The sequence below is a fragment of the Roseovarius sp. MBR-154 genome (assembly GCF_053628595.1).
This window is the reverse complement of sequence record NZ_JBRJGR010000003.1, coordinates 1-225381: the sequence shown is the minus strand read 5'-3', so window position 1 is coordinate 225381 and position 225381 is coordinate 1. Positions and strand designations below refer to the sequence as shown.

Below are 225381 nucleotides of genomic sequence, written 5' to 3'. Positions count from 1 at the left end.
GTGGTCTATCCGCATATGAACGGCATCGGCGGTGACGGGTTCTGGCTGATCAAGCGCCCCGGCGAGGCACCGGTCGGCATTTTCGCCGGCGGACAGGCGGCGGCGCTGGCGACGCCTGACTGGTACGCAGGCCAAGGCCACACGCAGGCGATCCCCGCGCGCGGCGGGCTGGCGGCACTGACCGTGCCCGGCACGGTGGGTGGCTGGCAGGCCGCGCTCGATCTGCATGCGACGCGCCTGCCGCTGGCCCGGCTTCTGACCCCGGCCATCAAATATGCGCAAGACGGCATCGCCGTCACCGGTAACCAGTCGCGCACCACCGCCGAAAAGCTCGACGGTCTGCGCGAGGTTCCGGGCTTTGCCGAGACATTCCTGCTGGGCGGTGAGGTGCCCGCGCCCGGTGCGCGGTTGCGGCAGGGCGCACTTGGCAAGACCCTGCGGCATCTGGCGGAAAACGGGCTGGGCGCGTATTACAAGGGTCCGGTCGCCGCGTCCCATGCCGCCTGGCTCGAAGCGCACGGCAGCCCGCTGCGCGAAAGCGATTTCGCCGAATATACGGCAGAGCGTGTCACCCCCTTGAGTGTGCAGACCTCGCAGGGCCGCCTCTATAACATGATCCCGCCGACACAGGGCGTGTCGTCGCTGATGATCCTTGGCCTCTTCGACCGTCTGAACGTGAAGCAGGGCGAGGGCTTCGATCACCTCCACGGGTTGATCGAGGCCACCAAGCAGGCCTTCATCAAGCGCAATGCCGAATTGGGCGATCACACGCATATGAGCAGCCCTGCTCAGGACTGGTTGAGCGATGCGACCCTCGACAGCCTCGCCGCCCGCATTGACATGGCAAAGGCCCTGCCCTGGCCGCATGAGCCCAAGGCGGGCGATACGATCTGGATGGGGGCCTGTGACCGCGAGGGAACCGTGGTCAGCTTCATCCAGTCGGTGTTCTGGGAATTCGGCTCCGGTCTGACCTGCCCAGAGACCGGCGTCTTCTTCCAAAACCGCGGGGCCGGGTTCTCGCTATCGCCGGGGCCGAATCAACTGGCCCCCGGCAAGCGGCCCTTTCACACCCTCAACCCTGCCATGGCCGAACTCTCGGACGGGCGCGTGCTGTCCTACGGAACCATGGGCGGCGAGGGGCAGCCGCAGACGCAATCGGCGGTCTTCACGCGCCATGTGCAGTTCGGCATGGATCTGCAGGCCGCCGTCACTGCCCCCCGCTGGCTCTTGGGCAAGACATGGGGGCAGGACACGATGACATTGAAACTGGAGGACCGGTTCGATCCGGCGCTGCTCGCGCGGTTGCGCGAGGCCGGGCATGATGTCGAACTGATCGCGCCCTATTCGGACCTCGCGGGCCATGCCGGGGCGATCATGCGCCATCCCTCGGGTCTGATCGAGGCGGCATCCGACCCACGCTCGGACGGGGCCGCGATCACCGATTGATCCGGGCCGTCGGACCTGGTCAGATGCGGTCCCGGCTTACCGGATCGAATTGATCGAGCTTTCCAGCAGGTGCCGAGTATAGGGCGAGCGCGCCTCGGAACGGCGCATCGCCTCGACGCTCAGCACCTCTTCAAACCGGCCTTCCTTCATCACGCCGATGCGTTCGCACAGGTGACCGACGACGCCCAGATCATGCGAGACCATGATATAGGTCAGCCCATGCGCGCGCCGCAGATCGACCAGCAGGTTCAGGATTTCCGCCTGCACCGACACGTCCAGCGCCGAGGTCGGTTCGTCCAGCAACAGGATCGACGGATCGCAGGCCAGCGCGCGGGCAATGGCGACGCGCTGGCGCTGCCCGCCCGAAAGCTGGTGCGGATAGCGAAATCGAAATCCCGGGCCGAGCCCCACATCGTCGAGCAGGCGACCGATGCGGCTGTCGATATCCTGAACCCCGTGCAGCCCCATCGCCTCCGAGAGCACCCGGTCCACGGTCTGGCGCGGGTGCAGCGAGGCATACGGATCCTGAAATACCATCTGCACCTTGCTGTAAAACGCCTTGCTGCGCGTCAGGCCAAGGGGTTCCCCGGCGACAGTCATCGCGCCCGACCACGTGGGCACCAGCCCGGCGATGGCGCGCAGGATCGTCGACTTGCCCGAACCGCTCTCGCCCACCAGACCAAAGCTTTCGCCCTCCGCCACCTCGAAATCGACAGCGCGCACGGCATGGGCGCGATCCGCCCCCGCGCCGAACCAGACATCGAGATCGCTGACCGTGACCGCACTCATTGCCGGGCACTCACCGAGGCGGCCTCGCGCCATGCCGGATCACGCCTGAGCACCTCCAGATGGTCGCGCGGATTCTCCAGGTCGGGCACGGCGTTGAGCAGGCCGAGCGTGTAGGGATGGCGCGCGTTGCGCAGCTCGCTCGCCTTGCAGGTCTCGACGATGCGGCCCGCATACATGATCACGATCCGGTCGCAGAACTTGGCCACGAGGTTCAGATCGTGGCTGATGAACATCAGCCCCATGCCCCGGTCGCGCACCAGCTTGTCGACGATGTCGAGCACCTGAAGCTGCACCGACACATCGAGCGCCGATGTCGGCTCGTCCGCGATCAGGATTTCCGGGTTTGGCAGCAGCATCATCGCGATCATCACGCGTTGACCCATGCCGCCCGACACCTCGTGCGGATAGAGATCGAACACCCGCCGGGGCTCACGGATCGCCACCTCGTCCAGCATCTCCAGCGCCCGCTTGCGCGCCGCGCCGCGCGACACCCTCTCATGCGCGCGCAGCGCCTCGACCAGTTGCTGACCGACCGTCATCACCGGATTGAGCGAGAATTTCGGGTCCTGCATGATCATCGACACCCGACCGCCGCGCAGTTGCCGCATGCGTTTTTCCGGCACCGACAGGATGTCTTCGCCATGCACGTTCAGCCGGTCCGCCTCGATCATGCCCGGCGGGCGGATCAGCCGCAGCACCGCGCGCCCGGTCATCGACTTGCCCGAGCCGCTCTCGCCGACGATCCCCAGCCGCTCCTTGCCCAAGGTAAAGGAGATGCCCCGCACCGCGTCGAAGACACCGCTGCGGGTGCGGAATTTCACCCAGAGGTTCTCCACATCCAGAAGCGGCGCATCGGTCATGAATTGTCCTCTTTCGGATCGAGCACGTCGCGCATGCCGTCGCCCAACAGGTTGAAAGCGAGGCTGATGGCAAAGATCGCGATGCCGGGGATCGTCGCGACCCACCAGGAATCGAGAATGTATTTGCGTCCCTCCGAGATCATTGCGCCCCATTCCGGGCTGGGCGGCTGCGCGCCAAGCCCGAGAAAGCCCAGCCCCGCCGCCGTCAGGATGATCCCCGCCATGTCGAGCGTGACCCGGATCACCAGCGACGAGATGCACAAGGGCCAGATATGCCGCGTGACGATGCGGAACGGCCCCGCCCCCTGCAACCGGATCGCGTGAATGTAATCGGAATTGCGGATGGTCAGCGTCTCGGCCCGCGCGATCCGCGCATAGGGTGGCCAGGCGGTCAGCGAGATCGCCAGCACCGCGTTCTCGATCCCCGCCCCGAGGGCCGCCACGAAGGCCAGCGCAAGGATCAGCCGCGGAAAGGCCAGGAAAATATCGGTCATGCGCATCAGCACCACGTCGATCCATCCGCCCGCATAACCCGAGACGGTGCCGACAATCAGCCCCACAAGCGGGGCCACCATGACCACCAGCACCACGATATAGATGGAAATCCGCGCACCATAGAGCAGCCGGGAATAGATGTCGCGCCCCAGGCTGTCGGTGCCGAATAGGTGCCCGCCCTCGCCCGGCGCCAGCAACCTCTGCCCCAGATCCTGCGCAAAGGGATCATGCGTCGCCAGCAGCGGCGCAAAGATCGCGGCGAGGATCAGGACTCCCAGAACCAACAGGCCGAGCATCGCCAGCGTGTTCGAGCGCAGCGACAGCCAGCCCTTGTACCACGACGCGAACCGCGCCTGTCGGCGCGACGTCGGCTCGTCGCTCAGAAGCCAGTCGCGCAGGCCTTGCGACGTGCTCATTTGGACCTCGGATCGAAGAAACGGTAGAGCAGGTCGGACAGGATGTTGATCGCCACGAAGATCGTGCCGATCACGATGGTCCCGCCCAGCACCGCATTCATGTCATTGGCCAGCAGCGATGTGGTGATGTATTGTCCCAGCCCCGGCCAGGCAAAGATGATCTCGGTCAGCACCGAGCCTTCGAGCAGGTTGGCATAGGCCAGCGCGATCACCGTCACCAGCTGGATGCGGATGTTGCGAAAGGCATGGCCCCAGACCACCTGCCATTCGCTCAGCCCCTTGACCCGCGCGGTGATCACGTATTCCGAGCCGAGCTGTTCGAGCATGAAGGAGCGCGTCATGCGGCTGATATAGGCGAGGCTGTAATAGCCCAGCAGGGATGCGGGCAGGATGATATGCGAGAACGCGCTGCGGAACACCGCCCATTCGCCGCGCAGGGCGCTGTCGACCAGCAGCATCCCGGTGATCGGTTCGACAATGCCCTGATAGAAAATGCCCAACCGGCCCGGTCCGGAGACCCAGCCGAGAATGCCGTAAAATACCAAAAGCCCCACGAGACCGAGCCAGAAGATCGGCATGGAATACCCGATCAGCCCGACAAACCGCGCCAGTTGGTCGATCCAGCTGCCCCGGCGCACCGCCGCGATCACCCCGAGCGGCACGCCCAGAACGACGCCGAACAGCGTGCCCAGAGTGGCCAGTTCCAGCGTCGCCGGAAACACCCGGGCAATATCGGTCGTCACCTCTTGCCCGGTGCGGATCGATTCTCCGAAATCTCCTTGCAGCACATCCGTCACATAGATCCAGAACTGCACCAGCAACGGCTGATCCAGCCCCAGATCGCGGAAGGTCTGGTTGTATTGTTCCTGCGTCGCGCGCTCGCCGATCACCGCGAGAACCGGGTCGATCGGCATCACCCGGCCGATCATGAAGGTCACGAACAGCAGGCCGAGGATCGTCGCCGCGACGGTCGCAGCCGTCGTCAGCGTCTTCTTCAGCCAGGGTGGGAAGGACGGCCCAAACCGTCCTTCCCCATGTGTCGTATCCGCCATCTACTTGGTGATGACCCAGTAAGAGACCGCCGTTGTCGCGCCACCCGCGACGAAGTTCTCGACATTCGAGCGCATGCCGTTCTGCTCGATCTGCTGGAACATCACGCCGAACGGGCTGACCTGCTGATGCTCGCGCTGCAAATCAAGATACATCTCGCGGCGCGCGTCTGTATCGTTCTCGACCACCGCGGCCAGGGTTCTTTCGCTCATCTCGGGGATGCCCCAGGCGTTGCGCCATGCCAGAAGCCCGGTGGCGCCCGCCTCGTCCGAGTTGTCGGGGTTGTAGGCGAAGGTGCCCGCATTGGTGTTCGGGTCCGGATAATCCGGCCCCCAGGCCCCCAGATAGATGTCATGCTCGCGCGCGCGGTAGCGGTCGAGGGTCTGCGCGCCGGTGCCGACGATCAGCTCGATATCGCAGCCAAGCTGCCCCCAGGTGTTCTGCAACGATTGCGCGATATCCAGCCGTTCCTGCGCGTCGCGCACCGAGATCTTGATCGGCCCGCAGTCCGGATGGGCAGATTCGGCCAGCGCAGCCTTGGCCGCCTCGATGTCATAGGCGAACGGTGTCTCCTTCAGGGCCCCGAGGAACGTCAGCGGCAGAAACGCCTGATGCACGGTGTATTGCCCCTTGAGGAACGAGCCTGACATGCCCTCGTAATCGGTGGCCAGCTTCAGCGCCTCGATGACCTTGGGATCGGCCAGCATCTCCTTCTTCTGGTTGGCCGAGAAATACATCAGACGGCCCCGCAGCTCGTCGACGATCTTGACGCCCTCGGCATCCGAAAGACCGGCCACATCCTCCGGCGAGAGGTTGCGCGCCACGTCGATATCGCCGCGCTCCAGCTGCAGGCGCTGCGTCGCGCTTTCCTGAATGTGCTGGACGATCACCCGTTCCATCGCCGGCGTCTCGCCGCCATAATTGGGGTTGAGATCCATCAGCACGCTCTCGCTCGGCTTCCAATCAACCACCTTGTAGGGTCCGGACCCGGCGGTATTGGTGCGCAGCCAGGCGTTGCCCATGTCGCCATCGACCGCGTTCGCCATCGCGGTTTCCATGTCCACGATCCCGCCTATGGTGGCGGTCAGGCAGTTCAGCACGAAAGACAGCGCATAGGGCTTGTCGAGCGTCAGAACCAGCGTCCGGTCATCCGGCGCGACGATGGTCTGCTCGACATTCTCCGGGGTGAATCCGAACTGCGTCAGGATGAACGAGGGGGTCTTGTTCAACTGCACCGCCCGGCGCAGCGAAAACTCGGCATCCTTGGCCGTCACCGGGTTGCCCGAGGCAAAGACATGCCCCTCGGCCATGGTGAAGGTGATGGTCTTGCCATCCTCGGAAATCTCCCAGCTCTCGGCCAGTTGCGGCTGATACCCGGCATCAAGATCGAGCGGATCGAAATTGACCAGCTTCTGATAGACATTGCGGCTGACATCCGCGCCCGCGAATTCAAAGCTCTCGGCCGGATCAAAGGTCTTGATATCGTCGATCCGGTTGGCGATGACCAGCATGTTCGGCGGCGTCTCGGCGGCGCCGGGGGCGGCCACGCCGGCCGCCAGAATGGAGGCAACCGCAGCGGCAACTAATGATCGTCTCATGATGTGAATCCCTGTTGCTGTTATTGTCATTCGCCCCACGTCTTGCGCAGGACCCGTAGCCAGTTCCCATGCGTGATCTTGGCCATGAGGCCGTCGTCCACGCCGTGAGAACGCAGTGCAGCGAGCAGGTTGGGCAGGCCCGCGCAATCCCCGATCCCATCGGGAACAAGCGCCCCGTCGAAATCGGACCCGAGGCCGATCCGGTCTTCGCCCAAGCTGTTCAACATATGGTTGAAGTGTCGGACCACGATGTCAAGCTCAAACTCCGCATCCATCCGCCCGTCGGGCCGCAGAAAGGCGCTGGCAAAGTTGATCCCGACCATGCCGTCGCTGTCACGGATCATCGCCAGTTGGCGATCGGTCAGGTTCCGCGATTGCGGGCAGACCGCCCAGGCGTTGGAATGGGTGGCAACCAGCGGCGCATCGGTGATCCGGGCCACGTCCTCGAAACCCTTGGCGTTGAGGTGGGACAGGTCGACCATGATGTTAAGCCGGTTGCATTCCCGGATCAGCGCCTTGCCGTCCTCGGTCAGACCCGGCCCGGTATCCGGATCAGCAGGGTAGCGGAACGGAACGCCATGGCCCCAGACGGTATCGCGGCTCCAGACCGGGCCGAGCGACCGCAGCCCGCGCGCGTGCCAGCCATGCAGCTTTTCGAACCCCCGGTCGATGGCCTCGGCCCCCTCGATATGGATGACGGCGGCCATCTCTTCGGCGGGCAGGGCCGCCTCAACCTCGCGCGTATTGCGGCAGATGCGGATGGCCCCTGCGGCGGCAAGATCGTTCATCGCCGCAAACCCGCGCTCGGTCCAGACTGTCGCGTCGGCTTCGGACACCTCTTCGGGCAGGGGAATGTCATAGGGCGGATTGCGCATCTCGTCGTGACGCACCGCCTTGTTGCCCGGGCTCGGCACGAAAATCGCGAACATGCCGCCGCCGAACCCGCCCTTGATCGCGCGCGGCTTGTCGATGTGACCGTCCGGCAGGCCCGACGCCACGCCCTCGGCGGTGACATCGCCGCGCAGCAGGCGCAGGATCAGATCATTGTGGCCGTCAAAGACGGGAAAGTCGGTCATGATGTCTCCAATGACAGTTTGTAGCCAAGATGCGTGGCCTCGAACCCCGCCCCCTCATAGAACCGATGCGCGTCGTCGCGGCGGCGATCCGAGGTCAACTGCACCAGCGTGCATCCCCGCCCCCGGGCCTCGTCGATCGACCAGTCCAGCAGGGCGCGCCCCAGCCCTTGCCCGCGCAGGGGCCGGGCGACGCGCATCGCCTCGATCTGCGCCCGCCAGGCGCCGTGGCGCGACAGGCCGGGAAGGAACGACAGCAGAAGCGTCGCAACGACCTGCCCGTCGCGTTCGCCCACGACAAGCATGTGGTTCGGGTCCGACTGAATCGCGTCAAATGCGCCTTGATAGGACTCGTCCGGGCACAGCATCTCCCGCGAGACCCCGATATCGTCATCGCCGTAAAGCGCAACAAGCGCCGCAAGATCGTCTTGCCGGGCGGAGCGGATGAACAGAGCCGGATAGGTCATTGGCCGACCCTTGGCCAAGTCGGAGCCGAACGCAATCGGAAATCCGCGTCGACCCGACCTCGATCCAACTGTCCGCATGGTCCGAAACCGTGCCGACGACAGGTACATCAAGACCGACAGGCCAGACATCGCCCGCGTGATCGACCGCAGCGTCAGCCTGCCCGTCCATCACGACGCGAGACGCGCTCTTCCGACAGGTGCCGCAACACATACCGAAGAGCGCGCCAATGCTCAGTCGCCCAACAGGTCCGGGGCGACCGGCTTGATCGGCTCGGCCGCACCACGATTTGCCAGAAAGGCGGGGCGCGGCTTGGACGCGGCAAAGGGTGCCTTCGGCTTGTTCGAGATCGCGTTGTAGACAAAGAACGCATTCGATCTGGGGAATGGCGTCACGTTGCCATTCGAGGCATGCAACGTATTGCACTCGAAAAAGATCACCGTGCCCGCCGGGCCGGTCGCGGCATCCAAGCCCGCTTCTGCGGCGAGTTGTTCAAGCACCTCATGCGACGGCACGCCGACCTCCTGCTTCTTCAGGCTCGACTTGTGGTTGGCATCGGGCGTTTCCCCCTGACAGGCGATGAATTGTCTGTGCGATCCGGGGATCAGCATCAGCGGCCCGTTCAGCGACGAATTGTCCGTCAACAGAACCGATGCCGAGACAGCCCGCATGTTCGGCATGCCGTCCTCCGCATGCCAGGTCTCGAAATCCGAGTGCCAGTAGAACTCCTTGCCCGTAAAGCCGGGTTTGTAGTTGAGGCGGCTTTGATGCAGATACACCTCGTCTCCCAGCAGAAACCGCGCCACATTCGCCAGCCGCTCATCCGCCGCCAGCCGGGCAAAGACCGCGCTGTGCTCATCGAGCCGAAAGATCGTGCGCACGGCCTCAGAGCCGGGTTCGGTCACAAGATCCTCGCGCCGGATGTCCTGACCGTTGCGGCGCAGCGCCGCTGAGGTTTCGATCAGGCGGTCGATCTCCTGAGCGCTGAACACGTCCTTGCGGATCAGATATCCCTTGTCTTCATAGTGGCGGGCCTCATCGCGCGAAATCGGTGCCGCGTCCGTCCATTCCGACCAAAGCGCCGGGTCGCGGCGCGCAAAAACACGCTCCTCTCCGCGGAGCCGGGTCGGGTATTCGTCCAGCCCGCCGAATTGCTTGTCTGGGCTTGCGACATTCATGAAATCCTCCTTGATCTGTCTTGTGGTGTCAGATGCGCCGCAACGACGCATTCATGGTGCGGGAAAAGAACCCCCACACTGCGCCCATGGTTCCATCATGGATGCCCTGACCTGTCTAGAAAAGCGCGGCGCCACCTGTCGCACCGTTGCACCGCTCATCACCGCCGGTACCCCGCTTTCGGGTGCCTCGTCCTCAAACCGGCATTCCACGACGGATCAGGGTTTGCGCACCGCATCCAGGTGACGACCAAAGCGCGCGTCCTGCATCAGCGCCCGGCAGCGGGCAAAACGTCCGGTGGCATAGGCCCAGAAATCCTCGGCCGGGTTGTCATCGGCCAATTGGATCAGGCCCCAGAGCGTCCAGAGCAGATCGCACATCGCCTTGTAGATCACCATCCGCCCGCGTTCCGCATCGGTGGGCGCGCGACCGAAATAGGCGGCCAACATCTCGGCATCCTGCGCGTCATCCATCCCCGCCTCGACCGACAGATCCCCCAGATCCCAGAGCGGGTCGTTCATGCCCGAATATTCCCAGTCGACGATCCACATGATCCTGCCGTCGTCGAGAAAATTCTCGCACAGCGGATCGCAATGGCAGGGGGCGAGCGGCAGGTCGGCCCGCGCCAGCACGTCCTTGACCGGGGCGGCGGCCGCGACGACATCGTGATACCCCTCGGGCAGGGCCACGTCCTTGCCCGACAGCACCTTGAGATAGTCGTCGATCATCGCGAAAAGCTCGAACCGGAACTCGAAGGTCTCGCCGGAACCGTGCAGTTTCGCCAGCGCCGCCCCGGCCCGCGCGGGGGCCCCGGCGCGACTGCGAAAGAGGTCCGGCGTCATGGTTTCGATATCCGGCACGGTCTCGGTGATCATGACGCCGCTCGCGGCCTCGGCATGAATCACCACCGGTGACACCCCCGCCCGCGCAGCGGCACGGGCGTTATGCGCCTCGACCGCGCGGTCGATATAGGCCTCGGTGCCCTCGCCGGGAATGCGCACGATCACCGAGCGCGCGCCCAGATCAACGCGGTGCACCAGATTGGTCATGCCCCCAAGCCGGGTGATGCTATCCGCCGCCGTCACATCCCCAAACCCCGGCGCCCGGCGCAATGCGCTCAGCACCTCTTTGGCGTGGTCGGTCATCGTGAACCCTCCTCCCCTCTCAGCGCCATGTTTTCGGGATCATGGACCGGCCCCTCCACCCGGGTGATCGGGTGCCGCTCTCCGAACACTTCAAGCATGAACGCGGTCTCGTCCCAATGCGCCTTGTCGAGATAGCCGCGCAGAACGGTCTTTTGCACCGTGTGCCCGAACGCCACGGAGGTGGCGAGCGACACCACCTTGTCGCCGATCAGGATCGTCTCGCCCCCGGTCAGCGGCAGGTTGGCATCGGTCACGAAGGTGCAGAGCCTGCGGGTCAACGCGCCGTTCTTCTGCGCCTCCAGCACGCTGCGCCCCTTGAACTCGCCCTTGGATTTCAGATGCACGCGAAAGCCGACCCCGGCCTCGATGGGCGTATAATCGGGCGTCACGTCGCCCGACCAGTAGATATAGCCCTTTTCCATGCGCAGGCTTTCGATGGCGCGGTAACCGACATTGGCAATGCCCGCCCCCTGCCCCGCCTGCCAGAGCCGGTCATAGACATGGGCGGCGAATTCCGTCGGGATATGCAACTCATAGCCAAGCGCGCCGACATAGCCGATCCGCGCTGCCAGCACCGGGGCCGCCCCGACGATGATCTCGCGCGCGCAGGCAAAGGGGAGCGCCGCATCCGACACATCGCTTTCCGAGGCCGCCGCCAGCGCCTCGCGGGATTTCGGCCCGACGATGTTGATGACCGCCTTGCCCGATGTCACCTCGATCATCTGGACCGAGCCGTCGCCAGGCAGATGACGGCGGATCCAGTCGCTGTCATGCACCCCGAAGCCCGAGCCGGTAACCATGTAGAACCGGTCCGCCCCCAGCCGGATGAAGGTCACGTCCGCCTCGGTGCCGCCCGCGTCGTTGCACATCTGGGTATAGATCACCGCGCCCTCGGGCCGGTCCATGTTCGACACGCAAAGCTCTTGCAGCAGCGCCAGCGTGCCCCGCCCGAGGATCTCGAACTTGGAGAATGACGACTGGTCGATCAGCGCCACCCGCTCGCGCACGGCCTTGTGTTCCTCGGCGGCGAACAGCTTCCAGCCGGGATCGAGGAAATCGAGCTGATCGACCGGCGCGACACCCTCGGGCGCGAACCACAGCGGACGTTCCCAGCCGTTCTTGGAGCCATAGACCGCGCCCGCATCCTTGAGCCGCTGATAGAGCGGCGACAGGCGCAATTGCCGGGCGCTCTCATGCTCCTGCCCGGGATAGCGCATCTTGTAGTGATGGGCGTAATGCTCCACGGCGCGCGGATACATAAAGGCGCGGGTGCCATGATGCGGCCCGAACCGGCGCACGTCGAGCGGCCAAAGATCGAGCGACGGTGCCCCTTCGACGATCCATTCGGCGATCATCTCGCCCGCCCCGCCGCCCGCCGCGATGCCGTAGAGAAACCCCGTGGCCAGCATCAGGTTATCGAGCCCCGGCTGCCAGCCCATGACGAAATCGCCATCCGCCGAATAGGGGATCGGGCCGTTGATGACCTGCCGGATGCCAACCTCGTTGACGATGGGGGTCACCTGCCCCGCCAGTTCCGCCAGCGGCAGAAACCGGTCGAGGTTCTCGGGCAAGAGCTGGCGCACGAATTGCCCCGGAATCTTTGGGTCGCCGAAGGGCGGCGTGCCCTCCTCGTAGCCGCCGATCACCAGACGCCCGCCGACATCGGGCTTGTAATAGACCAGCCGCTCGGGGTCGCGCAGGGTCGGGTAGTGGCCGATCTCGGATCCGGTGGACTCGGTGATGATATACTGATGCTCGACCGCGCAGGCCGGAATGCGCAGACCCAGTCTGGCACCCAGTTCGCGGCTCCACATGCCGGTGGCGAGGATGACGTTCTGCGCCTCGAAACCGCCGATGCTCGTCTCGACATGGCTGATCCGGCCCCCCGCCACGGTAAAATCCGTCACCTCGACGCCCTGCCGGATATCCGCCCCCTGCCTGCGCGCCGCCCCGGCGATGGCCTGACACAGCGACGCCGGATCGACATAGCCGTCGGACGGGATATAGGCGGCCCCGTGCAGACCCTTTTCGTCGATCAGCGGAAACAGTTCTTTCGCCTCCTTAGGGCTGATGATCGACATCTCGAGGTCAAAGCTGCGCGCCATGGTGGCCAGACGCTTGGCCTCCAGCATCCGGTCGCGCGTCGCGGCAAGCCGCAGCGAGCCGGTCTTTTTCCAGTCGAATTGCAGCCCCTCCTCGGTCTGCAATCGGTCATACATCTCGACCGACTTGCGAAGCATCCGGGTGGTGTTGCGCGACGAACGCAACTGCCCCACCAGACCCGCCGCGTGCCACGTCGCGCCCTCGGTCAGGCCGGCGCGTTCCAGCAGAACGACGTCTTTCTCGCCCATCCGGGTCAGGTGATAGGCGATCGAGCATCCGATGATGCCGCCGCCGATGATCAGGTGTTTGGCGGAATGCTGTGCCATGCGCCTAGCCCCTCACCCGGTCCATGCCGGGATCAAAAAGCGGGTCGAGCGTGACCTCGGCTTGCACCCGTTCGGTCGCGACCTCCAGCTCATAGGTGCCGCGCAGAACGTAATCGCGGTCAATCGGTTCGGAGGCGCGCACATAGCCCATGCCGATGGACCGGCCCAGCGTATGGCCATAGCCGCCCGACGAGAGCCAGCCGCACCGCTCGCCGTTGCGATAGATGGTTTCGCGCCCCGACAGGATGGTGTCGCCGCCGGTGGTGAAGGTGGCGAGGATCTTGCCTATCCCGGTTTCGCGCTGCGCCGCCACCGCCTCGCGGCCCTTGAAGGGAATGTTGGATTTCATCTTGACCGCCCAGCCCAGACCCGCCTCGTCGGGGGTGTGATCGGGGCCGATATCACCGGCCCATGCGCGATAGCCCTTCTCCAGCCGCAAGGTCTCGATGGCGCGGTATCCGGCATTGCGCAGCCCGTGCCCCGCCCCCGCCGTGTGCAGCGCGTCATAGACCGTCAGCGCATATTCCGTGGGCAGGTGCAGTTCCCAGCCCAGCTCGCCCACATAGGTGATCCGCAGCGCCAGAACCGGACAACCGGCAATGCCGATGCGGCGCGCGGTGGCAAAGGGCTGGCCCGCGTTCGACACATCCGCGCGGGTCACCGCCGCCAGGATCTCGCGCGCCTTGGGGCCAAAGAGCGACAGCACCGCGTTGGCCGAGGTCACATCGACAAGCTGCGCGTTCATGCCTTGCGGAATATTCCGGCGGATCCAGTCGAAATCATGGGTGGCAAAGCCGGTGCCGGTGACGATGTAATAGCTGTCATGCCCGGTGCGCACGCAAGTCAGGTCGCATTCGATCCCGCCGCGGTCATTGAGCATCTGTGTGTAGATGATCGACCCAACCGGCCGGTCCACCCGGTTCGCCGCGATCCATTGCAGGGCGGCCTCGGCATCGGGGCCTTGCAGGATGAACTTGGCAAACGAGGTCTGATCGAACAGCACCGCCGCCTCGCGCGCCGCCCGGTGTTCGCGCCCGACCGCGTCGTGCCAGTTGGGTTTGCCGAAGGTATAAACGTCGCGCGCCGCCTCACCCGCCTCGGCAAACCAGTTGGGCCGTTCCCAGCCCAGCTTTTCCCCGAACACCGCACCTGCGGATTTCAGCCGGTCATAAAGCGGCGAGCGGCGACAGGGGCGCCCGCTCTCATGCTCTTCCGAGGGCCAGGCCATGGTGTAATGCTTGCCGTAAGCCTCCAGCGTGCGGGTGCGCACCCAGTCGGCATCGGTATGCGGGCGGCCGAAGCGGCGAATATCGACCGGCCACAGATCATAGGGCGGCGCGCCCGTCGCCACCCATTCGGCCAGCGCCATGCCCGCCCCGCCGCCCGCGGCGATGCCGAAGGCGTTGAACCCGGCGCCGATGAATACATTGGCCATTTCCGGTGCCTCTCCAAGGATGAAATTGCCGTCCGGGGTAAAGCTTTCCGGCCCGTTGATCAGCTGCTTGACGCCCACGCTTTCCAGCTTCGGCACGCGCGGCAGCGCCAGTTCCATGAGCTGTTCGAAATGATCGAAGTCCGATGGCAGAAGCTGGAAGTCGAACGGATCGGGGATGCCATCCTGTGCCCAGGGAATCCCGTTTGGCTCATACCCGCCCATCACCAGACCGCCCACCTCTTCCTTGTAATAGGTCAGCCGGTCGGGGTCGCGCAGGGTGGGCAGGTCCGACGGCACGCCGAACGGCTCGGTCAGCATGTATTGATGCTCCACCGACACCAGCGGCACGGTCACACCGATGCTGCGCGCCAGATCGCGCGTCCATTGCCCGCAGCACAGCACCAGCTTTTCGCAGGCGATATCGCCTTGGGCCGTCCGCACGCCGACGAGCTTGCCGCGTTCGGTCAGGATCGCCGTGACCGGGGTGTTTTCGCGCAGGACCGCGCCCTTGGCCCGCGCCCCCTTGGCCAGGGCCTGGGTGATGTCCGAGGGGCTGGCCTGCCCGTCAGTGGGCAAAAACGCCGCACCGACAATATCGGAGATGTCCATCAGCGGCCAGAGATCCTGCGCCTCCTGCGGGCGCAGCAACTGCATCTCGAGACCGAAGGATCGCGCCGTCGTGGCCTGCCGCTTCACCTCGGTCCAGCGCTCGTCGTTGCAGGCCAGCCGCAAACCGCCATTCATCTTCCATCCGGTGGCCAGTCCGGTCTCGGCCTCCAGCTTGTTGTAAAGCTCGATCGAATAGCCCAGAAGCTGCGTGATATTGGCGTTGGAACGTAACTGCCCCACCAGCCCCGCCGCGTGCCAGGTCGAGCCCGAGGTCAGCGCCGCCTTTTCCAGCAACAGAACCTCCTGCCCCATCTGCGCGAGGTGATAGGCGGTCGAGCAGCCGATGATACCGCCACCGATGATGAGGGTCTTGGCAGAAGAAGGCAGTGTCATGATGTGTCCCTAAACGTTTTGGAAGTCTTGCAGGGCGGCGTTGAGCCGCGCCATGTTCTCGGCGGTGTAGGCGGCATAGTCGAAATCTAGGTCGGAATGGAGTTCCGAGGTCATCGACCACAGCGTCTCGCGCATCAGAGAGGTGCATTTCATCGCCTGATAGGCGCGCCAATGGGCGTCGGCGGGCACCTCGAAATACTGTTCCAGCATCCAGCGCTCTTGCGCCTCGGTAAACCCGTTATTGCCCGCCAGCCCGGCGAGATCGAAGAGCGGCGTGTTGAACCCGCCATATTCCCAGTCGATCAGCCACAGCCGCGTGCCGTCATCTAGGATATTCGCGGCCAGCAGATCGTTATGGCCGATGACCAGCGTAACCGGGCCGGTGGCACGCTCCAGCCTGTCGAGTTGCGCCATCAGGTCCGGCAGCCGCGCGGCATGGGGCGAGCCATCGGCGCGCAGGCGCGTGGCATAGCTGCGATTGACCTGAAACGGCCAGAATGCCAGCACCGGCGCGGTCAGATGCGCGCCCAAGGCATGGTGCGTCGTCTTCAATAGATCGACGATGCGCGGCACATTGGCCGGATCGCGGGCCATTTCCTCGGTGAACGTCCGGGCCTCGATGAACTCCAGCACCAGAACGCCGGGTTCGTGGTAATGCACGGCAGGCGAAATCCCCGCCGCCTGCGCCGCGCGGCTGAGCACCAGCTCATTCCATCGCAGCACGCCATGCTCGGGAATATCCTCGCCCAGTCTCACGACAAAACGCCGGTCGCCATCGGTCACGCGCAGATTGACATTGGTGATGCCGCCGCTCAGCGGTTCGATCTGCGTCGGTTGATCGAAGCACGGCAGCGCCTGCGCGCGGGCGATGGCATCCTGGCTCACAACCCCAGCCTCCGTTTCTGATTGTCCGACAGCGCATGCACGATCCGGTCGGCGATGATCGCGATGAACGCCACTGACAGCCCGGCCACGATCCCCTGCCCCGCATTGGCCTTGGTCAGCGCGATGTAGACCTCCTGCCCCAGATCGCGGGTGCCCACGAGCGCGGTGATTACCAACATCGACAGCGCCAGCATGATCGTCTGGTTCAGCCCGAGCAAAAGCTGCGGCACTGCGAGCGGCAGCTTCACCCGCCACAGAAGTTGGCGTGGGGTGCAACCTGCCATGCGCCCGGCCTCGAGCAGTTGCGGCGGCACCTCGCGGATGCCATGCGCCGCATAGCGCACCGCCGGGGCCAGCGCATAAAGCACGACCGCGATCATCGCACTGAAATCGCCGACCCGGAACAGCATCACCACCGGGATCAGGTAAACGAAGGAGGGCAGCGTCTGCAGCGTGTCCATCAGCCCCAGGATGATCCGCCCCGCCCCCGGGCGCTGCGCGGCCCAGATGCCCAGGGGCGTGCCGATCAGCACCGCGATGACAACCGAGACACCGCACAGGTAAAGCGTCACCATCGCCTCACCCCAGAGGCCCGACGCGGCGATGAACCCCATCATCAGCGCCGCCACGACCCCCATCTTCCAGCCCGCAGCCCGCCAGGCGATTACCCCGGCCGCAAGGATGCCCCAGAGCCACGGGATGCCCGCAAAGAACTTCTTTACCGGCAGCAGCACCGCCTTGAGCAGCGCCGTCTTGATCGCCTCCAGCGTATCGAAGAAATTGACGTTGATCCATTCCATCGCGTCCGACCAGAACGGCCCGGTGCTGATCTTCCACGCGTCGGGATAGCTTTGCACCGCCGGGATCACCTGACCCAGCAGGAAGGTCGCAACGAGCACCCCGAGCACAATCGCGCTGCGCGGATGGCGTTCCAGGACCGAGCCGTGACGGCGATGCGTCATCCGCCGCTCGGCAAAGGCCTGGCTCGCCCGGTCGAGGGCGATGGCCATCACCACGATGGCCAGCCCCGCCTCGATCCCGCCGCCGATATCGAGTTTCCGCAGGCTCGCCAGCACGTCGAACCCCAGCCCCCCGGCCCCGATCATCGAGGCGATGATCACCATGTTGAGCGTCAGCATGATCACCTGATTGACACCCACCATCAGCATCGGCGTGGCCGAGGGCACCAGCACTTTCCACGTCATCTGACGCCGCGTTGCCCCCATCATCCGGCCCGCCTCCAGCAACTCCTCCGGCACGCCCTTGAGGGCCATGATCGTCACCCGGATCATCGGCGGCATCGCATAGATCACCGTCGCCACCAGCGCCGCGACCGGGCCAAACCCGAACAGGATCAGGATCGGCACCAGATAGGCAAAGACCGGCACCGTCTGCATCAGATCGAGCACCGGGCGCAGCAGCCGTTCGACCCAAGCGCTCCGATAGGCCAGAATGCCCAGCGCCAGCCCCCCGGCCGCCCCGATGGGCACCGCCACCAGAACCGAGGCCAACGTGATCATCGCGCTGTCCCATTGCCCGAACACCGCCAGATAGAGGAAACACGCGCCCACCAGCGCCGCCAGCCCCCAGTCGCGGGCGTAGTGGCCGATGGCCACGGCCATCGCGATCACCGCGATCCAGCTCAGCGAGGGGGCAATCTGGACCGCCTCCTGTCCAAGACCGGACTGAAACCCCTCGATCAGCAGGTTGCGCAGAAACTGATAGGGCTGTTCGATCACCCAGGCGATGGCGCGGGTCAGATCACGGAAGGTGAACAGCCAGAAATTGGCAGTATTGACCAACCAGTCGAGAAAGCCGCTGATCGCGGTATCGAGGTTCAGTTGAAACCGGCTCGGAAACCGGATGATCCAGCGTGCATCCAGCGCCTTGTAGATCTGGAAGGAATAGTGCGACAGCGCCCAGGTGACCCCGAACAGCCCCAGCCAGAGCAGCCGACCGCGCGTGATATGGCGACGCAGGCCCTGCATCAGCCGCGCCCGACCAGCACGTCGATCACCGCGCGCGCGCTGATCTGCCCGATCACCGCGCCATCCTTCACCACCCGCAGCGGCGCATCGGCGCGCTCCACCTTGTCGGCGATGGCCTCGATGGTCGCATCATGGGCCACATCCCCGGCAAAGCGTTCGGCGGTGGCGGGCTCCATCCGGCTTTGCGCCCGGATCACCTTGGCGCGCGCCACGTGGCGGGTAAAGTCGGCCACATAGTCGGTGGCCGGGTTCTGCACCAGCTCCTCCGGGGTGGCGATCTGCTCGATCATGCCGTCCTTCATCACCGCGATCCGGTCGGCGAGTCGAATGGCCTCGTCGAAATCATGGGTGATGAACACGATGGTCTTTTTCAGCATGTTCTGCAGGCGGATGAATTCATCCTGCATCTCGCGACGGATGAGCGGATCGAGCGCCGAGAACGGCTCGTCGAGGAACCACAGGTCGGGCTCCACCACCAGGCTGCGGCGATGCCAACGCGCTGCTGCTGCCCGCCCGACAGCTCGCGCGGGTAATAGTCCTCGCGGCCCTGCAAGCCCACCAGTTCGATGACCTTGCGCGCGCTCTGCTGCCGCGTGTCGCGGTCGACGCCCTGAATTTCCAGCGGGAAGGCGACGTTTTCCAGAACCGTCAGATGCGGCATCAGGGCGAATTGCTGAAACACCATGCCCATCTTCTTGCGGCGGATTGCGATCAGCTCCGCCTCCGAGGCGCGCAGAAGGTCGCGCCCGTCGAATTCGATCTCGCCCGCCGTCGGCTCCACCAGCCGCGACAGGCAGCGCACCAGCGTCGATTTGCCCGAGCCCGACAGGCCCATGATGACGAAAATCTCGCCCTGATGGATTTGTACATTCACGTCGCGCACAGCGCCGATCACATTGGCCTGCGCCAGCGCATCGGCATCGGGCACCCGGCCCTCGGCCAGAAGCGCCCCGGCGCCCGCGCCGTAGAGCTTCCAGACATGGCGGCAATCGAGAATGACGGATGTGGTCATGCAGGCCTCGGGGCAGATCTCGGGCGCGGCCTTCACGGATCACCGACACTTTGCCGACGTGAAACCGACCTGTTACAGACATCGGGAAATGACGGTCGCACCGGGGCGCGCCCGTCGGAAAACGCGGTTACTGCGCGATCCAGCCTCTCCAGGTGGCCTCATTGTCGGCCATCCAGGCGGCGACGACCTCCTCTACCGACTTGCCGTTCAGATCGACATCGGCGACCATCGCGCCCATGTCCTCGTTCGAAATCCTGAAATTCTCGATGACCTTGGCGGCATTCGGCCATTGCTCGGGCAAGCCGGCCCAGGCCGCCTTCCAGATCGGCCCGGTCGGCTTGCCACAATCATAGGCGGCGTTCGGATTGAGGCCGACCGACGCATCGTTATAGCACTCCGATGAATAGGGCGGAAATTCGATGAAGCTGCCCTTGTATTTCGCCGGGGCCCAATGCGGCGCATAGACCCAGAGCACGATCGGATCCTGTCGCTGATAGGCCGACTCCAACTCGGCGAAGAGCGCGGCATCGGTGCCCGCATGGACAACCTCGAAATCCAGCTCAAGCGCCTCGATGCGCTCTTCGTCAAAGCCGCCCCAGGTGACCGGCCCGCCGAGGTAGCGGCCCATTGGCGCAGTTTCTGCGGTGGCGAATTCCTGCGCGCAATCGTTCAGCGCCTGCCAGTCCGGCAGACCAGGACACCGCTCTTCCATATAGGCCGGATACCACCATTCCTCGATGGCGATCATGCCCGTCTCGCCCATGTTCACGACATTGCCCGACCCGACGGCCTCGTCCAGCGCCTCGCGCCCGGTGGTTTCCCAGATCTCCATCGCCAGATGCAGGTCGCCAGTTTTCAGCCCGGCAAATTGCGCGATGTAATCGGCCTGCACATATTCCACGTTGTTGCCCGCCTCTTCGAGCACCTCGCCCATCAGCGTCGTGGTGATGAGCTGGCCCGACCAGTCATGCAGGGTCAGCTTGATCGGCTCGCTTGAATCCTGGGCCAGCGCGGGCGTCACCGCGAGACAGGCTGCGGTCAGCACGGACAAATGTTTCATAAGTATTCTCCCTATGGCTGCCGCTGCTCTGGTTGGGGTGCGTGGCATCGGCTTGATCCACTCATTCAACAAGAACCCCAAACAAAATCAACAAAAATCAACAAACATCTTATCATTTTGTTGTTTTAGATTGCGAAGCGCCCGGGATCGGGGCACATCAGACAGGTGAGTAAGGGATACGAACGTGATCATGGCAAACCTGCACCGCCGTCTTGACACCGCCCGGCAGATTGCCGCCGCAGCCTCTGCCGTAGCGATGGCGCATTTCCGGCACCCGCTCGACGTGGCGTCCAAACCCGATGACAGCCCGGTCACCATCGCCGATCAGGAGACCGAGCAGGCAATCCGCTCCGCGCTTCTGGACGCCTTTCCCGGCGAAACCATCTTCGGCGAGGAGTTCGGCCAGACCGGCACGCAGGACGACATGTGGATCGTCGATCCGATCGACGGCACCCGCTCTTTCATCACCGGCCTGCCGCTCTTTGGCATGTTGCTGGGCTATCTGTCCGATGGCACGCCGCAACTGGGTGTGATCAACATGCCCGCCCTGGGCGAGCTTTACGCCGGGGCGCGCGGGTCCGGGGCCACGCTGAATGGCACCCCCATCACCGTCTCCGCCTGCCGCGACCTCTCCTCCGCGCGGCTGTTTCTGAACGAGGCCGACCGGATGGCCGTCGACGCCCCCTTGCAATTCGCCCGGCTGGTGAGGGCGGGGGCGCTGCGCAGGCTCGGCGCGGATTGCTACCCGCACGCCCTCGTGGCAAGCGGACATGCCGATGCGGTGGTCGATTACGGTCTTCAGCCCTATGATTACCTTCCGGTGGCGGCGGTGGTCGAGGCGGCTGGCGGGGTGATGACGGACTGGCAGGGGCAGCCCCTGACGCTCTACTCCGACGGCCGCACCCTCACCGCCGCGACGCCCGACTTGCACGCGGACTTGCTGGAGATGGTTCAACCATGAGCTCGCCAACCTCGAAATACAGCGAAGAGATCCTGCGCCGGGTCGACATGATGGGCACCGTGACCGTACAGGAACTGTCACAGATCATGGGCGTGTCCGACCAGACCATCCGCCGCGTCACCCGCCCGCTGGCCGAACGCGGCGCGCTCAGCAAGGTGCATGGCGCGCTTGTCTCCACGAAATCGGCGCTCGATCCGCCCTTCCTGTCGCGGATGAACCTCAACCGCGAGGCCAAGGTCGCCATCGCCAACACCGTGGCCACGATCGTGCAAGACGGCGACAGTCTCGCCATCGACACCGGCTCGACCTCGGCCTTCATCGCGCAGATGCTGCGCAACCGGCGCGACCTGACCATTGTCACAAATTCCGCCTTCGTCGCCAGCACGCTGGCGATGATTCCAGGCAACAACGTGTCGATGGCGGGCACGCAACTGCGCGATCATGACGGCGCGTCGTTCGACCGCTCCGCCTTTCAGGTGGTGGAGCGGGCGCAGGTCGATTACTGCGTGCTCTCGGCCTCGATGGCGCATCCCGAGAACGGCTTTCTGGTCCATGAGCAGTGCGAGGTCGACATGGCCTGTGCGATGATGGCCAGCGCCGGGCGCTCGATCATGGCGGTCGATGCCTCCAAGTTCCAGCCGCAGGACCGCAAACCGGCGCTGCGCCAGCCGGATCTCAAGGAGGGCGACATCCTTGTGACCGATCTGGAGCCGCCGGACGCCTTCCGCGCGCCGCTGGCGCATCTCGACATCCGCGTCGCAGGCTGAGCGGGTATTGCATCACGTGACGGGCATCGCGCCTCACAGCGCGTTGTCGCGTTTGCGCTGGAGCAGGAAGTCGCGAATGTCGAGCAGGGATTTTTCCTCCATCGACACGTAGACAAGGCTCAAGTTGGTCCGCTCGCGCACCATCTCGCCTGGAAAGGGCAGATAGGACAACTCGCGCGACCCGAAGGAGGGCGACGCGGTGCCCACCTGCCATTCGGTTTTCAGCTCCACGTCGATCAGCTTGAGCGCCTTCGCGCCTGATGCCGAGGGGCGCTCGAACGGCACACCGGCCAGCTTGAGAAAGCTGAACTTGTCGCGCGCCTGCACAAAGCCCTCGATGAACTGGGTGGCGAGGATCTGGATATCGGCGGCCTCGTCGCCCGCCTCCATATGCGAATGCAGGTGATGGCCGTCGGCGTGATTGTGCCCCGCGCCCTGCGCGGGGTGGTCGTGGGGATGCGGGTGGGGATGGTGATCATGCGGCATGGCTCATCCCACCTCATGCGGTTTGTCGTTGGACCAGCGCTTGCCCTCGAATTCGCCGAAGGGCAGCGACACCGGCTTGTCGATATGCCTCTTGTGCGCGCCCAGCTTGCCATGCGAGACCAGCGCGCCCAGCACATCGACAATCACACGCGTGCCCATCAGCGCGGTGATGTCCGAGGTGTCATAGGGCGGTGAGACCTCGACCAGTTCCAGCCCGCAGATCCCCTCGGCGGCGACGCCCGAGGCGAGCGCCAGCGCCTCACGCGGCAAAAAGCCGCCCGGTTCGGGCCAGCCGGTGCCGGGAACGAAACCGCAATCGATGCTGTCGATATCGAAGGACATGTAGACCATGTCGGCCCCGTCCCAGGCCATTTCGAGCGCCATCTCGATGGTCTTGTCGATGCCCATCTTCTCCATGTCGCCCATGGTGATAATGTTGGTGTGTCGCTCGCGCGCGACCTTGACCGCCTCGCGCGGCACCTGCCATCCGCCGATGCCGATCTGCACCAGGTTCATCGCGGGCACGTTGGGCAGATTGGTGGAGTGGAACCACGGCGTGGTGTGCATCCGCTCATCGAGATCCTTTTCCTGGATGTCGGCGTGGCGGTCGAAATGCACGATCCCGATCTTCTTCGATGTGCAGTCCGCGATGCCGCGCACGCAGGGAAAGCCGATCGAATGATCGCCGCCGATCATGATGGGGAGCGAGCCGGAACTGAACACATGGCTCACCGCGCGGCTGATCTGGTCAAAGCTCTTCTCGATATTGGCGGGGATCGTGAACACGTCGCCCGCATCGCACAGCGTCATCTGCTCGCGCAGATCGACGCCGATCTCATAGTTGTAGGGCGTGTAGAGCGCCGAGATCTTGCGCACCCCCTGCGGCCCGAAGCGGGTGCCGGGCCGGTAGGTGGTGCCACCGTCAAACGGAATACCCAGCACGGTCGCATCGTAATAGGCGACCTCCTGCACGTCCTCGACATAGGGCGCCTTGAGAAAGGTGTTGATGCCCGCGAAATGCGGCAACTCACCGCGTGCGAATGTGGGGATCGAGCGGTCCTCGATCGAATCCGCGCCGGTCAGCCCCATGCGCAGGGCCCAGCGGCGCTCCTCGTCCCAGCGGCCTTCGGGCAGGTCCTGCTCCTTCTGCATCGCCGTCCAGCCTGCCAGCTTGGTCAGATCGGGGTGATGCGCGCAGCGCTCGCGCAGGGCATGGCGTTCGGCTATGTCGCGCGGATGGTGCGTCCGGCTGCGGGTGGGGTGCGAGACCATCATCGGGTTCTCCTCGTCTTGTGCCCCGCTATGCGCGGGGCGGTTTCCGGGCCTCGGCGGGGCCGATCTGCGGGGCCCGGCGGCGCAGATCGGCAAAGATCATCCGGCGGCCAGCGACGGGTATCGCTCCAGCAGGTTCTGGAACGGGATACCGCCATTGCGGGCGTCGAAATCATAGGTGATGGTGGCCCCAAAAAGCGCCGGGTCCTGCGGGTCTCGGCGCGGCTTGTCGAAGACCAGAACCCGGTCGCCCAGCTTGAACGCTTCTTCCAGATCGTGCGAGACCATGAAGACGGTCATCCGGGTCTCGTGCTGCAATTCGGTCAGAAATTCGTGCATCGCAACCCGCGTGCCGGGATCGAGCGCGCCGAACGGCTCGTCCAGCAACAGCACGCGGGGGCGCGCGGTCATCGCCTGACCGATGGCCAGCCGCTGCTGCATGCCGCCCGAGAGCGCGGCCGGAAAGTGATCCGCCACCTGATCGAGGCCGATCCGTTCCAGCATCGCATCCGCGCGCGCGCCAGCGGCCCGACGGCGCGCCCCGCGCAAGCGGCCCAGCATTGTGGCAAAGCCCTCGCCCGCGATCAGGTTCTCGCGGACGGTGAGATGCGGAAACACCGAATAGCGCTGAAAGACCACGCCGCGTTCGGGATTGGGCTCTTGCGCAGGATGCCCGCCATCAATGCGGATCTCGCCGCGCGCGGGGCGCTCATCGGCCAGCAGCAGGCGCAGGAAGGTGGATTTGCCACAGCCCGAGGCGCCCACGATCGAGACGAACTCGCCCTTCTCGACACTGACGCTGACGCGCTCGAGGATCGACCGCCCGCCATAGTCCTGCCACACATTCGAGACAGTGACAAAGCTCACAACCCCGCCTCCATCCACGGAAAGGCGCGGCGCGACAGGGTCTTGAGCAGCCAGTCCAGAACGAAGGCCAGGAGCGTGATCCAGATCACGTAAGTGAGGATCACATCCATCGCCAGGTACCGGCGCACCAGGAAGATCCGGTAGCCAAGCCCCACATCCGAGGCCACCGCCTCGGCGGCGATCAGAAACAGCCAGGCCGATCCCAGCGACAGCCGGATGTTGGAAATCAGCCGGGGCAGCACCTGCGGCAGCGCCACCCGGAGCGCGATTACCAGCGACGACGCCCCCAACGTCTGCGCCTTGACCATCTGTTCATGCGGAATATCCAGCACGCGCTGCGCCAGATCGCGCGTCATGAAAGGCGTGATCCCGATCACGATCAGCACGACCTTGGACAGCTCTCCCAGGCCCAGCATGATGAAGAGGATCGGCAGCAGCGCCAGCGGCGGCACCATCGACACCACCGCGACAAACCCCGACAGCATCGTGCGCGCAATCGGCAAAAGCCCGATCACCATGCCCAAGCTCAGCGACAGCGCGGCCGCGATGCCGACCCCGCCCAACAACCGCGCCAGCGAGGCCCAGGTATCCTTCCACAACAGGATCTCGCCGGTGCGCCGGTCGCCTTGGGTAAAGAGGCGTTGTGCGGTCTCGGCTATGGTGGCGGGCGCGGGCAAGAGCTTGTCCGCCGGGTTCACAGCAAGGCGCATGTCCGAGGCCACACCATAGGCGATCAGCACCAGCACGAAGGGCAGCGCAACGAGCAGCGCCACCATCGGGCGCGGGGGCCTTTGGTTGATCAGGCGCATGGGCTCAGGCGGCCCGCCACCATCGCGGGCCGCCCCCTGGATCAGAGCGCGCCATCGGCGGCCATCTGCATATAGGTGGCGTCAAAACGGAACTTCACATTGTCCGGGTTGCCCGAGACCGACCCGTCGGGATAGGCCACGCCGACGAAATCGGCACTCGGTGCGCCCTCGCCCAGTATGCCCTTGTCGAAGAGGAACTCAGCCACTCCGGTCATCGTGGCGGGCAGGCTCTCGGCGCTCGCCTGCGCCACCGCACCCGCCGGGTCATAGAACATCTGGGTCGCCGCAAGCTGCGCCTTGTAGCCGTCAAGATCGGTGCCCGAAGCCTCGGCGAGCGCAGTGAGCACAGCCTCGTCGCCCGCTTTCATCAGGCCCATAACCTCGTACCAGGCCCCCGCCACGGCCTTGCCGAAATCGGGATTATCCGCAAGCGTCTGCGTGTTCACCACCATCAGATCGAGGATTTCGCCCGGGATCATCGAACTGTCGAAGACCGCATTGGCCTCGGGATTCGAGCCCAGGATTTCCGACACCAGCGGGTTCCAGGTGACGACCGCCTGCACGTCGGCGGTGGCATAGGCGGCGATCATGTCGGCATCCGAGGTGTTGATGACCCCGGCCAGATCCGCCTCGGACAGCCCGACACTGTCGAGCCCGCGTGCGAGCAGGTAATGCGAGACCGACAATTCCACCAGGTTGACCGACTTGCCCGCGAGATCGGCGATACCGCCCTCGCCCTTGAGGATCACCGCGTCATTGCCGTTGGAATAATCCCCCACGATCAGCGCGGTGGTGTCCACGCCGCTGCCTGCGGGGATCGACAATGTGTCCATGTTGGTGGCCGACACCCCGTCGAAGGCACCGGCGGTGTATTGGTTGATCGATTCCACGTAATCGTTGATCTGCACGATATCGACGGTGATGCCGTATTTCTCGGCCCATTTGTCCATGATGCCACTGTCCTCGAGATACCCCCAGGGCATCCAGCCGACATAGATCGACCAGGCCAGCTTGAACTCGGTCTTTTCCTGCGCGACGGCGGGCGCCGCCATCGCCGACAAAAGCCCTGCCGAAAGCGCGGTCGCTGTGAGTAGGGATGTCTTCATGCGTAAGTCTCCCGTGATGCGTCCCGCCGAAGTGACTGAAGGTTTTCGCACCGCAGGCGGAACATGGACATCGGGCGCGGACGAAACCTGCGCAGGAAACTCTCCCGGGATTTTGCCCCGCCGTGTGCCCGTCGCGGAATTTGCCGCGCGGGTGCCGCTTCTCGGACCAGACCCCGCATCTGCGGGCGGAACCCTAAGCGGCCTGCGCCTTGAGCAAAGCGTCGCCACCTGTGACAGGGCAAGCGCTGCGGGGCACGATCCCGAATGGACGGGGCCCTGTGCGCGTTTTTTGGGCTGATCGCACGCGGTCTGGCGCGAAATCCGGCGCGAAATGGCCAAATCGCCGAACGGCACCCTGTCGCAGCTCGACCGAAATTCCTGCGGTGCCGACAGAGCGGGCATGACCCGGCTGCCACACAGACCCGTGACACCTCTGCGAGGCATTCCCCCTATGGCTGCGCGCGGATTTCGGCTATGCGTGGAAACATGCCGCGACGCAGCAGAAAGGGATGCCCATGCCGAAGACCCCCAAACCGATCAATCTCGCCCTGCAGGGCGGCGGCGCGCACGGGGCCTTCACCTGGGGCGTGCTCGATTATCTGCTCGAGGATGGTAGCCTGCGGATCGCGGGCATCTCGGGCACCTCGGCGGGCGCGATGAACGCAGTGGCGCTCGCCGATGGCTATACCCGGGCGGGGCCCGAAGGCGCGCGCGCCGCGCTCGACCAGTTCTGGCGCGCGATGAGTTCCAGCGCCCGTCACACGCCCCTGCAACGCACGCCGATGGACCGGCTGACCGGAAATTGGGGGCTGGAAAACAACCCGTTCTACCACTTCATGAACGCGCTGACCGGCGTCGCCTCGCCCTACCAACTCAACCCGATGAACATCAATCCGCTGCGTGATCTGGTCGAGGAGAGCATTGATTTCGAGATGGTGCGCAAATGCACCGCCTTCGAACTGTTCGTCTCGGCCACAAATGTCGAGACCGGACGCGTCAAGGTCTTCCCGCGCGAGGATCTGACCGCTGACATGGTCATGGCCTCGGCCTGCCTGCCGCATATCTACCGCGCGGTGGAAATCGACGGCGTGCCCTATTGGGATGGCGGTTACATGGGCAATCCGGCGCTGTTTCCGCTCTATGGCAAGACCGGCACCGATGACATCGTGGTCGTCCAGATCAATCCGATCGAGCGCAAGGGCGTGCCGCGCTCGGCGCAGGAGATCGAGAACCGGGTGAACGAGATCAGCTTCAACGCCAGCTTGCTGAAAGAGCTGCGCGCCATCGACTTCGTCGACCGGCTGATCGCGCAGGGCAAGCTTTCGACCGATCACTACCGTCCCGTCAAGGTCCACCTGATCCAGAACGAAGACGCGCTCAAACCGATCGGGGCGTCGTCCAAGATGAATGTCGAATGGGCCTTCCTCACGCGGCTGCGCGATATCGGGCGCGAGACGGCGGCAACCTGGCTCGACGACTGCTTCGACCAGATCGGTGTCGACAGCACCATCGACCTGCGCACCATGTTCCAGGGGATCGGCGCCGAACATCAGGGCTGACCTGGGCGCGCGGACGATGCCGGGTGGCCTCTGCACAGCCTCGCCTTATGCCGCGCGGTTCATCGCCAGCGTGATCGCCTCATAGGGTTTCAGCACCGGCCAGAGCGGCTTGGGGTGTTCCGGCAGGCGGGCCCGGTCGCAGGCCGCCAGAACGCTGCATCCGACCAGATCCGGCTTGCGCCGCAACCGCCCGATATAGAGGCTCTCGGTCTGGGTTCCGGCGGCGTCGATCTCCTCGTGTCCCGGCAGCAGCAGGTTGTGGTAGCTCACCATCATCGGGCTCTCGGCGAAAAGTGCCGAGAATCCGTTGACCAGATGGCGCGCGGGCACCAGCACGGCCTCGGAATTGAACAGGTATTCCACCTCCGAACCGCGGATCACTAGGCGCTGGTGCGGGGCCACGATGATATCGTGGCGCAGGCCGAAATAGGGCGCCCGCAACCGCACCGGCCGAAAACAGCCAAGCGCGGGAACCCGGCGGTTCAGGCTTTGCAGGACCGGGACCGGCGCACCGTCGATGGTCAGCACCTGATCGGCCCGTCGCAATCGCCCCGCCGCCACATAACCGCCGGGCGTGAGCACCGGCACGGTGGCGCTCAGCCCCGGCATCGGACCCACCGGTTCAATCCGCGATGACAGCGCCGCGAAGATCACCTCGCGGTCCATCACCCGCTGGCGCGGATCGGTGAACACCGTGCGCATATCCGCCAGCGGAATCGGATGCGGCGGCGGCAGGGCCATCGAGGTCACCCCGAACACATCCGGCCGCTCGACCGAGAGCCGCGCCCAGCGTGCGGGCGCATCCCAGCTATAGGTGAGGCGCAGGCAATCGGTGCGATCATCGAGCCGGTACGGCAGCGTCGCATGGCGGATGTCATCCGCCTGTGTCTCGATCACGGTGATCCCGCCCGAGGGCAGCGCCTGCACCGAAAAACTGCCGCGCCACGGGTGGCTGCGGCTGAACGACAGCAGGGTCTGTGGCCGCGGCTCCATCGCCGGGCGCGTCTCGATCATCAGCGTGCCGCGAGGCATCAACGCATCCGTCTCCGGCAGGGCCGCCCCCGCGTCCGGGCGCACTCCCAGACCCTGCGGCATGAAATGTCCGCCGCTCTGATCGGTGACGGCGATCCAGCCCATCTCAGGCCGCGTGCGCGGAGGTCATCAGCAGCCGCGCCTCGTATCGCTTGAGCGTGCGCCGCGCGGCCGGGCTGTAGCCCGCGCCGGTCTCCGGGTCGATTTCGGGAAAGAGCGCGCAGATTTCCGCGACGATCTCGGCCTCGAAACTTTGCGCGGTCTGCGGCCCCGGCAGGAAGCTTTCGGTCGCCAACCCTTCGGAAAACACCACCTGATGCCGATCAAAGAGGATATGCACATATTCCACCTCGCCACCCTCGACCCGCCGCACGGAGCGGTCATTGACCAGATCGCGCGCCGCCACCAGCACCTCGCGCTCGCCGAAAAGCAACTCCGCCAGACTGTCGCGGATCAGCACCCGGTGCAGCGGCGAGAGAAGCAATTCGCGATGCACACCGAAGGTGTCGGCGGAGATCCGAATGGGCGCGAACTCTCCCACTGCCATCACCTTGCGCCGCCCGATCCAGCGCAGCGGCTGCGCGCCGTCATCCTGCGTCAGCACCAGATCGCCCGGCAGCAGCGCCTCGACCGGCACTTCACCGCCCGGCGTGCGAATGAGGGTGCCCGCCACGAAACACGGCACCGAATCCACGGTGACAAAGCCTACATCCGTCTGCCCGGTGCTGCTTTCGACCTTGTAGGTAAAATTGAACAGCTCGGTATCGCCATCGCCGACAATTTCAACCGTACCGTCGGCGTTGAGCTGGATCTGCTGGCCGGAGTTGAGCGTGACGATATCGCCCGCCGAGACCGCCTTCCCATTCAGATGCGTGATCGTCAGCGTTCCGGCGGTGTTGTTGATGTCATTCGCCAGAAGGTCGAGCGTGCGCGAGCCATCGGGAAACAGCGTGGTCGTGTCATCGCCCGCGACCAGCGTGGTCTGTACACTGTTGGCCGCAATCAGCACCGTGGAATCGTAATTGCTGTCGGTCACGTCGGCGACACCGATCCGGATCGAGTTCACCTCGCCCGCATTCACCGGCATGGTCAGCGTCAGCGTCGCGGTGAACCCGTCCATCTCGGTGTTGAACTGATCCTGCGTGTTGTCGATGAACAGGTTGCCGTTCGACCCGGCATTGAGGTTGTTGGGGTCGATATCGCCATCGCCCACGCTGAGCGGCACAAGATTGCCGTTGACCCAGACGCCAAAGAAATCCTGGAACGCGCCCACGGCGAATTCGGGATATTCCTCCGAGGCAAAGACGAATTGCATCGTCATCACATCGCCGGTCGGAATGAAATCGACGTCGAGAAAGGACGCATCAAAGGTCTGCGCGCCGGCTGCGGCATTGAAGTCGGCCACGTTGTTCGGCCCGCTTGACGAGGTCGTGGTGCTGGCGCTCTGGTTCGACTGGAAGAAGTTGTTGTTGGTGAACCCGTTGAGGTCGCCGGTCGAGAAGATCACCCCCGTGTCGCTCGGTGTCACTCCCGGCGAAATGCTGTTGCCATTGGAATAGATGCCCGAACTGTCACGGTCGCCCGTGTATGAGGCCCCGATGACCGTGACGCCCTCGCCAAAGATCGTCTCGGCCATTTCCACGGCAGACGCTCTGTCGTCGATCGGTAATTCTCTGCCTGCAACCATATCCTGCCCCACCTCTTCGAGAGGCAGCGCAGACGCAGCACTTCACGACCCCCAAGTGGGCCGTCCGATCCTGAATGGCCGAGAACGCGCGCCTTGCCTGTCGGCACGCGACACTGCCCGGATATGGGAGCCTTCGTCCTTGAGGATCTTCGTCCTTTTTCGGATCTTCCGGCCCGTAAGTCTGTCTTGCCCTGCCTCGGGTTTTTTTATTGACTGCCTTTTGATACCAAAATCTTCCAGCGAAGTTAAGGTTTATTCGTGTGATGCGGCATCACCCTTGCAAACCGGCCACGGGTGCAGGATTTGCGGTCGGGCGCGATCCGCGCTATCCGGTCGGGAACGTTGCTCTTACAGGACACCAACCATGCCGCATTCCCCGCTCGATCCCGCGCACCTGACAGCCGAACTGATCAAATGCCCCTCGGTCACCCCCGAAGAGGGCGGCGCGTTGCAGTTGCTCGAAACGGTGCTGAGCGGCGCCGACTTTGCCTGCACCCGGGTGGATCGCGGCGGGGTCAGCAATCTCTTTGCAAGGTGGGGCGACAAGGGGGCGGCGCGCAGCTTCGGCTTCAACGGCCATACCGATGTGGTCTCCGTAGGCGATGAGGCGGCATGGTCGATGCCGCCCTTCGGCGCCGTCGAGAAAGGCGGCGTGCTCTACGGGCGCGGGGCCACAGACATGAAGTCCGGCGTCGCTGCCTTTGTCGCGGCGGCGGTGGATTTCGTGGCCGAAACCCCGCCTGAGGGCGCGCTGATCCTCGCCATCACCGGGGACGAGGAAGGCGACGCGGTGGACGGCACCACCGCCTTGCTCGACTGGATGGACACACAGGGCGAACGGATGAGCGCCTGTCTCGTGGGTGAGCCCACCTGCCCCGAGCGCATGGGCGAGATGATCAAGATCGGGCGGCGCGGTTCGCTGTCGGCGTGGATCACGATCACCGGGGTACAGGGTCATTCCGCCTATCCGCACCGCGCCTGCAACCCGCTGCCCGCCATGGCGCGGCTGATGGACCGGCTCGCCTCGCACAGCCTCGATGAAGGCACCGCGCATTTCGATCCCTCGACGCTGGCCGTGGTCACCATCGACACCGGCAACCGGGCCACCAACGTGATCCCCGCCGCATGCCGCGCCACGGTCAATATCCGCTTCAACGATGCCCATGACAGCGCCAGCCTCAGCCAATGGATGCAAGCCGAGATCGACCGCGTGGCTGAGGAATTCGGCGTCACGGGCGCGATGCAGGTGCAGGTCTCGGGCGAGTCGTTCCTGACCCCGCCCGGCCCGCTCTCCGATCTGGTGGCGGGCGCGGTCGAGGCCGAAACCGGTGTGGTGCCGGTACTTTCGACCACCGGCGGCACGTCGGACGCGCGCTTCGTCAAGGATCACTGCCCGGTGGTGGAATTCGGCCTTGTCGGCCAGACCATGCACCAGGTCGACGAGCGCGTGGAGGTGGCGCAGATTCACCAGCTCAAGGCCATCTATAGCCGTATCCTGCGCGACTATTTCGCCTGATGCACCGGATGCGGCGGCAGCTGATCGTCATGGTCAAGGAACCGCGCCCCGGGCGCGTCAAGACCCGGCTCGGGCGCGATATCGGCATGACGGCGGCGGCGTGGTGGTTTCGCCATCAGGTGGCGCGGCTCCTGCGCGAGGTGGACGACCCCCGTTGGCATCTGAGCCTCGCCGTCAGTCCCGACCGCGCGGGCCTGCAAAGCCGCGTCTGGCCTGCGCATCTGCCGCGCCTCCCGCAAGGGCCGGGCGATCTGGGGGACCGCATGGGGCGGCTGTTGCGCAGCGCACCGCCGGGGCCGGTCTGCATCGTCGGGGCGGATATCCTGGGCATTCGCCGCGTGCATGTCGCCCGCGCCTTCACCGCGCTCGGGCGGCACGACGCGGTGCTCGGCCCGGCGCATGATGGCGGGTTCTGGCTGATCGGCTTGCGCCGCACCGGCCGGGTGCCGACCGGACTGTTTCAAGGGGTGCGTTGGTCGACCGAGCACGCGCTGCAGGATACCATCGACAGCCTTGACGGCCAACGTATCGCACTGACCGACCGGCTCCGCGACATCGACACCGCCGCCGATCTGCGGGCGGTGCAGAGGCCATGAACGCCGCTCTGACGGTGAGTGTCCGCGCAGCTGAATAGAGGGGGCGATTGGCCTGTTGCTGCCGTTCAGGTGCAGCACCAATGCGCGGAATCAAGGTGCCGCAGGCACCGCCGCGCAGCGCCCGACCGCCCCCTCGGGCGGGCGCTTTTGCAACGTATCAAGCCATTGAAAACGCAAACGTGTTTGGCTGGCATAAAGTGCGGTCCACCGAGGTTGATGCGCCCACCCGGCGGTCGCGCACCGCGCGGCTAATCTCTGAAACCGTCAACGGCTGGTAAAGGCCCTAATCGACGCGGCCCCTCTCACCCGTGATGCGCCGCTACCGTCTTGAGCGTCGAGAAGCCGTAAAGCGCCTCGAACCCCTTCTCGCGGCCATGGCCGGATTTGCCGGTCCCGCCAAAGGGCAGTTCGACACCACCGCCAGCTCCGTAATTGTTGACGAACACCTGCCCCGCCCGCAGCGCCCGCGCAAGCCGCATCTGCCGCGCCCCGTCGCGCGTCCAGACGCTGGCGACAAGGCCGTAATCGGTGCCGTTGGCGATGGCGATGGCCTCGTCTTCGGTGTCGAACGGGATCATCACCTGCACCGGGCCAAAGATTTCCTCCTGCGCGAGCGGGTGATCGGGCGTGACAGGGCCGAACAGCATCGCGGGCACGTAATGCCCACCCGCCGGCAGATCGTCCCCCGGCACCGCCTGCCCTATGACCGCCAGGTCGCCCGCCCGGTCAAGATAGCCCTCGACGCGGGCTTTCTGGGTGGCGTTGATCAACGGGCCGATCCCCGGATCCTGCATCGCCGGGCCGATCCGCTTGGCGCTGTAGGCCTCGGCCATGCGCGCCGCCACCTCGTCGAACACCGCGCGCTGCACCAGGATGCGCGAGGAGGCCGAACAGGTCTGGCCCGCGTTCTGCAACCCGGCATTGACGAGAAACGGCAGCGCGGCATCGAGATCGGCATCGGCAAACACCACCTGCGGGGATTTACCGCCCAGTTCCAGCGTCACCGGCACCACATTGGCCCCTGCCGCGATCTGCACCGCCGAGCCGGTGGCGACCGAGCCGGTAAAGCTCAGATGCTGGATGGCGGGATGCGCCGAGAGCGCGGCCCCCGCCTCGCGCCCCAGCCCAGGCACCACGTTGAGCGCGCCCGCCGGAAACCCCGCCTCCTGTGCCAGATGCGCGAAAAGCAGCGCCGTCAGGCTCGCATCCTCGGCCGGTTTCAGCACGCAGGCATTGCCCATGGCAAGCGCCGCCCCGACCGAACGCCCGATGATCTGCATCGGGTAGTTCCAGGGCACGATATGGCCTGTCACGCCATGCGGCTCGCGCAATGTGTAGACGGTGTAGCCGTCGAGATAGGGAATGGTGGTGCCATGCACCTTGTCCGCCGCCCCGCCGTAGAACTCGCAGTAGCGCGCGAGCGCCCGGGCATCGGCGCGGGCCTGCGTCAGCGGCTTGCCGACGTCGCGCGCCTCGACCTCGGTAAAGAGATCCTCATGCGCCTCGACCAGTTGCCCCAGCCGGGCCAGCAGCCGACCGCGCTCTGCCGCCGTGGAGCGGCCCCATGCACCGCCAAGTGCGGCCTGCGCGGCAACGACCGCCGCGTCGATATCGTCCGCACCACCCCGCGCGATACGGCCGATGTCCTGCCCGGTGGAGGGGTCCTCGACGGGCAGCGTGTCGGACACGGGACGCCATGTGCCGTCAATCAGGATCTGCGCGGAGTCGATGGGCAAGGCTAGCGGCATGGGTCTCTCCGACTGGTGATCTCGGCACGGATGCCCCTTGGGGTGCGACGTGCAACACGGGCCCGCGAGGGGCGGACGTGCCTGTCATGGCATCCGAAACCGGGGGCGTCTAGCTGCCGCTGGCAGCCATCGACGGAGCGGGCGCGCCGTCTTCGAGAAGGCTGCGGAAAGCCGCGAGCACCTCGTCGATATCGGCCTCGGTATGGGCCGCCGACACGCTCAGACGCAGCAGCGATTTGGACTGCGGCGTCGCGGGCGGCACTGCGAGATTGACATAGACACCGGCATCCATCAGCCGGTTCCACTCGGCCACCGCAACCTGTTCGTCCGGGCGCGGGATCGCGATGATCGGCGCGGCCGGCGAGATCGGCTCAAACCCTGCCTCGGTCAACCCGTCGTAAAGCTGATGCACCCGGTCCCACAGCGCCTGCCCCAATTGCGGCTCTCCGGCGATCTTGGCGAGGGCCGCCTGCGCTGCCGCCACGTTCGAGGGCGAGCCGGAGGCGGTAAAGAGATAGGGGCGGCTGACCATGCGGATCAGTTCCAGTTCGACATGGCGCGACACGCAGAAGCCGCCGATCGAGGCGAAGCTCTTGGAGAAGGTGCCGGAGATGAAATCGACCTTGTCGGCGACGCCCTGCGCCTGCGCCACGCCGCGCCCGCGCTCGCCGTAGCAGCCGACCGAATGGGCCTCGTCGACGAAGAGCATCGCGCCGTGGGCGTGGGCCACCTCGACGAATTCGGCCACCGGGGCCACATCGCCGAACATTGAATAAAGCCCCTCGATCACCACCAGACGCCCGCCCTCCTTGGGCAGGCGCGACAGACGCTTGTCGAGATCGGCCGGGCTGTTATGGCGGAAGCGGATGGTATCGGCATCGCTGAGCCGGGCCGCATCATAGATGCAGGCATGACTGTCGGCATCGAGCAGCAGGTGATCGCCACGCCCGGCAAGCGCGCTGATCGAGGCGAGATTGGCCTGATAGCCCGTCGTGCAGACAATCGCCGAGGCGACATCGAAATACTCCTTGAGCTTTTCCTCAAGGTCGAGATGCGCGGCGTAGGAGCCGTTGGCGAGCCGACTGCCCGTGGTCGCGGTGCCCTGCGCGTCGATCGCCGCCTTGGCGGCCTCCATCACATCCGTGTCGAAGGTCAGGCCAAGGTAATTGTTGGTCCCGGCAAGCAAAACCTCGCGATTGCCGATCCGCGCCCGGGTCTGCGAGAGCATCTCGTCCATCTGCAAGCCAAACGGCAGCCGCCCGGAGACGCGCAGCGTGTCGACGCGCTCGGACAGTTTCTGGAACTTGCCGAAAATGCTGGTTTTCATGTCATCACTGTCAAACATCGGTGATACGCTCGATTGCTTCAATCAGGGATTGGACGGTATCGATAGCAGATGCCTCCTCTATCGGGAAGCTGATATCATAGACTTCCTCGATCTCCATCACCAGATCGAACATCTCGACCGAGTCGATGGCAAGATCGGCGGCGATCTGCGTATCGGGCGTGATTTCCGTATCTGCCTTGGCATGCGTCTTGAGAATAGCGCAAACCTTGTCGAACATGGCTTGGTTATTGGCTTGCATTTCAGGCTCCAGTCTGTCGCGGGCAGGCATCACTCTTGCGCCTTCCCTAGTCTCAGAAACGGGGCGAGGCAACGCCCCATCGTCTCGTCAATCGGTGTCGTTGCGGCAATCGGCGTGTCCCCGATCCAGTCGCCCGCGCACATCTCGCGGACCTTGCCCGACGAGAACACCTGCGAGCGTCCGCTCACCCGCGCCACCAGATCCGCGCCGTGCCCCAGCAGCACGGCGGCGGCGCGTGGCAGGACCACTTCGCGCACCCGGCGGCCGGTTACCCGTTCGGCACTCGCCGCAAGATCGCCCCAGCCAAGCGCCGCGTGGCCATAGGGGGCGCAGTCCTGACGCTGCCCGCGCTCCGGCATGTCGGCCGCGAGATCGAGCAGCAACGCGGCGAGATCCTCCACGTCGATCACGGAGAACCGGGCGCTGCGCGTATTTCCGCCGATCACCGGCATCCAGCCCCGCGCCAGCATCCCGAACAGCGGTGCTGTGGCCGCGTCCCCCGGCCCGACCACCGCCGGAGCCCGCAAGATCGTCACCGCCGTATCCCCCGATTCGGCCAGCAACCGGGCCTCTCCGGAGGCTTTCGAGGCGGCGTAATCCGACACCTCCGGCCGCGTGGCGGCCAGCGAGGAGAGCAGGATCACATGCCGGGCCCCGGCCTCGCGCGCGGCCCGCGTCACGGCTGCCGTGCCGTCCGCATTGACCCGGTGAAACGCGTCCCGTGTCAGGGCATTGGTCGCACCCGCGCAATGCAGAACCACCTCCGCGCCGTCCATCAGGGCCGCGAGCGCGTCGGGATCATCCAGCCCGCCCGCCACCCAGTCGAGCCCCGGTTGAGGCGCAAGCGCCCGGCCCGGTCTGGCCCGCGCAAGCGCCCGGACAGACCGCCCGGCCCCGTCGAGCCGCGCCAGAAGGCTGCGACCGACAAAGCCGGTCGCGCCCGTCAGTGCAAGTCTGGGATAAGGCGCGCTAACGGTGACCTGCCGCTCAGGCACCGCGTGCCGGAGCCGCTGCGGTCACTCGCTCGTCCGCAGGCGTGGCGGGGGCGTAATCGCCCGCCAGATAGCGCGCCCGCGCGGCGGCCCGGCTCAGCTTGCCGGAGCTTGTCATCGGCAGGGAGCGCACGCCGACCAGCTCCACCGAGACAGGGGCCCCGGTCGTGGCCCGTGTCGCCGCCGAGATGTCGCGGATCAGCTGCGCGCGCACGGTCTCGTCACGCGACCAGCATTCCGCCAGCAGGATGATGCGCGACCCGCCGTCGGTATCGCCGACCTCGAAGGCCCCCGCGCCCGAGATGTTCTTGCCGCCGGTATTCTGCGCAACCCATTCGATATCCTGCGGCCAGATGTTGCGGCCGTTCCACAGGATCAGATCCTTGGAGCGCCCGGTGATCACCACCTCGCCCTCGAGCCAGTAGCCCAGATCGCCCGTCTCCATCCATCCGTCCGCATCGGTGAGCGGCTGCAAAGGCTCACCGGCGCGGAAATAGCCGTCGGCGATGCTGGGGCTCTTGATCATGATGCGGCCGATATCGCGGCCTCGGGTTTCGCGCCCGTCGGTGTCGACGATACGCATCTCGAACGAGGGCAGCGGCCGCCCACAGGAGATGAAGCAGCGCGACTGTCCGGAGTGCGTCTGCGCCGTGGCCGGCACCGCACGGCCCGAGGTCTGCATCCGCCCGGTGTCCACCAGATCTCGTTTCATGCCGGTATCGAGCGGGGCGAAGGCCACCCCGAGCGTCGCCTCGGCAAGGCCATAGCTCGGCACGAAGGCACGCCCGTCAAAGCCGCTTGGACCGAAGATATCGGTGAAGCTGACCAGCGCATCCTCGCGCACCATGTCGCCGCCGATGCCCGCGACGCGCAGTGAGCTGAGGTCGAGCGTCTCGCCGCGATAGCGGCGCGCGCACAGATCGTAGCCGAAGCTCGGGCTGTAGACGATCGTGCCCCGGTTCTCGCTCACCAGCTTGAGCCACGAGATCGGACGCCGCGCGAACGAGGTGGGCGAGATGTAATCGACCGAGGTCTGGTTGTAGAGCGGCACCATGAAGAAGCCGACCAGCCCCATGTCGTGATAAAGCGGCAGCCAGGACACGCAGCGATCCTCGGCGGTCATGTGCAGCGCCTCGTTGATGATCGCGTGGCAATTCGCCGACACGCTCTTCTGCGTCGCGTAGATGCCCTTGGGCGCGCTGGTGCTGCCCGAGGAGAACTGGATATAGGCCGGATCGTCCTTGCCATGCGGGACCGGCACGACACCGGTTTCGGGCAGGTCGCGCCCACAGATCGCGATCAGCGGGATATCGATCTCGTCCAGCGCGGCGCGCAGCACCTCGGCCACCTCGTCGGTGGCCATGACGGCGGCAAGATCGGCGGTCTGCGCGGTGCGCGACATTTGCCATTCATAGACCTCGCGGCGCCCGAAGGCCGCCTGCACGGTCAGCGGCGCGGGCACGAGCCCGGCATATTGACAGGCCATGAAGGCGACCATGAATTCCGGCGTCGTTTCGGCAATGAGTCCGATCCGTGCGTGGCGCGGATAGATCGCAGCAAGCCGACCGGCAAGGTCAATCGCCCGCGACCGCAACACGGCATAGGGCAGCGTCTCGATCAGGGTGGCGTCCGTCCCGTAGAAATTTAGACCGCACGCACCGAGAGCTGCATGATCAAGTGCTTCGGTCAGGGAAGCGAAATCCCCCGGTCGATGGGTCACACCGCTGTCGGTCGTGCTGGGTTGCATTGTCGATCACCTTTGCTGCTGCTCTCATGCTGCCGCTCTCACCGGCTACAGGTCTAATGCCCGCCGCCTCGCGCATGTTCCGATCAGATGCCACAATCCTGATCGCGTTTCCACATAACATTTCTGTTACACAAATGCTTCAAGTGCGTGAGCTAAAAGGCAAAATTGCGCTGCGCCGAGCATCTTCCGACGCGTCCGACAGGGCCGGGCAGACCACGTTCAACACAGTCAGCGCCCCCGCAGGGAAACGTGCGCCGCCTGCACAGATGACCCAAATAGCAACCATAACAACGACTTAATGGCGACAGAAAAAGACATGTTTGACATGTACAATTTGCGCCCGGACGAACCGGTGCCTGCTGCATGATCCGGCCTTGACCTCAGATCCCGGCCAGAATGCAGGCTTGCACGACAGGTCGCGTCGAGCGGCAAATGTTACGCTTTGTAGCACTTTGTGTCCTGTGGTATTCCCAGATCACGCTGCAACGCAGCATGATCCGCTTCGACGGAGTCGGACGCGGCCCGCCCTGCGGGCAGGCCGCCGGGCTCAGTGCAGGGTGAATTCGCCGGTCACGTTGCGCCACTCGCCCGGCGCGATCAGCTTGCGATGGGTAAAGCGCACCGAATGCAGCGGCCCCTCGATCTCGCGCTGCCAGAATTCGATGAACTCGAACAGCTTCGGGTGATCGGGGGCAAGGTCGTACTCCTGCCAGAGATAACTGTTAAGCACGCTTTGATAGTCGGGCATCCGGTAAAAGAATTCCGCCGTGGTCAGCCCATAGCCCTTGAGCATCAGTTCGGTTTCAGAGGTCTCCATATGTCGCTCCTGTTACTGCCTGTCCTCCGATGATGCCCGAAAGAAATTACTTTTCAATAAAAACAGTATGTTGGCACTCTGCACCTGTGGCTGACAAATGCCACCCCGCTGCGCCATTGCACCCCATATCATGGCTCTGATATAGTCACCCCAACAAAATATAGCGCAAGAGCACAGGACGGTAAAAAACGTGAGCGATACGCCTCAACCCCCTGAAAACACGGATGATTTACCTCCCGCATATGACGGGCCCACGGTTTCCATCACCCACGAGATGAAGACCTCCTATCTCGATTACGCGATGAGCGTGATCGTCAGCCGCGCGATCCCCGATCTGCGCGACGGCCTGAAACCTGTGCACCGGCGCATCCTTTATGCCATGCATGAGGGCGGCAATACCCACGACAAGCCCTATCGCAAATCGGCGCGTGCCGTGGGCGATGTGATGGGCAAGTATCACCCGCATGGCGACAGCGCGATCTATGATGCGCTGGTGCGCATGGCGCAGGATTTCTCGATGTCCCTGCCGCTGCTGGACGGTCAGGGCAATTTCGGCTCGATGGACGGCGATAACGCGGCGGCGATGCGCTATACCGAAGTACGCATGGACAAGCCTGCGTCCTTCCTTCTGGCCGATATCGAGAAAGAGACGGTCGATTTTCAGGACAATTACGACGGCAAGGATCGCGAACCCACCGTCCTGCCCGCGCGTTTTCCGAACATGCTGGTCAATGGCGCGGGCGGTATCGCCGTCGGCATGGCCACAAACATTCCCCCGCACAATCTGGGCGAGGTGATCGACGCCACGCTGGCTCTGATCGACGACCCGGATCTGGGCAGCGAGGACCTGATCCAATACGTCCCCGGCCCCGATTTCCCCACCGGCGGGCTGATGCTGGGCCGCTCCGGCGCGCGCAAGGCCTATCTGGAGGGGCGCGGCAGCGTCATCATCCGTGCCAAGACCAGGGTGGAGGAACTGCGCAAGGACCGCTACGCCATCGTCATCGACGAGATCCCCTATCAGGTTAACAAGGCGACGATGATCGAGCGCATCGCCGAGGCCGCGCGCGACCGCCGCATCGAGGGCATTGCCCATGTCCAGGACGAGAGCGACCGCAACGGCGTGCGCGTGGTGGTCGAGCTCAAGCGCGACGCGACCCCCGACGTGGTGCTCAACCAATTGTTCCGCTTCACGCCGATGCAGACCTCGTTCGGCTGCAACATGCTGGCCCTCAACGGCGGCAAGCCCGAGCAACTGACCCTGCACCGCTTCCTGTCGCTGTTCATCCTGTTCCGCGAAGAGGTGGTCGCGCGGCGCACCGCCTTTGATCTGCGCAAGGCGCGCGAACGCGCGCATGTGCTCTGCGGTCTCGCCGTCGCCGTCTCGAATGTCGACGAGGTGGTGGCGACCATCCGCGCCTCCGCCGACGCCGCCGAGGCACGGCAGAAACTGATGGAGCGGCGCTGGCCTGCGGGCGACATCCTCGAATATATCGCGCTGATCGACGACCCTACCCATCGCGCCAACGAGGACGGAACCTATAACCTCTCCGAGACCCAGGCCCGCGCCATTCTCGACCTGCGCCTGCAGCGCCTGACCCAACTCGGTGTCAAGGAAGTCACCGACGAGCTGCAGGACCTCGCGGGCAGGATCAAGGAGTATCTCGCCATCCTCGCCAGCCGCGAGCGGATCATGCAGATCATCTCGGACGAGCTGCGCGAGGTGCGCGAGCAATTCGCCGTGCCGCGCCGCACCGAGATCGTCGACTGGTCCGGCGACATGGAGGACGAAGACCTCATCGAGCGCGAGGAGATGGTCGTCACCGTCACCCAGGGCGGCTATATCAAGCGCACCGCGCTCGCGGATTTCCGCGCCCAGAAACGCGGCGGCAAGGGCCTTTCCAGCATGGCCACCAAGGATGAGGACGTGGTGACCACGCTCTTTGTCGCCAACACCCACACGCAGCTTTTGTTCTTCACCACCGAGGGCATGGTCTACAAGCTCAAGACATGGCGCCTGCCGCTTGGCGGCCGCACCTCCAAGGGCAAGGCAATCGTCAATATCCTGCCCATCCCCACGGGCGTCTCCATCGCCGCGATCATGCCGGTGGACCGCGCCGAGGAAGACTGGGACGACCTGCAGATCGTGTTTGCCACCTCGGCGGGCGACGTGCGCCGCAACGCGCTGTCGGATTTCACCAACGTCAAGCGCAACGGCAAGATCGCGATGGACCTGCCCGAGGGCGTGGAACTGGTGAACGCGCGGATCTGCTCGGAAGAGGATGACGTGATGCTGGTCACCGACTCGGGCCGTGCGATCCGTTTCCCGGTCACCGATGTGCGCGTCTTCAAGGGCCGCAAATCCACCGGCGTGCGCGGCATTCGCCTGCAAAACAGCGACCGCGTCGTGTCGATGTCGGTGATCGGCCATTTCGAGGCCACGGCAGACGAACGCGCCGCGTACCTCAAGATGCGTCGCGCCGCCGCCGGGGCGCCCGATGACGACGGGACAGAGGATGAAGGCAACGCCGATGCCGCACTGAGCGTCGAGCGGTTCGAAGAGATGCAGGCCGCCGAGAACCTGATCCTGACAATCACCGCCAATGGTTCGGGCAAGCTGTCGTCGAGCCATGACTACCCGGTACGCGGGCGCGGTGGCATGGGGGTCGCCGCCATCGACCGCGCGATGCGCGGCGGGCCGCTCGTGGCGTCCTTCCCGGTGACGCTGGAGGATCAGATCATGCTCGCCACGTCACGCGGGCAATCGATCCGCGTGCCGGTCATGGGCATTTCCTTCCGCTCGCGCAGCGCGGGCGGGGTCAAGGTGTTCAACACCGGCAAGGGCGAAGAGGTGGTCTCGGTCGCATGGATCGCCGAACAGGCCGAGGACGAGACCGTCGAGGACTGACCCGTTTCGTCAGATATCCGTCACCGAAAATCAACGTCCGTCGCCGAAAGCGACGGACGTTTCGATTCGCGAGAGCTTACTGCGTCAGGTTATTGGCCGTCGCGGTAAAGCCGACCACGGTGCCGAGCAGACCGAGGATGGTCTGGACCCGCGTCACAGGCGATTCGGTCGCAAGCAGCGTATCGCCCGGATTGATCTCGAACTTGCGCGCGGCGAACAGACCGTCGGCGGTTGTGAAATCCAGCGTGAACACGACCTGCTCCATATGCGGCCCGGCGGCGAAAGGCTCGCGCAGCTCTTGCGTGTAATCGCGCAACACCAAAAGCCCCTTGGGATTGGCCCGCGAGGCCAGCAAGCCGCCCATCTGCGACACGGCCTGCATCGCCGTGATCGACTCCTCCTCGAAATAGATCACGCTCTGCTGACCGGCCGCGCCCAGCGCGTTGAAATTGCGATCATCCTCGACCACCGCAATGCGATCGCCACCGCGCAGCAGAATGTCGCGCTGCGGATCGTTCAGAAGGTCCTCTGCCCGGGTCTCGTAGCGTCTGCCGTCCCGTTGCAGGACGATCAGCGGATGGCGCAGGGCCGGGCTGATGCCGCCGGCCTCGGAAATCACGCTGAGAATCGTGGTGTTGCGCGATTCGAGCATGTACCGCCCCGGCAGCCCCACCCCCGAGGCCATGTCGACCGCGTTGTTGCGGCCCTGCTCCACCGAAAGCTGCACTTGCGCTGTGGGCGCGATATCCGACAGCGACTCTTGCAGTTTCGTTCGTGCCGCATCGGCGGTCAGGCCACGCACCGCCACCTCACCGACATAAGGCATGAAGATCGTGCCGGATGCGCTCACCGGGATCGGCGGTACCGTGGTCATGCGGCTGTCCGACGAGGCCAGAAGCGAGTTTTCCTGGGTGTCCCAGACCACCATCTGAAGCGTGTCACCGGTCTGGATCAGCGCCGAATCCGGACCGCGCGACGCCGAGAGCCAATTGTATCGCCCGCTCCAGCCGGTTGCAGGCCACTCAGACAGCATCGAGACGTTGCTGCGCGTGACCGGGACGACCTGCAGGCTCGGGTTCTGACCGCTGCCCTCGCTCACCACGCTCGATTGCAGGGCCGCACCACTGGGAAGCGAGCAGGCGGCGAGAGACAGGGCACAGGCTGCGAGCACAAGCGCGCGGAGTTTCAACAGCAAAGCGTAATCCCTCGATCCCAAAAGCCGATTGTCGTTCACTACCGGGTTACTACCCTGTCTGGCCCATGATAGACAATTGCAAAATCAGGAACGCGCCACAACCCGGAGGCCGCATGCCAGATCCCGGCTCTCGGTGCCTTGTGACAGGCGCAAACGGACGCCTTGGCCGGATGCTGCGACGCGCCTGGCCAACTGACCCGTCATGCAGGCCGATCTGGCTGTCCCGCCACGCGCCCGCCGACCTGTGCTGGTCGCCCGAGACCCCGCTGCCCGATGTCCCGCATTGCGGCACCGTGATCGCGCTCTGGGGGCAGACATCCGGCGACCGGCAAACCCTCGCGCAGAACGTGGCGCTGGTGGCGCAGGGTCAGCGGCTGGCCGATGCCTGCGGGGCGCGGCGGCTGATTCATATCTCGAGCGCCGCGATCTATGGCCCGGGCCGCGCGATGGATGAGACACACGCCCCTGCCCCGGTCAACGCCTATGGGTCGTCCAAGCTGGAGATGGAGCAGGCCATCGCCAACCTGCCGCCCGATGGCCTGCGCCATGTGATCCTGCGGCTGGCCAACGTGGTGGGCGCCGACAGCCTCGCGCCCGCCTTGGCCGATCCCGCGCGGGGCGTCACCCTCGACCGGTTCGCAGATGGCACCGGGCCGCGCCGCAGCTATATCGCGCCGGGCGATCTGGCGCGGGTGCTGGCCGGGCTGGCCCGCCTCCCCGAGGGCGACCTGCCCGATACCCTCAACATTGCCGCCCCCCATCCGGTGGCGATGGAGGATCTGGTCCGCGCGGCGGGGTGTGCCATCACCTGGCGCGAAGCCCCACCCGAGGCGCAGGCCGAGGTCTCGCTCGATACCGACCGGCTGGCCCGGCTGCTGCCGGCTGCGCGGCGGCATGTCACCCCCACCCAGATGATCTCCGATTGGCGCAGGGTCCGCGACCCCAGCAGCTGACCCGGCGTACCGCAGCTTTGGACATAATCCTTCACATCATGGTCCGGTCCAGTCACGCCACGGTGAAGAGCATTGCCCCAAGGGACGCGCCAACCCTATTGTACCTGTAGAACTGCGCGCGACGCGTGGCTTTTTCCTGCGGAGATGACCATGCCCGACTGGCTGACCCGCCTTCCGCGCCCCGGGCGAGGGCGTATCCTGCACACACTGATCGAGGCGGGGCTGATGCTGGTGGCCGTCTGCCTTGGCGCGCTGCTCACGGACGACGCGGCACCGCTCGCCACGCGTCTTGTCTGGGCGCTGCCGCTGCTGCTCGTTGCCGGACTCCTGGGCAACGCACTCGATCTGCACCGCGCCACACCGATCCGCCACCTGACCAGCGACATGGGCCGGATCGCCCTTGTGGCTGCGGTCGCCAGTCTCATCGGTATGGCCCTGTCGGCAATCAGCGCAGCGGGACCAACGGACGCGCTCTTCATCGTGGCGGGCATGGCCTATCTGCTGCTTTCGGGCGCGCGTCACCTCTGGCGGCGCCATGATGGGCAGACCCGGCCAACCGGCCGTGCCGTCGATCCCGCCGCGCTTCTGGGGCGCGATGCGCTGGACAACGAGTTGCCGGATGTCAGCGACATATATGCCGACCGCCGTATCCTCGTCACCGGCGCGGGCGGCTCGATCGGCTCGGAACTGTGCCGTCAACTGGTCCAATGCCACCCCAAATCCCTGATCCTGATGGATCACGGCGAACATGTGCTGTTTCAGATCGAGCGCGAATTGCGTGGCCTCGCCCCGGATCTGGAGATCATCCCGATCCTCGGTTCGGTCTGCGACGCCGCGCTCGTCAACGTGCTGATGCGCGCCAAGAAGATCGACGTGGTGCTGCACGCGGCGGCCTACAAGCATGTCCCGCTGGTGGAATCGAACGCCATCGAGGGGATGCGCAACAACGTCCTCGGCACCCGCACCGTCGCCAATGCCGCGCGCGAGGCCGGGGTCGAGCGGTTCATCCTCGTCTCCACCGACAAGGCGGTGCGCCCGACCTCGGTGATGGGCGGCTCCAAGCGCTTTGCCGAGATGATCGTGCAGGATCTTGCCACCCGCTCGGACCGGACGCGATTTTCCATGGTTCGTTTCGGCAATGTGCTGGGCTCGTCGGGCTCGGTGATCCCGGTCTTTGCCGATCAGATCGCGCAGGGCGGGCCGGTGACGCTGACCCATCCGGAGGTGACGCGCTATTTCATGACCATTCCCGAGGCGGTGCGCCTCGTGCTGCTGGCAGGCTCTTTCGCCCGCGACGGCGATGTCTTCGTGCTCGATATGGGGGAGCCGGTCGCCATTCAGGACATCGCGCGCAGGATGATCGAGGCCTCGGGCTATAGCGTGCGCGATGCTGCCAATCCGCGCGGCGATATCGAGATCGAGATCACCGGGCTGCGCCCCGGCGAGAAGCTGCACGAGGAACTGCTGATAGGTTCGGACATGCTGACCACGCCGCATCCCCGCATCCTGCGCGCACAGGAGGGGCATCTGTCGGAGATCGAGCTTGCCAAGGCGCTCAAGTCGCTCTCCGAGGCGATCGAGACCCGCGACATGGCCCTGCTGCGCTCAATCCTCGCGCAGTGGATCGAGCAGGTCGAAGAGGATGAGGCGGTCAACGACTGAAGGGGGCGAAGGTTGAAATCGGCCTGAAGCGGACCTTCGCCTCTAGCACCAATGCGCGGAATCAAGGCGCGGAACGCGCCGCAGCGCAGCGCGCGACCGCCCCGTCGCACCAAAGGTGAGCCGATAGCACCGGCACGCCTTTGGCGTGACGGGCGGGCACCGCGCGGCTCTTCCCTGAATCCGCCAACGACAGCCCCAGGCCCTCCTCCCCGCATTTGAGTCGGCTACAAGGCTTTCTCCATGAAGACCGACGACGGCGCATCGGGATATGCCCCGAACGGCCCGCAAACCGCGAATCCGTGCCGCGCATAAAGCCTATGCGCCGCATCCAGCCCCTTGCCGGTTTCCAGCCGCAGCAGGCCAAGCCCCTCGCGGCGCGCCTCCACCTCAATGCGGCTCAGGATCGCTTCGGCCACCCCGCGCCCGCGCGCGATCTCATCGACGAACATGGATTTCACCTCGCCATAGCCATCGCGCAAGGCAAGCGCGCCGGTGCCGAGGCAGGTCGTCCCCTCCATCGCGGCGAAAAACCGGATATCGGGCGCGCAGAGCGCGTCGATGTCGAGAAAGAAGTTGTCCTCGGGCGGGAACAGCGATTGCATCAGCGCGTGGCTCGCCTCGAGCAGCGCGCGCGTGCCCGGCTCCTTGGGGTCGGCGGCTGTGATGCGGAAAGGTGTATCTGTGGCGGGGGCGGGCATTCGGGGCCTCTCTGACGGGATAACCCGTACGAGATTAGCAGGCCCGTCGCAGGGAGCAAGTAGCGCCACCCCGGCGGAAATCCGCAATATCATGTGGATAACTGGCCGACCCGCCCCATATCCTGTGGTTGGTCGTTGACAGAATCGCGGCGGGCTGGTCACATTCTGCTTTGATGGAATCGCCAGACCCGAGGTGCGCGTGCAGTTTTCCAAACTCCGACTGACCGGCTTCAAGAGCTTTGTCGACCCGACCGACCTGATCATCGCCGATGGCCTGACCGGGGTGGTGGGGCCGAACGGTTGTGGCAAGTCGAACCTGCTGGAGGCGCTGCGCTGGGTGATGGGCGAGAACCGCCCGACCGCCATGCGTGGCGACGGGATGGAGGATGTGATCTTTGCCGGGGCCGCGACCCGGCCCGCCCGTAACTTCGCCGAGGTCGTCATCCATCTCGACAATTCCGACCGGCTGGCGCCTGCCGGGTTCAACGATGCCGATCATCTGGAAATCGTGCGCAGGATCACCCGCGACGTGGGTAGCGCCTACAAGGTCAACAGCAAGGATGTGCGCGCGCGCGACGTGCAGATGCTCTTTGCCGATGCCTCGACCGGCGCGCATTCGCCCGCGCTGGTGCGGCAAGGGCAGATCTCGGAGCTGATCAACGCCAAGCCGAAATCGCGCCGCCGCATCCTTGAAGAGGCGGCGGGGATTTCCGGTCTCTACCAGCGGCGGCACGAGGCGGAGTTGAAGCTGCGCGCGGCAGAGACCAATCTGACCCGCGTTGATGACGTGGTCGAGCAACTCGCCAGCCAGCTTGCGCAACTGGCGCGGCAGGCCAAGCAGGCGGCGCGCTATCGCCAGATCGGCGAGGAGTTGCGGCAGGCCGAGGGGCTGTTGCTTTATCGCCGCTGGAAAGAGGCGGATCAGGCGCGCGCGCGGGCCGAGGACGAATTGCGCGAGCGGACCACGGCGGCGGCACGCGCCGAAACGGCCGCACGCGAGGCCGCTCGCGCGCGCACAAAGGCCGATGAGGCCCTGCCCGCCCTGCGCGAGGAAGAGGCGATCGCGGGGGCGATCCTGCAACGGCTGACGGTGCAGCGCGATACGATTTCCGAGCAGGAGGCCAGCGCCCGCGACCGGATCGAGACGCTGGCGGGCCGCATCGCCCAGCTTGCCCGTGATATCGAGCGTGAAACCGGGCTGAACCACGATGCGGGCGAGACGATCAAGCGCCTCGACTGGGAGGCGGCGGAACTGGCCAAGGGGGCCGAGGGGCATGAGGCCCGGCTGGAGGAGGCGCAGGAGGAGGCGCGCGACGCCGCCCGCGTGTTGCAGCAGCGCGAAAGCGATCTGAGCCAGATGACCGAGGACATGGCGCGGCTCTCGGCGCGGCACCAATCGGCGCAGCGCCTGATCGAGGATTGCCGCAAGACGCTGGCCAAGAGCGAGGCCGAGGCCGAGCGCGCCCGCGCGGCACAGACCGGGTCGCACGAGGCGCTGCACAAGGCAGAGGCCGATCAGGCGGCGGCGGCCAAGGCCGAGGCCGAGGCGGTGGCGGCGGCAGAGGCCGCCGAGGCCGCGCTTGTTACCGCCGACGAGGCCCGCGCCGAGGCGCAGACCCGTGAGGCCGAGGCCCGTGCCGCCCGATCCGAGGCCGAGGGCGAGACGGGCGCCCTGCGCGCCGAGGTCACGGCGCTGGCGAAACTGGTCGAGCGCGACACCGCCGAGGGTGGGCAGATCATGGATCGCCTGCAGGTGCAGCAAGGCTTCGAGAAGGCGCTTGGGGCGGCGCTGGCCGACGATCTGCGCGCGCCCGAGGTCGGGGCCGATGGTCCCTCGGGCTGGACCATTCTGCCGGGATACCAGGCGCCGCAGCCCCTGCCCGAGGGGGTCACTGCGCTCAGCAATCACGTCTCGGTGCCCGAGGTTCTGGCGCGCCGCATGTCGCAGATCGGGCTCATTGATGCCGAGGACGCCGCGCGGCTACACCCGCTCTTGAAGCCCGGTCAGCGGCTGGTCAGCACCGAGGGCGATCTGTGGCGCTGGGACGGGTTCCGGGCCTGGGCTGAGGACGCGCCTTCGGCGGCGGCACTCCGCCTGCAACAACTGAACCGGTTGGAAGAGCTGAAGCAGCAACTGGAACATGCCACCGCGCGCGCTGACGGGGCGATGCGCGCGCATGAGGCGCTGCGCGAGCAACTGGCGCAGTGCACCGAAAAGGACCGCTCCGCGCGCGAGGCGCGCCGGGCAGCGGATACGGCTGTCAACGAGGCCAATCGCGCCCTGAGCCGGGCCGAGGCCGACAGCAACCTTGCCGGATCGCGGCTCGAGTCCTCGAGCCTCGCGGTAACGCGCCACGAGGAAGAGGCGATGGCGGCGCGCAAGGGGCTGGCAGAGGCCGAAAAGGGGCTCTCTGGACTGGGCGATCTGGAGGCCGCGCGCGCCGATCTCGAAGACATCAAGATGACCGTCGAGGCCGCGCGCATGACGATGATGGCGCGCCGCTCGGCGGCGGATGAATTGCGCCGCGACGGCGAACGGCGCACCCGCCGCAGTCAGGAAATCGCCAAGGAAATCAGCGGATGGCGGCACCGGCTGGAGACTGCCGAGAAACGCAGTGCCGAATTGGCAGAGCGCAAGGACGCGTCCGAGGCGGAACTGGCCGAAGCGAGTGCCACGCCCGAGATCCTCGCCGCCAAACGCGCGGAACTGGGCGAAGAGATCACCCGCAGCGAGGCGCGCCGGGCTGAGGCCGCCGACGCGCTCTCGACCGCCGAAGGGGCGGCGCGGCAGGCCGGGCTCAATGAGCGCGAGGCCGAGCGGCAGGCATCAGAGGCGCGCGAAGCCCGCGCCCGCGCCGAGGCGCGCGTCGATGCCGCGCGCGAGACCCGCGATCTGGCCGCCGAGCGGATTGGCGAGGCCATGGACACCACGCCCGACGCCCTGCTCGAAAGCCTTGGGGCCGATCCTGACACCATGCCCGGCTCCGACGCCATCGAGGCGGATGTGAACCGTCTCAAACGGCAGCGCGACGCGCTCGGCGCGGTCAACCTGCGCGCCGAGGAGGATGCCAAGGAGGTCGAGGCCGAGCACGACACGCTGGTCACGGAAAAGGCCGATCTGGAAGAGGCGATCAAGACGCTGCGTGGCGGAATTGCCAGCCTCAACCGCGAGGGGCGCGAGCGTCTGCTGACCGCCTTCGAGCAGGTCAATTCCAATTTCACGCTGCTCTTCCGGCATCTCTTCGGCGGCGGCGAGGCCAATCTCGTGCTGGTCGAGAGCGACGACCCGCTGGAGGCGGGGCTCGAGATCATGTGCCAGCCGCCGGGCAAGAAACTGTCGACGCTGAGCCTTTTGTCGGGGGGCGAGCAGACGCTGACCGCATTGGCGCTGATCTTCGCGGTGTTCCTCGCCAATCCCGCGCCCATTTGCGTGCTCGACGAGGTCGATGCGCCGCTCGATGACGCCAATGTCACGCGGTTCTGCGACCTGTTGGATGAAATGTGCCGCCGCACCGAGACGCGGTTCCTGATCATCACCCACCACGCCGTGACGATGAGCCGGATGGACCGGCTCTTTGGCGTGACCATGGCCGAACAGGGGGTCAGCCAGCTTGTGTCGGTCGATCTCAAGAAAGCCGAAGCGATGGTCGCCTGAACCGCCCCGGCGGCGGTCAGTCCTCCAGAAGACAGGCGAAGTGATCGCGCAAGCGGTCCCATGTGGCCTGATCCGAGGCGCAGAGCAGGAACCCCTTGCTGATCGCGGTCGTGTAATCGCGCCCGTCGAGCATCCGCGCCACGCCGCCCGCCTGCTGGCAGATCAGCACACCCGCCGCGTGATCCCACGGGTTGAGCACGCCGGACAGGGTGAAATCCACCGCCCCCTGCGCCAGCAGGCGGTATTCGTGGCACGAGCAGCGCAAGGCGATGCAGCGCGACAGCGCAGGCAGCAGCGGCGCGATCCGCTCCTGCTGCGCCTGTGGCATCAGGTAGTAATGCATGTAGCCTTGCAGATCGGCCAGATCGCCGCCGCCCGAGACACGCACCGGCCGCTCGGCGCCAAGTGCCGCGACAAGACGCGCCGGGCTGGCCTCGTCGGCGATGATCCAGTCGTCGGAAACCGGATCATAAAGCAGCCCCAGCACCGGGCGGCCAAAGCGGGTGACGGCGATGATCACGCCAAAGAGCGGCAGACCATGGACGAAATTCCAGGTGCCGTCGACCGGGTCGATGATGAAAGCAAGCTCTGCCTCGGCCACCGCATCGCGCAGCTTCGGGCTCTCGGCCACGGCCTCTTCACCGACGATGAGCGCATGCGGGAACATTCGCTGCAAGCCGCGCGCCAGCATCGCCTCGGCCTGACGGTCGGCCTCGGTCACCAGATCGGTCGGCCCGGACTTGGTATCGGCCTCGGCGCGGGTAAGGGTGCGGAAGCGCGGCATGATCTCGGCCCGCGCGGCGCGGCGCACGAGATTGACCAGCGCGGTCTGCTGCGCGGGCGTCAGCGGCGGTGATAGCGGGATGGGTAGCGAATCGCTCATGGGCTCTCCTGTCGATGCGCGGATGCAGTGCCAGCCGGATTGCGCGAAATCAACGTGGCGTTTGGTGGCGGGATGATCGACCGGTTGACGCCGGCCGATCCGCCGGGGGTTTCACTCCCGGACCGCCGAGAGTATTTTTGCCAAAAAGAAGGCGCTATTCGCGGGCCCGCAGGATGCGGGCGGGGCGGGCGCGCAGCGGGCGCAGGGCAAAGGCGAGACCGGCGATGAGCGTGACCGCGATGCCGCCCGCGACGATGGCAAGCGCCGAGGTCCAGATCACCGTGAAGGGCGTCTCCATCACGAAATGACTGACCGCCCAGCCCCCGCCTATGCCCGCCGCCAGCGCCACGCCGCCTGCGGCTGTGCCCAGCAGGATGGCGCGCAGCGCGATGCTGGTCAGGATCTGCGCACGTGCTGCGCCAAGCGTCTTGAGGATCGCGGCCTCATAGGTGCGCGCGCGGGCATCCGCCGCCGCCGCCCCGATCAGCACCAGAAAACCCGTGAGCAGCGTCACCGAGGCGCCCCATGAGGTGGCCGAGACGAGGCTGGCCAAAAGGTCTGTCACCCGCATCAGCGCGTCGCGCACATTGATGGCGGTCACGTTCGGGTAGCGGTCGGTGACCTCGCGCAGGATCACCTCTTCGGCGGCCTGGCTGTCGGCATAGACCGTGGCGATGAAGGTATGCGGCGCACCGGCAAGGGCGGAGGGGTTCATCAGCATGACAAAGCCCATCCCAACGCTGGAGAAATCCACCTCGCGCAGCGAAGTGATGGGCGCGGTGATGTCGCGCCCGAGGATGTTGAGAGTGATCTCGTCGCCGAGGCCAATGCCCATTTCCGCCGCCTCTTCGGCGGCGAAGCTGAGTTGCGGCGCGCCGGTGTAGTCGCTGCCCCACCAGTCGCCTGCGGTGAGGGTGGTGCGTTCGGGCAGGGTCTCGGCATAGCTGATGGCGCGGTCGCCCTCGACCACCCAATGCCCCGGCGCGACCTCACGCGCCGGGCGGTCATTGATGCGGCTGATGATGCCGCGCAGCATCGGGGCGTGGTCGATGCGGCTGACGCTTGGGTCGGTCTCCAGCCGGTCGAGAAACCACGGCATCTGGTCCTTTTGCAGATCCACGAAGAAAAAGGACGGCGCACGCTCGGGCAGGTCCCCGGCGATGGCGCGGCGCAGATTGCCGTCGATCTGTCCGACGGCGGCCAGAACCGTCAGGCCAAGCCCGAGCGAGAGCATGACCGGGGCCGCCGTGCTGCTCGGCCCGCCGATCGCCCCAAGCGCCCAGCCAAGCGCGGGGCGGGCGCGCAGACGGGGCCGCAGGGCGCGGGCGGCGCCTTGCACGGCGACGGCGGCGAGGCTCAACGCGCAAAGCGCGCCGATGATCCCGCCCGCCGTCCAGAGGGTAAGCGTCAGATTGCCGGAAAAGAGCGCCGCCGCCACCAGCAGCAGACCGAGAAGCGCCAGCGTGGCAATGACATAGGGCGTGCCGGGCCAGCCATGACGCGCGCCCGCCGCCTCGCGGTAGAGCGCAGCCGCGCGCACCTCGCGCGCCCGGGCAAGCGGCCAGAGAGTGAAGATCAGCACGCTGAGCACGCTGTAGAGCGTCGCCTCGATCATCGGGGCGGGGTAGACGGCAAAGACCGCGGGCACCGGCAGGCGCGCGGCGATGAACGGCCCGAGCAGGACCGGCAGGCCGACGCCCAGGATGAGCCCGCCGATGATGCCAAGGATGGCCAATGCGCCGACCTGAAGGAAGTATGTCAGAAAGATCGTCTGCTGATCCGCGCCGAGGCTGCGCAGGGTGGCGATGACCTGCACCTTGCCCGCCAGATAGCTGCGCAGCGCCGCCGAGATGCCGACGCCGCCCACAGCGAGGCCCGAGAGCCCCACGAGCACGAGAAAGGCCCCGAGCCGGGTGACGAATTCAGCGACGCGGGGGCTGGCGTTGCGGGCGTCGTTCCAGCGAAAGCCGCTGCCGTCAAGCTCCTCGGTGACGCGGCGCTCCATCGCGGCTAGATCAGTACCGGGGGGCAGGGTCAGCCGGTATTTCGAGGTGAAGAGCGAGCCGGGCGACAAAAGCCCGGAGCCGTCGAGGGCGAGCCGTGCGACGATGGTGCGGGGGCCGAGGCCGAAGCCCGCGCGCGAGGGGTCGGGCTCGCGCACCAGTTCGGCCATCAGGCGAAACTCCTGCTCGCCGAGGCGAAACGTATCGCCGATCTCGATCCCGAGACGCGAGATCAGGAGCGGCTGCATCACCGCGCCGGGCAGGTCCTCCGCCCCGGTAAGCGCCGCCTCGAGCGGCATCTCGGGGGATAGTTCCACCTCTCCGACAAGGGGATAGGCACCATCGACTGCCTTGACCTGCGTCAGTTCGCGCGTGCCGTCCGGCCCGAGCGCCATGGAGCGGAAATCGGCGATCTCCGAGACGTCGAGGGCCGCGCCCTCCATCCAGTCGCGCTCGGCCTCGGTGGCGAAACGATAGGTCAGTTCGAGTTCCGCATCGCCCCCCAGAAGCGCCGCCCCCTGATCGGCGAGCCCCGCGCGCACGCTCTCGCGCAGGGTGCCGACGGCGGCGATGGCGGCCACGCCGAGGATCACGCAGGCGAGGAAGATGCGAAACCCGCGCAGGCCGCCGCGCAGCTCGCGCCGGGCGAAATTCGCCGCTGTTCTCACACTCATGCGGTGCCCTCGATGCGCCCGTCGCGCAGGCTGATGACCCGGTCGCAGCGCGTGGCAAGATCGGCATCATGGGTCACCAGAACCAGCGTCGCGCCGTGGCGGTCGCGCAGCCCGAACAGCAACTCGATGATCGTCTCGCCGGTGCTGCTATCGAGGTTGCCGGTTGGCTCATCGGCCAGGATGATCGCCGGGCGTGGTGCTGCGGCGCGGGCAAGCGCCACGCGCTGCTGTTCGCCGCCCGAAAGCTGCGAAGGGTAATGCCCGGCGCGGTCCGCGAGCCCGACGCCGGTGAGTTCCTCAAGCGCGCGGGCATCGGCATCGGGCGCGCCCGCAAGTTCAAGCGGCGTCGCGACATTTTCCAGCGCGGTCATCGTGGGGATGAGGTGAAAAGATTGAAAGACGATGCCGAAATTGTCGCGGCGCAGGCGAGCCAGTTGATCCTCGGTCAGCGCGCCAAGATCGTGATCGAGTGCGCGGACGGTGCCGCCGGTGGCGCGCTCCAGCCCGCCCATCAGCATCAGCAGCGAAGATTTGCCGGAGCCCGACGGGCCGACCAGCCCGACACTCTCGCCCCGGTGGACATCCAGCGTGATCCCGTGGAGTATCCGGACGAGACCGGTATTCCCCTCCAGTGCGAGCGAGGCATCGGAAAGGGACAGAAGAGGAGAGTTCATGCGTTTGCGCCTGATTGAAAAGGGTTTTTTGACATATGGGACCCTGCGGGGGATGGGCAAGGTCTTAGCCGTGATCGGCGCGCTTGTCAGCCCGGCAAGCGCGGCAGAACCGGTCACGGTTTTGGCATTGGGGGACAGCCTGACCCAGGGCTACGGGTTGCCCGAGGAAGACGGCTTTGTCCCGCAGATGCGGAATTGGCTGCAAGATCAGGGGGTTGAGGCCGACCTGATCAACGGTGGCGTATCCGGGGACACCACGGCGGGCGGCGCCGCGCGGGTGGGCTGGAGCCTGACGCCCGAGGTGGACGCGATGATCGTGACCCTTGGCGGCAATGATCTGTTGCGGGGCATCGACCCTGCGGTAAGTCGCGGGAACATCGAGACAATTCTACAGGTGGCCGAAGCCAGGGAGGTCGAGGTCTTGCTGGTGCTGATGGCCGCACCGGGCAATTACGGGGCCGGTTACAAGGCCGAGTTCGACGCGATTTACCCCGAGTTGTCAGAGGCTTACGACGCGATGCTGGCGCCGGATTTCTTTGCCGGGCTGGGTGAGGGCGACCCGGCGGCGTTGCAGCGCTATTTTCAGCCCGACGGCATTCATCCCAATGCCGAAGGCGTGCGGCGGATCGTCGAGGCATTGGGGCCGCATGTGGCCGAGTTGATCGCCGCCGCGCAATGAAAAAGGGCCCGCGCGGGGCCCAATTCCGTTATCACTTTCAACGCTTTAGGCGAGGGTGATGTTGGACGCTGATTCGCGGCCGTCGCGGCCGGCTTCGATGTCGAAATTCACTTTCTGGTCGTCGGCCAGACCGGTCAGACCGGCGCGCTCAACGGCGGAAATGTGGACGAACACGTCCTTGCCGCCGCCATCGGGCGCGATGAAGCCGTAGCCTTTGGTGGAATTGAACCATTTCACGGTGCCAGAAGCCATCGTTCTGATCTCCTTCGGTTTTTGCTGCCCGCAGGAGTGCGGCAGCCCGGCTCTGTCGTGCAAGATCGAGTGACTGAGCCGTAAAGGAGCAGATGGTCGATAGTGGTAACGTCGCGTCTCGAATTATGGGGTTGGAGAATTCCAAAATCAAGTCACATCAAATCCGCAGTGTTGCAACTTGTGAAAACGCGGCAGGTTTCGGCCAAGTCCGGGGGCAGCAAACCGCCCGCCCCCGAGAGACTTCTGTCTCAAAGGACAGTCACCACCGTGCCGATCGGGACGCGCTGATAGAGGTCCTGCACATGCGCGTTGATCATCCGGATGCAGCCATTCGAGACCGAGCGCCCGATCGAGGACGGCTGGTTGGTGCCGTGGATCCGGTAATAGGTGTCGACACCGTTCTGGAACAGATAAAGCGCCCGCGAGCCGAGCGGATTCTCGGGGCCGCCGGGTTGCACATAATCGTTGCCTTTGAAGCGGTCATAGGTCTGCGGCTCGCGTTCGATCATCTCATCGGTGGGCCGCCATGTCGGCCATTCCTTCTTGACGTCGATGGTGGCGGTGCCGGTGAATTCGAGCCCGGCACGGCCCACCCCCACGCCATAGCGGCGCGCACGGCCCGGTGCGGTGACGAAATAGAGGAAATGCGCCCGCGGCAGCACGATAAGCTGACCGGTCTGATAGACCGGATCAAAACGCACCTCCTGCGGCGCGAATCTCGGATCGAGTTCAAAGGCCCGTGCAAGCCCCGGCACAAGGGCGGGGGCAGCGGCGGCGAGGCCAGTGGCGAGGAAATGGCGTCGATGGATCATGGGCAAACCTCCTGTACGGGATGTCGTAATTATACCGGGATGATACAAGGGCGCAAAAATCAAAACCGGTTAACGGGCATTGCGCACAGCCAACTGTGGCCTTGCGGTCGCGTCAGATGGCGGCCCAGTCATCGAAATGCCAGGGGACGGGGCGGCGGCGCAGCAAGGTAGGGCGGGTGCGGCCTGTGATCGTCTTTTGGCGGGACATGGTGACCTCCTGATAATGCTGTTGCCCAACCGAGATGGGGGCCGACGCGGGTCTTGCCAGAGCAGATGGGCGGAACGTGAACGGATGTGACCGCGGTCGCGTGCGTGCGATCACCTCTCCTGCGTCGCTTGTGCAGCGTCAGTTGCCTCGGCCCGTCCCTCCAGCGATGCCGCCAGCAGGGTGCGCGCGTACTCGGTCTGCGGCGCTGTAAAGAGCGTCTCGGCCTCGCCCGCCTCCACGACATCGCCATCTTTCATCACCAGCACCCGGTGGCTCATGGCGCGCACCACGTGCAGGTCATGGCTGATGAAAAGATAGGCCAGCCCGTATTTCACCTGCAAATCGCGCAGCAGGTCGACGATCTGCACCTGCACGGTCATGTCGAGCGCACTTGTCGGCTCGTCCAGAACCACCAGCTTGGGCCGCAGGATCATGGCGCGGGCGATGGCGATGCGCTGCCGCTGACCGCCGGAAAACTCATGCGGATACCGGTCCATCGTGGCGGGGTTGAGACCCACCTCCTCCATCACCTCGGCAACAAGTTCGCGCTGCGGCCGCCCGCCCGGATTGCCATGCACGCCCAACCCCTCGGCGATGATCTGCGCACAGGTCATGCGCGGCGACAGGCTGCCGAACGGGTCCTGAAAGACGATCTGCATTTCGGCGCGTCGCTTACGCAATTCCCGCGTCGACCAGCCATGGACATCCTCGCCGGCAAAGCGGATCGCACCTTCCGAGGCAATGAGCCGCATGATCGCCAGCGCCAGCGTGGTCTTGCCCGACCCGGATTCGCCCACGATCCCCAGCGTCTCGCCCGCCCGCACCGTCAGCGTGGCGGCATTGACGGCCTTCACATGGCCGACGGTACGCTTGAGAAAACCCTTCTGAATGGGAAACCACACGCGCAGATCCCGTGTTTCCGCCACCACCTGCGCGCCCTCGGGCACCGGCGCGGGCACTCCCACAGCCTGCGCGCCCAGCAGTTTGCGCGTATAGTCGTGCGTCGGCGCGGCAAAGACCTCGTCGACCCTGCCCGCCTCGACGATCTCGCCATCCTTCATCACGCAGACCTTGTCGGCGATGCGTCGCACGATGCCCAGATCATGGGTGATGAAGAGCAGCCCCATCCCCTCGTCGCGCTTGAGATTGGCCAGCAGTTCCAGAATCTGCGCCTGAATGGTCACGTCGAGCGCGGTTGTCGGCTCATCCGCGATCAGGATGTCGGGCTTGTTGGCCAGCGCCATGGCGATCATCACCCGCTGCCGCTGCCCGCCCGAGAGCTGATGCGGATAGGCCCCGAGACGGCTTGCCGCATCGCGGATGCCGACCCGCTCCAGCAGTTCCACGATCCGCGCGCGCGCCGCATCGCCGGTCAACGCCTGATGCAACTCAAGGCTCTCGCGCAGCTGCTTTTCCAGCGTGTGCAGCGGGTTGAGCGAGGTCATCGGCTCTTGGAAGATAAAGCTGATATCGTTGCCGCGCACCTGCCGCAGGCGCTTGTCATCCGCGCCGATCATCTCCTGGCCCGCATAGGTGACGCTGCCCGTAACCTCCGCCGAGGCCCCCAAGAGCGACACGGTCGAGAGTGCCGTGACCGATTTGCCCGAGCCAGACTCGCCCACCAGCGCCACCGTCTCACCCCGGTCGACGCTGAACGAGACGCCCTTGACCGCCGGGATCAATTGCCCGTCCTGCCGGAAACTCACCCGCAGATCACTGACCGTCAGCACACTCATTCAAACGTCTTTCTGGGATCGAACGCGTCGCGCACGCCCTCGAAGATGAAGACCAGCAGCGACAGCATGATGGCAAAGGCGAAAAACGCGGTGAAGGCCAGCCACGGGGCTTGCAGGTTCTGCTTGGCCTGCAACGTCAATTCCCCCAGCGAGGGCGAGGAGGACGGCAGCCCGAAGCCCAGGAAATCCAGCCCCGCCAGCAGCGAGATCGTGCCGGTGATGACAAACGGCAGCATGGTGAGCGTCGCCACCATCGCATTGGGCAGCATGTGGCGGAACATGATGGTGATGTTGCCGACGCCCAGCGCCTTGGCCGCCCGCACATATTCGAGATTGCGCGCACGCAGGAACTCTGCCCGCACCACGCCCACCAGTGCCATCCAGCCAAACAGCACGGTGATCACCACCAACAACCAGAAACTGCGCGGCAGGATCGCGAACAGGATGATGATCACGTAAAGCTGCGGGGTCGAGGCCCAGATCTCGATGATCCGCTGAAAGATGAGGTCGGTGCGCCCGCCGAAATAGCCCTGCACCGCGCCTGCCAAAACTCCGATCACCGACGACAGCAGCGTCACGATCAGGGTGAACATCACCGACAGCCGGAACCCGTAGATCACCCGCGCCAGCACGTCGCGCTTGGTGTCATCGGTGCCAAGCCAGTTCTGCTCATTGGGCGGCAGGGGCGCGGCCCCGGGCCGGTCCACGGTGGTGTCGTAGCTATAGGGAATGGGTGGCCAGATCGCCCAGCCCGTCACGATCTCTTCGCCGTCAACCACCCCATCCTCGGCATCCGCAATCACGCCTTCGGGGTCGTCGAAACAGATATCCATCCCGCCGCTCGCGATCAGGCATTGCACCTCCGGGTCGCGATAGATCGCCTCGGTCTGGAAATCGCCGCCAAAGGCGGTCTCCGGGTAGAATCTGAAAATCGGCGCGTAGAACTCGCCGCGATACTGCACGAGGATCGGTTTGTCATTGGCCACGAACTCGGCAAAGAGCGTGACGGTGAAGATCACCGAAAAGAGGATCAGCGACCAGAAGGCCCGCCCATTGCGCCGGAAATTGCGCCAGCGCCGCTGATTGAGAGGGGACAGCCGGATCACAACGCCTCTCCTTCACCGTTCCGCAAGTACTCCGGCGGAGTCGCGCCGCAGGCGCGGCGGGGGCAGCGCCCCCATATGGCGCGCGCCATCACCTCAGCCCTCCCGCTTCTCGAAATCAATCCTGGGATCGACCAGCACATACATCAGATCCGACAGGATACCGACGATCAGGCCGATCAGGCCAAACAGGAACAGCGTGCCGAACATCACCGGGTAATCGCGCCCCACCGCAGCCTCAAACCCCAGCCGCCCCAGCCCATCGAGCGAAAAGATCGTTTCGATCAGCACCGAGCCACCGAAGAACACCCCGATGAACACCGCCGGAAAGCCCGCGATCACGATCAGCATGGCGTTGCGGAACACATGGCCATAGAGCACCCGGCGCTCGCCCAGCCCCTTGGCGCGGGCGGTCATCACGTAGTGCTTCTTGATCTCGTCGAGAAAGCTGTTCTTGGTCAGCAGCGTCAGCGTCGCAAAGGCCGAAATCGTTGAGGCGATGACCGGCAGGGCGATATGCCAGAGGTAATCGGCGATTTTACCAAACAGGCTCAACTGCTCGAAATTGTCCGAGCTGAGACCGCGCAGCGGGAAGATCTGAAAGTAACTGCCCCCCGCGAACAGCACCAGCAGCATGATCGCAAACAGAAACGCCGGGATCGCATAGGCCACGATAATGAGCCCGCTGGTCCATGTATCGAACCTTGATCCGTCCTGCACCGCCTTGCGGATGCCCAGGGGGATCGACACCAGATAGGCGATGACAGTCGACCACAGGCCAAGTGTGATCGAGACCGGCATCTTCTCCAGCACCAGATCCAGCACGTCGATCTTGCGGAAATAGCTCTCGCCGAAATCGAAGCGCATGTAGTTCCACATCATGTTGACGAACCGCTCCAACGGCGGCTTGTCGAGGCCGAATTGCTCTTCCAACTCGGCAATCAATTCCGGCGGCAAGCCGCGCGCGCCAACATATTGCTCGTTACCGCCTGCACCACCGCCCATGTCCTGCCCGGCGTCAGAGCCGGAGCCCGAGAAACTCTCGAAGACATTGCCCTGCCCCTGCATGTTGGCGATCATCTGCTCGACCGGACCGCCCGGCACGAATTGCACCAGCGCAAAGTTGATCACCATGATGCCAAAGAGCGTCGGCACGATCAGCAACAGCCGCCGCAGGATATAGGCCCCCATCTCAGTGGATCTCCCAGATCAAAGCGCGCCCGCGTCTTTCAGCGCCTGCGCCTTCTCTTCGTCATACCACCAGAAATCCAGCACGCCGGTCGCATAGGCGGGCAACGGCTCGGGATAGTCGTACATGTCCCAATAGGCGACCCAGCTCTTGTCGAGATACCATGTCGGGATCATGAAGAACTCGTAGCGCAGCGCCCGGTCGAGCGCGGTCAATGCGACGTCCTGCTCTTCCTTGCTGCCCGACTCGAGCGCGCGGTCGATGATCGCATCGACCATCGGGCTCGCCAGCCCCGCCGGGTTGAACAGGCTGAACTCGGCTTCCTTGCTGCCATAGCGCTGATGCAGGCCGGTGCCCGCCTCCAGAAAGGCGATGTAGCTGTCAAAGATCAGGTCATAGTCGCGGTCGCGCTCGCGGGCAGTGTACTGCGCCGCGTCGATCTTGTCGAAGCGCGCGTCGATGCCCATCAGTTGCAGGTTCGACACAAAGCTTTCGACCACCGCCGACATGGTGGCAGAGCCTGAGGCCGAAATCGGGATCTCGATGCTCAGCAATTCGCCATCCGCATTGCGCCGCTTGCCGTCGTCACTCACGGGCCAGCCCGCCTCGTCCAGCAGTTTCATCGCCCGGCGCAGGTTGCGCCGGTCGTTGAGCCGGTCACCATCAGAGGAATGCGCCATCACCGCAGGCTCGGTCAGCATCTCTTGCGGCACCAGATCACCAAGCGATTGCAACAACTCCAGTTCCGCCCCCTCCGGCACGCCCTCGGCCTGCAAGGGCGTGTCCTGCACGAAGGAATGGCGCTGCTTGAAGAGGCCGTATTGCAGCGATTGGTTGGTCCATTCGAAATTGAAGCCGAGTGCAATCGCCTGCCGCACCCGCTTGTCCTGCAACACCTCGCGCCCGAGGTTGAAGACAAAGCCCGAAGGCGTCGGCGGCAGCCCGTCGGGCAACTCCTCTTTCACCACATATCCCTTATTAGCCGCCGGAAAGTCATAGCCCGTCGCCCATGTCTTCGAATTGCCCTCGGGGCGGAAGGTGTAAATCCCCGCCTTGAACGCCTCGAAGGCGGCATTGTCATCGGCGAAATACTCGATCCGGATGCGGTCGAAATTGTGCCGCCCCTTGTTGATCGGCAGGTGCCAGCCCCAGTAATCGGGGTTGCGCTCATAGACGATATTGCGGTTCACCTCCGAGCTTTTGACCTGATACGGACCAGAGCCCGGGGCCGCCTCCAGCCGCGGCTCATCGAGCCGCGCGTCGTTTTCCTCATACCACTTGCGCGGAAACACCGGCGTGCCACCGACCTGATCAATCAGCGAGCGGCGCGAGATGCCCTCGGCAAAGGTGAACTTTACCCGGTGATCATCCAGCGCCTCGGCGCTCAACACCCGCCGCTTGACCGCCTCGGCATACGAGCGCAGCCCCTGTTCCAGAAAGAGGTTATGCGAGAACACCACGTCATGCGCGGTGACCGGCGTGCCATCGGCAAACCGCGCCTCGGGGCGCATATGGAAAATCACCCAGGTCTTGCCCTCGTCATATTCGAGGCGTTCGGCCAACAGCCCGTAACTTTCGTTATAACGATCCCCCGGCAGCGGCTCTCCGGTCGCCTCGGACCCACCGAGCAAGCTCTCATAGACCATCCACGACAGCCGCCCGGCGCGCCCCTTGCGCGAATAGGGGTTCATCGAATCGAAGGTGCCGGGGGCATAGAGCGAGATTTCACCGCCCTTGGGCGCGTCCGGGTTCACGTAATCGAAATGCTCGTAATCGGCGGGATATTTCAGATCGCCGAAGAACGAATAGCCATGCGAGGTGATGACCTTTTCATGCTCATCCGCAATGGCCGCCTGCGCCATGAGCGCCGCGATGCACAGCCCCGTGAGCAGGACCACGCCGCGCCAGATCGCGAAAATGTCGAAACTCGGGGCCTTGGCCGGGGGGTGCTGTCCGGTCATGTCATCCTCCTGCTGTCGCAGCTATTCTGTATCTGGCGCTTGATCCGTCCCCGGCAAGCTAAGGAGGGGGGGCAGCTTGTTCAAGCGCCGATAGCCGTGGCCCATGAAAAAGGCCGCCACCCGTCCGGGCAGCGGCCATGATCGTGACAGGATACGGGGCTCAGTTGCCGATGGTCTGGAGATAGGCCATCAGGTCGGCGCGGTCCTGCTCGTCCTTGAGACCGGCAAAGCCCATCCGGTTGCCCGGTGCGAATTCGCGCGGGTTTGCGATCCAGGCGCTGAGTTGGTCGAGCGTCCATGCCCCGTCGATGCCCTTGAGCGCGTCGGAATAGTTGAACCCCTCAACCCCGGCGATGTCGCGGCCCACGACACCATAGAGATGCGGCCCGACCCCGTTCGCGCCATCCTCAAGCTTGTGGCAGGCCTGGCAACGGCGGAAGAGTTTCTCGCCCTGGCCCGCATCGGCGGAGGCAACCATGGCGGCGAATTCTGACCCGCCTGCATCCGCGCTTTGGGTCTCCTCGGTGGCGGCCTCTTCAGCCGGCGCTTCCTCGGCAGCTGTTTCCTCTGCAGGGGCTTCCTCGGTCGCCGCGTCCTCTGCCGGAGCTTCCTCTGCGGGCGCTTCCTCTGCAGGCGCTTCCTCTGCGGGGGCTTCCTCGGTCGCCGGTTCCTCAGTGGAGGCTTCCTCGGTGCCGGCCTCTTCAGCCGGGGCCTCTTCAGCAGACGTTTGCTCTGCCGCAGCGTCCTCTGCGGGGGCTTCGGCGGAGGCTTCGATAGCTATATCGGTCTCACCATCTGACTGGTCGAGATAGGCGATCACGTCGGCGCGATCCGCGGACTTGCCCAGACCGGCAAAGCCCATGCTGGTGCCCGGCGCGTAGCCTGCCGGATTTTCGAGAAAGGCATAGAGGTTCTCGGCGGTCCAGACATCCGCCGCCTCGCTCAGCGCGCCGGAATAGCTGAACCCGTCGACAGACCCGACATCGCGGCCGACCACGTCATAGAGATGCGGGCCAACCCCGTTCGCGCCGTCCTCGACCTGGTGGCAGGCCTTGCACTTGTTGAACACGCGCTCGCCCTTGGAGGCATCTGCCGAGGCAAAGATCGCGGCCATGTCAGGCGCTTCGTCGGCGACCTCTTCTTCGGCCGCGTCTCCGCCGGTGTCGATCACGTAGCCCTGCGCGTGATCCTCACCGTGCCCGCCGCCCATGGAATAGATCGACTCGGCCGCCCAGTTACCCAACAGGAAAATGAGCAGGGCCCCGCAAAACGCCCCGGCGGTCTTGGTCAGTGTCATTGTGTCGAACATTGGCTCGCTTCCGTTTGCTCTGTCGCTTGGGCGCGTATCTATCCGCTTCCCCTACCGCCGCGCAAGGTGTAGTTTCCGCGACCAAACGCCCTTCCGGGCCGAAATTACGGAAAAACCGCATGACAAACCGCATCGCCTTTCAGGGAGAGCCGGGCGCCTATTCGCATCAGGCCTGCGTCGAGACATATCCGGGGATGGAGCCGCTGCCCTGCCGCACCTTCGAGGACGCGATCGCGGCGGTGCGCGAGGGACGCGCGGATCTGGCCATGCTGCCGGTCGAAAACTCGACCTTCGGCCGGGTCGCCGACATCCACCACCTGCTGCCCGAATCGGGGCTGCATATCGTGGGTGAGGCCTTTGTGCGGGTGCATATCAACCTGCTTGCCCTGCCCGGCGTGCGTCTCGACCAGATCGAAGAGGCGATGAGCCACACCATGCTTCTGGGCCAGTGCCGCGCCTTTCTGGAGCGCCACGGCATCCACCGCGTGACCGGCGCCGACACCGCCGGATCGGCCCGCCACGTGGCCGAAGAGGGCCGCCCGGAACTGGCAGCACTCGCCAGCGAACTGGCAGGCGATATCTACGGCCTCGAGGTCGTCGCCCGGCATATCGAGGACGAGGGCACCAACACCACCCGCTTTCTGGTGATGGCGCGCGAGCCCGATTTTGCAGAGCGCGGCGAGAACGGGATGATGACGACGCTGGTGTTTCGCCTGCGCTCGATCCCGGCAGGGCTCTACAAGGCGCTTGGCGGCTTTGCCACCAATGGCGTCAACATGACCAAGCTGGAAAGCTACATGATCGGCGGCAATTTCAACGTCGTGCAGTTCTACGCCGATATCGAGGGCCATCCGGACGATCCCGCTGTCGCACGCGCGCTCGATGAGCTGGATTACTTCACCTCGGACATCACCATTCTCGGGGTCTATCCTGCCGATCCGCGACGCCACGAGGAAAACTGACGCCAAAAAGACGAAGCCCGGCACGGGGCCGGGCTTCGCAGGTGTCTCGCGCTCGCCTCACACCAGATGTGACGCCCGACAGCGGACAAAGTAGATGATCCCGCCCAGAATGGCCCCGATCACCCAGGCATAGCCCGCAAGCTGGCTCAACGCAGGCACCCAGACCGTCGCCACCGAAAACACCGCCGCGATCCCGAAAGCCAGCAGCGCATTGCGGTTCCAGCCGCCGCTATAGTGATAGGTGCCGCCCTCCATGTCATAAAGATCATCGCGCTTCAGCGCCTCCTTGCGCAGCAGGTAGTAATCCACGATCATGATCCCGTAGATCGGGGCCAGCGTCGCGCCCAGCGTGTTGACGAAGCCGCTGATCCCGAATTCGCTGATGAAGCTGGTCCAGAACCCGCCGATCACGAGGGCAAAGACCGAGGTGATCAGCCCCGCCTTGCGGAACCCGATCTTGGAGGGCGCAAGGCTGGCGATGCCGTTCACCGCCGGGATGAAATTGGCCACAAGGTTGATGCCCACCGTGGCCGCGAAAAAGGTGATCGCCGCGATGACACCCAGAAGCACACTGTCGGTGCGCCCCACGATCTCGGTCGGGTTGATGATCGCCTCGCCATAGACCACCGCCGCGCCCGCCGTGGTCAGCAATGCCAGCGCCGAAAACAGGATCATGTTGAACGGCAGCCCCACGAGGTTGCCCACGACCATCGCGCGCTTGTCCCGTGCGTAGCGCGAGAAATCGCTGAAATTGATCATCACGGCGGCGAAATAGGCCACCATCGTACCGATGATCGCGATAAACCCGTTGAACTCCGTGGCCCAGGTCGCGTCCGGATTGGCAAAGATCGTCTGCGCCTGCGACAAAAGCTGGCCATCGGATTTCACCCACAGCACGGCCAGAAGGCCGATCATCACCAGATAGACGAAGGGCCCGGCGATGTTGAGAAAGGTCTCGACCCAACCCATGCCGCGCCAGAAGATCACGATGTGAAACGCCCAGACCAGCACGAACGAGAGCCAGTCGATGCCGGTCAGCCCCAGAACCTCTGTCCCGCCGGTGATGCCGGTCACCGACCGGATCAGCAGCGCCAGCGCGGTCGAGGCGAAATAGACCTGCACCCCGTACCAGAACACCGCCACCGTAGAGCGCAGCACCGCCGGCAGCATCGCCCCCGCCGTGCCCATGCTGGCACGCGCGAAGACCGGATAGGGAATGCCGTATTTCTCGCCCGCCGCCCCCGAAAGGTTCACCAGGAACATCACGAACAGCCCCGCACAGATCAGCGCGGCAAACGCCGTCCAGCCGCTCACCCCATAGGAAATGAACAGCGAGGCGACCAATGAGTAGCCAAAGAGCGACTGGATATCATTGGCCCAGACGTTGAAGATGGCGAACCAGCCCCAGGTCTTCTGATCGGGCGTTACCGGGTCGAGAGTGTCGTCGCCGCCCTGCGCGGCCTGTCCGTCGAGTGTCATCGTCTGCATCTCAAAACTCCCTGTTATGGCCGCGCATGGCGATGTTGCTCATCGCACGTGTTTGACTGGCGGCTGAGATCGCGCGTCTGATATTGTATCTGAAATGTTAGATGCTATGTTACCCTGTGATAATGCCCGAATTGAAAAAGGACTTTCAAGGATTGCAAGATACTCAAGTCTCCTCCGCCACGGCTGCTCCAGTTTCGAACGGCGGCGAGGGCCTGACTGATCAGGCCCATCAGGCGCTGCTGGACCGCCTGCGCGATGGCCGTCTGCCCGGCGGCAGTTTCCTGTCGATGCCGATGCTGGTCGCGGATCTCGGCCTGCCGATGGCCGCCACCCGCGAGGCCGTCAAACGCGCCGAGGCGAGCGGCCTGCTCCGCATCCTGCCCAAGCGCGGGATCACGGTGATGGATGCCGGGCCGAAGACCACCCGCGAATGCCTCGAATTGCGCGCCATGTTCGATTGCGAGGGCGCGCGGCGGATCATCGAAACCGGCGCGCCGTTTCCGCTCGCGCCGCTGCGCGCCGCGCATGAACGCCTGCGCGACGCCGCCGGTGCCGCCATCACCGCTGACCTGCCGCGCCACGCGATCACGACAGACCTGTCCCTGCACGACGCGCTCGCAGGCGGGCTTGGCTCGACGCTTGCCCGCCGCCTCTATGCCGAGAACCGCGACCGCATCGCCATCATCCAGAACAGCCGCCCCTTTCTCGCCGACCGGATCGCCTCGGCGATGCGCGAACATCTCGCGATCCTCGACGCGATGGAGGCCGGGGACAGCGCGCGAACAGAGGCCGAGATCCGCGACCACCTGCGGCACACCCTGCGCTGGTGGGGGATCTATCCCGCGTGACGCAAGCCCTCAGGCGTTGCGCTTGAACCGCTCTTCGAGATCCACGGCGTAATCCGCCACGCGCAGCCGAAACCGCTTGGTCAGATTGGCGCGCGCCAGCTTGAGCGATTGCACCATCAGCCGACCGGAAATGCTGCGCGGCTCCAGCACCAGATCGACCGAGAGGCGTGTACGCCCACGCGACAGCGCCACCAGATCGACCCGCATGCGCCCCAGAACGCCGGGCGAGCGTGCCTCCAGCCCGATGCCGTTGGGCGGGTCATATTCCACCAGTTCGATATCCATCTCGCGCTTGCGCCCGCGCAGCATGAAGCGCGCGTGCCAGCTCATCCCGACAGCCGGGGCGTCGAGCGCGTCCGTGCGCTGCACCTCGGCGCCACGCCGCAGCGCTGACCGCTCGAAAGCCTGAAAATCGGTGATTTCCCGAAAAACCGCGTCTATCGGTGCCTCGATGTCTTCCTTGCTGCTGAACTGCATGCGCTATCTACCTGCCTGCCTCGTGACGACCTGAACCTCGGGCGCAGTGTCGCCTCAATCCAGCGTATCGGCAAGCCAGTTCTGCAACAGGAAATGCGCGATCGCCCCTTTTCGGGCGGGCAGGACATCCGGGTTTTCACCGGCGAAGGCGGCCAGAACCTCCTCCCGCGTCATCCAGCGGGCATCCTCGATCTCATGCGGGTCGATGGTGATCTCATGGCTCAGCGCCTCACCGTGACAGCCAAACATCAAGGACGCCGGAAACGGCCAGGGCTGGCTTGCCAGATAGCCGACATGCCCCACCCGCACGCCCGCCTCTTCCCAGACCTCGCGGCGCACGGCGGCCTCGATCGTCTCACCCGGCTCGATAAAGCCCGCCAGCAGCGAGTACATCCCCTCGGGCCAACCGGGCGAACGCCCCATCAGCACCGAGTTACCATGTGTGATCAACATGATGACCACCGGATCGGTGCGCGGGAAATGCTGCCCGCCACAATGGTCGCAGGCGCGCTGCCACCCGGCCCGGATCATCCGGCTTTCGTTGCCGCATCGCGCGCAGAACCGATGCGTGACATGCCAGCCGAAGACCGCCTTGGCGGTGGCCGCAAGCTCTGCCTCGCGCGGGCCCAGATGCGACATCACCCGGCGCAATTCGGCAAAGGCGCTGCCCTCCGGCAGGTCGGGATGAACCTGCTCGGTCGCGTCCAGAAATGTATCGAGCTGATCGGGCGCAAGCCCCGGCGGCACCCAGGCGGAAATGTCATGCGCAAGCAGCAATTCACCGCTCTCGTCACGGCCCAGAAGGATCGGGGGAACATGATAGCGCGCCAGCACCGGATGATCGGCGGCCACATAGATCAAGCGATCCAGCGTCCCGGCGGCCAGCAGCGGCTTGCCCCGCCAGAGCACGACCGAGCGCGCCCGCCCCTCGGCCATCGCCGCCGCAATCGCCTCCGCATCGCCGCGCAACTCGTCCGCACGGTCCAGACCCGATCCCCCGAATGTCACCCGCTCTGCCCGTCGCATCCCGTTCTCCTGCCCCTGTGCCGCGCCTTACTTTCACGGCCAGGCCGGGGAAGGCAAGCCGATCTCATGCTGCGCGCCCTGTGCCAAGAGCGGGCGAACACGATAAGTTCAACCCTGGGTGTATTGAAATTTCTGCATTTAAACTCATACAGTACAACCATGGGATCTGCCTGAAGGACTGTGGCCTTGCGCGTTTCGATCCGCCCCACGCATGTTGAACAATGTAGCCGTTTCACTTTGACTAGGACCCCATCCACCCGGACCGCGCCCGACGACGCGCCGCCAACCGTGACGCTGCGCATCCTGGTGACCACAGATGTGCATGGCCATATCCTGCCCTTCGACTATTTCACCCACGCGGGCAACCGGCCCCACGGGCTCGCCCGCATCGCCACACTGGTTGAGCGCGCGCGGGCCGCAATCGGCGAGGAAAACTGCCTTCTGCTCGACAACGGCGATTTCCTGCAAGGCACCGCGCTCAGCGACATGACGGCGCAGCCCGGTCAGGGCTGGCGCGGGCCGCATCCGGTGCTGCGGACCATGAACCTGATGGGTTATGACGCCGCCACTCTCGGCAATCACGAGTTCAATTTCGGCCTCGACTGGCTCCGCGAGACACTGCGCGCGGCGCAATTCCCGCTGACCTGCGCCAATGCGGTGACGCGGATGGGCGATGACCCCACCGAAGACGAGACCCTGATGCCCCCCTACCTCTTGCTCGAGCGCGGGCTGCGCGACCGCGACGGCACGCGCCATGCGCTGCGCATCGGGCTGATCGGGCTGACCCCGCCGCAGATCACCACCTGGGATCACGCCCATCTGTCGGGCCGAGTGCAGGCGCGCGACATGGTCGAGACGGCGCGCGCCTGGATCCCGGTGATGCGCGCGCAGGGGGCCGACTTGGTGATCGCCCTCGCCCATAGCGGCATCGAGCAGGGCCCCGAGACCCCGATGATGGAAAACGCGGCCCGGGCGCTGGCGCAACTGCCGGGGATCGACGCGGTGCTGGCCGGGCATTGCCACCGCCGCTTTCCCGGCCCGGATCACGCGGGCACGCCGGGGGCCGATCTCGAACGGGCCACGCTGCACGGCACGCCGTGCCTCAATGCGGGCTTCGGCGGCTCGCATCTGGGGCAGCTCGATCTCGAACTCGCGCGGCAGGATGGCGCCTGGCGCATCGCGCGGCATCGCGCGGCGCTGATCCCGGCGCAAGACGCCCCGCCCCACAGGGACGTCACCCGGGCGCTTGCGCGGGCGCATGCCCACACGATCCGCCTGACGGATCGCGTGATCGGCGCGACCACCGCGCCGCTGCACAGCTATCTCGCGCTGCTGCGCAACGATTCGGCCACGCAACTCGTCAATGACGCGCAACGCACGGTGCTGGCCGAGGCGCTGCGCGACACCCCGCATGCCGATCTGCCGGTGCTCTCGGCCTCGGCCCCGTTCAAGACCGGCGGGCGCGGCGGGGGCGATCACTATACCGATATCCCCGCCGGGCCGCTGCGGCTGCGCAACATTGCCGATCTCTACGGCTTTCCCAACACGCTCTGCGGGCTGATCGTGACCGGCGCGGAACTGCGCGACTGGCTGGAACGCGCGGCGATCTGTTTCAACCGGATCACTGCGGGCACCGCACCGCAGCCGCTGCTCGATCCGCGCGTGCCGGGGCATGATTTCGACGTGATCGACGGGCTCAGCTACAGCATCGACCTCTCGGAACCGGCGCGCTATGACCTTCACGGAAAACTTGTCGCACCCATGGCCCGACGGATCCGCGATCTGGAGCATGCCGGGCAGCCGGTGAAGGACAGCGACCGCTTCGCCATCGCCACCAACAGCTATCGCGCCTGGGGCGGCGGGCCGTTTGCCGCGCTCGCCGCGCGCGGTCGGGTGCACCACAGCAGCCGCCCTATCAGCGATCTGATCGTCGATCATGTGGCGCGTCGCGGCACGCTGGTGCCCATGGCGCGCGACACATGGCGCTTTGCCCCCCTGCCCCGCGCCACGGTCGAGATCGAGACCGGGCCGGGCCTGCGCGCCCACGCGCCGGAAATCGCGGCGCTCGGTGCCGTCGATGCCGGAACCAACGAGCGCGGCTTTCTCCGCCTGCACCTGTCACTGGCGCGAACCGCATCGCAGCCTTCCCTTGCGAATCCCTTCAAGGCGGCCTATCTGTCCCGGTGAGAGGTTGGCGCGGGCAGGCACCTCGCCAACCCGGTCAGATCCGGAAGGAAGCAGCCGTAACGAGCCACGCTTGGGTCGTTGTCCAACCTCTCACCCTTTCCTCCACTCATCCGGTGAAACCAAAGCCCCTTCAAACAGGGCATGCTGGACGTTCGTCGGGTACAGTTCTGTTTACAATGGCGGATCGTGATGGCGGGCAACCTCAGAACCATGGTGAACCGCAACCGGCATAAACGCCCGACTGTGGGCGTCGAAACATCTGCGCAGGCGCATCGCCACGACCGCCTTGCGCACCCCTCTCGGCGGGCGATTTCCTAGCCTTTCGAGTGGTTGACTCTATTGGTCAACTTACTTATCAGGGCCGAACCGCAATCCCCCAGCATGCGCCAGGCAATTGCATCGACAAGAAAATGAACGATCATGATCGGGGGATCAAGAAATGGAACTACAGCGGCCCTTGGCCGTCTGCCTGGCTGCGTTGACTGCGTTTCCGGCCATCGCGCAGACGACGAATGAAGACGAAACCGTTAAACTGGGCACCCTCATGCTCGAGTCGGCGAACCGCACGGAGACACCGGTCGACGAGACCACCCGCTCGGTCAGCGTGGTCGATCGCGCTACGCTGCAGGAGCAGCGCCGGGTCGACAACAACATCGCCGATATCCTGTCTAAACAGGTGCCCGGCTTCAGCCAGAGCACCGAGGCCAACACCGATTTCGGCCAGACCCTGCGCGGACGGCCGTTCCTGACGCTGATCGACGGCGTGCCGCAATCGACGCCGCTGCGCGACGGGCGGCGCTCGCTCAATTCGATCAGCCCCGAGGCCATCGAACAGGTCGAGATCATCCGCGGCGGCACCGCGATGTATGGCTTTGGTGCCACCGGCGGTCTGGTCAATATCATCACCAAGCGCCCCGAGGACGGCGAATTCAACCTCGAGGTCGGGGCCGGGCTCAGTTTCTCGACCGAGCATATGGACGACTCCTTCAACTGGGAGACGAATATCAACGCCTCCGGGCGGACCGGCAGGCTCGACTACGTGTTCAGCGGCTCGTTCCTGCAACGCGGCGGGCGCTTCGATGCCGATGGCGACCGTATCCCGGCCGACCCGACCGGCGCGCAGGGCGGTATCGCCGACAGCGACACCGCAAACCTGATGCTCAAGCTGGGCTATCAGCTGACCGAGGATCAGCGGCTCGAGGTCAGCACGCTCTATTACGACATGCAGCAGGACAGCGATTTCGCCGGGCTCAGCTTTGCCGGCGATCCCGACACCGACACCAAGACCCCGGCGCTGCCCGGCAACTTCAACCCGGTCGATCCCGGCACCGAGAACCGCAATATCAGCTTCACCTACACCCATGACGACCTGCTGGGCAGCAGCGTCGATCTGCAGCTTTACCATGCCGATCTCGATGTGGTGTTCAGCAAGTTTCCCGGTTTCCCGCAGACCCGCATCGCATCCGAGAAGCTGGGCAGCCGACTGACCGTCGAGACGCCGGTCAATCTGGCCGGTGCGGGGTTCGATGTCATCTGGGGGTTCGATTACCTGCATGACGAGACCGAGCAGACCTCGACCGATGCGCCGAACACCGATCCCTTCCTCGAGCAGGACGCCTATGCCGGGTTCGTGCAACTCGACGTGCCGCTGGGCGACATTGCCAAGCTGAGCGGCGGCGTGCGCCACGAGATCATTGACGTGGAGGTGAGCGATTTCACCCGCGCCGACGGCACCTTCGTGCCCGGCGGCACGCTGGAATTCGACGAGACGCTGTTCAATCTCAGCGGCACGCTGTTCCTCACCGACCGCACCGATCTCTATGCCGGGTTCTCGCAAGGGTTCACCGTCGCCGATATCGGGCGCTCGATCACCGACAATACCTTCGCAACCACGAGCGAGGCCAAATCCGAGGCGCAGAAGACCGACAATTACGAGATCGGCCTCCGGACACGGCAGAATCGCTGGGACGGGACCATCGCCGCATTCTTCAACGAATCCGACAACGGCACGACCTTTGACCAGAACCTCAATATCGTGAAGCAGCCCGAGCAAATCTGGGGGGTCGAGGCGACGCTCGATGTCTATGCCACCGATACGCTTTCCGTCGGCGGCACCTTCACCTGGATGGAGGGCGAGGTCGATCTCGACGGCGACGGCAGTTTCGAAGAGGATCTGCCCAGCACCCGGATCGCACCGGCCAAGATCACCGCCTATGCCGCCTATGCGCCGAGCGACAAATGGAACGCCCGGCTGCAGGCGCTCTATTCCGCGAACCGGGACGTGAACAGCACGCAGTTCGGCGGAACCCGTGATATCGACGATTATCTCGTCTTCGATCTGTCCGGTGAAATCCACGAGGTTGCGGGCGGCACGGTCGAAATGGGGATCGAGAACATCTTCAACAACGACTACACGCCGGTGATCAACCAGGCCTACGACTCGTCCTTTGCCTTTGCGCGTGCGCCGGGGCGGACGGTGTCACTCGGATATACCCGGCGGTTCTGAGATGGGATGCGAGGGCCTGTCGCTCTCCTTGCGGCTTCCGCGCCTGGCGCGGGAGCTTCACGCGGTTTTGCCGGGCTATGCCTTGTGCGACGCAGGGGCAGCCGCTGTGCCTGCCCGTGACGCGGATCGGATCGGGCAGGTGATCGCCGGGATCGGCCCCGGCGGCGGCCCGGCCCATGTGGCGATGCGGGCCTGGAACGTGATCATCTGGCAACCCGTCCTGATCGCCGTGCTCTGTGCCGAGGCCGAGGGGCGCGCGGCGGCGGTGGATCAGGCCGCCTATCGCATGGTGCCACCCTTCGGCTGTCATCTGCGGCAGGTGCCGCAACCGTCCGGGGATGTGCGCCGCCTGGCCGCCACGCACCTGAGCCGCTGCACCGCCGCCAGTCTCGAGGCTCTGTCGCAGCGCGTGCGCCTGCGCCCGGAACTGGCGCGGCGGCAATTGGCCGACCGGGTGCTCGGCGTGCTCCACCGCCGCGCCATGCTGGGCCTTGCCCCGGTTGCCGCCACGCAAGCGGCGGCGACGGACTGGCTCGCCGCGCTCGACCTTGATGGCCTGAGCGCGCTCGAGTCGATGCCCCTCGATGACGGCTCCGAGGGGCTGTGGCTCTGCCGCCGCTCCTGCTGCCTGGAATACCGCGCCGTGCCGGATTTCCTCTGCACGACCTGCCCGAGGCGCGACCGCGCCACCCGAATCGCACTCAGCCGGGAGGAGTGGCAGGCCCATGTTTGACCTTGAGGGCCTGAGCGTCGCCCGCGACGGGCGCGAGATCCTGCGGATCGACCGGCTGACGCTCGGGGCCGAAGGGGTGACCGTGATCCTTGGGCATAACGGCTCTGGCAAGTCCACGCTGATGGCGCTCTTGGCCCGGCAGATGCGCCCCGATGCGGGCCGGATCACGCTGGAGGGGCAGGCGCTCGACCGCTACCGGCAAAAGCAACTGGCGCGGCGCGTCTCCTACCTGCCGCAGCGCCTGCCGCCCGTGGCGGGGCTCAGCGTGCGTGATCTGGCGGGTCTGGGCCGCTTCGCCTGGCGCGGCGCGCTGGGGCGGATGGGGCCCGCCGATCACGCGGTGATCGCGCAGGCGATGCGCGACACCGGCTGCGAGGGGCTGGCCGATCATCTGGTCGATACCGCCTCGGGCGGCGAGCGACAGCGCGCCTGGATCGCGATGCTGCTGGCGCAGGAGGCGCCCGTGCTGCTGCTGGACGAGCCCACGGCCGCGCTCGATCTTGCGCATGCCTACGAGGTGATGGCGCTCCTGCACCGGCTCAGCCGCGCGGCGGGGCGGCATGTCATCACCGTCCTGCACGACATCAACCTCGCCGCGCGCCACGCCGACCGGATCGTGGCGCTGAAGGCGGGGCGGGTCGCCTTTGACGGCCCGCCCGAGGCGATGCTCGACCCGGCGGTGCTGCGCCACCTCTACGGCATCGAAATGACACTGCTGCCGCATCCCGGCGGCCCGCCGCAGGCGGTGGTGGCCTGAAAGGAGACATCATGCGACACGCTTTAATCAGCCTCGCGCTTTTCCTGATGCTGCCGCTTGGCACCGCCCGGGCAGAGGATGCCCCGCCCGAACGCATCGCCGCGCTGAGCTGGTCCTTGGCGGAATTGCTGATCGAGCTCGATATCCGGCCCGTGGGCGTCGCCGATGTGGCGGGCTACCGGCAATGGGCCGTGCGCCCGGCACTGCCCGAGGGCATCCCCGATCTCGGCCTGCGGCAGGAGCCGAACGTGGAGCGGCTGGCGGCGCTTGCCCCCGACCTCATCCTCGCCTCCGACCAGCAGGCGGATCTCGTGCCGGTGCTGGAACGGGTCGCGCCGGTGCGGCTGATCCGGGGCTTCGACGCCGCGCAGGACAATGCGTTAGCGAGCCGTGCCGCCTATCTCGACCTCGCGCGCCTGACAGGGCGCGAGGCGCTGGCGCATGAGCGGCTCGCGGCGCTCGACGCGCGCATCGCGGCGGCGGGGGCGCGGGTGCGCGATCATTTCGGCGGCGCGGTGCCACCCGTCCTGCCCGTGCGTCTGCTGACCCCCGAGAGCCTGCGCCTGCATGGCGCGAATTCCATGGCGCTCGCCGCGCTGGAAGGGATGGGCCTGGAGCATCCCGCACCGGGAGATCCCACCGAATGGGGCTTCGTGCAGAAGCGGATCGAGGATCTGGCACAGTTCGAGCAGGCGATTGTCCTGCAGATCGGCCCCTTCGCCGAGCAGGGCGCGCTCGCGGCCCGTGCGATCTGGCAATTCATGCCGTTCATCCGCGCGGGCCGCTATGCCGAGACCCGCCCGGTCTGGACCTTCGGCGGCGTTTTCTCGCTGGGCTACCTGGCCGAGGCCTTCGGCGATGCGCTGTTCACCATCGACCCGGAGGCCGCGCGATGACGCGGGCGCTCGCGCTGTTGCTCTTGCTATGGACCGGGCTGGCGCAGGCCGGGCCGGTCAGCGTGGAGGATCGACGCGGGACGCAGGGCTTCACAGAGCGGCCCGAACGTGTTGCCGTGCTCGACTGGGCGCTGGCGCAGCAGGTGCTCGATCTCGACATCGTGCCGGTAGCGGCACCAGAGATCGCACTCTATTCCGAATGGGTGGCAACGCCGCCGATCCCCGACACGGTGACCGACATAGGCCGCCGCGACGCGCCCGATCTCGAACGGCTCGCGGCGCTTGCGCCGGACGTGATCCTCGTCGCCGACGCCACCCCGGAGGACGTGGCGCGGCTGGAACGGATCGCGCCGGTTTTGGCCTTCGACGCGTTCGACGCGGCGCAGGACACCATAGCGGCGGCGCGGCGCATCTACCTGACGCTCGCCCGGCTGCTGCATCGACAAGAGCTGGCGCGGGCGCGGCTGGCCGAGATGGACAAGGAGATCGACCGGCTCGCCCGCGATCTGAGCGACAGCCCGATCCGCGAGGCCGCGATCATCCGCCTGAACGACGCCGCCACGGTCTGGGTCTATGGCGACAATTCCTTTGCCCAAGCCGCGCTCGACCGGCTGGGGCTCGAGAATGCCCTGCCGCAAGCGCCGAGCCGCTGGGGCGTGGCGCAACGCCCGCTCGACGTGCTGGCCGGCGTCGAGACCGGCGCGGTGCTGACGATCCGGCCGCACGGGCCGGGGGCCGCAGTCTTCGACAGCCCGGTCTGGCGCTTCCTGCCCGCCGTGGCCGAAGACCGCTTTGCCGAGATACCGCCGCTCTGGAGCTATGGCGGCATCCTGTCGCTTGGTCGCCACGCGCAGGCAATCCATGCCGCGCTCACCGACCTCGCCCCATGATCCGCGCCGTTCTGATCGCGGCGGCGGTGCTGGCCATGGCCGCGGCGCATCTGGCGGCGGGCAGCGATCTGGCCCTGCCGCGCATGGTGGCGCTGGCACTCGGGGCCGAACCGCAGGCCTTTGCCGATGTGCAATTCACCCATGCCGCGCTGCCGCGTCTTGTGATGGCGGCGCTCTGCGGGGCGGCGCTTGGCCTTGCGGGCAGTCTCTTTCAGCAAGTCACGCAAAACCCGCTGGCCGCACCACTGACGCTCGGCGCGGCCTCGGGGGCGTGGCTCGCGCTGGTGGTGGCGACGCTGGTCTTTCCCGCGCTGGCGGCGGATCATGGCGAATGGGTGGCCTTCGCCGGGGCGACAATCGCCTTCGGCCTGGTGGTGGCGATCGCGGGGCTGCGCGGGCTGACCGGCATGGGCGCGGTGCTGGCGGGGATGGCGGTGAACCTGCTGTTCGGCGCCATCGCCGCCACGATCGTGCTGCTGCAAATCCCCTATTTCGGGCATCTCTTCATCTGGGGCGCGGGCGATCTGGGGCAGTCGGGCTGGGACAAGGCACTGTGGCTCGCGCCCCGCCTGCTGCCGCTGCTGGCGCTGTCGCTGCTGCTGGCGCGGGGCCTCGCGCTCCTGCGCACCGGCGCCGAGGGGGCCGAGGCGCGGGGTCTGTCGCTGCTGCCGTTCCTCGCGCTTGCCGCCGCGCTGGCGCTGGGGCTCACGGCGCACGCGGTGGCGGCGGTGGGGCTCATCGGCTTTGTCGGGCTGGTCGCGCCCAACCTCGCCCGCCTGGCCGGGGCACGCCACCCGCGCGCGGAGTTGCTGGCGAGCATCGGCCTCGGCGCAGGGCTGCTCCTGGCCACGGACCTGCTGGCGCTCCTTGCCAATCAGGTCACGCGCGACCTGGTGCCGAGCGGGGCCGTGGCAGCGCTGGTGGGGGCCCCGGCGTTGATCTGGCTGATGCGGCGTCGGCTGGGGGCCGGGGATCAGGCGGTCTACCGCCTGCCGCCGGGTCCCGCGCGGGTGCCCGACCCCGTCTGGCTGGGCCTCATGCTGGCCGCGCTGGCCATCACCCTCACCGCACTCACGCTGGGTCGCACCGAGGCGGGCTGGCAAGCGGCATGGCCCACCCCGCTCACCTTCGATCTGCGCTGGCCGCGCGTGCTGGGCGCGGCGGCGGCGGGGCTCGCCATGGCGCTTTCGGGCGTGATCCTGCAACGGCTGATCCGCAACCCGCTCGCCAGCCCCGACATCATGGGCATGACCGCCGGGGCCACCTTCGCGCTGGTCGGCACGGCGCTCCTCGGCGGTGGCTCGATCCACGAGGTGGGGGCGGGCACCGCGATCCTCGGCAGCCTGCTGGTGCTGGCCCTCCTGCTCGCGCTGGGGCGACGGCACGATCATGCGCCCACGGTGCTGGCGCTGACGGGCATCGCGCTCGCGGCACTCATCGACGCGCTGGTGAAGGTGGCGCTCGCCGTCGGCAGCCAGGACAGCTACGCGATCATCGGCTGGCTCGGTGGCTCGACCTATCGGGTCACCGGGGCAGAGGCCGGGCAACTGGCGCTGACGGCCCTGCTGGGCCTCGGGCTGGTGCTGATGCTGCGGCGGTGGCTCACGCTCCTGTCGGCGGGGGACGACATGGCACTGGCACGAGGGCTATCGCTCAGGCTGGCGCGGCCTCTCTGCCTCACGCTCGCGGCGGCGCTGGCGGCGCTGGTCACGGCATGGCTCGGGCCGGTGGCCTTCGTCGGGCTCTTGGCACCGCATGCGGCGGTGATGCTGGGCGCGCGCCGCGTGACGGCGCAGGCGCTGATGGCGGGTGGCATCGGCGCGGTGCTGATGGTGGGCTCCGACTGGCTCGGGCGCATGGCGCTCCATCCGATGCAGCTTCCGGCAGGCAGCGTGGCCTCGGTTCTCGGTGGGGGCTATTTCCTCTGGCTGCTGCTGCGACGGCGGGTGCTGTAGCCCGCTGCGGCGCACCTGGCACGGTCGCACCTGGACCAACACAAGCCAGGCCGCGCGGCCCCCGGGCTGAACCGTTCACTCAGACCGTGCCAGCCCTGCGCCAACCATGCGGTTCCAGCTCGTCCCGGTCGGGGGATGAGAGGATCATGCCGTGACCACACGCGGTGCATGGTGCGGGGCCCTGACAGGCCGGCGGCAGGGTAGGCCGTGTCGCGAGGCCGGGTTGTGCCGCAGGATGCGTGACGCGCCGTTCCGGCACCGCAAGCTGCAGAGCTGAGGTTGAAAAAGACTGTGCAATCACGGGTGAACAAGGCCATTGACGCCACGTCACCCCGAATTCCGAACCGCATGACCGGAGGATCGCCTATCGGCCCGCCCGTCGTCCTGCAACGGTACACCCTCACAGCCGCTGCGGAAGAGGCGGGCCTCTCCCGTCTCTACGGCGGCATCCACATCCAGGATGGCAACCTCGACGGGCTGACGCTCGGTGAACAGGTGGCCGAGGCGGCCGCACCCCGCTGGGACGCGCTTTTCACACGCGGTGGCGATGACCTCATCGACGCCGATCCGGAGGGCGGACTCATCATTGCCGGGAGTGATGATGATACCGTCATCGGCGCGGGCACCGAGGACAGCATTGAAGGCGGGTCCGGGAACGACATTCTCCTCGGCGGGGCTGGCAATGACACCATCGACGGGGGCGATGACGTGATCAATACCGGCATCGGCTTCGATCTGGTGGAGGCCGGGGGCGGCGATGATCTGGTGCAGGGGCTCAACGGTTTCGACACGCTGAATGGCGGCGCGGGCACTGACGTGCTGCGCGGCGGGCTCGGGGCGGATACTTTCGTGTTCCGCGCAGGCTCGGGCAATGATCGGGTGGTGGATTTCGGCAACGTGGACGCGGTCGAGATCGAGGCGGCGCTGCTGGGCGGCGGCACGCCCGATCCGGCGGATCTCATCCCCTTCGCGACGCGCGACGCCGACGGCTTCCTGCTGCTCGATTTCGGGGGCGGCGACACGCTGACCTTCACCGGCATCACCAATTCCGCGGCCATCCTCGACGATGTGAGCTTCATCTGAGGCTGGGCGCGAATGGACCGGCGGCGCAGGTCGCCGGCCCTCACGAATCCGTCTATGCGCAAACGGCGCTGGCTGCGTGATCGCCGCCTGCACCAACTGCCAGCGCGGCGTTTCAGCGACACCTCAATCAGCGTTTCATTCCATGGTTTCGGAGCTTTCAGCCGACACGATTGAATGACCTTTCAATCAATGACTTGATTCCCGAGCGGCGTCCCCTCTAAAATTTGATCAAAAATCAGAATCGCCAAACAGGGGCTCGTCATGAACCAATCCTTTCCCGGCCACGCGCAGGTGGTCATCATCGGCGGCGGCTCGATCGGCTGCAACATCGCCTATCACCTGGGCGAGCGCGGCCTCACGGACGTGGTGGTGCTGGAGCGCGACAAGCTGACCTCGGGCACCACCTGGCACGCGGCGGGCGAGATCGTGCCCGCCGTGCTGGGCAGCGAGTGGGAATGCGAGCTTTACACCCATGGCCGCAACCTGATCGCCGGGCTCGAGACGGAAACCGGACAGGCCACCGGCTTTCGCCGGGTGGGCTATATCCAACCCGCCGATACGGCCGAGCGGCTCGAGGAGATGCGGCGCGGCGCGGCCTTCATGAGCCGGTTCGGCATCGAGGTGCACGAGATTTCGGCGACCGAGGCCGCCGAGCGGTTCCCCATCGGCGATTTCTCCGACACCATCGCCGCCTTCTGGTATCCGCAGGAGGGGCGCACCAACCCGGTGGATACCACCATGGCGCTGGCGCGCGGCGCACGCAATCATGGCGCGCGGATCATCGAGGATACCAGCGTCACCGACATCCTGGCGCGCGATGGCCGCGCCACCGGCGTGCGCACCGACAAGGGCGAGATCACCGCCGATCACGTGGTGATCGCCGCCGGCATGTGGTCGCGCCAGATCGGCGCGCGGGCCGGGATCAACCTGCCACTTCAGGCCGCAGAACACTATTACCTGCTGACCGAGCCGATGCAGGGCTGCCACCGCGACCTGCCGCTGCTGGAGGACCCGCACAGTTGGGCCTATTTCCGCGAGGAGGTGGGCGGCCTCTTGGTGGGGCTGTTCGAGCCTGACGCCGCGCCGTGGAACATCGAGGCGATCCCCGAACATTTTTCCTTCGGCGAGATCGAACCGGACTGGGACCGCCTCGCACCGCATCTGGAGACCGCCTTTCGCCGCGTGCCCGCCGCCGCCAATGCCGGGCTGCGCAAGCTCTTTTGCGGGCCAGAGAGCTTTACCCCCGACCTTGCCCCGCTGGTGGGCGAGGCGCCGGGGCTGCGCAACTGCTGGGTCGCGGCGGGGCTCAATTCGCTGGGCATCCTCTACGGCCCCGGCATCGGCTGGACGCTGGCGCACTGGATCGCCGAGGGGCATTGCCCGGTCGATCACACCGCCTTTAACGTCCAGCGCTTCGCCGATGGCAGCCACAACACACCCGCCTTCCGCCGCGCCCGCACGCCCGAACTGCTGGCCAAGAGCTTCGGCGCGCATTTCCCCAATGAAAGCTTCCAGACCGCGCGCGGGCTCAAGCAATCGGTGCTGCACGAACGGCTCAAGGCCGCAGGTGCCTGTTTCAGCGAGAGCCACGGCTGGGAACTGCCCGACTGGTTCGCGCCGACGCCCGAAGAGGCCAAGGTGGAGCGCTACAGCTGGGGGCGGCAGAACTGGTTCGACTGGCACGCCGCCGAACACCGTGCGGCGCGCGAGGACGTAATCGTGATGGACATGTCGGCGATGGCAAAGTTCCTCGTGCAGGGCCGCGATGCCGTCACCCTGCTCAACCGGATCAGCTGCAACGAGGTGGACGTGACGCCGGGCCGCGTGGTCTATACCGCCTGGACCAATGCGCAGGGCGGCTTCGAGGCGGATCTCACGGTGACCCGCCTCTCCGAGGACCGGTTCATCGTGGTGGTGGGCGAGAACAGCCACGGCCACACCGAAACCTGGATGCGCCGCCATATCGGCGAGGGCGAATTCGTCACCATCACCGACATCACCGCCGGGGTGACGCAGATCAACGTGCATGGCCCCAAGGCGCGCGAGTTGATGCAGAGGATCAGCGACGCGGACCTCTCCAACGAGGGCTTTCCCTTCATGTCGGCCCGCCCCATCGACCTCGGCTTCTTCGAGGTGCTGGCGCTGCGCGTGACCTTCGTGGGAGAGTTGGGCTGGGAGCTGCACGTGCCCAGCCTGCACGCGGTGCAGGTCTATGACCTGCTGATCGAGGCGGGCGCGGATCTGGGCCTGCGCGACGCGGGCATGCAGACGCTGTCATCCTTGCGGCTGGAAAAGGCCTATCGCGATTTCGGGGTCGATGTCGACAATACCGACACCCCGATCGAGGCCGGGCTCGGCTTTGCCGTCAAGCTTGACAAGCCCGGTGGCTTCATCGGCCGCGACGCGCTCGCCGCGATCAAGGCGGCGGGCACGCCCCGGCGGCGGATGCTGCAACTCCTGCTCACCGATCCCGAACCGCTGCTGCACGGCAACGAGACGATCCTGCTCGACGGCGCGCCGGTGGGCCACATCCAGGTCGGCGCCTACGGGCACACCTTGGGCGGTGCCGTGGGCATCGGCTTTGCCGAAACCGAGGCACCGCTCACCGCCGAGCTGGTGGCGAACGGCAACTGGCAGATCGACATCGCCGGGCAAAAACTGCCTGCCACCGCCTCGCTCAAACCGCTCTTCGATCCGGCGATGGCGCGCGTGAAATCCTGACCCCCTTTACTTGCGCAGCGCCCAGGCCAGTTGCGCTTCGGTCTCCACCGCGCAGGGGCGCATCGCGCGCAGCCGCCGCAAGGCCACCTCCGGTCTCTCGCCGCATTCCACCATCAGCCGCAGCGCCGCCATGCCGCTGCGCCCGCAACCGGCCCGGCAATGCACCAGCACCCGGCCACCGCCCCTGAGCGCCGCGCGCGCCGCCGAACTCGCCGCGCGCCAGTCGGCGGCGCTGTCGCGCTCCGGCACGCCCATGTCCGCCACCGGAAAGGCGATCCAGCGCGTGCCCATGTCCTGCACCTCGGCCCCGACATCCGCCGCGCCCTGCGCCACCATCTCCGCCTCGGTGGTCAGCGAGAGGACAAGCGCCGGTTTCCAGTCGCGCAGATGCGCCATGTCGGCGGCGCGGTCACCGCTTGTGCCCGGCAATGGCGCAAGCGCCAGCGTGCCGCCCCCCACATGCAGCGCGTGGATCACGAACTCCGCCATCGCCGCACGCCTCTTCCCCCGCTCCGCATCACACCCCTCCCAAGGCTACCGGCCACAGCTTTGCCGCGGCCTGCGCAAAAAGCAAGGTGGACGCCCCGCCTGCCCAGCTTTACCTTGCCCCAGACCTCCGAATCCGAAAGGCCCGCGCATGTCCGACACACCCAAGACCGGCTATCAGGTTCTGGCCCGCAAATACCGGCCCGAAACTTTTGCCGATCTGGTCGGACAGGATGCAATGGTGCGCACGCTCAAGAACGCCTTTCAGGCCGACCGCATCGCGCAGGCCTTTATCATGACCGGCATCCGCGGCACCGGCAAAACCACCACCGCGCGGATCATCGCCAAGGGTATGAACTGCATCGGCCCCGATGGGCAGGGCGGCCCGACGACCGATCCCTGCGGAGAGTGCGAGCATTGCCGCGCGATCATGGAGGGCCGCCATGTCGACGTGCTGGAGATGGACGCGGCCTCCAATACCGGCGTGGGAAACATCCGCGAGATCATCGACTCGGTGCATTACCGGGCCGCCTCGGCGCGCTACAAGGTCTATATCATCGACGAGGTGCACATGCTCTCGACAGGCGCGTTCAACGCGCTGCTGAAAACGCTGGAAGAGCCGCCCGCGCATGTGAAATTCATCTTCGCCACCACCGAGATCCGCAAGGTGCCGGTCACCGTCCTGTCGCGCTGCCAGCGCTTTGACCTGCGCCGGATCGAGCCCGAGGTGATGATCGCCCTCTTGCGCCGCATCTCGGACAAGGAAGGCGCAGAGATCACCGACGATGCGCTCGCCCTCATCACCCGCGCCGCCGAAGGCTCGGCGCGCGACGCGACCTCGCTTCTGGACCAGGCGATCAGCCACGGCGCGGGCGAAACCAGTGCCGAGCAGGTCCGCGCCATGCTGGGGCTGGCCGATCGGGGCCGGGTGCTCGATCTTTTCGACATGATCATGAAGGGCGACGCGGCGGGCGCCTTGTCCGAACTCGGCGCGCAATATGCCGAAGGGGCCGATCCCTTGGCCGTGCTGCGCGATCTGTCGGAAATCACCCACTGGATTTCCGTGGTCAAGATCACTCCCGACGCCGCCAACGACCCCACCATCGGCCCCGATGAGCGCGCCCGCGGGCAGGACATGGCCTCGGCCCTGCCGATGCGCATCCTCACGCGCATGTGGCAGATGCTGCTCAAGGCGCTCGACGAGGTGGCCGACGCCCCCAATGCCATGATGGCCGCCGAGATGGCGATCATCCGCCTGACCCACGTCGCCGACCTGCCGACGCCCGAAGACCTCGTGCGCCGCTTGCAGGACAGCCCGCCGCCACAGCCGGGCGGCGGAGGCGGCGCGCGGCCGCAGGCGCAAGGGCCAGGCACCTCGGCCCAAGGCACGTCCCTGCCCCACCCCACCCATTCCGGCCCCTCGGGGCCAGGCGCACGGGGCACAGGACAGGCCACGGCCCTTGCGCAGGACACCGAGGCGGCGCTCGCCCATTATCCCACCTTCGAGCATGTGCTCGACCTGATCCGCGCCAATCGCGACGCCAAACTGCTGATCGAGGTCGAAGGCTGCTTGCGTCTCGCCGCCTACCGCCCCGGACGGATCGAATTCACGCCGACACCCGACGCGCCACAGGACCTCGCACAGCGTTTGGGTGGCGCGCTGCAACGCTGGACGGGCAACCGCTGGGCCGTCACGCTGGTGAATTCCGCCACCACCCCCACCCTCCGCGAGGCGCGCGAGGCCGAGAGCACCGCGCTGCAAGCCGAGGCCCGCGCGCATCCGCTGGTCGCGGCGGTCTTCGCGGCCTTCCCCAGGGCCACGATCAAGGACATCAAGACCGCCCGGGATATCGCCACCGACGCCGGGGTTGAGGCCCTGCCCGAGGTCGAGGATGAATGGGATCCCTTCGAGGAGGACTGATCCCGCCGCTTGCCTGTCGCCTTTGTCATGCCAATATGCTTAAAGGCGGCGAAATCTTTCCCGGCCCTCGCTGCGGGCCACGATCCAGAGGAGATCAGAACATGTTCAAGGGTTTGGGCCAGATGGGCGACATGGCCAAGATGATGAAGGCGGCGCAGGAAATGCAAACGAAAATGGCCGACCTTCAGGAGGAAATGCACAACATCATGGTCGAGGGCCAGAGCGGCGCGGGCCTCGTCAAGGCGACCTGCACCGCCAAGGGCGAACTCAAGGGGCTCGATATCGACCCGTCGATCTTCAATTCCGACGACAAGGAAGTGGTCGAGGACCTGATCCTCGCCGCCATCAAGGACGCGCAATCCAAGGCCAGCGACCGCGCGCAGGAAGAGATGAGCAAGCTGACCGAGGGCATGGGCCTGCCCAAGGACATGAAACTGCCATTCTGAGTCTCACAGCTTCATCTTCCCGGAAATACTCATGCGGCGACATCGGCGCGCGAAACGGATCTGACGATTGAACAGCACCCGCGACATCGACGCCCTGATCGACATGATGGCGCGCCTGCCGGGGCTTGGCCCCCGGTCTGCGCGGCGCGCGGTGCTGCACATGATCCGCAAACGCGCGCTGCTGCTCACACCACTGGCGGATTTGATGCAGAACGTCGCCGCCACCGCGCGCGAATGTATGACCTGCGGCAATATCGGCACCACCGAGACCTGCGACATCTGCGCCAGCGAGAAACGCGCCAACGGCCAGATCTGCGTGGTCGAGGACGTGGCCGACCTCTGGGCGATGGAACGCGGACAGGCTTTCAAGGGGCGCTACCACGTCCTTGGCGGCACGCTTTCGGCACTCGATCAGATCGGGCCCGAGATGCTGCGCATCCCGCAACTGGTCGGCCGGGTCGAGGCCGAAGACATCACCGAAGTGATCCTCGCGCTCAACGCCACGGTCGACGGCCAGACCACCGCGCATTACATCGCCGACCAACTCGAAGGCAGGGTTACGCTCACTTCTCTCGCGCAGGGTGTTCCCATTGGCGGTGAGTTGGATTATCTCGATGACGGCACGATCAGCGCGGCGCTCTCGGCGCGCAAAAGCCTCTGAGCCGTCGCGTCACGCGGCACCTGAAACCACTCAACTACCTGAAAATATTGCCATGTCTCCGCTTGCCCTCGCCCTCAGCTACATCGTCGGGCTCAACCTCGTCACGCTTGGCCTCTTTTGGTGGGACAAGCAATGCGCGATCCAGAAACGCTGGCGCGTGCCCGAAAGCACGATGCTGACGCTGTGCCTCGTCGGCGGCTCGTTCGGGGCCAAGACCGGACAGGCGATGTTTCGCCACAAGACCCGCAAGGAGCCGTTCCGCACCTCGCTCAACGCGATCATGGTGCTGCATCTGGGATTTCTCTCGGCCCTCGTGCTGCCGGGGTTCCGCGCCTCGGTCGTGGCGATGCTGTACGACGCCTCCACCGCACTCTTCGGCTGAACGGGCTCAGCTGACCTCGTCTTCGAGATGCAGCTTCATCCCGATCAGCACCTGCTGCAACTGCGTGGTTTCCCGCAACAGCCGCTTGGCCTCGTTCGCAGTGATCCGGCCATCCTCGATGCTCTGCTGATACCCGGCCATCAGCAGCGCGAACCGCTGTGACAGGGCGATCACGTCGCCGTTCCGGCTCAGGGTGGCCCTGGACAAGCCCGGACATGTCAGTTGCAATTTATCCCGCAGGCTTGCGGGGTCCGGCCGTCACGCGGACCCGGCCCGTTCCACCAGAACCGAGCCCACCGAGTACCCCGCACCGAACGAACAGATCAGCCCCTTGTCCCCCGGCGCCAGATCATCGGAATACTGCGAAAACGCGATGATCGACCCGGCAGACGAGGTATTGGCATAGTCCTGCAGGATATTGGGCTGCTCGCCCGCCTCGGGCACACGCCCCATCACCTTGCGGCCGATGAAATCGTTCATCGTCTTGTTGGCCTGATGCAGCCAGAGACGGCGCAGGTCGTCCGCCGTGACACCTGCCTCGTCCAGATGCCCCAGAATATGCGCCGAGACCATCGGCAGCACCTCCTTGAACACCTTTCGCCCCTCCTGCATGAACTGCATGTCGCGCCGGTCGGCCACCCCATCCGGACGCGTGCGCCGCAGAAAGCCGTTATTGTTGCGGATATTGTTCGAGAATTTCGTCGCACAGCGCGTCGAATGAATCAGGAAATGCGCGCCCTGTGCCTCCTCCGCCGCCTCGATGACGACAGCGGTGCAGACATCGCCAAAGATGAAATGACAATCCCGGTCGCGCCACTCCAGATGACCCGAGCAGATCTCGGGGTTGACCACGATGGCGCGCCGCGCACTGCCCGCACGGATCATGTCCGCCGCCGCCTGAATCCCGAACGTGGCCGAGGAACAGGCGACATTCATGTCAAAGGCAAAGCCGCCCGCGCCCAGCAACTCCTGTATCTCGATGGCAATCGCCGGATAGGGCCGCTCGTGGTTCGAGGCGGCGCAGATGATCAGGTCGATCTCGGCCCCCGCGCGCCCCGCCTGCGCCAATGCCTTGCCACAGGCATCGAGCGCCATTTCCGCCATGATCCCCGGCTCGTCATCGCGGCGCTGACGCAACAGCGGATGCATCACCTCCGGGTCGAGCACGCCGCGCTTGTCCATCACATGCCGCCGCTCGATGCCCGACGCGTTCAGAATGAACTCCGGCGAGGACAGGCCCTTGGCCTCCACCTCACCCGCCGCGATGGCCTCGGCATGGGCCGCGTTGAACCGCTCGGCATAGGCGTTGAACGCCTCGACCAGTTCCTCGTTGCTGATCACCTCTGCGGGCGTGAACACACCCGATCCCGTTATCGCGGGCTGACCCATGTCGCTCTCCTCAAGGTTCCGGCCAGATCACCGCAGGGCTCCCCGAAGGTCAAGCGCAACGTGGCGCAAAAACCGGGCAAGCGGGGTTTCTTCTTGGCAAAAATACCCGAAATCCCCCGCCCGCCTCTCAGTTCACCAGGTTGGGCGGGGTCTCGCCGTCGAAAAACGCGCGCAGGTTCTCCACCGCCATCAGACCCATGGCCTCGCGCACCTCCAGCGCGGCGGTCCCCAGATGCGGCAGCAGTGTCACGTTCTCCATGGCTTTCAGGGCCTCCGGCACCTCCGGCTCGCGCTCGTAGACATCGAGCCCGGCACCCGCGATACGCCCCTCCTGCAGCGCCGCGATCAGGGCCGCCTCATCCACCACATCGCCGCGCGCGATATTGACGAGATGCCCCGTCGGTTTCATCGCGGCCAGCACCTCGGCATTGATGATATGCTTGGTCTCGGCCCCGCCAGGCAACGCGATGACGACGATATCCGCCTCTGCCGCCACATCCTCGATCCGTGGCAGTTGCCGGGCCTCGAACTCCACCTGCTTGTCCGAGCGGTTGTAATAGACCACCTCCATGCCAAAACCGAAATGACAGCGCCGCGCGATGGCCTGCCCGATGCGGCCCATTCCGATGATGCCCACGGTCTTGGCCGTAACATGCAGCCCCAGCATCTGCGTCGGGTTCCAGCCCGGCCATTTGCCCGCCCGCACCAGCCGCTCGCCCTCCCCCGCGCGGCGCGCGCTCATCAGGATCAGCGTCATCGCGATGTCGGCGGTCGCATCGGTCACCGCGCCGGGCGTGTTGGTGACGGCGATCCCCACCTCCCGCGCGGCGCCCGCGTCGATATGGTTATAGCCCACCCCGAAATTCGCCAGAATCCGGCAGCGGCTGCCCTCGGCCTCGGTGAATACATCCGCGCTGAACATGTCGCCAAGCGTCGGCAGGATACCGTCATAAAGCGCCAGCGCCCCGCGCATCTGCCCCAGCTTGAGCGGGGTGTTATCGTCGCGCATCTCCACCTCGAAATGGGCGCGTGCGACGTCGAGCACGCGGTCGGGCATGGGCCGGGTGATCAGGATCCGTTTCAATGCAGTCTCTCTCCGATGGGAACGTCCATGTCAGGGCGTATCAGAACGATATCGCCCTTGCTATCGCTCAGCCCCAGAACCAGCACTTCGGACAGAAACTTGCCGATCTGCCGGGGCGGAAAGTTGACCACCGCCAGCACCTGCCTCCCGATCAGCGCCTCGGGGGTGTAATGCGCGGTGATCTGCGCGCTCGATTTCTTCTCGCCAAGCTCCGGGCCGAAATCCACCCAGAGCTTGATCGCGGGCTTGCGCGCCTCGGGGTAGGGCTCGGCGCGGGTGACACGGCCGACCCGGATATCGACCTTGAGAAAGTCGTCGAACGTGATCTCAGCCATTGTGCAACTCCCGCGAACGATCCGCGGCAGCCGTGACCGTGCGCGCCATCAGCGGCGGCAGGCCGGTGTCCTCGTCCATCAGCACCTCCAGCCCCGCCTGCGTGGTGCCATTGGGGCTGGTGACGTTCTGGCGCAACTGCGCGGGCGTCTCATCCGCCGCCTCGGCCAGCGCCCCGGCGCCCACCACGGTCGCCTGCGCCAGTTGCATGGCAAGCTCCGGTGATAGCCCCTGCGCCTCGCCCGCCTTGGCCATGCACTCGATCATGTGAAACACATAGGCCGGGCCAGAGCCCGACAGCCCCGTCACCGCATCCATCTGCCCCTCATCCTCCAGCCGCACCACCTGCCCCACCGCCTGCAACAGCATATCGGCCAGATCGAGTTGCTCAGGCGTGGCATGGGCATTGCCGATGATCGCGGTGATGCCGCGCCCCACGGCGGCAGGGGTATTGGGCATCGCCCGCACGATCGGGGTCTCTGCCCCAAGCGCCTCTTCAAATGCGGAAATCGGCGTGCCCGCTGCGACCGACACAAAGAGCGTCGCACCATTGCCCCGGTCGCGCAGCACCGGCAGCGCCTTGCCCATCATCTGCGGCTTGACCGCGACCAGCACGATGGCGGGCGTGGCGGGCAGATCGGTGTTGATCCACACACCGGTGCCGCGCAGCCAGTCCGACGGGTTCGGGTCGATCACCCAGACCGAGGCGGGCGGCAATCCATCCGCCAGCCAGCCCTGCAACATGGCGCTGCCCATCTTGCCGCAGCCCAGCAGAACAAGGCCGTTTTCGGCCACGTGATCCATGGTCATGGTGATCCCCCGCGTCTGATTGCACCTTTTCGCGGGGGTCAGTGTTACGCGCGCCCGTAGGCCTCTGCAATGGCGACTTGCATCGCCTGTTGCGGGGTCTGATCGCCCCAGATCGCCAGTTGAAACGCCGGGTAATAGCGCTCGGCACTCAGCACGGCGGCGCTCAGCAGCGTGTCGATCTGCTCGGGCGTGGGTGCCTGCGCGCCCGCCATGACAAGGCCGTAGCGATAGACCATCAGCTTCTCCGACCCCCACCAGGTGAACGCGCCGGACCAGCACTGATCGTTGATTTCATTCAGGATTTCATAGAGCGCGGGCAACTTGTCCTCGGGCGGCTCCATGTCGAAGGTGCACACCAGCCGCAGCGTCTCGTCATGGTGCGACCAGGCAAGGGTCAGCGAATAGGTGCGCCATTGTCCCTCGACCGCCATGGCGATCTGATCGTCGCCGATACGGTCGAAGTCCCAATCGTGATCTTCGGCAATATGTTCCACGATATCAATGGGATGGAGGTCTTCTTGAAAGAAGCTTTCGGAAAGTGCCATGGCGCCGCCTCATTTGCTGTAGCGCGGGGGATGGCTACGCACCCCCAATGCTAGGTGCCTGCTCTACGGGCGGGGGCCATTCCCTCCGCCCATACAAGATATGGTGCGGGCATTCTGCCGGGCTGTAAAGCAAATTGTTGGGGACAAAGGCAATATGTTGTGGATGGATCGCCCTGCGCCTCAAGGCGTGGCAGGCCCCCCAGCGGACGCCTATCTGCCGTGACTGCGATCATACCCGTTGCGCGCCGGGCTCTGCCAGCCGCACAGCGCCCCCTCCACAGGCCGGAAGACCTCGACCATCAGCGGATGGCAAACCGCCGCATCGCTGGTATGCTCCGCCGAACAATCCCCACCCGGGCAGGCGCTCAACGCCCCCAGCAGGTCGATCTCGGCAAGGAACTCCAGGAAATCCCCGGGCCGCACCGGGCTCGCCTTCATGAAATACTGCCCGGTGTCGCGGGTAAACCCGGTGCACATGAAGACGTTGAGCACATCATGCACATGCCCCTCCGCCTCGGGCAGCGACACCCCCAACTCATCCGCCACCGCGCGCGTCAGGTTGGAATGGCAGCAATGGTGATACTGCAGCCCCGAGAGCAGGTTCCCGGTATAGGGATCGCAGCGCGTGCCGATCACGTCATGCACCGAGCCGCCGAACGCGTCGATCCCGTACCATTCCAGCGTATCCGCGACGATCGTCGCCATCGGGCGCAGATGTGGAAACGACGACCACAGACGCTCGCCGCGCGTCACATGGGTGCCATGCAGCGCCCGCGTCTTGCCGGAATAGAACCGCTCCGACAGGTCATGCGCGTTCCACAGGTTGAGGTCGCCGACCTGCGGCCCCTCGATGCTGCTGATCCTGAAAAACTCACCCGCGCCCACGCGAAAGCAGGCCGCCTCGCGCGGCGGCACCACCACCTCGGCCACCTTCTCCGCCCCCTCGCGCACCGCCGTATAAAGCGCCAGATCGGGCACCGGCAACGTGTCGTTGGGATAGCAGATCACGGGGGCCACGGCGCGGCGGGCGGCGGCATCGGCGGGGCTTCGGGTCATCGCGTCACGTCCTCTTGCGGCGGGGGTCGTGACAGACCTTCGGCGCGGTCCCGTCGGATGTAAAGACCTCAGCGCCACAGGCCACGCAATGCCAGCGCCGCCGCAGATCACAGCCGCTCACCCGGTATTCGCGCCACCGGCACTGCCGCGTCGCGCGGTTTGAAAAGATCAGCACGAGGATAAAGGCAACGATCAGCCCGACGACGACAAGCACATCCTACCTCTTGGCCAGCGCGTCTATCTTGTCCCCGAACTCGCCATAGCTCCGCGCCTGCGCCTCCGGCGAGGACCCCGCCGCCGGGTGCCCCTCGGGCGCGTCGGCATAATCGAAATTCACCCCCGTGCCCTCGATGATCCGGTTCATCATGTTGAAGAGCGCACAGACCTGCACCGCCTCGTAAAGCGCGGCCTCGGACCAGCCCGCGTCATAGACGGCCCTGGCATCCCGCTCCACCAGTTTGCTCGGCAGGGCGTTGAGCTTGGCCACATAGGCCAGCACCGGGCGCAGCTTCTCGTCCACCGGGGCGCTCTCCACATCCTCGATCAGCGCATCTATCAAAGCGCCGTCGATCCCGAACACCTCCGCATAGGCGCGATGCGCGCCGGCGCAGAACGTGCAGGCATTGAGCGCCGAGACATAGGTGGCAATCAGTTCCCGCTCACCCACGCTCAGCTCCCCCTCGCCGCGCAACAGCCCATCGGTATACTCCATCAAGGGGCGCACATTCTCGGGAAAACGCGCGTAGAGGTCCATCAGATGCGCAGGGTCGGGCAGGCTCGGCAAGAGCGGCATATCGGTGTCTCCTTCTTTGGGCGCGATCCTCCCAAACGCCCGGACAAAAGAAAACCCCCCGCCGCATGCGGCAGGGGGCACATCTGCGTGAGCCTCATGTCACGCGTCGTAATAGGCGTACATCTGCTCCAGCACGCTCAGGGTCGGCGCCTCGGGCCGGTTCGCCGGCGCCTCGGGGGTGTAATAGACCTCGACCCAATCGGGTTGGGCAGGCACGGGGGTTGCGGGTGTCTTGATCGGATAAGCCATGGTGTGATCTCCATTTTCCATGGCATCAAGATATGTCGCTGCACTGCAGCATAAACCCCCAAAGCCGCATGCTCGACATGCAGGGGTTGCAGGTCTCACCCGATCATCAGATCGCCCCACAGGCCAAGGCTAAACCCCAGCACCGCGCCCAGAGCCGGTGACCAAGCGTGCCCCTCATGCGAATCCGGCGCGACATCCTGAAAAATCAGGTAAAGGATACCGCCCGCCGCAAACAGCATGATTCCACCCAGAACCTGCGGTCTCTCGACCAGAAAGGTGAACCCGATGGCGGCACAGGCCGGGCCAAGCAAGGCCAGACCGGCAAAAAGCAGGACGATCCGCGTGACACGGACTCCACCGCCCCGCACGATCTCGCGAAACGCGGCAAAGCCCTCGGGCAGGTTTTGCAGAAAGATCAGACCGGCCAGCAGAATGGCGCGCTCTTTCTGCGCCGCCAGCAATGCGCCGATGGCCATGGCCTCGGGCAGATAATCAAGCAGCATCGCCAGAAGCTGCGCGCCGCGCCCGCCCCCGGCCTCAAGCCGCCGATCGACAAGGTAAAACGTCACTCCCCCCGCCGCAAAAGCCAAGAGCGTGACGGACGGTGACAGATCCTCGCGGCCGTGCGGGATCAGAACCAGAGCGATGGCGGCTAGCAGTGCGCCACCCCCGAAGGCCATGATGCCATGGGTGATCGCGTCCGGCAGCTTCCGGCACGTGGCCGACAACGCCAGAGCCGCCCCCAACGGCATCGCCGCCCCGGCTATCAGGGTCAGCAGCAGCGCAGACCAGATATCCGGCATGGCGACACTCTATACTATATTCGCCTCACACGTGCCGCTCGACCATCATCTTCTTGATCTCTGCAATCGCCTTGGCGGGGTTGAGGCCCTTGGGACAGGTCTTGGTGCAGTTCATGATCGTGTGGCAGCGATAGAGCTTGAACGGATCTTCCAGATCGTCCAGCCGCTCGCCCGTCGCCTCGTCGCGTGAATCGATGATCCAGCGATAGGCGTGCAACAGCGCCGCCGGTCCAAGGTACTTGTCGCCATTCCACCAATAGGACGGGCAAGAGGTCGAACAACAGGCGCACATCACGCATTCATAGAGGCCGTCCAACTTTTCGCGGTCCTCGATGGACTGCTTCCATTCCTTGGCGGGGGCGTTGGTCTTGGTTTCCAGCCACGGCATGATGCTGGCATGCTGCGCGTAGAAATGCGTGAGGTCGGGGATCAGATCCTTGACCACGGGCATATGCGGCAACGGGTAGATCTTCACATCGCCCTTGATCTCGTCCATCCCGTAGATGCAGGCGAGCGTGTTGATCCCGTCGATATTCATCGCGCAAGAGCCACAAATCCCCTCGCGGCAGGAGCGGCGAAAGGTCAGCGTCGGGTCGATCTTGTTCTTGATGTAGATGAGCGCATCCAGAACCATCGGCCCGCAATCGTCGAGATCGACGAAATACGTATCCACCCGCGGGTTCTGCCCGTCATCCGGGTTCCAGCGATAGATCGTGAACTTGCGCATCGTGCCGCCGGTCTCCGGCTTGGGCCAGGTCTTGCCCGCCACCATGCGCGAATTCTTGGGGAGTGTCAGTTGAACCATTTTCTACTCCTTTCAGCCGCCCAGCAGGGTCCGGCTATTTGCGGCGATGCATTGCACGGCCTCGGGGCGCTGTGCGATGCTGATAACCTCTTGCGCCACCTCGGGGGTGACGCCGGTGGCGCTCGCCCCGGCGATGCGCAGGATCTCGCCGGCCGAGGCCGCGTCGATGATGCAATCGGTGACGGGTGCGGCATTCACGCCCGGGAAGCGGCGTTCAACAACCGTGTTGACCACGCTCTTGGCCCGTTCGCGCGCGATACCGTCGGCCACCTGATTGGTCGCCTCGCAGGCGCCTAGCGCAAACAGCGCGGCACAGGCCAACAGTATCCGCATCAGAACGTGCGCTCCTTGGGCGCGATCTTCTTGAGGCTGATGCCGCCCTGATCCTCGGGCGTGATCGGGTCCTCGATGATCGGGCGATAGCTCAGATCGACATCCGTCTCACCGATCCGCGCGATGGTATGCACCCGCCAGTTTTCATCGTCGCGGGTGTTGAAATCCTCATGCGCATGCGCGCCCCGGCTTTCATGCCGCGCCTCGGCGCCAAAGATCGTCGCCAGCGCACAAGGCATCAGGTTCGTCAGTTCCAGCGTCTCCATCAGGTCGGAGTTCCACACCAGGCTGCGGTCGGTGACCTTGATATCGGCCATCTTGGCGGCGACGCCCTTCATCTTCTCCACGCCTTCAGCCAGCGTCTTGGAGGTGCGGAACACGGCGGCATCCGCCTGCATCGTCCGTTGCATCTCCAGCCGCAAATCGGCGGTCGGCACCGCGCCCGTCGCGTGGCGCAGCGTGTCGAACCGGTCAAGCGCGCGGTCCACCTCGGCCACATTGGTCGCAGGCACCGCACTTTCGGCATCCACCACTTTTCCTGCGCGAATGGCCGCCGCACGCCCGAACACCACAAGGTCGATCAGCGAATTCGAGCCCAGCCGGTTCGCGCCATGCACCGACGCACAGGCCGCCTCGCCCACCGCCATCAGGCCGGGCACGATCGCATGCGGATCATCCTTGGTCGGGTTGATCACCTCGCCCCAGTAATTCGCCGGGATGCCGCCCATGTTGTAATGCACGGTCGGCAGCACCGGGATCGGCTCCTTGGTCACGTCGACCCCGGCAAAGATCTTGGCGCTCTCGGAAATCCCCGGCAGGCGCAGGTTCAGCGCCTCGGGCGGCAGGTGGCTCAGGTTCAGGTGGATATGATCGCCCCCCGGCCCCACGCCACGCCCCTCGCGGATTTCCATCGTCATGCAGCGGCTGACATAGTCGCGCGGTGCCAGATCCTTGTAATTGGGCGCATAGCGCTCCATGAACCGCTCGCCCTCGGAATTGGTGAGATACCCGCCCTCGCCGCGCGCGCCCTCGGTAATCAGGCAGCCCGCGCCGAAAATACCCGTGGGGTGGAACTGCACGAATTCCATGTCCTGAAGCGGCAGACCGGCCCGCGCCACCATGCCGTTGCCGTCGCCGGTGCAGGTATGGGCAGAGGTGGCCGAGAAATACGCCCGGCCATAGCCACCCGTCGCCAGCACCACCATCTTGGCGTTGAAGACATGCATCGTGCCGTCATCCAGCTTCCAGCAGACCACGCCGGTGCAGGCCCCATCGGTCATGATCAGGTCAATCGCGAAATACTCGATGTAGAACTCGGCCTTTTCCTTCAGGCTCTGGCCGTAAAGCGTGTGCAGAATGGCATGGCCGGTGCGGTCGGCGGCGGCACAGGTGCGCTGCACCGGCGGGCCTTCGCCAAACTCGGTCGTGTGCCCGCCAAAGGGCCGCTGATAGATCTTGCCCTCTTCGGTGCGCGAAAACGGCACACCGTAATGCTCCAGCTCATAGACCGCCTTGGGCGCCTCGCGCGCCAGATATTCCATCGCGTCCGTGTCGCCCAGCCAATCCGAGCCCTTGACCGTGTCATACATATGCCACTGCCAGCTATCGGGGCCCATATTGCCAAGGCTTGCGGCAATGCCGCCCTGCGCGGCAACAGTGTGCGAGCGGGTCGGAAACACCTTGGTCACACAGGCCGTGCGCAGCCCCTGTTCGGCCATGCCGAGCGTGGCCCGCAGGCCCGCGCCGCCCGCGCCCACAACCACGACATCGTAATCATGCGTCTCGTATTCATAAGCAGCCATCTATTCAGTTCCTCACAGCGCGATCTTGGCGAGGGCGAAAAGCCCGGTGGCGATCATCCCGTAACTTAGAACGGTCACGCCGATAATCAGGGCCCGGCGCGTCGTGCCGTGCGCGTAATCCTCGATCATCGTCTGCGCGCCGCCTGCATAATGGCGCAGCCCGAAAAAGATCATCAGGCCGGTGAGGATCGCCATGCCGGGATGCGAAAAGGCGTCCAGCACCTCGGCACGGTCGCCCCCCAGGGCGCGCCCGAAGGCCACCAGAAAGACCGGGGTGATGATCGCGAGCCCCACGCCCGATATCTTCATGTACCAGAAATGCTCGGTGCCGGTGCCGGATGCCCCCTTGCCCTCGGCCCGTTTACGTGCGGTCAGATAACGCATCTTTCCCTCCTCAGACCAGAAGCAGCGTGATGACGGTCAACACGACCGAGCCGATGATACAGCCCCAGCCCAGCTTTTCCGCCGTGGGAATGTCGAGGCCCTTGCCCGCATCGAAATAGAAATGCCGCAGCCCCGCCAGATAGTGATACCAGATCGCCCACAGCGACAGCGTCAGCACCAGATCGCCGAACCACGAGGTCAGCACGGCATTGGCCGTCGCGAAATACGCGTCCGAGGTCGAGGCCGCAAGCAGCCACCACACGATCAAGAGCGCCGCCACGATCAGCGCGTTGCCGGTGATCCGCGTCAGGATCGAGGTGATGGATGTCAACTGCGGGCGGTAGACTTGCAGATGCGGCGATAGCGGGCGTTCTACCTGTTCGCTACGGGCCAGATCGGTTTCGGCCATGGAGAACCTCCTTTACAGATGGCAGCGGCGCATGGGCCGGCTCAAGCTGCACCCGTTCTGAAACTTTTTCAGGGCGCTGTCACCTGCAACAGACAAGAATTCCCCTCAATCAGGGCAATTCGCCGCAAAAACTTCGGCTTTGTGATCACATAAATAATCGTGTGATCACAACGACACAGAACATCTCGCAGGAAACGCCACGCCGCAGCGGTGAGTCTCTGCCTCGGACACGCGGTACGGCGGCGGTTTCAGGTATTTGCGGTCTGAAATTTTGTGATCACAAGAGAAACTATGAAAATGAAAACGGCCCGCCCCGTTGCCGGAGCGAGCCGTTGGATGTCTCGAAATTACCGCTCAGTGCAGCTTGGCTTCCACCTCGGCAATGCCGTTGTCGATCAGCGTATTGCCATCGGCGGCGGTCATCTGCTTGGCGATCACGTCGCGCGCGGCGGCGATGGCCACCGTCACCGCCTGATCCCGCACGTCACGGATGGCCCGTGCCTCGGCGCTCCGGATCTGGTCCTCGGCGGCTTGCAAACGCCGCGCGATCGAGGCCTTGATCTCGTCCTTGGCCTCGGTGGCGGCCTGATTGGCCTCCTCCTTGGCCTGGGCGATGATTCGCTCGGCCTGATCCTGCACCTCTTTCTGCTTGCGCTCATAGCCTGCCAGCAGGGTCTGTGCCTCCTCGCGCAACGCGCGCGCCTCGTCGAGGTCGGACTTGATGCCAGCGGCCCGCTCGTCCAGCTTCTTGCCGACCAGCCCCGGCACCTTCATGTAGGTCAGAAACCCGACGAACAGCAGAAACGCCAGCAGCACCACGAAATCGGTGTTGTTCAGCGAAAAGAACGGGCCCGACGCGGCCAGCGCGGGGCTGGCGCTCAGGGATGCAACCATGGTCGCGGTCAGCTTGCACATGGCAGTCATCCTTTCATCCGGGCGTTGATCGCGGCGTTGACGGTGCGACCATCGGCCTTGCCACCCATGGCAGAGACGATCTCGGCAGCCGTATCCTTGGCCACCTCGCGCACGCTCTCCATGGCACTTTCCCGGATCTCCGCAAGCATTTTCTCGCCCTCGGCGGTCCGTTCCGCGATCTCGGCATCGGCCTCCTTGTTGGCCTTGTCGAGATCGGCTTTGATCTCGGCCTTGGTCTCGGCGATGATCTTCTGCGCCTCGGCGCGGGCATCGGCCAGCGCCTTGTTATAGGCTTCCTCGGCCTCGACGGCCTTGGCCTTGAGGTCTTCGGCGGCGGCAAGATCGTTGGTGATCGTCCCCTGACGCTCGGCCAGCACTGCCGCGATCCGCGGCAGGGCCACGCGCGACAGGATGAAGTAGATCACGACCAGTGACACCAGCAGCCAGAAGATCTGGTTGGAAAAGGTGTCGATATTGAGCTGAGGCAAGCCCGTTGCGGCTTCGGCCCCTTGCGTTTCGGTCGCCATGTCGTCCTCCCTGGGGAATGTTCCGGTTACACCGGAAGGCAGCGCGTTGCCACCCTCCGGCCGTAAGGATCAGATACCCGTAAGGCTCAGACGGCGAACATCAGCAGAAGCGCGATGAGGAACGAGAAGATCCCCAGGGCTTCGGCGAATGCGATGCCGATGAACAGCGTCGCGGTCTGACCGGCGGCCGCCGACGGATTGCGCAGCGCGCCCGCGAGGAAGTTGCCGGCCACATGGCCCACACCGATCGCGGCAGCACCCGAACCGATGCCTGCGAGGCCTGCACCGATGAATTGACCCAGTTGTGCGATATCGCCTTCCATGAGATGTCTCCTTACGTTGGAATTGGCATTGCTAGGTTGGTCGTCAGGCGGGCGAACCCGCCGTCGTCTGGTTGTTCGTAGGGTGGGACAAACCCACCGGCACCCTCAGTGATGCGGATGCAGCGCGTCCTTGAGATAGACGCAGGTGAGGATGGTAAAGACGTAGGCCTGGATGAAGGACACCAGCACTTCGAGCCCATACATCGCCGACACCGCGAGGATCGACAGCGGCGCGATCATCGCCACCTGACTGAAGCCCGCGAACACTTTGATCACCGCGTGACCGGCCATCATGTTGCCCGCCAGACGAATGGAGTGGCTCACCGGGCGCACGAAGTAGGAAATCAACTCGATGATCGCCAGAATGGGCCGCAGCGCCAGCGGCGCGGAACTGACCCAGAAGAGGCTCAGGAAGGCCGGGCCGTTCTTGACGAAACCGAGGATCGTCACCGTCAGGAACACCATCATCGCCATCACCGCCGTCACCGCGATATGGCTGGTGGTTGTGAACGCCATCGGCAACAGCCCGAGGAAATTGGCAAACACGATGAACATGAACAGCGTCATGATATAGGGGAAGAACACGAGCGCCTCCTTGCCCGCCACATCCTCGACCATCTTGCGCACGAAATCATAGGCCAGTTCAGCCACCGACTGCATGCGCGACGGGATCGTGGCGCGGCCCGAGGTGCCCATCACCAGAAGCGCGAAGATCGCCAGAATGGTCAACGCCATCCACAGCGTCGCATTGGTGAGCGTGAACATCCCTACCTCGCCGTCGCCAAAGAGCGGCTTGACCATGAACTGATCCATCGGGTGGAAAACCATGCCGCCGTCCTCGGCCCCCTGCGCTTCAGTCGCCATCCTTTTCCCTCTCTTGCGCGCCCGTCTTGGGCGTCATCGCGTCCTTCTGGATCTCCTCGGCGCTGCGCATCATCGTCTTGACGCCGGCCGCGAGGCCCAGAAATGTGAATATGACAAGGAATATCGGAATGGTGCCAAAGAGCGTATCCAACCCGTATCCCATGCCAAAGCCGATCACGAGACCGGCCACCAGTTCGATCACCATCCGCCAGGCCAGCTGCGCCTGTGAGTAATGCTCGTCCTGGTGGGGCTTCGGCGCATCCTTGCCCTTGAGCTTCGCAATCCTCGCGTCCAGCTCTGCCAGTCGCTTGCTCTGCTCGGGATCGGTCACGCGGGGCCCCTTGTCGAATGTTGCGCCTTTGCTATGGCGCGGGGGGCCTCGAGTCAAGCATCATACGCGCCAGCGTGGCGCAGGCTCAAGCCATTGTTTAAATGAGTATTTTTGCCATAAAGAAACAGCAGTGCCCTTCTGCCGCAACCGCCCCACCGGACCAATGGGGCGGTTTGCCCATATTCAACTTTTCGGTTGAGTATCAGCGCACCACGAAAACCGAGCACTGCGCATGCTGCGCGATATAGCCGCCATGCGAGCTGAAGATATGCTCGAGAAAGCCGGGCTTGTGGCTGGCCATGATCACCAGATCGGCGCCGGTCTTGTCGATCGCCCTCATCAGTTCGGCATTGGTCTCGACCGCCGGATCATGCGCCATCAGCGGATCGGCCTTGACGGTCACACCGTATTTCTCGCGCAGCTCATCGGCAAAGCCCTGCAGGCGGTCGCCGAATTCCTGTGGCGTGTGGCCCAACTCGCCGGGCAATTCACCGCCCACACTGACCACGTCGATCGACGCGCCATGGCGCTTGGCCATGTCCCCGGCCACATCGAGCGCCTTGCCCAACGTGTCCTTGTGAACCAGATCGACGGGAACCATGATTTTGGAGAACATATTCTTTCCTTTCGCGTTTCCTTGGATCGCTGTTTGAGCCTAACGGCACCAGCCTGACACTGCTTTGTCCCAGATCAAACCCCTTTTCCGGCCAAAAAACCCGGAAAAACGGCGCATTTGCGATGCCTCCACCCGCGATGGCCGTTGACGCGCCGGGCGCGCTCGGGCTTATGAGCGGCATGGACAAGGCCACCGCCCTCGACACCGTTTTCGCCGCCCTCGCCGATCCCACCCGGCGCGCGATCCTGTCGATGCTGCTCGAGGATGATATGGCGGTGACGGATGTGGCCGAACCGTTCGAGATGAGCCTCGCCGCGATTTCCAAGCATCTCGGCATCCTCAGCCGCGCCGGTCTGATCAGCCAGGAGCGGCGCGGCCGCGTGGTCTGGTGCAGGCTCGAGCCCGACGCGCTGCGCGACGCCTCGATCTGGATGCAGGGTTTCGGCCAGTTCGAGGCGGTGCATCTCGACGCGTTCGAGCGGTTCCTGCGCACGGAACTGCCCGATGACACCTGACGCCCGCAGCCTCCCCGAGGCGCAGATCACCCTTGTCGCGCGCGCCACCCTCCTGCCGATGCCCAGCGCGCAGGATCGCGCCTGCGGCGTGCTCGACGCAGACGGCGCCCCCGTACCCGCTGCGCGCACCCTGCTTTCGGCCAGCCGGTTTACCCCCGATCCGACACCGTCCGAAACACCGGCCACCCACCTGCCGGGTCGATGGCTCTTTGCCGGGGTCGGGCGGCATCATTTCGGGCATTTCCTGCTCGAAGCGCTACCGCGGCTCTGGGCGCTCGACCACCTGAGCACTAGGCCCGACGGCATCGCGCTGGTTCCCATGGCCGGGCGCGACATCGCCGCCGTGCTGCGCCGCCGCCTTGGCCCGCTCATGGACATTCTCGGGCAGGGCCTGCCGGTACATCTGGTGGAAACCCCGGTGCAGGTCGACGAGGCGATCATCCCCTCACAAGGCTTCGGTCACCTGCACTGGACCCACGGCACCCCCGAGGCGCGCAGCTACATGCGCACGCATCTTTGCGCCGCCGTGCCTGCCGAGGGGCCCGAGACGCTCTATATCTCGCGCCGCAGGCTCAAGACCCCGGCGCAGCAGGTGCCTTTCGAGCAACAGATCGAACGCTGGATGTCGCATGCGGGGTTCACCATCTTTCACCCCGAACGCCACAGCGTCACCGAACAGATCGCCCGCTACCGCGCCGCGCGGGTGATCGTCGGCCCCGACGGCTCGGCCTTTCACCTTGCCCCCTTCGTGATGCAGCCCGGCACCCGCGTCGGCCTCATTCAGCGCCGCACCCGCCAGTCGGTCTTCGACGCCATCGCCCGCCAGATCGAGGTCATCGGCGAGGCCGATCTCCAGACCACGCAGGCGCTCGCGCAGGTCCGCACCGACGCGCAGCCCGAGGGCCACCAAAGCGCCCTGCCCCCCGAACTGCGCCAATTGCGCGCCGATCTGCGGGCGGGCGGCTTTATCTGAGGGCTGCGCTCTCGTCCTTCAAGAGCATCACCAGCGCCAGCACCGTCAGCCCGACGCCGCCCAGCACCATCACCGGCGGCAGCGCATGGCCCAGCGCCACCTGCCACAGCGCCACCCATGTCGGCACCAGATAGGTATAGGCCATGACCTTGGCGCTCGGCAGGTTGAGGCTGGCATATTGCAGCAACACAAAGGACATCGCCGTGGCGCAGACCGCCGTGTAAACCAACGTGATCCAGACAATGCCCGGCAGCGCCGCCCAATCGGTCGCGCGGATCTCGGACCAGCCCGCCGCCGTCACCAGCAGCGCCGCGCCGATCATCGTGCCGAAGGAAAACGCCACCGGCGTCTCGCCCCGATTGAGCCGCCGCACCAGCGGCGTGTAGACCGCATGCGCCACGCAGCCCCAAAAGAAAATCGCCTCGCCGCGCCCAATCTCGAAGGCCATCAGCGCCACCGGATCGGCCCGAAAGATCACCCAGAGCGCGCCTGCGGCCCCCACCGCCAGCGCCAGCGCCATCCGCGGCGTGGTGATCTGCCGCAAGAGCACATAGCCCGCCAGCCCCGAGACCACCGGCGTCAGGGTAAAGACGGCGGCGGCCGAAACCGGCGCTGCTGTCTTGAGCCCCTCGAACATCAGCACGAAATAGAGCCCCATCGCGCCGCCCAGCAGCAGATACCGCCAGGGCGCGCGCCAGGTGGTGCGCGGAATGCCGGGGCCAAGCGCGGCCCCTGCCCCCACGACCATCGCGGCCAGCACGAAGCGCGGCGCATTGAGCGCGGCGGGCGCGATATGCGGCGTCGCCATTGCACCCAGCGCGAAAGACCCCGCCACCAGCCCCGAGAAGCAGAGCATCGCCAGATGCCCGCGCACGGCCCCGCTCACCCGGTCTGCCACGCGCTCGCGCGCGCCTTGAGAAAGGTCAGAAACGCCTGCACCTTGGTGGTGCGGTGCAAATCCATATGGGTCACCAGCCACAGCGGCGCCGCCCATTCCGGCTTGGGCGGCATCACCTGCACCAGCCCCGGCACTTCTGCCGCCTGCAACACCGAGGTAAACCCGATCCCCGCCCCGGCAAGGATCGCGTTGCGCTGCGCATGCACGTCGCCCGAGCGAAAGACGATATTCTCGCCCGGCACATTATCCTGCAACCAGCGATGAAACGGCGCGCGCGTCTTGGGATCATCCGCCCCGATAAAGCGGTGTTGCCCGAACTCCGCGCAACCCTTGGGCAAGCCATGCCGCGCGGCATAGCCCTCACTGGCATAGAGCGTGAATTGCTGCTGAAAGAACGGCTGCACCACATTGTCGGGCTGATCCGGCACCGCGCCCGCCCGGATCGCCACATGCGCCTCGCCATATTCCAGCCGAAACAGGCGATCCCCGGTCAGGTAGCGCACCACCAGATCGGGATAGCCCTGCTGAAACTCCGCCAGCACCGGGGCCAGAAGATGGCTCAAGCCGCCGATCGAGGTCACCACCAATTCCCCCGACACATCATTGCCGCGCCCCTTGATCCGTCCGGCCAGTTGGTTGAACTGATCGTCGGTCGCCTGCGCCACGCGCAACAGGTCATCGCCAGCCTCGGTCGGCGTATAGCCCCGCGCATGGCGCTGAAACAGCTTCACCCCCAGCCGCTCCTCCAGCGCGTCGATATGGCGGATGACGGTGGCATGATGCACGCCCAGCACCTCCGCCGCTCCGCTGACGGTGCCCACGCGCGCCACGTTATAGGCGGTGCGCACCTCGTCCCAATTGTCCATCACCCGCGTTATCCTGTCCGCTTGTTCCCTGGCCGCGCAACTATGCGGCGGCCTTGCGCCAGTTGCAATCATCCGCGCGGTGGGTATCATCCCGTACCGCTGTTCCGAGGCGCGCCGATGAAGATCACCCGCACCACCCCCGATCTGCTGATCGCCGAAGAGACGCCGTGGTTCATCGCGGTGATGCTCTCGCTCGGCCTGCTGCTCTTCGTCGGCGTGGGCCTCTTGGTCAGTTCGCAGTCGCTGATCGGAGCCTTCGTGATGGGCGGCATCGGCGGCGGCATGTGCTTTGCCGCGATCTGCATCTTCGTCGAGCGGCTGCAAATCATCCTTGATGCGCAGGCGGGTACCGCCACCTTGCGCGCCCGCACCATCCTGCGCCAGCGCGAAGAGGTGCTGCCGCTCTCCGACGTGCTGCGCGCCACCGGCGAGACCACGCTCTCGGGCAGTAATGCAGGCATCGACCCGGCCCGCGTCCGCCGCAAACTGCACCGCCCCTCGCTGGTGCTCTCGGACGGCGCGGGCGGCGAGGTGCTGCGCCCGATCACCGAGATCTACGACAGCAGTTCCGCCTCGGGCAAGGTCGTGCGCGCCATCAACGACTGGCTGGCGCAACTGCGCGGCACCGATGCCACCCCGCCCGCTTGACTCGCCCGCCCCGCGCGCGTAAACGCCCCCCCAACACCCCGGAAGCCGCACGCTTCCGGTCCCGGGCGCGGTCCGGGATCGCCCCCCGTCAGCGCGTTGCGCCCACGGGGGCGTTTATCGTTTTAACCGTTGCCCCTATATCGGGTGACAGATGAGCAACCGGCGAAGGAGCCCGAGTGATGTTTGAAAATCTGTCCGAACGCCTCTCCGGCGTCCTCGACCGGCTGACCAAGCAGGGCGCGCTTTCCGAAGACGACGTCAAGACCGCCCTGCGCGAGGTGCGCGTGGCACTTCTTGAGGCCGACGTCTCGCTGCCCGTCGCCCGCGAGTTCATCAAGAAGGTGGAATCTCAGGCCACCGGTCAGGCGGTCACCAAATCGGTGACGCCGGGCCAGCAGGTCGTCAAGATCGTCCATGACGCCCTGATCGAGACGCTCCGGGGCAGCGAAGACCCCGGCGCGCTCAAGATCGACAACCCGCCCGCGCCGATCCTGATGGTCGGCCTGCAGGGCTCGGGCAAGACCACCACCACCGCCAAACTCGCCAAGCGCCTGAAAGAGCGTGACGGCAAGAAAGTGCTGATGGCCTCGCTCGACACCAATCGCCCGGCGGCGATGGAACAGCTGGCCATCCTCGGTCGTCAGATCGGCGTCGACACCCTGCCCATCGTCAAGGGCGAAGACCCGGTGCAGATCGCCAGGCGCGCGAGGACGCAGGCGAGCCTTGGCGGCTATGACGTCTACATGCTCGACACCGCCGGCCGCTTGCATATCGACGCCGAGCTGATCGCGCAGGCGGCGGCGGTGCGCGACGTGGCCAACCCGCGCGAGACGCTGCTGGTCGTCGATGGCCTGACCGGCCAGGATGCCGTCAACGTCGCCACCGAATTCGATGACAAGATCGGCGTCACCGGCGTCGTCCTCACCCGGATGGACGGCGACGGGCGCGGCGGTGCGGCGCTTTCCATGCGCGCCGTCACCGGCAAGCCCATTCGCTTCGTGGGCCTGGGCGAGAAGATGGACGCCATCGAGACGTTTGAGCCCGAGCGCATCGCCGGCCGCATCCTCGGCATGGGCGACATCGTGGCGCTGGTGGAAAAGGCGCAGCAGACCATCGAGGCCGAACAGGCCGAACGCATGATGCGCCGCATGCAAAAGGGTCAGTTCAACATGAACGACCTGCGCAGCCAGCTTGAGCAGATGCAAAAGATGGGCGGCATGGAAGGGCTGATGGGGATGATGCCCGGCATGGGCAAGATGGCCAAGCAGGTGCAGGAGTCAGGCTTTGACGACAAGATGATCCAGCGCCAGATCGCCCTCATCCAGTCGATGACGAAAAAGGAACGCGCCAACCCCGCCCTGTTGCAGGCCAGCCGCAAGAAACGCATCGCCAAGGGTGCCGGGCAAGAGGTGTCCGATCTCAACAAGCTGCTGAAGATGCACCGCCAGATGGCCGACATGATGAAGAAACTCGGCAAGGGCAAAGGCGGCATGATGAAACAGGCCATGAAGGGCATGTTCGGCAAGGGCGGCGGAATGCCCGACATGAACGACCCCAAGGCGATGGAAGAGGCGGCACGCGCCATGGGCGGCAAACTGCCCGGCGGTTTGGGCGGCATGGGCGGCGGCGGCATGGGCCTGCCCCCCGGCCTTTCGGGCTTCGGCAAGAAGAAATAAACCGATGCTTTCACCGTTCTTCAAATACTCATATCCCACCGCGCAACCGGCACACCGCCGGGGGAGGGCACGCCCATGACCCTCACCAACGCCCCCGTGCTCGACAGCACGCACCTCATCCTGCGCGGGCCGCAGATGCGCGAGTTCGACGCGCTGGCGGCATTTTTCGCCGATCCCGACCGCGCCTGGGGCTTCGGCGGGGCCGAGACGCGCCCCGATGCGTGGCGCTGGTGGGCCAGCAATATCGGCCACTGGCATATCCACGGCTACGGCTATTTCACGATAGAGGACAAGGCCAGCGGCGCGCCGGCGGGCATCTGCGGCATCTGGAACCCCGAAGGCTGGCCCGAGCCGGAACTGGGCTGGGTCGTGTTCGAGGGCTTCGAGGGCCGCGGCATCGCCTATGAGGCCGCACTCCGCGTCCGCCGCTACGCCTATGAGGATCTGGGCTTCACCACGCTGACCTCCAACATCCTGCCGGGCAACACCCGCTCGGTCGCATTGGCGGAACGCCTCGGCGCCTGGTTCGAGCGCGAGTATGACAACGTCTCGATGGGCCGCGACATGCTCTACCGCCACCCCGGCCCCGACGCCGCCACCGACACCGCCCCTGGCCGCGACGATGACGGCTCGGTCGAGGCCTACGCATGACCACCCTCACCCTGCATATCCCCACGGTCGAGGCTGGTGACATCGTGCTGCGCGCCATCTGCGAAGACGATCTTGACCCGCTCGCCTCGTTCTACGCGGGCGCGCGCAGCCAGTTTGTCGGCGGGCCGTTGGAGCGCGCCGATTGCTGGCGGCTCATCGCCGGCAACCTCGGCCATTGGGCGCTGCGCGGCTATGGCATGTGGGTGATCTCAGACCGCGCCAATGGCGACCCGATGGGGATCTGCGGCTTCATCTACCGCGAGGGCTGGGACGAGCCGGAACTGGGCTGGCAGGTCTGGGACGGGCACGAGGGGCGCGGCACCGCCTGTCGCGCCGCGCGCGCCGCGCGGGCACACGGGGCCACGCAGTTCGGCCTCGATGGCGTGATCTCCTATATCGACGCGGGCAACACCCGCTCGCTGGCGCTGGCCCGACGTATCGGCGCATGGTTCGAGCGGGACGGCACGCTTCTGGGCAAGCCCTGTCAGGTCTGGCGCCATCCCAGGGCGTCGGAGGTGGTGGCATGAGCACCTATCCCGATATCCCGGTGATCGAGACCCGCCGCCTCGTGCTGCGCGGCCCCGAGGCCGGGGACTATCCCGATTTCAAGGCGACCTTCGCCTCCTACCGTTCGCGCTTCATGGGCGGGCCGCTCAATCCTTACGAGGCGTGGATGCTCTACGCCGCCGAGATCGGCCATTGGGCGGTGCGCGGCTTCGGCATGTGGATGGTCCACGACAAGGACACGGACGAGACCTACGGCATGGCCGGTGGCTGGTTCCCCGCGAAATGGCCCGAGCGCGAGATCGCCTGGATCATCTGGCCCGACAAGGCCGGCAAGGGATACGCGCTCGAAGCCACCCATGCCGTGCGTCGCCATTTCTACGAGCGGCAGGGCTGGGACGGGGCGGTCAGCTATATCGACCCCAAGAACCTCGACAGCATCCGCCTGGCCGAACGTCTCGGCTGCACCAAGGATCGCGAGGCCGCGACCATCGACGGCTCGGATGCGGTCTATCGCCACCCGTCCCCGTCCGCCGCCGCCTCGGGGCAGTTGCGCGACGGGATCGAGCTCGAGATCAACCATTACTGCGACCCGATGTTCAAGCCGAAGGGAATGCCCATTGACTGACATGACCCTGACCCGCGCACCGACGCAATACCGACGTGATACCGACGTCATGCAGACCGGCATTTTCGCCCGTTCGGAGAACCGCCATGACCAGTGACGCCACTCGCGCCGCCGCCCTTCTGGCCGAGCACCGCAAGAGCATCGACCGCCTCGACGCGATCCTCGTCTTCACCCTGGCCGAGCGGTTCAAGCACACCCAGGCCGTGGGCAAGCTCAAGGCCGAACACGACCTTCCCCCGTCCGATCCCGCGCGCGAAGCCGCGCAGATCGAACGGCTCGAAGAATTGGCGAAAGCGGCCGATCTCGACCCCGCCTTTGCCAAGGAGTTTTTGAACTTCATCATCGCCGAGGTGATCCGGCATCACCAGAAGCACCAATCGTAAGGTGGGGTTCAACCCCACCAAATCCCCGCCATTAAAGGAGAATATCAAATGGCCATGAAAATCCGTCTCGCCCGTGGTGGCTCGAAAAAGCGCCCCTTCTATCGCATCGTGGCCGCTGACAGCCGCATGCCCCGCGATGGCCGCTTCATCGAGAAACTGGGCACCTACAACCCGCTCCTGCCCAAGGACAGCGAAGACCGCGTCAAGATGGACGTAGAGCGCATCCAGCACTGGCTGGCGCAGGGCGCCCAGCCCACCGACCGCATCAGCCGCATGCTGGAAAGCGCGGGCGTGATCGCCAAGAAAGAGCGCGCCAACCTGAAAAAGGCCGTCCCCGGCAAGAAAGCCCAGGACCGCGCCGAAGAGAAAGCCGCCAAGGCCGCAGCCGCCGCCGAAGCCGCGAACGCCCCCGCCGAAGAGGCGACGGCGGAAGAGTAAGACAGGCAAGGCACTGGAATGTCAGAGTTTTCCGCAGACTTCCAGACCAGGTTGCGCGATCTCATGCGGTGGCGGCGCGACGTGCGCCGCTTCCGCACCGGTCCCGTGGACGAGGCAATCCTGCACGATTGCCTCGACACGTTTCTATTGGCCCCCTCGGTGGGCCTCAGCGAGCCATGGCGCGTGATCGAGGTGCAAAGCCCCGCCGCCCGCGCCGCCGCCCTCGCCAATTTCAGCGCCGCCAACGCCCAGGCACTCGACGGCTATGATGGCGAAAAGGCACATCTTTACAGCAACTTGAAACTCTCGGGCATGCAAGAGGCCCCGGTGCAACTCGCCATCTGGTGCGACGACAGCACCGACAAGGGCGCAGGCCTCGGGGCCGCCACCATGCCCGAAACCCGCCGCTATTCCGTGGTGGGCGCGATCACGCTCTTCTGGCTCACCGCCCGCGCAAAGGGCCTCGGTGTCGGCTGGGTATCGATCCTCGACCCCGAGAAATTGGCCCAGGATCTTGATATACCACAAGATTGGTCGCTCGTCGCCTATCTCTGCGTCGGTTGGCCCGAGGCCCGCAGCGACACCCCCGAGCTTGAACAGGCCGGATGGGAGACGCGGCGCCCCACCCTGCCGACGGAGACCCGCTGATGTGTGCCAACCCTTTGCATCGGCGCAATTTTCCCCTAGCCTGCCCGGCAGGTCACAACCGTGAGAGAGAAGCATGAGCGACGATCACCGCATCTGCGTGGGGGCTATCGCCGGGGCCTTCGGCGTCAAGGGCGAATTGCGCCTCAAGAGCTTCACGGCCTCCCCCGAGGACATCGCCGACTACGTGCCGCTCACGACCGAGGACGGCAGCCGCAGCTTCGATCTGACCCTGACAGGGCAGACCTCCGGCGCGCTCACCGCGCGGCTCTCAGGCGTCACTACCAAGGAACAGGCCGACGCCCTGCGCGGTATGCGTCTCTACGTGCCCCGCGACCGGTTGCCGAGCCTGCCGGATGACGAATTCTACCACGCCGACCTGATCGGGCTCGAGGTGTTCGATACCGGCGGCACGTCGCTTGGCCGGGTCAAGGCGGTGCTCAACCACGGCGCGGCGGATCTCTTGGAAATCCACGGTCCCGGCCTCAAATCCACGGTGCTCCTGCCCTTCACGCGCGAGGCGGTGCCGACGGTGGATCTTTCCGCCGGACGGATTGTCGCAGACCCGCCCGAGGGGCTGTTCTGAGCGATGCGCATCCTGCTCCACCCCGGTTTTCACAAGACCGGCACGTCGAGCCTGCAACGCGGCGCGACGGCGCAAATGGACATGCTCGGGCGACGTCTGCAACTGATGCTCACCCCCGACCTGATCAAGGCCGCCCGTGCCGCGCGGCACTATTCCGAGCGGCGGACAGATGAATATCTCGACCGTTTTACCACGGAATTTCAACGCGCTGTCGAGGCGCGGGACGGCAGCGACCGACGACCGCTCCTGATCAGTTCCGAGGTGCTGAGCGGCCATCTGCCCGGCCTCAGGGGGGTGAAAACCTATGCCGCCGCCCCGGCCCTTGCCCGCGCTGCGGTGGACATCCTGCGCCGCCATTACGGCGCAGAGGCGGCGATCACCGTCTGGTTCACCACCCGCGCGCCCCAGACATGGCTGCGCAGCCTCTACTGGCAGAACCTGCGCGCGCAGCGCCTGACCGAAGAGTTCGAGCCGTTTCGTGACCGCATGGCGCCCGCCGCCGATCACGCCCGTATCGTGGACGAGGCGCGCCGCTGTCTCGGTACCAAAGCACAGGTCGAGACTGACCGCATCGAAGACATCGGCCCCGAACCGCTCGGCCCGCTCGGCGCGGCATTGCGGCACCTCGGCGTAACCACCGAAGGGCTGGGCGCCCTGCCCCAACACAACACGCAGCCTGAAAACGCGGCACGCGACTTTCTCGCGCTCAACCGCTCTGCCATGGGTGACGAGGCCCTGTCCGAGACCAAGCGAAAGGTGCTGCGCCGCTACCGTCGCGCCGAGCAGTCCGATAGCTGAACCCCGCAAAATCCCTTGCCTGCCCCCGTACCAAAGGCTAAGCGGCAGCATCATGAGCGACACCGCCAAATCCCACGGGCGCAAATCCATCCGCGCCACCCTGCAACCGCGAGAGCTGATGACCCCCACGCCGGAGCTTGCCCGCGCGTGGAAGGCGCAGGTCATCACCCTGCTGCCGCAGGCGTTTCCGGGTGTTCTGGGCGAGAGCCTGACGGGCCGCGCGCTCAAGAACGGGCTGTGGTCGCTCACCCCCATCGACCTGCGCCCCTTCGGCGAGGGCAAGCACCGCAATGTCGATGACACGCCCGCCGGTGGCGGCGCGGGCATGGTGCTGCGCGCCGACGTGATGGGCCGCGCCATCGACCGCGCACAGGACAGCGCACCGCGCGGCGCGCCGCTCATTTACCTCAGCCCGCGCGGGCGGCGCTTCGATCAGGCAATGGCGCAGCGCCTCGCCCAAGGGCCTGGCGTGACGCTGATCTGTGGTCGGTTCGAGGGGCTGGATGAGCGCGTGATCGAACATTACGGCATCGAGGAGGTCTCTCTGGGCGACTTCGTGATGACCGGCGGAGAGATCGCCGCGCAGGCCCTGATCGACGCCTGCGTGCGGCTCCTCCCCGGGGTTCTGGGCAATGCCGAGAGCGCCGTCGAGGAAAGCCATTCGAGCGGCCTTTTGGAACATCCACACTACACCCGCCCCGCCGAATGGCAGGGCCGCGCGATCCCTGAGATACTGACTTCGGGCGATCATGCGAAGGTGGCGGCGTGGCGGCGCGAGATGTCCGAACGCCTTACCGCCGCGCGCCGTCCGGACCTGTGGGAGCGTCACCTTAAATCGCGCCGCGACAAGGCTTGATCCGCCCCCCGATTGCGCCTATACACCGCGCAGTCTGGAATCGGCATCGCTGTTCCGGGCATGTTTCATATGGCACATCAGACCGCCCGGCCTTCTTCGGCCTTGAGGGGTGCCCGAAGAAACGACTGAACAAGACAAGGACGACCCTGATCTCTGGCGGGCGCACATGCGGACCCGGAAGAAGACCAAGAGCTCTGAGGGACGCACAACAGCTTTGCGGAAAAAACCGCAGGCATATCAGGAGAATAGCGATGGACATTATCGCTCAGTTGGAGGCGGAACAGATCGCCTCGCTCGGGAAGACCATTCCCGATTTCAAGGCCGGCGACACGATCCGTGTCGGCTACAAGGTGACCGAAGGCACCCGCACCCGTGTGCAGAACTTCGAAGGCGTCTGCATCAGCCGCAACAACGGCAAGGGCATCGCAGGCTCGTTCACGGTCCGCAAGATTTCCTTTGGCGAAGGCGTGGAGCGCATGTTCCCGCTTTATTCGACCAATATCGAGCATATCGAGGTGGTGCGCCGTGGCCGCGTCCGCCGCGCCAAGCTCTACTACCTGCGCGCGCGCCGTGGCAAATCGGCCCGTATCGCGGAAGACACCCATTACAAGCCCCTCAAGGGCAAGTCGGCGTAAGGACTGGCAAGATGAAAACAGACATCCATCCCGATTATCACCTCATTGACGTCAAGATGACCGACGGCACCATCGTTCAGATGCGGTCGACCTACGGGGCCGAGGGCGATACGCTCTCGCTCGACATCGACCCGTCGGTGCACCCGGCCTGGACCGGCGGCTCCTCGCGCTTGATGGACACCGGCGGTCGAGTGTCGAAGTTCAAGAACAAGTATGCCGGCCTCGGCTTCTGAAACCACGGGCACGACGACTACAGATCACGCCGTCCTCCGGGGCGGCGTTTTCTTTTGGCGCGGGTCGCACTTTACTTTTTGCTAAGGAAACGGCAATATACCGACTATTCGAAAGTTGTTTTCAGTCTGAGCACCGAAAACGTGACCCTGCGGAGGGCCAACTCCGCAGGGTCTTCTTTTTCAGGAACTCAAAGCCCCGTCAAAAGCCGGATGACCGTGACCAACAGCGTTCCCGCTGCCAGAAAGATCATCCATTTTCGAAAATTGCTTTCATTCAGCCTGATCACCTCCTTCTGCTGCAATGGATTGCAACAAAAGTACACCACCGGGTCGAGGTGAAGGAAAGGTAAAAATACGTCTTCGTCTTGCGGAATTTCGCTTGCAGTCTCCGGACAGCCCCCTACTCCGCCGCCTCCGCATAGTCCTCGAGCGGCGGGCAGGTGCAGATCAGGTGCCGGTCGCCATAGACATTGTCCACACGGTTGACCGGCGGCCAGTACTTGTCCACCCGGAAGGCCCCCGGCGGGAAACAGCCCTGTTCGCGGCTATAGGGCCGGTCCCACTCGCGAATGAGATCCTCCATCGTATGCGGCGCGTTCTTGAGCGGGTTGTTCTCGGCATCCATCCGCCCCTCCTCGATGTCGCGGATCTCCTGCCGGATCGCCAGCATCGCGTCAACGAACCGGTCCAACTCGGTCTTGGTCTCGCTCTCCGTGGGCTCCACCATCAGCGTGCCGGGCACCGGAAAGCTCATCGTGGGCGCGTGAAAGCCGCAATCCATCAGCCGCTTGGCGATATCGTCCACGGTGACGCCCGCGCTCTTCTCGAACGGGCGCGTATCGAGGATGCATTCATGCGCCACCCGGCCCGTCGGCCCCTTGTAGAGCACGTCATAGGCCCCCTCCAACCGCTTGGCGATGTAATTGGCATTGAGGATCGCCACCCGCGTCGCCTGCGTGAGGCCCGCGCCACCCATCATCAGGCAATAGGCCCATGAAATAGGCAACAGCGAGGGCGAGCCATAGGGCGCGGCACTGACCGGGCCCTGTTCGCCGCCCGTCGCCGGATGGCCCGGCAGATGCGGCACCAGATGCGCCTTGACGCCAATCGGTCCCATGCCGGGCCCGCCGCCGCCATGCGGGATGCAGAAGGTCTTGTGCAAGTTGAGATGGCTCACGTCGCCGCCCACGTCACCGGGCCGTGCAAGCCCCACCATGGCGTTCATGTTGGCCCCGTCGATATAGACCTGCCCGCCATGTTTGTGGGTGATGTCGCAGACCTCGCGCACCGTCTCCTCGAACACGCCGTGGGTTGAGGGATAGGTGATCATGCAGCCGGCGAGGTTCTCGGAATGCTTTTCGGCCTTGGCGCGAAAATCCTCCACGTCGATATCGCCGTTCTCGGCGGATTTCACCACGACCACATCCCAGCCCACCATATGCGCGCTTGCCGGGTTGGTGCCGTGGGCGCTAACCGGGATGAGGCAAACCTTGCGATGCCCCTCGCCATTCGCCCGATGATACGCGGAAATCGTCAGGAGCCCCGCATATTCGCCCTGCGCGCCGGAATTGGGCTGCATCGAAATCGCGGCATAGCCGGTGATGTCACAGAGCTTGGTGCTCAGATCGTCGATCATCTCCTTATAGCCAAGCGCCTGATCGGCGGGCACAAAGGGATGCAAGAGCGAGAATTCGCGCCAACTGACCGGCATCATCTCGGCGGCAGAATTGAGCTTCATCGTGCAGGACCCAAGCGGGATCATCGCGCGATCCAGCGCCAGATCACGATCCGCCAGACGGCGCATGTAGCGCATCATCTCGGTCTCGGCCCGGTTCATGTGAAAGACCGGATGGGTGAGATACGCGCTCTCTCGCTGCAACGCCTCGGGGATGCGATACTCATGCGTGAAATCGCTGTCCTCCATGATGATGCCAAAGGCGCGCCAGACCGCCTCCACGGTCGCGGTGCGGGTGCGTTCATCAAGCGTGATGCCTATCTTGGTGTCGCCCACGCGGCGCAGGTTCACACCCTCGCGCACCGCCGATTGCAGCACGCCACGCTGCAAGAGCCCCACATCGACCGTGATCGTGTCAAAGAAATCGCCCGGCTCCACATGAAAGCCCGCCGCCTCCAGCCCCTTGGCCAGACGCACCGTCTTGCGGTGGATGCGCTGAGCGATGGCGCGCAGCCCCTTGGGGCCGTGAAACACCGCATACATTGACGCCATGACCGCCAAGAGCGCCTGCGCGGTGCAGACATTCGAGGTGGCCTTCTCGCGGCGGATATGCTGCTCGCGGGTTTGAAGGCTGAGGCGGTAGGCACGGTTGCCGTGGCTGTCCACACTCACCCCCACGATCCGCCCCGGCAGGGCGCGCTTATAGGCATCCTTGGTGGCCATATAGGCGGCATGCGGGCCGCCATAGCCCACCGGCACGCCGAACCGCTGTGTAGATCCTACGGCGATATCGGCGCCCATGGCCCCCGGCTCTTTGAGAAGCGTCAGCGCCAATGGATCGGCAATCACGATGCCGATGGCGCTTTGCTCATGCAATGCCGCGATCTCAGCGCTGAAATCGCGCAGATACCCGTGCGTGCCGGGATACTGGAAGATCGCGCCGAACACCTTGTCGGCCTGCATCGCCTCGGGCGCGCCTACGATCACCTCGATATCCATAGGCGCGGCGCGGGTCCGCATCACGGCGATATTCTGCGGATGACAGTTCTCATCGACAAAGAACGCCCGCGCCTTCGACTTGGCCACGCGCTGCGCCATGGTCATCGCCTCGGCCGCCGCCGTCGCCTCGTCGAGAAGCGAGGCATTGGCAATCTCCAGCCCGGTCAGGTCACTGACCATGGTCTGGAAATTCAACAGCGCCTCCAGCCGCCCCTGGCTGATCTCGGGCTGATAGGGCGTGTAGGCGGTGTACCAGGCCGGGTTCTCGAAGATATTGCGCTGGATCGCGGGCGGCGTGACCGTGCCATGATAGCCTTGCCCAATGAGCGAGGTCAGCACCTTGTTCTTGGATGCGGTCTGCCACATGTGATGCAGCAATTCGCTTTCCGACTTGGGCTTGCCGAAATCGAGTGGGGCCTCCTGTCGAATTGATTTTGGCACCGTCTCGTCGATCAGCGCGTCGAGGCTGTCGACACCCAGCACGTTGAACATCTCCGCCATTTCCTCGGGCGAGGGGCCGATATGACGGCGATTGGCGAAATCATAGGGCAGATAGTCGGTCGCTTTGAACGGCATGGCGGTGTCCTCATCGCATCCGGAGGCGGCAGGCGCCGACCCCCTGGTTCATCTTTCCGAAAATACTCTCGCCGAAGGCAGACCCTCAACCAATATAAGCCCGGTAGGCGGCCTCATCCATCAGGTCGTCCATCTGGCTCGGGTCTGAGGGCTTGATCTTGAAGAACCACGCATCGCCCATCGGATCGTCATTGACCTTGCCGGGCTCGTCGGTGAGCACCTCGTTCACCTCCACGATCTCGCCGTCGATGGGGGCGAGGATGTCCGAGGCCGCCTTGACGCTCTCGATCACCACGATCTCGTCGTCCTTGGTGACAACCTTGCCGACCTCGGGCAGTTCGACAAAAACCACATCGCCCAGCTGTTCGCTGGCATGCTCGGTTATGCCCACGACCACGACATCGTCTTCTTCGCGCAGCCATTCGTGTTCTTCGGTGAATTTCATGTTGTGCTCCCTGATGCTGATTCAGCGTTTGAAATTGGCGGGGGTGAAGGGCAGCCGGGCCACCCGGACAGGAAGGCGCTTGCCACGCAGCTCCCCGAAAAGCTCGGTTCCCTCGGCGGCCATTTGGACGGGCACGTAGCCCATCGACATCGGCCCTTCGATCGTTGGTCCGAACGCGCCAGAGGTGACATGGCCCACCGGTTCGCCCCCCTCGGCTGCGGCGAAAAGCGGCGTGCCTTCGCGCATCGGCGCGCGACCCTCGGGGCGCAGGCCAACGCGGGCGCGGGCTGCACCGTTCTGCAGCTCATCCAGAATGCGCGCGGCACCCGGAAAGCCCCCGGCCCGGTCGCCGCCCGCCCGACGCACCTTCTGGATGGCCCAGTTCAGGCTCGCCTCGACCGGGCTGGTGGTGGTGTCGATGTCGTGCCCGTAAAGGCACAGCCCCGCCTCCAGCCGCAGGCTGTCGCGCGCCCCAAGGCCGATGGGCTCCACCGCCTCATGCGCAAGCAGGGCGCGGGCAAGCGGTTCGGCCTGATCCTCGGTCACGGAAACCTCATAGCCATCTTCACCGGTATAGCCCGAGCGCGAGATCCACAGGTCTCCGAAACCGCTGTCGAAAATGCCCACATCCATGAAGCGCATCTGCGCCACGCCCGGCACCAGTTCCGCCAGCACGCCCTCGGCGGCGGGGCCTTGCAATGCAAGCAGCGCACGGTCGGTGATCGCCTCGACCTCGACGCCCGAAAGCCAGGCCCGCATATGCGCGATATCCTCGGTCGTGCAGGCGGCATTGACCACGACGACCATGTGATCGCCGCGATTGGCCAGCATCAGATCGTCCAGAATACCGCCTGCGTCATTGGTGAAGAAACCGTAACGCTGCCGCATCACGCCCAGACCCAGCAGATCGACGGGCACCAGCGCCTCCATCGCGCGGGCGACCTCTGCATAGCCGCCGGGCGCGCGCAGGATCACCTGCCCCATGTGGCTCACATCAAACAGCCCCGCCTTGGCGCGGCAATGCAGATGCTCCTTCATCACGCCCATGGGATATTGCACCGGCATGTCATAGCCCGCAAAGGGCACCATTTTGGCCCCCAAGTCACGGTGCAGCGCGTTGAGCGGTGTGATCTCCATATCGGCCATCAGCGTCCTTCCCTATCCATCCGGGCCGGATCATGTGCTGATCGCTCCGGCACCGACAAGACGCAAGCCCACAGGCTGCGCCGCGATGCCCCCTCTGTCCTTTCGCCTGAGATCGCTATCCCTTCGGCGCCCCGCATGTCGCAGCCGGGTCTCTCCAGAGTTCATTTGACGGGGCAGGTCCCTTTTGCCTGAGAGTTTCCGGGGCGGTTGCTCCTTCGGCACTGGCACGCGCCAGTTCTCCCTGTCCAGTCAGCGTGCACGCTAGTATACCGCGCGCAGGCCTTCAAGTCCGTTTCATGCAGGGCACCGCTGAAAAGATCGTGAAAAGCGCCTCGTTGTCGCAGACCAGCGCGTCGAGCGTCACCTCGTCAAGATGGGCATAAAACGCCTCAACCGCGTCCACGAGGGCAACGCGCAAGCGGCAGGCCGAGGTCAGAGGACAGGTATTGTCCACATCGGCAAAGCATTCCGCGACGGGGGTATTTTCCTCCAGCCGACGAAACACCTCGCCCACCCGGATCTCCGACATCGGGCGGCCAAGTGTCACACCGCCAGTGCGCCCGCGCTGCGTGTGCAGAAATCCCAGTTGACCCAGCTTGTTGATGATCTGCGCCAGATGGCTCTCAGAGGTGTTGCAACGCTCGGCGATCTCGGATTTGGTGACCAGACGCCCCTCGTTGGCCGCGCAGAACATGAGCAGGCGGATGGCGATATTGGTGCGTTTGGTGATCCGCATGGTGTCCGGCTCCCTTGCTTGAACTCCGCGAGGATTGCCCCGAGACTAACGAGAAACCATGATTCAGATCAAAGGAGCGGCAAAACCTTCATGCAGGATGCATATTTCTTCGGCTATGGCAGCCTTGTGAACCGCGCGACCCATGTATTCGAGGGCGCGCAGACCGCGCATCTCAGGGGCTGGCGGCGCATCTGGCGGCATACCGATCTGCGGCCCGTGGCCTATCTCACGGTGGTGCCAGACGAGGGGGCCGAGATCGACGGGCTGATTGCGCCGGTGCCAGGGGCGGACTGGCCCGCGCTCGACGCGCGCGAGGCGGCCTATATCCGCGCCCCCGCCTCGCATCAGGTACGCCACGCCCTGCCGCATGCGCCCGAGATCGCGGTCTATACCATCCCCGACGGCCATCACGGCGCACCGACACAAGCGCATCCCATCCTGCTCAGCTATGTCGATGTGGTGGTGCAGGGCTATCTGCGCGAATTCGGCGAAGCCGGGGTGGCGCGGTTCTTCGACACCACCCATGGCTGGGACGCCGCCATTCTCGATGACCGCGCCGCGCCGCGGTATCCGCGCCATCAGACGCTGAGCGGCGAGGAGCGCGATCTGACCGACATGCATCTGGCGCGGCTCGGCCCGTCGATCATCGTGGCCTGCGAATGACGCACGTTCCCGCCTGGACCGGCCCCGGCAGGCGCGCCACTATAGCCGAGCATATCGGCAACGGGGGGCACTCGCGGTGAGGTTCAGTTTTCTTTCGACCTGGGCAATGACCCTGTTGCGGTTCAGCCGCAAGCTGTGGTTGAGGGTCAGCCTCTTTGCCCTGCTCGCCGTGCTTGTGGCCGCCGTCTCCATCCTTTTCGAAGACCAGATCCCCGCCGCGATGAAAGACCGCTTCACCACCGCCTCGGTGATGCCGATCCTCTCGATCCTGGCCTCCGGCATGCTCGCGGTCAGCACCTTCTCGCTCAACGTCATGGTGACCGCGCATAACGCGGCGGCGCAGCAGGCCACACCACGCGTGCACAGAATCCTTCTGGCCGATACCACCACCCATACGGCTTTGGCGGTCTTTATCGGGGCTTTCGTTTATGCGCTGAGCGCGATTATCCTGATCAAGTCGAACGTCTATCCCGAAGGCTCGAGCGTGCTGGTTCTGGGCTTCACCGTGGCAGTCGTGGTGCTGGTCGTGCTGGCGCTCTTGCGCTGGATTCATCATCTCAGCGATCTCGGCAGCATGGACGCCACGCTTGCCGCGACCGAGGCCTCCGCGCGCACCTGCCTGATCCGCAGCAACAATCTGCCGTCACTGGGCGCAGTGGTGATGACAAAGGACATGGTCATTCCCGCGCGGGCGTCGCCCATAAAGGCCACCGCCACAGGCTATGTGCAATTCATCGACATGCCGGGCATCAGCGAACGGCTGAAATCCGACCAGACGCGCGTCTATCTCCAAGCGCGTCCCGGCGACTATGTGATCGAAGGGCAGACCATTGGCCATGTCACGGGCCTGCCGAACGACGAGACCGAAACCATCGCGCGGCGCTACACCATCGGTCGGCATCGCACGTTCGAGCAGGATGCCTCCTACGGGTTGCTGGTGCTGTCCGAGACGGCTTCGCGCGCACTCTCGCCCGGGATCAACGATCCGGGCACGGCGATCGCGGTGATCTGTCGGCAGGAAAAACTGCTGCTTGACTGGGCGCATGCGGTCCCCGGCGAGAACGAGCCGCTTTTTTCACGCGTCTTTCTGCCCGACACCTCGCGCCAGGCGATGATCGAGAATGCCTTTGCCGGGGCGGCGCGCGACGGGGCCGGGCAGATCGAGGTGGGCTTGCGCCTGCGCGACGCGCTCCGGCGGATCGCGGATGCGCCGGATACCGCGCTTGCCGACGCTGCGCGCGACATGTCCGCGCGTGCTTTGAAATATGCCGACGCGGCCCTGACCCTCGAAAGCGAACGCGAGCGCCTGCGCGAGCCACCGGGCGGGATTAGTTCCTTGCCTTGATCACCTGCAGGAGCGGTAGAACCTTCGCCATCTCCGGTCCGCGCGCCTGACCGGTCAATGCCAGACGCAGCGGCATGAAGAGGCCCTTGCCCTTGCGCCCCGTCGCCTCCTTGACCACGGCGGTCCATTTGCCCCAGGTCTCGTTGTCATGCGGACCCTCGGGGAGGAGCGCCATCGCCTCGGCGATGAAGCCGCGGTCCTCCTCGTCGATCACTGGATCGGCCCCGTCGCGGAACATCGCCCACCATGCGTCCAGATCATTGAGCGTGGTGATGTTCTCGCGCGTGACCTCCCAGAATTGCGGGCCAAGATCGTCGGGCACGCCAAGCGCTGCGATCGTCCCGGCCACCGCCTCATAGGGGCGCGCGGCGATGATCCGGGCGGTCAGCGGAAAGAGATCGTTCTCGTCGAATTTGGTCGGGGCTGCACCGAACCTCTCGATGTCGAACCCTTCGATCAACTCGGCCATGTCGCTGCGCAACTCCACCGGATCGGCAGAGCCGAGCCGAGCCATCAGGCTCAGGAGCGCCATCGGCTCCACCCCGCGCGCGCGCAGATCCCGCAAGGAAAGGGTGCCAAGACGCTTGGACAAGGCCTCGCCCTGCGGACCGGTCAAAAGCGAGTGATGCGCGAAATGCGGCGACGTGCCGCCAAGCGCCTCGATGATCTGGATCTGCGTCGCCGTATTGGTCACATGGTCCGAGCCGCGCACCACATGAGTGACGCCCATCTCCACGTCATCGACAACCGAGGCCAAGGTATAGAGCACCTGCCCGTCGCCGCGAATGAGCACCGGGTCCGAGACCGAGGCCGCATCGATGGAAATCTCGCCCAAGATGCCGTCCTGCCAGATGATCCGCTCCTGATTAAGCTTGAAGCGCCACACGCCATTGCCACGCTCCGCGCGCAGGGCCGCACGCTCCTCTTCCGTGAGGCTCAGGGCCGCGCGGTCATAGACCGGCGGACGGCCCATGTTGAGCTGCTTCTTGCGCTTGAGATCAAGCTCCGTCGGCGTCTCGAACGCCTCATAGAACCGGCCCATATCGCGCAGCCGCTCTGCCGCCTCGGCATAGCGGTCAAGCCGTTCGGACTGCCGCTCGACACGGTCCCAATGCAGGCCCAGCCATTCGAGATCGTACTTGATCGCGTCCACATATTCCTGCTTGGAACGCTCCGGATCGGTATCGTCGATGCGCAGGATGAAGGTGCCGCCCGCCTTGGCGGCGATCATGTAGTTCATCAGCGCGGTGCGCAGGTTGCCCACATGGATGTATCCGGTGGGTGACGGGGCGAAACGGGTGGTGGTCATGGGCGTCTCCTGACTGTCGCGCGGGCTTTGTCACAGACGCGGGCGATTGTCCAGATTGCGGCGGCTCTAGCCGTGGGTGGGCCAGGCGTGATGCTCGTCGTCGATCACTAGCGGATGCGCGTGCCGCCGCCCGCCATGGGCGCGCAGATGCGGGTGATCCTCGGGCAGGTCCGGATGTTCGTGCTCAGGTGCCTCAGGCAGACCGGCGGGCCAGAGTCGTGACGCCAGAGCCAGCCCAACCACCGCCACGCCTGCGAGCAACATCAAGGCTGGCCCCATCCCGATCGCCTGCCCCGACCAACCGGCCAGGGGATAAGTGACCAGCCAGCAGGCATGGCTGAGCGCGAATTGCGCGGCAAAGACCGCCGGGCGGTCCTCGGCATGGGCCGAGCGCCGCAACAGCCGACCCGAGGGCGTAAGGATGGTTGAATAGAGAAACCCGATCATCCCCCAGACCAGCAGGAACACGCCCCAGCCGGGCAAACCGTCAAGCCAGAGCGTCGCACCGATCAGCAGCGCCACCAAGATCAGGCTCTGCGCGCCCGCCACCATCACCCGCCGGTCCGACAGATGATCAAGCAATCTTGGCAGGATCAGCGCCGCCGCCATCGAACCCGCGCCAAAGGCCGCCATCGCAATCGCCAGACCGGTCTCGCCCGCGCCATAATCGCCGCGCACCAGCACCACCGTATTGACCAGCACAAACGCCCCGACCGAGGCGGCCGCGAGGTTGAGTGCCAAGAGCCCGCGCAGGCGTGGCGTCGCCAGATAGATGCGCAGCCCCCGCGACAGACGCTCGCGGAACGGGCGCGCCGCCGCCGTGCCGCGCAGGGCGGGGATCACCGACACCGCCACCAGAATGGTGGACCCGACAAACCCCGCCACCGTGCCCAGAAACAGCAAGTGATAGCTCATCACCGTCAGCAAGAGACCGGCCAATGCCGGGCTTGTCAGGTTCTCCAGGTCATAAGCGATGCGCGACAGCGACAGCGCTCGGGTATAGTCACGCTCGTCCGGCAGCACATCGGGCAGCACCGCCTGATAGGCCGGGGTGAAGGTGGCCGACGCCGCCTGCAACACGAAGATCAGCCCGTAGACCTGCCAAAGATCGCTGACAAAGGGCAGGCAAAGCGCCACCGCTGCCCGGATCAGATCGGCCCCGATCAGCACTGCTTTGCGCGGCAGCCGCTGCACCACCGCCTGCGCGACGGGAGAGAGCCCCACATAGGCCACCATCTTGATCGTATAGGCCGTGCCCAGCACCAGCCCTGCGCGATCCCCCGCGAAATCATAGGCCAGAAGGCCGAGCGCCACGGTCAGCAGCCCCGAGCCCACGAGCGCCACGACCTGTGCTGCGAACAGGCGGGCATAATCGTGGTTCCGGAACAGGGACAACATGGCCCCATGCTAACCGTTCTGCGGGTCGCGTCGAAAGGGGCAAGTGCGCAGGTGTCCCGTTCTCAAATTTGCGTGACCGTCAATCGTGCTACATGCAACTACGCTATTGTTTGCGAGGAATAACGAAACAGGAGGTTCACATGTCCCGCACCACACTTACCCGCCGCGCTGTTCTGGGCTCGGCCGCAGCCCTGCCGCTGGCCGCTGTCGCCGCCACATCCGCGCGCGCCACTGCGCCGATGATGGGCGCAGGCACCACGCGCTTCAACCGCGTGACGCTTGGCGACTTCGAAGTCACGACGCTTCTGGCCGCCACCACGCCGCGCCCCGACCCGCATTCGATCTTCGGGCTCAACGTGGACAAGGCAACCTTCGACGAAGTATCCGCCGCGGCCAACATCCCCACCGATCAGGCGCAGTTCTTCTTCACCCCCACGGTGGTGAATACAGGCAGCGAACTGGTCCTCTTCGATACCGGGCTCAACCCCGAGGGCATCACCTCCGCGCTGGAGGCGGCAGGCTACTCGCCCGATCAGGTCGATGTGGTGGTGATCACCCATATGCATGGCGACCATATCGGCGGGCTGATGGGCGATGGTGGCGCGACCTTCGCCAATGCCCGCTACGTGACCGCGAGCACCGAATTCGACGCCTGGGCGGCGATGGACAATCAGACCTTCGACGCCAAGATGCGCCCGCTGGCCGAACAGACCGAGATGATCGGCGACGGGGCGAGCGTCGCTTCGGGCATCACCGCGATGGCGGCGCATGGCCACACGCCCGGCCACACGGCCTACATGATCGAGAGCGGCGGCAGCCAGCTTCTGATCGCGGCGGATTTCGCCAATCACTATGTCTGGTCGCTGGGATATCCCGATTGGGAGGTCAAGTTCGACATGGACAAGGCCAAGGCCGCCGAAACACGCCGCCGCCTGCTCGGCATGCTGGCCGCCGACAAGATCCCCTTCGTCGGCTATCACATGCCTTGGCCCGGCACCGGCTATGTCTCGGCCAAGGGTGACGGCTTCGTCTACGAGCCGACCAGCTATCAGCTGATGCTTTGACATCCGAACGGGGGCGGATTTACTTTCCCGCCCCCGCGCCCCATATCGCCGGGATGAAAGACCCGGCACCCACCCTTGCGGAGATCGAAGACATCGCCCGCAATGCCCTCGCCCAGTTGCCCGAAGCGTTCAGACGCGCGACTTGCGACGTGACGCTGATCGTCACCGAGTGGCCGCCGACGCATATCCTCGCAGAGATGGAGATCAACGACCCGCTCGTTCTGACCGGGCTTTACGAAGGCATACCGCTCACCGAGAAATCCAGCTTCGACCAGCCGCTTGGGCCCGATACGGTCTGGCTGTTTCGCGCGCCGATCCTGGCGGAATGGCGCGACCGGGGCGATGTGAGCCTGGAAAATCTGGTGACCCATGTCGTGGTGCATGAGTTTGCCCATCACCTCGGCTGGTCGGACGACGACATCGCCACAATAGACCGCTGGTGGGAGTGAGGCGACCCGATTTCGAATGGCTGACGCCATCCGACCTGCCGGGGGCGCTGCCCCCGGACCCCCGGAGTATTTCTGCCAAGAAGAAACCGGGACAGATTCAGAGGCGGGTCAGAGCTGGCCCGCCTCGTGCAGTCGCTCCCAGGCGAATTTAACGTAGCTGCTGCGGAAGGAATGCCCGCCTGGATGGAGGCAAAGGTCGAGCACCTCGCCGCGCGGATTGCGACGGCTCTGGCAGTCGAGATCCTCGAAACTATGCGTGCCGTCGGGGCTGAAGCCGCCGAGCCGTTCATACATGTTCATCGACTCCGAGACCTTGCCCTGCCGGGTCTCGCGGATGGGGCGGCCGTCAAGTGGCACGGTCGGGTCGCTGCGCCCGTGGATATGCACGAGGCTTGCGGCCGGGGTTTCGCAGCTGTCCGGCGGCCCCTTCCAGAAGGTTCCGGCAATAGCGGCAAAGCCCGCGAAACGCTCGGGCATGGTGCAGGCGAGGTTCCATACCATCATCCCGCCCGCCGAGAACCCTGCCGCCATGAGGCGCGTCGTATCAAGCGAAAAGCGATCCGACGCATCCTCGATCACCGCCTCGACATAGCGGTATTCGACCGACCCATCGGCCTCCATATGGCTGGGGGAAAAGGGTATGACCCAGTCGTCATCGGCGGATTTGAGCGCGATGAGCGCCAGTCCCATATCTGCCACTACGCGCCGCAAGTTGGCGTTGCGCATCACCGCCTCCGCCGATCCGCGATAACCATGCGCGTATATGATCGCGCCGACCGGGTCCTGATCCTGCCCCTCGGGCAGCGCGATCCGGTAATGCCGGTCGCCGATCAGACAATCCGTATCGGGGCCGCAGGCCATTGCGCCAGAGGCTGCGAAGAGCATGAAGTAGGCGATCGCACAAAGACCATATCGCATGTGAGAATTCCTTTTGAGCTGACGGAAAGATGGGGCCCGACATGACCGGTGACAAGTCACAAGCACGTAATGCGTCCCACGGAATCACGAATTTGTGATCCAGAATTCGAGGACGCTAAACGGCTTGGTAAGGCTTTGCCAGCTTGATGGAGGCGCGTTGAGGATTGGAGAACCGACCATGATGAAACGACTGGCTAGTTTTGCGCTTCTCGCGCTTGCGGTTTGCGCCGCGCTGCCTGCTGAGGCGCAATCACTGACGAAACTGCGCACCCAGTTGCAGGCGGCGTTGCAGCGCAACCTAGGCCGATCCATGCTGGCCGGTGCCTTGCCGCATGTGGATCTGCAAACCGGTGCCGTGACCCGATATTACCCAACCGAAAACCACGAGATCATCCTGCGTATGGATGAGATCTATGTGATGTGCGCCACCCTGGTCACAGAGAGCGGCACCGAGGCGCTGGTCGACTACTATCTGACCGAGAGCGACGGTCGCTTCGCTGTGATTCGAACCGAAATCAACAACCGCGCTCCGCTCCACGCGTTGATGGAGGCGGGCCGGGCGACACGGCTTGACTGACCCGATGCGCATTGCCGAGCACGCAGATCCGCGCACGCCCACCCTCGGGCTTTACCTGCGGCTGACAGCCGTGATGGTCCCGACCTTCCTGTTCTTCGCTGCCTCGGGCCTCTTGTGGCTGAGCGAAAAAAACCTGCTGCGCAGCGAAGAGGCGATGGCGATGCGCATCGGCAATGCCACCGCTCGTCTGGGCGGCGCCCTCGAGCGGTTCAGCGATCAGGGCACTGACCCGGTCGATTGGCAAAACCCGCATGTCACCGACCTTATGCAGACCCTGCTGGGCGACCCCGCGATCCGCTGCGTGCAGCTGCGCGACCCCGAACGCGGCGACATCCTTGCCATGGTGCCGCAGGGGCTGGGCTGCAAGGGGGCGGAAGGCGCGCTGGCGCTGCCCTATGAGGTCTATTCCTGGCCGATCACAGAGCTGGTGACGCGCTTTGACGAGCGCGAGATCGCCACCGTCGAGCGCTATCAGCGCGATTTCCTGCTGCTGCTGCTGGCCGGGGGCATCCTGATCGCGGCGATCGCCAATTGGGTCTCGTTCCGTGTGATCGTGGGCCGACCGCTGCGGCATCTCATCGGACGGCTGGAAAAGGCCCGTGAGATCGCCATCGCCGCGAATGAGGCCAAATCCGACTTTCTAGCCAAGATGAGCCATGAAATCCGCACCCCGATGAATGGAATCATCGGAATGGCCGACGTGCTAGCCGAGACCGAACTCAGCCAGGAGCAGGGCAGCTATCTGCGCACGATCACCCGCTCGGGCGATGCGCTCTTGACGATCATCAACGACATTCTCGACTTTTCCAAGATCGAGGCCGGCAAGCTTACCCTGGCGCAGGAGCCTTACCGCCTGCGCGACATCGTCGAGGATGTCACCCAACTCCTCGCGCCGCTCGCCACGCGCAAGGGAATAGCGATCTATGCACAGGTCTCGCCCGACCTGCCCGATGTGATGCTGGGCGATTCCGGAAGGCTGCGTCAGATCCTTGTGAATGTCGCGGGAAACGCAGTCAAGTTCACCCTCGACGGTCATGTTGCGATCGAGGTCGCACGCGGTGCTCCCGGCGAGATCGTGCTGTCGGTCTGCGATACCGGTGTGGGCATTCCGGAGGACCAGCAGGACAAGGTCTTTGCCCCGTTCGAACAGGTCGACAACAGCGCCACGCGCAGTTTTGGCGGGACCGGTCTCGGGCTTGCGGTCAGTCGTCAACTCGTGACGCTCATGGGCGGCCACATCGGCATGCAGAGCCTCGAAGGTCATGGCACGCGCTTTGACATCGTCCTGCCGCTGGTTCCGGATGGGGGGCCCACTGACGGTATCTGCGCTGCACCGCTCGCGCGCAGTGATGGCCCCGCCCCGGTCATCTGGCTCGTCGATCCACTCGCGGGGCGGCGCGGGGGAATGGCCCGGGTGCTGACGCATCTTGGTGCCCACGTGGTCGAGGCCGGAACGACCGAGACCCTGCCGAATGACGGCAACCCCGACCTGCTGATCATCGACGATGCGGCGGAAGATCATGCCTTGGCAAACGGCACACCGCAGATCCTGATGTCCGACAAGCCGCCCTCGCATCAGAAGGACGTGACTGTACTTCGCAAGCCCTGGCGCGAAACCCTGTTCATAGAAACTGTTCGTCAGAGTCTCGATGGCAAGGCGGGGGGGGCGAGCCAGTCCGCGTGCCACAGCGGACATGCAAAGGGGCAAACCGGTGCGCCCCCTGTGCCGACCGGCTGGGCAGACGGGATAGACGTGCTCGCCGTGGATGACAACGCTACCAACCGGCTCTTGCTCGACCGGTATTTCTCGGGTGCGGGTGCCAGCCTGCGTCTGACGTCGAACGGTGCGGACGCGGTTGCCTCCTATGCCGCGGCGCGCGCCGATCTGGTGCTCATGGATGTCTCGATGCCTGGCATGGACGGGTACCAGGCCACCGGGCTCATCCGCACCCATGAGGCCGCGCATGATTGGCCTGCCGCGCATGTGGTGGCGGTGACCGCCAATGTGCTCGACCAGCATCGCCAGGCCGCGCATCTGGCAGGGATGGACGGGTTTCTGAGCAAGCCGTTGCGCAAGGCGGATCTCATCGCCTATGTGTCCCGTTTCCGCGAAACACATGGTCCAGGGGACCGCGCCCCCCGGACCGCACCGCCCCCGCGCGCCGCCGAATGAGCGGCATCACCCCTTGGCGGACCGGTCGCGCCAGCGGTTGATGATCGGATAGCGCCGGTCGAGCCAGAAGGCGCGCTTACTCAGTCGCGTGCCCGGTGCCGCCTGGAAACGCTTGTATTCGCTGATGTAAAGCAGATGCTCGACCTTTTCGGCATCCGCCGCATCAAACCCCGCCGCCACGCAATCCGAGATCGAACCGTCCTGATCCACAAGGATATCGAGGATCCCGTCCAGCACCGGGTAATCGGGCAGCGAATCGCTGTCCTTCTGATCCGCGCGCAGCTCCGCGCTCGGCGGTTTGTCGATGACGCGCGCAGGGATCACCGCGCCCTCGGGCCCCTGCATCCAGCCCCGATAATGGGCGTTTCGCCAGCGGCAGATCTCGAACACTCGCGTCTTGTAGAGATCCTTGATCGGATTATAGCCGCCAGCCATGTCGCCATAGATCGTGGCGTAACCAACCGCCACTTCGGACTTGTTGCCGGTGGTGAGCAGCATCTCGCCGAACTTGTTCGAGAGCGCCATCAGGAGCAGACCGCGCAGCCGCGACTGAATATTTTCCTCGGTGAGATCCGGCTCGGTCCCCTCGAAGAGCGGCGCAAGCGTTGTGCTGATCGCCGCGCGGCCTTCGACAATCGGCACGACATCGTATCGGCTCCCCAGATTTTCGGCGAGCGCCTTGGCATCCTCCAGCGACTCCTCCGACGTGTATTCAGAGGGCAGCATCACGCAGCGCACATTCTCGGCCCCAAGCGCATCGACCGCGATGGTCGCCACGATCGCGCTGTCGACCCCGCCCGACAACCCAAGCAAAACGCGCGAAAACCCCGCCTTGCGCAGGTAATCGCGCAGCGCCAGCACCATGGCGTTGTAATCCTGTTCCAGATCATCGGGCAGATGCGCCAGGTCGCCCGGCACGGCCTGCCAGCCCGCGGGCCCCCGTTCGAAATCGACATGGGTCACGGCCTCTTCGAACATCGGCAGTTGCACGACCAACCCGCCCCCGGGGTTGAGCACGAAAGACCCCCCGTCAAAGACCTGATCGTCCTGCCCGCCCACGAGGTTGAGATAGACCAGCGGTAGCCCGGTCTCGATCACCCGCGCGACCATCAGGTTCTGGCGGGTGTTGATCTTGTCGCGGTAATGCGGCGAGCCGTTGGGCACGAGCAGCACTTCCGCGCCGGTTTCCGCCAGCGTTTCCGCGACGTCTTCGTGCCAGGCATCTTCGCAGATCGGGCTGCCAATCCGCAGCCCGCGCACGGTGTAGGGCCCGGTGACATCGCCGCTTTGGTAAATGCGTTTTTCGTCAAACACAGTCTCATTGGGCAGGTGATGCTTGAGCACCCGCGCCGTCACCTGCCCGCCTTGCAGGATGTAATAGCCGTTATAGAGCCCCGCCCCCTCGAGCGCGGGACCGCCGATAGCGATCGCGGGACCATCGGCGCAATCGCGCGCCAGCCCCTCGATTGCGGCGATGGAGGCCTGGTGAAAGGCCGGTTTCATCACCAGATCCTGCGGATTGTAGCCGGTGATGAACATCTCGGGCAATGCCACGAGATCGGCCCCCGCCACACGCCCCGCTTCCCAGGCCACACGCGCGCGCGACGTATTGCCCGCAAGATCGCCCACGGTGGCGTTCAACTGTGCCAGTGTCAGCCGGAACCGATCCGCCATGCGCGTGCCCCTTCATCCAATCCTGCGCCTGATTTAGCAGAACCCCGCGCGAGGGAAAGCCGATTTGCCCGGAAACCCGTTGTCACGCCCGCCCGCGTCCACTAGATTTGCCGCACCCGTCAGACAACCGGACGGGATCGGGCATCGGGGCAGACATGACGCGCTTGTTGACACGGACGATGGTTTTCACCGCCGCACTTGCGGGCGCAGACATGGCTGCGGCGCAGGATGACGAGGTGCGCACCAAGCAATATGACGATGGCGGCGTCTATGAGGGCACGTTCAAGGACGGGCTGCAGCACGGCACCGGCACCTATACGCTGCCCAACGGCTACGAGTATACCGGTGAGTGGGTCGAGGGCGAGATCAGGGGTGAAGGCGTGGCCCGCTTTCCCAACGGCTCGGTCTACGAGGGCGAGTTCGCACGTGGCAAACCCGATGGCGTGGGCAAGATCGTGTTCACCGATGGCGGCACCTACGAAGGCGAGTGGAGCGACGGCAAGATCACCGGCCAGGGCGTCGCGGTCTACGCCAACGGCGTGCGCTACGAGGGCGGCTTTCTGAATGCCATGCATCACGGGCATGGCCGCATGAAAAGCCCCGGTGGCTATCGCTACGAAGGCGATTGGGTCAACGGCGTCAAGGAAGGCCAGGCCACGATCACCTATCCCGATGGCGCGGTCTACGAAGGGGCTGTCGCGCGCGGTGCGCGTGAGGGTGAGGGCAAGCTCACCATGCCGGACGGGTTGGTTTACGAAGGCACGTGGAAGGCGGGCCAGATCGACGGCACCGGCAAGCTGATCCAGCCCAACGGCGACGTCTACGAGGGCAATCTCGTGGCCGGGCGGCGCGAGGGGACGGGTCGTGTGACCTATGAAAACGGCGACGTTTACGAGGGTGAGTTTCAGGATGACCGCCGCCACGGCCAAGGCACGTTTACCGGCACTGACGGCTATCACTACGAGGGCGAATGGCGCGCTGGCAAGATTTCCGGGGAGGGCCGCGTTACCTATCCGGACGGTTCCGTCTATGTGGGCGAGTTCCGCGATGATCTGGCCAATGGTCTGGGCAAGATCACCTATCCCGACGGCTCCACTTATGAGGGCGACTGGGTAGGCGGCGTGATCGAGGGCAGCGGCACCGCAACCTATCCCAACGGTCTTGTCTACGAGGGCGAGTTCGTCGAGGCCAAGAACCACGGTCAGGGTGTGATGACCTATCCCGACGGCTATCGCTATGAGGGCGAGTGGCAGAGCGGCCAACGCCATGGTCAGGGCACCGCCACCTATCCCGACGGCACGGTCTATGAGGGAGGTTTCGCCGAAGGCCAGCGCGATGGTCAGGGCAAGATCACCATGCCCGACGGGTTCCTGTATGAAGGCGAGTGGCAGAACGGCGAAATCTCCGGCCGGGGTGTGGCGACCTACACCAATGGCGATGTCTACGAGGGCATGTTCCGCGCGGGCAAGCGTCAGGGTGAGGGCACGATGCGCTACTCCAGCGGGCAGGAGGCCAGCGGCACATGGGAAGACGGTGCGCTGACCCGCAACACCGAGACGGCGGACTGATCATACGACGCGCCCGGCGTCGATGTTGCCCAGCACCTTGGCGGCCCCGTCGAGCACCGCCGCGCGACGCGTCTCGTGCATCTTGTCCCATATGCGATAGACTGGCCCCATGCGCGGATTGCGCCCGAACCGGTCGCGGTGACGGATCAGAAAATCCCAGTAGAGCAGGTTGAAGGGGCAGGCCCCTTCGCCCGTCTTCTGCTTCACCGAATAGGCGCAGGTGGCGCAGTAATCCGACATCTTCGCGATGTAATTGCCGGATGAGATATAGGGCTTGGAGGCGATGATGCCGCCATCAGCGAACTGGCTCATTCCGATCACGTTCGGGGCCTCGACCCATTCGAACGCATCGGCATAGACGGCCAGATACCACTCATGCACCTGGCCCGGGTCAATGCCTGCCAGCAGCGCGAAATTACCCGTCACCATCAACCGCTGGATATGGTGCGCGTAAGCCTCTTGCTTCGTCTGATCAACAGCTTGCGCGACGCAGTTCATCCGCGTCTGGCCACCCCAATAAAACCAGGGCAAATCACGGGTCTGGCCCAGCGTGTTGCGTGCCGTATAGCCCGGACCCTCGCGAAAATAGATCCCGCGCATGTATTCACGCCAGCCGATCACCTGCCGGATATAGCCTTCGGCGGCATTGATCGGCACGCGCCCGGCTTGCCATTCCTCAACCACGCGGTTGCAGATATCCACAGGATCGAGCAATCCGATGTTCAAATACATCGAAATGACCGAGTGATGCACAAATCGGTCATCCTGTAGCATCGCATCCTGATAATCGCCGAAGCCCGCCAGTAGATGTTTGACGAAATGGTCGAGTGCGCGCTTGGCCTGCGCCGAGGTCACGCCGAACCAGAACGGGTGAAGATCGCCGAAATTATCCCCAAAGCGCGCCTCGACCAGATCGAGCACGTCCGCCGTGATCTCATCCGGGGTGAACCGCATCGGGCGAGCGCGCAACATGTCGATTTTCGCCGGTTTGCGGTTGTCATGGTCATAGTTCCACTTGCAGCCCGCAGGTTTGTCGCCCTCCATCATCAGGCCCGTCTTGCGCCGCATCTCGCGGTAGAAATACTCCATCCGCAGTTCCTTGCGGCCCTCGGCCCATCGGTCGAACTCGTCAAGGCTGCAAATGAAGCGATCATCCGGCAGCTGCGTCACGGTCAGCGGGGCGTTCCCGAGCGCCTCGATCAGCCGCCATTCGCCGGGTTGCGTGGCGATCACCTGTGACGTGCCATGCGCCTGCCCCCGGCGCATCAACTCGCCGACGATGCTCTTGCTGGCCTCGGGATCATCCAGCCGGGTATAAGCGACCTGCCAGCCATCCTCGCGCAGTTCTTCTGCGAAATGGCGCATCGCCGAGAGGATCAAGGCGATCTTCTTGGGGTGATGGGGGACATATGTGCCCTCCTCCATCACCTCGGCCATAACCACGATATCGCGGGATTTGTCGGCCTCGCGCAGCGCCGACAATCCGTGGCTCAACTGGTCGCCCAGCACGAGGACAAGACGCGCTACCATGGCACCCGCGCGCCCTGCCAATCAAAGAATTGCCCGCTATCCTCGACCGTCAAATCGCCGATCACCGACAGCAGGTTCTGCGCCGCCTCTTCGGGCGGCACCGACGGATGTCGACCGAGGTATTTCTCGGTAAAGGGTGTCTGCACGGTGCCCGGATGCAGCGCGACGCAAATGGCTTCACGGTGGCTGCGTCCCAGTTCAATGGCACCGGTATGGATCATCTGGTTGAGCGCCGCCTTGGCCGTGCGATAGCTGTACCAGCCGCCAAACCCGTTGTCCCCGATCGAACCGACCCGCGCCGAGAGGGCCGCGAACACGCAACGCCCGTCACGCGGCAAGAGCCGCACGGCGTGTTTCAAAACCAGTGACGGGCCGATGCAATTCAGCGCAAACTGATCCATCATCGACTTGGGCGTCACCTGCTTGAGCGCCTTCTCGGGCCGCGCGCCGTCAATCTCCAGCGCACCGGTCGCGACGAGGATCAGATCATACGGCCCGTCTAGCCGCCCCAACCCCGCCTCAACGGAGGATTCGTCGGTCACGTCGAGCCCGTCCGCGCTGCGCGACAGGCCGGTCACCGCCACACCCCGCGCGCTCAGCGCCTCCGATACCGCCCGCCCGATGCCACCGGACGCGCCTATGATCAGTGCCTTATCCATGATCGCAGAGCTAGCCGATGAGGCATAGGCTTCAAGCCTGTTTCGCAGGGGGCGGAAAAATTTCGGGGTTTTCATCGGCGTGCGGCGCTCTTATAGTTTTGGTCATGTTGACGCAGAACCATATCGTCCGCCTGCCCCGCGCCCCCCGTCGCGGCCTCCGGGCTGTTCTGCTAGGCCTAAGCCGCCTCTGAGCGTGCCGTCATGGCGCGACCGCTCAGAGGATGTGCCGTTTTCGCGCCGCAGGCTTAGGATTCATTGAAAGAGACCCGACATGACCGAACAGACCAAAGATAAAGTGGTGATCTTCGACACCACCTTGCGCGACGGCGAGCAGAGCCCCGGCGCGACCATGACCCACGCCGAAAAGCTCGAGATCGCGTCGATGCTCGACGAGATGGGCGTCGATATCATCGAGGCGGGCTTTCCCGTCGCCTCTGAGGGAGATTTCCGCGCCGTCAGCGAGATCGCCAAACAGGCGAAAGATGCTACGATCTGCGGCCTCGCCCGCGCCAACCTCAAGGACATCGACCGCTGCTGGGACGCGGTGAAACACGCGAATTCCCCGCGCATTCATACCTTCATCGGCACCTCGCCGCTGCACCGTGCGATCCCCAATCTCACGCAGGATGAAATGGCCGACCGCATCCATGAGACGGTGACGCATGCGCGCAACCTGTGTGACAACGTGCAATGGTCGCCGATGGATGCCACCCGCACCGAATGGGACTATCTCAAGCGCGTCGTCGAAATCGCGATCAAGGCGGGCGCTACCACGATCAACATCCCCGACACCGTGGGCTATACCGCCCCGGTGGAGAGCGCCGATCTGATCCGCCGCCTCATCAACGAGGTGCCGGGCGCCGATGAAATCGTCTTTGCAACCCATTGCCATAATGACCTCGGCATGGCGACCGCCAACGCCCTTGCGGCCGTCGCTGGCGGCGCGCGGCAGATCGAATGCACGATCAACGGGTTGGGCGAGCGCGCGGGCAACACCGCGCTGGAAGAGGTGGTGATGGCGCTCAAGGTGCGCGGCGACATCATGCCTTATGAAACCGGGATCGACACCCGCAAGATCATGAACATCTCGCGTCGCGTGGCCGCCGTGTCGGGCTTTGCCGTGCAGTACAACAAGGCGATCGTTGGCAAGAACGCCTTTGCGCACGAGTCGGGCATCCACCAGGACGGCATGCTCAAGAACGCCGAGACCTTCGAGATCATGCGCCCCGAGGATGTGGGCCTCGCCGCCACCAATATCGTCATGGGCAAGCATTCGGGCCGCGCCGCGCTGCGCGCCAAGCTGCATGATCTCGGTTACGACCTTGCCGACAATCAGTTGGGCGACGTGTTCGTGCGGTTCAAGGAACTCGCCGATCGCAAGAAAGAGGTCTATGACGAGGACCTGATCGCATTGGTAAATGCCGGGCTCGATGATGAGAGCGACCGCTTGCAGATCAAGCACTTGCAGGTGATCTGCGGCACCGACGGGCCGCAAAAGGCGACGCTCACCATGATAATCGACGGCGAGGAGAAATCGACCGAGGCCACCGGCGACGGCCCGGTGGATGCCACCTTCAACGCGGTCAAGGCGCTCTTTCCGCATGAGGCGCGGCTGCAACTCTACCAGGTGGCCGCCGTGACCGAAGGCACCGATGCGCAGGCCACCGTGTCTGTCCGGATGGAGGAAGAGGGCCGCATCGTGACCGGGCAATCGGCGGATACCGACACCGTCGTGGCCAGCGCCCGCGCCTATGTCCACGCGCTCAACAGGCTGCTGGTACGCCGCGAAAAGACCGGCGCGGACAGGCGCGAAGTGAGCTACAAGGATGTGTCATAAACCCGCGCTGCGGCCCATGCCGCGCGCCCGTTCGATCCATCGGGCGCGCTTGGCCTCATTGGCTGTCTTTACCGTGCCGAATTGCACGATCTTGCGAGGTGCGATCCCGCAGAATTTCAGCACCTGGTTGCGCAGCGACCGCCGCCCCGGTTTGCGGTAGACCAGCGTGTCGTACCAGGGTGGGGTGTCCGAGGTCAGGATCGCATCCGCTTTACGCCCGGTGAGCAGCTTGTCCCAGAGGACACTGCCCTTGTGATAGCGAAAGGCGAAACCCGAGGTCAGCGCACGATCCAGAACCGCCTTGGCGCGCGCGGGCATCGCCCCCCACCAATAGGGATGCACGATCAGCAGATGATCGGCCCAGGCGATGTTCTCCTGCCAGGCCAGAAGGTCAGGCTCCAGCGGGGGCGTCTCGGGGCCGTAGCCCTCGAAATGCGGATCGAATCGCATGGCGTTCAGATCCATCCGTCGGATCGTGGCCCCGGATTCGGTGGCCCCCTCCTGATAGGCATCGGCGAGGGCGACACAAAAGGAGGTGGCGCGGGGATGGGCCACCCAGATGAAGACCTTGCGGGACATGGGACGTCTCCTTGGCGGCGTGAGCGAAAGACATGACGCGGCGGTGCGTCAGAATGACTTTTCACCGCAGAAGATAACACTCCCGTGACGCGCGGCCTGTCCGCTCCGGTCCCTACTCCGCCCATTCCCAGGGCCGCGTGAACTGGCCGAGGACGTGGCCGATGGCCTCTTCATCCGCCTCACCCGTGCGGGTCAACTGCGCCACCAGCCCGCGTTTCTTGTCATCCACCACCGAGGAGACCTGCGCGGCAATGCCCGCCTCGCCGAGTGCGGCATTGTAGATGCGGGTGATCGCGTGCTTGCGCAGCTCAGGCTTGAAGACCTTGCCGACGGCGGTCTTGGGCAATTCGTCCAGCACCTCGATGTATTTCGGGATCGCGGCGCGCTCATGCACGTGGATCTTGCAATGCTCCAGCAGGTCCGCGCCGGTGGCACTGCCGCCCTCGACCAGTTCGACATAGGCGCAGGGCATCTCGCCGGCATGGGCGTCGGGCTGTCCGATCGCCCCGGCCATGGCCACATCGTGATGCGCCATGAGCGCCTCCTCAATATCCGCCGGGTCGATATTGTGCCCGCCCCGGATGATCAGATCCTTGGCGCGCCCGGTGATCCAGAGATAGCCATCGCCATCGATACGCCCCAGATCACCGGTGCGCAGATAGGTTTCGTGGTGATAGAGATCGGTGTTCTTGGCCGCCTCGGTATAGGTGTTGCCCGGAAACACGCCGGGGTTGGAAATGCAGATTTCGCCGACCTCGTCGGTGTCGCATTCCACCGGCTGGCCCTCGGCCAGCTTGTAGATCCGCACATCGGTATAGGGAAACGGCACCCCGACCGAGCCAACCTTCTTCTCACCCTCAGGCGGGTTGCAGGACACAAGGCAGGTCGCCTCGGTCAGCCCGTAGCCCTCGATGACCTTCATACCCGTGGCGGCTTCGAACCGGGTGAACAGCTCCATCGGCATCGGTGCAGAGCCCGAAAAGGCGTTCTTCACAGTGCTCAGATCCGCATCGACCTTGCGCTGCATCAGCGCCGAGACCGCCGTGGGCACTGTGATCACGAAGCTGATCTTCCAGCGTTCGCACAGCTTCCAGAAATTGTCGAACACCCCCTCGCCGCGATAGCCCGCAGGCGTTGGAAACACCACATGCGCGCCAGACTTGATGCAGGCCATCAGGATCACGTGGCAGGCAAAGACGTGAAACAGCGGCAGCGGGCACATCACGTTGTCGTCTTCGGTAAAGAGCAGCGTATGTCCGATCCAGCCGTTATAAATCATGCCGGAATATTTGTGCTGTGCGACCTTGGGCATGCCCGTGGTGCCGCCAGTGTGGAAATAGGCGGCGACCCGGTCCCCCTCGCTATCCTTGAAATTCAGGGTCTTGTTCTGCCCCGCCATTGCCTTGTTGAAATCGAGCACATCTGCATGGTGGCCGGTCGGGTTCTTGGGGCGTACCAGCGGTACGATCCAGCTTTTCGGCGGGGTGAGATAGCGGTTGAGGTCGATCTCGTAGACCGTATGAACATCGGGCGCGTGGCGCACCGCCTCGGCGGTCTTCTGCGCGATGTCGGTCTTGGGGAAGGCCTTGAGCGTGACCACCACCTTGGCCCCGGTCTCGCGCAGGATCGCCGCAATCTGTTCGGGCTCCAGCAGTGGGTTGACCGGATTGACGATCCCCGCGATGGCCCCGCCGATGGTGGCGACGGCGGTCTCGACACAGTTGGGCAGGACGAGGGCGATCACGTCCTCCTCGTCCAGTTTCAGGCTCCGGAAGAGGTTCGCCGCCTGACAGCACTGATCGTGAAACTGCTGCCATGTCAGGGTCTGCGCCTTGTCGGAAGGCCCCGAAAGCAACTGATAGCTCAGCGCCGGACGGTCCGGAAAGGCGCGCGCGGTGTCGTGCAGCATCTGGTAGAGGGTGGCCGGTCTTTCGCGCGCCTCCCATGGCATCTCGTTCTGTATGTCAAGCGCATCCTGCCGCGATGTGAAACCCATCGGACCGTCCTCCCTGTAATGTCCCGCCTCTCCCGAGCGGGGCCCTCGTTGCGCGTCAGAATGTGCGGGAATGGGGCGCAGCGCAAGTTTTACGCTGCGTATTGGGAAGGGGCCGATCCGGGGATCCTGGGGTCGCGCCCGAGGATGACGGCGAGATGAGCGCAAAGTCATTCACAGGCGTGATCGGAGCATGTCCCGTCACCCGTCCCGGCTGCCTTTGACGGGCGCTTCCCTCCGTGATCCGACTGATTTTGTCAGAAATACTATTGACTCTTTTAGTCAGCAATTCGTAGGAATAACCTACGAATTCACTCGGAAACCTGAAAGGAACCCCGATGCACCCGTTCAAAGCCGCGATGAGCGTCACCGCCCTCATGGCCCTGACCGCGCCTGCCTTCGCGCAGGAGGTCAACCTCTATTCCAGCCGTCACTATGACAGCGACGACGCGCTCTATGCCGCTTTTACCGAGAAGACCGGCATCACCATCAACCGCATTGAGGCCAAGGCCGACGAGTTGATGGCCCGGATGGAGGCCGAGGGTGCCAACAGCCCCGCCGACGTGTTCATGACCGTCGATGTGGGCCGCATCGCGCGCGCAGAGGAACGCGGGCTGCTCCAAGCCTTCGACTCGGACGTGATCGAAGCCAATGTGCCTGCCCATCTGCGCCATCCCGATAATCTGTGGACCGGCCTGTCGCAGCGCGCGCGGATCATCTTCTATTCCAAGGACCGGGTCGACAACCCGCCAACCACCTACGAAGAGCTGGCCGATCCTGCCTACAAGGGGCAAGTCTGCATTCGGTCGTCGTCGAACATCTACAACCAGTCGCTGATGGCCTCGATCATCGAGAACCACGGCGAAGAGGCCGCCAAGGACTGGGCCGCGGGCATCGTCGAGAACATGGCGCGCGAACCGCAGGGCGGCGACACCGACCAGCTGCGCGGCATCGTCTCGGGTGAGTGCGACATCGCTGTCGCCAACACTTACTATTTTGCCCGGGGTCTCGCCGACGACGTGGATGGGCTGACCTCCGGTATCGACGGCATCGGCTGGGTCTGGCCGAACCAGAGCGGACGCGGCGCGCATGTCAACCTCGCCGCCGCCGGCATCGCCGCCAACGCGCCCAACAAGGCAGAGGCGACCGCCCTTCTCGAATACCTCGCCAGCGAAGAGGCGCAGGCGCAATTCGCCAATGCCAATAACGAATATCCGGTCATGTCCGGCGTGCCGATCGGCGAGCATGTCGCCAAGATGGGGCTCTTCATCCCCGACAACGATACGCCGACCGCGTCGTTCAAGGCACACGCCGCAGACGCACAGACCATCTTCAACGAGGTCGGCTGGGACTGATCGGGCAAGATCCGCTCACGGGCAATGGAATGCCGGGTTCGGGGATGAACCCGGCATTCTCATTTGTGGCGCAGCGCGATCAGAGACCCCAGGCCGCGCATTTGCGATCCACGGTCTTGCGCGCGACGCCCAGACGGCGCGCCGCCTCGGCGCGGTTGCCGCCGCAGGCATCGAGCACAGCCATGATATGACGTTGTTCGACCAGCTCAAGCGTCTCGATGGCCTGTGTGCCGGTGACGCGGCCGGAGCCCGCGAATTCCTCGGGGAATTCACCGAGGATTACCGAGCGTTCGATGAGGTTGCGCAATTCGCGCACATTGCCCGGCCAGTCGTAGCGGCTGAGCTTGAGCAGCACCTCTTCGTTCAACTCCAGCGCGGGCATTCCGAGCGAGCGGGAAAACTCGCTCATGAACAATGCCGCCAGTTCGACGATATCCTCGGCGCGTTCCCTGAGGCGGGGCATCTCGACATTGACTATATTGATCCGGTGGAAAAGGTCAGCGCGAAAACCACCCGCTTTCACCGCCTCTTGCAGATCGGCATTGGTGGCAAAGAGAAAGCGCAGGTTCAGGGGAATTTCCCGTTCAGACCCCAAGGGCCGGATTCGTTTGTCCTCCAGCACCCGCAAGAGCCCGGCCTGGACATGTTCGGGCAGCTGCGCCACCTCGTCCAGCAGCAGCGTGCCGCCATCGGCATGCAGCAATAGCCCATCCTTGCGTGGGCGGCCATCCTCGACCACGCCGAAGAGTTCCTCACCGATCCGATCTGCGGAAATGGCTGCGCAATTGACAGCGACAAAGGGTTTCTCGACCCGGTCCGACATCCCGTGCAGGGTGCGCGCCGCGATTTCCTTACCGGTCCCGCTCGCCCCGGTGAAAAGCACCGAGGTTGGCAGGGGCGCCAGCTTGGTAAGCATCTCGCGCACCGCCTGTATTGGGGGGGAATTCCCCAGAAGCCGACCGCGCGCCGCCTGCCCGCCCTCCGACAACTCGTGCCGCAAGAGGTAGTTTTCGCGCGCCAGATACTTGCGATCCATCGCGCGCGCCACCGCGTTCAGGATCTGGTTGGCGCGGAACGGCTTGAGGACAAAATCGCTCACGCCCGCGCGCAGCGCCTTGATCGCGGTATCGAGATCGGCATAGGCGGTGATCAGGATCGTATCGGCAAAAAGCCCGACCTGCCGCTGCTCCTCTAGCCAGTCAAGTCCGCTCTTGCCCGGCATGACATTGTCGAGGATCACCAGATCAAAATGCACCTGATCGAGGATCTCGCTTGCCTCGGCACAAGATCGCGCCTGTTCGACCCGCTTGCAGCGGGGGCCGAACGTCTTGACCAGAAAGTTGCGCATCCCCGGCTCATCGTCGATGATGAGCACGGCGGCGCGCGACAGATTTTCGCCGTAATCGTCGCGGGTGTCGTCAGGCTTTGCCTTGGCTGTCATTCAGCCGCGTCGTTCAGCCGAACGGCATCGCCCGCGCGCTTGGCCTCGGATGTATAGCCCAATTCGAGCAGCACCGTGGGCGCGGCAGCGGTGATAATCCCACAGGCCACGAAGGCCGCAATCATCACTTTCATGTCTCAGTTCCCTTCAGTTGCAGTGGCCTCGCGCAGATAGTCTATCATATCCTGCCTGTCTCTGGGCGCTGTGATCCGTTGCATCGGCATTTTGGAGCCTGGGATGTAGTGATCCGGCCCAAGATCGAATAGCGCGTCTATCGTGTCGTCATTCCAGACGATATCAGAGCTGTCGAGCGTCTCGGAATAGGCATAGCCCGGCACCGTGCCCGCAGGCCGACCAAAGACGCCGTAAAGCGTCGGCCCCGCCTTGCGCGACGGCGGCGGCGTCAATGCATGGCAGATCGAGCATTTGCGCATGAATTGCCGCTCGCCGTTGTCCATCTCTTCCGTCGGCCGCAGAAAGCTGTGCTCGGTTGCCCCTGCCGGATCATATTCACCCAGCAGGTCCACCGGCCAGCCATAGATCACCTCGCTCAGTCCTCCGGCATAGATCATGTCGCCGACCGGCGAGAATTCGAGAGCCCAGACCGGACCGCGCGCCATCGCCTGAAAGTCCCGGGTAATGCGCCAATCGTCAGTGTCGATAACCATGATATAGCCATGGCCATCCCCCGCCGCCAGTTGCGCCGTCGCCGCATGATAGGCCAGCGACAGGACCGGACGGCGGTCGAGCGTGAAATCGGCGATCTCTTCTCCCGTCTTCGGATCGACGACCCGCGTCGCTCCATCGACCGCGCCATAGGCGAGCCACATATCCCCCGGACCCAGCACAAGGCGGTTTATGCCAAAGCCCTGATTGAGCAATTCGCGCGGCGGCGCACCCGTCTCGCGCCACTGCCATTCGCGCAGGGTGCCATCGGCAGAGGAGGAATAGAGCAGGTTGTTATCCTCACTGAACGCCACATCGGTGACCGCCGCATCGTGCCCATTGAGAAACTGCGCCTCGCCCCCCGCAACGGGCCACAGACCGATTGAACCGTCCCAGCTTGCCGAAGCGATCCAGTCGCCCTCGGGCGACACATCGAGCGCGGCTATCTTGCCTTGGTGGCCCTTCAGCCTTTGGCCCTCGCCCGAGCTCCGATCCCAGACGATAACCGCGAAATCATCCCCGCCGCTGACCAAGCGGTCTTCGCCCAGAGGCGCTACCGTGACAACTGCCGCCGCATGCCCCTCGAACCAGCGCGGCGCGCGACCCTGCCAGAGCCCCACCGAGTTGTCGAAACTGGCCGACACCACCTGCCCGCTTTCCGGCAACACGCTCAGCCCCATCACCGGGCCGCCATGCCCCTTGAGCGTGGTGAACTCCTGTGCCGCCAGCGGGGTCGCCCCCGCCAGCCCCAATATCCACAGAGCAAGCGTCAGCGCACGCATGTCTATTCCGCAGGCGTGCTTGCCTTGCGCGAATCGGGCGCGTGGCCCTTTTCCTGCAACTCCTCGAGCCACAGCCCGTGATGCTCGCGCGCCCACTGCTCCTCGACCTCACCCGAACCCATGGCGTCAAAAGCACCCTCCATGCCGACAGAGCCGATATAGATATGCGCGAGGATGATCGCCGTCAGCACAAACGCCATGATCGAATGCCACAGTGTCGCCAGCTGCATTTCCTCATGCGGGGCAAGCATTTCGGGCAGCACCCCGAAGCCCACGGCCTGCGGCAGCCCGGTGTCGTTGAGAATGGCAAATGTCTTGGCGAACATCGGCAGTTCGAACGGGAAGAGCAGCGACAAGCCCGAGGCCGAGATCGAGGCACCAAACACGATGGTCGCCCAGAAGATCATCTTCTGTCCGGCGTTGAATTTCCTGGCAGGCGGATGCACGCCCTTGGTAAATATCCCGCCGCCCACGGCCAGCCATTTCAGGTCCGTCCGATTGGGAATGTTGTGCAGAACCCACATGAAGAATACCATCACGAGGCCCAGCATGAAGGCCCAGGAGATGTTGTTATGCACCCATTTCGAACCGACTGCGATGGTCGAAAACGCCTCATGTCCCAAGAGCGGAATGACCACGGTCCGGCCGAAAAGCACGATTAACCCGGTGGTCGCCAGAACGACGAATGAGCCGGCCATGAGCCAATGACCAAATCGCTCGATGGCTTGAAACCGGGTGACGGTGCGGCCTGTCTTTTCGCCGTCGATACGAATGCGACCCCGGAACAGGAGAAAGAGCGCAAGTAGCACAATCGTGCCCCCGAGAAGATAGGCACCATACGTCGCAAGTGGCCCCTTTCGAAACTGCAGCCACGACATGCCGCCGTCCTGAATAAGGACGCGTGCCTCGGGTCCACCGGAGGACACTTTCACGTCATCAAGACCATAGCGCAGCGCGCGCCAGACCTCTGCATCAGATGCCCCGCCAAGCGTGCCCAATTGCCCCGCCATTCCGGCAGCGTCATCGCCGCCAGTGGCATTTCGGCGAAACGCGTCATCGACCTTTTCGCCGCGTTGGCGCGCAAGAATGTCTTCAAGCGTCTGCGCACCGCCCGTGGCCGAGCGATCCGGTTCGGGTGCCGAGGTTGTCTCTTGCGCGGCCAGCGGCACAGCAAGAACCAACGAGAGCAACAGCATCAAGATCATGCGAGGCATGTGTGATCATCCTGTATGGAAGTTCGATACATTTGAGGGGGCGGCACGCGTGCCGCCCACCTTTTCGACCAGGTGCTTTGGGTGGTGGGGGTCCCCCACCGGGTCCTCAGCCGCCGCTTTGCTGACCGTAGGCGCTGCCCCAGCCCCAGGCCCCCGAGCCGAAACCACGCGCCACGACGCGTTCGCGGTAAATGCTCGAGACCACGTCGCCATCACCCGCCAGAAGTGCCTTGGTCGAGCACATCTCGGCGCAGATGGGCAGCTTGCCCTCGGCGATCCGGTTGCGCCCATACTTCTGGAACTCGGCCTGGCTGTGGTTCTCCTCCGGGCCGCCCTTGCAGAAGGTGCATTTGTCCATCTTGCCGCGGGACCCGAAATTGCCCGCCTGCGGGAATTGCGGCGCGCCGAACGGACACGCGTAGAAGCAATAGCCGCAGCCGATGCACAGATCCTTGGAGTGCAGGACCACGCCTTCCTCGTCCTGGTAGAAGCAATCCACCGGACAGACGGCCATGCAGGGCGCGTCCGAGCAGTGCATGCACGCGACCGAGATCGAGCGCTCACCCGGCTTGCCGTCGTTGATCGTCACCACCTTGCGGCGGTTGATCCCCCACGGTACCTCATGCTCGTTCTTGCAGGCGGTGACACAGGCGTTGCATTCGATGCAGCGTTCGGCGTCGCACAGAAACTTTGCTCTTGCCATATCAGTATCTCCTTATGCTGCAACGATTTTGCAGAGAGTCGCCTTGGTCTCCTGCATCTGCGTCACCGAGTCATAGCCATAGGTCTGAGCCGTGTTCGTGCTCTCGCCCAGAACGTAGGGATCGGCTCCGTCGGGATAGTTCTCCCGCAGGTCGCGCCCCTCGAAATGACCGCCGAAGTGGAATGGCATGAAGGCCACGCCCTGCCCCACACGTTCGGTCACCATCGCTATGACCTTGACCTTCGCACCTTCGGCACCTTCCACCCAGACCTGAGCGCCGTCACGGATGCCGATATCGTTGGCATCGCGCGGGTTGATCTCGACGAACATGTCCTGCTGCAACTCGGCCAGCCACGGGTTCGACCGCGTCTCGTCGCCGCCGCCCTCGTATTCGACCAGGCGGCCGGAGGTGAGGATGATCGGGTAATCGGTCGAGAAGTCGTTCTTCTGGATCGAGGCGTACATGGTCGGCAAACGCCAGAACTTGCGGTCCTCGTAGGTCGGGTAATCTGCCACCAGATCACGACGGCTGGTATAGAGCGGTTCGCGGTGCAGCGGCACAGGATCGGGGAAGTTCCACACGACCGCCCGCGCCTTGGCATTGCCGAAGGGCGCGCATTCGTGCTTGATCGCTACCCGCTGGATCCCGCCCGAAAGGTCGATCTTCCAGTTGGCCGCAGGACCGCCCACCGCGTCAATAGCGGCACGCTCTTCCTCGGTCAGGTCGCCATCCCATCCCAGATCCATCAGCATCTGCATGGTGAATTCCGGATATCCGTCCTGAATCTCCGAACCCACCGAATAGACGCCGTCGGCGAGCAGGTTGTCGCCATCGCGCTCGACGCCGAACCGGGCACGGAAGGTCAAACCACCCTGCGACACCGGCAGCGACATGTCGTAAAGATTGGCGGTCCCGGGATGGTTCATCTCGGCTGTTCCCCAACAGGGCCACGGCAGACCGTAGTAATCGCCGTCTGCCGGCCCGCCATTGGCGCGCAACGTGGTGCGGTCGAAGGTATGCTGGTTCGCCATGTGCATCTTCATGCGCTCCGGCGACTGACCGGTATAGCCGATGGTCCACATACCGCGATTGAACTCGCGGGTGATGTCCTCGACATTCGGCGCGCCGCCCTCTTCAATCGCGATGTTCCGGAACATGCGGTCGTGAAAGCCGAACTTCTCGGCGAACAGCGCCATGATCTCGTGGTCGACCTTGGACTCGAAGAGCGGTGCAATCACTTGATCCCGCCACTGCAACGACCTGTTCGACGCCGTAACAGACCCCCGCGTCTCGAACTGCGTCGTGGCGGGAAGGAGATACACGCCATCCGTGCGATCCTGCATGACGGCCGAGACCGTCGGGAACGGATCGACAACCACCAGCATATCCAGCTTTTCCATCGCGGTCTTCATTTCCTTGCCGCGTGTCTGGCTGTTGGGCGCATGACCCCAGAACACCATCGCCCGCACATTGTTGGGCTGATCCATGTTCTCCTTGTCCTCGAGCACACCGTCGATCCAGCGACTGACCGTGATGCCGTTGAGGTTCATGATCTTCGCGTCGCCGTAAGAGACGTCCGCAAAACGCCCCTTGAGCCAGTCCAGATCTTCTTCCCAGACGCGCGCCCAATGGGCCCAGGCCCCTTCCGCCAGGCCGTAATAGCCGGGCAGCGTGTCCGCCAGAACGCCAAGGTCGGTCGCGCCCTGAACGTTGTCGTGGCCTCGGAAGATGTTGGTACCGCCACCGGCAGTGCCCATGTTGCCCAGGGCCAGTTGCAGGATGCAATAGGCGCGCGTGTTGTTGTTGCCGTTGGTGTGCTGCGTGCCACCCATGCACCAGATCACCGTGCCTGGACGGTTGTTCGCGAGCGTGCGCGCCACGCGGCGCAGCTGGCTGCCCGGCGCGCCGGTCACACGCTCCACCTCCTCGGGCGTCCACTTCTTCACCTCGTCCTTGATCTGGTCCATGCCCCAGACACGGGTGCGGATGAATTCCTTGTCCTCCCAGCCATTCTCGAAGATGTGCCACAGGATGCCCCAGACCAGCGCCACGTCCGAACCCGGACGGAAGCGCACATACTCATCAGCATGCGCTGCGGTACGGGTAAAGCGCGGGTCGCAGACGATCAGCGGCGCGTTGTTCTCTTCCTTGGCTTTCAGCACGTGCAGCAGCGACACGGGATGCGCTTCTGCTGGATTGCCACCAATGATGAAAATCGCCTTGGAATTGTGAATGTCGTTGTAGCTGTTGGTCATGGCGCCGTAGCCCCATGTATTCGCCACACCCGCCACCGTGGTCGAGTGACAGATCCGCGCCTGATGGTCGACGTTGTTCGTGCCCCAATAGGCGGCGAACTTGCGGAAGAGATAGGCTTGCTCGTTATTGTGCTTGGCCGAGCCGAGCCAGTAGACCGAATCCGGGCCGCTCTCTTCACGGATCTTCATCATGCCGTCGCCGATCTCGTTGATCGCCTGCTCCCAGCTGATGCGCTTCCACTCGCCGCCTTCTTTCTTCATCGGGTATTTCAGGCGGCGCTCGCCATGGGCATGCTCGCGCACGGCGGCCCCTTTGGCGCAATGTGCGCCCAGATTGAACGGGCTGTCCCAGCCGGGTTCCTGCCCGGTCCAGACACCATTCTGCACCTCGGCCACAACCGTGCAGCCGACCGAGCAATGGGTGCAGACGGATTTCACCGTTTGCACGGCTTCCGCAGCAGCGCTTTGGGCGTTGGCGCGGGTAACGGTGCCGCCCATGGCACCGATGGCAGCCAGGCCACCGATGGCCAGACCGCTTCCGCGCAGGAACGCGCGGCGGTCGACCGACTTGTCGGCGACCTCAGACAGGATACTGGTCCGCTGAGGGCGTCGCGCAACCCCATTGGTCTTTTTCCTAAGCATGTTTCTCTCTCCTCCCTGGGCCTGCATTCAGGCTGGGTACTGTGGTTTCCGCTGACAGTCGCGTGTCACGCAGCCAGTCGTCAGCGGTGTTTGACGTCGTCCGAAGCTTAGAACCGGGCGCTGTCCAGATAGGCGCGGGTGTGCGCGGTATCCTGCATCGTGTTCGATGTCAGGTCGGGCTCGGCGGCTTCGGCCTTCCCGCCGGTCACCACGCTTGCGACCGCAATAGCAGGCGCGCCGGTTGCGGCCAGTTTGAGGAAATCGCGGCGGCTGCTGCCGTCCTCGGTTTTCCGGGTCATGAGGGTCCCCTCCTCTGGTTGTGGCGGGCTCATGCCCACCGGTTGTGATGCGCGATCAGCGCACGCTCATTCGAAAGCCCTGCGCCTCGATCTCCATGAACGCCCGGCCGACAGCGCCCACCGAGGCATAGAGGACCGAATTACGCGCGGCCTCCAAATCACTGAAGAAATGCCCGGCCCAAGGGCCGATATGCTTGTTGAAGAATGCCTGCTGCTCGGCCAAAGTCGCCGGGGTGCCAAACCGGCCCCGGATCAGCCCCGCCATCATCTCCATGCACGACGCGATATTGTCCTCAGGTTCATAGACGTTCTGCGCCCGCGTCATGCCGCGCGCGGCCATGTCCCGGCGCAGCCCGGCCAGCGGCTTTTCATTGAGAAAGCCGGTCAGGTAATAGCTTGCATAGGGCAGAAGTTCGCCCCGCCCCAGCCCAATGAAAAGCGCGTTAAACTCGCTCTCGACTGCAGCGGGCTTGCTGACGCGGGCGACACGGGCAAGCGCTGCAATGGCCTGCCCCATGTCGCTCTGATCGCCGCTGAGCGCAGCGGTCTTGTCGAGCAGCTCCTGCCCCGGCGGGCGCGCCAGAAGGACAGCCAAGAAATCATAGAGATCAGCACGCAGCGCGTCCTCCTCTGCGATCTCCGGCGCGGCGGTCTGTTGTTCCATGAGGGCCTCTTGCTGGGTCATGCCGATGTTCCGGCTGTGTCGTCGAACTCGAACTGCATGCGGCGGCGGGGAGCAGCCTCCTCAGCCTCGGATGTGTCCTCGGCCCAGGCGTAGGGCTCGGCCGTTTCATACGGCTCCTCGGTCTCGGCCACTTGTGTCGGGGTCTCGTCTTCGGCCTCCTGCGGGGCGTCCTCGGGCTCCGGCTGCTCCGCCGCCTTCGCCTCGGTTTCGGCCTGCCGCGCCATTTTCTCGACATGGGCGGTCATGCCCTTGCCCACCTGATAGGCGGTCCGCAGGTTCTCGATCACGGTGGCATTGTCGGTGTAATCATCGGCGTAATCCACCAGCCCGTCGAGATTGGCGAGCGTGGGATTGCTCAGCCAGAGCCGCCGCAGAGCGCGGCGGCGGAGCCGCTCGGGCACCGCCTTGGCCATGAAAGCGCGGAAATCATCGCCGGGCTGCAATGTGTCGGGATCGGGCAGACCCAGGTCCGCGCAGATGTCGGCATCGCTCTTCTCGGCCAATTCGGCCTCGCGGACGGCGCGCGCCTCGGACTCGGCCGCGCGGGCCTGTGCCTCGGCCTCTGCCTCGACCTGCGCCTTGCGACGCGACCAGAAATCGCCTCCCCGGCTCAATTCAGCCTTCCTTTGCGCGCAACAACCGGCGCACGGTAAACGTCGCTCAACTGCGGAATGCGCGGATCGCCGATGCCGTCCTGTACGTCGCCCATGGTGCGCTTGTCGCGGCGACGTTTCTTGAAGACGTCGTCCTCGTGATGCGCCTCGACGAAATCGCGCACCCAGGCGATCAGACCCTCGGGCATGGGCACCTTCTCGACGATCTCTTCACCCGAGTCGGCGTAATCCTGCGCCTCAAACGGTGAGGCCGTGGCCAAGACAACGTCCAGAGGCGCGCCATCGCGATGCGCGGCGGCGCCGTTGCGCATGATCACATAGACGCCAGGCACCTTCGCGGACAGGCCCTGAAGATAAGCCTCGGTCAAGGTATGGTGGAGTTCGAGGGTCACGGTCGCGGCATGATACTCCACCGCGTCTCCCTCGCGCCGCAACTCGCGCCAGTTGGCGGGACCGGCACCGGGCAAGAGCGCCACCGCACGCCACGACCACGCCGCCCAACGGGTCACGCCTAGCGTTTTTCGGATCACGATCCCCACTGGCATCGTTGCCTTCTGTTCGTGGCTATGGGTCACGCGTCGTGCCATCCCCTTGCTGCGTCAAGTTCAGATTGGTTCAGTTTCCTGACCGCGCAAAGCCTTTTCTGTGTGCAATGGTCCACTTTGAGGACGACCCGGACATTTTGAACAGGCCCCGAAGGGACAAAGAGCCGGAATGGACAATTTGTCCATATTCACCATCGCAATGCTGCAGCGCCGCATTACAAGCTGTTGAATTCAAACAGAATCAATCGGGATTAAAACCACCCCTGCAAGGCCCTGCCCCGATACCCGGCGTGATTCGAATTGCTGTTTACGGGGGCTTCGAATCGTGCCTAATCTTGCGCCGAACAGAGAGAACCCATCGCTTTCCCAGCCGCACGAAACACCCGGGGTGAACATGCCTAAACAATTGATATTGTGTGACTGCTCCGCGTCACAGACGCTCGACGCCGCAGGGCTGGAGGCGGCCACCGGCCTGACCTGTTCGCGGCTCCACAGCGCGCTTTGCACCGATGAAATCGGTGCTGCGGCCAAGGCGATCGAGGGCGGCGAGGCAATTATTTGCTGCGCGCAGGAGGCCCGGATTTTCGAGGAAATGGCCGCCGACCTGGGGGCGGACGCCCCGGCACTTGTCGATCTGCGCGACCGCGCCGGATGGTCCGGCGATCCAGCCCCGAAACTACCCAAAATGGCCGCGCTGCTGGCCGAGGCAGCTCTGCCGCGCCCGCCGGACAAGACCCTCGACGTGATTTCCGAGGGGCTGTGCCTGATCATCGGGGCCTCCAACGTGGTGCTGCCAGCAGCCGAAAAACTCGCCCCGCTTCTGGGTGTCACGGTGCTCCTGACGGATGACTGCGACCCGCCCGAGGCGCGCGACTTCGACGCGATCCGCGGTCGAATATCCCAGGCGCAGGGGGCCTTGGGCCGGTTCGAGCTACGTCTCGACTCGCTGCAACAGGTCAATCCCGGCGGGCGCGGCGCGCTGCGCTGGACCGCACCCCGTGATGGCGGGCAGACGCAATGCGATGTCATTCTCGACCTAACCGGCGGTACGCCGATGTTTCCTGCTCCGCAGAAACGTGAGGGCTATCTGCGCGCCGATCCCGGCAGCCTCACGGCGGTGTCGGACGCGGTGTTCGAGGCGGCGCAGATGATCGGCACGTTCGAGAAACCGCTCTACGTGGCGTTGGAGCCGCTGATCTGCGCGCATAGCCGCGCCGAGCAGACCGGCTGCAGCAAATGCCTCGATATCTGCCCGACCGGTGCCATTTCACCCGATGGCGATCATGTCAGCATCGACCCGATGATCTGCGCGGGCTGCGGTGCCTGCGCCGCGCGCTGCCCGTCGGGCGCGATCACCTATGACGCGCCCGCGCCCGACATGACGTTTCGGCGCATCCAGACGCTGGCCTCGGCCTATCGCAAGGCTGGCGGCAAGTCACCACGCCTGCTGGTGCATGACGCGAGCCACGGGTCCGAGATGATCCGCCTCGCCGCCCGCCATGGGCGCGGGTTGCCCGCCGACGTGATCCCGCTGGAAGTGTCGGCGCTATCGGGCTTCGGCCATGCCGAGATTCTCGCCGCCCTCGCCTCGGGCTTTGGAGCCGTATGGGTCCTGCTCTCCCCACGCACCGAGCGCGACGCGCTCGACCAAGAGGTGCCACTGGCGCAGGCCATGGCAGGCGGCGCGCCTGTCGGGATGCTCGACCTCGCCGATCCCGACGCGCTCTGCGATGCGCTCTATGAGGCCGAACCTGCCCCGGCGCTGCCCGAGCCGGTCCTGCCGATGGGCAGCCGCCGTCAGGTGGCCCGACTTGCCGCGAAGGCGCTCAACCCCGATGGCGGCACCCTGCCCCTGCCCGCCGCCGCGCCCTATGGTGCGGTGCTGGTCAACACGGACGCCTGCACACTCTGCCTCTCTTGCGTGTCGCTCTGCCCCTCGGGCGCGCTGATGGATAACGAGGATCTGCCGCAGTTGCGTTTTCAGGAGGATGCCTGCCTGCAATGCGGCATCTGCGCCACGATCTGCCCCGAAAAGGCGATCACGCTGGAGCCGCAGATGAACCTTGAAGATTCGGCCCTCACGCAAGTGGTGCTCAACGAGGAAGAGCCCTTTGCCTGCATCGAATGCGGCGTGCTTTTCGGGTCGAAATCCACGATCGAGCGGATTACCGAGAAACTCGCGGGCAAGCATTCGATGTTCGCCACTTCGGATGCAGCAAAGATGATCCAGATGTGCGAAGGCTGCCGGATCAACGCGCAGTTTCATTCCGCCGACAATCCTTTTGCCGCAGGCCCGCGCCCGCGCGTGCGCACCACCGAGGATTACCTCAGCAAGCGTAAGGATCACTGAAATTGAAGCGGCGCGCCCAGATCGGCGGGGGGCATCTCCGCGACGTAGGCCAAAATCGCCTCCACCTCGTCGAGCGTCACCTTGACGGGGACAATCGGGGATGGCCGGTCGATCGGAAAAGGGGCTGTGACCTCCTCGACCTGGGTAAAGGCGGGATGCGGCTTGAGCACGTAAAAGCTCTGGAACCGCGCCGCCCAGTCGGGCATCGTGCGCAGCACGGCGAAGGAGGGGGTGGAGCCCATGGCGTTCATCCGGTTTTCCGGGGCCACCACGTGACAGCGCCCGCATTGCGCCAGCGATACCCGCTTGCCCGCAGCCGCATCGCCATCGAAATCGGTCGCGGCCTCGACCTCTTCGGCGATCCCCGGCAAGGTGAAGGGCGCGTGGCCCGCAACCTCATAGCTGGTCACGGTGCGCTGCCCGATCTCGGAGGCGAGCCACTCGGCAAAGCGCTCGGCCCCCGGATGATCGCCCGTGCGATCGATGCGCCAGAGCGTTCCATCGCCCTTGAACACCGGGCGTCCCGCGTCGCGGCCAATCGTCATCTCAGCCGGATCAGCCGGGCCGACCAGTTCGATGCGCACCCCGGTCTTGAGCGAGAAGCGCGGCAGAAGATAGTCAAGCAAGCCCGTCTCCGCGAGAGCCTCGGGCGCGCTCAAACGAAACCGCTTGTCATCGGCGCGCGCCTGCTCCACGTCCAGCATGAGGCCGAGAGCCGCAACCACGATCCACAACCGGTTTGCCATATGAGAAATCACTCCACGCATACCCAAGCCTAGAAAGGCGCCACTATCGGCGTCAAGCATTCTGAACCACGAAGGGAGAAACTGATGAGCGACGAGTTCAACATGTCGATGCGCAAATTCCTGAAGCAGGTGGGCGTCACCTCGCAGCAGGCCATCGAGGAGGGGCTGCGCGAGAAAGGGGCCACAGCCGGGCAGGAATTCGAGGCCAAGGTCGTGCTGACCGTCGAGGGGCTCGATATCGAGCATGTCGTGACCGGCACGATCAAGGGGCAGAACTGACGTGGCAGTGACACGAGAGAGCGTCCTCGCGGCGCTCAAGGACATCACCGATCCGATCAGCGGATCGGATATCGTGGCGGCGGGCGTCATGCGCGCGCTGACGGTCGAGGGCGGCACGGTGCGCTTCGTGCTGGAAATCGACCCGGCCAAGGCCTCCACCTACAATCCTGTCCGCGACACCGCCGAGGCGGCGGTCAAGGCGCTGCCGGGGGTCGATGCGGTCTCGGTCGTGCTCACCGGCCATTCGGCCAAGGCCCCGCCAGACCTCAAACCCGGCAGGAAGGCCGAGACGAAAGGCCCCGAAAAGGTGCCCGGCGTCGACCACCTGATCGCGATTGCGAGCGGCAAGGGCGGTGTCGGAAAATCCACCGTTTCGGCAAATCTCGCCTGCGCGCTCGCAGCCGAAGGGCGGCGTGTGGGACTGCTGGATGCGGATGTCTACGGGCCAAGCCAGCCGCGCATGCTGGGCGTCTCGGGCCGCCCCGCCAGCCCCGACGGCAAGACCATCCTGCCGATGCGCAACCATGGTGTCACCATGATGTCGATCGGCCTCATGACCAACGAGGGTCAGGCGGTGGTCTGGCGCGGCCCGATGCTGATGGGGGCGCTGCAACAGATGCTGATGCAGGTGCAATGGGGCGCGCTCGATTGCCTGCTGGTCGATCTGCCGCCCGGTACCGGCGACGTGCAGATGACGCTGGCGCAAAAGGCGCAGGTGGATGGCGCGATTATCGTCTCGACACCGCAGGATGTGGCGCTTCTGGATGCCCGCAAGGGGATCGACATGTTCAACCAGCTTCATGTGCCGGTACTGGGGATGATTGAGAACATGTCGACGCATATCTGCTCCAATTGCGGGCATGAGGAACACATCTTCGGCCATGGCGGCGTCAAGCTGGAAGCCGAGAAACTGGGCGTGCCCCTGCTGGCGGAAATCCCGCTGCATCTCGATATTCGGCTCGCCTCGGATGGTGGCGCACCGATTGTCGTCTCGAAGCCTGACAGCCCACAGGCGCAGGCCTTCCGCGACGTAGCCCGCCACCTCATCGACCAAGGGCTGGCATGACCGAGCCCAGCTTCCCACCCCTGTTGTCGGGACGCGCCGTCACCGGCGCGACCCACCCCTTTGAAACAGCCAGCGATCTGGCCGCGCAGGGCTGTGACGCTGGCCTTGTCGTGCATAACGTCACCGCCAATCACCTGATGGCCGCCATCGTTCTCGCCCCCGAGGTGCCGCTGGCCGAGGCGATGGTGATGCTGCCCACCTGCGGCGTCGGCTTTCAGAACGCCTTTGGCGCGCTCGCCCCGCCCGAAGTGGGGGTGCATCTGGAATGGTCGGGCGGGATACGCCTCAACGGCGCCTCGTGCGGGCGGCTGCGCGTCACCGCCGGTGGCACCGACCCCGAGGCAGAGCCGGACTGGCTGGTGATCGGCCTCGACCTGTCCGTGATGCAAATCTCCGAGCGGCCCGGCGACCAGCCGGACCAGACCGCACTCTATGACGAAGGCTGCGCCGAAGTCGACCCGGTGGAACTGCTCGAAGCCTGGGCGCGGCATAGCCTCGTCTGGATCAATACCTGGGAACAGGATGGCACCCGCGCGCTTCATGCCGAATGGCGCGGCCTCGCCTGGCGTATCGGCGAAGAGGTCACGCAGAACGGCCTTGCCGGCACCTTCATGGGTGTGGATGAACGCTTTGGTATGCTTTTGCGCTCCGCCGACACAACCCATCTCATCCCGCTCACCACCCTGTTGGAGACCCCGCAATGAAACTCGCCCGCGCGATCCATTTCGACGAAAGCGACCAACGCGTCTATCACAGCCCGGCGCGCACCGGCGAGTGGTGCGTCTCGGGCGGATTTGAGTTTTCCAACTGGTCCGAAGGCGATCTGACCGGCAAGTCGCGGCAGGCCTTTTCCAATGGCTGGTTGGGGCTGGAAACCTTTGGCCGGGTAACCTTTGTCGCGGTGACGCAGATCGAGGCGTCCGAGGTCGAGGCGCTGACCCGCGCCCTGGCGCAGCATTTCGTCGAGCTCTATGGCGCGCCCTCGCTCGAGGTGGCGCTGCCGGTGGCGCGAGATGAACTGGCACAGATGATCGAGCTTTGCGAGGACCACACGGCCAACACGCTGCTCACCGTATTGCGCGAATTGACCGCGGCAGGCGTGCGCGAGACCTATAGCGTAATCGAGGCACAGGAAGCAGGGCTGGAGCAATTCGCGATCCACGGTTCGCTTGACGAATAGGGACGCATCCGAAAAATGCGGAACGACGTGCCAATGATGGCCTTTAGCTGTCATTGAATCTTGCCCGCGCGAAACGCACCGAAGGTGCCGCGCAAATCAGCCTCAGCCCGCTCGGCCGTCTTCCTCGGCGCTCTCCTCGGACGTCACCACATACCATTCCTGCGCGGCAGCGAGCGCCACCGGCGAGCCTGTCGGGCTGACCCCGACATAGGCCCCGGTCTCGTCGACCGGCACCGAGGGCCGCCGCGTCATCCGCCACGCGGCATAGAGCGCGATCAGCGTGAACAGCGCTGCGAGAAACAGCCAGAACCCGTGCGGCCCGACGATCTCCATCAACTGACCGGTGACCATGGGACCTGAAATCGCCCCCATCCCGTAGACGAAAACCAGTCCGCCCGAAGCGGCGGCCATGTCCTCGACCTCCAGAAAATCGTTGGTATAGGCGATGAAGAGCGAATAGAGTGGCGACGCCATGCCGCCCATGACGAAGCCCAGCACCAGGAGCGTCTCGAACTCCACCCCGAGAAAGGCACCGACACCGGTGCTGGCCGCCCCCACCGCCGACACGCCGAGGATCAGCCAGCGCCGGTCGATCCGGTCCGAAAGCCACCCGATGGGCAATTGCAGCGCCACCGCCCCGGCAAAGATCGCGGCGACAAAACCGCTGATCTGCGCCACGCTCAGCCCCGCCTGCGCGCCATAGACCGAGGCCATGCCGAATTGTGCCGCAAAGATACCACCGAGGATCAGCATCCCGACGCTGGCCAGCGGCGAACTCTCGTAGAGACGGCGCAACGTCATCGGCTTGGCGCTCTCGAAGGCAGGCGTGGGCGTCGCCGTCAGCAGGATCGGCGCGAAGCTGAGCGAAACCAGGATCGAGGGGACCACGAACAAAAGGTATCCGTCCGCATCGCCAAGGTTCATCAGCCCTTGTGCGGCAATGATACCCAAGGTCTGCGCCACCATATAGGCCGAGATGATCTTGCCCCGGGTTGTGTTGGTGGCGGCATTGTTGAGCCAGCTTTCGGCAGTGACATAGACCCCCGACAGGCAAAACCCGAGCAGGATGCGGATCACTGTCCAGCTATAGGGATCGGTCAGCACCGGAAAGGCGATGAGCCCCGCCGAGATGAACGAGCCGAGCGCCGCAAACACCCGCACATGCCCGACCCGGCGGATCATCTCCGGGGTCACCCGGCTGCCGATCAGAAAGCCCAGGAAATAGGCCGAAGTGATGACAGACAATTGCAGCGTGCCAAAGCCTTCGATGCCACCGCGCACGCCCATCAACGTGGCCTGCATGCCGTTGCCGATCATCACCAGCATCATGCCCAGCAAGAGCGCCCAGACCGATCCCAGAACCTTGAACATGGCGGGCCCCCTCTTGCATGATCCCCCGGACGTGCGCCGCCCGCATGCCCGCGCGGCTAGCACCGGGGGGCCGCGCGCGTCAAACCGGTTTCACCCGTCCCGGCGACTGAAACCGCCGAACTGCGCAATATTGCGGCAGCGCCCTGCACGCCCTCTGGCCCTTTGGGCGCGAGACAGGTAAACGCGGGGACGAGAACGCGATCCGGCAAAGGCAGACACACCCGATGGCACGTCATCTGATCACCTCGGCGATCCCCTATATCAACGGGATCAAGCACCTCGGAAATCTGGTGGGCTCGCAATTGCCTGCCGACCTCTACGCCCGCTACTGTCGCGCGCGGGGCGACGAGGTGCTGTTTCTCTGCGCCACGGATGAGCACGGCACCCCGGCCGAATTGGCGGCGGCCAAGGCAGGTCAGCCGGTGGCAGACTACTGCGCCGAGTTGTGGCAGGTGCAAAAGCGACTCTCCGACGGCTTCCGCCTCAGCTTCGACCATTTCGGGCGCTCCTCCAGCCCGCAGAACCACCGACTGACGCAACATTTCGCCACGCGCCTGCATGAGCAGGGGCTGATCCGCGAGGTGTCAGAGACGCAGATGTATTCGCCCACCGACGGGCGCTACCTGCCAGATCGCTACATCGAGGGCACCTGCCCCAATTGCGGCTACGACTCCGCGCGCGGCGACCAATGCGACAACTGCACCAAGCAGCTTGACCCGGTCGATCTGATCAACCCGCGCTCGGTGATCTCGGGTGCCACCGATCTGGAGATGCGCGAAACCAAGCATCTCTATCTCTGCCAGTCGCAGATGAAGGACGAACTGGAGGCCTGGATCGACAGCAAGACCGATTGGCCGGTGCTGACCACGTCCATCGCCAAGAAATGGCTCAATGACGGCGACGGGCTTCAGGATCGCGGCATCACCCGCGATCTCGACTGGGGCATCCCCGTGCAATTCGACGGCGCGCCATGGCAGGGGATGGAGGGCAAGGTGTTCTACGTCTGGTTCGACGCGCCCATCGAATACATCGCCTGCGGCGCCGAATGGGCCGAGGCGAAGGGGCTGCAGGCCGATGCTTGGGAACGCTGGTGGCGCACAGACAAGGGCGCAGACGATGTGCGCTATACCCAGTTCATGGGCAAGGACAACGTGCCGTTTCACGCGCTGAGCTTTCCCGCCACGATCCTCGGGTCACGTGAGCCGTGGAAGCTGGTGGATTACATGAAATCCTTCAACTACCTCAATTACGACGGGGGTCAGTTCAGCACCTCGCGCGGACGCGGCGTGTTCATGGATCAGGCGCTGGAGATCCTGCCCGCCGATTACTGGCGCTGGTGGCTCCTGAGCCACGCCCCCGAAAGCTCGGATTCCGAGTTCACCTGGGAGAATTTTCAGGCCAGCGTGAACAAGGATCTTGCCGATGTGCTGGGCAACTTCGTTTCCCGCGTGACCAAGTTCTGTCGCTCCAAATTCGGCGAGGCGGTGCCCGCGGGCGGCGCGTACGACGCGCAGGAAGAGGCGCTGATCGCGCGGCTCACCACCCGTATCCGCGACTATGAAACCCACATGGAGGCGATGGAGGTGCGCAAATCCGCCACCGCCCTGCGCGCCATCTGGGTCGAGGGCAACGAGTACCTGCAAGAGGCCGCCCCCTGGTCCACCTTCAAGCAGGACCCCGAGCAGGCCGCGATGCAGATCCGCCTCGCGCTCAACCTCGTCCGCCTTTACGCGGTGCTCTCAAACCCGTTCATTCCCGATGCCGCCGCCGCGATGCTTGCGGCGATGAAGACCGGGGATACCAACTGGCCGGATGACGTGGCGGACGCGCTTGAAATGCTGGCCCCCGGCAATGCCTTCGAAGTGCCCGAGGTGCTCTTTTCCAAGATCACGGATGATCAACGCGAGGACTGGCAGGCCCGGTTCTCAGGCACGCGGGACTAGATCGGCCCTCGAGCACCGCGACCGCGCGAAGGGTCAAACGATGCGACATGCCCTTTCGGAAATTCCGAAAGCCTCTTTCAGGAGCTGGAAAAACCCGGTCACCTCTTCGGCAATTCCCTTGCCCGTGCACGCCACGCACCCCATCCCTAAAGGGGAAGGAGACTCGTGCAATGCCCCTGATCCATCTCAAGACCGCCCCCGGAGAGCCCGCCAACACCGCCCGCGATGTGGCCGATACCGTGCAGATCATGCTGGCCCGGTTGCGCGCGGGCGGCGCGCAGGTGGCGCTGGAATATGCACGACAACTGGATGGCTGGCAGGGTGAGATCACCGTGCCCCGCGACGAGATCGCGGCGGCCTCTGCCAGGGTGCCGCAACGCTTGCGCGACGATATCGGCTGGGCGCATGACAATATCTCGCGCTTTGCCGCCGCTCAACGCGCGACAGCGCAGGACATGGAGATCCAATTGCGCCCCGGTCTGCGCGCGGGCCAGAGGCAGATCCCGCTCGGGGCGGCAGGCTGCTACGTGCCGGGCGGGCGCTACAGCCATATCGCCTCGGCGCTGATGTCGATCGCCACGGCGCGCGAGGCCGGCGTGCCCGACATCACCGCCTGCTCGCCGCCCTGCGGCAGCGGGCCAATTCCCGATGCCATGCTCTTTGCCATGGATCTGGCCGGGGCCACGCGCATCCTGACCATCGGCGGCGTGCAGGGCGTCGCGGCGATGGCCTTTGGCCTCTTCGGTGCTCCGCCTGCAGATATCCTCGTCGGCCCCGGCAATGCCTATGTGGCCGAGGCCAAGCGGCAACTCTTTGGCCCCATCGGAATCGACATGTTCGCAGGCCCGACAGACAGCCTGATCCTTGCAGATGACACGGCCTGTCCCGACACCGTCGCCGCTGATCTGGTGGGGCAGGCCGAACATGGCGCCAATTCGCCGGTTTGGCTGGCCACCACGCATCGTCCGCTGGCCGAGGCGGTGATCGCCCGCGTGCCCGCGCTGGTCGCCGCCCTACCCGACCCCAATCGCGCGGCAGCCACTGCCGCCTGGCGCAACCTGGCAGAGGTGGTGCTCTGCGACAGCGTGGAAGAGATGGCGCGCTATGCCGATGCCAAGGCCCCCGAACACCTGCACGTGCAGGCGCGCGACCTGCCCTGGTGGCGCAACCGGCTGCGCGCCTATGGCTCGCTGTTCCTGGGCGAAAACACGACCGTCGCCTTTGGCGACAAGGCGGCGGGCCCCAACCATGTCTTGCCCACCTCTGGCGCCGCGCGCTACACAGGGGGGCTGTCGGTGCACAAGTTCCTCAAGACCGTCACCTGGCAGGAGGTGGACGAGCACGCACTGCCCGATCTCGCGCGTGTCACCGCCAGCCTCAGCCGCGCGGAACGGATGGAGGGGCATGCCCGCAGCGCAGATATCCGCCTCGGCCCGGTTCCCGGTGCCGCGCAATCGACGGGGTAAGACAACCGCATGAAAACCGTGGGCATTCTGGGGGGCATGGGCCCCGAGGCCACCATTCTCCTGATGCAAAAAGTCATGGCGGCCGTGCCTGCACGCGACGACGCCGATCACGTGCCGCTGATCGTGCATCAAAACCCGCAGGTCCCGAGCCGGATCAAGGCGCTGATCACGGGCACCGGCGAAGACCCCGGCCCGACACTCGCGCGCATGGCGCGTGATCTGCAGGCGGCGGGGGCGCAGGCGCTGGCCATGCCCTGCAACACCGCGCATCACTATGCCCCCGCCGTGGCCGATGCGACACCACTGCCGTTTCTCGACATGCTGGAGTTGACGGCGGCGTCGCTTGCGCAGCAGGGCGCGCGGCGGGTGGGGATGCTCGCCTCGCCTGCGACACGGCTTGCGGACGTGTTCGACGCGCCCTTCGCCGCGCATGGCCTGACGCCGGTCTTCCTGCCCGATGACGCCGAACTTCTGGCCATCATCCGCGCGGTCAAGGCCGGTCAGGGCATCGCCACGCTCGCCCCCCGCCTTATGGCAGAGGCCGGGGCGCTTGTCGCGGAAGGGGCCGATCACCTGCTGGTGGCCTGCACCGAATTGTCGCTGATGACCGACGCCCTGCCAGACAGCTTGCCGCAGACCGACAGCCTCGACTGCCTGACCGCCGCCATCGTGGACTTCGCCAAGGGCTGACCACCCATAAGCCCCTCAGAGCAGCAGGCGCGGGTCGGGCCCCATCTCAAGCCCCGGAAACACCACGTCTTCGAGCGTTGCCCGCGCCAGACCGAAGGACTGCCGCATGATCCAGGCGGCATGCGCGCGCACGTCGCGGGTCGGGCGCAGATCGCGGCGCTCGTAGAGATCGGCCTCCGACAGCCCCGGCCACTCGCCGATCACCCGTCCGCCCCGCAACGCCCCTCCGGCAAGCAGCATCGCGCCGCCGGTGCCATGATCGGTGCCGCGTGTACCGTTGAGCCGCGCGGTGCGACCGAATTCGGTCATCGCGATCAACGTAGTCCTGTCCCAGTCCGCGCCCAGCCCCTCGCGCAGCGTCAGGATCGCGGTCTGCAGGTCCGAGAGCGCGCGCGGCAGGGTGTTGATCTGCCGCGCATGCGTGTCGAAGCCGTTGAGCGAAAAGGCCGCGATGCGGGTGTCGTCGCGCAGCTTCTCGGCGGCGAAACGGGCGATATCGGCGGTGCCCCCGCTCTGCCGCGCGGCCTGCATGCTCTGGCGCATGTCGCCCATCACGGCGTCGGACATCGCGCCGCCAGTCCCCGCTACGGTGCCATCCGAGAGCGCCATCGCCTCCAGCATCGTATCGCGGAACAGCGGATCGTCATGCATCACCTCTTCGAGCAACAGGCGTGCCTGCGGGCTAAGCGCAAAGGCCGCATCAGGCGACCAGTTGGCGACAGGCGCGGGCCCGCGCGTGAGCAGCATGTCCGAGCGCCCAATGGCAAAGGCGGTTTCGGCCTCGATGCCCGGCACGCTTTGCAGCAGACGGTTGAGCCAGCCGTCGCGAATGCCGCGCGGATCGTCCGGGCCGGTGCCCGCCTCGAGAATGTCCTGCCCCTCGAAATGGCTGCGCTTGTCGCGATAGGGCGTGGAGACGGCATGCACGAAACCCAACTCGCCGCTGCGCCAGAGCGGCATGAGACCCCCGAGCCCCGGATGAAGCGCGAAGAACCCGTCGAGATCGTGCGGCGCGGGGGCATCGGCGGTCTGGCCCGGGTCGATGCCGTCGCGCAACTGGCGAAACTCCGGCGCGCCGAGAGGTTGCACGACGTCGAGCCCGTCCATGCCTCCGCGCAGGATGATGACCACGAGGCGATTGTCCCAGGGCGCGCGCGCCATGGTGACGGGCGTGATCAGCGGGCTCGCTGCCAGCGAACAGCCGAGCGCCGTGGCGCGGGTCAGAAAGCGGCGGCGGGAAAGCGGGGCGGGGGACATCGTGAAACTCCTGTCACATGCGCTGGAAGGCGGCGGAGGCCAGGACGAGCCCCACCCCCTCGGCGCGGGTTTCCGCGGCGCGCGCGGCGAAGGCCACGCGTGGCGGCACCGTCCGGCCAAAGGCCACACGCGCCAGATCGCGCGGATCGGGCAGCGTGGACAAGAGCAGCGGCGGGGCCTGCATCGCCCAGTTGAGCCGCGCCGCCAGGCGCTGCGGCGTGATCCAGTCCTCATCCGCCTCGGGCCAGCCATCGGGGCCGAGCGGCTGGCCCCATGCCTGCCCCATCAGGCGCAGCGGGGTGAGAAAGAGATCGTTCATCTCGCGCGGCTTGGCATGCCCGGTCAACGCCTCACCCGGGTCGAGGGCGCGCAGCGCGGAGCCCATGAAGTCAATCGGCGGTTTGACATTGCCCATGGTCACGTCCCAGGTTGCGGGATGCGCGAGCATCGCCGCATAGACTTCGGTCAGCGCGCCGTCGGTGTCGCGGTAGCGGGCGGTCATCGCCTCGATCAGGCGAGGGTCGGGCCGGTCGGAGACGAAATGCACCGCCAGCTTGCGGCACAGATGCGCCGCCGTCGCGGGATGCCGGGCAAGATCGTCGAGCAAGGCGTGGATATCCTCCAGCCGGGCGCGCCCTGCCCCGCCATAGCTTTGCCCGAGCACGGTTTCCGGCCCCGGTTGCGCATGGCCCGGGCGAAACCGGAATCCCTCCTGCAGATCGAAACTCAGCCCGGTGAGCAGCCGCGCCAGTTCCTGCACATCGCGCTGCGTATAGGGGCCGTCCGCGCCGAGCGTGTGCAGTTCGAGCAACTCGCGCGCGAGATTCTCGTTGAGCCCGCCGAGGCGCTTCGAATTGCGCGCATTCACGCTGTCGGGGCCGACCGACGTCGCCTGATCGAGATAGCGCAACATCAGCGGATGCGTCACCGCCGCGCGCAGCATCTCGGAGAACCGCGCCGCCACATGCGGCCGAATTGCCTCTTCGGCATAGGGAATCGTACCGAAATGCCAGGCCGGACCCTGCCCCACGGCGGTGAAATGATCGCTCCAGAACTGCACCAGCCTTTCGCGGAACCCGTCCCTGCCATCGGCACGCCGCAACAGGACATGCGCGTACCACGCCGCCGCCACGCGGCGCAGGGCACGAATTTCGTTGCGACGGGTCTCTAATGCGCGCTCGAACGCCGCCTCGGATCCGTCCTTGCGCGCCGCTCTGTTCGTGTCACGCAACCGGGTCTGCAAGGTAAACACGTGGTCGAACCCACCCACCGGATAGCGCCGTGCCGCCTCGTCCGGGCCGGTCAGGCGCGCCAACATCTCGGCAGGCGACGCAGGCGGCGCGTGGCGCGGGGAAAGGCCACAGCCAAATCGGATCTCGGCACGTTCGGGATCGAAGGACATCAACCGCTCCGGTTGGGGTGAAACAGCCTGACGATACCATCATCGGAGCGTCCGCGCACGTCTTTCGATGCCCGTCGACGGCGGGTGTTTGCCGAATGATTGCGGAATGACGCGCAAGCGGGCCTTGGGCAATATGGCCGCGCGCACCAGATCACGCGCGCGCCGGGGCTGGTCAGGGCGCGGTTGACGCAAAGCCCTGCGCCCTCGCCGGGGCGCCACATGGACCGTCAGCCACCGCCTTGCGCCGGGTCCGAGGCGACGCGTACCAACCGGGTCAACGCGCCAAGACGCTCTCGCTGCCGACCGCCCGCGTCGAAATTCGCAGGATCCAGCCAGAAGCCGAACGCCTCTTTCAGCGCGGGCCACTCGGCGTCTATCGTGGCGAACCACGCCGTGTCGCGGTTGCGCCCCTTGACCACCGTCGCCTGCCGGAAGGTGCCCTCATAGCTCAACCCCAACCGCTGCGCCGCACGGCGCGAGGGCATGTTGAGGGCGTCGCATTTCCACTCGAACCGGCGATAGCCCGCGCCAAAGGCCCAATCCATCATGAGGTAAATCGCCTCGGTCGCGGCTCGGGTGCGCTGCAAGGCGGGTGCAAGGTTGATATGGCCCGCCTCGATGCTGCCCGCCTGCGGTTTGATCCGCAGATAGCTGGCCACGCCGCCGACCTGTCCAGCATCGAGATCGCTGATCGCATAGAACAGCGGATCATCACCCGCCGCCGCCTCGCGCGCCCAACGGTGGTATTGCGAGGCCGAGGAAAACGGCCCGTACGGCATGTAATCCCAGAGCGAGGCATCGCCGCTCATCGCGCGGTGCAGGTCGCCCGCGTGCCGATCCGCATCAAGCCGGTCGAGGCGCGCGTAGCGCCCGACCAGTGGTGTGTCATCCGGGGCGGGCGGGGGCCGCCAATCCGCCAGTTTCGGACCGAGGGGGCCGCTCTGATCCATCAGCGCGATCAGTCTTGCGGAATGACGCGCAGACCCAGTTCCATCAGCTGGTCGCTGGTCGGATCGGAGGGCGCGTTCATCATCAGGTCTTCGGCGCGCTGGTTCATCGGGAACATGATGACCTCGCGGATGTTCGACGTACCCGCCAGCAGCATCACGATCCGGTCGATCCCCGCCGCACAGCCACCATGCGGCGGCGCACCGAACTGGAACGCATTGACCATGCCGCCGAACCGCTTGCGCACCTCGTCCTCGCCATAGCCCGCCAGCTCGAACGCCTTGAACATGATCTCGGGCTTGTGGTTCCGGATCGCGCCCGAGACCAGCTCATAGCCGTTGCAGGCCAGGTCGTACTGGTAGCCGAGCACGTCGAGCGGGTTGCCGTTCAGCGCGTCCATCCCGCCCTGCGGCATCGAGAAGGGGTTATGGCTGAAATCGACCTTGCCGGTGTCCTCATCGGCCTCGTACATCGGGAAATCGACGATCCAGGCAAAGGCAAAGCGGTTCTTCTCGGTCAGGCCCAGTTCCTCGCCGATCACATCGCGCGCCTTGCCCGCCACCCGCTCGAACGTCTGCGGCTTACCGCCGAGGAAAAACGCCGCATCGCCCACGCCAAGACCAAGCTGCTGACGGATCGCCTCGGTCCGCTCGGGGCCGATATTCTTGGCCAGCGGGCCTGCGGCTTCGATCTCTCCCAGATAGAGTTCAGCCAGTTTCCGAGCCTTAATCTTATCCAATGGGTCGCCCGCTTTAAGAAGGTTGACTATCTGAGACTCGAATTTTTTGTAAAGCTCCGATTCAGCATTGAATTGGCTAAAGTCAGTGTCGCCAGCGTCGATTTTTGTCATGACATCATCATAGACAGGCGACCGGTCGCATTTTCGCCAGAAAATATACCCCATCCCCGGCAGCCCTTCTTTCTGGGCAAAGGCGTTCATCCGGTCGCAGAACTTGCGGCTGCCGCCCGTCGGCGCGGGAATGGCGCGGACCTGCGTGCCGTCCTGTTCCAAGAGCTTGGCGAAGATGGCGAACCCGCTGCCCCGGAAATGCTCCGACACGTCCTGCATCTTGATCGGGTTGCGCAGGTCGGGCTTGTCGGTGCCGTACCAGAGGGCGGCGTCGCGGTAGCTGATCTGCGGCCAGACCTTGTCGACCGTGGCCCCCTCGCCAAACTCCTCGAACACGCCCTGAATGACCGGCTGGATCGTGTCGAACACGTCCTGCTGCTCGACAAAGCTCATCTCCAGGTCAAGCTGGTAGAAATCCGTGGGCGAACGGTCGGCGCGCGGGTCCTCGTCACGGAAACAGGGCGCGATCTGGAAATACTTGTCAAAGCCCGAGACCATGATCAGCTGCTTGAACTGTTGCGGAGCCTGCGGCAGGGCGTAGAACTTGCCGGGATGCAGGCGGCTTGGCACCAGAAAGTCCCGCGCGCCCTCAGGGCTTGAGGCCGTGATGATCGGCGTCTGAAACTCGCGAAAGCCCTGATCCCACATCCGCCGCCGCATCGCGGCCACCACGTCCGAGCGCAGGGTCATGTTGTGCTGCATCGCCTCGCGCCGCAGGTCGAGATAGCGATAGCGCAGGCGCGATTCCTCGGGATATTCCTGATCACCAAAGACCTGCAACGGCAATTCGGCCGCGGCGCCCAAAACCTCCATGTCGCGGATGAAAACCTCGATCTCGCCGGTGGGGATGCGCGGATTCACCAGCCCCTCGTCGCGCGCCTTCACCTCGCCGTCGATTCGGATGCAGAATTCGCTGCGCAAGCGTTCCACCTGCGTAAACACCGGGCTGTCGGGGTCACAAAGCACCTGCGTCACGCCATAGTGATCACGCAGGTCAATGAACAAAACCCCGCCGTGGTCGCGGATGCGATGCACCCAGCCTGCAAGGCGCACGGTCTCGCCGACGTTGGTCTTGGTCAAATCTGCGCAGGAATGGCTGCGATAACTGTGCATGGTATCCTCTCCGGGCCCTCGAGGGCCTGTCTCTTCGGTCCGGGCCGATACACCTTGGCGGGACGGCAAAGTCAAGGGTGGGGCGTGGCGCTTGCGGGCAAAACCGTTTACAGAACAGGGTAATTGCGTAAAAATACCTTTCGCACGAGCAGGCTGGCCCGGAACAAGCGGGCACAGGGACAAGTTTGATACGCCATAACGATGCGCCGCAGGTCATGCGCAAGAAAATGAGGTGTAGCATGTGGACCAAGGCTCTGGACGGATTTCTGTCCCATCTTTTCAAACGTGGACGTTTGCGCGTGACTTATCCGGACGGGGCGACGCGCAGCTATGGCCCCGGCGGTGATGGCCCCGAAGCGGCGGTGACGCTGCACGATCCCTCCCTGCCACGCCGGATCGTGATTTCCCCCGACATGGCGATTGGCGAGGGCTATATGGACGGCAGCGTCACCTTCGAGGGCGATGACCTCTACGGCTTCCTCAGTCTCGCGATCATGAATATCGCCGCACAGGGCCAACCTTGGTTCCGCCGCCCGCTGGAGACGCTGCGCTGGCTCAAGCGGCGACTGGACCAGTTCAACCCGGTTACGCGGGCACGCTCGAACGTGGCTCATCACTATGACCTCTCGGGGGAACTCTACGATCTGTTCCTCGACGAGGACCGCAATTATTCCTGCGCCTATTTCGCGCAGCCTAACATGACGCTGGAAGAGGCGCAGGCCGCCAAGAAGGCGCATATCGCCCGCAAACTGCTGATCGAGCCGGGGATGCGGGTGCTCGATATCGGCTGTGGCTGGGGCGGCATGGGCCTGACGCTGGCGCGTGATTTCGGGGCCGAGGTGACTGGCGTCACCCTGTCGCGCGAACAGCACGCCATGGCCAATGCCCGCGCCGAAAAAGCCGGGCTGGCGGACAAGGCCCGGTTCGAGTTGATGGATTACCGCGACGTGGCGGGGACATTCGACCGCATCGTCTCGGTCGGCATGTTCGAACATGTCGGCGTGCCGCATTACGACGCCTACTTCGCCACCGTCGAGCGGCTGCTGAAACCGGACGGCATCGCGCTGATACATTTCATCGGGCGCGCCGGGCCGCCCGGCGCGACAAGCCCGTGGATTACCAAGTATATTTTCCCCGGCGGCTATTGCCCGGCCATGTCAGAGGCAATGGCGGCGGTCGAACGGCACCATCTGGTGACCACCGATGTGGAGGTCTGGCGGTTGCACTACGCCGAGACCCTGCGCGAGTGGCGGCGTCGGTTCGACGCCAACATCGACCGCGTGCGCGCGCTTTATGACGAGCGGTTCTGCCGGATGTGGCGCTATTACCTGATCGCCAGCGAGCTGACGTTCCGGCTCAACAATCAGGTGGTGTTCCAGTTCCAGATGAGCCCGAAACAAGACGCGGTGCCGCTCACGCGCGAGTACCTCTATCGCGACGGTCAGGGCCGAGAGGCACACCCCGACACGCCACCGGAACGCCGCATCGCGTGATCCTTCGGTCACATTTGCGCCAGCCGGGCGGGTGCCCCGTGGACAGGGCCGCATGCCTGCCCCAAGGTGCGCGCCAACCCGCCGTTCAGGAGTTGCCCGATGTGGAGCCATCTGCTTGACCGTTTCCTGCGCGCGCTCGTCCGCAAGGGCAGCCTCGCCGTCACCTATCCCGATGGCACGCGCCGCGATTATGGCGATGGCAGCGGCTCTCCGGTGGGGCTGCACCTGCATGACGAGACCATAGTGCGCCAGATGCTTCTGAAGCCCGAGCTTGCTGCGGGCGAGGGCTATATGGAGGGGCGGCTCTCGCTCGACGGGGACGATCTGCATGGCTTTCTGTCGCTGGTCAAGACCATGGGCAAGGGCAGCCGCCCGCCCCTTCTGCTGCGCGCCATCAAGCGGTTGCGCAAATTGCTCAAGCGGGTTGCACAGCACAACCCCGCCGCGCGGTCGCGCCGCAACGTGGCGCATCACTATGACCTCTCGGGCGACCTCTATGACCTTTTCCTTGATGAGGACCGGCAATATTCCTGTGCCTATTACGCGCGCCCCGACATGACGCTGGAAGAGGCACAGGCCGCCAAGAAGGCGCATATCGCGGCCAAGATGCTGATCGAGCCGGGGATGCGCGTGCTCGATATCGGCTGTGGCTGGGGCGGCATGGGGCTGACGCTGGCGGGGCAGCACGGGGCCGAGGTGACCGGCGTCACCCTGTCGGAGGAGCAGCACAAGATGGCCAATGCCCGGGCCGAAAAGGCGGGGCTGGCGGACAGGGCGCGGTTCGAGCTGACGGATTACCGCCACGTGAAGGGACAATTCGACCGAATCGTCTCGGTGGGCATGTTCGAACATGTCGGCGTGCCGCATTACCACAGCTATTTCCAGAAGATCCGCGAGTTGCTGACCGAGGACGGAGTGGCGGTCATCCATACGATCGGGCGTTCGGCCCCGCCCAGTTCGACCAGTCCCTGGATTGCGAAATACATCTTTCCCGGCGGCTATGTTCCCGCGCTGTCAGAGGTCGCGCCGGTGATCGAGCGCGAAGGGCTGATGATCACCGATCTCGAAGTCTGGCGCCTGCATTACGCCGACACGCTGCGCGACTGGCTCGACCGGTTCGACGCCAACATCGACAAGGCGCGCGCGCTCTTTGACGAGAAATTCTGCCGGATGTGGCGGTTCTACCTCGTCGCCTCGGAGATGAGCTTTCGCGACGGGCACCACGTGGTGTTCCAGTTCCAACTGACCAAGCGACACGGCGTGGTGCCGGTCACGCGCGAGTATCTGTGTGGTGAGCAGGCTGGAGCGGGTAACGGGAATCGAACCCGTAACTGAAGCTTGGGAAGCTTTCGTGATACCTTTTCACCATACCCGCATCTGAGCCGTTGAGATATGGTTTTGCGCAAAGGCGGTCAAGAGGAGAAAGCGGCGCGGTTTCAAACAAGCAGCCCGCAGCCCCCGGAGCATGCGACGCGCCGTTGCACGGACCTCGGAACAGTAAGACGCCGCCCGGGTCACGAACCCGGACGGCGTCCTTTCTGTCCCTCGATGCGACCCGGCTCAGGAGGCCAGCGCACCCTTCGCCTGATCCACAATCGCGCCGAAGGCGGCGGGTTCGTGCACGGCAAGATCTGCGAGCACCTTGCGGTCGACTTCGACCCCGGCCAAGGTCAGCCCGTTGATGAAGCGCGAATAGGTCAGCCCGTCATCATGAGCGCGCACAGCGGCATTGATCCGCTGGATCCACAGAGCGCGGAAATTTCGCTTGCGGTTCTTGCGGTCGCGCGTGGCGTATTGGTTGGCCTTGTCGACGGCCTGTGCGGCCACCTTGAAGGTGTTCTTGCGGCGGCCATAGTAACCCTTGGCGGCCTTGACGACTTTCTTGTGACGGGCGTGGGTAACAACCCCACCTTTGACGCGTGACATCTTTCAAATCCTCCTTGGGGCTTAGCGTGCGTAGGGCATCATCGGCTTGATGATACCTTCGTCGGCTTTGCTGAGCGTGGTGGTGCCACGCGCGTTACGGAGAAACTTGTTGGTGCGTTTGATCATGCCGTGGCGCTTGCCCGCCTGGGCGGCCACCACGCGGCCAGAGGCCGTCACCTTGAACCGCTTCTTGCAGCTCGATTTTGTCTTCATCTTGGGCATTTCCGGCTCCTTTTCTAGGTCGGTAGGGACGCACGACTCGGCATGCCACGTCTGGCCGGTCCTGCGGATAGAGCGCGCCGTATACGCGGACACCGGGATTTGTTCAAGGGGCCGGCACTGTATTTCATGCGTCGATCAGATATAACGGGCGATCACCGAGATCAGCACATGCGGCAGGTCCGAGAAGCTGTAGCCACCCGGCTTGGTTCCAATCGCCCAGAGGATCAGCCCGCCGCTTGTAATGAGGGTAAAGGCGGCGACCCTCGGCGCCCGCCGGTCGGACAGGGCCGAGAGAATGGAGGGGATTGAAAACACCCCGAGCACCATGCCGACAGCCATCGCAAGATCGGAATCCATGACACGCCTCCGGGGCATCGTTTGCCCACAATCGAGCCAGTTTAGCCTGGATCGGTAGCGTAAATCAAACTTTCCTGACAGGGGGCGACGCGCAGGATGTTGGTGGTGCCCGGCACGTTGAAGGGCACCCCGGCGGTGACCACGATCTGATCGGACTCCTCGGCATAGCCCTCGGCGCGGGCGGCGCGGGCAGCGTTGATCACCGCCATCTTGAAGCGGGTAAGCTCGCCGGTCATCACCGGATGCACGCCCCATGTCAGCGCCAGACGCCGCGCAGTGCCGCGCAGGCTGGTCAGGCCGATGATCGGCACCTTTGGCCGCTCGCGCGCGGTCAGCAGGGCGGTTGTCCCCGATTCGGTGTAGCAGCAAATCACCTTGATGTCGGTGGTCTCGGCGATCTCGCGGGCGGCGGCGACGATACCGTCAGCCACGGTCTGCCGGTCGGCGCGGCGGCTGGCCTCTATCACCTCGCGATAGGTGGGGTCGTTCTCAACCTCGCGGGCGACATTGTCCATCGTTTGCACCGCCTCGACCGGGTAATCCCCGGCCGCCGATTCCGCCGAAAGCATGATCGCGTCCGCGCCCTCGTAGATCGCGGTCGCCACGTCCGAAACCTCGGCGCGGGTGGGCATCGGGCTCTCGATCATCGATTCGAGCATCTGCGTCGCCACGATCACCGGCTTGGCCGCCGCGCGGCATTTACGCACCAGCCGTTTCTGAATCGGCGGCACGTTCTGCACCGGCAATTCCACCCCCAGATCGCCGCGCGCCACCATGATGCCGTCGCTGACCGCGAGAATGTCGTCAAAGCATTTCACCGCCGCAGGTTTTTCGATCTTGGACATGATCGCGGCGCGACCGTTCACCAGAACCCGCCCCTCGTTCACATCCTCGGGCCGCTGCACGAAGCTCAGTGCGAGCCAGTCAACACCCAGTTCACACACGAATTCCAGATCGGCGCGATCCTTGTCCGACAGCGCGGCCAGCGGCAGGATCACGTCGGGCACGTTCACACCCTTGCGATTCGAGATCGTGCCACCCGCGATCACCTCGCAATCGGCATGGTCTGGCCCGCAGGTGCGCACCCTCAACCGGATCTTGCCATCGTTGACCAGCAGATCCGCGCCCGGCTCCAATGCGGCAAAAATCTCGGGATGCGGAAGGTTCACACGCGAGGCGTCGCCCTCGGCCTCATCGAGGTCGAGACGGAACGCGGCCCCTTCGACCAGTTCCTCTTCCCCGCGTGCAAAAGTGCCAACCCGCAGTTTGGGGCCTTGAAGATCAGCGAGAATGGCAATCGGACTGCCCGTATCCTCTTCGATCTGGCGAATGATGCGATGACGCTCGGCGATATCGGCGTGCTCGCCGTGGCTCATGTTGAGGCGAAAGACATCCGCCCCGGCCTCGTGCAGGGCGCGAATGGTGTCGTAATCCGAAGAGGCGGGGCCAAGCGTGGCCACGATCTTGACATTGCGGTGGCGTCTCATCTGTGCTCCTTCGTCTCTCGTCTTTCCGGTGCCTTGCCAAAAGCGATGTTATCGCTAACACAGGCTTCAATCGCCTTATTGCGCAATTCACATCCCGGCGCAACTGTCCTAGAGGAAGACCAAGGGAAATCCAACACGATGATCTATCAGCCTTATGAAATCGACGGGGCGACACGCGCCTCACGCTGGCTCGTGACCTGCGATCACGCGACCAACACGGTGCCGCCCTTCGTCAATGGCGGGTGCCTGGGCGTCGCCCCTGCGGACATGGCCCGCCACATCGCCTATGACGTGGGTGCGGCCGGGGTGGCGCGGGGGCTGGCGCAGGCGCTGGACGGCCCCGCGATCCTGTCGAATTTCTCGCGTCTGGTGATCGACCCGAACCGGGGCGAGGACGACCCCACATTGGTGATGAAACTTTATGACGGCACCGTGGTCCCGGCCAATCGCCACGCCGACGGGCCCGAGATCGAGCGCCGTCTGAACCGGCTTTACCGACCCTATCACACTGCGCTTTCGGAGCTTGCGGCGCGGCGCGACGACACCGTGATCGTGTCGGTCCACAGCTTCACCCCGCAGTTCAGAGGCCGCCCGCCACGGCCCTGGCATATCGGCTTGCTCTATGCCGCCGACACGCGATTTGCCCGCCCGCTGCTGGCGCGCCTGCGCGAGGAGCCGGATCTTTGCGTTGGCGACAACGAGCCTTATGGCGGGCACCTGCCCGGCGATGCCATCGCGCGCCACGCGATTGCCCATGAACGGCCCAACGTGCTCATTGAGTTGCGCAACGACCTGATCGAGACGCCCGCGCAACAGGCCGCATGGGCCGCGCGCCTTGCCCCCATCCTGACCGAGGTGGCGGGCAAGGTCGGCGTCTGACGGGGCTTGCATGCGGCCCGCGCGCGTCACATCTTGAGCGAACACAGAGGAGAGACATCATGGACGACCAGACCCGGATCGAACTCGAAGCCGCCGCGTTCCGCACCCTGCGCGGTCACCTGATGGAAAAGCGCACCGATGTGCAGAATATCGACCTGATGAACCTCGCAGGGTTTTGCCGCAACTGCCTGAGCCGCTGGTATCAGGAGGCCGCCCATGCCAAGGGCATCGAAATGACCAAGGACGAGGCGCGCGAAATCTTCTACGGCATGCCCTACGACCAGTGGAAAGCGCGCTACCAGATCGACGCCGATGCCGAGAAGAAGGCCGCGTTTGACGCCGCCTTCGCCGAGAATGTGGGCGAAAAGGGCTGAGCGGCGTCGCTTTCCGGCAAGGCGCGGGCGCAGGCCCCGATAGGGTCGCGCCATGACCTACCGCCTGCATTACGCACCCGACAACGCCTCGCTCGTCATCCGCCTCGCGCTGGAGGAACTGGGCGTGTCCTATGAGACCGTGCTGGTTGATCGCCGCGTGCGGGCGCAGAAATCGCCCGCCTATCTGGCGCTCAATCCCGCAGGTCTGATCCCGGTGCTGGAGACGCCCGATGGCGCGCTTTTCGAGACCGGCGCGATCCTGCTATGGCTTGCCGACCGGCACGGCGCGCTCGCCCCTGCCCCGGAGGATCCCGCACGGGGGACGCTGCTCAAGTGGCTGTTTTTCCTGTCAAACACCCTGCACCCGGCGATGCGGATGATCTTTTATCCCGACCAGTATGCAGGCGCAGACGCCAGAGATCAGGCCCGGCTGCGCGCCCATATGCAGACCGAGGCCGCCCGCCATCTCGACACGCTGGAAGCAACGGCAAAGGCCCATCCAGACCTCTTCCGCGGTACCAATCCCACCGTGATCGTCCTCTATCTCGGCCCTGCCCTGCGCTGGCTGGCGCTCTACCCGGCGGGGGAAACTGGCTGGTTCGACCTCGCCCGCTGGCCGCGCCTGCAGGCCATGGCGCAGGCGCTGGAAACCCGCGAAAGCGCTCAGGCCGGCGCCCGCGCCGAAGGGCTGGGGCACCGCCCCTTTTCCGCCCCCGTGCCGGCCGACCCGCCGGAGGGTGCGGCGCTCTGATCCGCTCACATGTCAGCGCGCCGCCCTTGAAGGGTCGCTTTCGGACAAGTAGCTGTTGCAGGATGCGGGGATAACCCCTGCGACCCACCCGCGACCGAACGGAGCGCCACATGTTTCTATCCGTCTTCGACATGTTCAAGGTCGGCATCGGCCCGTCCTCATCGCATACGATGGGGCCGATGGTGGCCGCCGCGCGCTTTCTCGACCGGATGCGCGCCGAGCCGTTTCACTACGCCGGGCTCAAGGGATCGCTGCATGGCAGCCTCGCCTTCACCGGGGTGGGCCACGCCAGCGACCGCGCCACGATCCTCGGGCTCGCGGGCTATCGCCCCGACACCTATGACGCCGAGGCCGCCGAGACCACGCTGGAGCAGATCCGCGAGACCCATACCGTCACGCCCCCGGGCTTGCCGGAGTTGGCGTTCCATCCCAAGGACGACCTGATCTTCGATTTCGGCCCCAACCTGCCCGGCCATGCCAATGGCATGATCCTGATGGCCACCGACGCACAGGGCGACGTGATCTTGCAAGAGACCTATTATTCCATCGGGGGCGGCTTTGTGATGACCGAAGGCGAACTGGCGGCGGGCCGCAATACCGACGAGGGGGACCCGGTGCCCTACCCGTTCAAGACGGCGGTCGAGATGCTGGAGATGGCCGAACGCTCGGGCAAGACCATCGCCGAGATGAAACGCGCCAACGAGGTGGCCCGTGGCGGGCCGGAGAACCTGCGCTCGGGCGTGGCGCGGATCTGGCAGGTGATGGACGACTGCATCGAACGCGGGCTGAGCACCGACGGCATCCTGCCCGGCGGGCTGAATGTCCGCCGCCGCGCCAAAGGCATCCGCGACGCGCTGATAGCCGAGCGCGGCACGAACCTGAGCGCGCCGCACAAGATCAACGACTGGATGAGCGCCTACGCGATGGCCGTGAATGAGGAGAACGCCGCCGGCGGACAAGTGGTGACGGCCCCCACCAATGGGGCTGCGGGGGTGGTGCCCGCAGTGATCAAGTACTGGCTGGAGCATGTGCCGGGCGCGCATGAGGCCCAGATCGAGGAATTCCTGCTGACCGCGGCGGCGATCGGCGGGCTGGTCAAGTTCAACGCGTCGATCTCGGGCGCCGAGGCGGGGTGTCAGGCCGAGGTGGGCTCTGCCTCTGCCATGGGCGCGGCGGGGCTCGCGGCGGTGCTGGGCGGCACGCCCGCCCAGATCGAGAACGCAGCCGAGATCGCGCTCGAGCATCACCTCGGGATGACCTGCGATCCGGTGCGCGGCCTCGTGCAGGTGCCCTGCATCGAGCGCAACGGCCTGGGCGCGATCAAGGCCGTCTCGGCGGCGTCCCTGGCGCTGCGCGGCGATGGCACCCACCTCGTGCCGCTCGACGCCTGTATCGAGACGATGCGCCAGACCGGCGCCGACATGAGCGAGAAATACAAGGAAACGTCCCTGGGCGGGCTGGCGGTGAACATCCCCAACTGCTGACGCGGCCGTGCACCCTACCCCCGCTCCAGAAACCGGATCATCGTATCGCCATAGCGCCGCTCTTCGATCAGGCGCAGGCCGTCGGGCGGGGTGATCGGGGCGCTCTCTTCCCAGACGATCAGCGCCGCCTCGGACACCCAGCCCCCGGCCAATGCCGCCGCCAGCGCCGCCTCGCCCAGCGCCTTGCCATAGGGCGGATCGAGGAACACCAGATCATGCGGGGTGCCGGGGTTCACTCCCGGCTTGCGCGCGTCCTGAGCAACCACCCGGCACGCCGCCTCGGCCCGGCAGAGGCCGATATTCTGGCGTAGGAGGGACAGCGCCTTGCGTCCGCTCTCGATAAAGCTCACCCCTTCGGCGCCGCGTGACAGCGCCTCAAGCCCGAGTGCTCCGGTGCCCGCGAAGATATCGAGCACATGCGCCCCCGTCACCGGATCGCCATAGCCCCCCGCCAGCACGTTGAAGAGGCTCTCGCGCACCCGGTCGGATGTGGGGCGCAAATGCGCCGCCGTATCGCCCTTGCCGACACTGGCGAGCGCCCGCCCGCGATGCGTGCCGCCGATGATCCTCACGGTTTCAAGAGCGGTTTGAGATCGGCCCCGGCATCGGCCACCAGCAACGGGTCGGCGGATTTCCCGGCGTCGATCAGCCGCTTGCCCACCATATAGGCGCGCGGGTCGTTCATCGCGTCGACGGCCAGCAACTGATCGCCCCGGTAGTACCAGAACGACATCGCCGCGCCGCCGTCGCGGGTCACGATCCGGTCATAGCCGGTGCTGAGCCCGGCGATCTGCAATTTCACATCGTATTGATCCGACCAGAACCACGGCTGCGGCACGTAGCCCTGCGCACGGCCCATGATATTGCCCGCCACGCATTCGCCCATGTCGATGGCATTGGGCACGCTTTCAAGCCGCAGCCGCCCGCCCTGATGCGGGAACGACGCGCAATCGCCCACCGCCCAGATCGCCGGGTCCGAGGTGCGGCCCTGCGCATCGACGGCGATGCCGTTGTCGGTCTCCAGCCCGGCGGCCTCGGCAAGCCGCGTATCGGGCAGGATGCCGACCCCGACGATCACCATGTCCACGTCCAACTCAGATCCGTCCGATAGCCACGCGCCGCTGACATGGCCGTCGCCCAGCAGCCGCTCCAGCCCCACGCCCTCGCGAATGTCCACGCCGTGGCGGGTATGCAGCGCGCGGAAGTAATCTGAGGTTTCGCGGGCGGCGACCCGTTGCAGGATACGCTCGGCCATCTCGACCAGAACCACCTGCATGCCACGCGAGGCCGCCACCGCCGCCGCCTCGAGCCCGATATATCCACCGCCGACGATCAGCACCTTTGCTCCCGACCGAAACCCCGGGGCCATCGCGTCTACATCCGCGAGCGTCCGCACCACATGCACGCCGCCCAGATCGCCGCCGATTGCAGCGGGCAGACGCCGCGGCAGAGAGCCGGTGGCCAGCACGAGGTGCTCATAACCAAGCCGTTCCTCGCCCATCACTACCTCTTGCGCCGCCCGGTCGATGCCCGTCACGCGCAGGCCGGTGCGCAAGTCGATTCCCGCCTCGGCATAGTAACTCTCGGGCCGCAGGTAGAGTCGCTCCCGAGCCATGTCGCCCAAGAGGTATTTCTTTGAGAGCGGCGGGCGCTGATAGGGTGGCACCGGTTCTTCACCGATCAGGGTGACCGGGCCGTCATAGCCCTCGCTGCGCAGCTTCGCGACCAATGAGGCCCCCGCCTGCCCTGCCCCCACCACAACGACACCTGCCATCTTGATCTCCCGAGTTTCCCGTGGTCACCTGCCTACCATCCGCCTATATCTACATCCACACGCAATCCACCGGAACGACAAGGAGCGACCATGACCCTTTCCACTGGCGACAAACTGCCCGACGCGACCCTGCTGACATTGGGCGAGAACGGCCCCGAAGAGGTGGCGCTCAGCGCCAAGACCGCAGGCCGCAAAGTGGTGATCTTCGCCGTGCCCGGCGCCTACACGCCGACCTGTTCCGCAGCACATGTCCCCAGCTTCGTGCGCACCAAGGGAGAATTCGACGCCAAGGGCGTGGACGAGATCATCTGCGTCAGCGTCAACGATCCCTTCGTGATGAGCGCCTGGGGCGAGGCGACCGGCGCGAGCGAGGCGGGCATAACCATGCTCGGCGACCCGCAAAGCGCCTTCACCAAGGCGATCGGGATGGATTTCGACGCGCCGCCCGCGGGCCTTCTGGCGCGGTCCAAGCGCTATGCGATGTATGTCGAGGACGGCACCGTCAAGGTGCTGCATGTCGAGGAGAACCCCGGCACCTGCGAAGTGACCGCAGGCGAATCACTGCTGGCCGAGATCTGACCCTGACGCCGGGTGCGAGGGGCCAGTCCCTCGCGCTCCCCGGGATATTTGCGGCCAGAAGAAACCGCGCTGTGTTTCTTCTTGGCCCAAATACTCACACTGCGACGGCTCAGCCCGCGAGCCCGTCGAATTTGCGCGCGAGCTTGACGTCGAGCGAACTGAGGCCGTCCACGTCATGGGTGGTCAGGGTGATCTCAACCTTGTTGTAGACGTTGAACCATTCTGGGTGGTGGTTCCATTTTTCGGCCCAGATCGCGGCGCGGGTCATGAAGCCGAACGCCTCGGTGAAATCCCCGAACTTGAACGTCTTTTGGATCGCATCGCGCCCCTCGACCATGCTCCAGCCGTTTTCCAGAAGCGGCTCCAGCGTCGTCTTGCGCGCGGTATCGCTCAGCTTGTCGCTCATTCTTGATCCTCCATCGTGGTTTTTCGGAACGGGCCATAGCCTGTGAGGACCTCGATATCCTCGTCCACGGCGGCGCGTTCGGCCTCCAGGTAATGCGCGACCGCCTCGGCAAAGCCTGGATCGCGCAGCCAGTGCAGCGACTGCGTGGCCACCGGCAGATAGCCGCGCGCCAGCTTGTGTTCGCCCTGCGCGCCAGCCTCTACCCTTTGCAGCCCGTGATCAATGGCGAATTCCATGGCCTGATAGTAACAGAGTTCGAAATGCAGGCAGGGGTGATCCTCGATGCAGCCCCAGTAGCGGCCATATAATGCCGACGCGCCAATGAAGTTCATCGCGCCCGCCACTGGCTGCCCCTCGCGCAGTGCCAGCACCAGCAGGATATCGTCGCGCAGTGTCGCATGCGCGTGCTCGAAAAAGCGACGAGTGAGGTAGGGCGTACCCCATTTGCGCGCGCCGGTGTCCTGGTAGAAGGTCCAGATCGCATCCCAATGCTCGGGCCGGATCTGATCGCCGGTCAGCGCCACGATCTCGCCGCCGAAGCCTTGCGCGCGGGCGCGCTCCTTGCGGATGGTCTTGCGCTTGCGCGACGAGAGATCGGCAAGGAAGGCGTCGAAACCGCCGTAGCCGCGATTGATCCAGTGATATTGCTGCGTGCGGCGGGGCATGAGGCCAAGCGCTGCGCCTGCCTCGGCCTCGGTCTCGGTGCAGAAGGTGACATGCAGCGAGGAAATCCCGTTGCGTTCGGCCACCTGCGTGGCCCCTTCGATCAGCGCCGCGCGCCCCGCCGCCTCGAACCCTGATCGGGTGAGAAAGCGCCGCCCGGTGACCGGGGTGAACGGCACCGCGATCTGGAATTTCGGGTAGTAGCGCCCGCCCGCGCGCTCATAGGCATGGGCCCAGTTGTGGTCGAAGATGTATTCGCCCTGGCTGTGGGATTTGAGGTAGAGCGGCGCGCAGGCGATCACCTGTCCGCCCACCTCGGCGGTCATGTAATGCGGATGCCAGCCGCTGCCGGTGCCGACCGAGCGGCTATCCTCCAGCGCCTTGAGAAAACGATGCGTTGTGAACGGGTCCTCGGCACGGCCATCTGCGGCCTCTGGGCAGGCACAGGCATCCCAGACCGCCGCCGGAATATCGGCGATCCGCTCGTGCAGGCTGATCGTGATCTCGCTGTCGCTCATGCTGTTGGCCCCGTGACATGCCTGGCTCTATCTGGGCTGCGCCTCGCGTGGATCAAGCCGGAATATCGGGTAGATAGCCCTCGAAGGTGATGTTATGGGCCACTGCGCGGGCGCGGGCCTCTACCTCTGGACTGCGCACCGTCCAGCACAGGATTGCAGCGCCGTCTGCGCGCAACTCGGCCAGCCGAGGGTTCGCCAGATCGTTCACATCATGGCTGACGAAGACCGAGCCACTCGGGCCATAGTCCGGCACCCGGCGAAGGTACTCCCGGGTCTCGGCGCTCAATGTCGGCCAGTCCTCGGGCGTGTAGCCGCAGGACACGATCCCGCGCGGGATATCCGGGGCGAGCGCGGCCATCCGCAGCACCATATGCGGATTGAAGGACATCACCGCCACCGGCCCGTCATAGCCCGCGAGCGCCTGCGCAGTGGCCGTTTCCAGCGTGCCGCAGGTGTCGCCCATCTGGCCGTGCTGATCCTTCAACTCGATCAGTAGCGGCACGCGGCCTGCGACGAGGCTGAGGATCTCGGGTAGGTCAGGAATGCCCTCCTCGCCGCCCTTGAGCGGAATGGCCGCCAAGTCGGTGGCGTCGCGCTGTCGCACCGAGCCGATGTCAAACGTCAGGCGGCCAAGGTCGTAGTCGTGAAACACCATCGCCTGCCCGTCGCGGCTGAGTTGCAGGTCGATCTCGATCCCGTAGCCCGCCGCGATCGCCGCCGTGATCCCGGCGCGCGAGTTCTCTGGGCGGGCATCCGACACGTCATGCAGACCGCGATGCGCCAGCGGCACGCGGCGAAGAACCTCTGGCAGTGCGCTCATCTGATCTGGAACACCCCGTCGATCTCGACCGCCACGTCAAAGGGCAGCGAGGGGGCCGAGACGGCGGCGCGGGCGTGCTTGCCCGCATCGCCCAACGCCTCGCCGATGAAATCCGAGGCACCGTTGATCACTGCCGGTTGCTGGGTGAAATCGGCGGTGGAATTGACGAAACCGGTGAGTTTCACCACCCGCACAAGCCGGTCGAGATCGCCGCCGCAAGCCGCCTTGACCTGCGCCAGCAGGGCAATCGCGCAGACCTTCGCCGCCGCGGCCCCCGCCTCGACATCCATGTCTGCGCCCAGCTTGCCGGTGAGCAGCGTGTCGCCGTCCTTAGCGATCTGGCCCGAGACATAGAGCATGTCACCCGCCTGCACGTAGGGCACGTAATTGGCGGCCGGAGCCGGAGCCTCGGGCAGGGTCACGCCCATTTCGGCAAGTTTATTCTCGAACTGGCTCATGTCAGTTTCTCCCGTGATGTGTTTGCGGCGACGCTAGCCGCAGACGCTGGCAATGAAAATCCGAAAACCGCGGGCGCTATTCGCGGAACGCCTTGGCGAGGTAATCCGTGAACGGCTTGACCAGATAGGCGATCGGGGTGCGATCCTCGGTGCGGATGAAGGTCTCAACCGGCATGCCGGGCACCAGCGTCACGCCTTCCGGCAGACGCTCTTGCTCGCCGTCGTTGAGCACGACCTCGGCGCGGTAATAGTTGGCGCGGGTTTGTTCGTCCTCAAACGCATCGGCGGAAATCCGGGTGACCCGCCCGAACAGTTCGGGCGTGGTGCGCTGATCGAGTGCGGAAAAGCGCAGCGTCACCTCCTGCCCGATATGGAGCTTGTCGACATGGATGCTGTCGATCTCGGCATTGATGACGAGCGGACGATCCTGCGGGATCACATACATCAGCGGGTCGGCGGGCCGGATGACCGAGCGCAGGGCGAACACCCGCAGATCATAGACGATACCCGTCGCCGGGGCCGTGATGTCGAGCCGGTTCAGGCGTTCGAGAAGCGCGCGACGCTGTTCGCCCAGTTCCAGTTCGCGGAATTGCAGATCCCGCAGGGTCGTGACCGCCTCTTCGCGCTGCTCCGTGCGCATGGTGAGGATTTCGAGGTCAATCTCAGTAATCCGTCCCTCGGATTGTGCCTTCTGCGACGCAAGCTCTCCCATGGTTCCCGTTAGCCGGGCCTCCTCGCGTTGCAGCCCGAGCACGCGGGTGGCCTGCGCCAGACCGCGGTCCAGCAAGGATTGCTGGTCGGCCAACTCCTTTGCGATCAATTCGAGTTGCCGAGTCAGGGCGACCTGCTGCGCCTCAATGCCCTTGATCTGGTCGATGATCTGGTCCCGGCGCTTGCTCAACTGGTCGATGCGCGCGGTCATGGACTCGGCACGCGCCGTCATCAAGGTCTGCTGACCCTCCATCAGATCGCGCGCATCCGGGTTGGTGCGCGCCATTTCCAGCAGCAGCGGGGCGAATTTCAGAGTGTCGCGCCCATCCCGCTCGGCTTCAAGCCGAGCGCGGCGCGCCATGAGTTCGGAAAGTTGGTTTTCGATGATGGAAAGTTCCGAGCGCAGCTCCGTCGGGTCGAGCCGCACCAGCACCTCGCCTGCCTCGACGGTCTCGCCCTCGGCCACCTCTATTTTCTCCACGACGCCGCCATCCGGATGCTGGACGACCTGACGGTTCTGATCCACCTCAATGCGTCCGCTGGCGATCACCGCGCCGGAAATCTGGGTCATGCCCGCCCAGGTGCCGAACCCGCCAAGCAAAGTGATGAGACCAACCAGCCCGACGAGCATCGGAGCCCGCACGGACCAGGTTGCACCTTTACCGGCACCGCTCATTGGACACCTCCCGCCACTTTCGGTGAGGCCACATCCTTGTGATTTTCAAGCACCTCGCGCAGCACCTTGTCCCTCGGGCCGAAGGCGCGCACATTGCCCTGTTCGAGCATCAGGATGAGATCGCATTCCTTGATGATCGAGGGACGGTGCGCGACGACCACAACCACCTTGTCCGCCGCCTTGAAGCCGCGAATGGCGTGGTTGACGGCTTCACTGCCGGCATTGTCGAGATTGGCGTTCGGCTCGTCCAGAACCAGGATGACCGGGTCGCCATACATCGCCCGGGCGAGGCCGATGCGCTGCATTTCGCCACCCGACAGCCGCCCGCCGCTGGCGGTCACGCGGGTATCGTAGCCATCGGGAAATTTCAGGATCATCTCGTGGGCATCGGCCTGTTTGGCGGCCTTCACGATCATCTGGGCATCGGGCGACGGCGACAGTCGCGCGATATTCTCGGCGATGGTGCCATCGAAAAGCTGCACGCGCTGCGGCAGATAGCCGACATGCTGGCCCAGCACCGACGGCTCGTATTGATCGAGCGCGGCCCCGTCGAGCCGGATCTTGCCCCCCGCAGGCCGCCAGACACCGGTAAGCGCGCGTGCCAGGGTCGATTTGCCGGCCCCGGAGGGGCCGATGATGCCCACCGCCTGCCCGGGATCGATCCGGAAGGTGACGGATTTCAGCGCCGCCTGGCTCTCGCCCGGGGGCACCACGGTGAGGTGCTGTGCCTCAAGACGCGCGCGCGGCGTCGGCAACGGCGTGCGCGGGGCTTCGGGCGGGACATCGCCAAGCAATTCGGCCAGGCTGTCCCAACCCTGCTTGGCACGCTGCACAAGCGGCCATTGGCCGATGGCCTGCTCGATCGGTGCCAGCGCCCGGCCCAGCAGGATCGAGCCCGCGATCATCGCGCCCGGGGTCAACTCGCCCTGCAGCACCAACAAAGCCCCCACACCCAGCATCGCCGATTGCAGCAAGAGACGAAACGCCTTGGTACCACTTGTGAAACTGCCCCCGAGATCGGCGGCGCGCAGCTGTTCGTTCAGAGCCACCTCGCGGGACTGCTGCCAGCGGCTGAAGGCGGCGTCACGCATACCCATGGCCTGCACCATTTCCGCCTCGGACCGTAGCCGGTCCGAAATCGCCTCGGACTGGACACCGGCCGCACCGGCGCGGCGCGCGGGACGCCGGGTCACCGCCTGGTTGATCACCGTCACGACGATCAGCAGGCCGCCGCCCAACACCGCGAGCGCGCCCAGCCATGGGTGAAAGACCCAGATCGCTGCCACGAAGAACGGCGCCCAGGGCATGTCGAACAGCGCCAGCAGTACCGGCGACGTCAGTAGCCGCTGCACTGATTCTAGATCGCGCAGGCCAGTGGCCGTCCGCTCATCGGGCCGCACAGCGGATTTGCGGATCACCGCGTCGAAGACCCGCCGGTCCAGACGCGCCTGAAAACGCGCGCCCACGCGCCCCATGATACGACCGCGCGCATAGTCGAGCAGCGCCATCATCGTGTAGAGAAAGAGGACAAGAATCGACAACGCGATCAGCGTCTCGACCGACCGGCTGCTCAGCACCCGGTCATAAACCTGGAGCATGTAGATCGGGCCGGTCAGCATTAGAAGATTGGCAAAAAAACTGAAGATGCCCACGAACCAGTACAGTCCCCTGCTCTCGCGGCGCGCAGCGCGCAGCTCCTCGTAACCCGCCTCTATTCTTGGATTATTCAATCGCATTCCCAATCGTCATGTTGTACATTGCATCTTTGTGGGCAAGTATGCCCGTGGTTAGCATGCCCTGTCGCCATTCTGCCACATAATTGTGAACCCACATGTCAGGATGATGGGTTTCAGGGGCTAATCAGTTATGCAAGTTTACGACAACGGTTTGACTGTGGAATTTAACTTGATGCCAATCAGACAAAAAAACGGGCGACGTGTCGCCCAAGCCATGGCCCTAGCTGCGATCATGGTGCTCTCGTCATGTGCACAGCCGTCGCAGGATGCGCAAGTGAAGCGCGATGTGTACGACCCGTACGAGCAGGAGAATCGTCGGATGCACGATTTCAACAGGAATCTCGACCGCTCGCTCGTGCGTCCGGTGGCTATAAGCTACGACACCGTGATTCCGGACGATATCGAAACCGGCATCGTGCGGTTCGCGGTCAATACCTCGCTGCCGAGCGATATCGTGAATAACGTGCTGCAACTCAACATGCGCGGAGCGATCACCGACAGCGCGCGATTCGTCGTCAACACCACCGTCGGCCTCGGTGGATTCTTCGATCCGGCGAGCGAAATGGGCATGCCGGCGGGCACCAATACCGATTTCGGCCAGACGCTGCATGTCTGGGGGGCCAAGGAAGGCCCCTATATCGAATTGCCGTTGCTTGGCCCGTCCACACAGCGCGACACCTACGGCATTTTTGTCGATGTGTTCAGCAACCCGCTCACGTATCTGGTGCCTAGCCCCGAGAGCCTCGCACTGACCGGATCAGGGGTCGCTGCGGGCCTGTCGCGGCGAAGCAAGTTCACCGACACGATCGACGCGATTCTCTATGAAAGCGCCGACAGCTACGCGCAATCCCGCTCAATCTACCTGCAAAACCGGCGGTTCGAACTGGGCGGCACCGAGGGGGGGGTGTATGACGATCCATATGACCCATATGATGATAGTGTAACCCCTGCCCCCACGTTGGAGGATCCCTATGACCAGTAACACTTCCCGCCGCCGTTTTCTCGCGTCTGGCCTTGCCGTGGCAGGCACGCTCCTCGCGCCCATGCCGCTGCATGCGCTGACCGAACAGCGTGCCCGGTCCCTCGTCGACCAGGTGGTCAGCGAGATCAACCGGGTGATTACCTCAGGCAAGCCGCTCTCAGGCATGATCAACGAGTTCGAGGGCATCTTCACCCGATATGCCGACGTGAGCATTATCGCAAGCTCGACACTCGGGGCTGACGCTAGACGCGCCTCGGCGGCGCAAATGCGCGCCTATACCGAGGCGTTCCGCGGCTATGTTGCGCGCAAATACGGCAAACGCTTCAACGAGTTCCGGGGCGGTCGGATCGAGGTCAACAGCGTCAAGCAGGTCAAGTCCTGGCATGAGGTGAAATCCACCGCCTACCTGCCCGGCGAATCGCCCTTCGAGGTGAGCTTTCTGGTGTCGGACCGGTCCGGGCAGGACAAGTTCTTCGACATGATCATCGAAGGCATCAGCCTGCGCCTGAGCGAACGCACCGAGGTCGGCGCCATGCTCGACCGGCGCAACGGCGATATCGACGCGCTGATCCAGGATCTCAAACAGGCCGGATGATCCGGTCGACCCTGTATGCCGGGGCCGAGCGGCGCGCGAAAGACGCGCTTTGAGAAATATAATTGCGTCAAGCGGTGTCCTCGAAATATGATCCGACGCGACACATCCGTGTCAGGTCGCTTTCGAGGTCTGAGAATGCCTGCATCGCGTTTCGTCAAATCGGCAATGGCGGGGCTTGGCCTCTGCGTCCTCGGTGCGTCACCCGCACCGGCGCAAGAGCGCGCAGTCCCCGACCTGATGACCTTCGCGCAAGGTGTGTTGCCACTGTCTGTCGAATTGCAGGGCACTGACATGCGGGTCGACATGGCCGCAGCCATCAGCCTGATCGACGGCAACCCGGGCAAGGTATCGATGACCGGCAAGCCCGGCGGCCCCGGAGATGCCGTGCTCTTCACCTATTCCCTGCCGTCACCGACGCGATTCAGCCGTTTCGCAGTGCCCGGCATCGCCGAGACCCCCAGCCCCTCGCAAACATTCTTTGCCACTGTCGTGGTCGAGGGGGCCTCTGCCTCGACAGAGGGGCCTTGGCTGCCGCTCGCCTCCGGGCGGCTTGAGACCCATGCAGAGGCGGGGCTGCAAACCGACCTCACGCTCGCCCCGGATCAGCCGGAGGTGCGGTGGCTGCGGCTGCGGCTCTCGGACGGGATCAGGGTCGAGCGCGACAAGACATTCTTCGAGTTTTCGGAACTGATCGGCGAGGGCACGCAGCGCGACGCCGAGCTCGCAACCGGTTTCGGCGGCATCTGGAAGGGCCGCGGCGTCAAGCTCGAACTGGCGCAGGAGGGGGCGGTCGTGTCGGGCTGCTATGATGCGAATGGGCGGCTGAGCGGCACCGTCGAAGGTCGGGTGCTGCGCGCGCTAGGTCAGGATGCGGCCGGGATCAAGTCGCAATTCATCCTGATGACCGGGTCGGATGGCACCTTGCGCGGCCTGCGCTCGAGCAATGGCGCGCCATTCAAACCCTATGACGGGGCGACGGTGGATGGCCCCGCCGTGTGCCCCGCACCCGCGCCACCGCATCTGGGATGCGGCTCGATCATCCACGGTATCGGCTTCGATTACGATTCGGATGTGATCCGCGCCACGTCGCAGCCGCTGATCGCCCGGCTTCATGGCGGGCTCTCGGCGGCCGGGGCGGCGCGGATCGAGATCATCGGCCATGCCTCGGCCGAGGGTGCCGCTGACTATAACCGCGACCTGTCGCAGCGGCGCGCACAATCCGTGGTGGCGGCGCTTGTGGCGCTCGGGCTCGATCCGGTCGCGCTCTCGGCCGCGGGACGTGGTGAGGACGAGCCCATCGCCAGCAATGACGACGAGGCCGGGCGCACGCTCAATCGCCGGGTCGAGGTTCGCTGCGAGGACTGAGCGGCGACTCAATTGCCAAAGATGCTGCGCAACACATTCTCGATCGGGTTGCCTCCGGCCACCGGTGCCCGTCGTTGCGGTGTGGGGGCCGGTTCGCGGCGCGGTACGGGGCGGAGCATCGGCAGCGGCGTGGGCGGCACGCCCTCATGCACCCGCACCATGGTCTCGCGCCATATCTCGGCGGGCAGGCCGCCTCCGGTCACACCGGTGAGCGGCGTGTTGTCATCATAGCCCATCCAGACACCGGCCACGTAATCGGCAGTAAAGCCGAGGAACCACGCGTCGCGCGCCGCCTGCGTGGTGCCGGTCTTGCCCGCCGCCTCGCGGTCGGGCAGTTTCGCGCGGCTGCCGGTGCCGCCATCAATCACGCGGCTCATCATGTAAATGAGCTCGCGCGCGGCGCTCTCCTGAATGACCCGCTCGCCAATCCCGCCGCCTGCGCCCATCATCGGCTCATCCTCTCCCAGCAGTCTGAGCTCGGTCAGACCATACGGTGCCACCGAAGACCCGCCGTTGAGAATTCCGGCATAGGCGCCTGTCATCTCCAGCAACGTACTTTCGGATGCGCCCAATGCCAGCGCCGGACCGGCGGCGAGATCGCTTTCGATGCCAAAATCGCTCGCAACCTTGCGCACCAGATCGCGACCCACGCTCTCGGACACCTTGACCGCAGGCACATTGATCGACTGAGCCAGAGCCTGCGTGAGCGTGACGCGCCCCTTGTAATCGCGCGTGTAATTCTCCGGGCACCAGCGGCCCGACCCCGGAATGTTGAGGCAATAGGGCTCGTCGACCACCACTGAATCGTGGCTGTACCCCAGTTCCAGCGCGGTTCCGTAGACAAAAGGCTTGAACGCCGAGCCGGTCTGCCGATTGGCCTGCGTGGCGCGGTTGAAGGCCCCGATCACCTTGGTCTTGCGCCCGCCCACCATGGCACGCACCGCACCATCGGCGCTCATCACCACGATGGCGGCCTGCGCCTTGGACCCATCGCGCACCTTCTCGTCAAACACGAAATCGAGCGCCTCCTCAGCGGCGCGTTGCAGCCGCTGATCGAGCGTGGTCTTGATGATCACGTCCTCGGTGGTGTCGCGGGTGAAGAATTCAGGCCCCGAGGCCATGACCCAATCGGCGAAATAGCCGCCCGCCTGCCGCTGCGCGGCCTCGGACAATTCAGCGGGATTGGCGAGAGCGACGGCGGCATCGTTGTCGCTCAGAAAGCCCTGCCGCCGCATCAGCCCGACCACGACCGAGGCGCGGTTCTGCGAGCGTTCAAGATTGGCTGTGGGTGCGAGCGTCGAAGGCGCGGTCAGCAGCCCCGCGATCATCGCCCCCTCGGCGGCGTTCAGCCTAGCTGCGGATTTGCCGAAATAGCGCTGCGCCGCGGCCTCGGCCCCATAGGCCCCGGCCCCCAGGTAGGCGCGGTTGAGATAGACGGTGAGGATTTCGTTCTTGGTATACTTGGCCTCCATCGCCATGGCATAGACCGCTTCCTTGACCTTGCGCCACAGCGAGGTGCGGCGGCAATCGGCCACGTACTCGGTCTCGCTGGTCCATTTGCTCTCATCGAATTTGACGCCGAAGCACAGCAGCTTCGCGGTCTGCTGCGTGATGGTCGAACCGCCGTTGCCCTGCAAGGGTCCGCGCCCCTCGCGCAGGTTGATGCGCATGGCGCTGGCGATACCGATGGGATCGACGCCGGGATGCAGGTAGAAGCGCCGGTCCTCGGTGGCGATCACCGCGTTCTTGAGATGCGGGCTCACGGTCTCTGCGGTGACGACACCGCCAAACTGATCGCCACGCCAGGCAAACACCTGCCCCTCGCGATCCAGCAGCGTGACCGAACCGCGTGCGCGCCCGTCCATCAGCGTCTTGTATTCCGGCAGGGTCGTGTAGGTATAGGCCACCGCCAGCCCGACGATGATCACCACCACCGCCGTCACCCGCCAGCCGATGGCCCAGAGCACACGCCAGACAAAGCCGAGGATCGCGCGCGCCAGCCGCACCAACGGGTTACGCGACCGCGCCCGACGCTGCGGCTTGCGCTTGGCGGTGCTGCGTCGTGCAAGTGTCGATTTGGTCGCCTTGCGGCTCCGCTTCGGGGCCACCAATGGCGGTTTGCGCCGTTCTGAATTGCTCATGCTCGCCCTGCCCGGCCATCGTTTGTTTGACCCAGTTTACCCTGCGCATCACCAAATGTAGAGAGCCGACGCACCAGTTCCACTTTTTCAATCTGCACAGTTTTTATGCATATTAAATTATCCGCCTACTTTTTAGACAAAGCTGCGCGGCCGAGCGGACAAATTCCCCGCTTCTCCCTTCCAGACTCTCCCTCCAGCGCCTTTTCTGCACCTGCAAACAGCGCGCTGAGTGAGAGCAAACCGAAAGGGACCAACGTGAAACTCATCATTGCAACGATCAAGCCGTTCAAGCTCGAGGAGGTCCGCGAGGCGCTGACCGATATCGGTGTGCGCGGAATGATGGTCACCGAGATCAAGGGCTTCGGCTCGCAGTCGGGCCATACCGAAATCTATCGCGGGGCAGAATACGCCGTGAATTTCGTGCCCAAGATCAAGCTCGAAATAGCCGTCTCCGCCGCAATGGCCGATCAGGTGGTGGAGGCCATCACCAAGGCCGCCCGCACCGGCAAGATCGGCGACGGCAAGATCTTCGTGCTCGACATCCAACAGGCCATGCGCGTGCGCACCGGCGAAACCAACGACGACGCGCTTTGAGCCGCAACGGGGAAAGAACAATGGATATGAAAAGCTTTACGAAAAAAGGCCTCGCTGCAGCCGCAATGATCGCGCTGCCGTCTTTGGCCATCGCGCAGGATGCCGCAGCCCCCGGGTTTGACGAGATCGGCCCCTATATCATGACGACGCTGCTGTTCTGCATGGCGGGATTTCTGGTGTTCTTCATGGCCTGCGGCTTTGCCATGCTGGAAGGCGGGCTGGTGCGCTCGAAGAACGTAACCATGCAGATGACCAAGAACATCGCTCTCTATTCTGTTGCCGCGATCATGTACTGGCTGATCGGCTTCAACACGATGTACCCAGGCGACTTCAATGGCTACTTCGCCATCGGTGGCCCGACCGTGCTTGATGCCGTTGGCGTTGCTGCGGCCGATGCGGCGCTCGACTATGCCTCAGTGGGCTCGGACTTCTTCTTCCAACTGGTGTTCGTGGCGGCGACCGCGTCGATCGTGTCGGGTGCGCTGGCCGAGCGGATCAAGCTGTGGCCATTCCTCGCCTTCGTGGTCGTGCTGACCGGTGTCATGTATCCGATCTCGGGCTCCTGGCAGTGGGGCGGCGGCTGGCTGTCCGAGGCAGGCTTCTCCGACTTCGCCGGTTCGACCATCGTGCACTCCGTGGGTGGCTGGGCCGCGCTGGCCGGAGCCATCGTGCTTGGCCCGCGCATCGGCAAATACGCCAAGGACGGCAAGGTCATCCCGATCCCGGGCTCGAACCTCGCACTTGCCACACTGGGCACGTTCATCCTGTGGCTGGGCTGGTTCGGCTTCAATGGCGGCTCGCAGCTTGCGATGGGCACCGTCGGTGATGTCTCGGACGTGAGCCGGATATTTGCCAACACCAACATGGCAGCTGCGGCCGGTGCCGTGACCGCGCTGATCCTCACGCAGGTGATGTACAAGAAGCCTGACCTCACCATGGTGCTCAACGGTGCGCTGGCCGGCCTCGTTTCGATCACCGCCGAGCCGCTGGCACCGACGCTCTTCGGGGCGCTCTGGATCGGCGCTGTCGGTGGCGTGATCGTGGTCTTTGCCGTGCCGATGCTCGACAAGCTCAAGATCGACGATGTGGTCGGAGCCATTCCGGTGCACCTCTTCGCAGGCATCTGGGGCACCATTGCCGTGATCTTCTACAACGGCGACGCCAGCCTGGGCACGCAGCTTCTGGGCATCGCCGCCTACGGTGTCTTTACCTTTGTCGCCAGTCTTGTCCTTTGGTTCATCCTCAAGGCCGTCGTCGGCATCCGCGTCGGCGAAGAGGAAGAGATCAACGGGCTCGACATGTCCGAAATGGGCATGGAGGCTTACCCTGAATTCTCCAAGAGCTGACGTTCCTCCTTCCCGTCAGCTTGAAGAGATCAACCCCGGGCGTTCGCGCCCGGGGTTTTTCATGGTTTGACCGCTTGCGGCGCGCCGGTGGCCATGTTGGTGCCGATATAGGGCAGGCTGGCCTTTTTCCAAGCACCGAAACCGCCCTCCATATGCGCGATCCGCCCGTTCCCGGCAGCGATGGCGGCGCGGGCCATCTTTTCGGAGCGCACGCCGGAGCCGCAATGGATCACAATGCGCTTGTCGCTCTGACCCGGCAGTTTCTCCGGCCTGAAAAACGCCATCGGCAAGAGCAGCGCGCCCTCGATATGCTCGAACATGTATTCCTGTGGCGTGCGCACGTCGATCAGCACGATCTCGTTGGCGTCCCATGCCCGGGCCACCTCCTCTATCGTCCATGTCTCCAATGTGGTGCCGTTGATCTCTTCGGTTTTCATCTCGGTCTCCTTGGCTCAGAATCGATTGGCTGGGATCTTGAAATAGCGATGCCCGTCGCTTTCGGGATCGGGCATGCGGCCACCGCGCAGGTTGACCTGCAAGGCATAGAGGATGCGGTCCGGCAGGCCAAGCGTTGCGTCGCGGTCGTCGCGCAGCTTAATGAACGCCTCACGGCTGGTCCCTCCGCCGACATGCGGATTGTCGCGCTTGTGTGCGGCGACGGTCGCCTCCCATGCCGGATCTTGCCGGTCGCCCACCGGCGGGTAATCATGGCCCACGAAAAGCCGGGTCTTATCCGGCAACGCCAGGATCGCCTGCAAACTGTCATAGAGCATGCTGGACGAGCCACCGGGGAAGTCGGCGCGCGAGGTGCCGACATCGACATGCATGAACGTATCGTGCACGAAGGCCGCATCGCTGCCCACCACATAGGTGATCGAGCCGAGCGTATGGCCCGGAGAGAGCATCACGCGCACCTCCAATTCACCGATCCTGAACTGCGCGCCGTCGTCAAAGAGCCGGTCGAAATCGCGATCCGGGTCAAAGGCGCCGGTCACGTGGTAGAGGTCTTCCCCGATCCCGACAATGTCGCGCACCCTAGCCCCTATCGCATTCGGCGCGCCGAGTTTGTCGCACAGCCAGGCAGAGGCCATCAGGTGATCGGCGTGGGGGTGAGTGTCGAGGATCCATTCAACCTCCAGCCCTTCGCGCGTGACGAAATCGAGAATTTTCTGCGCGCTGTCGTGATAGGATCTCGCCTCGGCGGGGTCGAAATCCTGCACCACGTCGATCAGCGCCGCCTTGTTCGTGGCCGGGTCTGCGACGACATATTGGATGCTGCCCGACGCCTGATCGTAAAAGCCGGTGACGTTTGGGGAGCCGGGGCCACGGGATGGGCTGGTCTGACTGAACATGATCAACTCCTTCGATAATTTGTATTCACATAATGGAATGTTGTAGCCATCCAACCCGAGGCACCGGATTTCTTTTGCCCAAGCCCCGGAATGCGGCATTGGGAATATGGCAGAATCGCTCTGAACCGTGCTAGGTATTGGGGGATGAACAAACCTAGCCCCAATATAAGCCAGCCCTCCCCGGTGATCCGCCAGTTGGATGAGGGGGCCGTCAACCGCATCGCGGCGGGCGAAGTCGTGGAGCGTCCGGCCTCTGCGGTCAAGGAACTGGTGGAAAACGCGCTTGATGCCGGGGCGGCCCGGATCGAGGTGGCGGTGGCCGATGGTGGCAAGACCCTGATTCGGGTGAGTGACGATGGCTGCGGCATGGCGCCCGATCAATTGCCGCTGGCGCTGGCGCGGCATGCCACCTCCAAGATCGACGGCAGCGACCTGCTGAACATCCATTCCTTCGGCTTTCGCGGCGAGGCGCTGCCCTCGCTCGGCGCGGTCGGGCGTCTGAGCATCACGTCGCGGACTGAGGGGCACGAGGCCGGAACGATCACCGTGGCAGGCGGGCAGATGGGCGCGGTCAAACCCGCCGCTCTCAACGCAGGGACCGTGGTGGAGTTGCGCGATCTTTTCTACGCCACGCCCGCGCGCCTGAAATTCATGCGCAGTGACCGGGCGGAGGCGCAGGCCATCGCCGAAACGGTCAAGCGCCTTGCGATGGCCAAACCGCATGTGGGCTTTACCCTGCGCGATGTCTCGGGTTGGGGCGAGGGGCGGATCACCTTCCGCGCCGATGCCGAGACGGGGGATCTCTTTGACGCGCTGCACGGCCGTCTGGCGCGTATCCTGGGGGCGGAGTTCGCCGACAACGCCCTGCGCATCGACGCCGCGCGCGAGGGGCTGCGGATGACCGGCTATGCCGCCCTGCCCACCTATTCGCGCGGCTCGAGCGCGGCACAGTATCTCTTCGTCAATGGCCGCCCGGTGCGCGACAAGATGCTCTACGGGGCGCTGCGGGCGGCCTATCAGGACGTGCTCAGCCGTGACCGGCACCCGGCGGCGGCGCTGTTCATCGACTGCGATCCGGTGCTGGTGGATGTGAACGTGCATCCTGCGAAATCCGAGGTGCGGTTTCGCGATCCGGGGCTGGCACGGGGGCTGATCGTCTCGGGGCTGCGCCATGCGCTGGCCGAGGCGGGGCACCGCGCGTCCTCGACCGTGGCGGGGGCCACATTGGGCGCGTTCCGACCAGAGCCGCAGGGCGCGCGCGTCTACCAGATGGACCGCCCGTCGCCGCAGGCGCGTAGCCTTGCCTATCAAGCGCAGGCGCCGGGGTTTGCCGAGATGGCCGAGGAGTGGAGCGCCCGGGTCGAGCCCGAGAGGCACACGCTGGAGCCGGAGGAGGTGCACGCCACCGCCCTGCCGCTTGGCGCCGCACGCGCGCAGATTCACGAGAATTACATCGTCGCCCAGACCGGGACCGGCATGGTGATCGTCGATCAGCACGCCGCCCATGAACGCCTTGTTTATGAACGCCTGAAACGTCAGATGTCCGAAAATGGCATCGCGGCGCAGGCCTTGCTCATCCCCGAAATCGTGGACCTGTCCGAGGCCGATTGCGCGCTGCTGATCGAGCATGCCGAGGATCTCGCCACCCTCGGCCTTGCGGTCGAGCCGTTTGGCGCGGGCTCTGTCGCCGTGCGCGAAACCCCGGCCATTCTGGGCGAGGTCAACGCGAAGGCACTCTTGCGCGACATTCTTGACGAGTTGCACGATCAGGGGGCCAGCGACACGCTCAAATCCCGCATCGACGCTATTCTCAGCCGCGTCGCCTGTCACGGCTCGGTCCGCTCTGGCCGCCGGATGAGCGCCGAGGAGATGAACGCCCTTCTGCGCGAGATGGAGCGCACGCCGCTTTCCGGCCAGTGCAATCACGGACGGCCTACCTATGTCGAGTTGCCGCTGTCTGACATCGAACGTCTGTTCGGTCGCACATGATCCAGATCGGCCCCTATTCCCTGTCGCTTGACGATCCCCTCACGCTGATCGCGCTGATCGGCGCGGGCGTGCTGTTGCTGATCGTGATCCTGCTGATCACCGCCGTGCGCGCCGCCACGCGCTCGGCGCGCATGACGGAACCGCTGGCGCAGCAGATGACGCAACTCGGCCAGCGGGTGCAGGGGCTGTCGGACGGGCAGCATCAGCTTGCGGGCGGGCTCAACCACGTCTCCGAGGCGCAGGCGGCGAGCCAGTCGCATATGCTGCAGTTGATGGAGAAACGGCTTGCCGAGGTGGGCAACCAGATGACCGAGAACCTGCAAGGCTCGGCCCGCCGCACGGCGCAGAGCCTGGGCGATCTGCAACAGCGCCTACAGGCCATCGACAAGGCGCAGGACAATATCACCAAGCTGTCGGGCGATGTGCTGTCGTTGCAGGATATCCTGTCGAACAAGCAGACGCGCGGGGCATTTGGCGAGATTCAGCTCACCGATATCGTGACCAAGGCGCTGCCCTCGGACAGCTACACCTTGCAGGCGACGCTCTCGAACGGGAAACGCGCCGATTGCCTCATCCACCTGCCCAACCCGCCGGGGCCGATCTGCATCGACAGCAAATTCCCGCTGGAGGCCTACGAGGCGCTGCGCCGGGCCAAGACGCAATGGGATGTGAACGAGGCCGGCAAGTTCCTGCGCACGTCGGTCAAGAAGCACATTCGGGACATTTCCGAGAAATACATCCTCGACGGTGAGACCGCCGATGGCGCGCTGATGTTCCTGCCGTCAGAGGCGGTCTATGCCGAACTGCACGCGAATTTTCCGGAACTGGTGCGCGAGGGGTTCACGGCCAAGGTCTGGATCGTGTCGCCCACCACCTGCATGGCCACGCTCAACACCATGCGCGCGATCCTCAAGGATGCGCGGATGCGCGAACAGGCGGGCGCGATCCGGCGCGAGTTGGGGCTGCTCTTTGCCGATGTGGACCGGCTGGGAAACCGCGTCGAGAACCTCGACCGGCATTTCCATCAGGCGGCCAAGGACATCTCGGATATCAAGATTTCCGCCGACAAGGCCGGGCGGCGCGCGCGGCGACTCGATAATTTCGATTTCGAGGAACTGGCACCCGAGTCCGAGCCCGCCCTGCCCGCCCCGCATGAGGGGCTGGCGCGCAAGGGCTGAGCACGCAGGCTCAGGAGCCCGCGTTTTCCAGCGCCTCGATCCGGGCCTTGAGCGCCTCGTTTTCCTCGCGCGCCTTCTGGGCCATGGCGCGCACCGCGTCGAATTCCTCGCGGGTGACAAAATCGCGATCGGCGAGCCAGCGGTCGATCATCGACTTCATCGCGGTCTCGGCTTCGTCGCGTGCGCCCTGTGCCACGCCCATGGCATTGGTCATCAACTGGCTGATATCGTCGAGCATCTTGTTGCGGGTCTGCATGGCATGTGCCTCCGGCGTTACATTTCATTTCCATATATGGCGCGAGGACAGGCGATCACAAGGTTGACTTTCCCCGCACGCCAGAGGCACAGAGACACCCATGCACGCCATGATCCCCTTCCCAGATATCGCGCCGGAGATCGTCTCGATCTCGCTTTTCGGCATGGAGTTCGCGCTGCGCTGGTATGCGCTGGCCTATATCGTGGGCATCGTCATCGGCTGGCGCATTGTGGTGGCCGGCGTCCGGCGTCCGACGCTTTGGCCAAATGACACCGCGCCGATGGACGCACGCGCGGTCGAGGATCTGCTGACATGGGTGATTCTCGGTGTGATCCTTGGTGGCAGGATCGGCTATGTGCTGTTCTACCAACCCTCCTATTACCTCGCCAATCCCGGTGAAATTCTCGCCGTCTGGCAAGGCGGCATGGCGTTTCACGGCGGGCTGATGGGGGTCGTGCTCGCGGTGGTTGTGTTTTCCTACCGGCGCGGCATCCGCTGGCTGTCGGTTGCGGATGCGCTCTGCATGGTGACGCCGGTGGGACTGCTGCTTGGACGAATCGCCAATTTCATCAATGCCGAGCTTTGGGGGCGCCCCACCGTCCTGCCCTGGGGCGTGGTCTTTCCCGGCGGCGCGGCGCAGGATTGCCCCGGCGTGGTGGGGCTTTGCGCCCGCCACCCTTCGCAGCTTTACGAGGCGGCGCTTGAAGGGTTGGTCCTGGGCGCGGTGCTGTTGTGGCTGGGCTGGCGGCGGGGTGCGCTGAAATTACCCGGAACGCTGACCGGGCTGTTCTTTGCAGGCTATGGCGTGGCGCGGTTCTTGGTGGAATTCGTGCGCCAACCAGATGCGCAATTTGTGGGCGAGGGCAATCCGCTGGGGCTGGCCTGGCATATGGGGGGCTATGGCCTGACCATGGGGCAGATCCTGTCGCTGCCGATGATCGCCTTCGGCATCGGCATGTTTCTCTGGGCCCGCCGGACACGGAAACCGGCCCCGGCGTGAGCGCGCTCAACCGTCATATCGCCGCACGCATTGCAGCTACGGGGCCGATCCCGCTGGCCGATTACATGGCGCTTTGTCTGATGCATCCCGAGATGGGCTATTACGCGACGCGCGATCCATTGGGGGCGGCGGGCGATTTCACCACCGCGCCGGAAATCAGCCAGATGTTCGGCGAATTGCTGGGGCTTTGCCTGGCGCAGTCATGGCTCGATCAGGGGCGCCCGACGCCCTTTGCACTGGTTGAGCTGGGGCCGGGGCGCGGCACGCTGATGGCCGATATCCTGCGCGCCACCAAGGGCGTGCCGGGGTTTCATGCAGGCGCGCAGGTACATCTGATCGAGACCTCGCCCACCCTGCGCGAAAAACAGGCGCAGAGCATCAACCATGAGCGCGTGACATGGCATGACGAGGTGAAGGACCTGCCCGACCTGCCGCTCTTTCTGGTGGCGAACGAGTTTTTCGACGCCCTGCCGATCAGGCAGTTCCAGCGGCAGGGAAATGCCTGGCACGAGCGGGTCGTGGGCCTGCGGGACGGTGCGCTGACCCTGGGTCTCGGAGGGCCGATGACGCCGCCCGATCTGGCGCATCGGCTGGCCGACACGCAAGACGGCGACATCGTCGAGACCTGCGCTCCGGGCCGCGCCATCGCGCAGGAGATCGGCACACGGATCGAGGCGCGCGGCGGTGCTGCACTGATCGCCGATTATGGCGACTGGCGCTCGCTCGGCGATACGTTTCAGGCGGTCAAGGACCACGCCCCGACCGATCCGCTGGCCGCGCCGGGCGACGCCGACCTGACCGCGCATGTGGATTTCGAGGCGCTGGCCGGGGCCGCCCCCTGCGCGCATGCCCGCCTCATCCCGCAGGGCACACTGCTCTTCCGTCTCGGCATCGAGGCGCGCAAGGACGCATTGGCACGCAACCTGACCGGGGCCGCGCGCGACAGCCATCTGGCGGCATTTCAACGCTTGACCGACCCCGCCGAAATGGGGAGGCTCTTCAAGGTGCTTGCCCTGCATCCCACGACCTTGCAGCCTCCGCCCGGATTTGACCCATGACGCTTGAAATCCTGACCTCGGACAGCCTCGCACCGCTGCGCCACGGGTTCTTCACCCGCCGCGGCGGGGCCTCCTCGGGCGTATTCGCAGGGCTGAATTGCGGACCGGGCTCGTCGGATCAATCCGAGATCGTGACGATCAACCGCGCCCGAGTGGCGCAGGCGATGGCGGTGGAACCTGCCAACCTCGTGACCGTGCATCAGGTGCATTCGGCAGATGTGGTGACGGTCGATGCGCCGCTGGCCGAACGGCCCCGCGCCGACGCGATGGTCACGGCGACACCCGGCGTGGCGCTTGGTGTGCTGACGGCGGATTGCCAGCCGGTGCTGTTCGCCGACGTGCGGGCCGGGGTGATCGGGGCTGCACATGCGGGCTGGCGCGGTGCGCTCGATGGGGTGCTGGAGTCGACGGTGGCGGCGATGGAAACCCTCGGCGCGGAGCGCGACCGGATCACCGCCGTGATCGGCCCCTCGATCAGTCAGGCGTCCTATGAGGTGGGCCCGGAGTTCCTCGAGGATTTCATGGCCGAAGACCCCGCCTACAGCCGATTTTTCGCCAATGGCGAGAATGGGCGCTATCAGTTCGACCTGCCCGCCTTCGGGCTGCACTGCCTGCGCCGCGCGGGCGTGGGACAGGCCGAGTGGACGCGGCACTGCACCTATGCGGATGCCGCGCGGTTCTATTCCTACCGCCGCGCTACCCATGCGAATGAGGCCGATTACGGGCGGCTGATCTCGGTGATCCGGCTCTGAGCCGGGGCAATCTGGGCAAGAACCCGGCGGGCGCTGACCCGTTTTCGTCAAACTTCGTGGCGCAGACGCGCGGCCCTGCGGCGCAAGTCTCCGGCTATCACATTAATTTCGTTGCATTTCACCAAAGGAGAAAGGCTCAGCACCATAACCATTATCGATCGCCGCTTTTTTTGAAATACGAGTTGCGGCGTCAAAACCTGGCCTCAAACCGTTGGCATAGTTGCCGACAGAGAAACAATGCGTCCCACGGCACGGGCCAATCAGAATGAGGAGCAGGTCATGAAGACACGTTGGTTGAAATCGGTGGTCACACACAGCAAACGCCCGGCCCCGGCGCTGCCCTATCATCGGCGCGCGCGCGCTCGCGCCGCGCCGCGCGTGCACGACACGGGCGAAGGCCGTCAATTCGGTCTGAGCCTGGGGTGCAGCAGGGCGAGTGAGCGATGCGGACAGGCCTGTGATGACCCCGCGCCGCCCGCTCTGCCACCGCCCCGGTCGTCGAAAGCGTATGCCTAGGGAATGGGAACCGCCGTGCTGCGGCGCCCGCGCGCTCGCGCCCTATGGCTGGCTCATTTCTTGAGCGAATCGCGGATTTCCATGAGGATGTCCAGTTCCGAGGGGCCGGGGTCGGGCACGACAGCCACCTCCTCGGGTGCCGAGACGGCACCCTTGGCACGGTTCACCGCCTTGACCAGCAAGAACACCACCCAGGCGATGATCAGGAAATTGATCACGGCCATGATGAAGCGGCCATAGGCAAAGACCGCCGCGCCCGCCTCCTCGGCGGCGGCGATGGAGGCGTATTCACCCGATCCAAGCAGCACATAGAGGCCGGAAAAGTCGATCCCGCCCAGAAACAGGCTGATGATCGGATTGATCAGGTCGGACACGAGCGAGCCGACAATCGCTGTGAACGCCGCACCGATGATGATGCCCACGGCCATGTCCATGACATTGCCTTTGGCGATGAAATCCCTGAACTCTTGCAACATGATCGTCCCTTTCGCATTTGCCTTCGCCGGATTTTCCTCTCCGCCGCTGGGGGGATTTATCATGAAACCCGCAAAATCCTCGTGAAAAAGCATGATGGACCTGCGGGGAAAAAGCGGGCCGCCCCCCCTACGGAGAGCGTGTCGCCTTGCCACGGCCCCGGAGCCCGCCTAGCGTGGCGCTGGAATCGACCCTGATGGAGAGACGCATGCACCTGACCCTTGGAGAGACCGACGCGCTCTATTACCTCCATCATCGGCCCTCTCGCGATGGCGCGCCGACCTTCGTTTTCGTCAATGCGCTTACCGGATCGACCGACGCCTGGGAGGCCGCAGTTGCGCCTGCACTGCGCGATCAGGGCTTCGGCACGCTGAGCTACAATTTCCGGGGACAGGCCGAGTCGCCGTTCGATCCGGCCCTCGACCTGACCGATCAGGTGATCGTCGCGGATCTGGAACGGCTCATGACCGAGGTCGCGCCCGTGCGCCCGATCCTCGTCGGGCTGTCCATCGGCGGGCTCTACGCGGCGCGCGCGGTGCTGAAGGGCACGCAGGCCGAGGGGCTGGTGTTGCTCAACACCCTGCGCGAGATCGGGCCAAGGATCGACTGGGTCAACACGGCGATGGCGCAGATCGTGGCGCATGGCGGGGTGCCGCTTTTTCTCGATGCGCTGTTCCCGCTGCTGGTGAACGAGGATTTCGCGGCACAGGCGCGCGGCAATTTCCTCAAGGGCGAGTATGCACCACTGCCGCCCGATCATGGCCACATGAACCTGATGCGCAATGCCGCCGAGACCGACTGGCAACTCGATTACAGCACCCTTGCCCTGCCCGTTCTGGTGATCACCGGCTTGCAGGACCGGGTGTTTCTGGACCGGGACGTAGTCGACCGGCTCTATGCGACCCTGCCCGATGCGCGGCGTGAGGACTGGGCCGAGGCGGGCCATCTTCTGCCGCAGGAAACCCCTGCGCGGCTGGCCGAGAGCCTGGCCCGCTTCGGAGCGGAGATCCGCCCATGAACATTCCCGAGAAATGGGCCTATCCGGCGGTGATGATCGGCGTCGCAGGCCATGCAAGCAGCGAGTTCTTCGCCAAGCTGTCGGGTGTCGCCGGGCCGGAAACCAGCGTCTGGCGCTACCTTCTGGGCGGCTTTGGCCTCATTCTCTGGGCGCTCTGGGATCGCGACAGCCGCGATCTGATCACGCCCTTGCGGCAGGAGGGGCTGCGCATCCTGTGGCTGTCGATCATGGGGGTCACGGTCACCTATCTGTTCTTTCACTGGGCGCTGGATTACGCGACGGTGATTCAGGTGGCCACCGTGACAACCACCATCCCGATCTTCGTCGGGCTGGCCAACTGGGTGCTCAACGGCGTGCATCCCGGCGCGGTCAAGATGGTAACCGGGCTTCTGGCGGTGCTGGGCATTGCCGTGCTGCTGACCGACGGGGCGCTCACCACGCTGGCCGGTGAGGCGGGCACCCTGCCCGGGGTTCTGCTGGCCATGGGCTGTGCGGCCCTTGGATCCTTCTATGCGGTGCTGATCAAGCCGGTGATGGGCCGGCATGGCGGTCTGCGGATCATCGCGCTGACCATGATGATCGGCGGCATCGGACTGTGGCTTCTGGTCGGCGTGGCCTGGGGCACTTGGGTCAATCCGGCGAGCATCGTCGAAAAGCCTCCGCTTGCGGCGTGGTCGCTGATCGTCCTTGCGCTGTGGAACACGACGATCACGCAATTGCTCTGGTTCGGTGGCCTGTCGGCGGCCCCGGACATCACCCGCGCCTCTTATCTGTTCTTTCTCAAGCCGATCATCGCGGCGGCGCTCGCCATCGTGATCCTGGGCTCCTGGCCCACAAGCTTGCAGGTTGTGGCGATCGTGCTGGTAACCGGCTGCGTTCTGGTCGAGTTGTACTGGCCGCGGCTGCGTGCGGCATTTGCCGGGCAGGGAACCCGCTGAAGACAGCTCAGGCAGGCACCGGCATGAGCGCGCGGGCAAAGCGCGCCTTCCACAGGGCCTCCTCATATTCGCCCTCGGCGGTGCTGTCATAGACCACACCGCCGCCGACGTTGAGCGTGGCCTGCCGCTGCTCCAGCAGCAGGGTGCGAATGGCGACGTTGAATTCCGCGCGCCCGTCGGGGGCGGCCCATCCGATGGAACCGCAATAAATCTCGCGCGCGGCCCCTTCCAGATCGGCGAGGATCTGCATCGCCCGCAGCTTCGGCGCGCCGGTGATTGACCCGCAGGGGAACAGCGCGCGCAGGATGTCCGACAGCGTGGCACCGGGGGCCAGATCGGCGGCGATGAGCGAGGTCATCTGATGCACCGTCTCGTAGCTTTCGACGCTGAAGAGTTCCGGCACGCGGACCGAGCCGGGCACGCTCACCCGGCTGATATCATTGCGCAAAAGGTCCACGATCATCAGGTTCTCGGCGCGGTTCTTTTCATCCGACTGAAGAAAGAACCGGCGACGGGCATCCTCCATCGCATCGGCACTGCGCGGCTGCGTGCCCTTCATCGGCCGGGTCTCGATCCCGCCCGACGTATCGGTGCGAAAGAACAGTTCCGGCGAGCGCGACAGGATCGCTGGCAGCCCCTCGGCCTCGATCAGGGCACCGTAGCGCACCGGTTGGATCTGGGTCAGCGCCGCGTGAAGCGCCTGCGGCGAACCCGTCGCCTGCATCCGGATCGGAAAGGTCAGGTTGGCCTGATAGATATCGCCCGCGCAGATATAGTCATGCACGGTCTGGAACGCCTGCGCGTAGCGGCGCTCGTCCCAATCAGGGCGCATGTCGCCCAGTTGCGCAGGGCCAGGGATGAGAGGCGCCGCGTCAAGCGGGGCCTCGAACACGCCGAATTGCAAGAGCGGCAGGCGGCGGCGCGAAGGCAGGGTCGCGGCTAGGCGCGGCTCGAACGCATGGCCCAACTCATAGCTGGCAAATCCGGCAAGCCATTGCCCCGCTGCGCGCGCCTCGTCCATCGCGGCAAGGGCGGCAGGCACCTCATCCGGCTCATGCGCCACGATCAGCTGTGCGGCCTGCGCGAACTGGCAGGCGGCCCCGGTCGGTCCATGATCGAAACGAATCTGCACGTTGCATCCTCTTGCACAGGTGCTGCGGTATTTAGGCCGCGCGGCACCGAAAGACACCCACAAAAGCGCCGCTTTGATCCGGTTTTGCGCAAGCCCCGCGCTTGACACAAAGCATGGCAGGCGCGACGCTCGGACCCAAGGGTAATTTCAGGACCGGATTGATGAGACTTCTTTTGCACAGCGGCATTCTGGGTCTCTGCCTCTGCGCCGGGATGGCAAGGGCAGAGCAGGCCTCGATCGGGTTCGAGGGGCCGGGCGAAGGCCCCGCGCCGCAGGAAATGCAAGAGGACGGGTATCGCATCGTCACCCGCAATGCGATGATCTCGACCGCTGAAAAGTCAGGCGACGGCACCGATGGCCCAACCGAGATCGAGGGCGCCATGGGTCAGCGCAGCGGCATCGCGATCCTGCGCGAGGCGTCCTTCACCCTCGTCTCCCTCGACTGGCAGTCCGAGCGGGGCGCGCCCGAAGTGCAGGCCGAGGGCTATCTCGGCGATCTGCTGGTCGCGGGCGACCGCTTTGTCGCCGACCCCGCGCAGCCCGGGTTCACGCGCTTCGACGCAGGCGCGCTCAAGGGGCAGGTGATCGACCGGCTGATCCTTTATCCGCAGCGCGACGGCGCGGGCATGGGCGCGCTTGACCGGGTCATTCTGGAAGATGCGCCGGAGGTGCCCGAAACCTCCTGAACACGCGCCGGGTTTGCCCCTTGCACACAGGCCGATGATGGATATAACCCCACCAATTTGCGCGCGCGCCCCAAGGGCCCGCGCGGTCATCAAGCTGCCCGAGGACCGATATGCCGAAAAGAACCGATATCTCATCCATCATGATCATCGGAGCGGGGCCCATCATCATCGGACAGGCCTGCGAATTCGACTATTCCGGCGCACAGGCCTGCAAGGCCCTGCGCGAGGAAGGCTACCGCGTCATCCTGGTGAACTCGAACCCGGCGACGATCATGACCGATCCCGGCCTCGCCGATGCCACCTATATCGAGCCGATCACCCCCGAGACGGTGGCCAAGATCATCGAGAAGGAGCGCCCCGACGCATTGCTGCCCACGATGGGCGGGCAGACCGGCCTCAACACCGCGCTCGCCGTGGCCGATATGGGCGTGCTGGAGAAATTCGGCGTGGAACTGATCGGCGCGAACCGGCAAGCCATTGAAATGGCAGAGGATCGCAAGCTCTTCCGCGAGGCGATGGACCGGCTGGGTATCGAGAATCCCAAGGCCACCATCGCCAACAACATGGATGAATGCATGGCGGCGATCGACTATGTCGGCCTGCCCGCGATCATCCGCCCCGCCTATACGTTGGGCGGCACCGGCGGAGGGGTGGCGTATAATCGCGACGATTATATCCATTTCTGCAAATCCGGCCTCGACGCCTCGCCGGTCAGCCAAATCCTGATCGACGAAAGCCTGCTTGGCTGGAAAGAATTTGAGATGGAGGTGGTGCGCGACCGCGCGGATAACGCAATCATCGTCTGCTCCATCGAGAATGTCGATCCGATGGGCGTGCATACCGGCGACAGCATCACCGTCGCCCCCGCGCTGACCCTGACCGACAAGGAATACCAGATCATGCGCAACGGCTCGATTGCCGTGCTGCGCGAGATCGGGGTCGAGACGGGTGGCTCCAACGTGCAATGGGCGGTGAACCCCGAAGACGGGCGCATGGTGGTGATCGAGATGAACCCGCGCGTGTCGCGCTCCTCGGCGCTTGCCTCCAAGGCCACGGGATTTCCGATTGCGAAGATCGCAGCCAAGCTGGCCGTGGGCTATACGCTCGACGAGCTGGACAACGACATCACCAAGGTGACGCCGGCCTCATTCGAGCCTACCATCGACTATGTTGTGACGAAGATCCCGCGCTTTGCGTTTGAGAAATTCCCCGGCGCCAAGCCGCATCTGACCACCGCGATGAAATCGGTGGGTGAGGCGATGGCGATTGGCCGCACGATCCACGAGAGCCTGCAAAAGGCGCTTGCTTCGATGGAGACGGGCCTTTCGGGCTTCGACGAGGTGGAAATCGAGGGAGCACCGGACAAGGCCGCGATCACCCGCGCGCTCTCGGTCGCCACCCCCGACCGGATGCGCACCATCGCACAGGCGATGCGCCATGGCCTCAGCGATGACGAGATCAACGCCGCCACGGCCTTCGATCCGTGGTTCCTCGCCCGTATCCGCGAGATCGTCGAAACCGAGGCGCGCATCCGTCGTGACGGCCTGCCGGTGACCGAGGACGGTCTGCGCGCACTCAAGATGATGGGCTTTACCGATGCCCGGCTCGCCACGCTGACCGGCCGCGACGAGGAACAGGTGCGCCGCGCCCGCGTCAATCTGGGCGTGCATGCGGTGTTCAAGCGGATCGACACCTGCGCCGCCGAGTTCGAGGCGCAGACGCCTTATATGTATTCAACTTATGAGATGCCCATGATGGGCGAGGTGGAATGCGAGGCGCGCCCGTCGGACCGCAAGAAAGTGGTGATTCTCGGCGGCGGCCCGAACCGGATCGGTCAGGGGATCGAGTTCGATTACTGCTGCTGTCACGCCTGTTTCGCGCTCAGCGATGTGGGCTATGAGACGATCATGATCAACTGCAACCCCGAGACGGTCAGCACCGATTACGACACCTCGGACCGGCTTTATTTCGAGCCGCTGACATTCGAGCATGTGATGGAAATCCTGCGCGTCGAGCAGGAGAACGGCACGTTGCACGGCGTGATCGTGCAATTCGGCGGGCAGACGCCGCTCAAGCTGGCGCGCGGGCTGGAGGCCGAGGGCATCCCGATCCTCGGCACCACGCCCGACGCCATCGACCTGGCCGAAGACCGCGAGCGGTTTCAGGATCTGGTGGTCAAGCTGGGCCTCAAGCAACCCAAGAACGGCATCGCCTCGACGGACGCGCAGGCCCTCGCCATTGCCGAGAGCATCGGCTTTCCGCTGGTCATCCGCCCGTCCTACGTGCTGGGCGGCCGCGCGATGGAGATCGTCCGCGACATGGCCCATCTGGAGCGTTACATCGCGGAAGCGGTTGTGGTGTCGGGCAAGAGCCCCGTCCTGCTCGACAGCTACCTGTCGGGCGCCATCGAATGCGACGTCGATGCGCTCTGCGATGGCGAGAATGTGCATGTGGCGGGCATCATGCAGCATATCGAGGAGGCTGGCGTGCACTCGGGCGACAGCGCCTGCTCGCTGCCGCCCTACTCACTCTCCCCGGCCACCATCGCCGAGATCAAGACACAGACCGAGGCGCTCGCCCGCGCGCTCAATGTCGTCGGGCTTATGAACGTGCAATTCGCGGTCAAGGGCGACGATATCTACCTGATCGAGGTCAACCCCCGCGCCAGCCGCACGGTGCCCTTCGTGGCCAAGGCCACGGATTCGGCCATCGCCTCCATCGCCGCACGGCTGATGGCAGGCGAGACGATGGCCTCCTTCCCCTATCGCGGCCCCTATCCGCGCGACACCAAGCCCGGCACCCTGCCGATGGCCGATCAGATGACGCTGGCCGATCCCGACATGCCGTGGTTCTCGGTCAAGGAGGCGGTGCTGCCCTTCGCACGCTTCCCCGGTGTCGATACGATCCTCGGGCCCGAGATGCGCTCCACCGGCGAGGTGATGGGTTGGGATGTGTCCTTCTCCCGCGCCTTCCTCAAGGCGCAGATGGGCGCGGGTGTGAGCCTGCCCGAAGGCGGCCGCGTGTTCGTCTCGATCAAGGACAGCGACAAGACCCCGCAGCTTGTGGAAGCCGCGCAGGTGCTGACCGATCTGGGCTTTACCATTGTGGCGACACGCGGAACGGCGGCCTTCCTGACCGAGGCGGGGCTCGCCTGCGAGGTGGTCAACAAGGTCTATGAGGGTCGGCCGAATATCGTCGACATGCTCAAGGATGGCGAGATCGCATTAGTCATGAACACCACCGAGGGCGTGCAGGCGGTCGAGGACAGCCGCGAAATCCGCTCGGTCGCGCTCTATGACAAGATCCCCTATTTTACCACGGTGGCCGGGTCGCATGCGGCAGCCTTGGCGATCAAGGCGCGGCAGGAGGGGGAACTGTCGGTGATGCCGTTGCAGGGCGTGCCAGCCTGACCCGGGTGGGGTCCGGCATCTGCCATCACCAGGCGCGGCGGCGTCCGAGTTGCGCCGCGATCCAAGCAGCGGCGAAGGCACCGATCCCATCGGCCAGAAGGTCGGCCAGTTCGGCGCTGCGTCCCACATAGGGTTGAACGATTTCGATGACCCCGCCATAGGCGAACGCCGCCAACGCCACGGCACGCCACTGCTCCGGGTGACGCCAAGCGAGCGGCACCGCGAGCGCGCCGAAGGCGAGCAGATGCGACAGCTTGTCCAACCCCGCCGGACCCGGGGGACCGGACGGCACCGGCATGACGGTCAGCGCGGCGATGATCAGGGCAAGGGCGACGGTCAGAAAACGAGGCATGTCCGCCTCATAGGCCGCCGCCGCGTCCCGATCAAGCGCCGATCAGAAATCGAAGAGTTCTTCGAGGAAGCCGCCACGCTTCTTGCGCGGCTTGCCGCCCGAATAGCCACGATCATCGTCGCGTGGGTGGTGCCCGGTCTCGGCGCGCGGGGCCGGGCCCGCTTCGGCGGCCGAGCGGTCGATGATCTTGTCGAGTTCACCCCGGTCGAGCCACACACCACGGCATTTCGGGCAATAGTCGATCTCAACCCCGGCCCGCTCCGCAAGCACCAGTTCGTTTCCGTCGATCGGGCATTGCATGGCTTTCCTCCTGTCTGTAATCCAACTCACCCGAAGAGTTGGGCGCGCGGGACCAGCGGCACAAGAGGGCGCGCGATCTGCCGCAGCCTAGCGGATCACATGCACCGCGCAAGTGGCATGCCGCACAACCTTGGCCGCGGTCGACCCCAGAAGCAGATCCTGCATGCCGGGCCGGTGGCTCGCGATCACGATGCAATCGGGGCCATGCGCCTCGGCCCAGTCGAGGATGGTGCGGCCCGAATGCCCCTCGACGACGAAGGACTCGGCCCGCGGCAGCGCGGCGGCCATGCTGGACAGCTCCGCCTCGATGGCCTTGCGCGCCTCGGACTGATAGCCAGAGGGCAGATAGGAGATCGCGTAGGCTGGCACCTGCTCGATGACATGCAAGAGGCTGATCTTGCCGCCCTCGCCGACAAGCAGCCGCGCCGCCGCCAGCGCCCCGGCGCCGTCGCGCTCTGTATCGAAGGAAACGGGCACGAGAACATGGTGATACACGGGATATCCTTTCGCGTTATTCTGTCCGAGTGTCCCGCCAAAACAAGGGCCCTGCCTTGATCCAGATCACTTGGCCGCTATTTTTGAGCGTCCCGCATCTGCTGTGCGATCTGTGCCGCCCACTCACCGATGATCGGCAGGAACTCGATCTGACTCAGGGCCCATAGGATCACCGACAAGAGCACCGATGCCCCGAGCACCGTACCAAGCCCGACCGCAAGCCCGCGCGCGAAATTGAACGCCAGCAGCCGCGGCATATTATTGTGGATTCGCACGAACCGATGACTGTTGAGCCGCTGGAGCTCGCTGCGCAGGACCCGGATCTCCTCGCTCAGATCGTCGGTTTTCGCCGAGTCATCCTTCATTCGAAGGTCGCCACGACATCATACATCACCGGCTCGAAACTCTTGCACAGTTCGTTGATCGTCCGATTGCGCGCGCGCATCTCGTCGCTGCGCAGCATGGCCTGAAAATCCTCGCGCGCGCGCCATTGCGAATAATTGGCGATACGGGTCTGCGCATCGTTCACATGCAGACCGGCGGCGATGAAGCCGGGCTGTTTCGAGATGAACTCGCGATAGGCGTCGCGCAGCAGATCGAGCAGATCCTCGCAGGTCCCCGGTGTGACCTCGAAGGTGGTGAGCACGGTCTGATGGCTGCTTTGCTCTGTGATATGCGGCATGGCACGCCTCCTTTGATCTCAACCTAGCATGCGGACACGTGAGGGTAAATTCTCTCCCCACCTTAACCCTCGCTTTACCCTTTCCCTCGAAGGTTAACGCAGAGGTAACCATGTCAAGATGCCTGTTGCTCTCCCTTCTGCTCATGCCGTGGCTCGCCGCTCCGGCACTGCCCGGCGCGTGGCCGCGCGCGAAGGGCACGGCTTTCGTCGCGACCTCCGCCCAGATCGAGGGGCCGGACGAACACGGGTTCTACCGGCAAAATGCCAGCCTTTTCGCAGAGTACGGCCTGACCGAACGGCTCACGCTCGGGATAGATGTGGGCGGCGACGCGGTGCGCATGAGCAAGGCCATAGGCTTTCTGCGCTGGCCCGTGGGCCCTGCCGATCGCGCGCTCAAGCTGGCCGTGGAATTCGGGGCGGGACAGGTCGAGGGCGAGACAGCGCTGCGCCCCGGCCTGAATATCGGTCGGGGCATCAAGCTATGGGAGCGCTATGGCTGGCTCGCCGTCGACAGCCGCACGGTGCTCTTCGAGGGCGGCGGCATATCCCTGGAGGGCGAGGCGACCTTCGGTCTCTCAGTGACAGCGCGCAGCAAGGTGATGCTGCAGCTTCAGGCCGGCGCGCCCGATGAGGGCCGCGATTACACGCGCTTCGCCCCGTCCTTTGTCTATCAAATCCGGCCCGGAGCCCATATCGAGGCCGGGCTGGTTGAGCCGCTCACAGGTGCCGGCCTTCGCGGCTTCAAGCTCGGGCTCTGGCGCAATTTCTGAGCGCGCCAGTGATGGCCGCATCAGACCGCGTCGTCGATCCGCAGACGCAGCACCACCTTGCCCGAAACCGGGCCCGGCCAGCGCAGGTTGATGCGGTCATTCTCGGGCCCCTGCCGGGTTTCGACATAAGCTGTCACATAGCTCACATCGCCGCCGGGATCGCGCAGCGGCCCCTCCGGCAGGATTGACTCGACAGTCTGCGCCCATGCCCCGAACGGCAGGCGCGGGGCTGGCTCGACCACCCAGGTTTCGCTCGCGCTGGTCTGTGTGTGCGCCATGACAAGCGGGCTCGCGGCCTGAATGGTGATGTTGTGAAAGCTGTTCTCGGCAAAGGTGATGCCCCGCACCCGGTCGAAATCCAGATCGGCAAAGCTGGTATCCACCGTCTCCACGCGGTCGAGCGTGCCGATGGCGCGAAAGGTATTGCCGGTCACGGTCATGCCATCGAGGAAATGGCCCGGCCCGTGCGGCTTGACCGTGATAAAGGTGAACCACGGGGCCATGTCGCTGGCCAGAAAGACATTGCCGGTTACGCTGAGCGCGCTGAACGAGAACTCGCTGGCGAATTCAGGCGCGGCGTCATGCTCGTTCGCCCATTCGATGAAGCAGTTGTCGATATAGTTACCGTTGATCGTGCCGCGATTGTTGGTGCGCGTGATCACGAAACCCGCGCTGCGTATGCCGTTCGACGCCGAATCCCCCTGGAACACGTGATTGCCGGAAATCAGCGAACTCGATCCGGCCATGACCGCGAAATGCCGGAAGAACGTGGCGCGGTTGTCGCGGATCTTGAGGTCATTGGCATTGGCATTGAACCCGATGCTGGCGCGCTCCGTCACCAGAAGCGGGCTCTCGTTCGAGAGAAACTGGCAGCGGTCGATCATCATGCCCTGATCGCCCTCGCCATGGCTGGTGATGCCGCGATCCTTGGGTCGGGTGATGAAACAGTCGCGAAAATGGTTGGCCGAACCCGAAGGCGGCAGCAACACGGCGCTGCATTCTCCCGAGCACTGGAAATCCACCTCCGAAAATACCATGCGCGACACGTCCTGAAAGCCGCTGAAATCGAGCATGTACTTGAACCGGCGGAAGGTGAACACCTGCGTGCCTGCCGAATCGAAAAGCGGCTGGCTGAGCGTCAACCGCCCGGCGGCGATGTTACGCGAGGTGACATAGACCTCGCGGCCCACGCCATTGCCCTCCACCAGCGAGCCCACCGCGATATTCGCCACATTCGCGACATTCGACAGGCGTTTGTCGTCGCTCTCGGGATCGTAGCTCGCCTGCGATGTGACGGTATCGGTCTCCCATGCCGGTGTCGGAAAAACCGAGAACTGCCCGTTCTGGATCACGTGCCGCTGATTATAGGTGCTGCGATTGCCCACGGCGGCGGCCATATCGACCGGTTCGCGCAGGGCAATCTTGCGGCCCGCCATATCCAGCGTCACATGCCCCGCATTGTTCAAGAGCGCCTGATAGGCCTTCTTGAAGGCCAATTCGCTGTCGCCGAACGCGTCAATATAGGCGGGCAGATCGTAATTCTTGGTCAGCGACAGGATCGCATCCTCCGGCATCGCCAGCGACCCCTCGAACCGGATGCGGCTCTGGATCGTGGTGCTTGAGCCGAGGAAATACGTCCCCGCAGGCACGATGATCTCGCGCCCGCCCGCCGCCGTGTCGGCGGCCTCAAAAGCGGCGTGATCGTCGGTCACCCCGTCACCGATGGCGCCGTGATCGCGCACATCGACCCTGGCGATCACATCGCGCAGGAAGAACCGGCTCACATCCTCGATCTCGATATCGTCAATCCGCACGACACCGCCCGACGGACCCGTCAGGTCGATCCCGAAATGCCCGAACACCGCCTGCGGCCCCCAGACCATATCGACCCCCGGGCGCTGGCCGATCCCGACGATGGCACGCACCTCGACCACCTCGCCATAGGTGGTGAGCGTGACCTGCGCGGCCTCGACCGTCACACCGGCAAGCGCCGCGCCACTGGTATCCCCGGCAAATGCGGCAATCCGCACGTTGGGCAGGTTGCCCGCGATGGCCTTGACCCGCGCGCGCACCTGAAGATAGCAACCCGGCAGTATCGGCGTCTCGCCCATGAAGCGCAGGCGCTGCACGGCCTCGATCTTCTGCACTTCCAGCGCGCCGCCGAAATCCTGATCGGCCGGCACAAAGGCCGCGTTGGCCGCATTTTCATAGGTGTCCGAGCCGGGCCGCCCGTCGCCGCGCGACCACTGATCGAGCCCCGCCACGAAGGGCCGGGGCATGAGAACGATGCCTTGGGTGATTGCCTTGTTCATGGATATCCCTTTCTCTCTCCCGCGCCGCGCGTGATGGGAAGAGGAGATAGCCACAAGGCGTTAACCGGATGTCAGGGCACCGTCACGGTGCCGCTTGGATGGCTCAGGCCGCGACCTCGGGGGCCGCGCGCACCTGCACGCCGTTGATTTTCCAGCCGCCGTCCAGCTCGACCATCTCGTAATCGACGATCCAGGCCTTGCCGGAAGGGCCGCGCAACATCACGCTCTGCCACAGCTTGCCGGCGATCACCTCGGCGTCGAGAAAGGTCACGTCCGACGGGCGCCAGACCATCGGATAGCCCTCGCGCACCATCGTGCCGAAGGTCTCCGGCGTGCCGAACTTGCGCTGAATGAACGGGCTGGCGAAACTGTAGGCGCGGTCCACGTCGTGGGCCAGAAACGCCTCGATCTGGGATGAAATGACCGCCCGCAGCGCCGCCTCGTCAGCGCGTGCAGCGCCACTTAGGCCTAGGGCGACGATCAGGGATAGAATGAAATACCGCATGGCAACACCTCCATACGGACCTGAGATAGACCGCCGCCCTAGCGTTGCAAGCTTTTCAGATAGGCGACCAGATCGGCCATTGGCGGGCTGACCTTCACCGTCTCGCCGCGCTCGGTGCGCAAGGCGACGCTGCGGGCCTCGAAGAAATCGCCATAGATCGGCATCTCGCTGCCATGCGCGACAATCGGATCGCGCCCTTCGATCCGCTCCACCACCCGGGCCAGCGGAAAATGCCCGCCATTGGCGCGCTGCAATGTGGTCAGATCGGTCGGGTCAATCGTCAGCACCATCTTCATCGGGCCATTGCCTTGGGCGGCCGGACCATGACAGGCGGCGCAGTAACGATCATAGACCGCCTTGCCACCCCGCACATCCTGCGCCTGCGCAACGCTCGCCAGAAGGGCACCCGTCAATAGCGACGTAACGGCTCTCATCGCGGCCTCCTCGCTGCCTTCCCCACGCCTCGCCCGCAACAGTGCCGTCCGCGATGATCGAAGTCAAACGGACGACGACCCGGCACGACACCGGTTGACAGAGTTGTCGCCGTATCACCCCGCGAGGTCGAGCACCTGTTGCCAAACCGGATCGGCCACCTCGACCGGATCAGCAGGCCGCTTGCCCTGCCCCGGCAGACGGGCCCCCTCGTCCTGTGTTGCCGCCTCGGCCACCTGCGCCAGCCGGTCGAAGAACGCACCCGAGACCGCCGGATCCATCAACAGGTAATATTGCCCCAGATCATGCGGCGGTCCCTCGGGGGCCTTGAGCGGCTTGACGTCGCGGCTCACCACCCCGCCCGTCATCCCCGCCGCCAGCAGTTCCGCCATCAGACCAAAGCCCCAGCCCTTGGGCCCGCCGATACTGACCAGCGAGCCGCCAAGCGCCGCCTCGGGGTCGGTGGTGGGGCGGCCTTTGGCATCCACCGCCCAGCCTTCGGGGATAGGCTCGCCCGCGGCCTTGGCCATGGTGATCTTGCCCAGCGCCACCACCGTCGTCGATTGGTCGAACTGCAGGGCAATGCCGCCCTGACCGTCCGGCACCGAAAAGGCGATCGGGTTGGTGCCGATGACCCGTGTCTTGCCACCCGGGGCCGCCACGATGGGCGAGGCATTGGTCATCCCCAGACCGATCAGGCCCCGGTCCGCGATCTGTTCGGTGAAATAGCCCAGAGAGGTGCAGGTATGCGCGTGCCCCACACCAAGGCTCGCCACCCCGCAGGCCCGCGCCGCCTGTGCCGCCCGGTCGATGCCGCGCGCAAAAGCGGGCTGCGCGAAGCCGAACTTCGCATCGACCGTCACCGCGCCCGGTCGCGGCTGCTTCACCTCGGGCTCCACATCGCCCTTGACGCGCCCGGTCTGCAATTGCTGACAATAGCTTTCGAGATAGTAGAGTCCGCAGATCCGGTTGCCGACGCTTTCGGCCTTGCGCACCGCGCGCGCCACTTCCGCGGCGATCCACGGTCGCGCACCATGCCGGATCAGCGCCGCGCGCGTCTTTGCCTCGATATCGTTCAGGGAAATATGCACCACGCCGCTCTCCGATCATTTGAACGATAGCTATGGTGGTGCCGCGATCACAGGTCAATTCAGACCTTCTGAACGCAGCTTCAGTTTTTGCGAAACGCAAGGATTCAGCCCGCCACGATCCGCCCCTGATCAAGCTTGACAATCCGGTCCATCCGCGCCGCCAGATCAAGGTTATGCGTGGCAATCAGCGCCGAAAGGCCGGTCCCTCGCACCAACCCGGTCAGCGCCCCGAACACCTGATCCGAGGTGCCGGGATCAAGATTGCCGGTCGGCTCGTCGGCCAGCAGAACGCGCGGGCTGTTCGCGAGCGCCCGGCAGAACGCCACGCGCTGCTGCTCGCCCCCCGACATCGCCGAGGGGCGGTGCCCGGCGCGCGCGCCAACGCCCACCTGCTCCAGCAGCTCTTGCGCCCGCGCCTGCGCCGCCTTGCGCGCCACGCCATTGGCCAGTTGCGGCAGAACGATGTTTTCCAGCGCGCTGAACTCGGGCAGCAGATGGTGGAACTGATAGACAAAGCCAACCTCCTGCCGCCGCATTGCCGTGCGCCGCCGGTCGCTCAGCCCGCTCATGTCCTCGCCGCCGATCTCGACCCGGCCCGTATCCGCCACATCCAAGAGCCCCGCGATATGCAAGAGCGTCGACTTGCCCGCCCCCGAGGGTGCCACAAGCGCCACCATCTCGCCCTTGGCCAGCGTCAGATCGGCCCCCGCCAGCACCTGCACCTCGCCGGTTTGCCCCTTGTTGTAGGTCTTCTCGATCCCCGTCAGCCGCAGCATCGCCTCACTCATAGCGCAGCGCCTCCACCGGGTTCATCCGCGCTGCCCGCCGCGCCGGAAAGATCGTCACCACGAACGACAGCCCCAGCGACAGCATCACCGCTGAGAGCACGTCGCCGACCTGCAATTGCGCCGGCAGGTGATAGATGCCGCGAATCGACGGATCCCAGACCTGCCCGCCCATCAGCACGTTCACGAAACTGAAAATCGGGTCAATATAGATCGCGAAGAGACAGCCGAGGATCACCCCCGCCGCCGTGCCGATGAGGCCGGTGAACGCGCCGCAGATGAAGAAGATGCGCAGCACCGAGCCCTCGCTCAGCCCCATGGTGCGCAAAATGCCGATATCGCGCCCCTTGTTCTTGACCAGCATGATCAACCCGGAGGTGATGTTCATCGCCGCGATCAGCACGAGGATCGAGAGGATCACGAACATCACGTTATCCTCAACCTCCAGCGCGCGCAGGAACGACCCGCTGGAATCCTGCCATGTCCAGATCTGCGCGCGCTCGCCTGCCGCGCGCAAGAGCGACAGGGTCATGTCATCGACGTTTTCGGGGGCCTCGACCATGACCTCCAGTTCATCCGCGCGCCCGTCGCGGTTGAAGAAGGATTGTGCCTCGGCAAAGGGCAGATAGACCCGCACCCGGTCGATGTCATAGCGCCCAGCGGTGAAGATGTAGACCACCTCATAGGCATTGATGCGCGGGCTTGTGCCGAGCGGCGTCTTGACCCCGTTGGGCGAGATCAGCTTGATCCGCTCGCCCACCGTCACGCCCAGTTCCTGCGCCACCCCCGAGCCGATGGCGATGCCCTCGTCAAACCGCGTGATATCGCCATAGGACGTCTCGGGATCGGCGACACGCGGGATTGTGCGCAGATCCTCGGGCTTGATGCCAAAGACCTGCACGCCGGCATTACGGTCGCGCGCATTGGCCATCACCTGACCCTTGACCAGCGGGGCCACGCGGGTCACGCCCGGCACCTCGCGCACCCGGTCGGCCATCGCCTCATATTCCGCGATGGTCCGGTCGATGCGACCCGATTGTTCGTCCATCGTGCCCGCATTGTAGATCGTCACATGCGCGTTGGCCCCAAGGATGGTATCGACGAATTCCGCCCGAAAGCCGGAGCGCACAGCGAGTGTCGCAATCAGCGCGAATACGGCCAGCGTGACACCGATAAGGCTGATCCACGTCATCACGCTCACACCGCCCTCGGCGCGTTTGGCGCGCAGATAGCGCCAGGCGATCATCCACTCGAAAGCGGCAAAGGGGGCGGGCGATCTGGCCATTCCAGCTCCTTGGGTCAATTCGCGCGGACATTGCGGTCTTGGGTCGGGGGCGTCAAGGTCGCGCGACGCGTGTCGCCGGTGGCGTCCGCGCGAAACCGCTCAACATCCAGCCCTGCCCCGGTCACGGCAGCACCTGCAGCCAGAGCCACGCCGTCATCACCGTCAGCGCCGTCGAGATCAGCACGCTCGACGCCGCCACCCGTTTGGCATGGCCGTAGATATTGGCGAAGACATAGGCGTTGACGCCGGGCGCCATCGCCGCCGTCACCACGGCAGACCGCACGCCCTCGTCAGGCAGGCCCAATCCGACGCCCAGCCCCAGCGTGATTGCCGGATGCACGACCAGCGAGATCAGGCACACATAAAGGATTACCCGAAGATCCCCCTCGGGCCGATACTGCACCAACACACCGCCCAGACCGAAAAGCGCCGCCGGCAAGGCCGCACGCACCATCAGGTCGAGCCCGTCCTGCACCGGACCGGGCAGAGCCATCCCCGTGAGGTTTACAAAGAACCCCGCCGCAACCCCCATGATCAGGGTGTTCGAAAACATCGCCTTGAACACCTTGAGCACCACCTTCGGCCCCGCAACCCCGCGCGCCTTGACAACCTCCATGACGGTGATGCCCACCCCGTAGCAAAACGGCGAATGCACCGCGATGATGGCAAAATTCGCCGCCAGTGCATCCCGCCCATACGCGCGCTCCATGATGGGAAGGCCCAGAAGCAACGAGTTGGAGAACAGGCAGCAAAATCCGATGGCGACCGCGTCTTCCCATGACCGGCCAAAGATCAGTCTCGCACCTAAGAGTCCCAGACCAAAGCCCGAGAGCGCGCCAAGATAAAAGCTCGACAAAAGCCGCAGGTCAAAACTCTGCCCGAGATCGAGCCGTGAAATCGCCGTGAACAACAGGCAGGGAATGGCGAATTTCTGGGTGAAGGTCATCAACCCGTCGACGCCCGTCTGGCTGAACCAGCCGCGCCAGACCGCGAGATAGCCAAAGCCGATCACCAGAAAGACAGGCAGGATGACCTCGATCAGCGCCTGCATCGGCTCAGACCGCGTAACGCAGGATCATCCCATCATAGGCCGGGGTGATATGCGCGGGCGTCTCGTCTGCGACGGTCTGGTAATCGAGGTCGATATGCATGTTGGTCAACACCGCCCGCCGCGGGGCCGCCCGCACGATCCACTCGAGCGCCAGATCGAGATGCGCATGGGTGGGGTGCGGCGTGCGCCGCAACGCATCGAGCACCCAGCAATCGAGACCGACAAGCATGGGCCAGACATCTTCGGGGATCTCGGCCACATCCGGAAGATAGGCCAGATCCCCTACCCGGAAGCCAAGCGCGTCGATCGCGCCGTGCCCGACCTGAAACGGGATCAGAGGAATAGCGCCCCCTGCCCCCACTATCTCGAACGGTCCGTCAATCGTGTGCATGTCAAGGATCGGCGGATAGGGGCTGTCCTCGGGCTGGGTAAAGGCATAGCCGAAGCGCGCATAGAGCGCGTTCTGCGTGTCGCCATCGGCATAGACCGGCAGCCGCGCGCGCATGTTGAAGACGATCATCCGCAGATCGTCGATGCCATGCACGTGATCGGCATGGGCATGGGTATAGACCACCGCGTCAAGCGCGCCGATGCCCGCATCCAGAAGCTGCGCGCGCAGGTCGGGCGAGGTGTCGATCAGCACCCGCGTCACGCCCGCTTCCGTCTCACGCTCGATCAGCATGGAACAGCGCCGCCTGGCGTTGCGCGGCTCGTTCGGGTCGCAGTCCCCCCAATGGCCGCCAAGGCGCGGCACACCGCCCGAGGAGCCGCAGCCGAGGATGGTAAAGCGCAACTCGCCCATCACAGCACCGCCTTGGAGAACAGCCGCTCGAAATTGGCCTCTGTCTGCGCTGCAAACTCTGCCCAGTCCATGCCGAACACCTCCGCCCCCTTCTGCGCTGTATGCACGGTATAGGCGGGCTCGTTACGCTTGCCGCGATAGGGCGGCGGGGCAAGATAGGGCGCGTCGGTCTCGACCAGGATGCGGTCCAGCGGGGCGGATGCGAAGATATCGCGCAGGGCTTGGCTTTTGGGAAAGGCCGCGATGCCCGACATCGACAGGTAAAACCCGAGATCGAGCGCCGCCTTCGCCAGATCGGGCCCCGAGGAAAAACAATGCATGACGCAAGAATACGCCCCGTTCCGATATTCCTCGGTCAGGATGCGCGCCATGTCGTCATCCGCATCCCGAGCATGAATGATCAGCGGCAGGCCGGTTTCCCGAGCCGCCGCGATATGGATGCGCAGGCTCTGTTGTTGCACCTCGGCGCTCTCGGCGGTGTAGTGGTAGTCAAGCCCGCTCTCGCCGATGCCGACGAATTTCGGATGCGCGGCGAGCGCCACCAACTCCTCCACCGACGCCATCGGCTCCGCGGCGGCGCTCATCGGATGCGTTCCGGCAGCGTAGAATACCTCCGGGTACGCTTCGGCAATGGCGCGCACCTGAGGTTCCTGCCGCAGCTTGGTGCAGATCGTCACCATACGTTGCACGCCCGCCTCCACTGCGCGGGCGATCACATCGTCACGCTCGCTGTCGAAGTCGGGAAAGTCGAGGTGGCAATGGCTGTCGGTGATGCGGATATCGGTGCTCATGCCTCTCCCTCGGCGGGCGCTCAGCCCTTCGCGGTTTGCTGAATTCTGAACACCGTATCTAGGACTAGGCTGGCAGGGTCAAGGTTGACCGCCCGGCCATGCCGCGCCCGCGCGCCGATCTCTTGCGCACAATCGGCCCAGGCCCTCGCGCGGTATGGGTCGGGGGCAAGACGCGACAGCAGCGCCGCCTCGCCCGGCGCGGCCTCGGCCCGTGGCGGATGGCCGGTGGCCCCGGTGCGCGCGAGGCGGATCATCAAGAGATCGGTCAATGAAAACAGCAGGTCACGCCGCTCTTCGGCGCCGCGCATCGCCGCCGCCTCGGCCAGCTTCAGCGCGCGCGCCCGGTCGAGACGCGGCAGGTTCTCCATCAGGCCCACAAGCTCCGCATAGGTCTTGAGCCCGCCGAGATTGAGCAGCCGCACCGCAGCACCCACCGACCCGCCCGACAGTTCCGCAAGCGCCACGGGGTCACCCTCAAGCGCGATGCCCGCCTGTTCAAGCGCGGTGGCCATGTCCTCGGGCCCGAGCGGAGCCAGCCGCAGCGTGCGACACCGCGACCGGATCGTCGGCAAAAGGCCCGAGGGCTGATGCGAAACAAGCAACAGAACCGTGCGCGCGGGCGGCTCCTCCAGCATCTTGAGGATCGCGTTGGCGGCCTGCATGTTCAATTCATCCGCCGCATCCACGATCACCACGCGCCGTCCGCCATCGGCCGAGGACAGCGCAAAGAAATTGCCCAGCTTGCGCACCTCGGTCACGCGGATCTCGGCAGCCAGCCGGTCGCCCTTGTCGTTGGGGCCACGCCGCAACAGGAACAGCCCCGGCTCCGACAGCGCCGCGATGCGCCTTGAAACCGGGTGCTCGGGATCGACATCGAGCGTTTCGGGCGGGGGCGGCGCGCCGAAAAGACCACCCTCTTGCGCGTCCTGATTGGCCAGCAGAAACCGCGCCAACCGCCAGGCGAATGTCGCCTTGCCCACCCCGCGCGGCCCGGTGATCAGCCAGCCGTGATGCAGCCGCCCACTGTTGAACGCGTCAAGAAATTCCGCCTCGGCGGCCCCCTGCCCGATCGGCCGCGCCGTCTCGCGCGGATGCGGCGCGCCTTCGACGCGATCGGGCTCTGGCAGAAACTCGTCACTCATGGCAGCCGCGCCTCGACCGCGCGGGCCACATCCCCGGCGACTGCCGCCACCTCGCGCCCGCCGTCGATCACCACGAAGCGCCCGGCGAATTCCTCGGCCAGGGCCAGGAACCCGGCGCGCATCCGCGCCTGCAGGTCTTCGCCGAACGACTCGAACCGTTCCTCGCCGCCGCCCCGGGACAGGGCACGCCCAAGGCCCAGATCAGGGGCAATGTCGATCAGCACCGTCACATCCGGCTCGCGCCCGATCATCAACTCGTGCAACTGATCGACCAGCCCCCGCAGATCGGCGCGACCAAGCCCCTGATACATCCGCGTGCTGTCGGCGAAACGGTCGCAGATCACCACCTGTCCGGCGTCAATCGCAGGCAAGATCACCCGCTCCAGATGGTCACGCCGCGCGGCGGTAAAGAGCAAAAGTTCGGTCTCGGGCGACCAGCGGTCCTTGTCGCCCTCCAGCACGAGACGGCGAATTTCCTCGGCCCCGGCACTGCCGCCCGGCTCGCGGGTCAGCACCACGTCGCGGCCCTGCCCGCGCAGATGCTCGGCCAGCAGGCGCGCCTGCGTGGACTTGCCCGACCCGTCGATCCCCTCGAAACTGATGAACAGGCCCGGCCCGCTCAAAGCGTGCCCTCGGGACCTTCCCGCAATCGTTTCAGCAACAGGCCCGACACCGTGCGCAGCCGCGTCATGAACCCGCCCTGCGGCACGGCTTCGGCGGCCACCAGCGGCACCCGCGTCTCGGGCAGCCCCTCGGGTGTCAGTACCAGTTCGGCCAGACGGTCGCCTGCGGCCACCGGCGCACGTACCGGGCCGGTAAAGACCACCTGCGCCGCGACCTGATCGCCGCCCAGAACCGGCAGCAGAGTCTCGACATCCTCGGCGGGCGTCAAGCCAACGCTCTGCGCCTCGCCCATCCAGACCGGCGCACGCGCGACCTCCTCACCGGCCTTCACCACGGATTTCCGGGCAAACTGGCGAAAGGCCCAGTTGATGATCGCCTCGGATTCTCGGGCCCGCGCCTCGGCACTGTCCAGACCGGAAATCGCAAAGATCACCCGCCGATCGCCCTGCTTGGCCGACCCGGTCAGACCGAATCCCGCCTCCTGCGTGTGCCCGGTCTTGAGCCCGTCCGCCCCGATGCCCAGCCCCAAAAGCGGATTGCGGTTACTGATGTTGCTCGGCGCGCGTCCATCAAAACGGTACTCCCGCTCGGCGAACATCTCGTAGAATTCGGGGAAATCTTCAATGATGTGACGCGCCAGAAGCGCAAGATCACGCATGCTCATGACATGGCCTTCGGCGGGCCAGCCGCTGGCATTCTTGAAGACGGAGTTGGTCATGCCCATCGCTTGCGCGCGCTGCGTCATGAAGCGGGCAAACCCGGCCTCGGTGCCGTCGGGGCTCAGCGCCTCGGCGATCACCGCGCAGGCATCATTGCCCGACAGCACGATGATCCCGCGCAAGAGATCCTCGACCCGAACCCGGTCGGTGGTGTCGAGAAACATGGTCGAGCCGCCGTAGCTCATCGCATGCTGCGACACCGGCAGGCGCTCATCAAGGGACAGGCGTCCCTCACGCACCGCCTCGAAGGCTACGTAAAGCGTCATCAGTTTCGACATCGACGCCGGTGGCAGCGGCGTGTCGGCGTTCTTGTTGAGCAGAACGGTCCCGGTAGTGACATCCACGACATAGGCCGCGCGCGCGCTCGTCTCGAAGGCGGTGGCGGGCCATGCCAACACAAGGCCAAGAAGCGCGGCAGCAATCGGGCGGATCAGGTGCATTCGGTCCTCGTGCGGTCAGTTGGTGACGGGGTAGGCATCGGCAAAGCCGATTTCCTGTATCTTCTTCAAGAGGGTGCCGCGTTCGGACGTGCCGCTGGCCGGGCCAACGATGACCCGCCAGAAGGTCTTGCCCTGCGAGGATTGCTCCAACACGGTCGGCACCATGCCCGATTGTCGCATGGCCGTGGCGGTGTTCTGGGCATTCTCCTCCACGCTGAAAATGCCGACCTGGATGAATGGCTTGTCCAGCGACGTGGTCCGCGCGGCGGCGGGGCGCGGCTCGGCCTCCGTTTCGGGCGTTGGCTCGGCGGTCGGCGCGGGTGCCGCTTCCATCTCCGCAGCCTCGATGGCGGCGGCTGCCCCTGCCACGGGATCGAGCACGCTTTCCTCGATGTCCTGCGGTTCGGCCATCGGCTCTTCCGCAGCCTGCTCTTCAGGCTTGACATCCTGACCGTCAGGCTCGACCGGCACCTCTGCCTCCTCGCGCCGGAGCGCGGTCACGTTGAGTTGCGCGGGGGCCCCCGCGAGCATCTCCAGCGCGGCCGCGGCATCAGACGACACCTGCAAGGCCGGACCCGGGGTCTCGCGCTCGCGTCTGAACAGCGCACCGATCACGAAAGCCGAATTCGACATGTTGCGGATGATCACCCGTTCAGGCTCTTTCACATCGGGATGCGCGACCCAGACCCCGCCCAGCGACGGACGCCCGTCCCACAGGCCCATATCGGTGACCTGAAAGACATCCGGTGCCTCGACATCGCGTTCCACCAGCTTGACTGAATTGCCAGACCGCGCCTGTGGCGCACTGTCGGCGGTATCTGGCCGGAGCATGAAATTCCCGCTCTCGTCGCATCCCGCCAGAACTGCAAGACCAAGCCCCGCCAGCATCAAACGGCCCCACGGCGCCCGTTTGCCCCCAATTGTATATGTCATTATCTGCCCCTTGCCTCTCGGTCACGCCCATGCCGCACCTGCGCCGGTCTTCCGGTCGCGCCGCTCGTTACCCCGGCATGATCCCGCGCGCAGTCTAGCGCCTCACCTGCGACGTGAAAAGTGCGCAGGTGCGGCATGGGCGATTTTCCACGCGAAACAACATCTTTCAGAATCGAGCGCGGCACTGTAGGAGCATCCGGACCGGAGGAGTGGCAGAGTGGTCGATTGCACCGGTCTTGAAAACTTATTACGGAAGGGTGGCAGAGTGGTCGATTGCAGCGGTCTTGAAAACCGCCGATGTGCAAGCATCCGTGGGTTCGAATCCCACCCCTTCCGCCAAGTTTTTCAAGCACTTAGCTAGCGTCAGTTCCACCTCCCGCGCACCCGCTACAGGGCTGCTACATGGGTGCAAATCGCGGCAGCAAGGGTGCTTCCGCACGGGGCACTTGTAGCGCATTTGTAGCCCCCGCTCGTGCGTCCGTTGGATTTAGCGGGGAACTGAACGCTATGCCCCGTCGCGGGTGACAAGTCCGCGCGCTGCTACAGGGTCGCATCTCCTTAGTCCGTAGCAGCTTTCCTGTACCTCACCGGCGTCTGGTCCCTGCACCCCGTATCGCCATCACACAGGCGCAGGCGGGTCGTGTCCTCGGACCAGAATGGCTTGCCGCAGCACATGCAGTTCCGCCAGCCCACCTTCCTAACCACGCGGGGCGGGAAGTATTCCAAGTCCAGCACCGACTCGCGCCGTTTGCCACCGTCATAGGGCCACTGTTCCGGTTCTATGAACCCCAGCGAGTTACCCTTCGGGCGCGAGGGGCGCGCAGCCTCGGCTACAGCCGCGCTTGCCGCAGCCCTGCGGCCACCCCCTTGGCGTGCGCTGGTGCGCGGCTGTGCCAGCGGCTGCGGGCCGCGCTCGCGCCATGCGCGGAGCCAAGCCGGTTCCTCCACCGCTATGACCACAGGTCCCAGACGCGCTCCCGCGCCCACTTCTGAACCGAGGCGAGCACGATGGCCATGTCCCTACCGTCAAAGCGACCCGCCTCAACACCCGCGCGCATCTCCGACTCAAACTCTGGCGAAGCGAGGTGCATGAACACGGGCGACTCGCGCGTCCGCTCAAGTCGGCGCACCCGTTCGAGCAATGCACGCCGACCCGCCACTGTGGTCAGCCCTCGCCCTTGAGCACGCGGAGCGCTTCGCCCAAGCGTGCGGCGCGGTGCAGGTTGGCGTCAGCATGTGCCTGCCGCCCCTCTGCTTCCTCAATCCGGCGCTGGTGGATCAGCTTCAGGTCTGCGGGCGTGACCCCGTTCTTGCGGGGTCGGTTCTCATGGTCGAGGTGATCGTTCTTCATTGCGCTACCACCCCCAATTCCTTGACCAGCCGCATCGCGTCCGCGCGCACCTTGGCGTCGTCACTGTCGCGCAACACCTCAAGGCATGTGGTCACCACGAGCTGACGCATCTGCGCTTCTTCCTCGGGCGTCTGGTCCTGAAACATACCGTCAGGTGCTAACCCCATGCGCTGCGCCTCCGTCAGCGACAGGCACAGCACCTTGAGCGCGACGGGGTGGCGGTGCCGCAGCCGCCGTGCGAAGGCGTCAGCGATCCTCAACACTCGGTCGTATTCGTGGATTGGGTGGACAAGCACCCGCCTGCCAAACAACGTGGTGACGACGAGCACGTCACCGGGGCTTGGAGGCAGCGCCGTGACGCTGTTGCCCCCATTACCCCACAGGTCATGGTTGGATAGATGTGTCATCAGTTCACCGCCTTCGCTTCGAGTTGAATGATGCGGTCCTCCAAGTCGGCAACCGCTTGAATGCCCGCGACAGCGTTGAGGCACCCGATCAGGATGCGTCCCGTGTCGGGGTCCACGTTGCCGTCAGCGACCGCTTGCATGATTTGTCGCGCCTGCTCAGGCAGCGGTGCGTCGCTGCTCAGTTCAAACTGCACCTTCTCAGCCTGCGCCTTCTTGGGCGGCGAAATGCGCGCCAGCACCAGAGCAGCGGCCTGCATGTCACCTTCCAGCGCAGCGTCGATGACCACACGGGCAACAGCGGGTCCGTCATCGTTCAGCGCCTGCGCGATCTTGTCTCGCTTCGACAGCGCCCCCCTTGGGCCTGCCAGCGGGGTTCGGGGACGCCATCCCCTTCTCCCACTTCGCGGGCTTCGGTTCGTAGCCCTGCAACCATGTGGGCTGAGGTGATGCATCGGTCATGTGGTGCTCCGTGATCTAATCAAGGTCGTTTCAGCGGTCCTGCATGACGAACGCTTTTTGTGCCGCCGTCTTCGCTTCCCTCAAAGCCTTGGCCTTGTGCGGGGGCGCGCCCACCGCCTTCTCCAGTTCCTTGAACACCAGCCCGGATCGCTCCTCTATGAGCACCTTGGCAGCGGTCATGACCTTGAGACGCTTCGCTGTCGCGGGGTTGTGCCGCTCATGGTAGAAAGGGGTCAGCGTCTTCTGCATGTTCGCGTCGATGCCCGACAGGATGGCGGGCGCACCGAGCACGGCGGTTGCGACGATGTGGTCACCGTCGTCAATCGCCTGCTGGATCAGCTTCATGCGCTCGCCTGTGGGCAGACCCTTCACATGGGCACGCACCTCCGCTGCAATGGTGCCCGCCGCCTTGCTCTCCACTGGCTGCGTCAGTTCGCCCTCAAGGTGAGCGATGCCCTTCTCAAGGTTCGTCCGCACGCTGTCGAACCCCTTGGCGATGCGCGCAAACATCTTCTGCGCCAAGTCATCGGTCATGATGACCTGCGTGGCCTCGTTCCAGGTCGGGTTGGTCTTGGCCTGCTCACGCGCCGCGTGAACCTTGGCGATGCCCTGATACGCCTCATCAAAGGCGTGGAGCGCGGGTGCAAGCACCGCTTCGGTCTCGCTGTCGTACCCGTCAATCTGCTTCACGTTCTCCGGATGCAGCGCGGGCGTGACCTGTGTGTGGATTTCGGTGCTCATGGTGCTGATAACCCCTGATGCGGCTGGAAATGTGCTGCAACGCCACCTGTTTCACCCGTAGGTCAACAAGCGAAACATATTTCACATCAATGGGTTAGGTCTGTTCTGCGCGGCGTCCTGCATAGGTCTGCATATTTTGTGCGGGGCTTCGGTCCGAAAAGTCGTTGCCGGTCCCGGATGACTTGTCGTGTACCTGTGGTGTGAACCTGAACAAATCATGAACGGGAGCGACGGCATGGACGAGATGACCACACACACCCGCCGCGAGAACGCCCGTCGTGCCGGGGTAGCTGCGGGCGTGCCCGCTGACCGGATCAATGAGCTGCCCCCCGAAATTCGGACACTGACATAAGCTACGATTTGCAGTCTGCTGATCTTCGACGAGAAGGAGATCAGAGATGTCGAAACGCAAACAACACGCGCCAGAGTTCAAGGCGAAGGTCGCGCTGGAAGCCCTGAAGGGCGAGGAGACCGCCGCCGAGCTG

216 protein-coding genes, 2 tRNA genes, 1 other RNA gene, 1 pseudogene and 2 riboswitches (1 of these 222 only partly in view) are annotated in these 225381 nt (G+C 65.0%); of the genes and pseudogenes, 83 read left to right on the top strand and 137 right to left on the bottom strand.

Annotated features, from left to right (window positions below):
• Positions 1–1446, top strand: partial view of a gamma-glutamyltransferase family protein gene (locus ACSSV4_RS06040; protein ID WP_454274088.1) — the 3' portion only. The gene continues 135 nt to the left of window position 1, outside the view; the window shows 1446 of its 1581 coding nt (coding positions 136–1581); its start codon lies beyond the left edge, outside the window; the stop codon is at positions 1444–1446.
• Positions 1447–1482: 36 nt separating this feature from the next.
• Here the strand turns inward: ACSSV4_RS06040 and ACSSV4_RS06035 are convergent, their stop codons facing one another.
• From ACSSV4_RS06035 to ACSSV4_RS05965, 15 genes and pseudogenes are all read right to left on the bottom strand, one after another.
• Complete coding sequence (locus ACSSV4_RS06035; RefSeq protein ID WP_454274087.1) at positions 1483–2235, bottom strand: ABC transporter ATP-binding protein; 753 nt, start codon at positions 2233–2235, stop codon at positions 1483–1485.
• Entirely contained in the window at positions 2232–3095 is an 864-nt protein-coding gene (locus ACSSV4_RS06030; RefSeq protein ID WP_454274086.1) for an ABC transporter ATP-binding protein, read from the bottom strand. Before ACSSV4_RS06030 ends, ACSSV4_RS06035 begins: the two co-directional genes overlap by 4 nt.
• Positions 3092–4006 carry an ABC transporter permease gene (locus tag ACSSV4_RS06025; RefSeq protein WP_454274085.1) on the bottom strand — a complete coding sequence of 305 codons (915 nt, stop codon included), beginning with the start codon at positions 4004–4006 and terminating at the stop codon, positions 3092–3094. Before ACSSV4_RS06025 ends, ACSSV4_RS06030 begins: the two co-directional genes overlap by 4 nt.
• On the bottom strand, positions 4003–5058 hold the full coding sequence (locus tag ACSSV4_RS06020; protein ID WP_454274084.1) for an ABC transporter permease: 1056 nt from the start codon (positions 5056–5058) through the stop codon (positions 4003–4005). The genes ACSSV4_RS06025 and ACSSV4_RS06020 overlap by 4 nt, the downstream gene beginning before the upstream one ends.
• Positions 5059–6654 (bottom strand): ABC transporter substrate-binding protein, encoded by a 1596-nt coding sequence (locus ACSSV4_RS06015; protein WP_454274083.1) that lies wholly within the window; start codon positions 6652–6654, stop codon positions 5059–5061.
• A gap of 26 nt (positions 6655–6680) precedes the next feature.
• Positions 6681–7730 (bottom strand): dipeptidase, encoded by a 1050-nt coding sequence (locus tag ACSSV4_RS06010; RefSeq protein WP_454274082.1) that lies wholly within the window; start codon positions 7728–7730, stop codon positions 6681–6683.
• The gene (locus tag ACSSV4_RS06005; protein WP_454274081.1) at positions 7727–8194 is read right to left on the bottom strand and encodes an N-acetyltransferase family protein; all 468 of its coding nucleotides are present in this window, start codon (positions 8192–8194) and stop codon (positions 7727–7729) included. The genes ACSSV4_RS06010 and ACSSV4_RS06005 overlap by 4 nt, the downstream gene beginning before the upstream one ends.
• Positions 8195–8425: 231 nt before the next feature.
• Positions 8426–9370, bottom strand: a complete 945-nt coding sequence (gene thpD / locus ACSSV4_RS06000; RefSeq protein WP_454274080.1) for an ectoine hydroxylase — start codon at positions 9368–9370, stop codon at positions 8426–8428.
• Positions 9371–9586: 216 nt separating this feature from the next.
• Positions 9587–10513 carry a choline/ethanolamine kinase family protein gene (locus tag ACSSV4_RS05995; protein WP_454274079.1) on the bottom strand — a complete coding sequence of 309 codons (927 nt, stop codon included), beginning with the start codon at positions 10511–10513 and terminating at the stop codon, positions 9587–9589.
• Positions 10510–12942, bottom strand: a complete 2433-nt coding sequence (locus tag ACSSV4_RS05990; RefSeq protein ID WP_454274078.1) for a GcvT family protein — start codon at positions 12940–12942, stop codon at positions 10510–10512. Before ACSSV4_RS05990 ends, ACSSV4_RS05995 begins: the two co-directional genes overlap by 4 nt.
• Positions 12943–12946: 4 nt before the next feature.
• A complete protein-coding gene (locus tag ACSSV4_RS05985; protein ID WP_454274077.1) occupies positions 12947–15379 on the bottom strand; it encodes a GcvT family protein in 2433 nt (810 codons plus the stop codon).
• 9 nt (positions 15380–15388) lie between these two features.
• A complete protein-coding gene (locus ACSSV4_RS05980; RefSeq protein ID WP_454274076.1) occupies positions 15389–16264 on the bottom strand; it encodes a phosphotransferase in 876 nt (291 codons plus the stop codon).
• Positions 16261–18252, bottom strand: coding sequence for an ABC transporter permease (locus ACSSV4_RS05975; RefSeq protein WP_454274075.1), 1992 nt, complete (start codon positions 18250–18252; stop codon positions 16261–16263). The genes ACSSV4_RS05980 and ACSSV4_RS05975 overlap by 4 nt, the downstream gene beginning before the upstream one ends.
• Positions 18252–19264, bottom strand: a pseudogene (locus ACSSV4_RS05970) (quaternary amine ABC transporter ATP-binding protein). Before ACSSV4_RS05970 ends, ACSSV4_RS05975 begins: the two are co-directional and overlap by 1 nt.
• 127 nt (positions 19265–19391) lie before the next feature.
• The gene (locus ACSSV4_RS05965; RefSeq protein WP_454274074.1) at positions 19392–20324 is read right to left on the bottom strand and encodes an ABC transporter substrate-binding protein; all 933 of its coding nucleotides are present in this window, start codon (positions 20322–20324) and stop codon (positions 19392–19394) included.
• A gap of 190 nt (positions 20325–20514) precedes the next feature.
• Here ACSSV4_RS05965 and ACSSV4_RS05960 point away from each other — a divergent pair, with 190 nt between their 5' ends.
• Complete coding sequence (locus ACSSV4_RS05960; protein WP_454274210.1) at positions 20515–21285, top strand: inositol monophosphatase family protein; 771 nt, start codon at positions 20515–20517, stop codon at positions 21283–21285.
• Positions 21282–22052 (top strand): DeoR/GlpR family DNA-binding transcription regulator, encoded by a 771-nt coding sequence (locus ACSSV4_RS05955; RefSeq protein WP_454274073.1) that lies wholly within the window; start codon positions 21282–21284, stop codon positions 22050–22052. The genes ACSSV4_RS05960 and ACSSV4_RS05955 overlap by 4 nt, the downstream gene beginning before the upstream one ends.
• Before the next feature lie 33 nt (positions 22053–22085).
• On the opposite strand, the gene ACSSV4_RS05950 is transcribed toward ACSSV4_RS05955, so the two are convergent.
• The 5 genes from ACSSV4_RS05950 to ACSSV4_RS05930 form a co-directional block, all read right to left on the bottom strand.
• On the bottom strand, positions 22086–22538 hold the full coding sequence (locus ACSSV4_RS05950; protein WP_454274072.1) for a hypothetical protein: 453 nt from the start codon (positions 22536–22538) through the stop codon (positions 22086–22088).
• A gap of 3 nt (positions 22539–22541) precedes the next feature.
• Positions 22542–23813: an agmatinase family protein gene (locus tag ACSSV4_RS05945; protein WP_454274071.1), complete on the bottom strand. Its 1272-nt coding sequence runs from the start codon at positions 23811–23813 to the stop codon at positions 22542–22544.
• Between the two features lie 96 nt (positions 23814–23909).
• Complete coding sequence (locus ACSSV4_RS05940; RefSeq protein ID WP_454274070.1) at positions 23910–24677, bottom strand: ATP-binding cassette domain-containing protein; 768 nt, start codon at positions 24675–24677, stop codon at positions 23910–23912.
• A complete protein-coding gene (locus tag ACSSV4_RS05935) occupies positions 24674–25486 on the bottom strand; it encodes an ABC transporter permease (RefSeq protein WP_454274069.1) in 813 nt (270 codons plus the stop codon). The genes ACSSV4_RS05940 and ACSSV4_RS05935 overlap by 4 nt, the downstream gene beginning before the upstream one ends.
• 41 nt (positions 25487–25527) lie before the next feature.
• The gene (locus ACSSV4_RS05930; RefSeq protein WP_454274068.1) at positions 25528–26592 is read right to left on the bottom strand and encodes a putative urea ABC transporter substrate-binding protein; all 1065 of its coding nucleotides are present in this window, start codon (positions 26590–26592) and stop codon (positions 25528–25530) included.
• Between the two features lie 99 nt (positions 26593–26691).
• Positions 26692–26800, bottom strand: a riboswitch (guanidine-I (ykkC/yxkD leader).
• 307 nt (positions 26801–27107) lie between these two features.
• Here ACSSV4_RS05930 and ACSSV4_RS05925 point away from each other — a divergent pair.
• Positions 27108–28151: a patatin-like phospholipase family protein gene (locus tag ACSSV4_RS05925; RefSeq protein WP_454274067.1), complete on the top strand. Its 1044-nt coding sequence runs from the start codon at positions 27108–27110 to the stop codon at positions 28149–28151.
• 45 nt (positions 28152–28196) lie between these two features.
• Here ACSSV4_RS05925 and ACSSV4_RS05920 read toward each other — a convergent pair whose 3' ends face one another.
• Both ACSSV4_RS05920 and ACSSV4_RS05915 read right to left on the bottom strand, forming a co-directional pair.
• Positions 28197–29288 (bottom strand): Hint domain-containing protein, encoded by a 1092-nt coding sequence (locus tag ACSSV4_RS05920; protein WP_454274066.1) that lies wholly within the window; start codon positions 29286–29288, stop codon positions 28197–28199.
• Between the two features lies 1 nt (position 29289).
• On the bottom strand, positions 29290–30870 hold the full coding sequence (locus ACSSV4_RS05915; protein ID WP_454274065.1) for a Hint domain-containing protein: 1581 nt from the start codon (positions 30868–30870) through the stop codon (positions 29290–29292).
• A gap of 364 nt (positions 30871–31234) precedes the next feature.
• On the opposite strand from ACSSV4_RS05915, the gene dapE reads away from it, so the two are divergent.
• Positions 31235–32386, top strand: a complete 1152-nt coding sequence (dapE, locus tag ACSSV4_RS05910; RefSeq protein WP_454274064.1) for a succinyl-diaminopimelate desuccinylase — start codon at positions 31235–31237, stop codon at positions 32384–32386.
• 8 nt (positions 32387–32394) lie between these two features.
• Positions 32395–32982, top strand: a complete 588-nt coding sequence (locus tag ACSSV4_RS05905) for a TIGR04282 family arsenosugar biosynthesis glycosyltransferase (protein ID WP_454274063.1) — start codon at positions 32395–32397, stop codon at positions 32980–32982.
• Positions 32983–33284: 302 nt separating this feature from the next.
• Here the strand turns inward: ACSSV4_RS05905 and ACSSV4_RS05900 are convergent, their stop codons facing one another.
• The 6 genes from ACSSV4_RS05900 to ACSSV4_RS05875 all read right to left on the bottom strand — a co-directional run bounded on the left by ACSSV4_RS05900 (position 33285) and on the right by ACSSV4_RS05875 (position 39872).
• Positions 33285–34730: an aldehyde dehydrogenase family protein gene (locus tag ACSSV4_RS05900; protein ID WP_454274062.1), complete on the bottom strand. Its 1446-nt coding sequence runs from the start codon at positions 34728–34730 to the stop codon at positions 33285–33287.
• 109 nt (positions 34731–34839) lie between these two features.
• Positions 34840–36057, bottom strand: coding sequence for a serine palmitoyltransferase (gene spt / locus ACSSV4_RS05895; RefSeq protein WP_454274061.1), 1218 nt, complete (start codon positions 36055–36057; stop codon positions 34840–34842).
• A 10-nt stretch (positions 36058–36067) separates the two neighbouring features.
• Entirely contained in the window at positions 36068–36346 is a 279-nt protein-coding gene (locus ACSSV4_RS05890) for an acyl carrier protein (RefSeq protein ID WP_454274060.1), read from the bottom strand.
• Positions 36346–37311 (bottom strand): NAD-dependent epimerase/dehydratase family protein, encoded by a 966-nt coding sequence (locus ACSSV4_RS05885; RefSeq protein ID WP_454274059.1) that lies wholly within the window; start codon positions 37309–37311, stop codon positions 36346–36348. The genes ACSSV4_RS05890 and ACSSV4_RS05885 overlap by 1 nt, the downstream gene beginning before the upstream one ends.
• A complete protein-coding gene (locus ACSSV4_RS05880; protein WP_454274058.1) occupies positions 37304–39055 on the bottom strand; it encodes a fatty acyl-AMP ligase in 1752 nt (583 codons plus the stop codon). Before ACSSV4_RS05880 ends, ACSSV4_RS05885 begins: the two co-directional genes overlap by 8 nt.
• A 547-nt stretch (positions 39056–39602) precedes the next feature.
• Positions 39603–39872: an usg protein gene (locus tag ACSSV4_RS05875; RefSeq protein WP_454274057.1), complete on the bottom strand. Its 270-nt coding sequence runs from the start codon at positions 39870–39872 to the stop codon at positions 39603–39605.
• Positions 39873–40062: 190 nt separating this feature from the next.
• Between ACSSV4_RS05875 and gyrA the strand changes: the two genes are divergently transcribed.
• Positions 40063–42780: a DNA gyrase subunit A gene (gene gyrA, locus ACSSV4_RS05870; RefSeq protein ID WP_454274056.1), complete on the top strand. Its 2718-nt coding sequence runs from the start codon at positions 40063–40065 to the stop codon at positions 42778–42780.
• Positions 42781–42856: 76 nt separating this feature from the next.
• Here gyrA and ACSSV4_RS05865 read toward each other — a convergent pair whose 3' ends face one another.
• Positions 42857–43975 (bottom strand): polysaccharide biosynthesis/export family protein, encoded by a 1119-nt coding sequence (locus ACSSV4_RS05865; RefSeq protein ID WP_454274055.1) that lies wholly within the window; start codon positions 43973–43975, stop codon positions 42857–42859.
• Positions 43976–44115: 140 nt separating this feature from the next.
• Between ACSSV4_RS05865 and ACSSV4_RS05860 the strand changes: the two genes are divergently transcribed.
• Together ACSSV4_RS05860 and ACSSV4_RS05855 are read left to right on the top strand one after the other, a co-directional pair.
• Positions 44116–44928, top strand: coding sequence for an NAD-dependent epimerase/dehydratase family protein (locus ACSSV4_RS05860; RefSeq protein ID WP_454274054.1), 813 nt, complete (start codon positions 44116–44118; stop codon positions 44926–44928).
• 150 nt (positions 44929–45078) lie between these two features.
• Entirely contained in the window at positions 45079–46590 is a 1512-nt protein-coding gene (locus ACSSV4_RS05855) for a UDP-N-acetylglucosamine 4,6-dehydratase family protein (RefSeq protein ID WP_454274053.1), read from the top strand.
• 224 nt (positions 46591–46814) lie between these two features.
• Here the strand turns inward: ACSSV4_RS05855 and ACSSV4_RS05850 are convergent, their stop codons facing one another.
• A complete protein-coding gene (locus tag ACSSV4_RS05850; RefSeq protein ID WP_454274052.1) occupies positions 46815–47288 on the bottom strand; it encodes a GNAT family N-acetyltransferase in 474 nt (157 codons plus the stop codon).
• A gap of 199 nt (positions 47289–47487) precedes the next feature.
• On the opposite strand from ACSSV4_RS05850, the gene smc reads away from it, so the two are divergent.
• On the top strand, positions 47488–50943 hold the full coding sequence (gene smc, locus ACSSV4_RS05845; protein ID WP_454274051.1) for a chromosome segregation protein SMC: 3456 nt from the start codon (positions 47488–47490) through the stop codon (positions 50941–50943).
• A gap of 16 nt (positions 50944–50959) precedes the next feature.
• Here smc and ACSSV4_RS05840 read toward each other — a convergent pair whose 3' ends face one another.
• The 3 genes from ACSSV4_RS05840 to ACSSV4_RS05830 form a co-directional block, all read right to left on the bottom strand.
• The gene (locus tag ACSSV4_RS05840) at positions 50960–51826 is read right to left on the bottom strand and encodes an inositol monophosphatase family protein (protein ID WP_454274050.1); all 867 of its coding nucleotides are present in this window, start codon (positions 51824–51826) and stop codon (positions 50960–50962) included.
• Between the two features lie 154 nt (positions 51827–51980).
• Positions 51981–54503: an ABC transporter permease gene (locus tag ACSSV4_RS05835; RefSeq protein ID WP_454274049.1), complete on the bottom strand. Its 2523-nt coding sequence runs from the start codon at positions 54501–54503 to the stop codon at positions 51981–51983.
• Complete coding sequence (locus tag ACSSV4_RS05830) at positions 54500–55177, bottom strand: ABC transporter ATP-binding protein (RefSeq protein WP_454274048.1); 678 nt, start codon at positions 55175–55177, stop codon at positions 54500–54502. Before ACSSV4_RS05830 ends, ACSSV4_RS05835 begins: the two co-directional genes overlap by 4 nt.
• Before the next feature lie 52 nt (positions 55178–55229).
• Between ACSSV4_RS05830 and ACSSV4_RS05825 the strand changes: the two genes are divergently transcribed.
• Entirely contained in the window at positions 55230–55856 is a 627-nt protein-coding gene (locus ACSSV4_RS05825; RefSeq protein ID WP_454274047.1) for an arylesterase, read from the top strand.
• Between the two features lie 45 nt (positions 55857–55901).
• On the opposite strand, the gene ACSSV4_RS05820 is transcribed toward ACSSV4_RS05825, so the two are convergent.
• From ACSSV4_RS05820 to ACSSV4_RS05790, 7 genes are all read right to left on the bottom strand, one after another.
• Positions 55902–56108, bottom strand: coding sequence for a cold-shock protein (locus ACSSV4_RS05820; protein ID WP_050663055.1), 207 nt, complete (start codon positions 56106–56108; stop codon positions 55902–55904).
• A gap of 248 nt (positions 56109–56356) precedes the next feature.
• Positions 56357–56920 (bottom strand): L,D-transpeptidase, encoded by a 564-nt coding sequence (locus tag ACSSV4_RS05815; protein ID WP_454274046.1) that lies wholly within the window; start codon positions 56918–56920, stop codon positions 56357–56359.
• Positions 56921–57238: 318 nt separating this feature from the next.
• Positions 57239–58864 carry an ABC transporter ATP-binding protein gene (locus ACSSV4_RS05810; RefSeq protein ID WP_454274045.1) on the bottom strand — a complete coding sequence of 542 codons (1626 nt, stop codon included), beginning with the start codon at positions 58862–58864 and terminating at the stop codon, positions 57239–57241.
• Positions 58861–59967: an ABC transporter permease gene (locus ACSSV4_RS05805; protein WP_454274208.1), complete on the bottom strand. Its 1107-nt coding sequence runs from the start codon at positions 59965–59967 to the stop codon at positions 58861–58863. The genes ACSSV4_RS05810 and ACSSV4_RS05805 overlap by 4 nt, the downstream gene beginning before the upstream one ends.
• 96 nt (positions 59968–60063) lie before the next feature.
• On the bottom strand, positions 60064–61158 hold the full coding sequence (locus tag ACSSV4_RS05800; RefSeq protein WP_454274044.1) for a microcin C ABC transporter permease YejB: 1095 nt from the start codon (positions 61156–61158) through the stop codon (positions 60064–60066).
• Positions 61159–61176: 18 nt separating this feature from the next.
• Positions 61177–63117: an extracellular solute-binding protein gene (locus ACSSV4_RS05795; RefSeq protein WP_454274043.1), complete on the bottom strand. Its 1941-nt coding sequence runs from the start codon at positions 63115–63117 to the stop codon at positions 61177–61179.
• Positions 63118–63277: 160 nt separating this feature from the next.
• Complete coding sequence (locus tag ACSSV4_RS05790) at positions 63278–64426, bottom strand: c-type cytochrome (protein WP_454274042.1); 1149 nt, start codon at positions 64424–64426, stop codon at positions 63278–63280.
• A 119-nt stretch (positions 64427–64545) separates the two neighbouring features.
• Between ACSSV4_RS05790 and ACSSV4_RS05785 the strand changes: the two genes are divergently transcribed.
• Positions 64546–65388: a prephenate dehydratase gene (locus tag ACSSV4_RS05785; RefSeq protein WP_454274041.1), complete on the top strand. Its 843-nt coding sequence runs from the start codon at positions 64546–64548 to the stop codon at positions 65386–65388.
• 57 nt (positions 65389–65445) lie between these two features.
• Here the strand turns inward: ACSSV4_RS05785 and ACSSV4_RS05780 are convergent, their stop codons facing one another.
• On the bottom strand, positions 65446–66876 hold the full coding sequence (locus ACSSV4_RS05780) for an NCS1 family nucleobase:cation symporter-1 (protein ID WP_454274040.1): 1431 nt from the start codon (positions 66874–66876) through the stop codon (positions 65446–65448).
• Between the two features lie 152 nt (positions 66877–67028).
• Between ACSSV4_RS05780 and ACSSV4_RS05775 the strand changes: the two genes are divergently transcribed.
• Complete coding sequence (locus ACSSV4_RS05775; RefSeq protein WP_454274039.1) at positions 67029–67724, top strand: GntR family transcriptional regulator; 696 nt, start codon at positions 67029–67031, stop codon at positions 67722–67724.
• A 9-nt stretch (positions 67725–67733) separates the two neighbouring features.
• Here the strand turns inward: ACSSV4_RS05775 and ACSSV4_RS05770 are convergent, their stop codons facing one another.
• Positions 67734–68201: an SRPBCC family protein gene (locus ACSSV4_RS05770; protein WP_454274038.1), complete on the bottom strand. Its 468-nt coding sequence runs from the start codon at positions 68199–68201 to the stop codon at positions 67734–67736.
• A 54-nt stretch (positions 68202–68255) separates the two neighbouring features.
• Positions 68256–69227, bottom strand: a complete 972-nt coding sequence (nudC, locus tag ACSSV4_RS05765; protein WP_454274037.1) for an NAD(+) diphosphatase — start codon at positions 69225–69227, stop codon at positions 68256–68258.
• A 237-nt stretch (positions 69228–69464) separates the two neighbouring features.
• On the opposite strand from nudC, the gene ACSSV4_RS05760 reads away from it, so the two are divergent.
• The 10 genes from ACSSV4_RS05760 to ACSSV4_RS05715 all read left to right on the top strand — a co-directional run bounded on the left by ACSSV4_RS05760 (position 69465) and on the right by ACSSV4_RS05715 (position 82955).
• Complete coding sequence (locus tag ACSSV4_RS05760) at positions 69465–71414, top strand: bifunctional 2',3'-cyclic-nucleotide 2'-phosphodiesterase/3'-nucleotidase (protein ID WP_454274036.1); 1950 nt, start codon at positions 69465–69467, stop codon at positions 71412–71414.
• Positions 71412–71510, top strand: an RNA gene (ffs, locus tag ACSSV4_RS05755) — signal recognition particle sRNA small type. Before ACSSV4_RS05760 ends, ffs begins: the two co-directional genes overlap by 3 nt.
• A 448-nt stretch (positions 71511–71958) precedes the next feature.
• On the top strand, positions 71959–73920 hold the full coding sequence (locus ACSSV4_RS05750; RefSeq protein WP_454274035.1) for a TonB-dependent receptor: 1962 nt from the start codon (positions 71959–71961) through the stop codon (positions 73918–73920).
• Positions 73921–74026: 106 nt separating this feature from the next.
• A complete protein-coding gene (locus ACSSV4_RS05745; RefSeq protein WP_454274034.1) occupies positions 74027–74653 on the top strand; it encodes a hypothetical protein in 627 nt (208 codons plus the stop codon).
• Positions 74646–75410, top strand: coding sequence for an ABC transporter ATP-binding protein (locus tag ACSSV4_RS05740; protein ID WP_454274033.1), 765 nt, complete (start codon positions 74646–74648; stop codon positions 75408–75410). Before ACSSV4_RS05745 ends, ACSSV4_RS05740 begins: the two co-directional genes overlap by 8 nt.
• A gap of 11 nt (positions 75411–75421) precedes the next feature.
• Positions 75422–76306 (top strand): ABC transporter substrate-binding protein, encoded by an 885-nt coding sequence (locus tag ACSSV4_RS05735; RefSeq protein ID WP_454274032.1) that lies wholly within the window; start codon positions 75422–75424, stop codon positions 76304–76306.
• Positions 76303–77196, top strand: coding sequence for an ABC transporter substrate-binding protein (locus ACSSV4_RS05730; RefSeq protein WP_454274031.1), 894 nt, complete (start codon positions 76303–76305; stop codon positions 77194–77196). The genes ACSSV4_RS05735 and ACSSV4_RS05730 overlap by 4 nt, the downstream gene beginning before the upstream one ends.
• Positions 77193–79151, top strand: coding sequence for a Fe(3+)-hydroxamate ABC transporter permease FhuB (fhuB, locus tag ACSSV4_RS05725; RefSeq protein WP_454274030.1), 1959 nt, complete (start codon positions 77193–77195; stop codon positions 79149–79151). Before ACSSV4_RS05730 ends, fhuB begins: the two co-directional genes overlap by 4 nt.
• 348 nt (positions 79152–79499) lie before the next feature.
• Positions 79500–80234 (top strand): calcium-binding protein, encoded by a 735-nt coding sequence (locus tag ACSSV4_RS05720; protein WP_454274029.1) that lies wholly within the window; start codon positions 79500–79502, stop codon positions 80232–80234.
• Between the two features lie 261 nt (positions 80235–80495).
• Positions 80496–82955 carry a GcvT family protein gene (locus ACSSV4_RS05715; protein WP_454274028.1) on the top strand — a complete coding sequence of 820 codons (2460 nt, stop codon included), beginning with the start codon at positions 80496–80498 and terminating at the stop codon, positions 82953–82955.
• A gap of 6 nt (positions 82956–82961) precedes the next feature.
• Here the strand turns inward: ACSSV4_RS05715 and ACSSV4_RS05710 are convergent, their stop codons facing one another.
• Complete coding sequence (locus ACSSV4_RS05710; protein ID WP_454274027.1) at positions 82962–83444, bottom strand: protein-tyrosine phosphatase family protein; 483 nt, start codon at positions 83442–83444, stop codon at positions 82962–82964.
• A gap of 148 nt (positions 83445–83592) precedes the next feature.
• Between ACSSV4_RS05710 and ACSSV4_RS05705 the strand changes: the two genes are divergently transcribed.
• From ACSSV4_RS05705 to ACSSV4_RS05690, 4 genes are all read left to right on the top strand, one after another.
• A complete protein-coding gene (locus ACSSV4_RS05705) occupies positions 83593–85362 on the top strand; it encodes a DNA polymerase III subunit gamma/tau (protein ID WP_454274026.1) in 1770 nt (589 codons plus the stop codon).
• Positions 85363–85463: 101 nt separating this feature from the next.
• Positions 85464–85808: a YbaB/EbfC family nucleoid-associated protein gene (locus tag ACSSV4_RS05700; RefSeq protein WP_454274025.1), complete on the top strand. Its 345-nt coding sequence runs from the start codon at positions 85464–85466 to the stop codon at positions 85806–85808.
• A 67-nt stretch (positions 85809–85875) separates the two neighbouring features.
• Positions 85876–86469 carry a recombination mediator RecR gene (gene recR, locus ACSSV4_RS05695; RefSeq protein WP_454274024.1) on the top strand — a complete coding sequence of 198 codons (594 nt, stop codon included), beginning with the start codon at positions 85876–85878 and terminating at the stop codon, positions 86467–86469.
• 52 nt (positions 86470–86521) lie between these two features.
• Complete coding sequence (locus ACSSV4_RS05690) at positions 86522–86851, top strand: DUF1294 domain-containing protein (RefSeq protein ID WP_454274023.1); 330 nt, start codon at positions 86522–86524, stop codon at positions 86849–86851.
• Between the two features lie 6 nt (positions 86852–86857).
• On the opposite strand, the gene ACSSV4_RS05685 is transcribed toward ACSSV4_RS05690, so the two are convergent.
• The 22 genes from ACSSV4_RS05685 to ACSSV4_RS05580 form a co-directional block, all read right to left on the bottom strand.
• Positions 86858–87058, bottom strand: coding sequence for a hypothetical protein (locus ACSSV4_RS05685; protein WP_454274212.1), 201 nt, complete (start codon positions 87056–87058; stop codon positions 86858–86860).
• Positions 87059–87109: 51 nt separating this feature from the next.
• Positions 87110–88240, bottom strand: a complete 1131-nt coding sequence (locus tag ACSSV4_RS05680) for a beta-ketoacyl-ACP synthase III (protein WP_454274022.1) — start codon at positions 88238–88240, stop codon at positions 87110–87112.
• Positions 88241–88367: 127 nt separating this feature from the next.
• Complete coding sequence (locus ACSSV4_RS05675) at positions 88368–89324, bottom strand: 2-hydroxyacid dehydrogenase (protein WP_454274021.1); 957 nt, start codon at positions 89322–89324, stop codon at positions 88368–88370.
• Positions 89321–89659, bottom strand: a complete 339-nt coding sequence (locus ACSSV4_RS05670) for a tRNA-binding protein (RefSeq protein WP_454274020.1) — start codon at positions 89657–89659, stop codon at positions 89321–89323. The genes ACSSV4_RS05675 and ACSSV4_RS05670 overlap by 4 nt, the downstream gene beginning before the upstream one ends.
• Positions 89652–90467: a pyrroline-5-carboxylate reductase gene (gene proC / locus ACSSV4_RS05665; protein WP_454274019.1), complete on the bottom strand. Its 816-nt coding sequence runs from the start codon at positions 90465–90467 to the stop codon at positions 89652–89654. The genes ACSSV4_RS05670 and proC overlap by 8 nt, the downstream gene beginning before the upstream one ends.
• A 44-nt stretch (positions 90468–90511) precedes the next feature.
• Complete coding sequence (locus ACSSV4_RS05660) at positions 90512–91012, bottom strand: YbjN domain-containing protein (protein ID WP_454274018.1); 501 nt, start codon at positions 91010–91012, stop codon at positions 90512–90514.
• Between the two features lie 210 nt (positions 91013–91222).
• Entirely contained in the window at positions 91223–92068 is an 846-nt protein-coding gene (locus tag ACSSV4_RS05655; protein ID WP_454274017.1) for an urea carboxylase-associated family protein, read from the bottom strand.
• A 4-nt stretch (positions 92069–92072) separates the two neighbouring features.
• Positions 92073–92282 (bottom strand): hypothetical protein, encoded by a 210-nt coding sequence (locus ACSSV4_RS05650; protein ID WP_454274016.1) that lies wholly within the window; start codon positions 92280–92282, stop codon positions 92073–92075.
• Positions 92283–92285: 3 nt separating this feature from the next.
• Positions 92286–92861, bottom strand: coding sequence for a carboxymuconolactone decarboxylase family protein (locus ACSSV4_RS05645; protein WP_454274015.1), 576 nt, complete (start codon positions 92859–92861; stop codon positions 92286–92288).
• Positions 92862–92960: 99 nt separating this feature from the next.
• Positions 92961–93110, bottom strand: coding sequence for a hypothetical protein (locus ACSSV4_RS05640; protein ID WP_454274014.1), 150 nt, complete (start codon positions 93108–93110; stop codon positions 92961–92963).
• A gap of 95 nt (positions 93111–93205) precedes the next feature.
• Positions 93206–93913, bottom strand: coding sequence for a ZIP family metal transporter (locus tag ACSSV4_RS05635; RefSeq protein ID WP_454274013.1), 708 nt, complete (start codon positions 93911–93913; stop codon positions 93206–93208).
• Positions 93914–93938: 25 nt separating this feature from the next.
• Complete coding sequence (locus ACSSV4_RS05630) at positions 93939–94718, bottom strand: succinate dehydrogenase iron-sulfur subunit (protein WP_454274012.1); 780 nt, start codon at positions 94716–94718, stop codon at positions 93939–93941.
• Positions 94719–94730: 12 nt separating this feature from the next.
• The gene (locus tag ACSSV4_RS05625; RefSeq protein ID WP_454274011.1) at positions 94731–95051 is read right to left on the bottom strand and encodes a succinate dehydrogenase; all 321 of its coding nucleotides are present in this window, start codon (positions 95049–95051) and stop codon (positions 94731–94733) included.
• A complete protein-coding gene (gene sdhA, locus ACSSV4_RS05620; protein WP_454274010.1) occupies positions 95051–96853 on the bottom strand; it encodes a succinate dehydrogenase flavoprotein subunit in 1803 nt (600 codons plus the stop codon). Before sdhA ends, ACSSV4_RS05625 begins: the two co-directional genes overlap by 1 nt.
• 12 nt (positions 96854–96865) lie before the next feature.
• Entirely contained in the window at positions 96866–97237 is a 372-nt protein-coding gene (sdhD, locus tag ACSSV4_RS05615) for a succinate dehydrogenase, hydrophobic membrane anchor protein (RefSeq protein WP_454274009.1), read from the bottom strand.
• 10 nt (positions 97238–97247) lie between these two features.
• Positions 97248–97646 carry a succinate dehydrogenase, cytochrome b556 subunit gene (gene sdhC, locus ACSSV4_RS05610; RefSeq protein ID WP_454274008.1) on the bottom strand — a complete coding sequence of 133 codons (399 nt, stop codon included), beginning with the start codon at positions 97644–97646 and terminating at the stop codon, positions 97248–97250.
• A gap of 354 nt (positions 97647–98000) precedes the next feature.
• Positions 98001–98561 (bottom strand): F0F1 ATP synthase subunit B, encoded by a 561-nt coding sequence (locus ACSSV4_RS05605; RefSeq protein ID WP_454274007.1) that lies wholly within the window; start codon positions 98559–98561, stop codon positions 98001–98003.
• Between the two features lie 5 nt (positions 98562–98566).
• Positions 98567–99088 carry a F0F1 ATP synthase subunit B' gene (locus tag ACSSV4_RS05600; protein WP_454274006.1) on the bottom strand — a complete coding sequence of 174 codons (522 nt, stop codon included), beginning with the start codon at positions 99086–99088 and terminating at the stop codon, positions 98567–98569.
• Positions 99089–99174: 86 nt separating this feature from the next.
• Complete coding sequence (locus ACSSV4_RS05595; RefSeq protein ID WP_009816528.1) at positions 99175–99411, bottom strand: F0F1 ATP synthase subunit C; 237 nt, start codon at positions 99409–99411, stop codon at positions 99175–99177.
• A 105-nt stretch (positions 99412–99516) separates the two neighbouring features.
• Positions 99517–100275, bottom strand: a complete 759-nt coding sequence (locus ACSSV4_RS05590; RefSeq protein ID WP_454274005.1) for a F0F1 ATP synthase subunit A — start codon at positions 100273–100275, stop codon at positions 99517–99519.
• Positions 100265–100606, bottom strand: coding sequence for an AtpZ/AtpI family protein (locus tag ACSSV4_RS05585; protein WP_454274004.1), 342 nt, complete (start codon positions 100604–100606; stop codon positions 100265–100267). The genes ACSSV4_RS05590 and ACSSV4_RS05585 overlap by 11 nt, the downstream gene beginning before the upstream one ends.
• Positions 100607–100808: 202 nt before the next feature.
• Positions 100809–101222 (bottom strand): universal stress protein, encoded by a 414-nt coding sequence (locus tag ACSSV4_RS05580; protein ID WP_454274003.1) that lies wholly within the window; start codon positions 101220–101222, stop codon positions 100809–100811.
• A 137-nt stretch (positions 101223–101359) separates the two neighbouring features.
• On the opposite strand from ACSSV4_RS05580, the gene ACSSV4_RS05575 reads away from it, so the two are divergent.
• The gene (locus ACSSV4_RS05575) at positions 101360–101737 is read left to right on the top strand and encodes an ArsR/SmtB family transcription factor (RefSeq protein WP_454274002.1); all 378 of its coding nucleotides are present in this window, start codon (positions 101360–101362) and stop codon (positions 101735–101737) included.
• A complete protein-coding gene (locus tag ACSSV4_RS05570) occupies positions 101727–102710 on the top strand; it encodes a glycosyltransferase family 61 protein (RefSeq protein WP_454274001.1) in 984 nt (327 codons plus the stop codon). The genes ACSSV4_RS05575 and ACSSV4_RS05570 overlap by 11 nt, the downstream gene beginning before the upstream one ends.
• Here ACSSV4_RS05570 and ACSSV4_RS05565 read toward each other — a convergent pair.
• Together ACSSV4_RS05565 and ACSSV4_RS05560 are read right to left on the bottom strand one after the other, a co-directional pair.
• Positions 102703–103566: a DMT family transporter gene (locus tag ACSSV4_RS05565; protein ID WP_454274207.1), complete on the bottom strand. Its 864-nt coding sequence runs from the start codon at positions 103564–103566 to the stop codon at positions 102703–102705. The genes ACSSV4_RS05570 and ACSSV4_RS05565 overlap by 8 nt on opposite strands.
• Before the next feature lie 26 nt (positions 103567–103592).
• Positions 103593–104474, bottom strand: coding sequence for a LysR family transcriptional regulator (locus ACSSV4_RS05560; protein ID WP_454274000.1), 882 nt, complete (start codon positions 104472–104474; stop codon positions 103593–103595).
• 117 nt (positions 104475–104591) lie between these two features.
• Between ACSSV4_RS05560 and ACSSV4_RS05555 the strand changes: the two genes are divergently transcribed.
• From ACSSV4_RS05555 to rpmE, 13 genes are all read left to right on the top strand, one after another.
• Positions 104592–105122: a hypothetical protein gene (locus ACSSV4_RS05555; protein ID WP_454273999.1), complete on the top strand. Its 531-nt coding sequence runs from the start codon at positions 104592–104594 to the stop codon at positions 105120–105122.
• Between the two features lie 179 nt (positions 105123–105301).
• Positions 105302–106798: a signal recognition particle protein gene (gene ffh / locus ACSSV4_RS05550; protein WP_454273998.1), complete on the top strand. Its 1497-nt coding sequence runs from the start codon at positions 105302–105304 to the stop codon at positions 106796–106798.
• Positions 106799–106873: 75 nt separating this feature from the next.
• Positions 106874–107449, top strand: coding sequence for a GNAT family N-acetyltransferase (locus ACSSV4_RS05545; protein ID WP_454273997.1), 576 nt, complete (start codon positions 106874–106876; stop codon positions 107447–107449).
• Positions 107446–107976: a GNAT family N-acetyltransferase gene (locus ACSSV4_RS05540; RefSeq protein ID WP_454273996.1), complete on the top strand. Its 531-nt coding sequence runs from the start codon at positions 107446–107448 to the stop codon at positions 107974–107976. Before ACSSV4_RS05545 ends, ACSSV4_RS05540 begins: the two co-directional genes overlap by 4 nt.
• On the top strand, positions 107973–108581 hold the full coding sequence (locus tag ACSSV4_RS05535) for a GNAT family N-acetyltransferase (protein WP_454273995.1): 609 nt from the start codon (positions 107973–107975) through the stop codon (positions 108579–108581). The genes ACSSV4_RS05540 and ACSSV4_RS05535 overlap by 4 nt, the downstream gene beginning before the upstream one ends.
• Before the next feature lie 86 nt (positions 108582–108667).
• A complete protein-coding gene (locus tag ACSSV4_RS05530) occupies positions 108668–108964 on the top strand; it encodes a chorismate mutase (RefSeq protein WP_454273994.1) in 297 nt (98 codons plus the stop codon).
• A gap of 48 nt (positions 108965–109012) precedes the next feature.
• Positions 109013–109402, top strand: a complete 390-nt coding sequence (gene rpsP, locus ACSSV4_RS05525; RefSeq protein ID WP_454273993.1) for a 30S ribosomal protein S16 — start codon at positions 109013–109015, stop codon at positions 109400–109402.
• A gap of 18 nt (positions 109403–109420) precedes the next feature.
• Positions 109421–110050: a 5,6-dimethylbenzimidazole synthase gene (bluB, locus tag ACSSV4_RS05520; protein ID WP_454273992.1), complete on the top strand. Its 630-nt coding sequence runs from the start codon at positions 109421–109423 to the stop codon at positions 110048–110050.
• Positions 110051–110123: 73 nt separating this feature from the next.
• Entirely contained in the window at positions 110124–110633 is a 510-nt protein-coding gene (gene rimM / locus ACSSV4_RS05515; protein WP_454273991.1) for a ribosome maturation factor RimM, read from the top strand.
• 3 nt (positions 110634–110636) lie between these two features.
• Positions 110637–111431 (top strand): hypothetical protein, encoded by a 795-nt coding sequence (locus ACSSV4_RS05510; RefSeq protein WP_454273990.1) that lies wholly within the window; start codon positions 110637–110639, stop codon positions 111429–111431.
• Positions 111432–111483: 52 nt separating this feature from the next.
• A complete protein-coding gene (trmD, locus tag ACSSV4_RS05505) occupies positions 111484–112287 on the top strand; it encodes a tRNA (guanosine(37)-N1)-methyltransferase TrmD (RefSeq protein ID WP_454273989.1) in 804 nt (267 codons plus the stop codon).
• 251 nt (positions 112288–112538) lie between these two features.
• Positions 112539–112922, top strand: coding sequence for a 50S ribosomal protein L19 (gene rplS, locus ACSSV4_RS05500; protein ID WP_050661394.1), 384 nt, complete (start codon positions 112539–112541; stop codon positions 112920–112922).
• A gap of 11 nt (positions 112923–112933) precedes the next feature.
• Positions 112934–113155, top strand: a complete 222-nt coding sequence (gene rpmE, locus ACSSV4_RS05495) for a 50S ribosomal protein L31 (RefSeq protein WP_454273988.1) — start codon at positions 112934–112936, stop codon at positions 113153–113155.
• 400 nt (positions 113156–113555) lie between these two features.
• On the opposite strand, the gene gcvP is transcribed toward rpmE, so the two are convergent.
• From gcvP to ACSSV4_RS05475, 4 genes are all read right to left on the bottom strand, one after another.
• Positions 113556–116405, bottom strand: a complete 2850-nt coding sequence (gene gcvP, locus ACSSV4_RS05490) for an aminomethyl-transferring glycine dehydrogenase (RefSeq protein ID WP_454273987.1) — start codon at positions 116403–116405, stop codon at positions 113556–113558.
• A gap of 85 nt (positions 116406–116490) precedes the next feature.
• Positions 116491–116850, bottom strand: a complete 360-nt coding sequence (gene gcvH, locus ACSSV4_RS05485; RefSeq protein ID WP_454273986.1) for a glycine cleavage system protein GcvH — start codon at positions 116848–116850, stop codon at positions 116491–116493.
• A 21-nt stretch (positions 116851–116871) separates the two neighbouring features.
• On the bottom strand, positions 116872–117996 hold the full coding sequence (gene gcvT, locus ACSSV4_RS05480) for a glycine cleavage system aminomethyltransferase GcvT (protein WP_454273985.1): 1125 nt from the start codon (positions 117994–117996) through the stop codon (positions 116872–116874).
• 165 nt (positions 117997–118161) lie between these two features.
• Positions 118162–118249: riboswitch (glycine riboswitch) on the bottom strand.
• A 30-nt stretch (positions 118250–118279) separates the two neighbouring features.
• Positions 118280–118732: an RrF2 family transcriptional regulator gene (locus ACSSV4_RS05475; protein ID WP_454273984.1), complete on the bottom strand. Its 453-nt coding sequence runs from the start codon at positions 118730–118732 to the stop codon at positions 118280–118282.
• Between the two features lie 90 nt (positions 118733–118822).
• Between ACSSV4_RS05475 and ACSSV4_RS05470 the strand changes: the two genes are divergently transcribed.
• Positions 118823–119395, top strand: coding sequence for a gamma-glutamylcyclotransferase family protein (locus ACSSV4_RS05470; RefSeq protein WP_454273983.1), 573 nt, complete (start codon positions 118823–118825; stop codon positions 119393–119395).
• A 106-nt stretch (positions 119396–119501) separates the two neighbouring features.
• On the top strand, positions 119502–120740 hold the full coding sequence (locus tag ACSSV4_RS05465) for a DUF2254 domain-containing protein (protein ID WP_454273982.1): 1239 nt from the start codon (positions 119502–119504) through the stop codon (positions 120738–120740).
• Here the strand turns inward: ACSSV4_RS05465 and gltX are convergent.
• Entirely contained in the window at positions 120724–122049 is a 1326-nt protein-coding gene (gene gltX, locus ACSSV4_RS05460) for a glutamate--tRNA ligase (protein WP_454273981.1), read from the bottom strand. The two genes, ACSSV4_RS05465 and gltX, sit on opposite strands and share 17 nt — an antisense overlap.
• 66 nt (positions 122050–122115) lie before the next feature.
• A complete protein-coding gene (locus ACSSV4_RS05455; protein WP_454273980.1) occupies positions 122116–123447 on the bottom strand; it encodes an MFS transporter in 1332 nt (443 codons plus the stop codon).
• A 140-nt stretch (positions 123448–123587) separates the two neighbouring features.
• On the opposite strand from ACSSV4_RS05455, the gene ACSSV4_RS05450 reads away from it, so the two are divergent.
• Both ACSSV4_RS05450 and ACSSV4_RS05445 read left to right on the top strand, forming a co-directional pair.
• Entirely contained in the window at positions 123588–124511 is a 924-nt protein-coding gene (locus ACSSV4_RS05450) for an MBL fold metallo-hydrolase (RefSeq protein ID WP_454273979.1), read from the top strand.
• A gap of 53 nt (positions 124512–124564) precedes the next feature.
• Positions 124565–124960, top strand: coding sequence for a metallopeptidase family protein (locus ACSSV4_RS05445; protein ID WP_454273978.1), 396 nt, complete (start codon positions 124565–124567; stop codon positions 124958–124960).
• A 108-nt stretch (positions 124961–125068) separates the two neighbouring features.
• Here the strand turns inward: ACSSV4_RS05445 and ACSSV4_RS05440 are convergent, their stop codons facing one another.
• The gene (locus ACSSV4_RS05440; RefSeq protein ID WP_454273977.1) at positions 125069–125878 is read right to left on the bottom strand and encodes an alpha/beta hydrolase family esterase; all 810 of its coding nucleotides are present in this window, start codon (positions 125876–125878) and stop codon (positions 125069–125071) included.
• Positions 125879–126056: 178 nt separating this feature from the next.
• Between ACSSV4_RS05440 and ACSSV4_RS05435 the strand changes: the two genes are divergently transcribed.
• Entirely contained in the window at positions 126057–126455 is a 399-nt protein-coding gene (locus ACSSV4_RS05435) for a hypothetical protein (RefSeq protein WP_454273976.1), read from the top strand.
• A gap of 4 nt (positions 126456–126459) precedes the next feature.
• Positions 126460–128628, top strand: coding sequence for an ATP-binding protein (locus tag ACSSV4_RS05430; RefSeq protein ID WP_454273975.1), 2169 nt, complete (start codon positions 126460–126462; stop codon positions 128626–128628).
• A 6-nt stretch (positions 128629–128634) separates the two neighbouring features.
• Here ACSSV4_RS05430 and ACSSV4_RS05425 read toward each other — a convergent pair whose 3' ends face one another.
• Positions 128635–130302 carry an NAD+ synthase gene (locus ACSSV4_RS05425; RefSeq protein WP_454273974.1) on the bottom strand — a complete coding sequence of 556 codons (1668 nt, stop codon included), beginning with the start codon at positions 130300–130302 and terminating at the stop codon, positions 128635–128637.
• Positions 130303–130481: 179 nt separating this feature from the next.
• Here ACSSV4_RS05425 and ACSSV4_RS05420 point away from each other — a divergent pair, with 179 nt between their 5' ends.
• Positions 130482–131870, top strand: a complete 1389-nt coding sequence (locus ACSSV4_RS05420) for an MORN repeat-containing protein (protein WP_454273973.1) — start codon at positions 130482–130484, stop codon at positions 131868–131870.
• On the opposite strand, the gene ACSSV4_RS05415 is transcribed toward ACSSV4_RS05420, so the two are convergent.
• The gene (locus ACSSV4_RS05415; protein WP_454273972.1) at positions 131871–133400 is read right to left on the bottom strand and encodes a cryptochrome/photolyase family protein; all 1530 of its coding nucleotides are present in this window, start codon (positions 133398–133400) and stop codon (positions 131871–131873) included.
• Positions 133394–134059, bottom strand: a complete 666-nt coding sequence (locus ACSSV4_RS05410) for an SDR family NAD(P)-dependent oxidoreductase (protein WP_454273971.1) — start codon at positions 134057–134059, stop codon at positions 133394–133396. Before ACSSV4_RS05410 ends, ACSSV4_RS05415 begins: the two co-directional genes overlap by 7 nt.
• 271 nt (positions 134060–134330) lie before the next feature.
• Here ACSSV4_RS05410 and ACSSV4_RS05405 point away from each other — a divergent pair, with 271 nt between their 5' ends.
• A complete protein-coding gene (locus tag ACSSV4_RS05405) occupies positions 134331–135896 on the top strand; it encodes a 2-isopropylmalate synthase (protein ID WP_454273970.1) in 1566 nt (521 codons plus the stop codon).
• On the opposite strand, the gene ACSSV4_RS05400 is transcribed toward ACSSV4_RS05405, so the two are convergent.
• Together ACSSV4_RS05400 and ACSSV4_RS05395 are read right to left on the bottom strand one after the other, a co-directional pair.
• Positions 135891–136475 (bottom strand): NAD(P)H-dependent oxidoreductase, encoded by a 585-nt coding sequence (locus tag ACSSV4_RS05400; RefSeq protein WP_454273969.1) that lies wholly within the window; start codon positions 136473–136475, stop codon positions 135891–135893. The genes ACSSV4_RS05405 and ACSSV4_RS05400 overlap by 6 nt on opposite strands.
• A gap of 112 nt (positions 136476–136587) precedes the next feature.
• A complete protein-coding gene (locus ACSSV4_RS05395) occupies positions 136588–138471 on the bottom strand; it encodes an acyl-CoA synthetase (RefSeq protein WP_454273968.1) in 1884 nt (627 codons plus the stop codon).
• Between the two features lie 335 nt (positions 138472–138806).
• On the opposite strand from ACSSV4_RS05395, the gene ACSSV4_RS05390 reads away from it, so the two are divergent.
• A complete protein-coding gene (locus ACSSV4_RS05390) occupies positions 138807–139823 on the top strand; it encodes an extracellular solute-binding protein (protein WP_454273967.1) in 1017 nt (338 codons plus the stop codon).
• Between the two features lie 79 nt (positions 139824–139902).
• On the opposite strand, the gene ACSSV4_RS05385 is transcribed toward ACSSV4_RS05390, so the two are convergent.
• From ACSSV4_RS05385 to ACSSV4_RS05340, 10 genes are all read right to left on the bottom strand, one after another.
• Positions 139903–141264, bottom strand: a complete 1362-nt coding sequence (locus ACSSV4_RS05385; protein WP_454273966.1) for a sigma-54-dependent transcriptional regulator — start codon at positions 141262–141264, stop codon at positions 139903–139905.
• Positions 141261–141398, bottom strand: a complete 138-nt coding sequence (locus ACSSV4_RS05380) for a hypothetical protein (protein ID WP_454273965.1) — start codon at positions 141396–141398, stop codon at positions 141261–141263. Before ACSSV4_RS05380 ends, ACSSV4_RS05385 begins: the two co-directional genes overlap by 4 nt.
• 3 nt (positions 141399–141401) lie before the next feature.
• Complete coding sequence (locus tag ACSSV4_RS05375) at positions 141402–142712, bottom strand: c-type cytochrome (protein ID WP_454273964.1); 1311 nt, start codon at positions 142710–142712, stop codon at positions 141402–141404.
• 2 nt (positions 142713–142714) lie between these two features.
• Positions 142715–143926: a formate dehydrogenase subunit gamma gene (locus ACSSV4_RS05370; RefSeq protein ID WP_454273963.1), complete on the bottom strand. Its 1212-nt coding sequence runs from the start codon at positions 143924–143926 to the stop codon at positions 142715–142717.
• Positions 143927–144032: 106 nt separating this feature from the next.
• Positions 144033–144629: a formate dehydrogenase FDH3 subunit beta gene (fdh3B, locus tag ACSSV4_RS05365; protein ID WP_050664169.1), complete on the bottom strand. Its 597-nt coding sequence runs from the start codon at positions 144627–144629 to the stop codon at positions 144033–144035.
• 12 nt (positions 144630–144641) lie between these two features.
• On the bottom strand, positions 144642–147527 hold the full coding sequence (locus ACSSV4_RS05360) for a formate dehydrogenase subunit alpha (protein ID WP_454273962.1): 2886 nt from the start codon (positions 147525–147527) through the stop codon (positions 144642–144644).
• A gap of 107 nt (positions 147528–147634) precedes the next feature.
• Complete coding sequence (locus tag ACSSV4_RS05355) at positions 147635–147826, bottom strand: ubiquinol-cytochrome c reductase iron-sulfur subunit N-terminal domain-containing protein (protein WP_454273961.1); 192 nt, start codon at positions 147824–147826, stop codon at positions 147635–147637.
• Positions 147827–147881: 55 nt separating this feature from the next.
• Positions 147882–148511: a TorD/DmsD family molecular chaperone gene (locus ACSSV4_RS05350; protein ID WP_454273960.1), complete on the bottom strand. Its 630-nt coding sequence runs from the start codon at positions 148509–148511 to the stop codon at positions 147882–147884.
• Entirely contained in the window at positions 148508–149125 is a 618-nt protein-coding gene (locus tag ACSSV4_RS05345; protein WP_454273959.1) for a DUF3306 domain-containing protein, read from the bottom strand. Before ACSSV4_RS05345 ends, ACSSV4_RS05350 begins: the two co-directional genes overlap by 4 nt.
• The gene (locus ACSSV4_RS05340; RefSeq protein ID WP_454273958.1) at positions 149122–149712 is read right to left on the bottom strand and encodes a DUF3305 domain-containing protein; all 591 of its coding nucleotides are present in this window, start codon (positions 149710–149712) and stop codon (positions 149122–149124) included. The genes ACSSV4_RS05345 and ACSSV4_RS05340 overlap by 4 nt, the downstream gene beginning before the upstream one ends.
• 352 nt (positions 149713–150064) lie before the next feature.
• Between ACSSV4_RS05340 and ACSSV4_RS05335 the strand changes: the two genes are divergently transcribed.
• Positions 150065–152020: a 4Fe-4S binding protein gene (locus tag ACSSV4_RS05335; RefSeq protein WP_454273957.1), complete on the top strand. Its 1956-nt coding sequence runs from the start codon at positions 150065–150067 to the stop codon at positions 152018–152020.
• Here ACSSV4_RS05335 and ACSSV4_RS05330 read toward each other — a convergent pair.
• Positions 152014–152766, bottom strand: coding sequence for a hypothetical protein (locus ACSSV4_RS05330; RefSeq protein WP_454273956.1), 753 nt, complete (start codon positions 152764–152766; stop codon positions 152014–152016). The two genes, ACSSV4_RS05335 and ACSSV4_RS05330, sit on opposite strands and share 7 nt — an antisense overlap.
• An 84-nt stretch (positions 152767–152850) precedes the next feature.
• On the opposite strand from ACSSV4_RS05330, the gene ACSSV4_RS05325 reads away from it, so the two are divergent.
• From ACSSV4_RS05325 to ACSSV4_RS05310, 4 genes are read left to right on the top strand one after another with little or no spacing between them, the layout of a single operon-like run.
• Entirely contained in the window at positions 152851–153045 is a 195-nt protein-coding gene (locus ACSSV4_RS05325; protein ID WP_454273955.1) for a DUF6494 family protein, read from the top strand.
• Between the two features lies 1 nt (position 153046).
• Positions 153047–154111, top strand: a complete 1065-nt coding sequence (apbC, locus tag ACSSV4_RS05320; protein WP_454273954.1) for an iron-sulfur cluster carrier protein ApbC — start codon at positions 153047–153049, stop codon at positions 154109–154111.
• Positions 154108–154815, top strand: coding sequence for a DUF4444 domain-containing protein (locus ACSSV4_RS05315; protein ID WP_454273953.1), 708 nt, complete (start codon positions 154108–154110; stop codon positions 154813–154815). Before apbC ends, ACSSV4_RS05315 begins: the two co-directional genes overlap by 4 nt.
• Positions 154812–155291 (top strand): DUF6505 family protein, encoded by a 480-nt coding sequence (locus ACSSV4_RS05310; RefSeq protein ID WP_454273952.1) that lies wholly within the window; start codon positions 154812–154814, stop codon positions 155289–155291. Before ACSSV4_RS05315 ends, ACSSV4_RS05310 begins: the two co-directional genes overlap by 4 nt.
• A 102-nt stretch (positions 155292–155393) precedes the next feature.
• Here the strand turns inward: ACSSV4_RS05310 and ACSSV4_RS05305 are convergent, their stop codons facing one another.
• Positions 155394–156662, bottom strand: coding sequence for an MFS transporter (locus ACSSV4_RS05305; RefSeq protein ID WP_454273951.1), 1269 nt, complete (start codon positions 156660–156662; stop codon positions 155394–155396).
• A gap of 224 nt (positions 156663–156886) precedes the next feature.
• On the opposite strand from ACSSV4_RS05305, the gene metG reads away from it, so the two are divergent.
• From metG to ACSSV4_RS05290, 3 genes are all read left to right on the top strand, one after another.
• On the top strand, positions 156887–158605 hold the full coding sequence (metG, locus tag ACSSV4_RS05300; protein WP_454273950.1) for a methionine--tRNA ligase: 1719 nt from the start codon (positions 156887–156889) through the stop codon (positions 158603–158605).
• A 170-nt stretch (positions 158606–158775) separates the two neighbouring features.
• Positions 158776–160071: a histidinol dehydrogenase gene (gene hisD / locus ACSSV4_RS05295; protein WP_454273949.1), complete on the top strand. Its 1296-nt coding sequence runs from the start codon at positions 158776–158778 to the stop codon at positions 160069–160071.
• A 9-nt stretch (positions 160072–160080) separates the two neighbouring features.
• On the top strand, positions 160081–160761 hold the full coding sequence (locus tag ACSSV4_RS05290) for an aspartate/glutamate racemase family protein (protein WP_454273948.1): 681 nt from the start codon (positions 160081–160083) through the stop codon (positions 160759–160761).
• A 15-nt stretch (positions 160762–160776) separates the two neighbouring features.
• On the opposite strand, the gene ACSSV4_RS05285 is transcribed toward ACSSV4_RS05290, so the two are convergent.
• The 4 genes from ACSSV4_RS05285 to aspS all read right to left on the bottom strand — a co-directional run bounded on the left by ACSSV4_RS05285 (position 160777) and on the right by aspS (position 166331).
• Complete coding sequence (locus tag ACSSV4_RS05285; protein ID WP_454273947.1) at positions 160777–162018, bottom strand: DUF1501 domain-containing protein; 1242 nt, start codon at positions 162016–162018, stop codon at positions 160777–160779.
• Between the two features lie 13 nt (positions 162019–162031).
• On the bottom strand, positions 162032–163420 hold the full coding sequence (locus ACSSV4_RS05280) for a DUF1800 domain-containing protein (RefSeq protein WP_454273946.1): 1389 nt from the start codon (positions 163418–163420) through the stop codon (positions 162032–162034).
• A gap of 227 nt (positions 163421–163647) precedes the next feature.
• Positions 163648–164370 carry a GNAT family N-acetyltransferase gene (locus ACSSV4_RS05275; protein ID WP_454273945.1) on the bottom strand — a complete coding sequence of 241 codons (723 nt, stop codon included), beginning with the start codon at positions 164368–164370 and terminating at the stop codon, positions 163648–163650.
• An 8-nt stretch (positions 164371–164378) separates the two neighbouring features.
• Positions 164379–166331 (bottom strand): aspartate--tRNA ligase, encoded by a 1953-nt coding sequence (gene aspS / locus ACSSV4_RS05270; protein WP_454273944.1) that lies wholly within the window; start codon positions 166329–166331, stop codon positions 164379–164381.
• 239 nt (positions 166332–166570) lie between these two features.
• On the opposite strand from aspS, the gene ACSSV4_RS05265 reads away from it, so the two are divergent.
• Both ACSSV4_RS05265 and ACSSV4_RS05260 read left to right on the top strand, forming a co-directional pair.
• On the top strand, positions 166571–167824 hold the full coding sequence (locus ACSSV4_RS05265; RefSeq protein WP_454273943.1) for a class I SAM-dependent methyltransferase: 1254 nt from the start codon (positions 166571–166573) through the stop codon (positions 167822–167824).
• Between the two features lie 99 nt (positions 167825–167923).
• Positions 167924–169159 carry a class I SAM-dependent methyltransferase gene (locus ACSSV4_RS05260; protein ID WP_454273942.1) on the top strand — a complete coding sequence of 412 codons (1236 nt, stop codon included), beginning with the start codon at positions 167924–167926 and terminating at the stop codon, positions 169157–169159.
• Here ACSSV4_RS05260 and ACSSV4_RS05255 read toward each other — a convergent pair.
• From ACSSV4_RS05255 to pyk, 5 genes are all read right to left on the bottom strand, one after another.
• A tRNA-Gly gene (locus tag ACSSV4_RS05255) sits at positions 169126–169199 on the bottom strand. The two genes, ACSSV4_RS05260 and ACSSV4_RS05255, sit on opposite strands and share 34 nt — an antisense overlap.
• Positions 169200–169384: 185 nt before the next feature.
• The gene (rplT, locus tag ACSSV4_RS05250) at positions 169385–169750 is read right to left on the bottom strand and encodes a 50S ribosomal protein L20 (RefSeq protein WP_454273941.1); all 366 of its coding nucleotides are present in this window, start codon (positions 169748–169750) and stop codon (positions 169385–169387) included.
• Between the two features lie 21 nt (positions 169751–169771).
• Positions 169772–169972, bottom strand: a complete 201-nt coding sequence (gene rpmI, locus ACSSV4_RS05245; RefSeq protein ID WP_080454996.1) for a 50S ribosomal protein L35 — start codon at positions 169970–169972, stop codon at positions 169772–169774.
• Between the two features lie 135 nt (positions 169973–170107).
• Complete coding sequence (locus ACSSV4_RS05240) at positions 170108–170329, bottom strand: hypothetical protein (protein WP_454273940.1); 222 nt, start codon at positions 170327–170329, stop codon at positions 170108–170110.
• 41 nt (positions 170330–170370) lie between these two features.
• Positions 170371–171816 carry a pyruvate kinase gene (gene pyk, locus ACSSV4_RS05235; RefSeq protein WP_454273939.1) on the bottom strand — a complete coding sequence of 482 codons (1446 nt, stop codon included), beginning with the start codon at positions 171814–171816 and terminating at the stop codon, positions 170371–170373.
• Between the two features lie 138 nt (positions 171817–171954).
• On the opposite strand from pyk, the gene ACSSV4_RS05230 reads away from it, so the two are divergent.
• The 4 genes from ACSSV4_RS05230 to ACSSV4_RS05215 all read left to right on the top strand — a co-directional run bounded on the left by ACSSV4_RS05230 (position 171955) and on the right by ACSSV4_RS05215 (position 175304).
• Complete coding sequence (locus ACSSV4_RS05230) at positions 171955–172695, top strand: N-formylglutamate amidohydrolase (RefSeq protein WP_454273938.1); 741 nt, start codon at positions 171955–171957, stop codon at positions 172693–172695.
• A gap of 59 nt (positions 172696–172754) precedes the next feature.
• Positions 172755–173069: a DUF1244 domain-containing protein gene (locus tag ACSSV4_RS05225; protein WP_454273937.1), complete on the top strand. Its 315-nt coding sequence runs from the start codon at positions 172755–172757 to the stop codon at positions 173067–173069.
• Between the two features lie 52 nt (positions 173070–173121).
• Entirely contained in the window at positions 173122–173820 is a 699-nt protein-coding gene (locus ACSSV4_RS05220; RefSeq protein WP_454273936.1) for a glutathione S-transferase family protein, read from the top strand.
• Positions 173821–173930: 110 nt separating this feature from the next.
• A complete protein-coding gene (locus tag ACSSV4_RS05215) occupies positions 173931–175304 on the top strand; it encodes an L-serine ammonia-lyase (protein WP_454273935.1) in 1374 nt (457 codons plus the stop codon).
• Between the two features lie 14 nt (positions 175305–175318).
• Here the strand turns inward: ACSSV4_RS05215 and rsmD are convergent, their stop codons facing one another.
• Together rsmD and ACSSV4_RS05205 are read right to left on the bottom strand one after the other, a co-directional pair.
• Complete coding sequence (gene rsmD, locus ACSSV4_RS05210; RefSeq protein WP_454273934.1) at positions 175319–175876, bottom strand: 16S rRNA (guanine(966)-N(2))-methyltransferase RsmD; 558 nt, start codon at positions 175874–175876, stop codon at positions 175319–175321.
• Positions 175873–177078 carry an NAD(P)/FAD-dependent oxidoreductase gene (locus ACSSV4_RS05205; protein WP_454273933.1) on the bottom strand — a complete coding sequence of 402 codons (1206 nt, stop codon included), beginning with the start codon at positions 177076–177078 and terminating at the stop codon, positions 175873–175875. Before ACSSV4_RS05205 ends, rsmD begins: the two co-directional genes overlap by 4 nt.
• 90 nt (positions 177079–177168) lie before the next feature.
• Between ACSSV4_RS05205 and ACSSV4_RS05200 the strand changes: the two genes are divergently transcribed.
• Positions 177169–177657: a redoxin family protein gene (locus ACSSV4_RS05200; RefSeq protein WP_454273932.1), complete on the top strand. Its 489-nt coding sequence runs from the start codon at positions 177169–177171 to the stop codon at positions 177655–177657.
• 109 nt (positions 177658–177766) lie between these two features.
• On the opposite strand, the gene ACSSV4_RS05195 is transcribed toward ACSSV4_RS05200, so the two are convergent.
• The 6 genes from ACSSV4_RS05195 to ACSSV4_RS05170 form a co-directional block, all read right to left on the bottom strand.
• Complete coding sequence (locus ACSSV4_RS05195) at positions 177767–178063, bottom strand: 4a-hydroxytetrahydrobiopterin dehydratase (protein WP_454273931.1); 297 nt, start codon at positions 178061–178063, stop codon at positions 177767–177769.
• Positions 178060–179244, bottom strand: a complete 1185-nt coding sequence (locus ACSSV4_RS05190; protein ID WP_454273930.1) for a GNAT family N-acetyltransferase — start codon at positions 179242–179244, stop codon at positions 178060–178062. The genes ACSSV4_RS05195 and ACSSV4_RS05190 overlap by 4 nt, the downstream gene beginning before the upstream one ends.
• Positions 179245–179296: 52 nt before the next feature.
• Positions 179297–180064 (bottom strand): glycerophosphodiester phosphodiesterase family protein, encoded by a 768-nt coding sequence (locus ACSSV4_RS05185; protein WP_454273929.1) that lies wholly within the window; start codon positions 180062–180064, stop codon positions 179297–179299.
• Positions 180061–180522 carry a RidA family protein gene (locus ACSSV4_RS05180; protein ID WP_454273928.1) on the bottom strand — a complete coding sequence of 154 codons (462 nt, stop codon included), beginning with the start codon at positions 180520–180522 and terminating at the stop codon, positions 180061–180063. Before ACSSV4_RS05180 ends, ACSSV4_RS05185 begins: the two co-directional genes overlap by 4 nt.
• Positions 180523–180598: 76 nt before the next feature.
• On the bottom strand, positions 180599–181909 hold the full coding sequence (locus ACSSV4_RS05175; protein WP_454273927.1) for an HlyD family type I secretion periplasmic adaptor subunit: 1311 nt from the start codon (positions 181907–181909) through the stop codon (positions 180599–180601).
• On the bottom strand, positions 181906–183645 hold the full coding sequence (locus ACSSV4_RS05170) for a type I secretion system permease/ATPase (protein ID WP_454273926.1): 1740 nt from the start codon (positions 183643–183645) through the stop codon (positions 181906–181908). The genes ACSSV4_RS05175 and ACSSV4_RS05170 overlap by 4 nt, the downstream gene beginning before the upstream one ends.
• A gap of 130 nt (positions 183646–183775) precedes the next feature.
• Here ACSSV4_RS05170 and ACSSV4_RS05165 point away from each other — a divergent pair, with 130 nt between their 5' ends.
• The 3 genes from ACSSV4_RS05165 to ACSSV4_RS05155 all read left to right on the top strand — a co-directional run bounded on the left by ACSSV4_RS05165 (position 183776) and on the right by ACSSV4_RS05155 (position 186587).
• On the top strand, positions 183776–184627 hold the full coding sequence (locus tag ACSSV4_RS05165; RefSeq protein ID WP_454273925.1) for an MlaA family lipoprotein: 852 nt from the start codon (positions 183776–183778) through the stop codon (positions 184625–184627).
• The gene (locus ACSSV4_RS05160) at positions 184617–185222 is read left to right on the top strand and encodes an MlaC/ttg2D family ABC transporter substrate-binding protein (protein WP_454273924.1); all 606 of its coding nucleotides are present in this window, start codon (positions 184617–184619) and stop codon (positions 185220–185222) included. Before ACSSV4_RS05165 ends, ACSSV4_RS05160 begins: the two co-directional genes overlap by 11 nt.
• A gap of 135 nt (positions 185223–185357) precedes the next feature.
• Positions 185358–186587, top strand: a complete 1230-nt coding sequence (locus ACSSV4_RS05155) for an OmpA family protein (protein WP_454273923.1) — start codon at positions 185358–185360, stop codon at positions 186585–186587.
• A gap of 8 nt (positions 186588–186595) precedes the next feature.
• Here the strand turns inward: ACSSV4_RS05155 and ACSSV4_RS05150 are convergent, their stop codons facing one another.
• The gene (locus ACSSV4_RS05150; protein ID WP_454273922.1) at positions 186596–188728 is read right to left on the bottom strand and encodes a transglycosylase domain-containing protein; all 2133 of its coding nucleotides are present in this window, start codon (positions 188726–188728) and stop codon (positions 186596–186598) included.
• A gap of 255 nt (positions 188729–188983) precedes the next feature.
• On the opposite strand from ACSSV4_RS05150, the gene ACSSV4_RS05145 reads away from it, so the two are divergent.
• A complete protein-coding gene (locus ACSSV4_RS05145; RefSeq protein WP_074785879.1) occupies positions 188984–189322 on the top strand; it encodes a P-II family nitrogen regulator in 339 nt (112 codons plus the stop codon).
• A gap of 20 nt (positions 189323–189342) precedes the next feature.
• Complete coding sequence (locus ACSSV4_RS05140; RefSeq protein WP_454273921.1) at positions 189343–190668, top strand: ammonium transporter; 1326 nt, start codon at positions 189343–189345, stop codon at positions 190666–190668.
• 59 nt (positions 190669–190727) lie between these two features.
• On the opposite strand, the gene ACSSV4_RS05135 is transcribed toward ACSSV4_RS05140, so the two are convergent.
• Both ACSSV4_RS05135 and ACSSV4_RS05130 read right to left on the bottom strand, forming a co-directional pair.
• A complete protein-coding gene (locus ACSSV4_RS05135; protein ID WP_454273920.1) occupies positions 190728–191105 on the bottom strand; it encodes a rhodanese-like domain-containing protein in 378 nt (125 codons plus the stop codon).
• A 15-nt stretch (positions 191106–191120) separates the two neighbouring features.
• Positions 191121–192020 carry an MBL fold metallo-hydrolase gene (locus ACSSV4_RS05130; protein ID WP_454273919.1) on the bottom strand — a complete coding sequence of 300 codons (900 nt, stop codon included), beginning with the start codon at positions 192018–192020 and terminating at the stop codon, positions 191121–191123.
• A gap of 144 nt (positions 192021–192164) precedes the next feature.
• Here ACSSV4_RS05130 and mutL point away from each other — a divergent pair, with 144 nt between their 5' ends.
• Both mutL and ACSSV4_RS05120 read left to right on the top strand, forming a co-directional pair.
• Positions 192165–194009, top strand: coding sequence for a DNA mismatch repair endonuclease MutL (gene mutL, locus ACSSV4_RS05125; RefSeq protein WP_454273918.1), 1845 nt, complete (start codon positions 192165–192167; stop codon positions 194007–194009).
• Positions 194006–195187: a DNA recombination protein RmuC gene (locus ACSSV4_RS05120; RefSeq protein WP_454273917.1), complete on the top strand. Its 1182-nt coding sequence runs from the start codon at positions 194006–194008 to the stop codon at positions 195185–195187. Before mutL ends, ACSSV4_RS05120 begins: the two co-directional genes overlap by 4 nt.
• Before the next feature lie 10 nt (positions 195188–195197).
• Here ACSSV4_RS05120 and ACSSV4_RS05115 read toward each other — a convergent pair whose 3' ends face one another.
• A complete protein-coding gene (locus ACSSV4_RS05115; RefSeq protein WP_080454975.1) occupies positions 195198–195443 on the bottom strand; it encodes an accessory factor UbiK family protein in 246 nt (81 codons plus the stop codon).
• Between the two features lie 100 nt (positions 195444–195543).
• Between ACSSV4_RS05115 and lgt the strand changes: the two genes are divergently transcribed.
• The 3 genes from lgt to pgeF are packed head-to-tail and all read left to right on the top strand — an operon-like array spanning position 195544 to position 198253.
• Positions 195544–196443, top strand: coding sequence for a prolipoprotein diacylglyceryl transferase (gene lgt / locus ACSSV4_RS05110; protein ID WP_454273916.1), 900 nt, complete (start codon positions 195544–195546; stop codon positions 196441–196443).
• On the top strand, positions 196440–197501 hold the full coding sequence (locus ACSSV4_RS05105) for a class I SAM-dependent methyltransferase (protein WP_454273915.1): 1062 nt from the start codon (positions 196440–196442) through the stop codon (positions 197499–197501). Before lgt ends, ACSSV4_RS05105 begins: the two co-directional genes overlap by 4 nt.
• The gene (gene pgeF, locus ACSSV4_RS05100) at positions 197498–198253 is read left to right on the top strand and encodes a peptidoglycan editing factor PgeF (RefSeq protein WP_454273914.1); all 756 of its coding nucleotides are present in this window, start codon (positions 197498–197500) and stop codon (positions 198251–198253) included. The genes ACSSV4_RS05105 and pgeF overlap by 4 nt, the downstream gene beginning before the upstream one ends.
• Before the next feature lie 569 nt (positions 198254–198822).
• Here pgeF and mscL read toward each other — a convergent pair.
• Entirely contained in the window at positions 198823–199245 is a 423-nt protein-coding gene (mscL, locus tag ACSSV4_RS05095) for a large conductance mechanosensitive channel protein MscL (RefSeq protein ID WP_454273913.1), read from the bottom strand.
• 206 nt (positions 199246–199451) lie between these two features.
• Between mscL and ACSSV4_RS05090 the strand changes: the two genes are divergently transcribed.
• Positions 199452–200261 carry an alpha/beta fold hydrolase gene (locus tag ACSSV4_RS05090; protein ID WP_454273912.1) on the top strand — a complete coding sequence of 270 codons (810 nt, stop codon included), beginning with the start codon at positions 199452–199454 and terminating at the stop codon, positions 200259–200261.
• A complete protein-coding gene (locus ACSSV4_RS05085) occupies positions 200258–201199 on the top strand; it encodes a DMT family transporter (RefSeq protein WP_454273911.1) in 942 nt (313 codons plus the stop codon). Before ACSSV4_RS05090 ends, ACSSV4_RS05085 begins: the two co-directional genes overlap by 4 nt.
• Before the next feature lie 7 nt (positions 201200–201206).
• Here ACSSV4_RS05085 and ACSSV4_RS05080 read toward each other — a convergent pair whose 3' ends face one another.
• A complete protein-coding gene (locus tag ACSSV4_RS05080; protein WP_454273910.1) occupies positions 201207–202331 on the bottom strand; it encodes an aminodeoxychorismate synthase component I in 1125 nt (374 codons plus the stop codon).
• A 161-nt stretch (positions 202332–202492) separates the two neighbouring features.
• On the opposite strand from ACSSV4_RS05080, the gene ACSSV4_RS05075 reads away from it, so the two are divergent.
• Both ACSSV4_RS05075 and carB read left to right on the top strand, forming a co-directional pair.
• Positions 202493–203017, top strand: coding sequence for a hypothetical protein (locus ACSSV4_RS05075; protein WP_454273909.1), 525 nt, complete (start codon positions 202493–202495; stop codon positions 203015–203017).
• 110 nt (positions 203018–203127) lie between these two features.
• On the top strand, positions 203128–206427 hold the full coding sequence (gene carB / locus ACSSV4_RS05070; protein ID WP_454273908.1) for a carbamoyl-phosphate synthase large subunit: 3300 nt from the start codon (positions 203128–203130) through the stop codon (positions 206425–206427).
• A gap of 25 nt (positions 206428–206452) precedes the next feature.
• Here carB and ACSSV4_RS05065 read toward each other — a convergent pair whose 3' ends face one another.
• From ACSSV4_RS05065 to ACSSV4_RS05045, 5 genes are all read right to left on the bottom strand, one after another.
• Entirely contained in the window at positions 206453–206779 is a 327-nt protein-coding gene (locus ACSSV4_RS05065) for a VanZ family protein (RefSeq protein WP_454273907.1), read from the bottom strand.
• A gap of 42 nt (positions 206780–206821) precedes the next feature.
• Positions 206822–207079: a TFIIB-type zinc ribbon-containing protein gene (locus ACSSV4_RS05060; protein ID WP_454273906.1), complete on the bottom strand. Its 258-nt coding sequence runs from the start codon at positions 207077–207079 to the stop codon at positions 206822–206824.
• An 87-nt stretch (positions 207080–207166) separates the two neighbouring features.
• Entirely contained in the window at positions 207167–207574 is a 408-nt protein-coding gene (locus ACSSV4_RS05055; protein ID WP_454273905.1) for a universal stress protein, read from the bottom strand.
• A 77-nt stretch (positions 207575–207651) separates the two neighbouring features.
• Entirely contained in the window at positions 207652–207939 is a 288-nt protein-coding gene (locus ACSSV4_RS05050; protein ID WP_454273904.1) for a DUF5665 domain-containing protein, read from the bottom strand.
• A complete protein-coding gene (locus ACSSV4_RS05045) occupies positions 207936–208256 on the bottom strand; it encodes an antibiotic biosynthesis monooxygenase family protein (RefSeq protein ID WP_454273903.1) in 321 nt (106 codons plus the stop codon). The genes ACSSV4_RS05050 and ACSSV4_RS05045 overlap by 4 nt, the downstream gene beginning before the upstream one ends.
• 143 nt (positions 208257–208399) lie before the next feature.
• Here ACSSV4_RS05045 and ACSSV4_RS05040 point away from each other — a divergent pair, with 143 nt between their 5' ends.
• On the top strand, positions 208400–209026 hold the full coding sequence (locus ACSSV4_RS05040; protein ID WP_454273902.1) for a hypothetical protein: 627 nt from the start codon (positions 208400–208402) through the stop codon (positions 209024–209026).
• Positions 209027–209046: 20 nt separating this feature from the next.
• On the opposite strand, the gene ACSSV4_RS05035 is transcribed toward ACSSV4_RS05040, so the two are convergent.
• The 13 genes from ACSSV4_RS05035 to ACSSV4_RS04975 form a co-directional block, all read right to left on the bottom strand.
• On the bottom strand, positions 209047–211338 hold the full coding sequence (locus tag ACSSV4_RS05035; RefSeq protein ID WP_454273901.1) for a glycosyl hydrolase family 28-related protein: 2292 nt from the start codon (positions 211336–211338) through the stop codon (positions 209047–209049).
• A gap of 103 nt (positions 211339–211441) precedes the next feature.
• Positions 211442–211843: a DUF4864 domain-containing protein gene (locus ACSSV4_RS05030; protein WP_454273900.1), complete on the bottom strand. Its 402-nt coding sequence runs from the start codon at positions 211841–211843 to the stop codon at positions 211442–211444.
• A 38-nt stretch (positions 211844–211881) separates the two neighbouring features.
• Complete coding sequence (locus ACSSV4_RS05025; protein ID WP_454273899.1) at positions 211882–212277, bottom strand: c-type cytochrome; 396 nt, start codon at positions 212275–212277, stop codon at positions 211882–211884.
• Positions 212278–212391: 114 nt separating this feature from the next.
• Positions 212392–213369, bottom strand: coding sequence for an Ldh family oxidoreductase (locus tag ACSSV4_RS05020; protein ID WP_454273898.1), 978 nt, complete (start codon positions 213367–213369; stop codon positions 212392–212394).
• 101 nt (positions 213370–213470) lie between these two features.
• Complete coding sequence (locus ACSSV4_RS05015) at positions 213471–214154, bottom strand: ABC transporter ATP-binding protein (protein ID WP_454273897.1); 684 nt, start codon at positions 214152–214154, stop codon at positions 213471–213473.
• Positions 214147–215436, bottom strand: a complete 1290-nt coding sequence (locus tag ACSSV4_RS05010; protein WP_454273896.1) for a lipoprotein-releasing ABC transporter permease subunit — start codon at positions 215434–215436, stop codon at positions 214147–214149. Before ACSSV4_RS05010 ends, ACSSV4_RS05015 begins: the two co-directional genes overlap by 8 nt.
• 121 nt (positions 215437–215557) lie before the next feature.
• A complete protein-coding gene (locus ACSSV4_RS05005) occupies positions 215558–216487 on the bottom strand; it encodes an AEC family transporter (protein WP_454273895.1) in 930 nt (309 codons plus the stop codon).
• A 4-nt stretch (positions 216488–216491) separates the two neighbouring features.
• A complete protein-coding gene (locus tag ACSSV4_RS05000) occupies positions 216492–217289 on the bottom strand; it encodes an MBL fold metallo-hydrolase (RefSeq protein WP_454273894.1) in 798 nt (265 codons plus the stop codon).
• Complete coding sequence (locus ACSSV4_RS04995; protein ID WP_454273893.1) at positions 217289–218080, bottom strand: TatD family hydrolase; 792 nt, start codon at positions 218078–218080, stop codon at positions 217289–217291. The genes ACSSV4_RS05000 and ACSSV4_RS04995 overlap by 1 nt, the downstream gene beginning before the upstream one ends.
• A 20-nt stretch (positions 218081–218100) precedes the next feature.
• Positions 218101–219222, bottom strand: a complete 1122-nt coding sequence (locus ACSSV4_RS04990; protein WP_454273892.1) for a DNA polymerase III subunit delta' — start codon at positions 219220–219222, stop codon at positions 218101–218103.
• Positions 219219–219845, bottom strand: coding sequence for a dTMP kinase (tmk, locus tag ACSSV4_RS04985; protein ID WP_454273891.1), 627 nt, complete (start codon positions 219843–219845; stop codon positions 219219–219221). Before tmk ends, ACSSV4_RS04990 begins: the two co-directional genes overlap by 4 nt.
• Positions 219842–221005: a D-alanyl-D-alanine carboxypeptidase family protein gene (locus ACSSV4_RS04980; protein WP_454273890.1), complete on the bottom strand. Its 1164-nt coding sequence runs from the start codon at positions 221003–221005 to the stop codon at positions 219842–219844. Before ACSSV4_RS04980 ends, tmk begins: the two co-directional genes overlap by 4 nt.
• A gap of 15 nt (positions 221006–221020) precedes the next feature.
• Positions 221021–221938 (bottom strand): SPOR domain-containing protein, encoded by a 918-nt coding sequence (locus ACSSV4_RS04975; protein ID WP_454273889.1) that lies wholly within the window; start codon positions 221936–221938, stop codon positions 221021–221023.
• A gap of 251 nt (positions 221939–222189) precedes the next feature.
• Between ACSSV4_RS04975 and ACSSV4_RS04970 the strand changes: the two genes are divergently transcribed.
• Positions 222190–222277 (top strand) — tRNA-Ser (locus ACSSV4_RS04970).
• A gap of 826 nt (positions 222278–223103) precedes the next feature.
• Here the strand turns inward: ACSSV4_RS04970 and ACSSV4_RS04965 are convergent.
• The 4 genes from ACSSV4_RS04965 to ACSSV4_RS04950 form a co-directional block, all read right to left on the bottom strand.
• A complete protein-coding gene (locus ACSSV4_RS04965) occupies positions 223104–223289 on the bottom strand; it encodes a hypothetical protein (protein WP_454273888.1) in 186 nt (61 codons plus the stop codon).
• The gene (locus tag ACSSV4_RS04960) at positions 223286–223696 is read right to left on the bottom strand and encodes a hypothetical protein (RefSeq protein WP_454273887.1); all 411 of its coding nucleotides are present in this window, start codon (positions 223694–223696) and stop codon (positions 223286–223288) included. The genes ACSSV4_RS04965 and ACSSV4_RS04960 overlap by 4 nt, the downstream gene beginning before the upstream one ends.
• Positions 223696–223983, bottom strand: coding sequence for a hypothetical protein (locus tag ACSSV4_RS04955; RefSeq protein WP_454273886.1), 288 nt, complete (start codon positions 223981–223983; stop codon positions 223696–223698). Before ACSSV4_RS04955 ends, ACSSV4_RS04960 begins: the two co-directional genes overlap by 1 nt.
• A gap of 202 nt (positions 223984–224185) precedes the next feature.
• The gene (locus ACSSV4_RS04950; protein ID WP_454273885.1) at positions 224186–224896 is read right to left on the bottom strand and encodes a hypothetical protein; all 711 of its coding nucleotides are present in this window, start codon (positions 224894–224896) and stop codon (positions 224186–224188) included.
• A gap of 217 nt (positions 224897–225113) precedes the next feature.
• Here ACSSV4_RS04950 and ACSSV4_RS04945 point away from each other — a divergent pair, with 217 nt between their 5' ends.
• Positions 225114–225248, top strand: a complete 135-nt coding sequence (locus ACSSV4_RS04945) for a hypothetical protein (protein ID WP_454273884.1) — start codon at positions 225114–225116, stop codon at positions 225246–225248.
• Positions 225249–225381 lie beyond the last annotated feature (133 nt).

Excerpts from the sequence above, each read along its gene's own strand:
- ACSSV4_RS06035 (WP_454274087.1), bottom strand. The coding sequence starts at position 2,235 with ATGAGTGCGGTCACGGTCAGCGATCTCGATGTCTGGTTCGGCGCGGGG.
- ACSSV4_RS06030 (WP_454274086.1), bottom strand. The coding sequence starts at position 3,095 with ATGACCGATGCGCCGCTTCTGGATGTGGAGAACCTCTGGGTGAAATTC.
- ACSSV4_RS06025 (WP_454274085.1), bottom strand. The coding sequence starts at position 4,006 with ATGAGCACGTCGCAAGGCCTGCGCGACTGGCTTCTGAGCGACGAGCCG.
- ACSSV4_RS06020 (WP_454274084.1), bottom strand. The coding sequence starts at position 5,058 with ATGGCGGATACGACACATGGGGAAGGACGGTTTGGGCCGTCCTTCCCA.
- ACSSV4_RS06015 (WP_454274083.1), bottom strand. The coding sequence starts at position 6,654 with ATGAGACGATCATTAGTTGCCGCTGCGGTTGCCTCCATTCTGGCGGCC.
- ACSSV4_RS06010 (WP_454274082.1), bottom strand. The coding sequence starts at position 7,730 with ATGACCGACTTTCCCGTCTTTGACGGCCACAATGATCTGATCCTGCGC.
- ACSSV4_RS06005 (WP_454274081.1), bottom strand. The coding sequence starts at position 8,194 with ATGACCTATCCGGCTCTGTTCATCCGCTCCGCCCGGCAAGACGATCTT.
- thpD (WP_454274080.1), bottom strand. The coding sequence starts at position 9,370 with ATGAATGTCGCAAGCCCAGACAAGCAATTCGGCGGGCTGGACGAATAC.
- ACSSV4_RS05995 (WP_454274079.1), bottom strand. The coding sequence starts at position 10,513 with ATGACCGACCACGCCAAAGAGGTGCTGAGCGCATTGCGCCGGGCGCCG.
- ACSSV4_RS05990 (WP_454274078.1), bottom strand. The coding sequence starts at position 12,942 with ATGGCACAGCATTCCGCCAAACACCTGATCATCGGCGGCGGCATCATC.
- ACSSV4_RS05985 (WP_454274077.1), bottom strand. The coding sequence starts at position 15,379 with ATGACACTGCCTTCTTCTGCCAAGACCCTCATCATCGGTGGCGGTATC.
- ACSSV4_RS05975 (WP_454274075.1), bottom strand. The coding sequence starts at position 18,252 with ATGCAGGGCCTGCGTCGCCATATCACGCGCGGTCGGCTGCTCTGGCTG.
- ACSSV4_RS05965 (WP_454274074.1), bottom strand. The coding sequence starts at position 20,324 with ATGAAACATTTGTCCGTGCTGACCGCAGCCTGTCTCGCGGTGACGCCC.
- ACSSV4_RS05960 (WP_454274210.1), top strand. The coding sequence starts at position 20,515 with ATGGCAAACCTGCACCGCCGTCTTGACACCGCCCGGCAGATTGCCGCC.
- ACSSV4_RS05955 (WP_454274073.1), top strand. The coding sequence starts at position 21,282 with ATGAGCTCGCCAACCTCGAAATACAGCGAAGAGATCCTGCGCCGGGTC.
- ACSSV4_RS05950 (WP_454274072.1), bottom strand. The coding sequence starts at position 22,538 with ATGCCGCATGATCACCATCCCCACCCGCATCCCCACGACCACCCCGCG.
- ACSSV4_RS05945 (WP_454274071.1), bottom strand. The coding sequence starts at position 23,813 with ATGATGGTCTCGCACCCCACCCGCAGCCGGACGCACCATCCGCGCGAC.
- ACSSV4_RS05935 (WP_454274069.1), bottom strand. The coding sequence starts at position 25,486 with ATGCGCCTGATCAACCAAAGGCCCCCGCGCCCGATGGTGGCGCTGCTC.
- ACSSV4_RS05930 (WP_454274068.1), bottom strand. The coding sequence starts at position 26,592 with ATGAAGACATCCCTACTCACAGCGACCGCGCTTTCGGCAGGGCTTTTG.
- ACSSV4_RS05925 (WP_454274067.1), top strand. The coding sequence starts at position 27,108 with ATGCCGAAGACCCCCAAACCGATCAATCTCGCCCTGCAGGGCGGCGGC.
- ACSSV4_RS05920 (WP_454274066.1), bottom strand. The coding sequence starts at position 29,288 with ATGGGCTGGATCGCCGTCACCGATCAGAGCGGCGGACATTTCATGCCG.
- ACSSV4_RS05915 (WP_454274065.1), bottom strand. The coding sequence starts at position 30,870 with ATGGTTGCAGGCAGAGAATTACCGATCGACGACAGAGCGTCTGCCGTG.
- dapE (WP_454274064.1), top strand. The coding sequence starts at position 31,235 with ATGCCGCATTCCCCGCTCGATCCCGCGCACCTGACAGCCGAACTGATC.
- ACSSV4_RS05905 (WP_454274063.1), top strand. The coding sequence starts at position 32,395 with ATGCGGCGGCAGCTGATCGTCATGGTCAAGGAACCGCGCCCCGGGCGC.
- ACSSV4_RS05900 (WP_454274062.1), bottom strand. The coding sequence starts at position 34,730 with ATGCCGCTAGCCTTGCCCATCGACTCCGCGCAGATCCTGATTGACGGC.
- spt (WP_454274061.1), bottom strand. The coding sequence starts at position 36,057 with ATGAAAACCAGCATTTTCGGCAAGTTCCAGAAACTGTCCGAGCGCGTC.
- ACSSV4_RS05890 (WP_454274060.1), bottom strand. The coding sequence starts at position 36,346 with ATGCCTGCCCGCGACAGACTGGAGCCTGAAATGCAAGCCAATAACCAA.
- ACSSV4_RS05880 (WP_454274058.1), bottom strand. The coding sequence starts at position 39,055 with ATGCAACCCAGCACGACCGACAGCGGTGTGACCCATCGACCGGGGGAT.
- ACSSV4_RS05875 (WP_454274057.1), bottom strand. The coding sequence starts at position 39,872 with ATGGAGACCTCTGAAACCGAACTGATGCTCAAGGGCTATGGGCTGACC.
- ACSSV4_RS05855 (WP_454274053.1), top strand. The coding sequence starts at position 45,079 with ATGCCCGACTGGCTGACCCGCCTTCCGCGCCCCGGGCGAGGGCGTATC.
- ACSSV4_RS05850 (WP_454274052.1), bottom strand. The coding sequence starts at position 47,288 with ATGCCCGCCCCCGCCACAGATACACCTTTCCGCATCACAGCCGCCGAC.
- ACSSV4_RS05840 (WP_454274050.1), bottom strand. The coding sequence starts at position 51,826 with ATGAGCGATTCGCTACCCATCCCGCTATCACCGCCGCTGACGCCCGCG.
- ACSSV4_RS05835 (WP_454274049.1), bottom strand. The coding sequence starts at position 54,503 with ATGAGTGTGAGAACAGCGGCGAATTTCGCCCGGCGCGAGCTGCGCGGC.
- ACSSV4_RS05830 (WP_454274048.1), bottom strand. The coding sequence starts at position 55,177 with ATGAACTCTCCTCTTCTGTCCCTTTCCGATGCCTCGCTCGCACTGGAG.
- ACSSV4_RS05825 (WP_454274047.1), top strand. The coding sequence starts at position 55,230 with ATGGGCAAGGTCTTAGCCGTGATCGGCGCGCTTGTCAGCCCGGCAAGC.
- ACSSV4_RS05820 (WP_050663055.1), bottom strand. The coding sequence starts at position 56,108 with ATGGCTTCTGGCACCGTGAAATGGTTCAATTCCACCAAAGGCTACGGC.
- ACSSV4_RS05815 (WP_454274046.1), bottom strand. The coding sequence starts at position 56,920 with ATGATCCATCGACGCCATTTCCTCGCCACTGGCCTCGCCGCCGCTGCC.
- ACSSV4_RS05810 (WP_454274045.1), bottom strand. The coding sequence starts at position 58,864 with ATGAGTGTGCTGACGGTCAGTGATCTGCGGGTGAGTTTCCGGCAGGAC.
- ACSSV4_RS05800 (WP_454274044.1), bottom strand. The coding sequence starts at position 61,158 with ATGGGGGCCTATATCCTGCGGCGGCTGTTGCTGATCGTGCCGACGCTC.
- ACSSV4_RS05795 (WP_454274043.1), bottom strand. The coding sequence starts at position 63,117 with ATGACCGGACAGCACCCCCCGGCCAAGGCCCCGAGTTTCGACATTTTC.
- ACSSV4_RS05790 (WP_454274042.1), bottom strand. The coding sequence starts at position 64,426 with ATGTTCGACACAATGACACTGACCAAGACCGCCGGGGCGTTTTGCGGG.
- ACSSV4_RS05785 (WP_454274041.1), top strand. The coding sequence starts at position 64,546 with ATGACAAACCGCATCGCCTTTCAGGGAGAGCCGGGCGCCTATTCGCAT.
- ACSSV4_RS05780 (WP_454274040.1), bottom strand. The coding sequence starts at position 66,876 with ATGCAGACGATGACACTCGACGGACAGGCCGCGCAGGGCGGCGACGAC.
- ACSSV4_RS05770 (WP_454274038.1), bottom strand. The coding sequence starts at position 68,201 with ATGCAGTTCAGCAGCAAGGAAGACATCGAGGCACCGATAGACGCGGTT.
- nudC (WP_454274037.1), bottom strand. The coding sequence starts at position 69,227 with ATGCGACGGGCAGAGCGGGTGACATTCGGGGGATCGGGTCTGGACCGT.
- ACSSV4_RS05750 (WP_454274035.1), top strand. The coding sequence starts at position 71,959 with ATGCTCGAGTCGGCGAACCGCACGGAGACACCGGTCGACGAGACCACC.
- ACSSV4_RS05740 (WP_454274033.1), top strand. The coding sequence starts at position 74,646 with ATGTTTGACCTTGAGGGCCTGAGCGTCGCCCGCGACGGGCGCGAGATC.
- ACSSV4_RS05735 (WP_454274032.1), top strand. The coding sequence starts at position 75,422 with ATGCGACACGCTTTAATCAGCCTCGCGCTTTTCCTGATGCTGCCGCTT.
- ACSSV4_RS05730 (WP_454274031.1), top strand. The coding sequence starts at position 76,303 with ATGACGCGGGCGCTCGCGCTGTTGCTCTTGCTATGGACCGGGCTGGCG.
- fhuB (WP_454274030.1), top strand. The coding sequence starts at position 77,193 with ATGATCCGCGCCGTTCTGATCGCGGCGGCGGTGCTGGCCATGGCCGCG.
- ACSSV4_RS05720 (WP_454274029.1), top strand. The coding sequence starts at position 79,500 with ATGACCGGAGGATCGCCTATCGGCCCGCCCGTCGTCCTGCAACGGTAC.
- ACSSV4_RS05715 (WP_454274028.1), top strand. The coding sequence starts at position 80,496 with ATGAACCAATCCTTTCCCGGCCACGCGCAGGTGGTCATCATCGGCGGC.
- ACSSV4_RS05710 (WP_454274027.1), bottom strand. The coding sequence starts at position 83,444 with ATGGCGGAGTTCGTGATCCACGCGCTGCATGTGGGGGGCGGCACGCTG.
- ACSSV4_RS05705 (WP_454274026.1), top strand. The coding sequence starts at position 83,593 with ATGTCCGACACACCCAAGACCGGCTATCAGGTTCTGGCCCGCAAATAC.
- ACSSV4_RS05700 (WP_454274025.1), top strand. The coding sequence starts at position 85,464 with ATGTTCAAGGGTTTGGGCCAGATGGGCGACATGGCCAAGATGATGAAG.
- ACSSV4_RS05690 (WP_454274023.1), top strand. The coding sequence starts at position 86,522 with ATGTCTCCGCTTGCCCTCGCCCTCAGCTACATCGTCGGGCTCAACCTC.
- ACSSV4_RS05680 (WP_454274022.1), bottom strand. The coding sequence starts at position 88,240 with ATGGGTCAGCCCGCGATAACGGGATCGGGTGTGTTCACGCCCGCAGAG.
- ACSSV4_RS05670 (WP_454274020.1), bottom strand. The coding sequence starts at position 89,659 with ATGGCTGAGATCACGTTCGACGACTTTCTCAAGGTCGATATCCGGGTC.
- proC (WP_454274019.1), bottom strand. The coding sequence starts at position 90,467 with ATGACCATGGATCACGTGGCCGAAAACGGCCTTGTTCTGCTGGGCTGC.
- ACSSV4_RS05660 (WP_454274018.1), bottom strand. The coding sequence starts at position 91,012 with ATGGCACTTTCCGAAAGCTTCTTTCAAGAAGACCTCCATCCCATTGAT.
- ACSSV4_RS05655 (WP_454274017.1), bottom strand. The coding sequence starts at position 92,068 with ATGACCCGAAGCCCCGCCGATGCCGCCGCCCGCCGCGCCGTGGCCCCC.
- ACSSV4_RS05645 (WP_454274015.1), bottom strand. The coding sequence starts at position 92,861 with ATGCCGCTCTTGCCGAGCCTGCCCGACCCTGCGCATCTGATGGACCTC.
- ACSSV4_RS05640 (WP_454274014.1), bottom strand. The coding sequence starts at position 93,110 with ATGGCTTATCCGATCAAGACACCCGCAACCCCCGTGCCTGCCCAACCC.
- ACSSV4_RS05635 (WP_454274013.1), bottom strand. The coding sequence starts at position 93,913 with ATGCCGGATATCTGGTCTGCGCTGCTGCTGACCCTGATAGCCGGGGCG.
- ACSSV4_RS05630 (WP_454274012.1), bottom strand. The coding sequence starts at position 94,718 with ATGGTTCAACTGACACTCCCCAAGAATTCGCGCATGGTGGCGGGCAAG.
- ACSSV4_RS05625 (WP_454274011.1), bottom strand. The coding sequence starts at position 95,051 with ATGCGGATACTGTTGGCCTGTGCCGCGCTGTTTGCGCTAGGCGCCTGC.
- sdhA (WP_454274010.1), bottom strand. The coding sequence starts at position 96,853 with ATGGCTGCTTATGAATACGAGACGCATGATTACGATGTCGTGGTTGTG.
- sdhD (WP_454274009.1), bottom strand. The coding sequence starts at position 97,237 with ATGCGTTATCTGACCGCACGTAAACGGGCCGAGGGCAAGGGGGCATCC.
- sdhC (WP_454274008.1), bottom strand. The coding sequence starts at position 97,646 with ATGGCCGAAACCGATCTGGCCCGTAGCGAACAGGTAGAACGCCCGCTA.
- ACSSV4_RS05605 (WP_454274007.1), bottom strand. The coding sequence starts at position 98,561 with ATGTGCAAGCTGACCGCGACCATGGTTGCATCCCTGAGCGCCAGCCCC.
- ACSSV4_RS05600 (WP_454274006.1), bottom strand. The coding sequence starts at position 99,088 with ATGGCGACCGAAACGCAAGGGGCCGAAGCCGCAACGGGCTTGCCTCAG.
- ACSSV4_RS05595 (WP_009816528.1), bottom strand. The coding sequence starts at position 99,411 with ATGGAAGGCGATATCGCACAACTGGGTCAATTCATCGGTGCAGGCCTC.
- ACSSV4_RS05590 (WP_454274005.1), bottom strand. The coding sequence starts at position 100,275 with ATGGCGACTGAAGCGCAGGGGGCCGAGGACGGCGGCATGGTTTTCCAC.
- ACSSV4_RS05580 (WP_454274003.1), bottom strand. The coding sequence starts at position 101,222 with ATGTTCTCCAAAATCATGGTTCCCGTCGATCTGGTTCACAAGGACACG.
- ACSSV4_RS05575 (WP_454274002.1), top strand. The coding sequence starts at position 101,360 with ATGGCCGTTGACGCGCCGGGCGCGCTCGGGCTTATGAGCGGCATGGAC.
- ACSSV4_RS05570 (WP_454274001.1), top strand. The coding sequence starts at position 101,727 with ATGACACCTGACGCCCGCAGCCTCCCCGAGGCGCAGATCACCCTTGTC.
- ACSSV4_RS05565 (WP_454274207.1), bottom strand. The coding sequence starts at position 103,566 with ATGCTCTGCTTCTCGGGGCTGGTGGCGGGGTCTTTCGCGCTGGGTGCA.
- ACSSV4_RS05560 (WP_454274000.1), bottom strand. The coding sequence starts at position 104,474 with ATGGACAATTGGGACGAGGTGCGCACCGCCTATAACGTGGCGCGCGTG.
- ACSSV4_RS05555 (WP_454273999.1), top strand. The coding sequence starts at position 104,592 with ATGAAGATCACCCGCACCACCCCCGATCTGCTGATCGCCGAAGAGACG.
- ffh (WP_454273998.1), top strand. The coding sequence starts at position 105,302 with ATGTTTGAAAATCTGTCCGAACGCCTCTCCGGCGTCCTCGACCGGCTG.
- ACSSV4_RS05545 (WP_454273997.1), top strand. The coding sequence starts at position 106,874 with ATGACCCTCACCAACGCCCCCGTGCTCGACAGCACGCACCTCATCCTG.
- ACSSV4_RS05540 (WP_454273996.1), top strand. The coding sequence starts at position 107,446 with ATGACCACCCTCACCCTGCATATCCCCACGGTCGAGGCTGGTGACATC.
- ACSSV4_RS05535 (WP_454273995.1), top strand. The coding sequence starts at position 107,973 with ATGAGCACCTATCCCGATATCCCGGTGATCGAGACCCGCCGCCTCGTG.
- ACSSV4_RS05530 (WP_454273994.1), top strand. The coding sequence starts at position 108,668 with ATGACCAGTGACGCCACTCGCGCCGCCGCCCTTCTGGCCGAGCACCGC.
- rpsP (WP_454273993.1), top strand. The coding sequence starts at position 109,013 with ATGGCCATGAAAATCCGTCTCGCCCGTGGTGGCTCGAAAAAGCGCCCC.
- bluB (WP_454273992.1), top strand. The coding sequence starts at position 109,421 with ATGTCAGAGTTTTCCGCAGACTTCCAGACCAGGTTGCGCGATCTCATG.
- rimM (WP_454273991.1), top strand. The coding sequence starts at position 110,124 with ATGAGCGACGATCACCGCATCTGCGTGGGGGCTATCGCCGGGGCCTTC.
- ACSSV4_RS05510 (WP_454273990.1), top strand. The coding sequence starts at position 110,637 with ATGCGCATCCTGCTCCACCCCGGTTTTCACAAGACCGGCACGTCGAGC.
- trmD (WP_454273989.1), top strand. The coding sequence starts at position 111,484 with ATGAGCGACACCGCCAAATCCCACGGGCGCAAATCCATCCGCGCCACC.
- rplS (WP_050661394.1), top strand. The coding sequence starts at position 112,539 with ATGGACATTATCGCTCAGTTGGAGGCGGAACAGATCGCCTCGCTCGGG.
- rpmE (WP_454273988.1), top strand. The coding sequence starts at position 112,934 with ATGAAAACAGACATCCATCCCGATTATCACCTCATTGACGTCAAGATG.
- gcvP (WP_454273987.1), bottom strand. The coding sequence starts at position 116,405 with ATGCCGTTCAAAGCGACCGACTATCTGCCCTATGATTTCGCCAATCGC.
- gcvH (WP_454273986.1), bottom strand. The coding sequence starts at position 116,850 with ATGAAATTCACCGAAGAACACGAATGGCTGCGCGAAGAAGACGATGTC.
- gcvT (WP_454273985.1), bottom strand. The coding sequence starts at position 117,996 with ATGGCCGATATGGAGATCACACCGCTCAACGCGCTGCACCGTGACTTG.
- ACSSV4_RS05475 (WP_454273984.1), bottom strand. The coding sequence starts at position 118,732 with ATGCGGATCACCAAACGCACCAATATCGCCATCCGCCTGCTCATGTTC.
- ACSSV4_RS05470 (WP_454273983.1), top strand. The coding sequence starts at position 118,823 with ATGCAGGATGCATATTTCTTCGGCTATGGCAGCCTTGTGAACCGCGCG.
- ACSSV4_RS05465 (WP_454273982.1), top strand. The coding sequence starts at position 119,502 with ATGACCCTGTTGCGGTTCAGCCGCAAGCTGTGGTTGAGGGTCAGCCTC.
- gltX (WP_454273981.1), bottom strand. The coding sequence starts at position 122,049 with ATGACCACCACCCGTTTCGCCCCGTCACCCACCGGATACATCCATGTG.
- ACSSV4_RS05455 (WP_454273980.1), bottom strand. The coding sequence starts at position 123,447 with ATGTTGTCCCTGTTCCGGAACCACGATTATGCCCGCCTGTTCGCAGCA.
- ACSSV4_RS05450 (WP_454273979.1), top strand. The coding sequence starts at position 123,588 with ATGTCCCGCACCACACTTACCCGCCGCGCTGTTCTGGGCTCGGCCGCA.
- ACSSV4_RS05445 (WP_454273978.1), top strand. The coding sequence starts at position 124,565 with ATGAAAGACCCGGCACCCACCCTTGCGGAGATCGAAGACATCGCCCGC.
- ACSSV4_RS05440 (WP_454273977.1), bottom strand. The coding sequence starts at position 125,878 with ATGCGATATGGTCTTTGTGCGATCGCCTACTTCATGCTCTTCGCAGCC.
- ACSSV4_RS05435 (WP_454273976.1), top strand. The coding sequence starts at position 126,057 with ATGATGAAACGACTGGCTAGTTTTGCGCTTCTCGCGCTTGCGGTTTGC.
- ACSSV4_RS05430 (WP_454273975.1), top strand. The coding sequence starts at position 126,460 with ATGCGCATTGCCGAGCACGCAGATCCGCGCACGCCCACCCTCGGGCTT.
- ACSSV4_RS05425 (WP_454273974.1), bottom strand. The coding sequence starts at position 130,302 with ATGGCGGATCGGTTCCGGCTGACACTGGCACAGTTGAACGCCACCGTG.
- ACSSV4_RS05420 (WP_454273973.1), top strand. The coding sequence starts at position 130,482 with ATGGTTTTCACCGCCGCACTTGCGGGCGCAGACATGGCTGCGGCGCAG.
- ACSSV4_RS05415 (WP_454273972.1), bottom strand. The coding sequence starts at position 133,400 with ATGGTAGCGCGTCTTGTCCTCGTGCTGGGCGACCAGTTGAGCCACGGA.
- ACSSV4_RS05410 (WP_454273971.1), bottom strand. The coding sequence starts at position 134,059 with ATGGATAAGGCACTGATCATAGGCGCGTCCGGTGGCATCGGGCGGGCG.
- ACSSV4_RS05405 (WP_454273970.1), top strand. The coding sequence starts at position 134,331 with ATGACCGAACAGACCAAAGATAAAGTGGTGATCTTCGACACCACCTTG.
- ACSSV4_RS05400 (WP_454273969.1), bottom strand. The coding sequence starts at position 136,475 with ATGTCCCGCAAGGTCTTCATCTGGGTGGCCCATCCCCGCGCCACCTCC.
- ACSSV4_RS05395 (WP_454273968.1), bottom strand. The coding sequence starts at position 138,471 with ATGGGTTTCACATCGCGGCAGGATGCGCTTGACATACAGAACGAGATG.
- ACSSV4_RS05390 (WP_454273967.1), top strand. The coding sequence starts at position 138,807 with ATGCACCCGTTCAAAGCCGCGATGAGCGTCACCGCCCTCATGGCCCTG.
- ACSSV4_RS05385 (WP_454273966.1), bottom strand. The coding sequence starts at position 141,264 with ATGACAGCCAAGGCAAAGCCTGACGACACCCGCGACGATTACGGCGAA.
- ACSSV4_RS05380 (WP_454273965.1), bottom strand. The coding sequence starts at position 141,398 with ATGAAAGTGATGATTGCGGCCTTCGTGGCCTGTGGGATTATCACCGCT.
- ACSSV4_RS05375 (WP_454273964.1), bottom strand. The coding sequence starts at position 142,712 with ATGCGTGCGCTGACGCTTGCTCTGTGGATATTGGGGCTGGCGGGGGCG.
- ACSSV4_RS05370 (WP_454273963.1), bottom strand. The coding sequence starts at position 143,926 with ATGCCTCGCATGATCTTGATGCTGTTGCTCTCGTTGGTTCTTGCTGTG.
- fdh3B (WP_050664169.1), bottom strand. The coding sequence starts at position 144,629 with ATGGCAAGAGCAAAGTTTCTGTGCGACGCCGAACGCTGCATCGAATGC.
- ACSSV4_RS05360 (WP_454273962.1), bottom strand. The coding sequence starts at position 147,527 with ATGCTTAGGAAAAAGACCAATGGGGTTGCGCGACGCCCTCAGCGGACC.
- ACSSV4_RS05355 (WP_454273961.1), bottom strand. The coding sequence starts at position 147,826 with ATGACCCGGAAAACCGAGGACGGCAGCAGCCGCCGCGATTTCCTCAAA.
- ACSSV4_RS05350 (WP_454273960.1), bottom strand. The coding sequence starts at position 148,511 with ATGACCCAGCAAGAGGCCCTCATGGAACAACAGACCGCCGCGCCGGAG.
- ACSSV4_RS05340 (WP_454273958.1), bottom strand. The coding sequence starts at position 149,712 with ATGGCACGACGCGTGACCCATAGCCACGAACAGAAGGCAACGATGCCA.
- ACSSV4_RS05335 (WP_454273957.1), top strand. The coding sequence starts at position 150,065 with ATGCCTAAACAATTGATATTGTGTGACTGCTCCGCGTCACAGACGCTC.
- ACSSV4_RS05330 (WP_454273956.1), bottom strand. The coding sequence starts at position 152,766 with ATGGCAAACCGGTTGTGGATCGTGGTTGCGGCTCTCGGCCTCATGCTG.
- ACSSV4_RS05325 (WP_454273955.1), top strand. The coding sequence starts at position 152,851 with ATGAGCGACGAGTTCAACATGTCGATGCGCAAATTCCTGAAGCAGGTG.
- ACSSV4_RS05315 (WP_454273953.1), top strand. The coding sequence starts at position 154,108 with ATGACCGAGCCCAGCTTCCCACCCCTGTTGTCGGGACGCGCCGTCACC.
- ACSSV4_RS05310 (WP_454273952.1), top strand. The coding sequence starts at position 154,812 with ATGAAACTCGCCCGCGCGATCCATTTCGACGAAAGCGACCAACGCGTC.
- ACSSV4_RS05305 (WP_454273951.1), bottom strand. The coding sequence starts at position 156,662 with ATGTTCAAGGTTCTGGGATCGGTCTGGGCGCTCTTGCTGGGCATGATG.
- metG (WP_454273950.1), top strand. The coding sequence starts at position 156,887 with ATGGCACGTCATCTGATCACCTCGGCGATCCCCTATATCAACGGGATC.
- hisD (WP_454273949.1), top strand. The coding sequence starts at position 158,776 with ATGCCCCTGATCCATCTCAAGACCGCCCCCGGAGAGCCCGCCAACACC.
- ACSSV4_RS05290 (WP_454273948.1), top strand. The coding sequence starts at position 160,081 with ATGAAAACCGTGGGCATTCTGGGGGGCATGGGCCCCGAGGCCACCATT.
- ACSSV4_RS05285 (WP_454273947.1), bottom strand. The coding sequence starts at position 162,018 with ATGTCCCCCGCCCCGCTTTCCCGCCGCCGCTTTCTGACCCGCGCCACG.
- ACSSV4_RS05280 (WP_454273946.1), bottom strand. The coding sequence starts at position 163,420 with ATGTCCTTCGATCCCGAACGTGCCGAGATCCGATTTGGCTGTGGCCTT.
- ACSSV4_RS05275 (WP_454273945.1), bottom strand. The coding sequence starts at position 164,370 with ATGGATCAGAGCGGCCCCCTCGGTCCGAAACTGGCGGATTGGCGGCCC.
- aspS (WP_454273944.1), bottom strand. The coding sequence starts at position 166,331 with ATGCACAGTTATCGCAGCCATTCCTGCGCAGATTTGACCAAGACCAAC.
- ACSSV4_RS05265 (WP_454273943.1), top strand. The coding sequence starts at position 166,571 with ATGTGGACCAAGGCTCTGGACGGATTTCTGTCCCATCTTTTCAAACGT.
- ACSSV4_RS05260 (WP_454273942.1), top strand. The coding sequence starts at position 167,924 with ATGTGGAGCCATCTGCTTGACCGTTTCCTGCGCGCGCTCGTCCGCAAG.
- rplT (WP_454273941.1), bottom strand. The coding sequence starts at position 169,750 with ATGTCACGCGTCAAAGGTGGGGTTGTTACCCACGCCCGTCACAAGAAA.
- rpmI (WP_080454996.1), bottom strand. The coding sequence starts at position 169,972 with ATGCCCAAGATGAAGACAAAATCGAGCTGCAAGAAGCGGTTCAAGGTG.
- ACSSV4_RS05240 (WP_454273940.1), bottom strand. The coding sequence starts at position 170,329 with ATGGATTCCGATCTTGCGATGGCTGTCGGCATGGTGCTCGGGGTGTTT.
- pyk (WP_454273939.1), bottom strand. The coding sequence starts at position 171,816 with ATGAGACGCCACCGCAATGTCAAGATCGTGGCCACGCTTGGCCCCGCC.
- ACSSV4_RS05230 (WP_454273938.1), top strand. The coding sequence starts at position 171,955 with ATGATCTATCAGCCTTATGAAATCGACGGGGCGACACGCGCCTCACGC.
- ACSSV4_RS05225 (WP_454273937.1), top strand. The coding sequence starts at position 172,755 with ATGGACGACCAGACCCGGATCGAACTCGAAGCCGCCGCGTTCCGCACC.
- ACSSV4_RS05220 (WP_454273936.1), top strand. The coding sequence starts at position 173,122 with ATGACCTACCGCCTGCATTACGCACCCGACAACGCCTCGCTCGTCATC.
- ACSSV4_RS05215 (WP_454273935.1), top strand. The coding sequence starts at position 173,931 with ATGTTTCTATCCGTCTTCGACATGTTCAAGGTCGGCATCGGCCCGTCC.
- ACSSV4_RS05205 (WP_454273933.1), bottom strand. The coding sequence starts at position 177,078 with ATGGCAGGTGTCGTTGTGGTGGGGGCAGGGCAGGCGGGGGCCTCATTG.
- ACSSV4_RS05200 (WP_454273932.1), top strand. The coding sequence starts at position 177,169 with ATGACCCTTTCCACTGGCGACAAACTGCCCGACGCGACCCTGCTGACA.
- ACSSV4_RS05195 (WP_454273931.1), bottom strand. The coding sequence starts at position 178,063 with ATGAGCGACAAGCTGAGCGATACCGCGCGCAAGACGACGCTGGAGCCG.
- ACSSV4_RS05190 (WP_454273930.1), bottom strand. The coding sequence starts at position 179,244 with ATGAGCGACAGCGAGATCACGATCAGCCTGCACGAGCGGATCGCCGAT.
- ACSSV4_RS05185 (WP_454273929.1), bottom strand. The coding sequence starts at position 180,064 with ATGAGCGCACTGCCAGAGGTTCTTCGCCGCGTGCCGCTGGCGCATCGC.
- ACSSV4_RS05180 (WP_454273928.1), bottom strand. The coding sequence starts at position 180,522 with ATGAGCCAGTTCGAGAATAAACTTGCCGAAATGGGCGTGACCCTGCCC.
- ACSSV4_RS05175 (WP_454273927.1), bottom strand. The coding sequence starts at position 181,909 with ATGAGCGGTGCCGGTAAAGGTGCAACCTGGTCCGTGCGGGCTCCGATG.
- ACSSV4_RS05170 (WP_454273926.1), bottom strand. The coding sequence starts at position 183,645 with ATGCGATTGAATAATCCAAGAATAGAGGCGGGTTACGAGGAGCTGCGC.
- ACSSV4_RS05165 (WP_454273925.1), top strand. The coding sequence starts at position 183,776 with ATGCAAGTTTACGACAACGGTTTGACTGTGGAATTTAACTTGATGCCA.
- ACSSV4_RS05160 (WP_454273924.1), top strand. The coding sequence starts at position 184,617 with ATGACCAGTAACACTTCCCGCCGCCGTTTTCTCGCGTCTGGCCTTGCC.
- ACSSV4_RS05155 (WP_454273923.1), top strand. The coding sequence starts at position 185,358 with ATGCCTGCATCGCGTTTCGTCAAATCGGCAATGGCGGGGCTTGGCCTC.
- ACSSV4_RS05150 (WP_454273922.1), bottom strand. The coding sequence starts at position 188,728 with ATGAGCAATTCAGAACGGCGCAAACCGCCATTGGTGGCCCCGAAGCGG.
- ACSSV4_RS05140 (WP_454273921.1), top strand. The coding sequence starts at position 189,343 with ATGGATATGAAAAGCTTTACGAAAAAAGGCCTCGCTGCAGCCGCAATG.
- ACSSV4_RS05135 (WP_454273920.1), bottom strand. The coding sequence starts at position 191,105 with ATGAAAACCGAAGAGATCAACGGCACCACATTGGAGACATGGACGATA.
- ACSSV4_RS05130 (WP_454273919.1), bottom strand. The coding sequence starts at position 192,020 with ATGTTCAGTCAGACCAGCCCATCCCGTGGCCCCGGCTCCCCAAACGTC.
- mutL (WP_454273918.1), top strand. The coding sequence starts at position 192,165 with ATGAACAAACCTAGCCCCAATATAAGCCAGCCCTCCCCGGTGATCCGC.
- ACSSV4_RS05120 (WP_454273917.1), top strand. The coding sequence starts at position 194,006 with ATGATCCAGATCGGCCCCTATTCCCTGTCGCTTGACGATCCCCTCACG.
- ACSSV4_RS05115 (WP_080454975.1), bottom strand. The coding sequence starts at position 195,443 with ATGCAGACCCGCAACAAGATGCTCGACGATATCAGCCAGTTGATGACC.
- lgt (WP_454273916.1), top strand. The coding sequence starts at position 195,544 with ATGCACGCCATGATCCCCTTCCCAGATATCGCGCCGGAGATCGTCTCG.
- pgeF (WP_454273914.1), top strand. The coding sequence starts at position 197,498 with ATGACGCTTGAAATCCTGACCTCGGACAGCCTCGCACCGCTGCGCCAC.
- mscL (WP_454273913.1), bottom strand. The coding sequence starts at position 199,245 with ATGTTGCAAGAGTTCAGGGATTTCATCGCCAAAGGCAATGTCATGGAC.
- ACSSV4_RS05090 (WP_454273912.1), top strand. The coding sequence starts at position 199,452 with ATGCACCTGACCCTTGGAGAGACCGACGCGCTCTATTACCTCCATCAT.
- ACSSV4_RS05085 (WP_454273911.1), top strand. The coding sequence starts at position 200,258 with ATGAACATTCCCGAGAAATGGGCCTATCCGGCGGTGATGATCGGCGTC.
- ACSSV4_RS05075 (WP_454273909.1), top strand. The coding sequence starts at position 202,493 with ATGAGACTTCTTTTGCACAGCGGCATTCTGGGTCTCTGCCTCTGCGCC.
- carB (WP_454273908.1), top strand. The coding sequence starts at position 203,128 with ATGCCGAAAAGAACCGATATCTCATCCATCATGATCATCGGAGCGGGG.
- ACSSV4_RS05065 (WP_454273907.1), bottom strand. The coding sequence starts at position 206,779 with ATGCCTCGTTTTCTGACCGTCGCCCTTGCCCTGATCATCGCCGCGCTG.
- ACSSV4_RS05060 (WP_454273906.1), bottom strand. The coding sequence starts at position 207,079 with ATGCAATGCCCGATCGACGGAAACGAACTGGTGCTTGCGGAGCGGGCC.
- ACSSV4_RS05050 (WP_454273904.1), bottom strand. The coding sequence starts at position 207,939 with ATGAAGGATGACTCGGCGAAAACCGACGATCTGAGCGAGGAGATCCGG.
- ACSSV4_RS05045 (WP_454273903.1), bottom strand. The coding sequence starts at position 208,256 with ATGCCGCATATCACAGAGCAAAGCAGCCATCAGACCGTGCTCACCACC.
- ACSSV4_RS05040 (WP_454273902.1), top strand. The coding sequence starts at position 208,400 with ATGCCGTGGCTCGCCGCTCCGGCACTGCCCGGCGCGTGGCCGCGCGCG.
- ACSSV4_RS05035 (WP_454273901.1), bottom strand. The coding sequence starts at position 211,338 with ATGAACAAGGCAATCACCCAAGGCATCGTTCTCATGCCCCGGCCCTTC.
- ACSSV4_RS05030 (WP_454273900.1), bottom strand. The coding sequence starts at position 211,843 with ATGCGGTATTTCATTCTATCCCTGATCGTCGCCCTAGGCCTAAGTGGC.
- ACSSV4_RS05025 (WP_454273899.1), bottom strand. The coding sequence starts at position 212,277 with ATGAGAGCCGTTACGTCGCTATTGACGGGTGCCCTTCTGGCGAGCGTT.
- ACSSV4_RS05015 (WP_454273897.1), bottom strand. The coding sequence starts at position 214,154 with ATGAGTGAGGCGATGCTGCGGCTGACGGGGATCGAGAAGACCTACAAC.
- ACSSV4_RS05010 (WP_454273896.1), bottom strand. The coding sequence starts at position 215,436 with ATGGCCAGATCGCCCGCCCCCTTTGCCGCTTTCGAGTGGATGATCGCC.
- ACSSV4_RS05005 (WP_454273895.1), bottom strand. The coding sequence starts at position 216,487 with ATGCAGGCGCTGATCGAGGTCATCCTGCCTGTCTTTCTGGTGATCGGC.
- ACSSV4_RS05000 (WP_454273894.1), bottom strand. The coding sequence starts at position 217,289 with ATGGGCGAGTTGCGCTTTACCATCCTCGGCTGCGGCTCCTCGGGCGGT.
- ACSSV4_RS04995 (WP_454273893.1), bottom strand. The coding sequence starts at position 218,080 with ATGAGCACCGATATCCGCATCACCGACAGCCATTGCCACCTCGACTTT.
- ACSSV4_RS04990 (WP_454273892.1), bottom strand. The coding sequence starts at position 219,222 with ATGAGTGACGAGTTTCTGCCAGAGCCCGATCGCGTCGAAGGCGCGCCG.
- ACSSV4_RS04980 (WP_454273890.1), bottom strand. The coding sequence starts at position 221,005 with ATGCACCTGATCCGCCCGATTGCTGCCGCGCTTCTTGGCCTTGTGTTG.
- ACSSV4_RS04975 (WP_454273889.1), bottom strand. The coding sequence starts at position 221,938 with ATGACATATACAATTGGGGGCAAACGGGCGCCGTGGGGCCGTTTGATG.
- ACSSV4_RS04965 (WP_454273888.1), bottom strand. The coding sequence starts at position 223,289 with ATGAAGAACGATCACCTCGACCATGAGAACCGACCCCGCAAGAACGGG.
- ACSSV4_RS04960 (WP_454273887.1), bottom strand. The coding sequence starts at position 223,696 with ATGACACATCTATCCAACCATGACCTGTGGGGTAATGGGGGCAACAGC.
- ACSSV4_RS04950 (WP_454273885.1), bottom strand. The coding sequence starts at position 224,896 with ATGAGCACCGAAATCCACACACAGGTCACGCCCGCGCTGCATCCGGAG.
- ACSSV4_RS04945 (WP_454273884.1), top strand. The coding sequence starts at position 225,114 with ATGAACGGGAGCGACGGCATGGACGAGATGACCACACACACCCGCCGC.